Source organism: Streptomyces sp. NPDC085524 (assembly GCF_044541755.1).
GTDB lineage: Bacteria > Actinomycetota > Actinomycetes > Streptomycetales > Streptomycetaceae > Streptomyces.
Genome location: NZ_JBITTH010000007.1, coordinates 1 through 222,184 on the forward strand (window position 1 = coordinate 1; position 222,184 = coordinate 222,184).

Here is a 222,184-nt window from a genome sequence, read left to right on the forward strand (position 1 = left end):
ATCCACCGGAGTGGACGGGGTATCAACTTCTGGCGTTGATTTTTGGCACGCTGTTGAGTTCTCAAGGAACGGACGCTTCCTTTGTACTCACCCTCAGCAACATCGGCTGGGGCTTTCCTCCGGGCTTTCGTTCTTGCGTTTCAGACTCTATCAGAGTCTTTCTCGCTTGCTTTCCAGGTTCTTCGCTTTCGCGTTTTCCCTTTCCGGCGATTCCGACTCTATCAGATTCTTTTCCGTGTCGTTTCCGACTGGATTGGAATTCCGATGGCCTTCGGGGGGCCTTTCCCTTTCGGGTGGATCAGACTTTATCAGGTCTCCCTGGGTCTTGATTCCCACCCGCCCGCACGACTCGGCCGGACACACATGTGTGCCCGGTTGGTCTCGCGGGGTGGAGACGCAAACGTACTGGAGCGGGGCCCCCGGATGCAAATCCGGTTGCCCCGCTCCGGTGACGTCGCTACGGCGAGGGTCAGACCTCGACGACGACGGGGAGGATCATCGGGCGGCGGCGGTAGCTGTCCGACACCCACTTGCCCATCGTGCGGCGGATGAGCTGCTGGATCTGGTGCGGCTCGGCCACGCCGTCGGAGGCCGCACGTGCGATGGCCTCTTCGATCTTGGTGACCACCGGGGCGAACGCGGAGTCCTCGATGCCGGACCCGCGGGCCTGGATGTTCGGGCCGCTGACGACCTTGCCCGTGGTGCTGTCGACCACGACGTAGACCGAGATGATGCCCTCTTCGCCGAGGATCTTGCGGTCCTTGAGGTGGACCTCCGTGACGTCGCCGACGGAGAGGCCGTCCACGTACACGTAGCCGGCCTGGACCTTGCCGGAGATCCGGGCCTTGCCGTCGATCAGGTCGACGACCACGCCGTCCTCGGCGATGACGATGCGGTCCTTGGGGACGCCCGTCATGGCACCGAGTTCGGCGTTGGCACGCAGGTGGCGCCATTCGCCGTGGACCGGCATCAGGTTCCGCGGCTTGCAGATGTTGTAGAAGTACAGCAGCTCGCCGGCGGAGGCGTGGCCCGAGACGTGGACCTTCGCGTTGCCCTTGTGGACGACGTTGGCGCCCCAGCGGGTCAGGCCGTTGATCACCCGGTAGACCGCGTTCTCGTTGCCCGGGATCAGCGACGACGCGAGGATGACCGTGTCGCCGGGGACGATGCGGATCTGGTGGTCGCGGTTGGCCATGCGGGACAGGGCCGCCATCGGCTCGCCCTGGGAACCCGTGCAGACCAGGACGACCTCGTGGGCCGGCAGGTCGTCGAGGGTCTTCACGTCCACGACGAGACCGGCGGGGACCCGCAGGTAGCCCAGGTCACGGGCGATGCCCATGTTGCGGACCATCGAACGGCCGACGAAGGCGACCCTGCGGCCGTACTCGTGGGCGGCGTCGAGGATCTGCTGGATGCGGTGCACGTGGCTGGCGAAGCTGGCCACGATGATCCGGTTGTGGGCGTTCGCGAAGACGTTCCGCAGTACGCCCGAGATCTCGCGCTCGGGCGGGACGAAGCCCGGGACCTCGGCGTTCGTCGAGTCGGAGAGGAGGAGGTCGATGCCCTCCTCGCTCAGACGCGCGAAGGCGTGCAGGTCGGTGAGGCGCTTGTCCAGCGGGAGCTGGTCCATCTTGAAGTCGCCGGTGGCGACGACCATGCCCGCGGGGGTGCGGATCGCGACGGCCAGGGCGTCCGGGATGGAGTGGTTGACGGCGATGAACTCGCAGTCGAAGGGGCCGAGGGCCTCGCGCTCGCCTTCCTTCACCTCGAGGGTGTAGGGGCGGATGCGGTGCTCCTGGAGCTTCGCCTCGATGAGGGCCAGCGTCAGCTTCGAACCGATCAGCGGGATGTCCGGCTTCTCCCGGAGGAGGTACGGGACGGCGCCGATGTGGTCTTCGTGACCGTGCGTGAGGACGATGCCCTCGATGTCGTCGAGGCGGTCCCGGATCGACGTGAAGTCCGGCAGGATCAGGTCGATGCCCGGCTGCTCCTCTTCGGGGAAGAGGACGCCGCAGTCGACGATCAGCAGGCGGCCGTCGAACTCGAAGACGGTCATGTTCCGGCCGATCTCGCCGAGACCGCCCAGGGGGATGACCCGCAGGCCGCCCTTGGGGAGCTTCGGCGGCGGGCCCAGTTCAGGGTGCGGATGGCTCAAAAGTCTCTCCTTCACCACACACGCCACGTACCCCTTAAGGCACGTGGCGCGCATGTCATTCGTGCACTTGTTGCTGTGTGTATTGGTCTTGCTTATTCAGTTGTGAAGTCTGTTGTCAGAGCTGTACCCCGCCGGCAGCAAGATCGATCTTGAGCTGGGCCGTCTCTTCGTCGGTCAGCCCGATCAGCGGGAGCCGCAGCGGGCCGGCGGGCAGGCCCTGCAGGCTCAGCGCGGCCTTCGTGGTCATCACGCCCTGTGTGCGGAACATGCCCGTGAAGATCGGGAGCAGCTTCTGGTGGATCTCGGCGGCCTTCTGGACGTCCCCGCCCAGGTGCGCCTCCAGCATGGCGCGCAGGTCGGGGCTGACCACGTGGCCGACCACGGAGACGAAGCCGACCGCGCCCACGGACAGGAGGGGCAGGTTCAGCATGTCGTCGCCCGAGTACCAGGCCAGGCCGCTCTGCGCGATGGCCCAGCTGGCACGGCCGAGGTCGCCCTTGGCGTCCTTGTTGGCCACGATACGGGGGTGCTCGGCCAGCCGGACGAGGGTTTCCGTCTCGATCGGGACACCGCTGCGGCCGGGGATGTCGTAGAGCATGACCGGCAGCTCGGTGGCGTCGGCGATCGCCGTGAAGTGCCGGAAGAGGCCCTCCTGCGGCGGCTTGCTGTAGTACGGGGTCACGGCGAGCAGGCCGTGGGCGCCGGTGCGCTCGGCCTGGCGGGCCAGTTCGAGGGTGTGGCGGGTGTCGTTCGTGCCGATGCCGGCGACCACGTGGGCGCGGTCTCCGACGGCTTCGAGGACGGCTCGTACGAGGTCGCTTTTCTCCGCGTCGGTGGTGGTCGGCGACTCACCAGTGGTGCCGTTGATGATCAGGCCGTCGTTGCCTGCGTCCACCAGGTGGACGGCGAGCCTCTGCGCGCCGTCGAGGTCGAGGTCGCCATCCGCCGTAAACGGCGTGATCATGGCGGTGAGGACCCGCCCGAAGGGGGTCTGCGGAGTCGAGATCGGAGCCATGGGTAACACGCTACTCGCTGCCACGCTCGCGGTGTCCCCTCGGGGGACGTCAACAGTGTGTTGGAGCCCGGCACTGCCTGCTCGGGGGTTCAGGCAGTGCCGGGTCCGTTTGATCAGCCTAGATGAACTTTACGAAACGTCGCAATACGGACACTTCGTACTTGCCGCAGCACATCTGTACGTGACGCTCGTATCGGACCTTACGGGGCAACCCGACCGTTGCCGTTGAAGGCCGCGTAGGTGAGCGGCATGAGCTCCGCCCAGTGGCGCTCCATCTTCTCGCCGACCATCTCGATCTCCCGCTGCGGGAAGGACGGCACCGCGGCGAGCTCGTGCTGGGTGCGCAGGCCGAGGAAGTGCATCAGCGAGCGTGCGTTGCAGGTGGCGTACATCGAGGAGAAGAGGCCCACCGGCAGGACCGAACGGGCCACCTCGCGGGCCACACCGGCGTTCAGCATCTCCTGGTAGGCCTCGTACGCCTGGCGGTAGGAGTCCTCCATGACCCGCCCGGTCAGCTCCTGCTGCGCCTCCGTGCCCTCGACGAAGACGTACTTGCCCGGGCGGCCCTCCTGGACGAGCCTGCGCTCGGCGTCCGGGACGTAGAAGACCGGCTCCAGCTCCCGGTAGCGGCCCGATTCCTCGTTGTAGGACCAGCCCACCCGGTGCCGCATGAACTCGCGGAAGACGAAGATCGGGGCGCTGATGAAGAAGGTCATCGAGTTGTGCTCGAAGGGGCTGCCGTGGCGGTCGCGCATCAGGTAGTTGATGAGCCCCTTGGAGCGCTCCGGGTCCTTCTGCAGCTCGTCGAGGGACTGTTCGCCGGCGGTGGAGACCCGGGCCGCCCACAGCACGTCGGAGTCGGCGGCGGAGTGCTTCACGAGCTCCACCGTCACATCGCTCCGGAAGCTGGGTTTCGGATCTGAAGCAGCGGTCTCGCTCACCGGGGTCCTTCCAGACGTGCATGCGTGGGGCGCGCCCACTCTACGTCGGCGCCGGCGGGTCGCCGCGCACGCTCGGATGGGGTCCTGCCGCCCGATCAGCTGACGGGGCGACATGAAATCTGGTGAATGTCCCGAAATCCGGCACCGATTGACCGTTTCGTACGTCTATCCAGGAGAACCCTCAGATCGCCCGCCACCCACACCGAGGAGATGCCCGCCGATGTTCCGCCGGCGCGAACCCGTCCCGTTCGCCTTCGTCGCCGAGGCCGACCGTTTTCGCAGCAACGTCACTCCGCCGCCGCGCGAGAGTCTGAGCAAGAGCCAGTTGGCCGCCCGTAGTCTGGTCGGTCTGACCGTGGTGGCGGGGCTCGTCGGCTCGCTGCTCTTCGGCATGCCGGCACTGCAACCGAGCAAGGCGCCCGAGAAGTCGCAGCAGTCGGAGGCGTCCGAGGGGCGGTAGCCTCACGGGCACAGCCCAACCGAACGTGCATGTGAGTGAGGTCCAGCCGTGCCCCTGCCCTTCCTGACGGCCGACGGCGTGTCCGATGCGGACGACGACGAAGCGGTACTGGCCCATGTCGACCACGACCGCTGGCGGCGGCCCTACCGGCCGGGCCCCTGGCGGGTGGCCCTCTCGGCCGTGCTGCTCCTGCTGTCCGCCTTCATGTTGCTGGCCACGATGATCGTCGCCTTCGCCGGCGCGTTGGCCGGGGCGGGTGTGTGCCTGCTCGCCGCCCTCTCGGTGGTCGGGTCGGCGCTGCGGATGCTCCAGGTGGGCGTCTGGGTGAGCCGTGCGGGACTGCGCCGGGTGGGGTTCTTCGGGAGCCGCACGATCGCGTGGAGCGAGATCGTCGAGCTGCGTACGGTGCAGCAGCCGGTGCGCTGGCTCGGGCTGCCGAGGACCGTACAGGGGCAGGCGCTGACGGCGACCGTCCGCGGCGACGCGGAGCTGCCGGCGCTGCTGACCGACCACAGCGCCGATTTCCTGTCGCGGTCCGAGGCCTTCGACCGGGCCGCCGACATGGTCGGGGCGTGGGCCGAGGAGTACCGGCCCGTGCCAGTGGGCTGAGCGCCCGTCACGCCCCGGCCACCGCAACCATTAATCGAGAAACCACGACGGCGATCAGCCACGTCCGCGAGAGCGGCGCCGGCTTAGGTGCACAGAGGGGTGCAGGGCGATCGCGCGCTGCATCGCCGTGCGGGCCCGCGGGGTGTCGCGGGCGTCGCGGTAGGCGACGGCGAGCCGGAACCAGTTGCGCCAGTCCCCCGGCGCGTCCTCGGTCTCGGCCTTGCGGCGCGCGAAGACCTCGTCGGCGGAGTCCCGCAGGATCCGGCCGTACTGGTCCCGTTCCAGTTCGTCGACGGGCAGGCCGCCCTCGGCCTCCAGCTCGGTCGCGAGCTGGTGGGCCTTGGTGACGAACTGCGTGTTCTTCCAGAGGAACCAGACGCCGATGACCGGCAGGATCAGCACGGCCGCCCCGAAGGTGACGGTGAGCCAGGTGCCGTGCTGGATCAGCATCAGGCCCCGGCTGCCGGCCAGGACGAAGTAGACGACCAGGACGGCGGCCGTGAGGAAGTACGTGATCTTCGCGCGCATCGTGAAATCAGTTCCGGTCAGCCCAGGTCGAGGAAGTTTTCCAGGCCGAAGGTGAGGCCCGGGGTCTGCGTCACACGGCGCGCGCCGAGCAGGATGCCCGGCATGAAGCTGCTGTGGTGCAGGGAGTCGTGACGGATGGTCAGGGTTTCGCCCTCGCCGCCGAGCAGCACCTCCTGGTGGGCCAGCAGGCCCCGGAGGCGGATGGCGTGCACCGGCACCCCGTCGACGTCCGCGCCGCGCGCCCCCTCGAGGGCGGTGGCGGTGGCGTCGGGCTGGGCGCCGAGGCCGGCCTCGGCCCGGGCGGCCGCGATGAGCTGCGCCGTACGGGTCGCGGTGCCGGAGGGGGCGTCGACCTTGTTCGGGTGGTGCAGCTCGACGACCTCGACGGACTCGAAGTAGCGCGCGGCCTGGGCGGCGAACTTCATGGTGAGGACGGCACCGATGGAGAAGTTCGGGGCGATGAGCACGCCGGTCGCCGGGGAGCCGGCGAGCCAGGTGTCGAGCTGGGCGAGACGGTCCTCGGTCCAGCCGGTGGTGCCGACCACCGCGTGGATGCCGTGGCGGATGAGGAAGTCCAGGTTCCCCATGACCGAGGCGGGGGTGGTCAGCTCGACGGCGACCTGGGCGCCGGACTCGGCCAGCGTCTCCAGCTTGTCGCCGCGGCCGAGGGCGGCCACCAGCTCCATGTCTTCGGCGGCCTCGACCGCCTTGACCGCTTCGGAGCCGATGCGGCCCTGAGCTCCGAGGACCGCCACGCGCAGCTTGCTCATACTGTTTCCCTTACGTCCGTACCGAATCAGGCGACCGCTTCGTCGAGGCGGGCCGCCTGCTTCTCCTTCAGGGGGCCGATCACCGCGAGCGAGGGCCGCTGGGCCAGTACATCCTGTGCGACGGACCGGACGTCCTCCGGGGTCACGGAGGCGATGCGCGCCAGCATGTCGTCGACCGACATCTGGTCGCCCCAGCACAGCTCGCTCTTGCCGATCCGGTTCATGATCGCGCCGGTGTCCTCCAGGCCGAGGACGGTCGAGCCCGAGAGCTGGCCTATCGCGCGCTTGATCTCGTCGTCGGCGAGCCCGTCGGAGGCCACCTTGTCGAGCTCGTCGCGGCAGATCCGCAGGACGTCGTGGACCTGGTTGGGGCGGCAGCCCGCGTACACGCCGAAGAGGCCCGTGTCGGCGAAGCCCGAGGTGTACGAGTACACGCTGTAGGCCAGGCCGCGCTTCTCCCGCACCTCCTGGAAGAGGCGGGAGGACATGCCGCCGCCGAGTGCCGTGTTCAGCACGCCGAGCGCCCAGCGGCGCTCGTCCGTGCGGGCGAGGCCGGGCATGCCCAGGACCACGTGGGCCTGCTCGGTCTTGCGGCCGATCAGGTCGACGCGTCCGGCGGTGCGGATGCGCTTGGTGCCGGTGCGCGGGCCGATCGGCTCGGCGTCGGTGTGCTTCAGCGCGCCGGCCTTCTCGAAGGCGGCGCGGACCTGGCGCACGACCTTGTTGTGGTCGATGTTGCCAGCCGCGGCGACCACCAGGTGGCGGGGGTCGTAGTGCTTCTTGTAGAAGCGGCGGATCCGGTCGGCGCCGAGGGCGTTGATCGTGTCGACGGTGCCGAGTACGGGGCGGCCCAGCGGGGTGTCTCCGTACATGGTGTGCGCGAACAGGTCGTGCACGCAGTCGCCCGGGTCGTCCTCGGTCATCGCGATCTCTTCGAGGATGACCCCGCGCTCGGCGTCGACGTCCTCCTCGCGGATCAGGGAGCCGGTGAGCATGTCGCACACGACGTCTATGGCCAGCGGCAGGTCGGTGTCGAGCACCCGTGCGTAGTAGCAGGTGTACTCCTTCGCCGTGAAGGCGTTCATCTCGCCGCCGACCGCGTCGATCGCGGAGGAGATGTCCAGGGCGCTGCGCTTGTGCGTGCCCTTGAAGAGGAGGTGCTCCAGGTAGTGCGTGCTGCCGGCCAGCGACGGGGTCTCGTCACGGGAGCCCACGTGGGCCCAGATGCCGAAGGTGGCGGAGCGGACCGAGGGCAGCGTCTCGGTGACCACGCGCAGGCCGCCGGGGAGGACGGTGCGCCGGACGGTACCGATGCCGTTGCTGCCCTTGAGGAGGGTTTGGGTACGGGCGACGGCCCGCCCCTCCGAAGAGGGGCGGGCCGTCACACGGGAACTACGCGACATCACTTGTCGGAGTCGTCCTTGTCAGCGTCGTCACCGGCGGCCTCGCCGTCGATCACGGGGATCAGGGAGAGCTTGCCGCGCTGGTCGATCTCGGCGATCTCCACCTGGACCTTGGTGCCGACCGCGAGCACGTCCTCGACGTTCTCCACGCGCTTGCCACCGGCGAGCTTGCGGATCTGCGAGATGTGCAGCAGGCCGTCCTTGCCGGGCATCAGGGAGACGAAGGCACCGAAGGTGGTGGTCTTGACGACCGTACCCAGGTAGCGCTCGCCGACCTCCGGCATGGTCGGGTTGGCGATCGAGTTGATCGTGGCGCGGGCGGCCTCGGCGGCCGGGCCGTCGGAGGCGCCGATGTAGATGGTGCCGTCGTCCTCGATCGTGATCTCGGCGCCGGTGTCCTCCTGGATCTGGTTGATCATCTTGCCCTTGGGGCCGATGACCTCACCGATCTTGTCCACCGGGATCTTGACGGTGATGATCCGCGGGGCGAACGGGGACATCGCGTCCGGCGTGTCGATCGCTTCCATCATCACGTCGAGGATGTGGAGGCGGGCGTCGCGGGCCTGCTTGAGGGCGGCGGCCAGGACGGAGGCCGGGATGCCGTCGAGCTTGGTGTCCAGCTGGAGCGCGGTGACGAACTCCTTGGTGCCGGCGACCTTGAAGTCCATGTCGCCGAAGGCGTCCTCCGCACCGAGGATGTCGGTGAGGGCGACGTAGTGGGTCTTGCCGTCGATCTCCTGGGAGATCAGGCCCATGGCGATACCGGCGACGGGGGCCTTGAGGGGCACACCGGCGTTCAGCAGCGACATGGTGGAGGCGCAGACCGAGCCCATGGACGTCGAACCGTTGGAGCCGAGGGCCTCGGACACCTGGCGGATCGCGTAGGGGAACTCCTCGCGGGTCGGGAGGACCGGCACGATCGCGCGCTCGGCGAGCGCGCCGTGGCCGATCTCGCGGCGCTTCGGCGAACCGACGCGGCCGGTCTCGCCGACGGAGTACGGCGGGAAGTTGTAGTTGTGCATGTAGCGCTTGCGGGTCACCGGGGAGAGGGTGTCCAGCTGCTGCTCCATGCGGAGCATGTTGAGGGTGGTGACGCCCAGGATCTGGGTCTCGCCACGCTCGAACAGCGCCGAGCCGTGCACGCGCGGGATGGCCTCGACCTCGGCGGCGAGGGTACGGATGTCCGTGATCCCGCGGCCGTCGATGCGGACCTTGTCCTTGATGACGCGCTCGCGCACCAGGGCCTTGGTCAGGCTGCGGTAGGCGGCGGAGATCTCCTTCTCGCGGCCCTCGAAGGCCGGGAGGAGCTTCTCGGCGGCGATCTCCTTGACGCGGTCCAGCTCGGCCTCGCGGTCCTGCTTGCCCGCGATGGTCAGCGCCTGGGAGAGCTCGCCCTTGACGGCGGCCGCGAGGGCCTCGTACACGTCGTCCTGGTAGTCCAGGAAGACCGGGAACTCGCCCTCGGGCTTGGCGGCCTTGGCGGCCAGGTCGGCCTGGGCCTTGCAGAGGACCTTGATGAACGGCTTCGCGGCGTCGAGACCCGCGGCGACGATCTCCTCGGTCGGCGCCTGGGCGCCGCCCTTGACGAGGGCGATGGTCTTCTCGGTGGCCTCGGCCTCGACCATCATGATCGCGACGTCGCCGTCCTCCAGGACGCGGCCCGCGACGACCATGTCGAAGACGGCGTCCTCGAGCTCGGTGTGCGTCGGGAAGGCCACCCACTGGCCGCGGATCAGCGCGACGCGGACGCCGCCGATCGGGCCGGAGAAGGGCAGGCCGGCCAGCTGCGTGGACGCGGACGCGGCGTTGATCGCGATGACGTCGTACAGGTGGTCCGGGTTGAGCGCCATGACCGTGGCGACGACCTGGATCTCGTTGCGCAGGCCCTTCTTGAAGGACGGGCGCAGCGGGCGGTCGATCAGGCGGCAGGTGAGGATCGCGTCCTCGGAGGGGCGGCCCTCACGGCGGAAGAACGAGCCGGGGATCTTGCCGGCCGCGTACTGGCGCTCCTCGACGTCCACCGTCAGGGGGAAGAAGTCGAGCTGGTCCTTGGGCTTCTTCGACGCGGTGGTCGCGGAGAGCACCATCGTGTCGTCGTCCAGGTAGGCAACGGCGGAGCCGGCGGCCTGGCGGGCCAGACGGCCCGTCTCGAAGCGGATGGTGCGGGTGCCGAAGGAACCGTTGTCAATGACGGCCTCGGCGTAGTGGGTCTCGTTCTCCACTAGCGTTTTCTCCATTTTCGTCGTCTCCGTCCCCCGCCCGTGTGGCGGTGGACGGTTGCGGAGAAGCGCGCCTGGCCTGGGGGCCGGTCTTCGATCGAAGTACCCGGTTCCGTGCCCGCGGGGCATTCCGGGTACCACTACCGAGGACCGGCGGCGTAGGGAGGGCGCTCCTCCTCTTCAGTCGTGCGCGTCTTCGTCAGCCGCGCACTGCGTCCGTTCCAGACTACAAAGGGTCCGGTCCGGTCCGCACGTACAGCAAAGGGAGCGGCCCCCGGAAGTGGGAACCGCTCCCTCCACGACGCTTTACTTGGCGCCGGCCGCACCGCGGCGGATGCCGAGGCGCTCGACCAGCGTACGGAAGCGCTGGATGTCCTTCTTGGCCAGGTACTGCAGCAGGCGGCGACGCTGGCCGACCAGGATCAGCAGACCACGACGGGAGTGGTGGTCGTGCTTGTGGGCCTTCAGGTGCTCGGTCAGGTCCGAGATGCGGCGGGACAGCATCGCGACCTGGACCTCGGGGGAGCCGGTGTCGCCCTCCTTGGCACCAAACTCTGCGATGATCTGCTTCTTCGTAGCGGCGTCGAGCGGCACGCGTACTCCTCGTTTAGGTCTTCGTTGCCACCGAGTGCCCCAGGTCGAATTCTCTGGGGATCTTCCGTGACTCGGGAGGCGGGGCTCGCTGAGCGCAGTCCACAGACCCTCTCGTCGAGGGGTCCGGGGGACGCGTACACAAACGGCCGTCACACAGCGTACCAGGCTGCCGGGTCGCGACGTCTCAGCTGGTGAGAGAGCGGGCCCGGGAGTAGACGTCCAGCACGGCCAGGGCCAGGGGGACCAGGCTGAGCAGGACCGCCGCCTCGGTGAGGTCGAGCAGCCTTCCCCAGAAGGGTGACAGGCCCTTGCGGGGGATGACAAGCGCAATTCCCGCGAGGAGGGCCGCGCCGCCCGCGACCGCGGCGGTCAGCCAGATCGTACGGATGGCCATGCCGCTGTGGTCCTGCTTGGCCAGGGCTTCGAGGAGCTCGAGCGGCGGGTGCAGGGCCAGGCCCAGGATCAGCAGGGCGACGGCGATCAGTCCGGCGGCCAGGGCGCACGCCACCTGCGAGGTGTAACGGAAGAGCCGGGCGCGCAGCAGCATGGCGAGGCCGGTGGCGAGGGCCAGCAGGCGGCCCCAGGTGTTGTCGGAGAAGCCGAGGACGGCGGCGGAGCCGACGGCGACCGCGGCGCAGCCGGCGACGAGGCCGAGCAGCATCTCGTGGCCACGGCGGGCCTGGGCGGCGATGGCTTCGGCGTCGAGCGGGGCGCCCTGGTCGGAGCCGTCGGCGGCGGACTGGTCACCGTACGGCTCGGTGTCGTAGCGGTCCGGGGTCCCCGCGTGGTCGATGTACTCGTCCGTGGCGCTCTGCGGGGCGGCGTAGCCGATGGGCAGCCGGGCGACGCGGGCGGAGAGGCCGGGCAGGAAGGCGACGAGGCCGATGGCCACGGGGGCGCAGGCGGCCGCGGTGTAGGTGGCGGAGGCCTCCGTGGCGATGGCGACGAAGGTGGCGAGGGTGCCGGTGGCGGCCACGAAGGTGGCCGCGACGAAGGGGGCGTCCCCGCTGGGGGTGAGCGCGACCAGGGCGACCGAGGCGACGAGGACGCAGACGCAGCCGAGGAGGAACTGGAGGCGGCCGGGCCCCTCGCCGGCGGCGGGGGCGATGGTCCCGGAGCCGGCGATCAGCAGGAGCGGGAGGGAGCTGAGGCCGAGGGCGACGGCGGAGCCGCGGTCGCGGTAGACGCGTGCGCGCACCCCGGCCAGGGCGGTGAGCAGGATGCCGACGGCGCCGGCGATGACGCCGGGCAGTCCGTGCATGTCGTGGCGGATCGGGTCGGCGTACCAGAGGACGAAGCCCAGCATCACGAGGAGCACGGAGGCTCCGGCCAGGCCCGCGCCGCGCAGCATGTCGTCGCTCCAGCGGTGCCGGTCGCGGACGACGGCGGAGGCGACGGCGTCGGAGACGTCGTCGAAGACGGCGGGCGGCAGGGACTCGGCGAAGGGGCGCAGGCTGAGCACTTCGCCGTCGAGGACCTGCTGGGCGGCGAGGGTCCGTGCGCCGTCGAGGACGGTGCCGGAGCGGCGCACGAGGTGGAAGCCGGTGGGGGCGCCCACGGGCTGGGTCTGGCCGGTGAGGCGCAGCAGCTCGGGGTAGACGTCGGCGACGGCGATGTCCTCGGGGAGGGCGACGTCGATGCGGCTGTCCGGTGCCACGACGGTGACCCTGCAGAAGCCGGTCGTTGCGGCCGTACTCACCTGTGTGACCCCCGTTGTCGGTGTCCGCGTCGGCGGACGGTTCGCGGATGCGCATGCCCGGACCGGGCCTTGGCGCGCCACCCTACCGGGCATATGGCGGACTGTCGGCAAGTAGGATCACGGTCGCGCGGAGGGGAACCCCTCCGCGCCCGGGACTTGGGGGCGCCGGTTGCGGTGTCCCGTCCGTTTTCGAGGGGATGCTCCGGTGAGCCAGATCGTCGTCAAACGCCCGCCGCGGTCCCTGCCGCCCGAAGTCCCTTCGGACGAGCTGAGGCTGGAGGCTCCTCCGGAACTCCCGCGCGGTCAGCAAGAGGGCATGCTGATGCAGGTCCTGCCGATGCTCGGCATGGGCTCGTCCGTCGTGTTCTTCTTCATGACGCCGAATCCCATCATGCGGATCATGGGCACGCTGATGCTGGTGTCCACCGTCGGCATGATCGTCGCCCAGTTGGTGCGCTACCGGCGCGGTACGCAGGGGCAAATGGCCGATGTGCGCCGGGACTACCTCAAGTACCTCGCACAGACGCGCCGTCAGGTGCGCCGCACCGCACGGGCCCAGCGCGACGCCCAGTTGTACCTGCACCCGGCTCCCGAGCAGTTGTGGTCGGTGGTCGCGGAGGGCTCGCGGCTGTGGGAACGGCGCGTCGGCGACCCGGACTTCGGGCAGGCCCGGCTCGGCCTCGGCTCGCAGCGGCTGGCGACGCCGCTGGTGGCTCCGGACACGGCTCCGGTGGACGAGCTGGAGCCGTTGACGGCGGGCGCGATGCAGCGCTTCCTGAAGGTGCACTCCTCTCTGGACGGGCTGCCGGTGGCGGTCTCGATCCGGGCCTTCTACCACGTGACGGTGTCCGGCGAGCCGGAGTCTGCGCGGGGTACGGCGCGGGCGCTGGTGGCGCAGCTGGCGACGCTGCACTCCCCCGAGGACCTGATGGTGGCCGTGGTGGCGGCGCCGGGTGCGGTGCCCGCGTGGGACTGGACGAAGTGGCTGCCGCACACGCAGGTGCCGGGCCAGGTCGACGGGGCCGGTACGAAGCGGCTGTTCGGCGATGACCTCGCGGAGCTGGAGGGGCTGCTGGGGTCCCGGCTGGAGGGGCGGCCGCGGTTCAGCCGCGAGGTGTCCCCGGTGCTGGACCAGCCGCACCTGGTGGTGGTGCTGGACGGCGGGATGGTGCCGCCGGACTCGGTGTTCGCCGCGGCCGAGGGCCTGCAGGGCGTGACCATCGTCGAGGTGGTCGCGGGGGAGCTGGACGAGCTGCGCGGCGGGCTGTCGGTCGTGGTGCGGCCGGGCCGGCTGCGGCTGGAGTCGGGTGGGGGCGTGGCCTACGAGGGCGTGCCGGACACCCTGTCGCTGCCCGCGGCGGAGGCCCTGGCCCGGCAGCTGGCTCCGATGCGCACCGGTGGCGGGGACGAGGACGAGCCGCTGCTGGCGAACCTGGACTTCACTGACCTGCTGAACCTGGGCGACGCGGCCTCGATCGACGTGGCGCGGACCTGGCGGCCGCGGTCCGCCGGTGAGCGGCTGCGCGTGCCGATCGGTGTCGGCGAGGACGGCGCCCCGGTGATGCTGGACCTCAAGGAGGCCGCGCAGGAGGGCATGGGCCCGCACGGCCTGTGCGTGGGCGCGACCGGTTCCGGCAAGTCGGAGCTGCTGCGCACGCTGGTGCTGGGCCTCGCGGTCACGCACACCTCGGAGACGCTGAACTTCGTACTCGCCGACTTCAAGGGCGGCGCGACCTTCACGGGCATGGGGCAGATGCCGCACGTCGCGGCGGTCATCACCAACCTGGCGGACGACCTGACGCTCGTGGACCGCATGGGCGACTCGATCCGCGGTGAGCTGCAGCGCCGGCAGGAGCTGCTGCGTTCGGCGGGCAACTACGCGAACATCCACGACTACGAGAAGGCCCGCGCGGCCGGCGCCCCGCTGGAGCCGCTGGCCTCGCTGGTGCTGGTCATCGACGAGTTCAGCGAGCTGCTGACCGCGAAGCCCGACTTCATCGACATGTTCATCCAGATCGGCCGCATCGGCCGTTCGCTGGGCGTGCACCTGCTGCTGGCCTCGCAGCGCCTGGAGGAGGGCAAGCTGCGCGGCCTGGACACGTACCTGTCGTACCGGATCGGTCTGCGGACCTTCTCGGCGGCGGAGTCGCGGACCGCGATCGGCGTGCCGGACGCCTACCACCTGCCGTCGGTGCCCGGTTCGGGCTACCTGAAGTTCGGTACGGACGAGATGACGCGGTTCAAGGCGGCGTACGTCTCGGGCACCTACCGTTCGGGCGGACCGGACCTGTCGGTGGGCCTGTTCCCGGTGGAACGGCGGCCCGCGCTGTTCACGGCGGCCCCGGTGCCGGTGGTGTACGCGGCCCCGGACCCGGCGTACCTGGCGGCGCAGTCCTCGCGGGAGGACGACGCCCTCGCGGACACGGTGCTGGACGTGATCGTGGGCCGGCTGGAGGGCCAGGGCGTGCCGGCGCACCAGGTGTGGCTGCCGCCGCTCGACCAGGCGCCGCCGCTGGACCAGCTGCTGCCGGCGCTGGCGCCGAGCCCGGAGCGCGGGCTGCACGCGGACGGGTACACGCGGCCCGGCGGGCTCGTCGTACCGCTCGGCCTCATCGACAAGCCGTTCGAGCAGCGGCGCGAGGTGCTGTACCGGGACTTCTCGGGTGCGGCGGGCCACATGATGGTGGTCGGCGGTCCGCAGTCGGGCAAGTCGACGCTGATGCGGACGCTGATCTCCTCGTTCGCGCTCACGCACACCCCGCGCGAAGTCCAGTTCTACGGGCTGGACTTCGGTGGTGGCAGCCTGTCGGCGGTCGCCGAGCTGCCGCACGTGGGCGGGATCGCCTCGCGGCTGGATCCGGAGCGGGTGCGGCGCACGGTCGCGGAGGTGGCGGGCATCCTCAACCGCCGCGAGGAGTTCTTCCGGTCCAACAGCATCGACTCGATCGGCACCTACCGGCGGCGGCGCGCGGCGGGCGACCTGCCGGGCGAGGCGTGGGGCGACGTGTTCCTCGTCATCGACGGGTGGGGCAACTTCCGCGGCGAGTACGAGGGCCTGGAGCAGGTCGTCAACGACATCGCGGCCCGCGGCCTGGGCTACGGCATCCACGTGGTGATCACCGCCGCGCGGTACATGGAGGTGCGGGCCGCGCTCAAGGACCAGATGCTGAGCCGGCTGGAGCTGCGGCTGGGCGACGTCATGGACTCCGAGTTCGACCGGAAGGTCGCGGCGAACGTCCCCGCGGGTATGCCGGGCCGCGGTCAGGTGGCGGAGAAGCTGCACTTCCTGGGTGCGCTGCCGCGGATCGACGGCTCGCACGACGCGGGCGACCTGTCGGAGGCCACCGCGGCCTTCGTGGAGGCCGTCAAGCAGAACTGGTCGGGTGCCGCGGCTCCCGGCGTGCGGCTGCTGCCGCGGCTGCTCCACTCCGACCAGCTGCCCAAGGGCGGGGAGCACCCCGGCCGCGGGATCGCGATCGGCATCGACGAGACCGACCTGGAGCCGGTGTTCGTCGACTTCGAGTCCGACCCCTTCCTGCTGGTCTTCGGCGAGAGCGAGTCGGGCAAGACGAACCTGCTGCGGCTCATCGCCCAGCAGATCGCCGCGCGCTACACCCCCGACCAGGCCCGTCTGGTCGTGGGCGACTACCGGCGGGGCCTGCTGGGGGCGCTGCCGGAGGAGCACCTGCTGGAGTACGCGCCGATGGCGAGCTCCCTGCAGATGCACATGGAGGCGCTGGGCGGGGTGTTCTCGCGCCGGCAGCCGCCGACCGACGTCACTCCGCAGCAGCTGCGGGACCGCAGCTGGTGGACGGGACCGGACGTCTTCATCATCATCGACGACTTCGACCTGGTGGCGACGAGCCAGGGCAATCCGCTGGCGCCGCTGGTGGAGTTCCTGCCCTTCGCCCGGGACACGGGCGTGCGCTTCGTCATCGCGCGCAACTCGGCGGGTGCCTCGCGCTCCCTGTACGAGCCGTTCATGCAGCGGATCAAGGAGCTGGGCGCGCAGGGCGTCGTCCTGTCCGGCGACCCGTCCGAGGGCGACCTGGTCGGCAACGTCCGGCCGCGTCCGATGCCGCCGGGCCGGGCCCTGTACTCCTCGCGCAGGCGGGGCACGTCGCTGGTGCAGCTCGGGCGGGTGCCGGCGGGCATGTGACGCCGGGGATGTGGGGAATCTCGTCCCCTAGGGCGGTGCAGCGCCGATAATCGGCGGTGAAGACCGCGCCACCGAGGGGAAAGGCCGCACATGGGCACCCAGCAGGAGAAGGACGAGCTGTACGCGCTCGACATCAGCGGCGTGGAGTGGGAGGGCCCGCCCGGGACCAGCCCGGACGAGGAGCGGGTCGAGATCGCCCGGCTGCCCGAGGGCGCGGTGGCCATGCGGTCCTCGCTGGACCGGGACACGGTGCTGCGGTACACGGCGGCCGAGTGGGAGGCCTTCGTACTGGGCGCCCGGGACGGGGAGTTCGACCTGGACCGCCACCACCCCTGAGCGGCCCGTGACATGCGGAAGGGGCGCGCCCGGTGCGGGCGCGCCCCTTCTCGCGTACCTGGCTCAGAAGGCCTCGGTGAACAGGCGCGAGGCCTTCACGTCGGTGGAGCGGTAGTCGTCCTTGCCGCGCTCGATCAGCTGGGCGACCTGCTCGAGCTGGTTCTTCATGTGGTCCGCCTGGCCCTTGTACTTGGCCTGGAGCTGGACGTACGCGGCGTGGGCCTCACCGTCCCAGGTGTCCGTGACGACCTTGAGCGCCTGGTCCATCGCGGCCAGGTCGTCGACGATCTTCTTCGAGACCGTGCGGATGCGGTTGGCCATCTGCTGGACGGACTCGTATGTGACCTTGGTGTGGCCGTCAGTGGCAGCCATGTTCTTCTCCTTAGCGCTGAGCGGGGGCTTACCGGAAGGCGACGTGCGTCAGATGGAGTTGAGGCCCGAGTTGTTGCCACCCGCGTTGGACTGAACGGCGCTGAAGGCCGCACGCACGTCGTCGTCCTGGGCGTTGCTCAGGTTCTTGGTCTGGGCGACCGCGTTGTGCAGCACCCCGAGCAGCCGACGGATCTGGTCGTGGTCCTCGTTGACCACCGTCTGGGCGTTGATGAACCCCTGGGCACCCACACCGGTCCAGCCCGCACTCACGGTGGCGAGGATGTCGGCCAGCTCACGGGCCTGGGTGGTGACGGCCTCGGCCGTTTCGGAGATCTTGTTCTTGGCCTGGACGATGGGATCGTCTGCAAGTCCGAAATTGTTGCTCATCCGAAGCTCCTCACTTCTCAATTCGCCGGCAGGAGCGGCGGATTACGTGGCGGAGCGGACACTTCCGGCGCGGCTTTTCAGCCATGCGCCCGGAGATCCCCCTCCGCTTCACGAGAATCCCCCGATCACAGTCGTGAAGCCTGTTGTCACTCTAGCCAGTTCGGCAGCCCGGCCCAACACCAGCGGCCTGCTTCTGTTGATGAACCGTGACCGTTCACTGCAAACGGCGTCGGCGGTTCCGTGCGTCGCGCACGACGGTCGCGGTACCCGCGATGACGGCGATGAGGACGGCTCCGATGCCGAGAGCGTACGTGCCCAGGCGCTCCTGGCGCTCCTGCGCCGTCTCGGCCAGGGTCAGTTCCGCCGCCTCGGGAGCGGCCGCGGGCGGCGGCCCCGGGTCGGGGACCGGGGCCTTGGGGGCCTCGCGGTCCTGGCTGAGGGCGCGCACCGGGTCGACGACACCCCAACCGACGTAGTCGTCACGGCCGTTGACGGAACGCTCGGCGGTGTTCTGGATCTGCCAGACGATCTGCTGCACCGTCCAGTCCTCGTGCTCGGCGCGCAGCAGGGCCGCGACCCCGGCGACGTACGGGGCGGAGAAGCTGGTGCCGTTGTCGATGCACTGGCCGAAGCCGGGGACGGTGGAGACCATGTCGACGCCGGGCGCCGCGACCCCGATGAAGTCGCCGGGCTGGGAGAAGGCGGCCCGCTCGTTGTTGCGGTCCGAGGCGCCGACGGCGAGCACGCCCGGGAAGGCGGCCGGGTAGGTCTTGCGCTTCTCGCCGCTCATGCCGTCGTTGCCGGCGGAGGCCACGACCACGACCTTGGAGTCGATGGCGTGCTGGACCGACTTGCCGAGTTCGGAGTCCGCGAGCATCGGCACGTCGGTGTCCTGGGAGATGTTGATGACCTGGGCGCCCTTGGCCACCGCGTGGTCGATGGCCTGGCTCAGGGACAGTGCGTTGCCCTTGCCCTGCCCGTCGTTCTGCCGGATCGGGATGATCGTGGCCTCCGGGGCCAGGCCGACGAAGCCCGTTCCCTCCTGGGGGCGGGCCGCGATCAGCCCGGCGACCTTGGTGCCGTGGCCGACGGTGTCGGTCGTGCCGTCGCCGCCCTTCGGGTCGACGAAGTCCTTTCCGGCCCCGGTGTCGACGGCCCCGGCGAGCTGCGGGTTCCCCCGGTCCACTCCGGTGTCGATGACGGCCACCCGGACGCTGTTGCCCTTCTTGTCCTTGCCCTTGGTCTGCGCCCAGAGCTCGTCGAGGAGGAGGCGCTGCAGGGCCCAGGGCCGGTCGGCGATCTGCTTCTTCATCGGGAAGGTGCACTCGCCGGCGCCGTCGAGGCGGAAGGCGTGCGGGGGCTGGGGCGCGGCCGCCGCGGGCGTGGCGGCGCAGGCCGCGAGGAGGGTGAGGGCGGCGGTGAGGAGCCGGGCGCGGCGGCTGCGGGGCTGGGACATCGGCGGCATCGGCGGCTTCCTCACGAACCCTGGGGCTGGCGGGCGGAGTTGGTGTCCAGGCGCGGGCCCTTGGAGAGGAACTCCGACCAGGCGATGGGCACCAGGGAGGGGGTCACGCTTCCGTAGCCGAGCCGGATCTGAGCCTGGCTGGCCTCGGGGCGGGCGTCCGTGGCGCCCTTCGCCGGGTCGGCCGCGCCGATCTTCGACTTCTCGGCGTCGCTGTCGCCGTTGGCCTGCACGGCGTACCGCAGGCCGGTGTCGGTGACGAGGAAGAGGGCGCCGCCCGCGGTGGTCTGCTTGCCCTGGACCTGGGTGTAGAGGAGGCCGGAGCCCGGGGTGACGTAGGAGCTGGTGCCGCTGGCCGTGATGTCGATGGGGAACGCGGGTCCCGCCCACGTGCTCAGGGTCTGGTTGCCCTGGGCGTCGACGGAGTGCAGGACGTTGCAGACGGTGTCGCGGCCGCTGCCGCCGCCGGAGCCCGCCACCTGGCCGCCCACGGCCGGAGCCGTCTCGTTGATCCGCTCGGACTTCTTCTGCGGCCACCGGGTGTCGCCGGCGAACCGGGTCGCGTCGGGGTGCAGTGCCTGCAGGTCGACCTCGCGGGCCTTGCCGTGCATGTTGAGGCCGTCGGTGGCGGGGGCCGAGATCAGCAGCCAGGCGACGAACTCGGAGACCGGTGCGACCTTCCCGGGCAGCACCACGTAGTTCTGGGTGCCGGCGCCGTCCTGCGCCTTGAGCACCATGCCGACCTTGTTGTCGGCGGTGATCAGGCCCTTGACGTCGGCGTTGGTGCCGGCCTTCGCGGGGAGCTGCGGGAAGGCCAGGTCGTCGCCGGAGTTGAGGGTGGCCAGCCACTGCTCGGTGACCTGCTGCGGGGTGGCGCTGGTGCCGACCAGCGCGTTGGTCATCGTCCCGGCGGCCGGGGTGCCCTCCGGGAACTTGTACTTCGTGCCCGCGCCGTCGACGAGGTAGCGCTCCTTGTTCGCGCCGGTGCTCTGCACGTACAGCACCTGGCTGTCGGTGAGCTTGCGCTGGTCGTCCATGCGGGCGGCCTCGCGGTCGGCGAGGACGAAGGTCGCCGTCTGCACGCCCTTGCCGTTGCCGCCCGGCTGCTGGCAGACGGCCCACCGCTTGGCCTTGCCCGCGTCGTCCTTGGAGGGCAGCCGGTCGGGGGCGTAGGGGATGCCGATGATGGGTCCGCGCGGAACCTTGCCGCTGTCGAGGACGCCGTCGGCGACGGTGACGACCTTGCCGGACTTGGCCGGTTCGAGCAGCAGCCGGGCCGAGGCGAGGTTCAGCACCGGGTGCAGCCGCTTCTGCTCCTTGCCGTCCACCTTCGTCGTCAGGACCACGTACCGGGTCGTCGACTCCTTGCCGACGATGACCTGGACCCCGGGCGCGTCCCAGCCCTTCGGGGCCGTGGGCTTGAACATGCCCCACGCGCCGAAACCCGCGATCACCAGCGCCCCCGCGACGAGCCCCGGCAGGACCGCGCGCAGCGGGCGCGGCGCGCCCTCCTCGGTTCCCGTGGCGGAAGGCTGGAGGAACGCAGCCACCGTGCGCCGCTTCGCAAAGGTGTACGCGTTGAGCTCATCACGTCGTGATGCCATGACCGCCTGCTTCTCCCCGCACCGCCCGGTCGGTGAGTACTCCCCCAGCTACCGCCGGGAGGTGCCCCCGCCCCCGGGCCTCGATTGTCGGACCGGGCACCTACTATGCCTCTTGACGGACCGTACGCAGGGGCCGGGTAGGGTGAGGCTGCCGCTCAGCGCCTTCCGGACCGCCGCATTGAGGATCAACAGGGCGTCAGCGCTTGTTGGGGTGGACTGGGGAGATTCCGGCGGTCGTGCGGCAGGTGCCGCGCCGTTCCGGGATTCATGGGGCCCTGCCCCGGAAAGGGGAGCTGCGCGAGTGATGGCCACCGCGACGCGGCCACGGACTGCCGCGGCCGCACCCGCCCGCAGCGGGGTGACGCCGCATCCGAAGTCGGCCCCCGGCCGCTTCGGCCCGTTCCGACTGCAACAGCTCGTACTGCTCCAGGTCGCCGCGGCCGCCCTGCTGGTGGCGTGGGTGGTGGATCCGGTGCTGCTGGTCCCCGCAGGCGTGCTCGCCCTGGCCCTGGTGGTGCTCGCGGTCGTACGCCGCCACCAGCGCTCCCTGCCCGAGTGGCTCGGCGGCGCCCTCGCACTGCGCGCCCGTAAGCGGCGCGCCGCTTCCCTGGCGGTGCCGGCGGGCACCGAGCCCGGGCTGGCTCCGCTCGTCGAGGCGGATCCGGCGCTGCGGACGCTCACCTTCAGCGACCGCGACCGGCGCCCCGTCGGGATGGTCGGCGACGGCACCTTCCTGACCGCGGTCGTCCAGGTGGACACGGACGCCACCGCGCTGCGGCCCGACCGTTCGGAGCGGCCGCTGCCGCTGGGGCTCGTACGGGACATCCTCGAAGTGGACGGCATCCGGCTGGAGTCCGCGCAGCTGGTGCAGCACACCCAGCCGGCTCCGGCCCCGCACCTGCCGGCCCAGTCGATGGCCACGCGCAGCTACGCGCCGCTGCAGGCCCGCACGGGCACGCCGGCGGTGCGCCTGACCTGGATCGCCCTCAAGCTCGACCCGGAGCTGTGCCCCGAGGCGGTCACCGCGCGCGGTGGCGGGCTGGCGGGCGCGCAGCGCTGCGTGGTGCGGGCGGCGGACCAGCTGGCGAGCCGGCTGACCGGGGCCGGGTTCAGGGCCACCGTGCTCACCGAGCAGGAGCTGACGGCGGCGCTGGCCACCTCCTCGTGCGCGAACCCGATGGCGATCACCCAGGCGGGCCGGTCCGCCAGCACGGGGCGGCGCACCGAGGAGACCCCTCGGACCTGGCGCTGCGACGACCGGCGGCACACGACGTACTGGATCGGGCGCTGGCCCCAGCTGGGCGGCACGGGGGCGGCGCTGCCGCAGTTCGTGGCGCTGCTGACCTCGCTGCCCGCGCTGGCGACCAACTTCAGCCTCACGATGTCCTCCGCCGAGCGACAGGGCGTCACCCTGGCCGGACACGTACGGGTGACGGGGCGCAGCGACGAGGAACTGGTGGCGGCACGACGGGAGTTGGAGCGGACGGCACGCGGCGTGAAGGCCGGGCTCGTCCGTCTCGACCGGGAACAGGTGCCGGGGCTGCTGGCTTCGCTGCCGCTGGGAGGCGCCCGATGAGGGGTGGTTTCGGGCTGGTCGGCCCGCGCCGGGAGCGGCACGTGGTGTCGGCCTCCGATCTGGACGCGCTGGCACTGCCCGTCGGGGACGACGGGGTCGTCATCGGCGTGGACGCCGAAGGCCGGCCGGCGGTGCTCGGCATCAACCGGCCCACGCCGTACGAGGTGACCCTGATCGGCGGTCTGTGGACGGCGCAGGTGCTGGCGCTGCGGGCGGCGGCCACCGGTGCGCGGGTCGCGGTGGAGACCGGGCGGGCGCACGTGTGGTCAGGGCTGGCCCAGGCGGCGGGCGGCGGGCAGCCGTGCGTGACCCTGCACGAGGTGGGCCGGATCCCGCCGCAGGGCGCGTCCGCGGGCAGCCCGGTGCTGGTGATCCGCGACTGCGGGATGCGGCCGCCGCGCGGGCGCGTGGTGGCCGGTCCCTGGCAGTCGGTGCTGACCCTGCTGCCGTATCTGAGCCCGACGGCGCCGCGGCTGCTGCAGCAGTCCGCGCTGGTGGGCGTGCAGCGGGTGTCCCCGGACGAGGCGGAGCAGGTCGGGCGGCTGATGAACCTTTCGCGGCGGGCGGTGGATTCGCTGCCGACGCTGGGTGACGGGGTGACGCTGTGGTGCACGGGACGGGACCGGCAGTTCGTCATGACCCAGGGGACGGAAGCGGAGACGGGCCTGCTGGGCGGGGCCCGGCGCATCGACTGACGGCCGACCGGCCGTCGGTCGGGCCCGGTTGGCCATCGGCCGGCCGGGGGGTGGCCCATCGCCCCGCGCACTACCGCGCGGGGCGGGGCGGACGGGGGCGGACACGGGCGGCGGGCCGCGATTAGGCTGGGCGCGGGCGCGCGTCGAAGTGGGCGCCGGACCAGTGTTCGACAGACCAGGAGGACCAGTGAGCGGCGATCGGAACGAGAGGCGCGGCGGGACGTGGGACGTCCCGACGGACGATCAGTCCGACGCGGAGCCCGAACTGACGGGCGAGTTCACCATCGACTACACCCCGCCGGCCTGGTACACCCAGGGCGCGAGCCCGGCCGCGGTACCGGGGCTGCCCGAGGGCAGCGGCTTCGAGCCCCACCGCCCGTCGGAGCTCGACTCTCCCCGGACGATGCGGGTGGGCCCGCCGGCCCAGCGCCCGGCGCCGGACGGGGCGGGCGCGCAGTCCGCTGCGCACGGCGGCACGCCCCCGGCCCCGCACGCCCCGCACGCCCCGGCGGAGGCCTTCCCGCCCTACCCGGCGCCCGCCTTCCCGTCGGCCCCGTCCGGCGGCACGCCTGCACCCGACGCGGCCCCGCCGTACCCGGCACCGGCCTTCCCGACGCCGCCCGCGGGCGGCGCAGCCGCGCCCGAGCCGTACCCGGCACCTGCCTCCCCGACGCCGCCGTCCGGCGCAGCGCCCGCGCCCGACGCGGCCCCGCCCAACCCGGCGCCCGCGTTCCCGACGCCGCCGTCCGGCCGCGAGCCCGCGCCCGACGCCCTCCCGCCGTACCCGGCGCCGGGACCGGCGGCCCTGCCTCCGGCGCCCGACGCCGGTACCACTCCGCCGAGCGAGCCGCTCCCGCCGTACCTCGTTCCCGCACCGGGCCTGCCGTCGGCCCCCGTCGGCGGCGCGCCCGCGCCCGACGCACCCACGGCCCCCGCCGAAGCGCTCCCCGCGCACCCCGTTCCCGCACCGGCACCGGCACCTGCCCTGCCTCCGGCTGCGGTCGGCGCCGGGCCCTCGCCCGATGCACCCACCGCGCCCGCCGAAGCGCTCCCGGCGCTCCCGGCCCCGGGGGCGGACGCACCCGCGCCCGGCGGCGCCGGTCCGCACGACACCCCCGCCGACGGGGTTCCCGTACTGCCTGCCGCTACCGCGGACGCGCCGCGGGGCGACGGGGAGAACCCGTTCGGGGGACCCGGTGGTGAACTCCCGCCGCTGCCGCACGCCTTCGAAGGGGAGGACGCGGGCTATTCCTTCGCCCCACCGCAGCCCCAGCAGCCCCAGCAGCAGCCGCACCAGCCGCAGGCTCCCGCGCCGCACCAGCACCAGCACCAGCAGCAACCGCAGCCGCAGCCGCAGCCGACCCCTCAGTACGACCCCCGCTCCGGCGGCCAGTGGCCCGCGCCGCAGCACCAGCTGCCGCCGCAGCCCCACGACCCCCGCTACTCCTCCGGGCAGACCACCGGCGGGGCGCCGCTCGGCTACACCGCCGCCGTCGAGCTGTCGTCCGACCGGCTGCTGCGCAACAAGCAGAAGCCGAAGAGCAACAACAACGCCGCCGCCGGGGGCCGTTTCCGCTTCGGCGGCAAGGCGGCCGAAGCGGAGCGCCGGCGCAAGCTGGAGCTGATCCGCACCCCGGTGATGTCCTGCTACCGCATCGCCGTCATCAGCCTGAAGGGCGGCGTCGGCAAGACCACGACCACCACCGCCCTCGGCGCCACCCTGGCCACCGAGCGCCAGGACAAGATCCTCGCGATCGACGCGAACCCCGACGCCGGCACCCTCGGGCGCCGTGTTCGCCGCGAGACCGGCGCCACGATCCGGGACCTGGTCCAGGCGATCCCGTACCTGAACTCGTACATGGACATCCGCCGGTTCACCTCGCAGGCGCCCTCCGGTCTGGAGATCATCGCCAACGACGTCGACCCGGCCGTCTCGACGACCTTCAACGACGAGGACTACCGCCGCGTCATCGAGACGCTCGGCCGCCAGTACCCGATCATCCTCACCGACTCGGGCACCGGGCTCCTCTACTCCGCCATGCGCGGGGTCCTGGACCTGGCCGATCAGCTGATCATCATCTCGACCCCGTCGGTGGACGGCGCGAGCAGCGCCAGCACCACCCTCGACTGGCTCTCCGCCCACGGGTACGCCGATCTCGTCTCGCGCTCGATCACCGTCATCTCGGGGGTCCGCGAGACGGCCAAGATGATCAAGATCGAGGACATCGTCCAGCACTTCGAGACCCGCTGCCGCGGGGTCGTCGTGGTGCCGTTCGACGAGCACCTCGCGGCCGGCGCCGAGGTCGACCTCGACATGATGCGGCCCAAGACGCGCGAGGCGTACTTCAACCTCTCCGCGCTCGTGGCGGAGGACTTCGTCCGGGCCCAGCAGCAGGGCGCCCCCGGCCACTGGGGTGCTCAGCAGCCCCAACAGCCCCAGCCGCACCAGCAGCCCCCGTACGGCCAGCCCCAGGGGCAGCCCCAGGCCCAGCCGCAGTACCAGCAGCACCAGGCACCTCAGCCGCAGCAGCCGCCCTACGGCCAGCCGCAGCCGTACCCGCAGCCCGGCCAGCCCTGGCAGCAGCCGCCGGCCCCCCAGCAGCCGCAGAACCCGCAGAACCCGCAGCAGCCCCCGCGCGACCCGCGCCTCGGCTGAACGAGTGAGGGCCCGTACCACCGGTACGGGCCCTCACTCGTCGTGCTCCGCCCAGCGGCGGCGGCGCCGTCAGCGCGACAGGTCGTACGCGTCCGTCAGCATCCGCGCCCGCTTCACGTCGTCCGCGATCGCCTCGAGCAGCCCGTCGAGCGACTCGAACTTCGCCATCCCCCGCACGTACGCGAGGAAGTCCACCGCCACGTGCATCCCGTACAGGTCGAGGCCGATCCGGTCGATCGCGTACGCCTCCACGGTCCGCTCGGTCGCGTCGAACTGCACGTTCGTCCCCACCGAGATCGCCGCGGGCATCCGCTCGCCGGCCGCCGTCAGCCAGCCCGCGTACACCCCGTCCGCCGGGATCGCGGTGTGCGGCGCCGTCTCGACGTTCGCCGTCGGGTAGCCGAGCTCGCGCCCGCGCTGCGCACCGCGCACCACCACGCCCTCGACCCGGTGCGGGCGGCCCAGGATCTCGGCCGCGCCGTCCATGTCGCCCTCGGCGACGAGCTTGCGCGCGAGCGTCGAGGAGAACGGCACTCCGCCGCCCGCCTCGCCCCGCTCGACCAGGTCCACGACCTCGACCACGTAGTCGTACGTGGAGCCCAGCTCGCGCAGGAAGTCGACGTTCCCGGCGGCCCGGTGGCCGAAGCGGAAGTTCGGACCCTCGATGACGGCCCGCGCGTGCAGCTTGTCGACGAGCACCTTCACGATGAAGTCGGCCGGGGACAGCTGCGAGAACTCCGCCGTGAACGGCAGGATCAGCAGCGCGTCCACGCCCAGCCCGGCCATCAGTTCGGCTCGCCGGTCGTACGGCGCCAGGATCGGCGGATGGCTGCCGGGGCGGACGACCTCGCTCGGGTGCGGGTCGAAGGTGACCACGACCGACGGCACGCCGAGCTCGCGCGCCGTCGCCACGGCCCGTCCGATGATCAGCTGATGACCTCGGTGCACGCCGTCGTAGGAGCCGATGGTGACGACGCTGCGTCCCCAGTCCTGGGGGATGTCCTCCAAGCCACGCCAGCGCTGCACTGTGACCGCTCCTCGCCCGAACCCGTTTAGGCCTTGTATTTGAATGCCGATTACAGGTCTAAGACTGCCATGCCGGTGCCCGGTGCCCAGCATCGGCGTCTGGGTGCATCAACTGCCGTGTCAGTTCGTCACGTCACATCCTGGGCCGCTCTGCTGAGGGTCTCCACCGTCCGCCGCGCGCTCGGCCCCAGCAGGGCCGCCGCCTCGGCGGCCGCCTGAGCCTGCCAGCGGGCCACGAGGGCCCCGAACGCGGGGGCCGTCCGGGCCAGCTCCACCGTCCGCCGCTCGAACACCGCGGCCCCGCCGGGGGCCCGCAGCAGCTGCCGCCCGGTGCGGCGCAGCAGCTCCCGCGTACGGTCCTCCGGCCGGGCGGCGGCCCCGGCCGCGAGGGAGCCGAGGAAGGCGTCGAGCACCAGCGGGTCGGTCTCCTCGCGCAGCAGTACGTCGGCCAGCTCGCGGCGCAGCGCGTACGAGGGCTCCCCGCCCGGCGCGGCCAGTACGGCGGCCAGCTCGGCCCGCACCCCGGCCGGGGCGCTGCGCAGCAGGTCCAGCACGAGCGGGCGGACGACGGGTCCGGCGGCGAGGCCCTGCTCGAGGCGCAGGCCCACGAAGGCGGCCGCGTGCCGTGCGTCCTCGGGGTGCCCTGCCAGGTGCTCCCGTACGAGCTCGGCGGCGCGGCGGGCGAGACCCGGCGTGGTCAGTGCGGCCAGGGCCCGCACCACCTCCCCGTCGGCCCGCTCCCGCAGGGCGGCGAACACCGCGTCCGGGTCGGGCAGCACGGGCAGGGCCGCGACCAGCGCGGAGGCGGGCAGCCGGGTGCCGTGCTCCGGGTCGCGGAAGCAGGCGAGGGCGTCGGGCAGGTAGCGGCCGCGCATCTGCGGGTCGCGGAGCAGGGTGGCGAGGGCGCTGCCGTGCAGGGTGGCATCGGCGGGGCGGGCGAGCAGCGCCTGGGCGGCGTAGCGCAGCAGCTCGCGGTCGGCGGGGGTGCGTACGTGGGGGGCGGTGGCGAGCCCGTAGGCGGCGGCCGCGACGCGCCGCCCGGGCCGTTCGTCGTGGGCCCAGCGGTCCACGGCCCGGCACATGGCGGAGGGTTCCTCCTCGGCGAGCACGGAGAGCAGCTCGTCGGCGCGGGGGTGCGCGGCGGCGACGAGCTGCTCGGTGAGGTCGTCGACGGCGAGCCGGCGGTGGGTGTGCAGCAGGGCCTGCGCCGCGCCGGCGACGGTGGCGCCGGGGCGGCCCCGGAGGCGGCGGCCGTCGGTGAACCAGGCGCAGAGCAGCGGCTGCACGGTCTGCGGGTCGCGGGCGAGGCGGCGGGCGGCCGCGTCGAGGAAGCGGTCGCCGGGGACCGCCTCGGCGGGGTCGGCGGGCAGCAGGCGGCGCAGCAGGTCGAGCCGCTCGGGCTCGGGCAGCCGCAGCCGGTTCCAGAACCACCCGCCGAACTCGCCGGGCCCGGAGCGCGCGACGTGCTCGGCCAGTGCGTGCAGGACGGGGAGGTGCGGGTGGGCGTCGGCGGCCCGCAGCAGGGTCTCCCGGAGCAGCCGGGCGGCCCACCAGACGGGGTCGGGCAGGCCGGGCCCGTCGGGCCGGCCGGGCCCGTCGGATGGGCCGGGCCCGTCGGATGGGCCGGGCCCGTCGGATGGGCCGGGCCCGTCGGGTCGGCCGGGCCCGTCGGATGGGCCGGGCCCGTCAGGCGGGCCGGCCGGTGCGGGCGGGGTTTCCGCGTAGGTGTTCAGGGCCTGGACGAGGCGGGTGAGCTCGGTGTGCAGGCGGTCCGGGGGGAGCCTGTGCAGGGCCTCCAGGACGGGCCCGATGCGGTGCCGGGGGACGGGCGGGCCGGATCCGTACGGGTGGTGGACGAGCGAGCGGAGGGCCGCGGGGACGTCCAGGTGGCAGGCCTGGAGCCAGTCCGACAGCTCCTCGTGGGCGAAGCGGTAGCCGGGCCCGGCGGGCACCAGCAGCCCCTCGGTGAGCACGGCGGAGGCCCAGCCGGTCCGCCACGGGAACAGCTCCTCGAACGAGGCGCGGTCCAGCTGCCCCTGCCCGGGCCCCAGACAGCGGCGGGCGGCCTCGTGCACCCGGCCGGCCACGCGGGCCGCGAGCCGCCGTACCCCGGGGCCGTGGACCCCGCCGGGCGGCCCGGCCGCGGCGGCGATCCGGACGGCCGCCCGCAGGGCCACCAGGTCCAGGTGGGCGGCGAAGACCTCGTCGCGCCCGGGCCGCCCCGCGGTCACCTCGGCGGCGCGGACGTCGGCGAGCAGGCGCAGCGTGAGGGGGTGCCTGGCATCGGCATCCCGGACGGCGTCGGCCGGGATGCCGAGGCGGGCGCGGGCGGCCTCGGCCTCGGCGGGGGCGAGGTCGCCGAGCGCGAGTGCGGACGGCATGCGGCGGGCCGGGCGGGCCGGGGTGTGCAGCACCCCGGGCGGGTGGAACGCGCCGGCCCGCTCCCAGTACTCGGGCCGGGCCGCGACCACCAGCCGGGTGCCGGTCGCGCGCAGCCACGCGACGGTGGCTTCGGTCCAGGGGCCCGGGCGCCGTGCGAGCTCGGGCGGCATCTCCTCGGGCGCGTCGAGCACGACGAGCAGCCCGCGCCCGGCGGCCGCGGCGACTCGTGCCACGCTCTCGGCAATGCCGTGCGGCTGCGCCGCTCGGGCGGGGTCCTGGGTTCCGCCGGGCCCCGCAGACCCCGGAGGCTGCGCCGCCCAGGACCCCTCCGCGGCTCCGCCCGTGCCGGACGACTCCGCCGGCCGGGCCACGCCCGGGACCCCGCCGGCGCTCGGCGGCTGCGCCGAACGGGCCGCCTCCGGGGATCCGCCGGTGCCGGGGCCGCGCCGTGGCGTCTCCTCGGGCTCCGAACCCTTCCAGGGGGTGGAAGGGGACGGGGTGGTTGCGTTCGGAGCCCTGCGGGGACGCCCCGGCACACCCCCGTCCCCGTCGGAACCGGGCGTCGCGATGATGCGGGCCGCTCCGGTCAGGGCGCGGGTCATGGCGGCGGCCAGGGAGGTGTCGGCGGCGTGGAGGTCCGCGCCGCGGAGCCAGAGGGTCGGGGAAGGGCGGGTGCCCTGGGACCGGCGGGCCGCGAGGGCGGCCAGGGCCGTGGTGCGGCCCGTGCCCGGGTGTCCGATCAGGGCCAGGACCAGTGCGTCGGCCGCGGTGAAGGCATCCAGTTCGGCCGTCACGGCCGGCCGCTCGACGACCTCGTCGAGGGGAAGGGCGCAGCCCAGGGTGGTGCCGGTCAGTTCCAGGGCTCCGGCCAGGTTCAGGTCCGCCCCGTAGGCCGGTACGGTCGCTGCGTTGCGGGCCAGGAGCTCGGCCAGGGCGGGGTCGGCCGCGGCCGCCGCGCGGAGGGCCACCGCGCTGCCGCCCGACAGGACGGCCAGCACCGCTCCGGTCTCCGCGTCGATGACGGGGCCCCCGCAGGCCTCCCCGCCCATGCTCAGGGCGTCCCGCCCGTCGGTGCCGATCGCCAGGTCCACGACCAGGGCGTGCGCCCCCAGCACCCGCGCCTGCCGCCACCCGCGGGCGGGCACCCGTACGTACGTCCCCTGCGGGATGACCTCGCGCACCGCCACCGGCAGCGGCCGTACGCCGAGTCCTTCCGCCCGTACGAGCGCCACCGGGGCGCCCGGCGGGGCCGTGACGTCGGCCAGGCAGCTCCGCCCGGCGGGCCCGTGCAGGAGCACCCTGGTCAGGCCGTCGACGGCCTCGTGGCCGGTGACCACCGTGCCGCGGTCGTCGGCGACGAAACCGCTGCCGCGCGGCCGCCCGGCCGGATCGCAGATCGTGACGAGCTCCGCCATGGCCGCACCACTCCCCCGCAACTGCCCGTTCTCACGAACGGTAGGCAGGTGAAGATCAGCAAGAAAAGCACGCGGGGCGAACGCGCCCCCCTTCGCTCCCTCCATTCACTCCGAGCGCCTGCTCGGACGGGTGAATACCGGGGTCCGGGTGGATAGAGACCTACCCGAGGGGGGTCGTGGAGCGGTGAGCGTCGGCTGATCGGCGCTCACCGCTCCACGTCAGACGAAGACCGCGAGGGACTTGGCCTTGCCGCCCTTGCTCTCCACGAGGCCGAGCAGCGTGCCCTCCGGTCCGAAGACCGCCACCGTCTGGCCGGCCGCGTAGGCGTCCGGCATCTCGATCCGCACGCCGTTGGCGAGCAGCGAGGCCCGGCGGGCGTCCAGGTCCCAGCGCGGGAAGGCCGCGGCGGCCGCCTCGCCGATCGGCATGACGGTCAGCTCCTCCTGGAGCTGGTCCAGCGTCCGCGCCCGGTCGAGCCTGTACGGGCCGACGCGGGTGCGCCGCAGCGCGGTCAGGTGGCCGCCGACGCCGAGGTCGGCGCCGAGGTCCCGGGCCAGGGCGCGGATGTACGTACCGCTGGAGCAGACGACGGAGACGACGAGGTCGACGACCTTGGTGCCGTCCTCGGCCTCGGCCTCGCGCATGTCGTACACCTGGAAGGAGGAGACCGTGACCGGTCGGGCCGGGATCTCGAAGTCCTCGCCGTCGCGGGCGCGCTTGTAGGACCGCACACCCTTGATCTTGATGGCGCTGACCTTGGACGGGACCTGCATGATCTCGCCGGTGAGCCTGGCGATGCCCGCGTCGACGCCCTCGCGGGTGACCCCGGAGGCGTCCGTGGACGAGGTGATCTCGCCTTCGGCGTCGTCCGTCAGGGTGTCCTGGCCCAGCCGGATCGTGCCGAGGTACTCCTTCTCGGTGAGCGCGAGGTGGCCGAGGAGCTTGGTGGCCTTCTCGACACCGAGGACGAGGACGCCCGTCGCCATCGGGTCCAGCGTGCCTGCGTGGCCTACGCGGCGGGTCTTGGCCATCCCGCGCATCTTGGCGACCACGTCGTGCGAAGTGAAGCCGGACGGCTTGTCGACGATGACAAGGCCGTCCGGCGTCTTTCCTGCGTTGCTCATTCGGCGGCTGCGTCCTCGTCGTCGCCCGGCTTCTTGTACGGGTCGGCGTCGCCGGCGTACTGGGCACCGGAGGAGACCTCGCGCACCTGGGCGTCCGAGGCGCGCGCCTTGTCGAGGAGGTCCTCGATGGTCTTGGCGGTCTCCGGGAGGGCGTCCGCGACGAAGGTCAGGGTGGGCGTGAACTTGGTGCCCGCCGCCCGGCCGACCGCGGAGCGCAGTACGCCCTTGGCGCTCTCCAGGCCCGCTGCGGCGGAGGCGCGTTCCTCGTCGTCGCCGTAGACCGTGTAGAAGACCGTGGCCTCCCGCAGATCGCCGGTGACCCGGGTGTCCGTGATGGTCACGTGCGTACCGAGGCGGGGGTCCTTGACGCCGCGCTGCAGCTTCTCGGCCACCACCTCCCGGATGAGGTCCGCCAGCTTCTTCGCCCGCGCATTGTCGGCCACTGGTCCGTCTCCTTCTTATGTCTTGCTATCAGTCTTCATCACCGTGGAGGCGCCGTCGCACGGACAGCAGCTCCACTTCCGGACGCGCCGCGACCAGCCGCTCGCAGCGGTCCAGTACGTCCGAGAGGAACCCCGTGTCCCCACTCACGAGGGCGACCCCTATGCGGGCCCTGCGGTGCAGGTCCTGGTCGCCCACTTCAGCCGCGCTCACGGAGAACTTGCGTTGGAGCTCGGCCACGATGGGCCGGACCACGGAGCGCTTCTCCTTCAGCGAGTGGACGTCGCCGAGGAGCAGATCGAAGGACAGAGTCCCCACGTACATGCAGTTCCGGATATCCCGCCGGTGCGGGTTCGGTGGCCTGCCGGCCGTCGCTCGGCAGGGTCACCAGAACCGTACACGCAACGGCCGGGGCCGATCGACGGATATTCCGTCGACCGGCCCCGGTGTCAAACCGCCTGGCGCTTACGCGCGGGGCTTCTCGCGCATCTCGTACGTCGCGATGACGTCGTCGATCTTGATGTCGTTGTAGCTGCCGAGGTTGATACCGCCCTCGAAGCCTTCGCGAATCTCGGTGACGTCGTCCTTGAAGCGGCGCAGACCGGAGATGGTGAGGTTCTCGGCGATGACCTTGCCATCGCGCAGGAGCCGCGCCTTGGTGTTGCGCTTGACCTCGCCGGACCGGATGAGGACACCGGCGATGTTGCCCAGCTTGGACGAGCGGAAGACCTCGCGGACCTCCGCCGTACCGAGCTCGACCTCTTCGTACTCGGGCTTGAGGAGACCCTTCAGGGCCGCCTCGATCTCCTCGATGGCCTGGTAGATCACCGAGTAGTAGCGGACGTCGACGCCCTCGCGGTCCGCCATCTGCGCGGCACGGCCGACCGCACGGACGTTGTAACCGATGACGATGGCGTCGGAGCCCATCGCCAGCGAGATGTCCGACTCGGTGACCGCACCCACACCGCGGTGCAGGACGCGGATGTCGACCTCTTCGCCGACGTCGAGCTGGAGCAGCGAGGACTCGAGGGCCTCGACCGCACCGGACGAGTCGCCCTTGATGATGAGGTTGAGTTCCTGGACCAGACCGGCCTTGAGGACCGAGTCGAGGTCTTCCAGGGACACCCGGCGGACGCGCTTGGCGAAGTTGGCGTTGCGCTCACGCGCAGCACGCTTCTCGGCGATCTGACGGGCGGTGCGGTCCTCGTCGACGACGAGGAAGTTGTCGCCGGCGCCGGGGACGTTGGTGAGACCCAGGACCAGGACGGGGGTCGCGGGACCCGCTTCCTCGATGTTGTTGCCCTTGTCGTCGAGCATGGCGCGCACACGGCCGTAGGCGTCGCCCACGACCATCGTGTCGCCGACGCGGAGGGTACCGCGCTGGACGAGGACGGTGGCGACGGCACCGCGGCCACGGTCGAGGTGGGACTCGATCGCAATACCCTGAGCGTCCTGCTCCGGGTTGGCGCGCAGGTCGAGCGAGGCGTCGGCGGTGAGGACGACGGCCTCGAGCAGGGAGTCGATGTGCAGACCCTGCTTGGCGGAGATGTCGACGAACATCGTGTCGCCGCCGTACTCCTCGGCGACCAGACCGAACTCGGTGAGCTGACCGCGCACCTTGACCGGGTCGGCACCCTCGACGTCGATCTTGTTGACCGCGACGACGATCGGGACGCCGGCGGCCTTGGCGTGGTTCAGCGCCTCGATCGTCTGCGGCATGACGCCGTCGTTGGCCGCGACCACGAGGATCGCGATGTCGGTCGACTTGGCACCGCGGGCACGCATGGCGGTGAACGCCTCGTGACCCGGGGTGTCGATGAAGGTGATCTTGCGGTCTTCACCGTTGACCTCGGTGCCCACCTGGTAGGCGCCGATGCCCTGGGTGATGCCGCCGGCCTCGCCCGCGACGACGTTCGTCTTGCGGATGGCGTCGAGGAGGCGGGTCTTGCCGTGGTCGACGTGACCCATGACGGTGACGACCGGCGGACGCGGGAGCAGGAACTCCTCGCCGCCCTCGTCCTCGCCGAACTCGATGTCGAAGCCCTCGAGGAGCTCGCGGTCCTCCTCCTCCGGGCTGACGATCTGAACGACGTAGTTCATCTCGTCGGCAAGGAGCTGGAGCGTCTCGTCGGAGACGGACTGCGTGGCCGTGACCATCTCGCCGAGGTTCATCATCACGGCGACGAGCGACGCCGGGTTGGCGTTGATCTTCTCCGCGAAGTCGGTGAGGGAGGCACCGCGCGACAGGCGCACGGTCTCGCCGCCACCGCGCGGCAGCATCACGCCGCCGACCGACGGGGCCTGCATGGCCTCGTACTCCTGGCGACGCTGGCGCTTGGACTTGCGGCCGCGACGGGCCGGACCACCGGGACGGCCGAAGGCACCCTGCGTGCCACCACGGGCACCGGGACCACCGGGACGGCCACCGAAGCCGGGACGACCGCCGCCACCGGCACCGGCCGGACCGCCGCCGAAGCCGCCGCCACCCGGACGGGGGCCGCCGAAGCCGCCACCCGCGGGACGCGAGCCCGGACCGGCCGGACGGCCGGCGAAGCCGCCGCCGCCGGGACGACCGGCGCCACCGGGACGCGGGCCACCGGCACCGGGACCACGGCCGCCGGGGCCGCCGCCGGGACGGGGACCGGGACCACCGGCAGCGGGACGCTGCGGCATCATGCCCGGGTTCGGACGGTTACCGCCCGGGGCCGGACGCGGAGCGCCGCCCTGCGGACGGGGCATGCCGCCCGGGGTCGGACGGGCGCCGCCGGGACCCTGCGGACGCGGAGCGCCACCGGGACCACCCTGCGGGCGGGGAGCACCCTGGCCGCCGCCGGCACCGGGGGCACCGGGACGCGGGGCACCGGCCGGACGGGGCGCCTGCGGGCGCGCCATGCCGGTGGAGCCGCCGGAGGTGAAGGGGTTGTTGCCCGGACGGGGACCCGCCGGACGGGCGCCGCCGGGGCGCGGGGCCTGGGCGCCGCCCGCGGGGCGGGGAGCCTGGGCGCCGGGCGTGGCACCGGCCGGGCGCGGGGCGCCGGGACGGGCACCGGGCTGGCCCTGGGCCGCCGGACGCTGCTGCGTCGGACGGGGACCGGGGGCCGCGGCGGGACGCTCGGTGCGCGCCGGGGCGGCCGGGGCCGCCGGAGGCGCGGAGAACTCGGTCGCCACGGGAGCCGCCGGAGCGGGCTTCGGGGCGGCCGGGGCCTTCGGGCCGGGACGCGGGCCGGAGGCGGCCGGAGTCACCGGTGCGGGCGCTGCGGGGGCCGGAGCCTCCGCGACGACCGGCTTGGGGGCCGGTGCGCCGGGCTTCGGCGCAGCGGGACGTGCGGGACCCGGAGTCGGAGCCCCGGGCTTGGCGGGGGCAGCCTTGCGGGGCGCACCCGGCTTTGCAGCGGACTTGCCGGCGTTGCCGCCGGGGCCCTGCAGTGCGTCGGTCAACTTGCGCACAACCGGCGCCTCGATCGTCGAGGACGCCGAACGGACGAACTCACCGAGTTCCTGGAGCTTGGCCATGACGACCTTGCTCTCAACTCCGAACTCCTTTGCGAGTTCGTATACCCGGACCTTAGCCACTTCGCTCCTTTTAGGTCCGGGTTACGCCGGACCGTCGCTACTTCATGGGCGTACTCATCGCGTACTCATCGAGTGCTCATCGCAATCTCGACCTACTTCCAACTCGCGAGGTACCTGACCGCACGGGGCTCCGTGCCGTACTACTTCATTACGGTGTGACCACGGCCTCACCGGCCATGGCTTTGCGCAGCTCCGCCGTGTCGAGCGCTCCGGCGGACCGGAGGGCCCGGGGGAACGCGCGGCGGCGGACCGCCTGGTCGAGGCAGACCACGACCGGGTGCACGTAGGCACCCCGGCCGGGCAGCGTACCGCGATGATCGGGGACGCATTCGTCTCCGATCGCCACGATGCGCAGCAGATCGCTCTTGGCCGCTCGCTCCCGACACCCCACACAGGTGCGTTCGGGGCATGCGCGGGCTTGCGTCCGGCCAGACACGCCTAAGTCTACCTCCCCGTACCGACCTCACCCCTTCAGGCGAAAAATCGAACGGACGTTGTCGTGTTATTCCCTGTCTACCGTCCGGGAAGCCCCGGCAGGTACCGGTTTATTCCCCGCCCCGGTCCCGGCCGTCGCGGTCCCGGTCGCTGTCCGCGTCCTGGGCCGGCTCGGTGTCCGGGCGGATGTCGATGCGCCAGCCGGTGAGGCGTGCGGCGAGGCGGGCGTTCTGGCCCTCCTTACCGATGGCCAGCGACAGCTGGTAGTCGGGCACGGTCACCCGGGCGGAGCGGGAGTCCCAGTCGACGACCTCGACCTTGCTCACCCGGGCGGGTGACAGCGCGTTCGCGACCATCTCCGCCGGGTCGTCCGACCAGTCGACGATGTCGATCTTCTCGCCGTGCAGCTCGGCCATCACGTTGCGCACGCGGCTGCCCATCGGGCCGATGCAGGCGCCCTTCGGATTCAGGCCCGAGCGGGTGGACCGCACGGCGATCTTGGTGCGGTGACCGGCCTCGCGGGCGATCGCCGAGATCTCGACGCTGCCGTCGGCGATCTCCGGGACCTCGAGCGAGAAGAGCTTCTTCACCAGGTTGGGGTGGGTGCGCGAGAGGGTCACGGACGGACCGCGGACGCCCTTCGCCACCCGCACGACGTACGCCTTCAGGCGCAGCCCGTGCGTGTACTCCTCGCCGGGGACCTGCTCCTGCACGGGCAGGATGGCCTCGAGCTTGCCGATGTCGACGAGGACGTTCTTGGGGTCCTTGCCCTGCTGCACGACACCGGTGATGACGTCGCCCTCACGGCCGGCGAACTCGCCGAAGGTCAGGTCGTCCTCGGCGTCGCGCAGACGCTGCAGGATCACCTGCTTGGCCGTCGTCGCGGCGATCCGCCCGAAGTCCGACGGGGTGTCGTCGAACTCCTTGGGCTCCTGCCCCTCCTCGAGGTCCCTCGGGTCCTCCGTCGCCCACACGACCACGTGACCGTTGGTGCGGTCCAGCACGACGCGGGCGCGGCGGAAGCTCCCCTCGGTCCGGTGGTACGCGATGAGGAGGGCCGACTCGATCGCCTCGACGAGCAGGTCGAAGGAGATCTCCTTCTCCCGGACCAGACCCCGCAGGGCACTCATGTCGATGTCCACGGCTACGCCTCCTCTTCCTTCTTGTCCTTGCGGTTGAACTCGATCTCGACACGCGCCTTGGCGATGTCGGTGAAAGCAATGCGGCGGGCGGTCGCCTTGCGGCCCTTCACGCCCGGGACCTCGAGGTCCATTCCCTCGTCGTCCACGTCGAGGATGCGGGCGATCAGTTCCCCGGCACCCTTCTCGCCTTCGGCGAACAGCTGGAACTTCACGAGACGGCCGACGGCCCGCACGTAGTGACGGTGCTCGGTCAGCGGGCGGTCCGCGCCCGGGGAGCTCACTTCGAGGACGTACTCGTCCTCGCCCATCACGTCGGATTCGTCGAGCTTGTCGGAGACCTCACGGCTCAGCTCGGCACACGTGTCCAGCTCCACGCCCTCGTCGGAGTCCACGATGATCCGCAGCATCCGGCGCTTGCCCGCCTTGGACATCTCGATGTCTTCGAGGTCCAGGCCCTTGGCGGCGACGAGCGGCTCCAGCAATCCGCGCAGCCTGTCGCTCTGGGTGGTGCTCATCCGGGTGACTCCTCGGCCGCGTGTGCTGTTGTGGTTTCCGTCGTGCGTCAGGTCAAAGGGTATCCGGTCCCGGAGGGTGTTGCCGTCCGCCCTGTGGACAGGGCCCCGGGTACCGTGATCACACCCTGCCCCGCCCATCACCCCCGAGGACGTCCCCGTGCCCTGGACCTTGCCTTTCAGGCCCTCGCGAAGGAGCCTGCTCGCCGGTGCCGCCGGTGCGGCGGGCGCCGCGCTGCTCACCGGGTGCTCCGGCGGCCCCTCGCCCGAGGAGGAAGCGCGGATTCCACTCGAACGGCGGATGCGGGAGGCGGCCGTTCGTGACAGCCGGCTCCTGCTGGAACGTTACGACGCCACGAGCGCGGCCCATCCGGACCTGGCCGGGCAGCTCGCTCCGCTGCGGGCGGCCGTCGCCGCGCACACGGCGGCCCTGGCCCCGGCCGCCGCGGGCACCCCGGCTCCCAGCCCCGCCTCCCCGTCCGGCGCCGTGGGGGCCGCCGCCCCCACGGGCGGTGCCGAGCCGGTGCCGCCGAAGCCCACCGACGCGCTGACCGCCCTCGCGGACGCGGAGCGCAAGCTCTCCGAGGCCCGCACCATCGACCTCGCCGGAGCCCCCGGGGAACTGGCGCGGCTGCTGGCCTCCGTGGCCGCCTGCGGAGCCGTCCACGCCCACCTGCTGACCTCGAACCCCGGAGCCGCGTCGTGAGTGCCGGACCCTCCCCCGACGGGAACCCGCTGCCGGCCGCCCAGGCCGCCCTGGCCGCCGAGCACGCGGCGGCGTACGGCTACGGCGTCATCGGCGCGCGCACCACCGGCGCCCGCGCGACCCAGGCCCGGGAGGCCTACGGCGGCCACCTCGCGCGGCGGGACGCGCTGACCCGCACCGTGCGGGAGCTGGGCGGTGCGCCCCGGGCGGCGGAGGCCGCGTACACGCTGCCCTTCGAGGTGCGCACACCCGCCGACGCCGAGCGGCTGGCGGCCGAGATCGAGGACCGGGTGGCCGGCGCCTACTCCGACCTGGTGCGGGCCGCGCAGGGCCCGCTGCGCCGCGAGGCGGCCGACGCGCTGATCGCCGCGGCCGTGCGCGCGGCACGCTGGCGCGGTGTCGGCGTAGCCTTCCCTGGGCTCCCGGAACGATCGGATCGAGCCGAGCAGAGCTGAAAGGGACCACGCACGCATGGCTTTCGAACCGCCGCAGCGGCTTGTGAGGGCGCTCGGCGAGACGCCGCAGACGGACCAGGACGCGGACTGGCTGGCGCGGCTGCCCGGGCTCACCGCGGTCGCGCTGTCCCGGCGCGGGGTGCAGGCCCAGCGGGTGCAGGCCCCGGGCGGCCGGAGCAGCCTGGTCGTCCTCGTCCGGTACGCCGACGGGACCCCGGCCGCACTGAAGATGGCGCCCCCGTACGCCCGCCCCGACCTGGAGCTGGCCGCGCTGGCGCACTGGGGCGGCTTCGGGGCCGTACGGGTGCTCGACACGCGCTACCACGAGGAGGACGGGGCGCTCCTGCTGGAGAGGCTGCACGCGGAGGTCTCGCTGCGGTCGCTGCCCGAGGCGAAGGCGCTGCTGGAGGCCGGCGGCACGCTGCGCAGGCTGTGGGTGGCCCCGCCGGCCGGGCACGGCTTCGAGTCGGTGGCTGCGCGCACGAAGCGGCAGTCCGAGGCGCTGCGGGCGGCTCCGCCGGAGGTCCGGGCACTGGCCGACGCCGCGCTGGCGATGCGCGAGGAGCTCGTCGCCCTGCCGCCGGAGGAGCTGCTGCTGCACGGGAACTTCCGGCAGGGCAAGGTCCTGGCGGGCGACCGGGCGCCGTGGCTGACGGTGGGCCCCGAGCCGCTGGTCGGCGAGCGGGCCTACGACCTGGCGCGGCTGGCCCGGGACCGGCTGGAGGATCAGGTGGCCTCCTCGACCGGTGCGGCGGGCGCCCGCCGGCGCGTGCAGCGGCTCGCGGACGCCCTGGGGGTGGACCGGGACCGGCTGCGCGGCTGGACGCTCTTCCGGGCGGTGGAGTCGGGCAACCGCGCGCTGGCCGCCGGGCGGCACCGGGACGCGGAGCAGCTGCTGGAGTTCGCGGCCTGGTTGTAGGGCATACCGTGAATAGGTAGGCATGTCCGTTATGTGACACGCGGCATGCGTCATGCGGCATGCACAGCAGGGGGCCGTCATGGTCGAACAGCTGCTGACGGCGGCGATCGCCGCCGGTGTGGGCATCGTGGTCTACATGGGCGCGGCGGCCCGCGTGGTGAAGCAGTACGAGCGGGGCGTGGTCTTCCGCTTCGGCCGACTGCGTGACGAGATACGGCCGCCCGGCTTCGCCGCGATCGTCCCCGTGATCGACCGCATGCGGAAGGTCAACATGCAGATCGTGACCCTCCCCGTGCCGGCGCAGGAGGGCATCACCCGGGACAACGTCACGGTCCGGGTGGACGCGGTCGTGTACTTCAAGGTCGTCGACCCGGCGAACGCGATCGTGGCCGTGGAGGACTACCGCTTCGCCGTCTCGCAGATGGCGCAGACCTCGCTGCGGTCGATCATCGGCAAGTCCGACCTGGACGACCTGCTCTCCAACCGGGAGATGCTCAACCAGGGCCTGGAGCTGATGATCGACAGCCCGGCGGTGGGCTGGGGCGTGCAGATCGACCGGGTCGAGATCAAGGACGTGTCCCTGCCGGAGACGATGAAGCGGTCGATGGCCCGGCAGGCGGAGGCGGACCGGGAGCGGCGGGCGCGGGTGATCAACGCGGACGCGGAGCTCCAGGCCTCGCACAAGCTCGCCGAGGCGGCGGGGGTGATGTCGGACCAGCCGGCGGCGCTGCAGTTGCGGCTGCTGCAGACGGTGGTGGCGGTGGCGGCGGAGAAGAACTCCACGCTGGTCCTCCCGTTCCCGGTGGAGCTCCTCCGCTTCCTGGAACGCGCGGCCCCGACCCCGCCGGACACGGCCCCGACCCCGGAACCCCCGCCTACGGGCCAGCAGCCCGCACCCCCGCCTGCCGACGCGGAGCCCGCGCCGCCACCTGCCGGCCTGGAGCCCGCGCCGCCACCCGCCGACCTGAAGCCCGCCCCCTCGCCCACCGGCCTGGAGCCCGCAGCCTCGCCCACCGGCCTGGAGCCTGCGCCCCCGTCTGCCGGTCCGGAGGACGCGGCCCCGCATGCGGGGTCCGGCCCTGCGGCGCCCGCCCCGAGGCCGGAGGCTGCGGCGCCGCCCAATGTCGTGAACGGGTCTGCGCCGGTGGACGGCGGAGGGCCGGTCCGGCCGCGGTCGGAGGCGGACGGGGCGCCGGAGTAGCCGCTGCGCGGAGCGGTCCTCTACCCGCCCTTCCACCGTTCCCCGGGCTCCGCCCGGACCCGCGCCTCAAACGCCGGCGAGGCTGTCATTCCAGCCCGTCCGGCGTTTGAGGACCGGGGTCCGGGGCGGAGCCCCGGTTTCGGGAAGGGGCGGGGTGGGGGAAACGGCTCCGCGCAGCGGCACCCGCGCACCCGGCACCTGCACACCCCGCCGCACGGCGCACCGCCGCACGGCGCACCGGTAGCCGCCGCACGGCACCGGCACCGGCACCGCACCGCCGCCAGGGTCACGTCAGGCGGGACAGGGCCTCCTGCAGGGGGAGTTCCTCGCGGGTGCCCGTGCGGCGGTTCTGGAGTTCGACCACCGACTCCGCGGACCGGCGGCCCGCCACCAGGATCCACGGGACGCCGATCAGCTCCGCGTCGGTGAGCTTCACCCCCGGGGACAGGCCCGCGCGGTCGTCCAGGAGGACCCGCAGGCCGGCTTCCGCCAGGGCGTCGGCCGCCGAGGAGGCCAGCTCCTGCTGGACCGCCTTGCCCGCGGCCACCACGTGGACGTCCGCCGGGGCCACCTCCGCCGGCCAGCACAGTCCGCGCTCGTCCGCCGACTGCTCGGCCAGCGCCGCCACCGCCCGGGAGACGCCGATGCCGTACGAGCCCATGGTGACCCGGACCGGCTTGCCCTCCTTCCCGAGGACGTCGAGGCCGAACGCGTCCGCGTACTTGCGGCCGAGCTGGAAGATGTGGCCGATCTCGATGGCCCGGTCGAGCCGCAGCCCGGCGCCGCAGTTCGGGCAGGGGTCGCCCGGTTCGACGACGACCACGTCGAGGTACTGGTCGACCTCGAAGTCCCGGCCGCAGACCACGTTCCGCGTGTGGGTGCCGGCCCGGTTGGCGCCGGTGATCCACGAGGTGCCCGGGGCCACCCGCGGGTCGGCCAGGTAGCGGACCTTGTCCAGGCCCTGCGGGCCCACGTAGCCGCGTACGAGGTCGGGGCGGTCGGCGAAGTCCTCCGCGGTGACGAGCTCGACGACGGCCGGGGCCAGGTGTTCGCCCAGCTTGCCGAGGTCCACCTCACGGTCCCCCGGCACGCCCACGGCCACGATCTCGCCGTCGACCTTGACCAGGAGGTTCTTCAGCGTGGCCGAGGCGGGCACCCCGAGCTGCGCCGCGAGCGTCTCGATCGTCGGGGTGTCGGGGGTGTCCACGTCCTCCGGCGCGGGGTGCTCCCCGGCGACGGGCGTCAGGGCGAAGGTGACCGCCTCCGTGTTCGCCGCGTAGGCGCAGGAGGGGCAGTCCACGAAGGTGTCCTCGCCGGCCGCCGCGGGGGCCAGGAACTCCTCGGACGCCGAGCCGCCCATCGCCCCGGAGACCGCCGACACGATCCGGTGGTCCAGGCCGAGGCGGGTGAAGATGCGGACGTACGCCTCGCGGTGCAGCCGGTAGGACTCCGCGAGGCCCTCGTCGGAGACGTCGAAGGAGTACGAGTCCTTCATCTGGAACTCGCGTCCGCGCAGCACGCCGGAGCGGGGCCGCGCCTCGTCCCGGTACTTGGTCTGGATCTGGTAGAGCATGACCGGCAGGTCCTTGTACGAGGTGCACTGGTCCTTCACCACCAGGGTGAAGATCTCCTCGTGGGTGGGGCCGAGCAGGTAGTCCGCGCCCTTGCGGTCCCGGAGGCGGAACAGCAGGTCCCCGTACTCCGACCAGCGCCCGCTGACCTCGTAGGGCTCCTTGGGCAGCAGCGCGGGGAGCAGCACCTCCTGGGCGCCGATCGCGTCCATCTCCTCGCGGACGACGCGCGAGACGTTGTCCAGCACCCGCTTGCCGAGCGGCAGCCAGGTCCACACGCCGGCCGAGCTGCGCCGGACGTAGCCGGCGCGGACCAGCAGCCGGTGGCTGAGGGTCTCGGCGTCGGCCGGGTCCTCGCGGAGGGTCTTGGCCATGAGGCGGGACATGCGCTGCACGGGGTGCGTGCGGTGGTGTGTGGACATGTCCGGAGGCTACCGGGGCGCGGGCGGGCCCCGGAAACCCGTTTTCCCGTCTCAGGGCCTGCGCAGCGGCAGCTCGGCGCCCATCACGGCGTACGGGAGGCTCGCGCTCGGGAAGAGGACCTGGCGGGCGAGGTCGTGGTAGCCGAGGGCCCGGTAGAGGCCCCGGGCGGGGCTCTCCGTGTCGATGGCGGAGAGGATCGACCGCGGTTCGGCGGCGCTGTCGGTGATGCGGGTGATCAGCTCGCGGCCGACGCCGTGGCCCTGGAAGCCGGGGTGGACGTGCAGTTCGGTGATGACGAAGGAGCCGTCGAGCCAGGCTTCGTGGCCGCCGGCCCGCAGGTAGGGCTCGACGATGCCGGACCACCAGTGGCGGCGGTCGTTCGGCATCCCGTAGACGAAGCCGGTGAGTGCGCCGTCCTCGGTGAACGCGCCGAGCGCGCGGGCTCCCGGGCAGGTCATGTGGCGCTGGACGATGTAGCGCCGGATGCCGACCTCCTCCTCGCTGAGGCCGAAGGCGACGGCCTGCACGCGCAGGGCCTCGTCCACGCGGGCGGCGAGGTCGAGGGGGCCGATGCTCAGTCCGGAAGGCAGCATGCGGCTGACCTTACTGCGCGGTACCGGCGTGCCGGTATGCCAGGCCCCGTTCGGGGCCGGGGCGTTCAGAAGAGCACGCTCATGAACGCGCCGACCTCGCGGAAGCCGACGCGCCGGTAGGCGGCCCGCGCCGCTGTGTTGAAGTCGTTCACGTACAGGCTGACCACGGGTGCGACGTCGCGCAGGGCGTAGTCGACGACGGCGGCCATGCCGGCCTCGGAGTGCCCGCGGCCGCGGAATTCGGGGTCCACCCACACGCCCTGGATCTGGCAGGCCTTGGCGGTGGCTGCGCCGATCTCCGCCTTGAAGACGACCTTGCCGTCCTCGACGCGGGCGAAGGACCGGCCGGTGCCGACGAGCTCGGCGACGCGGGCCTGGTAGAGCAGTCCGCCGTCGCCGGCCATCGGGGAGATGCCGACCTCCTCGGTGAACATGGCCACGCAGGCGGGCATGATCAGGTCCATCTCGTCCTTGCGGATCCGGCGGACCAGGGGGTCGGGGGCGACCGTGGCGGACGAGTGCTCGATGACCATGAGCGGCTGGTGGGAGCGGACCTCGCGGGCCGGTCCCCAGCTCGGCTCCAGGAGCCGCCACAGCAGCCGGGTGGGCTCGGCGGGGCCGACGATGGAGGAGCAGCGGCGGCCGGTGCGGCGGGCCCGGTCGGCGAAGGCGCGTACGGCTTCGGGTCCGGCGCAGACGGGGACCAGGTTGGCGCCCGCGTAGCAGAGGGAGCGGAGCTCTCCGTCGGCGTAATAGCCCCACATCTCGCCGCCCAGGCGCCAGGGGTCGAGCCCGGCGACCTGGACCCGGGAGGTGACGAAGGCGTTCTCGACCGGCTCGCGTCCGAGGACTTCGAGCGCGGCGTCGAGATCACTGGGTTCAAGGACCCTTGTCGTGGTCTGCGTCAACACGGGGGCCTCACGGTACAAGTCTGCTGATCTCCGCACTGTACCCGCCGGGGCCGGAGGATGCCCGGTCCAACGGGTCACGAAAAGGCCCCGGCCCCGCCCGCGAGCTGCGGGAACGGGGCCGGGGCAGGGGCCTTGGGAGGCTCGTGCGCGGGGTCCGGATCAGACGCCGATGGCGACGGTGGGCTCGCCGCTCATCACGCCGTCCTTCTCCATCTGCTCGGCGATCTTCATCGCCTCTTCGATGAGGGTCTCCACGATCTTCGACTCGGGGACGGTCTTGATGACCTCGCCCTTCACGAAGATCTGGCCCTTGCCGTTGCCGGAGGCGACGCCGAGGTCGGCCTCGCGGGCCTCGCCGGGGCCGTTGACGACGCAGCCCATGACGGCGACGCGCAGCGGGACCTCCATGCCGGTGAGGCCCGCCGTGACCTCCTCCGCCAGCTTGTAGACGTCGACCTGGGCGCGGCCGCAGGACGGGCAGGAGACGATCTCCAGGCGGCGCGGCTTGAGGTTCAGCGACTCCAGGATCTGGATGCCGACCTTGACCTCCTCGACCGGCGGGGCCGAGAGGGAGACGCGGATGGTGTCGCCGATGCCCTCGGAGAGCAGTGCACCGAAGGCGACGGCGGACTTGATGGTGCCCTGGAAGGCGGGGCCGGCCTCGGTGACGCCGAGGTGCAGCGGGTAGGTGCACTGGGCGGCGAGCTGGCGGTAGGCGTTGACCATCACGACCGGGTCGTTGTGCTTGACCGAGATCTTGATGTCGCCGAAGCCGTGCTCCTCGAAGAGGGAGGCCTCCCACAGCGCGGACTCGACCAGCGCCTCGGGGGTGGCCTTGCCGTACTTCTTCAGCAGCCGGGCGTCGAGGGAGCCCGCGTTGACGCCGATCCGGATCGGGGTGCCCGCGTCGTTCGCGGCCTTCGCGATCTCCTTGACCTTGTCGTCGAACTGCTTGATGTTGCCCGGGTTCACGCGGACGGCGGCGCAGCCGGCGTCGATCGCGGCGAACACGTACTTCGGCTGGAAGTGGATGTCGGCGATGACCGGGATCTGCGACTTCTTCGCGATCACTGCGAGTGCGTCGGCGTCGTCCTGCGTCGGGCAGGCCACGCGGACGATGTCGCAGCCGGAGGCGGTCAGCTCGGCGATCTGCTGGAGGGTGGCGCCGATGTCGGAGGTGCGGGTCGTCGTCATCGACTGCACCGAGATCTGTGAGTCGCCGCCGACGGCCACGGAACCGACCTGGATCTTGCGGCTGACCCTGCGGTCGGCAAGCTTCGTCGGCACGGCCGGCATTCCGAGAGAGATGGCAGTCATCTGCTGTGCAACCCCAAGGTGTGGATCATGGTCCCGAATTCGGCGGGCTCCAGCCTCCGAGATTACGGCAATCCCCGCGCGCCCCTCGCATCCGAGGGGGGTGCGCCACCCGAACGTAGGGAGCCGGGCACGATCCGTGCCCGGCTCTCCTGTGCGTGGGGTACCGCCCCCGGCCGCTAGGTGATCTTGATGGGGTTCACCACGTCGGCGACCATCACCAGCAGCGTGAAGCAGATGAACACCCCGGCCACCACGTACGCGACGGGCATCAGCTTGGCCACGTCGAACGGGCCCGGGTCGGGGCGCCGGAAGACCCGTGCCAGGTGGCGCCGGACCGACTCCCACAGGGCGCCCGCGATGTGCCCGCCGTCCAGCGGGAGCAGCGGCAGCATGTTGAACAGGAACAGCGAGAGGTTGAAGCCGGCCAGCAGGTTCAGGAAGAACACGAGCTGGTGCTGGGCGGGGATGTCGAGGGTGAAGATCTCCCCGCTGACCCGGGCCGCGCCGACGACGCCCATCGGGCTGTCCTGCTTGCGCTCGGCCCCGTTGAAGGCCGCGTTCCACAGGTCCGGGACCTTGGCCGGCAGCTGGACCAGCGACTCCACGCCGGCCTGCATCATCTCGCCCATGCGGTCGACGGACTGGCCGAAGGACTGCGGGACGTAGCCGGGGGCGGGGGTGAAGCCGAGGAAGCCCGCGGTGACGTACTGGTCCTTGACGTACTTGCCGCTGCCGTCCGTCTTGGCGACCTTGTTCTCGATCAGGGTCGCCTTGAGCTCCACGCGCTGACCGGCCCGCTCGACCGTGAGGGCGGCGGGGCCGACGGTGGCCCGGATGTCCTTCTGCAGGGCGGACCAGTCGTCGACCGGGCGGCCGTTGAAGGCGACGATCTTGTCGCCGGGCTTCAGGCCGGCCGCCTTGGCGGGGGCGGCGGGGTCGCCCGGGAGGCACTTGTCGCGCTTCTCGCTCTGCTGGATGACGCAGTCGGAGACGGTCTCGACCGAGGTGGTCTGCGTGTTCAGCCCGAAGGTCATCAGGGTGGTGACGAAGATCGCCACGGCCAGGACCAGGTTCATGAACGGGCCGGCGAACATCACGATCACGCGCTTCCACGGCTTGCGCGTGTAGAAGAGCCTGCTCTCGTCCCCGGGCTGGAGCTCCTCGTACGCGGCCGAGCGCGCGTCCTCGATCATCGACCGGAACGGCGAGGTGGACCGGGCGGTCACCTTGCCGTCCTCGCCGGGCGGGAACATCCCGATCATGCGGATGTAGCCGCCCATCGGGATGGCCTTGATCCCGTACTCGGTCTCGCCCTTCTTCCGCGACCAGACGGTCGGGCCGAAGCCGACCATGTACTGCGGCACGCGGATGCCGAACAGCTTGGCCGTGGAGAGGTGCCCCAGCTCGTGCCAGGCGATGGAGACCAGCAGGCCGAACGCGAAGATCGCGATCCCGAGCACCGTCATCAGAACTGTCATGCGCGCGCCTCCGCGGCGGCCCGAGCCGCCATCTCCCGCGCCCGGGCCCTGGCCCAGGCCTCTGCTTCAAGGACGTCCTCGACGGTCAGGGAAGTTCCCGACGCCGGCGTCCCGTGCTCTGTGACCACGGCAGAGACCGTATCCATGATTGCTGTGAACGGCAGCCGGCCGGCGAGGAAAGCCTCGACGCACTCCTCGTTGGCCGCGTTGAACACGGCGGGGGCGGTGCCGCCGAGGGTCCCGACGTGCCGGGCCAGGCCCACCGACGGGAAGGCTTCCGTGTCCAGCGGGAAGAACTCCCAGGTGGACGCCTTGGTCCAGTCGAAGGCGGGGGCTGCGTCCGGGATCCGCTGGGGCCAGCCGAGGCCGATCGCGATGGGACCGCGCATGTCCGGCGGGGTGGCCTGGGCGAGGGTGGAGCCGTCCGTGAACTCCACCATCGAGTGGACGTAGGACTGCGGGTGGACGACGACCTCGATGCGGTCGAAGGGGATGTCGTAGAGCAGGTGCGCCTCGATGACCTCCAGCCCCTTGTTGACCAGCGTCGCCGAGTTGACGGTGATGACCGGGCCCATCGCCCACGTGGGGTGGGCCAGTGCGTCCTCGACGGTGACGGCGGCCAGCTCGGCGCGGGTGCGGCCGCGGAAGGGCCCGCCGGAGGCGGTGACCACGAGCTTGCGCACGTCGGCCCGGGTGCCGGCGGCGAGGGCCTGGAAGAGGGCCGCGTGCTCGGAGTCCACCGGGATGATCTGACCGGGCTTCGCGAGGGCCTTGACCAGCGGGCCGCCGACGATCAGCGACTCCTTGTTGGCGAGGGCCAGCGTGCGGCCCGCCCGCAGTGCGGCGAGGGTGGGCGCGAGGCCGATGGAGCCGGTGATGCCGTTGAGGACGGTGTGGCATTCGGAGGCGGCGAGCTCGGCCGCCGCGTCGGGCCCGGCCAGGATCTCCGGCAGCGGCTCGCCGGCCCCGTACTGGGCGTTCAGCGCCTCCTTGAGGGCCGGTACGACGTCCTCGCGGGCGACGGCGACCTTCTCGACCCGCAGCTGCCGGGCCTGCTCGGCCAGCAGTCCGACCCGCCCGCCGGCGGCGGACAGCGCGGTCACGCGGAACCGGTCGGGGTTGCGCAGGGCCAGGTCGATGGCCTGGGTGCCGATGGAGCCGGTGGACCCGAGGATGACGATGTCCCGGCGGCCGGCCGCGGGGTCGAAGAGGAGGTGCGGGTCGGCGAGGGGGGCTGGGCTGTCGCTCATGCCCCCATTGTTGCCGCAACTCACGCCGGCTTGGACACGGAGTCCCCCTGGACGACGGCGGCCAGGAGCTCGGGCAGGGTCCCGGCGAACTCGGGGAGCGAGCGGGCGGCCCGCCACCAGGCCCCGGTGTCCCGGCGCAGGGCCGTCTCGAAGAGGCGGTCGGCCTCGGCCCGGGCATCCAGCACGGCCTGCGGGCGGTCGTGCCGGTCGGGGTGGTCCACGTCCCCGAGCCAGTGGTCCTCGTCCAGCGCCCAGGCCGCGGGGGCCTTGTGCCGGATGACGTCGGTGCCGGTGAGCACTCCGCCGTCCAGGCAGGCGCGGACCCAGCGGATGTCCTCGCCGAGGTCGCCCATGGCGTTGGGGACGGCGAGGCTGGCCAGGGCCAGTTCGCGGTGCGGATCGTCGCCGGGCGGGACGGAGCGGGGGGCCAGGGCGTCGATGGCCCGGGTGAGGCCGGGCACGGCGGGCGCGGGCGGGTCCGCGGGCGCCGGCGCGGTCCCGGCCGCCACCGCGGCGGCCAGCTCCGGGAGGGTGCCGCGGAAGGCGTGGGCGTGCCGGTGCAGCTCCGCCCACAGCCGCGGGTCGTCGCCCAGCGCGGGGCGCAGCACCCGCCGCAGGGCCGCGCGCATGCCCGCCCACTCGTCGAGGTTCCACGCGAAGCGGCCGATGGCGTGGGCCTGGCCGAGCAGCAGGGCCCGGTGGGCCGGGGCCACGGAGTGCGCGAGCTCGTCGAAGGTCAGGGTGCCGGTGCGCACGGCGCGGACGGCGGGGCGGTGCCAGTGGGGCCCGTAGGAGGCCTGGGCGCGCGTGTCGAGCAGGGCGAGGCATTCCCGCCGGCCGAGCCCGGCGACCAGCAGCAGTGCCTCGACGGAGCCGGGCGGCAGCGGGGCGCGGGCGTGCTCGCGCAGCAGGGCCTCCGGGTCGAGTGCGTGGGGCAGGGCCAGCACCCGGAGGGGGATGCGCGGCCGGTGGCTGCCGTGGCGGCGCAGGAGTGCGAGGAGCTCGTCGCCCGTCAGGGGCGGGGCGTCGGGGCCGGGCTCGCGGCCCAGCTCGGCGCCGAGGGTGGCGAGCAGGTCCGGCGAGGGCCCGGGGCGGCGTGCGTACCTCGCGGGGCCGGGCAGGCCGGGCAGCGGGCGGCCGCGCACGTGCGGGTTGCGGGCGATGGTGCGGCGGTCCTCGTCGGTGCCGTCGCGCAGCAGGAGCGTGACGACGGGAGCCGGGAGGTGTTCGTCGCGGCTCAGGTAGCGGCGGGTGGGCGCGTCGAGGCGGCCGAGCAGGTCCGCCGCGACGGTGTCCGGTGCGTGGCGCAGGAGCAGCGCCACGCACCAGGCCAGCCGCCTGCTCTGTCTGTCGACGTCCACATGCATCCGATTCCCCGTCGCCGCTCCTGTACGCCTTTCCGCGTGCGGAGATGATCTCAGCCGACGGGGCCGGGGTCAGCGGATGGGGCGGTGGACGTTCGGGTGGGTGGAGGGGCCGGGGGCGGCGTCCGCGATCCAGGGGCCGTCGCCGGAGGGGTCGATGATCCCTTCTTCGAGCCAGGCGTAGGTGCCGGTGAGGACGCCCGCGACGACCTTGCGGTCGAGGTCGTCGGTGTTGGACCACAGGCGCCCGAAGAGTTCCTCGATGCGGAGCCGGGACTGCTCGCAGAAGGCGTCGGCGAGCTGGTAGGCCTCGCGGCCGTGGTCCCCGGTGGCGCGCAGGTGTTCGGCGCGGACGCAGGCCGCGCTCATCGCGAAGAGTTCGGCGCCGATGTCGACGACGCGGCCGAGGAAGCCCTGTTTGGTCTCCATCCGGCCCTGCCAGCGGGACATCGCGTAGAAGGTGGAGCGGGCGAGCTTGCGGGCTCCGCGTTCGACGTAGCGCAGGTGGGTGGAGAGGTCGGGGTGGCCGGCGGGGTGGAAGGCGCGGTAGGTGCCGGGGACCTGGCCGGCGCCGGTGGCGAGCTTGGGCAGCCAGCGGGCGTAGAACCCGGCGGCGCGGGCGCCCGCCTTCGCCTTGTCGCCGAGCGCCTTCTCCGGGTCGATGAGGTCGCCCGCGACCGACAGGTGGGCGTCGACGGCCTCGCGGGCGATCAGCAGGTGCATGATCTCCGTCGAGCCCTCGAAGATCCGGTTGATCCGCAGGTCGCGGAGCATCTGTTCGGCCGGGACGGCCCGCTCTCCGCGGGCGGCCAGGGATTCGGCGGTCTCGAAGCCGCGGCCGCCGCGGATCTGGACGAGCTCGTCGGCCATCAGGCAGGCCATCTCGGACCCGTAGAGCTTGGCGAGGGCGGCCTCGATGCGGATGTCGTTGCGGTCCTCGTCCGCCATCTGGGAGGCGAGGTCGACGACCGCTTCCAGGGCGAAGGTGGTGGCGGCGATGAAGGAGATCTTGGCGCCGACGGCCTCGTGCTCGGCGACCGGGCGGCCCCACTGCTCGCGTACGCCGGCCCACTCGCGGGCGATCTTCAGGCACCACTTGCCGGCGCCGACGCACATGGCCGGCAGCGAGAGCCGGCCGGTGTTCAGGGTGGTCAGGGCGATCTTGAGGCCGGCGCCCTCGGCTCCGATGCGCTGGTCGGCGGGGACCCGTACCCGGTGGAAGCGGGTGACGCCGTTCTCCAGGCCGCGCAGGCCCATGAAGGCGTTGCGGTGTTCGACGGTGATGCCGGGCGAGTCGGCCTCGACGACGAAGGCGGTGATCCCGCCGCGGTGGTTCTCGCTCTTCGGCACCCGGGCCATCACGACGAGGAGGTCCGCGACGACCCCGTTGGTGGTCCACAGCTTCACGCCGTCGAGGACGTACGCGTCGTCCCCGTCGGGGACGGCCGTGGTGGCCAGCCGGGCCGGGTCGGAGCCGACGTCGGGTTCGGTGAGCAGGAAGGCGCTGATGGCGGTGGTGGCGCAGCGCGGCAGGTAGGCGTCCTTCTGGGCCTGCGTGCCGAACATCTTCAGCGGCTGGGGCACGCCGATCGACTGGTGCGCGGAGAGCAGGGCGCCGATGGCGGGGCTGACGGATCCGACGAGGGCGAGGGCCTTGTTGTAGTACACCTGGGTCAGGCCGAGGCCGCCGTACTTGGGGTCGATCTTCATGCCGAGCGCGCCGAGCTCCTTGAGCCCGCGCACGGTCTCGTCGGGGATCTTCGCCTCGCGTTCGATGCGCGCCCCGTCGACGGAGGTCTCGCAGAATTCCCTCAGCCGGGCCAGGAAGGCCTCGCCGCGCCGGACGTCCTCGTCGGCGGGGAGCGGGTGGGGATGGATCAGGTCGAGGCGGAACCGCCCCAGGAAGAGCTCCTTGGCGAAGCTGGGCTTGCGCCAGTCCTGTTCCCGGGCCGCTTCCGCGACCTGCCGTGCCTCGCGCTCGGTCACCTTGGGCGTTACGGGACGTGCGGGCTGTGTTGCGGACATGAGCGGGCTCACCTCGCCGCGGGAGTCGGTGGAACCGGCCTACCGGCCGGTACTACCTGTCAGACGTACCCGTTTCACGGCGCGGGGAAAATCCCGGCTGGGCCGGGTGGATGAAAAGGAGACGGCCGGAGCCCCCGCACAGTAGGCTCCGGCCGTCGGCTCAGTGGCCGTACGAGATCAGATGTCGAGGCCGGTCAGGACCAGGACCCGCTCGTACGTGTAGTCGTCCATCGCGTAGCGGACGCCCTCGCGGCCCACACCGGACTGCTTGACGCCGCCGTACGGCATCTGGTCGGCGCGGTAGGACGGCGCGTCGCCGACGATCACACCGCCGACCTCGAGCTCGCGGTGGGCGCGGAACGCGGTCTGGACGTTGCGGGTGAAGACCCCGGTCTGCAGGCCGAACTTCGAGTCGTTGACGGCGGCGAAGGCCTCGTCGGTGTTCTCGACCTTCAGCAGGGTCAGGACCGGGCCGAAGACCTCTTCGGTGGCGAGCTTGACGCCGTCCGGGACGTGGGCGAGGACGGTGGGCTCGAACGAGGCACCCTCGCGCTTGCCGCCGGTCAGGAGCTTGGCGCCCGCGGACACGGCCTCGTCGACCCAGGACTCGACACGCTTGGCGGCGTCCTCGGAGACCAGGGGGCCGACGTCGGTGGCGTCGTCGTTCGGGTCGCCGGTGACCTGCGCCTGGACCTTCGCGACGACCTTCTCCACGAGGCGGTCGTAGACGGAGGCGTCGGCGATCACGCGCTGCACGGAGATGCAGGACTGGCCGGCCTGGTAGTTCGAGAAGGTCGCGATACGGGTCGCGGCCCAGTCGAGGTCCGCCTCGGAGGACCAGTCGTCCAGGACGACGGCCGCGGCGTTGCCGCCGAGCTCCAGCGTGCAGTGCTTGTGGGGCACCGACTGCTGGATGGCGTAACCGACGGTGTCGGAACCGGTGAAGGAGATGACGGGCAGGCGCTCGTCCTTCACCAGGGCCGGCATCTTGTCGTTCGCGACCGGCAGGACCGACCAGGAACCGGCCGGGAGGTCGGTCTCGGCGAGCAGCTCACCCAGGATCAGGCCGGAGAGCGGCGTGGCCGGGGCGGGCTTGAGGATGATCGGCGCGCCGACGGCGATGGCGGGGGCCACCTTGTGGGCGCACAGGTTCAGCGGGAAGTTGAACGGCGCGATGCCGAGGACCGGACCCTTGACGAAGCGGCGGGTCAGGGCGAGACGGCCGACGCCGCCGGCGTCGGTGTCGAGGCGCTGGGCCTCTCCGCCGTTGAAGCGGCGCGCCTCTTCGGCGGCGAAGCGGAACACGGACACCGCACGGCCGACCTCACCGCGGGCCCACTTGATGGGCTTGCCGTTCTCGGCGGAGATCAGCTGGGCGATCTCCTCGGTGCGCTCGACGAGCCGCTTGGACACGTGGTCCAGGGCGGCGGCGCGTACGTGGGCGGGGGTCGCGGAGAACTCCGCCGTCACGGCGTGCGCCGCGGCCACGGCCTCTTCGACCTGCGCGTCGGTGGGCACGCTGACGGTGCCGACGAGGCGTCCGTCCCACGGGGAGTGGACGTCGAAGCTGTCCTCGCCGGTGGCCTGGCGGCCGGCGAGCCAGAAGGCGTGGGTGGAAGTCATGCGAATCCCGGCCCTTCGGAGTGTGCGGTGGGTCCTTGTCCCCTCCACCGTAGGACTCCGTCGGGGATTCGGCGTTTATCCGGGGTGTAGTACCTCGTGTCGGGGGCGCGCCGGTTTGTCAGTGTCCGGCAGCCACCCCGCCGTGCCGGGCCCGCCGACGCGCGAGCGCCGCCGGAGGCAGATCCAGCCCCTCCGGCGTTTGAGGAGCGGGGGTCCGGGGGCAGCGCCCCCGGCAACGGCGCCGCGCCCGGCGCTCTCACCGGTACCTACGACGGGGTCGAACTGGCCTTGAGGGCGAGCCACAGTTCCATGCGTACGTCCGGATCCTCCAGGGAGCGGCCGAGGATCTCCTCGACGCGCTTCATCCGGTAGCGCAGGGTGTGCCGGTGGACGCCGAGGTCGGCGGCGGCCGCGTCCCACTGGCCGTGCCGGGAGAGCCACGCCTGCAGGGAGGCCACCAGGTCGCCGCGGCCCGTCGCGTCGTGCTCCCGCAGGGCGCGCAGCGTCCCCTCGGCGAAGGCCCGTACGGCGTCGTCGGCGAGCAGCGGCAGGACCGAGCCCGCCGCCATGTCCTCGTGCTCGACCATCGGCCGGCCGCGCCTGCGGGCCACCGCGAGGGCCTGGTCGGCCTGTTTCAGGGCGGCCGCCACGGTGCCGGGTCCGGCCGGCGCGGACAGCCCGACCACCAGTTCGTCGGGCTCCGGCCCGCTCGCGTCCCGGCCGCGCCTGGCCTCCAGCGCCTCCGCATGGTCCGTGCACGCCTGTACGGCCGAGCCCGCGTCGGAGGCCAGCACCACGAGCCGGCCCGGCTCGGGCACCACCAGCAGCGCCTCGCCGGTACGGGCGGCCGCCGACTCCACCGCGTCGGTCAGCAGGGCCAGGCCCTCCGGCTGGGCCGTGCCGGGGAGCGCCGGTTCGGCCACGATCAGCCGGAAGGGCGCCTCCAGGAGGGCCCCGTACAGGTCCCCGGCCACGGCGCGGGCGTGCTCCGCCTCCCCCGCCAGCAGCATCCGCAGCACCGCCGCGCCCAGCCGGGACTCGGCGTCGTGCAGGGAGCGGGAGCGCTCGGTGGTGAGGGTGAGCAGGGCGACGGCGGAGTGCACGGCGTACCGCTCGGCCGTTCCCAGCGGGGCGGCGGTGCCGACGGCCAGCGCGCCGCGCGGCCGGCGCCCGGTGCCGAGCGACTGGAGCTCGACCCGGTCCTCCGCGCCGCCGACCACCGCGCTGGCGGGCGCGGGCCGGTCCCGCAGCCGCTCCACGTCGGGGGTCAGCCGGGCGGCGCGGCGGGCGGCCCAGTCGGGGGCCGCGGCGACGACGGCGCCCGAGGTGTCGTAGAGCGCGGCCCAGCCCTGTACGTGCGCCGCCAGCCTGCCGAGCAGTTCGGCGGGGCCGTCGGCGGACAGCGCGGCCCGCGTGAGTTCCCGCTGCGCCTCGAAGCCGGCGGTGACGGCCCGGTACTGGTCCGCCGCGAGGGCCGCGGACACGGCCTTGCTGATCGCGAGGAAGGGGGTCTTGCGCGGCACCTCCAGCAGCGGCATCTCCTCGGCCCGCGCGGCCTCGACCAGGGCCTCGGGGATCGCCTCGTAGTTGACCCCGATGGCGAAGCCGATGCCGACGACGCCGGCCGCGGCGAGGCGCCGTACGTAGCGGAGCATCTCCTCGGGGTCCTCCGCGTCCAGCTTCATCGCGGTGATCAGCAGCAGCTCCCCGCCCTCCATGTAGGGGACGGGGTCGGCCAGCTCGCTGACGTGGGCCCAGCGCACGGGGGTGTCGAGGCGGCTCTGCCCCGCCCGGACGCCGAGTTTGAGCGCCGAGTGCTGGACGAGTGAGGCGAGGGTGAGCGGCATCGGTTACCAGGGGCCTTAGCGGGGAGGGGCGACGGAGGGACGGGCCGACGGGGAAGGGCGGAGCGGAGGCCTACAGGCCACCAGAACGACCGCACGGGCTTTTCGCCGTGCCGTATGAACGGCTCCCCTCGATTCTGCCACCCCGTACGGGTCCGGGCGCGGTTCAGGCCGATCCGGCCAGCCGCACCAGCAGCGGCGCCGCCCGCTCCCCGCGCACCGAGGTCAGGGACAGCACGGCCGAGCCCGGGGGCACGGCGTGCGCGAGGTCGGATGCGGACCAGCGCTCGCGCTCCACCTGCCGCACGGTCACCGCGTCCGTGGTGACGGCCTTGCCGGTGACGAGCTTGCGGAAGGCGTGGATGGCCCGGGTCAGCGGCTGGTCGGCGAAGACGGTGCGGTGGGTGACGTCGCGGGTCTCGACCCACTCGGTGCCCCAGGCCTCGGCGAAGCGCTTGCCGTCCCAGGTGGTGACCCCGGAGAAGGCCATCCGGCAGCCGACCGCCCCGAGCAGCGGGGTGCGCAGGGCCTCAGGTACGTCGTCCAGCGTGCGCAGGGTCAGCAGCACCCCGGCGTTCGCCGAGCGCAGCCGCTGTACGCCGCGCACGGTCTCCGGGGTCAGGGTGTGGGAGGCGTCGTCGAGCGCGAGGAAGGCGAAGAGGGAGCGGTCGGTGCGGGCCGCCGCGGCGGCGTTGAACTGGGCGAGCAGCAGCCGGGCCAGCATCCGGGAGGCGTCGGCGTGCGCGCGCTCGGGCAGGTCCACCCGGACCCGGATCGGGTGCTCCAGGGCGCGCAGCGAGAAGGGCCTGCCCTGGCCGGTGGTGTCGAAGAAGCCCGCGAAGGCGGGCCGGTCCAGCAGGGCCACCCGGTCGGCGAGGGCCGGGCCGGGGTCGCCGTGGGCCCCGTACTGCCGCTCCCGCGCGTCGAGTTCGCGGAGCATGGCGTGCGCGCCGGCGTCCTCCAGGGCGCGCCGCAGCCCGGCGAGGGCCGGCTGCACCTGGTCGAGCAGCTCGCGCAGCTCGGGCACGGCGGGGAAGCGCCCGTACGCCGTCCGGAACGGCCCGAGGAGCTGTGCGAGGGCGGTCGCGGCGCGGCGCACGTCGATGCCGGGGACGTCTCCGACGAAGCCCTCGGCGAGCAGGGTGGCGGCCTCGTCGGGGTCGGTGGTGCCGCCGTAGAGGTCGAGGTCGTAGACGGACCCGGGGTCGCCGACGCGGACCACGACGTCGTACGCCGCGTCGGGCCCGAGCTGCGCCCCGGCCGCCCCGACGGCGACGACGGCCGCCTGCCCGGCGAGCGCCTGCAGGGCGAGCGACTCGACGACGGGCCGCACGAGGCGCCCCGTCTTCCCGGCCCCGGAGGGCCCGACGGCGAGGAGCGAGGTACCGAGCACTCCGGGGTCGAGGGCGAGGCCGGTGCCGCGGCGGGCGTAGGGGTTGCGCGGCTCGTCCTCGACGGTGCCGAGCCGTACCTGGCGGACCAGCAGATCGTGCCGGGCCGCCCTGACGGGCAGGTCCCGCGCCCCGGAGGGGTGCGCACAGGCGGCGGCGCCCTTGTCCCGCACGGCCTCGGCGAAGGCCCGCAGCCGGCTGGGGTCCGCCTGGACCGACTCCCAGGCCCGCCGGATCCGGGCGTAGTCCACGTCGTTCATCCCCCCGTCGACGATGCCGGTCTCCAACCGGTCGGCAATGTCCCCGAGTCCGGCCGCCCGCACCTGCGGCCACAGCACGGGGTCGCCGGCCGGAGCGGCCGGAGCGGCACCGGCCGGCGGCTGCCGGCGGGCGACGCCGTCCGCGGAGGCGGCCGGGCGCGATCCGGGCAGGAGGCGTCGCAGCCACCGCCCTCCGCCTCCGATCCAGGCGAAGGCGAGGACGAGGAGCACGTCGATCACGTTCCTCGTGGTGGTCATGAGCTCGTGGTTGGCCTCCGGGGTGCCGTCGAAGGTCAGGAATCCCTCCGCCAGCTGCCGGAGCGGCAGTTGGTAGTTGTGGACGAGCAGCAGGGTGACGTAGGCGAGGGGCACGGCCGCCAGGGGCTGGATCCAGGGCCCGCGCGCTTCCGCGAGGCGGCTCCAGGCCACACCCCAGTTCCCCAGCCGGCCGAACCCGTAGAGCAGTGCCGCGTCGAAGAGCAGCTCGTAGATCGGCTTGGCGCGGACGCCGCCGGTCCGTGCGAGGGGCTCGCCGTTGCCGGCCCACCAGCTGTTGGGCGTGAAGAGCTTCAGCGGCACGTCCCAGAACGGGATGTAGCCGTTCCGCATGAGGGACCAGACGAGGACGCACGCCAGGAAGGAGATGACGGCCCCGCTCGCGAGCGCCCGGTCGGGGGTGCGCGCGGGTTCCACTGCGGCGCGGGGGGTGTGGGCGTAGCGCCAGACACCCGGCTCGGCGGTGGGGCGGGCCGTGCGCAGCCAGTCGGCGAGGGCCGGTCGCCCTCCGGGGGCATGGCGCGGCTTCGGCGGAGGGGTGGGGGGTGCAGACGGTTTCGGGATGCGGCTCGGGCGCGTCGTGTTCGCCTCGTGCGTGCCCTCGGTGTCCATGAACCCCTGCCCCCTGCCAGTTCCGGTGCTGCGCCGCTCAATCTAGTGCCCGGCCCGCACCTTCGGCCCGTACCCGGTCATGATCCACAAGACACGCCGTACGTCCCTCCTATGGCCGTCACGGACAAGGACACGCGGGCACCACTCCCGAACGGAGCATGCAGGACCCCCGCCCCCGGGCCTAGCCTGCGGACAAAGACACAAGTGCGTCCGAAATCATCCCAGGGAGCTCCCTATGACCGCTGTCCCGCAGGAGCGCAAGCTCGTCACCGCGATCCCCGGCCCCAAGTCGCAGGAGCTGCAGGCCCGCCGCCTGGAGACGGTGGCCGGCGGCGTGGGCTCCGTGCTCCCCGTCTTCACGGCCCGCGCGGGCGGCGGCATCATCGAGGACGTCGACGGCAACCGCCTGATCGACTTCGGCTCCGGCATCGCCGTGACCTCCGTCGGCGCCTCCGCCGAGGCCGTCGTGCGCCGCGCCTCCGCGCAGCTCGCCGACTTCACGCACACCTGCTTCATGGTCACCCCGTACGAGGGCTACGTCGAGGTCTGCGAGGCGCTGGCCGAGCTGACCCCGGGCACCCACGCCAAGAAGTCGGCGCTGTTCAACTCCGGCGCCGAGGCCGTCGAGAACGCCGTCAAGATCGCCCGTGCGTACACCAAGCGCCAGGCCGTCGTCGTCTTCGACCACGGCTACCACGGCCGTACGAACCTCACGATGGCGCTGACCGCGAAGAACATGCCGTACAAGCAGGGCTTCGGGCCGTTCGCCCCCGAGGTCTACCGCGTCCCGGTCGCCTACGGCTACCGCTGGCCCACCGGCGCCGAGAACTGCGGCCCCGAGGCCGCCGCCATGGCGATCGACAACATCACCAAGCAGATCGGCGCCGAGAACGTCGCCGCGATCATCATCGAGCCGGTCCTCGGCGAGGGCGGCTTCATCGAGCCGGCCAAGGGCTTCCTCCCGGCGATCGTGAAGTTCGCCAACGAGAACGGCATCGTCTTCGTCGCCGACGAGATCCAGTCCGGCTTCTGCCGCACCGGCCAGTGGTTCGCGTGTGAGGACGAGGGCATCGTCCCCGACCTGATCACCACCGCCAAGGGCATCGCGGGCGGTCTGCCGCTCGCCGCCGTGACCGGCCGCGCCGAGATCATGGACTCCGCCCACGCGGGCGGCCTGGGCGGCACCTACGGCGGCAACCCGGTGGCGTGCGCCGGTGCGCTCGGCTCCATCGAGACCATGAAGGAGCTCGACCTCAACGCCGCGGCGAAGAACATCGAGTCCATCATGAAGTCCCGCCTGGCCGCCATGCAGGAGAAGTACGAGATCATCGGCGACATCCGCGGCCGCGGCGCCATGATCGCGATCGAGCTCGTGAAGGACCCGGTCTCCAAGACCCCCTTCCCGGAGGCCGCCGCGTCCCTCGCCAAGGCCTGCCACGCCGAGGGCCTGCTCGTCCTCACCTGCGGCACCTACGGCAACGTGCTCCGCTTCCTCCCGCCGATCGTGATCGGCGAGGACCTGCTGAACGAGGGCCTGGACCTCATCGAGGCCGCGTTCGCCGGCATCGGCACGGAGATCTGATCGAACGTCTAGAACGTCCGATCGCAACGCCCGGCCGGTACCCGCGGTAACGGTCGGGCGCTGTGAAGAAGGTGTGGGGGGCCGATGGCAAGAGCGCGTTCCTGCTGTCGGTCCCCCTTCCGCTGCCGTACGGTTTCTGCAGATGAGTGAGACACCCCGCTCCCGGGAAACCGGGGGCGAAACCAGTACCGGGCTTCCCCAGCGCCGCACTGGGCATGCGTTCGCGCACACTCCTCGCCGATCGGACAGCCGTCCGCCCCAAACCCCCCGGGGCGTACGGCAACCCGATCCGGGCGGCCGTCCCGGAACCACCCCCCCTGTTCCGGGACGGCCGGCCATTCTCCTCGCGCTGTGCGCGGGCCTCCTCGGCCCCTTCGCCCTGATCACCTGGCAAGTCCTCGTGTCGGGCCCGCTCCTGACCCCGGACCACGCGCTCAGCCGCGCCCTGGTGCGCACGCTCCCGGACTCCCTCACCGAGCGCCTCGCCGACCTCGGCAACATCCCGGTCGCCGTGCCCGTCCTCGTCGTGGCCATGGTCTACGCGGCCCGGCGCGGCCGGTACCGCGCCGCGTGCGCCGCGGGCCTGGCGATGGCCCTGGTCCCGGCCCTGGTCGTCCCGCTGAAGGAGTGGACCGCCCGGCCCGGTCCCCTGGAGCCCTGGGCCGCGGGCTACTACCCCTCCGGCCACACCGCCACCGCCGCCGTCGCCTACGTCGGGGCGGCCGTGCTGCTGCGCCCCCACACCCGCCGCGCGTGGCCGACGGCCGCCGCCCTCGTGCTCACGGGGGCGACGGCCGTCGGTCTCGTCGTGCGGGGCTGGCACTGGCCGCTGGACGTCCTGGCCAGCCTCCTGATGTGCGCGCTCCTGCTGCTCGGGGTGCGGTGGGTCAGCTCGCCGCGCCCGGGAAGTACGCGTCGAAGTTCCGGCTGAACTCCCCGCCCCCGAATCGGTCCCAGTTGACCGACCAGGTCATCAGGCCGCGCAGGGCGGGCCAGGTGCCGTGGGTCTGGTAGCCGCCGCAGTTCGTCTTCCTGGTCAGGCAGTCCAGGGCCTTGTTCACCTCGGCGGGCGGGGTGTGGCCGTTGCCGGCGTTGGGCGTGGCCGGCAGGCCGATGGCGATCTGGTCCGGGCGCAGCGGCGGGAACACCCGGGCGCTGTTGCCGGCCACCGGGAAGCCGGTGAGCAGCATGTCGGTCATGGCGATGTGGAAGTCGGCGCCGCCCATGGAGTGGTACTGGTTGTCGAGGCCCATGACCGGGCCCGAGTTGTAGTCCTGGACGTGCAGCAGGGTGAGGTCGTCGCGCAGGGCGTGGATGACCGGCAGGTAGGCGCCGGCCCGCGGGTCCTGGCCGCCCCAGGGGCCCGAGCCGTAGTACTGGTGGCCCAGCTGGACGAAGAAGGTCTCGGGGGCCATGGTCAGGACGAAGCCGGGGCCGTACCTGGCCTTCAGGGTCTTCACGGCCGAGATCAGGTTGACGATTCCGGGGGTGGTGGGGGCCCTGAAGTCGGTGTCTCCGGCGGCCAGGGAGAGCGAATGGCCCTCGAAGTCGATGTCGAGGCCGTCGAGGCCGTACTCGTCGATGATCTTCCCGACGGAGGAGACGAAGGTGTCGCGGGCTCCCGTGGTCCCGAGCTGGACCTGGCCGTTCTGGCCGCCGATCGAGATCAGCACCTTCTTGCCCGCCGCCTGCTTGGCCTTGACGGCCGCCTTGAACTCGGCCTCCGACTCCGCGTTCGGGCATTCGGTGACGGGGCAGAGGCGGAAGCGGATGTCGCCGGAGGTCACCGAGGTCGGCTCGCCGAAGGCGAGGTCGATGACGTCCCAGGAGTCGGGTACGTCGGCCATCCGGACGTAGCCGGAGCCGTTGGCGAAGCTCGCGTGCAGGTAGCCGACGAGCACGTGCGCGGGGAGGCCGCCGCCGCCCCCGCCTCCGCCGCTCGTGGTGGTCGCGGAGACGGGGGCGCTCCTGGCGGACTCGCCGGCCGCGTTCACCGCGCCGACCCGGAAGGTGTACGTGGTGGAGGCCGCGAGGCCGGTGACCGTCGCCGAGGGGGCGGTGACGGAGAGGGGCGCGGCGCCGTCCCGGTAGACCGTGTACGAGGTGGCCCCGGGCACCGCCGTCCAGGACAGGGAGATCGCGCTCGAGGAGGTGGCGGAGGCGGAGAGGCCGGTGGGGACGGCCGGCGGCTGGGGGCGGCCCGGGCCGCCCGGGGCGGGTCCGACGAGGGTGAGGTCGTCGGTGAAGTGGGCGGGCTGGCCGTACCAGCCGTGCGTGTAGACCGTCACGGAGGTGGTCGACGGGCCGGTGCGGAAGCTCGTCGTCAGCTGCTTCCAGACGCCCGCGCTCTGCGTCCAGGTGGACACGTCGGTGGTGCCGGTGCCGCTCGCGCCGAGGTAGACGTACGCGCCCTGCACCCAGGCGGTCAGCGTGTACGCCGAGTCGGGCTCGACGGTGACGGTCTGGGAGCAGCGGGCGTTGTCCTGGCCCGCCGGGGTGGCCCGGAGGGCCGAACTCCCGCCGTGGACGGGGGTGGTGACGACGGCTCCGCTGCCCGCCGAGCAGCTCCAGCCGTCGAGGCCGGTCTCGAAGCCGCCGCCCAGGACCAGGTCGGCGTCGGCCGCCGCCGCGGGCGGGCCCGCGGCGAGGAAGCCGGCCACCGCGAGTGCGACGGCGGCGGTGAAGGACATGGCTCTGCGCACAACTGCCTCCGGGGCGTGGGGGGATGGAGGGGGTCAGCGGCGCCCAAGATGGTCCAGACCAATGCCCTTGTCAAGGGTTCCGGCTCCTCTCCGCCAGCACGCGCGCGGCCGCCTCGTGCAGGGCGAGCTCCAGTACCGCCGGGTCGGTGAGGGTTCCCGTGCCGTCCGGGAGCACCAGCCAGCGCACCCCGCCGGTGGCCCGGCCGGGATACGGGACCACGATCCAGGTCCCGCGCCCCGCTCCCCGTACGCCCGTGCCGAGCCAGCGGGACGCGGTGCCCGGGGGCACGAAGAAGCCCAGCCGCGCGTCGCCGAAATCGGCGAGCACCGGGCCGGGCCGGTCGAGGAGCATCTTCAGTACGTCCAGGGTGGGCCGCCCCAGCTCACCGGGCAGGATCAGCACGTCCCAGCGCCGGCCCGCGGGCAGCAGCGCCACCCCGAGGGGGTTGCGCTCCCACTCGAACCGGCACGCCTCCGGATCGGGCGCCGCCGATACCAGCCATTCCACCGCCGTCTTGGTCTCCGGGATGGTCATCGCCCGGCCTCCGTTCCCTGTTGGTGAGGTCCTCACCTGGGGAGAGCGGGGCCGGGCGCGACTATGACGCGGGTTCGGGCACCCCGTGGCGGTGAACCGGGTCACAGGGCGAAGGAACGGTACGCCTGGGTCGTGCGCCGGGGTGGGAGGCCCCGGCGCACGCCGCGCCTCAGCTGTCGAAGCCGAGCCCGAAGCGGTCCAGCGTCCTCAGCCACAGGTTGCGGCGCCCGCCCCGGGCGTCCGCGCGGGCCAGCGACCACTTGGTGAGCGTGATGCCGGTCCAGGCGAAGGGCTCGGGCGGGAACGGCATCGGCTTGGAGCGGACCATCTCCAGCCGGGTCCGCTCCGTGGGGACCCCGTCCAGCAGGTCGAGCATCACGTCGGCACCGAAGCGGGTGGCGCCCACGCCGAGCCCGGTGTACCCGGCGGCGTAGGCGACCTTCCCGGAGTGCGCGGTGCCGAAGAAGGCGGAGAAGCGCGAGCAGGTGTCGATCGCGCCGCCCCAGGCGTGGCTGAACTGCACCCCCTCCAGCTGCGGGAAGGCCGTGAAGAAGTGCTCCGCGAGCTTGAGGTAGGTCTCGGGGCGGTGGTCGTACTCGGAGTCGAGCTTCCCCCGGTAGGGGTAGATCGCGTCGTAGCCGCCCCACAGGATCCGGTTGTCCTTGGTGATCCGGAAGTAGTGGAACTGGTTGGCGCTGTCGCCGAGCCCCTGCCGGTTCTTCCAGCCGATGGAGGCCACCTGCTCCTCGGTCAGCGGCTCGGTCATCAGCGCGTAGTCGTAGACCGGGACCGTGAACGGGCGGATCCGCTTGACCAGCGACGGGAAGATGTTGGTGCCCAGGGCGACCCGGCGCGCGAGGATCGTCCCGTACGGGGTCTGGACGGTCATCCCCTTGCCGGCCGAGGCCATCTTCAGGCCGCGGGTGTTCTCGTAGATCCGTACGCCGAGGTCCAGGCAGGCCTGCTTGAGGCCCCAGGCCAGCTTCGCCGGGTTGAGCATCGCGACGCCGTCGCGGTCCCAGACGCCCGCGAGGAAGGTCGGGGAGTTCACCTCCGCGCGCACCGCGTCCTGGTCGAGGAACTCCGAGCCGGCCAGACCGGCCGCTTCGGCCTCCCGGAGGAGCTCCTTGAGCTCCTCGACCTGGTGCGGCTCGGTGGCCACGTCGATCTCGCCGGTGCGCTCGAAGTCGCAGTCGATGCCGTAGCGGGCGACGGCCTCCTCGATGGCGTCGAGGTTCTGCGCGCCCATCTCCTCCAGCTTGGCGAGCTCGCCCGGCCAGCGGGCCAGCCCGTTGGCGAGGCCGTGGGTGAGGGAGGCCGCACAGAATCCGCCGTTGCGGCCGGAGGCGGCCCAGCCCGCCTCCTTGCTCTCGATCAGGACGACGTCCCGCTCCGGGTCCCGCTCCTTGGCGAGGAGCGCCGTCCACAGGCCGCTGTAGCCGCCGCCGATGACGAGCAGGTCGCACCGCTCGTCGGAGGTGAGCGCCGGCTGGGGGGCGGGCCTGCCGGGGTCGTCCAGCCAGTACGAGACGGGCTTCGCTTCGGAAAGGGATTTCGCAACACTACGCATGGCGACTGGGGCCATGTCTTCCAACTCCCTACAGGGTGTTACTTGGGCTGTGCCTTCTTGCGGCGGTTGCCGACCATCTGGCCGGCGAGGACCACCAGCACCGCGATGACGAACATCGCCGTGCCGATGACGTTGATCTGTACAGGCGTACCGCGCTGGGCCGATCCCCACACGAACATGGGGAAGGTGACGGTGTTGCCCGAGTTGAAATTGGTGATGATGAAGTCGTCGAACGAGAGCGCGAAGGAGAGCAGCGCGCCCGCCGCGATACCGGGTGCGGCGATCGGCAGGGTGACCCGTACGAAGGTCTGCACCGGGCCCGCGTAGAGGTCGCGGGCGGCCTCCTCCAGGCGCGGGTCCATGGACAGGACGCGCGCCTTGACGGCGGCGACGACGAAGCTGAGGCAGAACATGATGTGGGCGATCAGGATCGTCCAGAAGCCCAGCTCGATGCCCATGTTCAGGAAGAGCGCGAGCAGCGAGGCCGCCATCACGATCTCCGGCATGGCCATGGGCAGGAAGATCAGCGAGTTGACCGCGCCGCGCGCCTTGAAGCGGTAGCGCACCATCGCGAAGGCGATCGCGGTGCCCAGTGCGGTCGCCACGATGGTGGACCACAGGGCGATCTGGAGCGAGAGCGAGAGCGAGCCGCACATGTCGGCGACCCCGCACGGGTCCTTCCACGCGTCGAGCGAGAACTCCTGCCAGGAGTAGTTGAACCGTCCGGTGGGGTTGTTGAAGGAGAAGACGGTGACGACGGCGTTCGGCAGGATCAGGTAGGCGAGCGTGCCGAGGCCGGCGATGACCACGAGGTTGCGCCGCAGCCAGGTGAGTGGGTTCTTGCGCATCAGACCAGGTCCTCCGTCCCCGCACGGCGGATGTAGATGGTGACCATGATCAGCACGATGGCCATGAGGATGAAGGACAGCGCGGCCGCCGTCGGGTAGTCGAGGATCCGCAGGTACTGGGACTGGATGACGTTGCCGATCATGCGGGTGTCCGTGGAGCCGAGGAGTTCGGCGTTCACGTAGTCGCCGCTCGCCGGGATGAAGGTGAGCAGGGTCCCGGAGACCACGCCCGGCATGGAGAGCGGGAAGGTCACCTTGCGGAAGACCGTGGCCGGCTTGGCGTACAGGTCCCCGGCCGCCTCGTGGAGGCGGGTGTCGATGCGTTCCAGCGAGGAGTACAGCGGCAGGATCATGAAGGGGAGGAAGTTGTACGTCAGACCGCAGACCACCGCGAGCGGCGTGGCCAGCACCCGGTCGCCCTCGGTCATGCCGAGCCAGCTGGTGACGTCGAGGAAGCCGATCTTGTTGAGGACGCCGACCACCGGGCCGCCGTCGGCCAGGATCGTCTTCCAGGCCAGCGTGCGGATCAGGAAGCTGGTGAAGAACGGGGCGATGACCAGGACCAGCAGGAGGTTGCGCCAGCGGCCCGCCCTGAAGGCGATCAGGTAGGCCAGCGGGTACCCGAGCAGCAGGCACAGTACGGTCGCCGTGCCGGCGTAGGCCAGGGAGCGCAGGAACTGGGGGTAGTACTCGGTGAAGGCGTCCCAGTAGGTCTGGAAGTGCCAGGTGACCTGGAAGCCCTCCTCGAGGGAGCCCGTCTGCACCGAGGTCGAGGCCTGGTAGACCATCGGCAGGACGAAGAACACCAGCAGCCACAGGATGCCGGGGAGCAGGAGCCAGTACGGGACCAGCCGCTTGCGCACCGACGGCTTGTGCACCGGGGGCTCGGCCGGGGCGGGCGCCCGGTGCGGCGCCGTGTCGACGGCGGGGCTGGTCACGCGCCCTCCTCGACGGTCTCGATGCCCGCGTCGATGTCCTGGGCCGCGTCCAGTCCGAAGGTGTGCTCCGGGTTCCAGTGCAGGACGACCTCGGCGCCGGGCGCCAGGCGGGCGTCCCGCTCGATGTTCTGGACGTAGACCTCGAGCTCGGGGCAGACCTGGCTGTCGATCACGTACTGGGTGGAGACGCCGATGAAGGAGGTGGCGGCGATCCGGCCGGTGATCTTGTTGCGGCCGGCGCCTATGGAGTCCGCCTCGTCGGCGTGGACCAGGGAGATCTTCTCGGGCCGCACTCCGACCAGCAGCTTCCCGCCGGCGGCGGGGGTGGTCGCGCAGCGGGCCGCGGGCAGGCGCAGCTTCGTGCCGGAGGCCGATACGACCACGTCGGAGCCGGCGGACTCCACGGAGGCCTCGATGAGGTTGGAGGTGCCGAGGAAGTTGGCGACGAAGGTGGTGCCCGGGTTCTCGTAGAGCTCGGCGGGGGCGCCCAGCTGCTCGACGCGGCCGCCGTTCATCACGGCGACGGTGTCGGCCATCGTCATGGCCTCCTCCTGGTCGTGCGTGACGTGCACGAAGGTGATGCCGACCTCGGTCTGGATCCGCTTGAGCTCCAGCTGCATCTGGCGGCGCAGCTTGAGGTCGAGGGCACCCAGCGGCTCGTCGAGGAGGAGCACCTGCGGGTGGTTGATCAGGGCGCGGGCGACGGCGACGCGCTGCTGCTGGCCGCCGGACAGCTGGTGCGGCTTCTTGCGGGCGTGCTCGCCGAGCTGGACGAGGTCGATCATCTCGTCGACCTGCTTCCTGACCGACTTGATGCCGCGGCGGCGCAGGCCGAACGCGATGTTCTCGAAGATGTCCATGTGCGGGAAGAGCGCGTAGCTCTGGAAGACCGTGTTCACCGGGCGCTTGTACGGCGGCAGGTCCGTGACCTCGCGGTCGCCGAGGTGGACGGTGCCGGTGGAGGGGTCCTCCAGGCCGGCGATCATGCGCAGGGTGGTCGTCTTGCCGCAGCCCGAGGCGCCGAGCAGGGCGAAGAAGGAGCCCTGGGGGATGGTCAGGTCCAGCGGCTGCACGGCCGTGAAGGAGCCGTAGTGCTTGCTGATCCCGGAGAGGCGGACGTCGCCGCCTTCGGTCTTGTCAGTCATGAAGGGGTCCCGGGGTGGTGTGGTCGAGGGGTCGGAGGCGGGCCCGGCCGTCGAAAGGGGCTCGGGGTGCCGGGCGCCTAGGCGCCGATGAGCTTCGCGAACTTCTCTTCGTACGCGGTCTCTTCCTCGCTGGTGAGCGAGCGGAAGGCGTGCGCCTTGGCGGCCATCGCCTTGTCCGGGACGATCAGGGTGTTGTCCGCGAGCGCGGGATCGATCTTGGCCAGCTCGTCCTTGACGCCCTCGACCGGGCAGACGTAGCTGATGAAGGCGGCCAGCTGGGCCGCGACCTCGGGCTCGTAGTAGTAGTCGATGAGCTTCTCCGCGTTGCCCTTGTGCCTGGCCTTCGCGGGGACCAGCAGGTTGTCGCTGGAGGTGATGTATCCGGGGGCCGGGATCGCGTACTGGATGTCCGGGTTGCCGGCCTGGAGCTGGATGACGTCGCCCGCCCAGGCGAGGCAGGCCGCGAGGTCGCCCTTGTCGAGGTCAGCGGTGTAGTCGTTGCCCGTGAAGCGGCGTATCTGCTTGGTGTCGACGCCCTTCTGGAGGCGTCCGACGGCGGCGTCGAAGTCCGCATCGGTGAACTTCGCCGGGTCCTTGCCCTGATCGAGCAGGGTCATGCCGACGGAGTCGCGCATCTCCGTGAGGAAGCCGACCCGGCCCTTGAGCGTGGGGTCGTCGAGCAGCTGGGTGACGGAGTCGACCTTCTTCCCGCCGGTGGCCTTCGTGTTGTAGGCGATGACGGTGTCGATGCCGGTCCACGGGTAGCTGTGGGCGCGGCCCGGGTCCCAGTCGGGGTTGCGGAACTGCGGGATCAGGTTGGCGTAGGCATGGGGCAGGTTGGACGGGTCGAGCTTCTGCGCCCAGCCCAGTCGGATGATGCGGGCGGCGAGCCAGTCCGTGACGACGATCAGGTCGCGGCCGGTGTCCTGGCCGGCGGCGAGCTGGGGCTTGATCTTGCCGAAGAACTCGACGTTGTCGTTGATGTCCTCGGTGTACTTGACCTTGATCCCGGTCCGCTTGGTGAACTCTTCGAGGGTGGGACGGGACTTCTCGTCGTCGCTGGTGTCCATGTACTCGGTCCAGTTGGAGAAGTTGATCTCCTTCTCCTGGGCCGAGTGGTCGTCGGACGCCGCTGCCGCCTCCCCCGCCCGCTTGGCGGGCGGGATGCCGCAGCCGGCGAGGGTGGACAGGCCGCCGAGGGTGAGCGCTCCGACGCCGGAGGCGCGCAGCAGCGAGCGGCGGGTGAGGGCGCCGCGCCCGCTGGTGAGGCTGCGCCGCATCGCGGCGAGTTGTGCCTCCGAGAGGCGGTCGGGCTCGAACTGCTCCATGCTCTGTGCCCTTTCGGGAGGTGTACCGCTGGTCGGGCGGTGGTGTCTTTATCGGTCCCCGAAGATCGTGCGGTGCCAGTCCTTCGCGGCAACCGCCGTATTGTCGAACATCACGTGCTTGACCTGCGTGTACTCCTCGAAGGAGTAGACGGACATGTCCTTTCCGAATCCACTGGCCTTGTAGCCGCCGTGGGGCATCTCGCTGATGATCGGAATGTGGTCGTTGACCCAGACGCAGCCCGCCTGGATCTCACGGGTGGCCCGGTTCGCCCGGTAGAGGTCACGGCTCCAGGCGGAGGCGGCGAGCCCGTACGGGGTGTCGTTGGCCAGCGCGATGCCCTCGTCGTCGGTGTCGAAGGGCAGGACGACGAGGACGGGGCCGAAGATCTCGGACTGGACCACTTCGCTGTCCTGGGCGGCACCGGCGATCAGCGTGGGCCGGTAGTACGCGCCCTCGGCGAGGTCCCCGCCGGGGATCTCGCCGCCGGTGACGACGGTGGCGTAGCCGCGGGCGCGCTCGACGAAGCCGGCGACGCGGTCGCGCTGGGCGTGCGAGACCAGCGGGCCGAGGTCGGTGGTGGCGGCGAGGGGGTCGCCGAGGCGGACGGTCTCCATCAGCTCGGCGACGCGGGCGACGAAGGCGTCGTGCAGCGGCCGCTGGACGTAGGCACGGGTGGCGGCCGTGCAGTCCTGGCCGGTGTTGATGAGGGAGGCGGCGACGGCCCCGTTGGCGGCGGCCTCCAGGTCTGCGTCGTCGAAGACCACGAAGGGGGCCTTGCCGCCGAGCTCCAGGTGGAGCCGCTTGACGGTGGCGGTGGCGACCTCGGCGACCCGCTTGCCGACCGCGGTGGAGCCGGTGAAGGAGGTCATGACCACGTCCGGGTGGCCGACCAGGTGTTCTCCGGCCGTGCGGCCGGCGCCCGTGACGATGTTGATCACGCCGTCGGGCAGGCCCGCCTCCTTGGCCGCCTGCGCGAACATCAGGGAGGTCAGCGGGGTGAGCTCGGCCGGCTTGAGGACGATGGTGTTGCCCGCGGCGATCGCCGGGAGGATCTTCCAGGCGGCCATCTGGAGCGGGTAGTTCCAGGGTGCGATGGAGCCGACGACCCCGATGGCCTCGCGGCGCACGTAAGAGGTGTGGTCGCCCGAGTACTCGCCCGCCGCCTGCCCCTGGAGGTGGCGGGCGGCGCCCGCGAAGAAGGCGGTGTTGTCGATGGTCCCCGGCACGTCGAACTCCGTGGACAGCCTGATCGGCTTGCCGCACTGGAGGGACTCCGCGTACGCGAAGTCCTCGGCCTGCTCGGCCAGTACGGCGGCCAGCCGGTGCAGCGCGTCCGAGCGCTCGCCCGGGGTGGCGCCGGACCAGGCCGGGAAGGCCCGCTTGGCGGCGGCGACGGCCTCGTCGACGTCCGCGGTGCTCGCCAGCTCGTAGGTGAGGACCTCTTTGCCGGTGGCGGGATCGACCACGGTGTGTGACTGGCCGGAGGTCCCGGCCCTCAGCTGTCCGTCGATGTACTGCGCGCCGTCTGCGAAGCGGTCTTCGACCTGGAAGCGGTTGCCCATCACGCTCTCACGCTCTCCGTAGCTACAGTTCGAGCTACAGCTCGAATTGAGTGCCGATCCTGACAGAGGAGAACCACTCGGCCAAGTGATTCCGTTGTTGCCTTTTGATTACGCGACGGAATCGGTCGACCATGTGTCGAGGCGCGCCCGAAATCCCGTACGAAGTGTCAGTGGCGACTGTCAGACTCGCGTGCATGGAGATGATCGAGAAGCTGACGGAGCAGGTCAGCCGTGGTGAGCGGGTCAAGTTCCTGCCGTTCTGGGGACACCGTCCGAGGCCGGACGGAAGCCTCGGCCCGAGCTGTCTGAGTCAGTGGTGGCCGTCCGAATTCACTGTGGGTGACGTCCGGTATGCCACGGCGGAGCACTGGATGATGGCCGGGAAAGCACGGCTGTTCGGGGACGCGGAAGCGGAGCGGGCGGCCCTGGAGGCCCGGACTCCGGCCGAGGCGAAGAAGGCCGGGCGGCTCGTGCGCGGCTTCGACAACGGGATATGGGAGCGCGAGCGGTTCGGGATCGTGGTGGAGGGCAGCGTGCACAAGTTCTCCTCCACGCCGGAGCTGGCCGCGTACCTGCTGGGCACGGGGGACCGGGTGCTCGTCGAGGCCAGCCCGATGGACCGGATCTGGGGCATCGGGCTCGCGGCCGACGACGAGCGCGCCCTGGACCCGGCGCGCTGGCGGGGGCTGAACCTGCTGGGCTTCGCCCTGATGGAGGCCCGCGAGCGGCTCCGGCAGGGCGACGCGTCGGGCGGGGCCTGGGGCGGGGCGTGACGGACCGGCGCCGGGTCGCCGCCGTGATCATCCGGGACGGCTGCGTGCTGATGGTGCGCGAGCGGGGCCTGGGCCCCACGGGGCGGCACGACGGGCCGGAGTACTGGACCCTGCCGGGCGGCGGCCTGGAGCCGGGCGAGGAGCCGGAGGAAGCGGTCCGGCGGGAGGTGGCCGAGGAGGTGGGGCTGCGCGCCCTCGGCGTGCGCTTCGCGTACGAGGCCCCCTACCCGTCCGGCTGGACCTCCTGCTTCCGCGTGGAGGTGGAGCCCGGCGAGCCGGTGCTCGGGGTGGACCCGGACCTGGAGTGCGACTGCCCGCGGATGGCGGGGCTGATCTGGGTGCCGCTGTCGCGGGGCACGGACGGGGAGTCGGTCATGGTGCCGACGCTGCTCAGTAATTGCGTGGTGGATCCCGCCCCCGCCGCCTAACGTGATGCTCGTCCAGGTGCGAAGGCGAGACCTACTTCGACTCATGATCGGGCGGCCGCGGGTTCGAGTCCCGTCACCGGCTTCGGCCGGTGTAGCTCAGCTGGTAGAGCACCTTGTGGTTTCGCCGGCTTCGATCTCTGGACACCTACGTCACGCACCTCCCGGTGCGCGGGCTGCGGCTCCTTCTTTCCAGAGAATCCCACGCCGCCGCCACCTTGATCTCGGGAGGCACGCGTGGGGGATGTCCGGTGCGCAGGTGACGGCTACTTCCGGATCAACGGGTCGCGGGTTCGAATCCCGCCCGGCCACGGCCGGTAGCTCAGTTCGGTAGAGCAGTCGACACAGTCCGTCGCCGACTTCGACCTCGGACATCCCCCGCGTCACGCCTCCCCCGCTTTCCTTTGAATTCGGGGGGATTCACCATGGCTCGTTTCAACCTGCGCAGGCTCAAGGCGCCGCCCGCCGCGCCCACTTCGCCCGTCCTCTCGACCCGCCGCGCCCGCACCGGCGAGGGCGGCCCCGGGTACGAACGCGATGCGCGCTCCGAGCTGTTCCTGCTCGCCGTCGCCAACTTCGTGACGCAGCGGACCTTCTACGAGAGCGGCGAGGCCCGCGACGACCGTTTCGCGGCACTCGTGCGCCGGCTCGCCGTCGAGGACCCCGCGTGGACCGCCGGCCTGCTGCACTGGCTCCGCGGGGACGCCAACATGCGCACGGCCTCCCTCGTCGGCGCCGCCGAGTACGTCAAGGCACGCCTCGACGCGGGCGCCACCGACGGGCCCTCGAACCGCCAGGTCGTGGACTCCGTACTGCAGCGCCCGGACGAGCCCGGCGAGCTGCTCGCGTACTGGACGGCCACCCACGGGCGCAACGTGCCCAAGCCCGTCAAGCGCGGCATCGCCGACGCCGTGCGCCGGCTCTACTCCGCCACCTCCCTGCTGAAGTACGACACGCCCTCCAGGGCCTATCGCTTCGGTGACGTCCTCAACCTCGTGCACGCCTCCCCCGACCCGGCCAAGCCCTGGCAGGGAGAGCTGTTCCGGCACGCCCTCGACCGCCGGCACAACCCCGAGGACGCGCAGATCCCGGACGGCAGCCGCACCCTCGCCGCCCACCGGGCCCTGATGGAGCTGCCGGTCCCGGAGCGGCGCGGTGTGGTGCTCGGCCCGGACGGCGCGGAGCGCCTCGCCGAGGCGGGCATGACCTGGGAGGCGCTCGCCGGATGGCTGCAGGGGCCGATGGACGCGGCCGCCTGGGAGGCGGTCATCCCGTCCATGGGCGCGATGGCGCTGCTGCGCAACCTGCGCAACTTCGACCACGCCGGGGTCTCGGACGAGGTGGCCGCACGGGTCGCGGCGAAGATCTCCGACCCGGAGGTCGTCGCCCGGTCCCGGCAGTTCCCCTTCCGCTACCTGGCGGCCTACCAGCACGCGCCCTCGCTGCGCTGGGCGTACCCGCTGGAGCAGGCGCTGGGGCACTCGCTGGCGAACGTGCCGGCGCTGCCCGGCCGGACACTGGTGCTCGTCGACCGGTCCGGGTCGATGTGGAGCCGGCTGTCCGACCGCTCCGAGCTCAACCGGGCGGATGCCGCAGCGGTCTTCGGCGCGGCGCTGGCGCTGCGGGCCGAGCACGCCGACCTGGTGCAGTTCGGCACGACCAGCGCGGTGGTCCCGTACGCCCGGGGCGAGTCCGTGCTGAAGGTGCTGGAGCGGTTCGGGGACCTCGGTGGCACCAATACGGCGCAGGCCGTGAAGGAGCACTACCGGGGCCACGACCGGGTGCTGATCGTCACCGACGAGCAGGCCGCCTCGTACGGCTACGGCGGCGACCCGACGCAGCAGGTGCCGGCCACGGTCCCGGTGTACACCTGGAACCTGGCCGGGTACCGGGTGGGCCACGCGCCCTCCGGCTCCGGGAACCGGCACGTCTTCGGCGGGCTCACCGACGGGGCGTTCCGCATGGTGTCCCTGATCGAGGCGGGCCAGGACGCCGACTGGCCCTGGGCCTAGGCGGCGCGGCGCCGGGCCGGGGTCCGGTCAGACCTTCTCGCGGTTCTGGGAGTTCGAGTACGGGCTGTCGTACGGGCCGTCGGGGAGCGGACCCCGGTCGATGAGGGCGCTGATGCCGACGACGAGCAGCAGCCCGCCGAGCACGATGCCGATGGCGCCGAGGATGATGCCGGCCAGCGCCATCCCGCCGTTGTCGGCCTCGCCGCGGTTCGCCTTGCCCTTGCCGAGGGCGCCGAAGACCACGGCCGCGATGCCGACGGCGATGGCTATGAAGCTGGTGACGCAGCCCACCACGGAGAGGATGCCGAGGACGAGGGCGGTGATGCCGAAGCCGTTGCTCTTCGGCATCCCGTAGGGCTGGTACGAGGCGTAGCCCGGGTATCCCGGCTGGCCCGGGTACACGCCCTGGCCGGGGTATCCGGGCTGGCCGGGGTACCCGTACGTCGGCTGGGCGGCCGGACCGGGGTAGGCGTAGCCGTGGGCGTTCGGGTCGGGCTGCGCCGGATAGCCGTACGCGGCGGACGCGGTCCCTGGCACGGGAGACTCCGCGGGCGACCCGGCCCCCGGCATCCCGATGACCGTGGGCTGGTCGTGCACGGAAGGCGGACCAGACACACCGGACGCGCCCGGCTGCACCCCGTGCGCGGGGTGCGGGCCCTGCGGTTTGCCCAGCTCCACCGCCGGCTGCTCGGGCGGAGCCCACGGGTCTCGCGGCTCGGGATTGTTCTCGGTCATACGGAGCCCCCCTCTCGTACGGCCATGCTAAGCGCTGCCGCTGACGGTCACCGGTCTGCCTACGATGAATGCCGACCTGCCCGCACCAGCGTCTTTCCCGGAGGCATCCCCATGACCGACCTGCACCCCTTCATCGCGGGGCTGCCCAAGGCGGAACTCCACGTCCACCACGTCGGCTCGGCGTCCCCGCGCATCGTCGCCGAACTCGCCTCCCGGCACCCCGACTCGAAGGTCCCCACCGACCCCGAGGCGCTCGCCGACTACTTCACCTTCACCGACTTCGCGCACTTCATCGACGTCTACCTGTCGGTCGTGGACCTGATCCGCACCCCCGAGGACGTCCGGCTGCTGACCTTCGAGGTCGCCCGTGACATGGCGCGGCAGAACATCCGCTACGCCGAGCTGACCATCACTCCGTACTCCTCCACCCGCCGCGGCATCGACGCGAAGGCCTTCATGGAGGCCATCGAGGACGCCCGCAAGGCCGCCGAGGCCGAACTCGGCGTCGTCCTGCGCTGGTGCTTCGACATCCCCGGCGAAGCCGGCCTGGAGGCCGCCGCCGAGACCGCCCGCCTCGCCGTCGACTTCCGCCCCGAGGGCCTGGTCTCCTTCGGCCTCGGCGGCCCCGAGATCGGCGTCCCGCGGCCGCAGTTCAAGCCGTACTTCGACGCCGCCCGCGCCGCAGGCCTGCGCAGCGTGCCGCACGCCGGCGAGACCACCGGCCCCGAGACCATCTGGGACGCCATCCGCGAGCTGGGCGCCGAGCGCATCGGCCACGGCACCAGCGCCACCAAGGACCCGGAGCTCCTCGCGTACCTCGCCGAGCACCGCATCGCGCTGGAGGTCTGCCCGACCTCCAACATCGCCACGCGCGCGGTCGCGGACCTCGACCAGCACCCCGTCAAGGAGATGGTCGCGGCGGGCGTGCTCGTCACCATCAACAGCGACGACCCGCCGATGTTCGGCTCCGACCTCAACAACGAGTACGCGGTGGCCGCCCGCCTCCTCGACCTGGACGAGCGCGGGCTCGCCCAGCTCGCCAAGAACGCCGTCGAGGCCTCGTTCCTCGACGAGGCGGGCAAGGCGCGGCTGAGCGCCGAGATCGACACGTACACCACCGCCTGGCTCGCCCCCTGACGTCCCGTCGACAATGGGGACATGAGCACCCTTACTGCCGTCGGCCACCGCGGCGATCCCTACCGTGTCCGTGAGAACACCCTGGCCTCGATCCGCTCCGCGTTCGCACGCGGAGCGGACGCGGTCGAGATCGACGTCCGGCTGACCCGTGACGGGGTGCCGGTCCTGCTCCATGACGAAACGCTCCAGCGGCTGTGGGGCCACGACGTGCGTCTGGACGCCGTCACGGCCACGCAGTTGCGGGAGCTCACCGGGGGCGGGGTCCCGACCCTCCGAGAGGCCCTGATGGAGGCCGGGGCGGGCCGGCTGATGATCGACCTGCCGGGTGCCACGGCGGAGTCGGTGCGCACCGTCGTGGGCCAGGTCCACGAGTGCGGGGCGCGCGAGCGGACGTACTACTGCGCGGGCCCGAACACCATGCTGGCCGTCCGCTCCGCCGATCCGGCCGCGGAGATCGCGCTGACCTGGACCACGCTGTCGCCGCCGCGCCGGGTGCTGATCGACGCGGTGTCCCCGCGCTGGCTCAACTACCGCTTCGGGCTGGTGAGCCGGGAGCTCACCGACGCCCTGCACCGGGACGGGCTGCTGGTGTCGGCGTGGACGGCGGACACCAAGAAGACGATGAAGGCGCTGCTCAAGGCCGGGGTCGATTCCGTCACCACGAACCGCCTGGACGCGCTGGCCGCCGTACGGGCCGGGCTCGGGCGGTGATACGCGCCTTCCGCGACGGGATCCGCGGCGCCGACCGGCGGTGGCAGGACCTGGGCCTGACCGTGCTCGTGCAGCTGGCCGTCACGATGCCGTTCGTCGTGCCCCGTTCGCCCGAACTGCCGCCCGCGACCTGGGGCTCGTACGCGATGACCACGCTCGCCGTGCTGCCGCTGATCTGGCGGCGCAGGGCGCCGGTCACCGTGCTGGCGGCGATCACCGTCGTCGGGGGGATCTACAAGGTCACGCTCGACGGGCCGGGGCAGCCGCTGCCGTACGCGGGCCTCATCGCCTTCTACACGGTCGCCCTCCAGTGCACGCCCCGGGTCCGGGCGGCCGTGGGCGTGGCCACCGCGGTCGCGGTCGCCCTGTCGGTGGGCTGGGACACGGGTTCGGCGCGGGAGTTGCTCTTCACCCTCTTCGTCTCGGCCGCGGCGTACGCCCTGGGGCGGCTCCAGCACACGCGGCAGGCGTACACCGAGGCCGTCGAAGCGCGCGCCGCCGAGCTGGAGCGGGCCAACCGGATCGAGGCGGAGCAGGCCGCGGCGAACGAACGGGCCCGCATCGCCCGGGAGATGCACGACATCCTCTCGCACGCGGTCAGCATCATGATCGTGCAGGCGGAGGCCGGTCCGGTGGCCGTCCGCAGGGCCCCGGAGCGGGCCGAGGCGGCCTTCGACGCGATCGCGGAGACCGGGCGCGACGCGATGGCGCAGCTGCGCGCGATGCTGGGCGTGCTGCGCACCTCCGAGGCCGCTCCGAGGAGCCCGCAGCCGGGCATCGCCGAGCTGGCGGAGCTGGTGGACCGGGTACGGGCCAGCGGGCTGAGGGTGTCGTACGAGCGGACGGGCGCGGTGCGCGAGCTGCCGGCCGCGCTCGGGGCGACGGTGCACCGGGTGGTGCAGGAGGCGCTGACCAACGTGGTCAAGCACGCCGGGGCCTCGGTGGTGGACGTACGCCTGGAGTACGGGGACGCGGCCCTCACCGTGACGGTCAGGGACGACGGCCGGGGGCCCGGCGGCGGTGGTTCCGGCGGGCACGGCCTGATCGGCATCCGCGAGCGGGCGGCGGCGCACGGCGGAGCGGTGGAGTCCGGTCCGGGGCCGGGCGGCGCCGGGTTCGCCGTGCGGGTGGTCCTTGTAACCTCGCCGCAGGAGGTGGGGACTTGACGATCCGTGTGGTGGTCGCCGACGACCAGGAGCTGGTGCGCAGCGGGTTCGCGATGATCCTGGACGTCCAGGACGACATCGAGGTCGTGGCGGAGGCCGGGGACGGCGCGGCGGCGGTGGAGGCGGTGCGCCGGCTCTCCCCCGACGTGGCGCTGCTGGACATCCGGATGCCGGTGCTGGACGGGATCGAGGCGTGCCGGACGATCTCCGCGGAGAGCGCGTGCCGCACCGTGATGCTGACGACCTTCGACTCGGACGAGTACGTGTACGAGGCACTGCACGCGGGGGCGAGCGGGTTCCTGCTGAAGGACGTGCGGCGGGACGATCTGGTGCATGCGGTACGGGTGGTGGCGGCGGGCGAGTCGCTGCTGGCGCCTTCGGTGGCGCGGCGGCTGATCGAGGAGTACACGGCGGTGACGGCCCGGCAGCCGGCCGTGGCCCCGGCGGCCGCGGAGCGGCTGGAGGCGCTGACGGCCCGGGAGCGGGAGACGCTGCTGCACCTGGGGCGGGGGCTGTCGAATGCGGAGATCGCGGCGGCCCTGGTGGTGAGCGAGCACACGGTGAAGTCGCACGTGGGGAACGTGCTGGCGAAGCTGGGGCTGCGCGACCGGATCCAGGCGGTGATATGCGCGTACGAGACGGGGCTGATCGCGGCGGGTACTCCCTCCGGAGAGTGAGGGGACGGCGTGTCGCCTCCCTCTGGCCGGTGAGTTGTCGTACCGCGAAAGACCCCTCTCTGTGGTGATCCTCAACCACCCCTCTGACCTGCAGCATTGAGTCATCGGGGCCGCAGTGGCCCGGTGAAGTCAGAGGGGGATCCCATCATGAAGGCTCGTACGCGCACACTGATCGCCGCCGCTCTGGTCCTGGGCATCGCGTCCGGACCCGTCGTCGCACACGCCGCCCCGGCGCCCGCGTCCCCGTCTGCGTCTGCGGGGGCCACGGCGCCCCTGGTGCCGACCCCGCCGAACGCCGCGGCGCTGGAGCGGGCGATCGCCGGGCTCGGGGCGCAGAACAAGGACGCGACGGCCGCGCTGGTCCGGGTGGGCGGTACGAGCGGCAGCTGGCGGGGCAGTTCCGGTGTCGCGGACATCGCCACCGGGCGGGAGGCCACCGCGCAGGGGCGGTTCCGGGCCGGGTCGGTGACCAAGACCTTCACGGCGGCCGTGGTGCTCCAGCTGGCGGCCGAGGGCCGGGTGGATCTGGACCGGCCGGTCCGGTGGTACCTGCCGGGGACGGTCCCCGATGCCTACGGCACGGTCACCGTGCGGCAGTTGCTCAACTACACGAGCGGCATACCGGCGGCGGACGGCCCGGGCGACTCCTTCGAGGCGCAGTGGGCGCACCGCTTCGATGTGACCGACCCGCACGATCAGCTGGCCAACGCCTTCGCGAAGGTGCCGGAGTTCACCCCGGGCTCGGCCCAGCACTACCTGAACATCAACTACACGGTGCTGGGCGTGCTCATCGAGAAGGTGACGGGCGCTTCGTACGAGGACGCGGTCGCCCGGCGGATCCTGAAGCCGCTGGGTCTGCGCCAGACCTCGTTCCCGGCCCGGACGCAGACGAAGATCCACGGCCCGCACAACCGGGGCTACCAGGCGGTCGAGAAGGCGGACGGCTCCCGGGAGCTGCGGGACGTGACGGAGTGGAACTCCTCGGACCGGTGGGCGGCGGGGGACATCATCTCGACCACGGCCGATCTGGAGCGGTTCACCATAGCCCTGTTCAGCGGGCAGATCGTGCCGAAGGCCCAACTGGAGGAGATGTTCACGGTGCCCGCAGTGAAGAACTTCGGCAACGGGAAGGACGCCACGCTGACGGCGGGCCTGTCCAGGATCGTCCTGCCGGACGGCACGGTGGCGTGGGGCAAGTCGGGCGGCCGGTACGGCTACAACACTGCGATAGGCGCGACCCGCGACCTCTCCCGCACCCTGGTCTACTCGGTCAACTCCACGAACGCGAAGGGCGAGGACATGAACCCGGTGGCGTTCGGCATCGTGATGGCCGCCTTCGCGAAGTAGGCCCCGGGTCAGGCGGGCATCGCCTCGAGGCGCTTGATCATGCGGCGCAGGACCAGCAGGGGAATCACTCCGAAGACGCCGAAGGACATGTCGATGACGCTCCACCAGACGGGGATGCCGCGGATGGGTCCGCAGATCAGGGCCAGGGGGATCACTCCGGCGCAGGCGATCATGCCGGCTTCGACGATCCAGATGTTGCGGACCGGGTCGCGGTGGACGCCGTAGAAGAAGACGGCGATGACGAGGTGGGCGAAGGCGAGCCAGTCGGTGCCGTAGAGGAGGAAGGGGTACTCGGCGTCGGCCCGGTCCAGCCCGTCGCCCACCCTCCGGAGCCACTCGTTGTCCATCAGGGCGTTGGCCCAGCGGAGTTCGCTCACCAGAGGGAAGGCGGTGAGTCCGCTCAGCACCAGGCAGACGAGGAACAGGACCAGCCAGGCGCGTATCCGCCGCTCAAGGGCGCTTCTCTCGCTCATGCCAGGAAGCGTACACCTGGAGTTGAACGCGTTCAGCCAATTATCTGAACGCGTTCAACTCGACCGTCGGGGTGCTCAGAGTCCGACGATGGCGTTCCAGCGCTTGGCGAAGGTGCGGCGCTCGGCCGTGGAGATGTCACGTGCGACGGCCAGCCGCTTGCGCATCTCCTCGTCGGGGAAGATCAGCGGGTTCTCGGCCAGTTCGGCGGTCTCCTTGTCCTCCGAGCGGGCCAGGACCTCGCGGGCGGCCGGGACGGGGCAGACGTAGTTGACGGATGCGGCGAGCGCCGCGGCCGTCTCCGGGTCGTAGTAGTGGTCGATCAGCGCCTCGGCATTGGCCTTGTGCCGGGCCATGTTGGGGATGAGCAGACTCTCCGCCCAGAGTTCGGCGCCCTCCTCGGGGACCACGAACTCGATGTCGGGGTTGTCGGCCTGGAGCTGGATGACGTCGCCGGAGTAGGCCTGACAGGCCAGCACGTCGCCCTTGCTCAGATCGGAGGTGTAGTCGTTGCCGGTGAAGCGGCGGATGTGCTTCTTGCGCACCAGCTCCTCGACCTGGTCGCACACCCGGTGGTAGTCGGACTCGGTCCAGCGGGTGACGTCCACCCCGTTGCCCTGCATCAGCAGCGAGAAGGACTCGTCCAGGCCGGAGAAGAGGGTGACCTTGCCCGCGAGATCCGGCTGCCACAGGTCCTTGACCGACTTGATCTCGCGGCCCAGGGCCTTGCGGTTGTAGGCGATGCCGGTGATCCCCGACTGCCACGGGACGGTGTGCAGCCGGCCCTCGTCGAAGGCGGGGGAACGCAGCTGCGGGTCCAGGTTGCGGGAGACGTTGGCCTGCGCCGAGCGGTCCATCTTCTGGGCCCAGCCCAGGTGGACGAAGCGGGCGGCCATCCAGTCGCTGACCACGACCAGGTCGTGGCCGGTCTCCTGGTGGTTCATCAGGGCGGGGCTGATCTTGCCGAAGAACTCGTCGTTGTCGTTGATCTCCTCGGAGTACCGGACTTCGATCCCGGTCTGCTTCGAGAAGGAGTCCAGCGTCGGCCGGCTCTCCTCGTCCTCGTCATCGGTGTCGATGTAGAGCGGCCAGTTGGAGAAGACCACGCTCTGCTCGCGCTCGGAGCGGTCCGCGCCCGCGCGCTGCTCCTCCGGGACGTAGGCGGCCGGCACACCGCAGCCCGTGAGGGCGGCGAGCAGTCCCGCGGCACCGAGGCCGCGCAGCGCGTCGCGGCGGGAGAGGTCGAGTCGAGGCATGGCCAAAGCCTCGGTGAACGCCGCAGGGCGGGCAATAGACAAGGTGTCTACTGCCCGCCCCTTCAGTGCTGTGCTGTGATCAGTGCGGCGAGGCCGCCGATCAGCCGTCGAGCGAGGTCATGACGTGCTTGATGCGCGTGTAGTCCTCGAAGCCGTAGGCGGAGAGGTCCTTGCCGTAGCCGGACTTCTTGAAGCCGCCGTGCGGCATCTCGGCGACGAGCGGGATGTGGGTGTTGATCCACACGCAGCCGAAGTCGAGGTTCTTGGACATCCGCATCGCGCGGCCGTGGTCCTTGGTCCACACGGAGGAGGCGAGGGCGAACTCGACGCCGTTCGCGTACTCCACGGCCTGGGACTCGTCCGTGAAGGACTGGACGGTGATGACGGGGCCGAAGACCTCGTTCTGGATGATCTCGTCGTCCTGCTTGAGGCCGGAGACCACGGTCGGGGCGTAGAAGTAGCCCTTGTCGCCGACCTGGTGGCCGCCCGCCTCGACCTTGGCGTGCGCGGGGAGGCGCTCGATGAAGCCCGCGACCTGCTTGAGCTGGTTCGGGTTGTTCAGCGGGCCGTACAGCACGTCCTCGTCGTCCGGCTGGCCGGTCTTGGTGTCCGCGGCGGCCTTGGCGAGCGCGGTCACGAACTCGTCGTGGATCGACTCGTGCACGAGCACGCGGGTGGCCGCGGTGCAGTCCTGGCCGGCGTTGAAGTAGCCGGCGACCGCGATGTCCTCGACGGCCTTGGCGATGTCGGCGTCCTCGAAGACGACGACGGGGGCCTTGCCGCCGAGCTCCAGGTGGACGCGCTTGACGTCCTTCGAGGCGCTCTCGGCGACCTGCATGCCGGCGCGCACCGAGCCGGTGATGGAGGCCATCGCCGGGGTGCTGTGCTCGACCATGGCCTTGCCGGTCTCGCGGTCGCCGCAGATGACGTTGAAGACGCCCTTGGGCAGGATCGAGTCGATGATCTCCGCCATCAGGACGGTGGAGGCCGGGGTGGTGTCCGAGGGCTTGAGCACCACGGTGTTGCCCGCGGCGATCGCCGGGGCGAACTTCCACACGGCCATCATCATCGGGTAGTTCCACGGCGCGACCTGGGCACAGACACCGACGGGCTCACGGCGGATGATCGAGGTCATCCCCTCCATGTACTCGCCGGCCGAACGGCCCTCCAGCAGGCGGGCGGCACCCGCGAAGAAGCGGATCTGGTCCACCATAGGCGGCAGCTCCTCGCTGGCCGTGAGGCCCAGCGGCTTGCCGGTGTTCTCCGACTCGGCGGCGACGAGCTCGTCCGCGCGCGCCTCGAAGGCGTCCGCGATCTTCAGCAGCGCCTTCTGGCGCTCCGACGGCGTGGTGTCGCGCCAGCCCGGGAAGGCGGCCGCGGCGGCCGCCATGGCCGCGTCGACGTCGGCCTGGCCCGAGAGCGGAGCCGTCGCGAAGGCCTCGCCGGTGGACGGATTGACCACCTCGGTGGTCCGCCCGTCGGCAGCGTCCTTGAACTCCCCGCCGATGTAGTTGCGCAGACGACGCAGTTCGGTGGTCACTACAGCCACACTCCTGATCACATGTCCAACGATTGAGACGAATCCCAAGCCTAGCCCCTCTGGCGACGCTTTCGACAGACCCGGACGCCACCAACTACGAAATCGGTGAGATCTGAGTCAGCAAACAACGGATTTCATCGAATCCGTCTTGCGGAACAGACGACCCTCGTGCACAGTGAGGTCGTGGTCAGTCGAAGCGCAGATTCCAGGAACAGACAACCGTCCCCTTCGGTCGATGCTGTGTCCCTGGCGATCATCGAGCAACTGCAGGAGGACGGACGCCGTCCCTATGCATCGATCGGCAAGGCCGTAGGCCTCTCCGAAGCCGCCGTACGCCAGCGCGTACAGAAGCTGCTCGACCAGGGCGTCATGCAGATCGTCGCCGTCACCGACCCGCTCACCGTGGGCCTGCGGCGCCAGGCAATGGTCGGCATCAACGTCGAGGGAGACCTCGACCCGGTGGCCGACGCACTGACCGCCATGGCCGAGTGCGAATACGTGGTGATGACCGCGGGATCGTTCGACCTGATGGTGGAGATCGTCTGTGAGGACGACGACCACCTGCTCGAAACGATCAACAAGAAGATCCGCACGCTCCCCGGCGTGCGATCAACCGAAAGCTTCGTTTATCTGAAGCTCAAGAAGCAGACCTACATGTGGGGAACTCGATAGCCCGTGAGCCAGGACCTCTCCAAGACCGCGTACGACCACCTGTGGATGCACTTCACCCGCATGTCGTCGTACGAGAACGCACCCGTCCCCACCATCGTGCGCGGTGAGGGCACCTACATCTTCGACGACAAGGGCAAGCGCTACCTCGACGGCCTCGCCGGCCTGTTCGTGGTCAACGCCGGCCACGGCCGCAAGGAGCTGGCCGAGGTCGCCTTCAACCAGGCGCAGCAGCTCGCCTTCTTCCCCGTGTGGTCGTACGCCCACCCGAAGGCCGTCGAGCTCGCGGAGCGCCTGGCGGACTACGCTCCGGGCGACCTGAACAAGGTCTTCTTCACCACCGGTGGCGGCGAAGCGGTCGAGACCGCCTGGAAGCTCGCCAAGCAGTTCTACAAGCTGCAGGGCAAGCACACCAAGTACAAGGTCATCTCGCGTGCGGTCGCCTACCACGGCACCCCGCAGGGCGCCCTGTCCATCACGGGTCTGCCGGCCCTGAAGGCCCCCTTCGAGCCGCTGGTGCCCGGTGCGCACAAGGTTCCGAACACCAACATCTACCGCGCCCCGATCTACGGCGACGACCCCGAGGCCTTCGGCCGCTGGTGCGCCGACCAGATCGAGCAGGAGATCCTCTTCGAGGGCGCCGACACCGTCGCCGCCGTCTTCCTCGAGCCGGTGCAGAACGCCGGTGGCTGCTTCCCGCCGCCGCCCGGGTACTTCCAGCGGGTCCGCGAGATCTGCGACGAGTACGACGTGCTGCTCGTCTCCGACGAGACGATCTGCGCCTTCGGCCGCCTCGGCACGATGTTCGCCTGTGACAAGTTCGGCTACGTGCCGGACATGATCACCTGCGCCAAGGGCATGACCTCGGGCTACTCCCCGATCGGTGCCTGCATCGTCTCGGACCGCATCGCCGAGCCGTTCTACAAGGGTGACAACACCTTCCTGCACGGCTACACCTTCGGCGGACACCCGGTGTCCTCGGCGGTGGCGATCGCCAACCTCGACATCTTCGACAAGGAAGGCCTCAACCAGCACGTGCTGGACAACGAGGACGCCTTCCGCTCGACGCTGGAGAAGCTGCTCGACCTGCCGATCGTCGGCGACGTCCGCGGCAACGGCTACTTCTACGGCATCGAGCTCGTCAAGGACAAGGTCACCAAGGAGTCCTTCACGGACGAGGAGACGGAGCGCGTGCTCTACGGCTTCCTCTCCAAGGCCCTGTTCGACGCCGGCCTCTACTGCCGCGCCGACGACCGTGGCGACCCGGTCATCCAGCTGGCCCCGCCGCTGATCGCCGACCAGGGCACCTTCGACGAGATCGAAGGCATCCTGCGCTCGGTGCTCACCGAGGCGTGGACCAAGCTCTAACCCGAGCTGTACCCGGACCACCCCGTCCGCCCGGACTGTAAATAGTCCGAACCACACGGCCCGGATCCCCCTTTCGAGTGAGAAGGCGGGGGTCCGGGCCGTGTGCTGTCACCATCCAAGACGTTCATCTCTTTACATCTCCATGCGGCGCCAGTGACCGAACGGGCTCCGCTTCGTTCCCCCGGACGGAGGTGTACGCCATGGTGGCTCCACCGGACAATGCCCCGCCTGACAATGACGTCCTGTGGGCACGGTCCCTTCAGTACTCCCACAGCGGGTCCCCCCGGACGAAGTCTGGGGGAGGATCGCCCGGCATCGCCGGGATCTCCCTGGGAGTGCGCCAGGGCGAGATCCTGGCCCTGACCGGTCCCCGCGGCAGCGGCAAGACCACCCTGCTGCGCTGCCTCTCCGGGCAGCTGCGGCCGGAACAGGGCGAGGTCTGGTTCAACAGCGTCCCCGTGCACACCATGGGCGCGCTGGCCCGGGAACGGCTGCGCCGCGACCGGTTCGGCTGGATCGGCCCCGAGCCGCAGCTGCTGCCCGAGCTGAAGGTCTGGGAGAACGCGGCCCTGCCCCTGCTGCTCGCCGGCGCCTCCCACCGCAGTGCGAAGCACGCCGCGTGCGAATGGCTGGAACGCCTCGACATCGGCGGCTCCGCCCGCAAGCGGCCCACCGCCCTGGGGCGGGCCGAGTCCCAGCGGGTGGCCCTGGCCCGGGCGCTCGTCCACCAGCCCGCGGTGATCTTCGCCGACGAGCCGACGGCCCCGCTGCACCAGGCCGACCGCGCCCTGCTGCTCCGCACGCTCACCACGGCGGCCCGCTCGCACGAGATCACCGTGCTGCTGGCCACCCACGACGAGGACAGCGCCGCCGTCGCGGACCGCCGCCTCGCCCTGCTCGACGGCCGCTGGGCCGGGGCCGCGCCGGCCGCCCCCTCCTCCGGTCCCGAAACGTCGGAGGGGCAGGCCGCGTGCTCGCTCTCCGCCTAGCCCGAGGCTCCCGGCCCCTGGTCCAGCTGCGCCGGCTCCTCGTCGCGGCCGCCTCGGCCGGCAGCGGGTTCCTGCTGCTGTACGTGCTCCAGGAGGCCGTGGTCCGGCCTGCCGGATCGTTCCCTCGCCTGCTGTGGGCGCTGGTCCCGCTCGCCGCGACCGTCCACTTCGCCGCCGCCGTGGCCCGCACCGACCCCGCGACCCGCCCCCGCGCAGGGCTGGACGCCGCCGGTCTGGGACCCGTACGGCTCACCCTGGTCGCGGCGGTCTCCACCGCCGTCGCCTGCACCCTCGGCAGCGCCCTCGCGCTGGCCGTCTTCCTCCACCTGCGCGGAGACCTGTCCGGGCTGCCGTTCGACGGCGCCGGGGCCGGGCTCCTGCACGCCGAGCAGCCGCTGCCCGTGGCCGCTGCCCTCACCCTGCTGGCGCTGGTCCCCCTCACCGCTTCCGCAGCGACCGTCCTCACCCTGCGTCCCCGGCCGTCCATGGCCCCGCAGACCGGGCTGCCCTGGGGCATCGCCCTGACGGCCTGCGGGCTCGCGGTCCAGGCGTACGCGGGCCGCAGCGGGACCGGGGCGCTGACCGGCTGGTCACTGACCGCGGTCGGCCTCGCCCTCGCCGGACCGGGCCTCGCCTATGCCTGCGGCGCCCTCGTCCAGGCCGTGCGCCCGGGCGCACTCCGGCTGCTGGCCGGACGCGCCCTCCAGGAGGAGGCGTCCCGGCTCGGCCCTCCGCTCGGGGTGCTGTGCGCGGTCGGCGCGGGTGCCCTGACCGCGACGGCCCTGCCCGACGGGGGCGGGCTGCTCGTGCCGCTCGGCCCGCTGTCCGGGGCGGCCGCCGCCCTGGTGGCCGTGTGCGCGGCCGCGACCCTTCTCACATCCGCGGTGGAGGCCCGGCAGACCCGGACCGCGGCCCGCGAGGCGCTGACCGGGCTGGGTGCCCCGCCCAAGGTCCTGCGTACGGCGGCGAGTTTGCGGGCCGGCGCGCTCGTGGCCGTGTGCCTGCCGCTCAGCTGGGGTGTGGCGCAGCTGACCTCGCTGGCCCTGAGCCGCTGAGAGGGCAGCGCTTAGGGTGGGCCGAATGGTCAACGGAAACATCGACACCGAGATCGAGACGCTCGCCGAATTCGACCGGGTCGCGGCCCGCGGCTCGCTCGGCGGCTACCGGATCCAGTCGGTCAACCTGCTGGAGCGGACCTTCGCGCTGCTGTCCGCCGACACCGCGGCGGCCGTGTTCCTGGGCTGCCCGATGGAGCCCGACGCGGCCGCGAAGGTCCGCGCCGACGGCGCGCTGGTCTTCCCTCCCGTCCCCGACCTGCCCTTCGACCCGTACCGGGGCCCGCTCTACACCCCCGAGGAGCTCTATGCCGGGCTGCCCGACGGGTACGGGGCGACCCCGGACTGCCAGACGTACGCCTGGTTCCAGGAGACCAAGGCCGACGGGGACGTCTTCTCCTCGATGCTGCGCTCCGTCCACGACGACGCCGTCTCGGACGCCCTCGACGAGCACCTCGCCGACGCCCGGGTCGTCGGCGTGATGGGCGGCCACGCCATGGCCCGCGGCGGTCCTGCGTACCGGGGCGCGGCCCAGCTGGGCCGGGCGCTGACCCGGTCCGGGCTGACGGTCGCCACCGGCGGCGGGCCGGGCGCCATGGAGGCCGCCAACCTCGGCGCCTACCTGTCCCCGGCGGCCGACGAGGCCCTCCCGGAGGCCATGGAGCTGCTGGCCAAGGCCCCGTCCTTCGAGCCGTCGGTGTCCGACTGGGCCCGTGCCGCCTTCGCCGTGCGGGAGCGCTGGCCCGGTGGTGGCGCATCGGTGGGCATCCCGACCTGGTTCTACGGGCACGAGCCGCCGAACGCGTTCGCCTCGCACATCGGCAAGTACTTCGCGAACGCCACCCGGGAGGACGGGCTGCTGGCCCGCTCCGACGCGGGCGTGGTCTTCCTGCCGGGCGCGGCGGGCACCGTCCAGGAGGTGTTCGACAGCGCGACTCCGAACTACTACGGGTCGCGGGGCGAGCCGGCGCCGATGGTCCTGGTCGACCGGGCCCACTGGACCGAGCACCTCCCGGTGTGGCCGCTGCTGCACGCGCTGGCGCGCGGCCGGGCGATGGAGTCGCGGATCGCGCTCGTCGATTCGGTGGACGAGGTCGCGGACGTCCTCGCCTCGATGAGCTGAGCTTCCGAGGCAACTTCGCGGCCCGTTCTCACGTCTGGCAGAGGTACCGCAAAACCTGCCAGACGTGAACGGAGCCCTCGGTGCTCATAGGCCTGCTGACCGCTGTCGCGGCGTCCATCTGCTACGGCACGGGCTCCGTGCTGCAAGCCGTCGGATCGCGCCGCGCCGCCCGGATGTCCCCGGCCACCGCCGGGGTGACCGCCCATGGCGGACCCAATCTGTCGTCCACCGCGAAAGCGGCGATGACCTGGGAATTCATCGTCGGCACGATCCTGGACTTCGTGGGCTTCGGCCTGGGCGCGCTGGCCGCCCGCCTCCTTCCCCTCTTCCTCTCCCAGACGGTGATCAGCGCCAACCTGGTGATCACGGCCGTGCTGAGCGTGAAGATGCTGGGCATCCGGCTGAGCCGCAAGGAGTGGACCTCGATCGGTGTCGTCTGCACGGCGCTGGTCCTGCTGGCGACGGCGGCCGGCCACGAGGGCGGCCATCACGCCCCGATGTCCACCCACTGGTGGCTGCTGGGGGTCACCGTGCTGCTGATGGTGGGCGGCACCGTTGCCGTACGTCTCCTCGGCGGCGGGGCGGCGATCCTGGCGGGCCTGCTGTCGGGCCTGGGCTTCGGCGCGCTGGGCGTCGGCGTCCGGATCCTCGACGGCGTCGACCCGTTCGACCTCGGCACGTTCCTGTCCGACCCCGCGCTCTACGCCATCCTGCTGGCGGGCGTCGGCGGCATGTACCTGCACACCGTCGCCCTCCAGATCGGCTCGGTCAACGGCGCCACGGCGGCGCTGGTCGTCGGCGAGACGGTGCTGCCTGGCGCGATCGGCGTCCTGTGGCTGGGCGACGCGTCCCGCCCGGGCCTGGCGTGGCTGGCGGTGCTCGGCTTCGTCCTCGCGGTCACCGGTGCGGTGGCCGTCGCCTGGTACGGCAAGCACGAGGGCTCCGATCCGCAGGCGGAGGCCCCGGTCCCGGCGGCGGTCGGCTAGGCCGGGGCCGGCTGCGGTCGTCCGGGGCCCGGGCCGGCCCTCGCCGACCGCCGCCCCTTCACCCGCTCGCCCTCCCCCGCTGGCGCACGACCGGCCGCTGCCGCTTGCTGGACGGGGGAGAAAGCGAGGAGCCCATGGCGCCCACGGACACCGCCACCGCCCGGCTGTACGCGCCCCGGGCCGCCGGGGCGGCCGGCGTCGCGTTCGCCGTGCTGCTCGCGGCGGCGATCGTCCTGATGCGGCTCGCCGTCCCGGGGGACGGCGCCGAGGGGCCGGTTCCCGACGGGGACCGCTGGGCGGTGCGGCTGGCCCTGGAGATCGTGCCCTTCGCCGGGATCGCCTTCCTCTGGTTCATGGGCGCGATGCGCTCGCACGTCGGGCAGGCCGAGGACAAGTTCTTCTCCACCGTCTTCCTCGGCAGCGGGTTCATCTGTGCCGCCACCCTGTTCGTCGCCGCCGGGGCGGCGGGAACCGTGCTCGCGGAGAACAGTCCCTCCGACTTCGGCCGCCACTACGCCTACACGATCCTCGCGACGTACTCCATGCGGATGGCGGCCGTCTTCGTCCTCTCGACCTCGATGATCGGGCGCCGGCTCGGTGTCTTCCCCCGGCCGCTGAGCGTGGTGAGCACCCTCGCCGGCCTGGCCCTGCTGGTGGTCGGGTCCAGCGTGCCCTGGTCCGAGCTGCTGTTCCCTGCCTGGGCCCTCGTCATCAGCGTCCACATCCTGCGGATGAGGGCCCGCCTGCCGTAGGCGGTCGACTCCGCAGAGCCTCCGTCACCTGACCTGACCTGCGGGTTCGTTCCCCGGCAGGACGCACCCCGCTGCCGCATGCATGCTGGATGGGGTAGGGAACGGGGGGTGGGAACTCGGGGACGACGGGGAAGATCCAGCCACCGAAAGGCGGATGCCTCATGAGGCTTGTCGTGGACCTCAACCGCTGTCAGGGCTACGCCCAGTGCGCGTTCCTCGCCCCGGACGTCTTCGCCATGCACGGCGACGAATCCCTGCTCTACAACCCGCAGCCCGACGAGGAGCACCGCGAGGACGTCGTCCGCGCCGTCCACGCCTGTCCGGTCAGGGCCATCCTGCTGGACGCGGTGAACGGCTCCCTGTCGACCCCGGAGGCGCGCGGTGAGCGGTGACTCAGCCCTTGAGCGGCTCAAGCGCGAGGGCCGCATCGTCGTCGTGGGCGCTTCTCTCGCCGGCCTGCGGGCCGCCGAGACCATGCGCGAGAAGGGGTTCGCCGGATCGCTCACGATGATCGGCGACGAACCCTACGAGCCGTACGACCGCCCCCCGCTGTCCAAGGGGGTCCTGCTGGGCAAGGCGACCGCGGACCGTACGCTCCTCCCCCGCCGCCGGGACATCGACGCCAAGTGGCGGCTCGGCGTACCCGCCACGGGTCTGGACATGGCGGGCCGACGGGTCAAGCTCGCCGACGGCGACGAGGTGGAGTACGACCGGCTGCTGATCGCCACCGGCGTACGGGCCCGCCCCTGGCCCAACGAGGAGGAGGCGTCCCTCGAAGGCGTCTTCACGCTGCGCACCCGCGACGACGGCGCGGCCCTGGAGCGCCGGCTCGCGGCCGGACCGCGCCGGGTGCTGGTCATCGGGGCCGGGTTCACCGGCTCCGAGATCGCCTCCGCCTGCCGGGAACGGGACCTCGCGGTCACGATCGCCGAGCGGGGCAACGCACCGCTGGTCGGGGCCCTGGGCGGGGTGATCGGCGAGGTCGCGGCCTCGATGCACCGCGAGAACGGGGTGGACCTGCGGACCGGGATCATGGTGACCCGTCTGGAGGGCGACTCCTCCGGCCAGGTGCGCGCCGCCCACTTGTCGGACGGCACCGTCCTGGAGGCCGACGTCGTGGTCGTGTCGCTCGGCGCCCAGCGCAACACCGACTGGCTGACCGGTTCCGGACTGGGCGCGGGTCCGCGGGGCATCGCCTGCGACGCGGGCTGCCGGGCCTTCAACATCTGGGGCATCGTCACCGACGACATCTACGTGGCGGGTGACGTGGCACGCTCCCCGCACGCGCTGTTCGGGTACCAGTTCCTGTCCCTGGAGCACTGGGGCAACGCCGTCGCCCAGGCCGAGACCGCGGCGCACAACATGCTCAGCGAGGGCGTGGACCGCCGCCCCCACGTGTGGGTCCCGGCCTTCTGGTCCTCCCAGTTCGGAGTGAACATCAAGTCGGTCGGGGTGCCCTCGATGGGCACCGAGATCCTCATCACCCAGGGCTCGCGCGCCGAGCGCCGCTTCGTGGGCGTCTACGGCTACCAGGGGCGCGTCATCGGCGCCGTCACCTTCGACCAGTGCCGCTGGCTGGACTTCTACGAGCAGCAGATCGAACACACCGCGCCGTTCCCGCCGCCGTTCGCGACGGTGGACCGCAGGAGCGAGGGGAACAGCCCGCTGGACGCGGACTTCCCCGACCCGTCGGTGCCCACGCACGGACCGACCATCACCCTGAGCGGCTACTCCCCGGCCGACCGGCGGATGACGTTCACGCCGGCCCACAACTGAGCACGAGGACCTCTCATGACTGAAGGCATCCTGCGGCAGATCCTCGACTACTCCAGCCGGTCCAACCCCTATCCCCTGTACGAGGAGCTCCGCAAGACCCCGGTCTTCCACGACGGGGACGGACCGTACGTCATCAGCACCTACCACGAGATCAAGAGCCTGTTGCACGATCCGCGGATCAGCTCCGACTCCCGCAACCTGGCGGCCACGGGCGGCGACCTGCTGGGCGAGGGGGACGGCGAGGACGACGGGATGGCCGCACTGCCCCCGTCCTTCCTGAAGCTGGACCCGCCCGACCACGACCGGCTGCGCCGGATGACGAACCGCCCCTTCGGGCCGCCGCACTCACCGCACCGGATCCACGACATGCGCGGCGAGCTGGGCGACATCGTCACCGGCCTGATCGACTCCATCGCCGAGAACGGCAACGCGGCACGGATCGACCTGGTGGAGGAGTTCTCGTACCCCTTCCCGGTCACCGTGATCTGCCGGCTGCTGGGGATCCCGCCCGAGGACGAGGCCCGCTTCCACGTCTGGGCCGACACCCTCGCCGCGAGTCTGGACCCCGATCCGGACGCCGACCCCGCCGAGCGCATCAAGAAGACGCAGGACACCCGCATGGAGCTCGGCATGTACCTGGCCGGGCTGATCGAGGAGCGGAAGAAGAACCCGGGTGACGACATGCTGTCCCAGCTGTCGACGGCGCACGGGCCGGACGGCGCCATGAGCACGATGGAGGTGCTGAGCACCTCGGCGCTGCTGCTGATCGCGGGGCACGAGACCACCGTCAACCTGATCACGAACGGCATGCTCACCCTCATGCGCCATCCGGAGGTCCTGGACCGGCTGCGCGCCGAGCCGCAGCTGTCCGTCCCGATCGTGGAGGAGCTGCTGCGCTACGAGCCGCCGGTGCAGCTGCTGCCGCAGCGCACCCCGCTGGCCGACATCGAGATGGAGGGCGTGACCATCCCCAAGGGCTCCTCGCTCTGGCTGGTCCTGGCCTCCGGCAACCGCGACCCCCGCCGGTTCAAGGACCCGGACCGCTTCGACCCGGACCGCCCGGACGTCCAGCACCTGGGCCTGGGCAGCGGCATCCACAGCTGCTTCGGGGCGCCGCTGGCCCGGCTGGAGGCGGCGCTGGCGCTCAGCGAACTGGCCCGCAGGCTGGAGAACCCGAGGCTGCTGGAGGACCCGCCCCCGTACCGGCAGAACGCGGTCCTGCGCGGCCCGCGCCACCTGCCGATCGCCGTGGACGGCATCCGGGCGGCCTGAGCGGCGCGCCGGCGGGCCCTACTCCGCGGGCCCGGCCCCGACCGGGGTGGCCGGCAGGACGACCACCTCGGTCGGCGTGAACGCCACCGCCACCCGGTCGCCCACCGCGGGCGCCGCAGCCAGCCCGCACTCCGCCTCCAGCAGCGGCCCCGCCTCCGGCCGCAGCTGCAGTGCGACGTGCGTGCCGCGGAAGGTACGGGAGACCACCTCGCAGGCCAGGCCGGCCGCGCACAGCACGACCCCGGCCGGGCGGATCAGCAGCCGGTGCTCCCCGTCCGGGGAGCCGGCCGCGACCGGGACCTTGCCCCAGGGGGTGACGGCCGCGCCGCCCGACACCGTGGCCGGGACCACGTTCTCGAAGCCGAGGAACCGGGCCACGAACTCGGACGCGGGCCGCTGCCACACCTCCAGCGGGGTCCCGGCCTGCGCGATGCGCCCGTCCCGCATCACCACCACCCGGTCGGCCAGGGCGAACGCCTCGCCCTGGTCGTGCGTGACGGCCAGCACGGTCGTCCCCAGCCGGGAGAACAGCCCCCGCAGCTCCACCACGAGCCGCTCGCGCAGCCCCCGGTCGAGCTGCCCCAGCGGTTCGTCGAGCATGAGCAGCCGTGGCGAGGGCGCGAGCGCCCGGGCCAGCGCGACGCGCTGCTGCTCGCCGCCCGACAGCGAGGCCACCGCGCGGCCCTGGGCTCCGGGGAGCCCGACCAGCTCCAGCAACTCCGCGACCCGTGCCCCGTACGAGCCGCGCCCGTACGAGGAGCCCCGCATCCGCAGGCCGAACGCGACGTTCCCGCCGACGTCCCGGTGCGGGAAGAGCTGGTGGTCCTGGAACATCAGGCCCACGCCCCGGCGGTGCACCGGCACCCCGGCCTGGTCAGCACCGCCCAGCAGCACCCGGCCCCCGGACACCGGCTGGAGCCCGGCGACGACCCGCAGCAGGGTGGACTTCCCGCTTCCGCTCGGCCCCAGCACGCACACCGTCTCGTGCTCGGCGACCTTCAGGTCGACGGCGTCCACGACCGCCCGCTCACCGAAGCGGACCGACACCCCTTCCAGCTGAAGCAGTGTCATCAGAACTCTCCGGAGGTCTTGTCGGGGCGCAGCCGCTCCAGCACCAGCAGGGACACCGCGCACACCAGCATCAGAATCGTGCTCAGGGCCATCGCCTGCCCGTAGTTCAGCTCACCGGCCCGCCCCAGCAGCCGCGCCACGGCCACCGGCAGCGTCGGGTGGTCCGGCCGCGCGATGAAGACGGTCGCGCCGAACTCCCCCAGCGAGACCGCGAAGGCGAACCCGGCCGCGATCAGCAGCGCCCTGCGCACCAGCGGCAGGTCCACCTCCCGCCAGGCCCGCAGGGGCGAGGCGCCGAGCACCGCGGCCGCCTCGCGGAGCCGCCCGTCGACGGCGCGCAGTACGGGCAGCATGGTCCGTACGACGAAGGGCACGCCGACGAGGGCCTGCGCGAGCGGCACCAGGATCCACGAGGTCCGCAGGTCCAGCGGCGGCTCGTCCAGGGTGATGAGGAAGCCGAAGCCCACCGTCACGGCGGACACCCCGAGCGGGACCATCAGCAGCGCGTCGAAGCCCCGTACGAAGCGGCCCCCGCGGCGGGTCAGCGCCGCGGCCGCGAGCCCGCCGATGACCAGGGCGATCGCGGTGGCGGCGAGCGCGTACTGGAGGGAGTTCCAGATCGCCTCCAGCGGCGCGACCAGGAACGTTCCGCCACCGGCGCCCGCGTCCTGGAGCGCCCGGTAGAAGCCGAGCCCGTAGCCGCCGGGCGCGTCGAAGGAGCGTTCCACCAGCACCGCGAGCGGGGCCACGATCAGCAGCGCCACCGTCAGCAGCACCCCGCCGAGCAGGGACCGCTGCGCCCAGCCGCGCGGCCGGTGCGCGGTCCGGGCCGGATCCACCAGCCGCAGCGCGGTCTCCCGCTTGCGCACCGTCCACGCGTGCACCCCGAGGATCGCGGCGAGCGCGGCGAACTGCACCATGGTCAGCACCGCGGCCGTCGACAGGTCCAGGAGCTGCGCGGTCTGCCGGTAGACCTCCACCTCCAGCGTGGAGTACGAGGGCCCGCCGAGGATCAGCACGACGCCGAAGGAGCTGAAGGTGAACAGGAACACCATCAGCGCGGCGGCGGCCACCGCGGGGGCCAGCGCGGGCAGCGTCACCCGCCGCCAGGCCGCGAACCGGCCCGCGCCGAGCACCCTGGCGGCCTCCTCCTGCCGCGGGTCCAGCTGGGACCAGAGCCCGCCGACGGTGCGCACGACGACCGCGTAGTTGAAGAAGACGTGCGCGAGGAGGATCGCCCAGACCGTGGTGTCGAGCCGGACGCGCGCCAGTTCGTCCAGCAGCCCGCCCCGGCCGACCAGCGCGAGGAAGGCGGTGCCGACGACCACGGTGGGCAGCACGAACGGGACGGTCACCAGGGCCCGCAGCAGCTGTTTGCCGGGGAACTCGAAGCGGGCGAAGACGTACGCCGCGGGGAGTGCGATCACCAGCGTGAGCGCGGTGGAGGCGAGTGCCTGCCAGGTGGTGAACCAGAGCACGCCCGCGATGTCGGGGCGGGTGATCACCGCGCCGATCCGGCCGAACTGCCAGCCGGTGTCGGTCTTGAGGCCGCGCCCGAGGATCGCGGCCACGGGGTAGGCGAAGAACAGCCCGAAGAAGGCCAGGGGCACGGCCATCAGCGCGAGCCGCGCGGCCGTGGCCCGGCCGGACTCGCGGACGGGATGCCGTACCGGCCCGGCCGGGACCGGCGCGGCGTCCCCCGACGCCGCGACCGCTCCCTCGGTACCGCTTACTTCACGACGAGCGCGGTCCATGCCGAGACCCACTGCTCACGGTTCTTCGCGATGGTCTCCGGAGCCACGTTCTCGGGCTTCTCGACCACCACGCCGTGCTTGGTGAACAGCTCCGGCAGGGAAGCGTCCTTCGTCACGGGGTTCACGAACATCTGGAGCGGCATGTCCTCCTGGAACTTCTTGCTGATCAGGAAGTCCACGAGGGCCTTGCCGCCCTCTTCGTTCTTCGCGCCCTTCAGCAGACCCGCGAACTCGGTCTGGCGGAAGCAGGTGCCGGTGGCGACGCCCGTCGGGGCCTCGGCCGGCTGCGGGTCCCCGTACATCACCTCGACCGGCGGGCTGGTGGCGTAGGAGACGACCAGCGGGCGGTCTGCCTTGGCCTTCTTGCCGCCCGCGGAGCCGGAGAAGCGCTCGTTGTAGGCCTGCTCCCAGCCGTCGACGACCTCGACGCCGTTGGCCTTCAGCTTGCTCCAGTAGTCCTTCCAGCCGTCCTCGCCGTACTTGCCGACGGAGGCGAGCAGGAAGCCGAGGCCGGGCGAGGAGGTCGCGGCGTTCTCGGTGACCAGCAGGTTCTTGTACTCCGGCTTGACCAGGTCGTCCAGCGTCTGCGGCGGGGCGATCTTCTTGTCGGCGAAGTAGGCCTTGTCGTAGTTGACGCAGATGTCGCCGGAGTCGACCGGGGTGACCCGGTGCTGCTTGTCGAGCACGAACTCGGGCTTCACATCGGCCAGGCCCTTGGCCTCGTACGGGGTGAAGAGGCCGTTGTCGAGGGCGCGCGAGAGCAGGGTGTTGTCCACGCCGAAGAAGACGTCGCCGCGCGGGGAGCCCTTGGTGAGGATCTCCTGGTTCAGTGCCGCGCCCGCGTCCCCGGACTTCAGTACCTTGACCGTGTAGCCGCTCTGCTGCTCGAACTCCTTGAGGACCGCCTCGGTCACGTTGAAGGAGTCGTGCGTGACGAGCGTGACGGTCTTGGACTTCGGGCTCTCGGTCCCGCCCGCGCTCTTGTCCTTGGCGTCGCCGCCGCCGCAGGCGCTGAGCGTGGTGACGCCCAGCGCGGCCGCGAGCGCGGCGCCCGCGATCTTCTTGGTGGTGCTCACTGGTGATTCCTCCTGGATGACCAGGAGAAGACGCGGCCCTGCCCGGCGCTCTGTGGGAGCGGACGCCGGGCAGGGCGCAACAGCTTGAGTGGTGACCGAACTTCCTACCCCGAATGACCGGGGCGAGGTTCAGAGGGTCTGCGGATGACGGATACCGCACTCTCAGCGCTGTGGCGCTCCCCTGTCGGAATATGAAATTGGTTCGGCCACAGGGTACCCCGTGGCCGATCTCGGCCGGTCAGGACCGGAACCTATCGCTCCGAGGCGGCGAGCTGGCCGCACGCGCCGTCGATCTCCTGGCCGCGGGTGTCCCGTACGGTCACCGGCACGCCGTGGCGGGCGATCGCGTCGACGAAGGCCCGCTCGTCCTCGGGCCGCGAGGCGGTCCACTTGGAGCCGGGCGTCGGGTTCAGCGGGATCAGGTTGACGTGGACGCGCTTGCCCTTGAGCAGCCGGCCCAGGAGGTCACCGCGCCAGGCCTGGTCGTTGATGTCGCGGATCAGCGCGTACTCGATCGAGATGCGGCGGCCGGACTTCTCGGCGTACTCCCACGCGGCGTCGAGGACCTCGCGGACCTTCCAGCGGGTGTTCACCGGGACCAGGGTGTCGCGCAGCTCGTCGTCGGGCGCGTGCAGCGAGACGGCGAGGCGGCACTTGAAGCCCTCGTCGGCGAACCGCAGCATCGCCGGGACCAGGCCCACGGTGGAGACGGTGATGCCGCGCTGCGACAGTCCGAGGCCGTCGGGCTCCGGGTCGGTGAGACGGCGGATGGCGCCGACGACGCGGTTGTAGTTGGCGAGGGGCTCGCCCATGCCCATGAAGACGATGTTCGACAGGCGGGCGGGGCCGCCCGGAACCTCGCCGTCGCGCAGGGCGCGCATGCCGTCGACGATCTGGTGCACGATCTCGGCGGTGGACAGGTTGCGGTCCAGACCGGCCTGGCCGGTGGCGCAGAACGGGCAGTTCATGCCGCAGCCGGCCTGCGAGGAGATGCACATGGTGACCCGGTCGGGGTAGCGCATCAGCACGGACTCGACGAGCGTTCCGTCGTGCAGCTTCCACAGGGTCTTGCGGGTGGTGTCGTCGTCGCACGAGATGTGCCGGACGACGTTCATCAGCTCGGGCAGCAGCTCCTGCTGGAGCTTCTCGCGGGACGCGGCGGGGATGTCGGTCCACTCGGCCGGGTCGTGCGCGTACCGGGCGAAGTAGTGCTGGGAGAGCTGCTTGGCCCGGAAGGGCTTCTCACCGATCGCGGCCACCGCCTCGCGGCGCTCGGCGGGGGTCATGTCGGCGAGGTGCCGCGGAGGCTTCTTGGCGCCACGCGGCGCGACGAAGGTGAGCTCTCCCGGAACGGGGCGGGCCATGATCGGGTACTCCTCGATGGGGCGAGGTCCGGGCGCGCGACTCCGCCGGTGCGGAGCGGACCGCGGCTCGACGGGAGCCGGGAGACCTCTCACGGGCCGTCCCCGCAGACGCGGAACGGCAAAGGCGCGCCACTCGCGAGTGGCGCGCCTTTTAGGATAACCCGCTCCGCGGGAGACGGCCGATGCCGAAGGTCCCCCGGCCGACGCCGGCCGAGGCCGTCGTCGGCAGCCGGGGTGTCAGCCGGTGCCGACGAAGGCCGCCAGCAGCAGCCACACCACGGGGGCGGTCGGCAGCAGGGAGTCGAGGCGGTCCATGATGCCGCCGTGCCCCGGGAGCAGGGTGCCCATGTCCTTGATGCCGAGGTCCCGCTTGATCATCGACTCGCCCAGGTCGCCCAGGGTGGCGCTGACCGCGACCGCGAGGCCCAGCAGCAGGCCCTGCCACCAGGCACCGCCGTCGATCAGGAACTCCATGCACAGGGCGCCCGCCGCCATGGCGAAGGCCACCGCGCCGAAGAGCCCCTCGCGGGTCTTCCCGGGGCTGATGCGCGGCGCGAGCTTCGTCTTGCCGAAGCGCCAGCCCACCGCGTAGGCCCCGGTGTCGCTGACCACGGTCAGCACGAGGAAGGTCACCACGCGCTGCGGTCCGTCGTCGGCGGTGAGCAGCATCGCGACGAAGGTGGCGAGGAACGGCACGTAGAACGCCGCGAAGACGCCGGCCGTGACGTCCTTGAGGTAGTCCTCGGGCGGCTCGGTCATCCGCCACACCAGTACCGCGAGGGCCGTCAGGGCCATCGCGACCCAGGCCCCCTCGGCCCCGCGGACGTATCCGGCGATGACCATGGCGGCGCCGCCCACGGCGAGCGGGACGAGAGGGGCCTTGATGCCCTTCTTCTCCTGCAGCCGGGAGGTGAGCTCCCACAGTCCCACGACGACCGCGACGACGACGACGCCGACGAAGACCGCCTTGACGATGAACAGCGAAGCGAAGATCACTGCGCCGAGGCCGACGCCGACCCCTATGGCGGCACGCAGGTCCCGCCCCGCGCGCTTCTTCTGCGGCGGGGGCGGGGGGTCCTGCGGTGCCGGCGAAGGCGGGGGCGGGGGGCTGGGCATGGGCTCCTGCGGCGGCGTCTCGTCGCGGAAGAGGGGGCCGCCGTCCGGGGCGGCCCCCCGATCGCGTGCTTCCCGGTCGTCGAAGTCACGGCCGGCGGCATCGGGCACGATGGGCATGGGCCGAGTGTGCGGGCCCACCTGTGCATCGTATGCGGGACCCGCCGGAACCGGCTCCGGCTGCCAGGAAGAGTCGTTCATCAGACTTCGAGGAGCTCGGCTTCCTTGTGCTTGAGGAGCTCGTCCACCTGCGCGACGTACTTCGCGGTGGTGTCGTCGAGCTCCTTCTCGGCGCGGCGCACCTCGTCCTCGCCGGCTTCCTTGTCCTTGACGAGCTTGTCGAGGGCGTCCTTGGCCTTGCGGCGGACGGCGCGGATCGAGACCTTGGAGTCCTCGGCCTTGGTGCGCGCGACCTTGATGTACTCCTTGCGGCGGTCCTGCGTCAGCTCGGGGAAGGTCACCCGGATGATGCTGCCGTCGTTGCTCGGGTTGACACCGAGGTCGGAGTCGCGGATGGCCTGCTCGATGTTGCGCAGCGCGCTCTTGTCGAACGGGGTCACGATCGCCATGCGCGGCTCGGGCACCGAGAAGGAGGCGAGCTGGTTGATGGGCGTGATGGCGCCGTAGTAGTCCGCCACGATCTTGTTGAACATCGCCGGGTGCGCACGGCCGGTGCGAATCGCGGCGAAGTCTTCCTTGGCGACGACGACGGCCTTTTCCATCTTCTCCTCGGCCTCGAGGAGGATCTCTTCGGTCACCACGTGCTCCTGCATGTCTTGAATGGATGGTTCAGGCGGGCGGGACGGGCGGGGCCGGTCCGGGCTCGGTCCGGCAGCGGACTGCTAGGCCCGGGTTCCCTGGTCGCTGACAAGCGTGCCGATCTTCTCACCCTTGACGGCGCGCGCGATATTGCCCTCGGCGAGCAGCTCGAAGACGAGGATCGGCAGCTTGTTGTCGCGGCACAGCGTGATCGCCGTGGCGTCGGCGACCTTGAGGTCGCGGGAGAGGACCTCGCCGTACTCCAGTGCGTCGAACTTCACCGCGTCGGGGTTCTTCTTGGGGTCGGAGTCGTAGACCCCGTCGACGCCGTTCTTGCCCATGAGCAGGGCCTCGGCGTCGATCTCCAGGGCACGCTGGGCGGCCGTGGTGTCGGTGGAGAAGTACGGCATGCCCATGCCGGCGCCGAAGATGACGACGCGGCCCTTCTCCAGGTGGCGCACGGCGCGCAGCGGGATGTACGGCTCCGCGACCTGGCCCATGGTGATGGCCGTCTGCACGCGGGAGTCGATGCCTTCCTTCTCCAGGAAGTCCTGGAGGGCGAGGCAGTTCATGACCGTGCCGAGCATGCCCATGTAGTCGGACCGCGCCCGGTCCATGCCGCGCTGCTGGAGCTCGGCGCCGCGGAAGAAGTTGCCGCCGCCGATCACGACGGCGATCTCCGCGCCGTCGCGGACCACCGCGGCGATCTCACGCGCGATGGCGTGGACGACGTCGGGGTCGACGCCGAGGCCTCCGCCACCGGAGAAGGCTTCGCCCGACAGCTTCAGCATGAAGCGGCGGCCCTTCTTCTCCTGGTCGCTCTTGTCGTCGGATGCGGTGTGGGTGTCCACGCCCTGATTCATGGAGATCTCCTCGTGCACATACGAAGAAGGCCATTGCCGGTGGGTCCTTGCGGTTCCCTCTACGGCAATGGCCTCCTCGTCAGATCTGCGGTCGTCCTGCGCGGACGCGGACGACTGCCTCAGACCCTACCGGGGTCCGGTGTCCGTCGCGTACGGACGGAATCAGATGCCGACCTTGATGCGGGTGAAGCGCTTCAGGGTGACACCGGCCTCGTCCAGGACCTTCTGGACGGACTTCTTGTTGTCCAGGGCGTAGGCCTGGCCGAGCAGCGTGGCGTCCTTGAAGAAGCCGTTGACGCGACCCTCGACGATCTTCGCGATGGCAGCCTCGGGCTTGCCCTCCGCGCGGGTGACCTCTTCGGCGATGCGACGCTCGGACTCGACCTTGTCGGCCGGGACGTCCTCGGCGGACAGCCACTGCGGGGCGAACGCGGCGATGTGCTGCGCGACGCCGCGGGCGACCTCGGCGTTCTCCTTGTCGAGCTCGACCAGGACCCCGATCTGGAACGGCAGGTCGGGCATCGTGCGGTGCATGTACGCGGTCACGTAACCGCCGGTGAACTGCGCGAAGCGGTCCAGGACGATCTTCTCGCCGAGGTTGGCGTTGGCCTCGTCGACGAAAGCGGTGACGGTCTTGCCGGGCTCGATCTCGGACGCGAGCAGCGCCTCGATGTCGGCCGGGGAGGTGGCGGCGACGTGCGCGGCCAGCTGGTTGGCGACGGCCAGGAACTTCTCGCCCTTGGCGACGAAGTCGGTCTCGCACTTCAGCTCGACGATGACACCGGAGGTGTTGTCGTCGGCGATGAGGGAGACGACGGCACCGTTCTCGGCAGAACGGCCCTCGCGCTTGGCGACGCCCTTCTGGCCCTTGATGCGGAGGGCTTCCTGGGCCTTGTCGACGTCACCGTCGGCGTCCACGAGCGCGTTCTTGCAGTCCAGCATGCCGGCGCCGGTGAGCTCGCGGAGCTTCTTGACGTCAGCGGCGGTGTAGTTCGCCATGAGTCTGTGATTCTCTCTCGAAGTCGTAGATCTACGGGTGAACGGCGGAGGCGCCGCGCTTTTGGCGCGGCTCCCCCGCCGTCATCGTCCGTGCTGCGAGTGCCCGGCGAGTGAACGCCGGGCTCTCTCAGAGGGTCAGGCCTGCTCGGCGTCGGCGGCCGGGGCCTCGACAGCGGCCTCGGCCGGAGCGGCTTCGGCCGGAGCGGCCTCGGCGTCGTCGGCCTTCTTGTCGCCCTCGAGCAGGTCGCGCTCCCACTCGGCGAGCGGCTCGGCAGCGGCCTTCTCGCCCGGCTTCGAGTCACCGGTCGCAGCGCCGGAGCGGGCGATGAGGCCCTCGGCGACGGCGTCGGCGATCACGCGGGTGAGCAGGGTGACGGAGCGGATCGCGTCGTCGTTGCCCGGGATCTTGTAGTCGACCTCGTCGGGGTCGCAGTTGGTGTCGAGGATCGCGACGACCGGGATGTGGAGCTTGCGCGCCTCACCGACGGCGATGTGCTCCTTCTTGGTGTCGACGATCCAGACGGCGCTGGGGACCTTCGACATCTCGCGGATACCACCGAGGGTCTTCTCCAGCTTGGCCTTCTCGCGGGAGAGGACCAGGAGCTCCTTCTTGGTGAGACCCGAGGCGGCGACGTCCTCGAAGTCGATCGCCTCAAGCTCCTTCAGACGCTGGAGGCGCTTGTAGACGGTGGAGAAGTTGGTGAGCATGCCACCGAGCCAGCGCTGGTTGACGTACGGCATGCCAACGCGGGTCGCCTGCTCGGCGATGGCCTCCTGGGCCTGCTTCTTGGTACCGACGAACATGATGGAGCCGCCGTGCGCGACGGTCTCCTTCACGAACTCGTAGGCGCGGTCGATGTACGACAGCGACTGCAGCAGGTCGATGATGTAGATGCCGTTGCGCTCCGTGAAGATGAAGCGCTTCATCTTCGGGTTCCAACGACGGGTCTGGTGACCGAAGTGGACGCCGCTCTCCAGCAGCTCCCGCATCGTGACGACGGCCATGGCCATCTCCTTGGTTTCTCGGTTTGGTTCCTGACGCCCCGCCGCGCCCTGCCCCGATGAGGGACCGAGAGACGCTGTCACCTGGCCGATTCAGGCCGGTGCTGGGGCGTGCGAAGTCGACCCGGTGACCCGGATCGCCACAAGAAGTGTACGGGACCCGGCGGTATGCCGGGTGACGCCGTTGTCCACAGCGCCCGGACCGTCCACAGGGCGGCACGCGCCCCCGGGCGCCCGCGGGACGCTTGGGGCCATGACGACACTGCTGATCAGCCTGCTGCTGACCCTGGCCCAGGCCGCCGTTCCCGGGGTCCGTCCGCTGCCCGCGCCGCTGTCGGTGGCCCGCTGGTGGGACCCGCCGCCGTCGCCGTACGCGGCCGGGCACCGGGGCGTGGACCTGGCGGCCGGCGTGGGCGCGGAGGTCCGGGCGGTCGCCGCGGGCCGGGTGCACTTCGCCGGCCCGGTCGCGGGTCGCGGAGTCCTCTCCCTGGCCCTGCCGAACGGCCTGCGCACCACCTACGAACCGGTGCGGGCGCTGGTCTCCGAGGGCGAGGAGGTCACCGCCGGCCAGGTGGTGGCGGTCCTCACGGAGGGCTCCCACTGCCCGGCGCCCTGCCTGCACTGGGGCCTGCTGAGGGGCGAGGAGTACCTCAACCCCCTCACCCTGCTCTCCCGCCCCGCACCCCGCCTGCTGCCGATGCCTTCAGCCCCACCGCAGCCCAATCCAGCCCCGCCGGCGATTGAGGCGCGGGGTCCGGGGCGGAGCCCCGCTCTTCGAGCCGCACCGGCCCACCCACCGCAGCCGCATCCAGCCGCGCCGGCGATTGAGGCGCGGGGTCCGGGGCGGAGCCCCGATCCTTGAGCCGCACCGGCACACCCGCCGGGGCGGAACCCGGCCCCGCCGGCGGCCCGGGGCGGAGCCCAAGGGCCTCAGCCCCGCACGCCCCGCAGGGCCATGGCCACGGCCGTCTCCGTCACCACCGCGGGGTCCTCCGCCGCCCCCAGCTCGATCCGCCGCACCGCCGCATCCACCACACCCTGCAGCAGCATCGCGGAGAGCTTCGGCTCCCGCTGCCCCAGGGCGGCCAGGGCCTCGACGATCATCGCGACGAGGCCGCCGTGGGCCGCACGGATCTTCTCCCGCGCCCCGGCGTCCAGCTCGCTCGCGGAAATGGCCACCACGGCCCGGTGCCGCCGGTCCCCCACCAGCCCCAGCTGGCTGCGGACGTAGGCCTCGATCTTCGCCTCCGGCGCCTCCGCGGCCTCCATCGCCGCCTCGATCTCGGCGGCCCACACGGGGAAGTCCACCGCGCACAGCTCTTCGACCACGGCCGCGCGCGAGCGGAAGTACTCGTACACGGACGACCGGGCGAGCCCGGTCCGCTCCGCAAGGGCGGGGAAGGTCAGCGCCTCCGTGCCGCCTTCGGACAGCAGGGTTCGCGCGGCGTCCAGAAGGGCGCCGCGCTGCATCGACCGGTGCTCGGCCACTGAGGCCGCTCGAATCCTGGGCACGCGTCCACTCTACGGAGGTACCGCAAGCTCACCGCCCCACGTCCGCCAACTTCGCCCGGAGCTGCAGCACCGACTTGGTGTGGATCTGGCTGACGCGGCTCTCGGTGACGCCCAGCACGTTGCCGATCTCGGCCAGCGTGAGGCCCTCGTAGTAGTAGAGGGTCACCACCGTCTTCTCCCGCTCGGGCAGCGTGTTGATGGCCCGTGCCAGCAGCCGCCTGAGCTCGCGGTCCTCCGCCACTTCCACCGGGTTGTCGGCGGCGGTGTCCTCCAGCGTGTCCATGAGCGAGAGCCGGTCGCCGCCCTCGCCGCCGACGTGCAGGAGTTCCTCGAGCGCGACCACGTTCGCCAGGGACAACTGGCTGAACACGGCGTGGAGGTCCTCCACGCCGATCCCCATCTCCCCCGCCACTTCGCTCTCCGTGGGAGTGCGCCGCAGCTGCGCTTCCAGCGTGGCGTAGGCCCGCTCCACGGCCCGCGCCTTCTGCCGCACCGAGCGGGGGATCCAGTCCAGCGCCCGCAGTTCGTCGATCATCGCGCCACGGATGCGGGTGATCGCGTAGGTCTCGAACTTGATCGACCGGTCGACGTCGAACTTCTCGATGGCGTCGATCAGCCCGAAGACCCCGGAGGAGACGAAGTCGGCCTGTTCCACATTGGGCGGAAGACCCACGCTCACCCGGCCGGCGACGTACTTGACCAGCGGGGAGTAGTGCAGGATCAGCTGCTCCCGCAGCCGCTCGTCACCCGAGGCCTTGTACGAGCGCCACAGCACCTCCAGGGACGAGGGCGCGGTGGACCGCTCGCTGCCGCGGGCAGCGGGGGGCACCGCAGCGCGGTCAGACCCTGAGGTGTGCTGGGGCATGCTTCGCCTTTGCCGGAGCGGGATTCCTTGGGAGCGTAGCGTGACGGAAGTGTCGCGGTGCGCGAAGAGTACGGGATCGCGCGGCGGCTCCGGCGCGACCGGACTCGCGCGGGCGGCCCGGGACCGGCGCCTGGCGCTCGGTCCCGGCAGCAGGCACCGGGAAGACCGCGTCTCTCATCGCTTTCACTCTTTCACCGGAACGCCCCAGGTCAACCACCGCCTCGCCGGACATCCCCGGTTTGTGTGCCTCCTCCAGCCGTTTGTCTGCTCAACTGCCAGTCATCGCCCTGCCGTTCGACGAACCCCAGAGAGTGAAGTTCGTACAGTCTGCCGATGACTTCATCGGCGCCGGTGCCGGAGGCAAGTGCCAACTCCGCCACCCGCGCGGGGCGGCCGGCCGGGAGCGCTTCGAGCACCCTGGCGGTGTCGCGGTCGAGCAGGTCCCGGGCGAGCAGCGGTCCGCGCCGCTCGGGAGCCAACTCGCCCATGGCGCCGACCAGCTCGACCACCTCGGCCGCGTCCGTGACCAGCTCGGCCCCGCCGCGCAGCAGCTCGTGCACCCCGCCGGAGAGCCCGCTGGTGGCGGGCCCGGGGACGCCCATGGTGAACCGGCCGAGCTTCTGGGCCTGCCGGGCGGTGACCAGGGAGCCGCTGCGGTGGGCGGCCTCCACGACCACGGTGCCCCGGGTGAGGGCCGCGATGACCCGGTTGCGCAGCACGAAGCGGCTGGGGGTGGGGTGGCTGCCGGGTGGCAGTTCCCCGAGGACCAGCCCCTGGCCGGCGATGCGGCCGAGCAACTCGGCGTGTCCGCGCGGATAGGCCACGTCCGACCCGCAGGCGAGCACCGCCGCGGTGGCGCCGCCCGAGGCGAGGGCCCCGCGGTGGGCGGCACCGTCGATCCCGTACGCGGCCCCGGAGACCACGACCCAGCCGCGTTCGGCGAGTCCGGCGGCCAGGGTCTGGGCCATGTGCGCGCCGTACGGGGTGCAGGCACGCGCCCCGACCACGGCGACGGACCGCAGCGCCCAGGTCCGCAGGTTCGGCCGGCCGCGCAGCCACAGGCCGACGGGTCGGGCGTCGCCGAGGTCGTCGAGCTGGCTGGGCCACTCCGCCGACCCGGGGCACACGAACCGGCCTCCGTGCTCGGCGGCGACCGCCAGGTCCCTCCCGGGATCGGCCAGCGCCGCCCGTCTCCGGTACCCGGCGAGCCTCTCGGCCCCCACCCCGCCCGGCGCCCGGGCCCCGCCGTCCCCCTCGCCCTCCCCCTCGCCGCCGGTGAGCATCCGCATCAGCCGCACCGCGCCGTACTCGCGCAGCCACCGCCCCACGACCTCGTCCCCCGGCTCCGCCACCCGTGTCAGCGCGGCCCGGGCCAGCGCCTCCGGGCCGGCTGCGGCGGCTGCGGGCTCCGCACCCCCCTGCCCGGTCATGACCCGGCCCCCATGGCCGCGGCAGCACCCCGGGCGATCCCGGTCCGCAGCTCCAGGGCGACGGCGACGTCCAGCGCATCGGGGCGGTCCCGCCCCCGCAGGTCGGCGACCGTCCAGGCGACCCGCAGCACCCGGTCCAGCCCCCGGGCGGTGAGCAGGCCGCGCTCCATGTCCCGCTCGGCCTGGGCCAGCGCCCCCGGGCCGGCCTGCCAGCGGGTGCGCAGTTCCTGGCCGGGCACCTCGGAGTTGAGCCGCCACGGGGTGTCGGCGAGCCGGGCCGCAGCGCGGTCCCTGGCCTCCCGCACCCGGTCGGCGACCTGCACGGTGGATTCCCCGCGGCCTCCCTGCCCCAGCAGATCGGACCGGGTCACGGGCTCGACCTCGACCCGCAGGTCCACCCGGTCGAGCAGCGGCCCCGACAGCCTGCCCTGATAACGCCTGATCACCGAGGGCGGGCATTCGCACCCGCTCCCCTGCACGGTGTGGCGCCCGCACGGGCACGGATTCGCGGCGAGCACCATCAGGAAGCGGGCCGGGAGCCGGACGACCCCGGCCGCCCGGGCGATGACCACGTGGCCCGATTCGAGGGGCTGGCGCAGCGCGTCCAGCGCCCGGCCGTGGAACTCCGCGGCCTCGTCCAGGAAGAGCACCCCGCGGTGGGCCAGCGAGACCGCCCCCGGCCTCGGGACCCCGTTCCCGCCGCCGACCAGCGACTGCATGGTCGCCGAGTGGTGGGGTGCGCAGTAGGGCGCCCGGGCGACCAGCGGCTCTCCGGGTGGCAGGATGCCCGCCACCGAGTGGACCGCCGTCACTTCCACGGACTCCCGGCGGGTCAGCGGGGGCAGGATCCAGGGCAGCCGCTCGGCCAGCATCGTCTTGCCCGCTCCCGGCGGCCCGCTGAGGAAGAGGTGGTGGCCTCCGGTGGCCGCGACCTCCAGGGCGCGGCGCGCTGCGTACTGCCCGGCCACATCGGCGAGGTCGGGGAAGTCCGCCGCGTCGGCCGCACCGGAGCGGCCCCGGCCGCCGAGTCCCGCGCCCAGCCCTGCTCCCGGCACCAGCAGCCCGGCCAGCATCGGGTCCGGGCGGCCGGGGGCGGCCGCGGTGTCGGGGGCGTCCTCCTCGGGGACGGGGGCGTCCGTCAGGACTGCGATGAGCTGGCGCAGGCTGCGGATCCCGAGCACCGAGGCCTCGGGTACGAGCGCGGCCTCGGCGGCGCACTGCTGCGGCACCACCACCTGCCGGTATCCGGCCTCCGCCGCGGCCAGGACGGCCGGCAGGATCCCCCGGACCGGGCGCACCCGGCCGTCCAGCCCCAGTTCCCCGATGAGTACGAGATCGGCGATCGCCCCGGGGTCGACCACCTCGGCCGCCCCGAGCACGGCCGCGGCAACAGCAAGATCGAATCCGGCACCCGATTTCGGCACGGAGGCCGGGCTGAGGCCCACCGTGAGCTTCTTCTGCGGCCAGGCCGCACCCGAATTGACCACGGCGGCACGCACCCGGTCCCGGCTCTCGACCAGGGTCTTGTCGGGCAGCCCCACCAGAGTGAAGGCCGCGACCCCCGGCTCCAGGTCGGCCTGTACCTCCACCACCACGCCGTCGACGCCCACCAGGGCCACCGAGCAGGCTCGTGCGAATCCCATCAGGCCACCCCCCTGACGTGCTCCACCAGGGGCGCGCCGCGCCGCGGCAGCAGCACCCCGACGAGGTCGATGCGCACCCCGCCCGGGGGCGGTCCGCCGTGGTCGGCGAGCCAGCGCCCGGCGAGCCTGCGCAGCCGCTCGGCCTTGCCGGGCCGCAGGGCGGCCATGGGATGCTCGAAGTCACCCTCCCGACGGGTCTTGACCTCGCACACGACGAAGGCGTCCCCGTCGCGTGCGACGATGTCGATCTCCCCGCTGCGGCAGCGCCAGTTCCGTGCGATCACGGTCATCCCGGCCTCGGTCAGCCGCCGTGCCGCGAGCTCCTCGCCGTACCGCCCCAATGCCTGCTGTGCCACGCCCTTCGCGTTCATCCGGCACCACCTCCGGCACCGACGATCCCGCGCCCCCGCCCACCTTGTGGATCTTGGTGGACAACCCGGCCGTTGTGGACAAGCCCGTCACCCACACGAAGGACGAGCCCCGGTCGGCACCGCGGGCCCGGCACGATCCGAAGGGGACCGCCTAGCTGCCGGGCAGTTCGAGGTCGGTCTTGTTGAGCTCCTCGATGTTGACGTCCTTGAAGGTCAGCACCCGGACCTGCTTCACGAAGCGGGCCGGCCGGTACATGTCCCAGACCCAGGCATCGGCCATCGAGACCTCGAAGAAGACCTCCCCCTGGACCGAGTGCACCTGCATCTCGTAATCGTTGGTGAGGTAGAAGCGACGCTCGGTCTCGATCACATACTTGAACAGCCCGACGACGTCGCGGTACTCCCGATAGAGCTTCAGCTCCATCTCGGTCTCGTACTTCTCGAGGTCCTCGGCACTCATGGCATGTTCCCCTTCAGCCGTGCGTCCCCCTATTGTGCGCCAGACCCATGTGCCCCTAAACGATTTCCGGGGCCAGGACCACCGGCGCACCCGGAGGACCGTCGTCGAGCAGAGTCTTCAGCAGCTCGGCGAGCCTGGTCGGGTACACCGTCTCATGTGCCGCGAGCAGTTCCTCGTAGGTCCACCACCTGGCTCCGGCGACGCTGCGCCGCTCCAGCTCGGTGAGCCCGCCCATCACGGTCTGCGTCTGGGCGGTACGCGCCAGGAAGTACCACTCGTCCTGCTCCCAGCGCCGCCCGTCGAAGGGGAAGGAGCAGTACCGCTGCCACAGCACGGGCCCCAGCTCGACCTCTGTGATCCCCGTCTCCTCCGCGAGCTCCCGCAGCGCGGCCTGCTCCCGGCTCTCGGCCCCCTCCAGGCCGCCGCCCGGGGTGAACCACCAGGTGTCGGCGGGGTCGGCCGGCTCGAAGCCGTGCAGCAGCAGGATCCGGTCCGCCGGGTCCAGCAGGACCACCCGGGACACCTGCCGCGGACCGGCGGTCCCGGCCGCCGGGTCAGCGGGCACCGGCCCGCTCCCTCCGCCGCCCGCGCCCCAGGACCCGTGCGACGGGCCCGTACGCGGCTCCCAGCACCACCAGGACGGCTCCGGCGGCCACCGCCGCCAGCTGGAGCCGCAGCGGCCCGTACCCGGAGATGCCGCCGGGCAGGGACTCGTACGTCTTGGGCCGCTCCAGCGTCTTCATGGCGGGCCAGGCCAGGGCGTCGACGCGTGCGCTGACGGCCGACCTGGGCACGGTGCCCTGCCCGGCCTCCTGCAGGTGCGCCCGCGAGTCGAGCGAGGCGCCGCGGCGGTCGCCCATGAGGAAGAGGTTCCCCTCGGGGACCGTCACCTCGAAGGGGGTGCCCGTGGGGGCGGTCTGCCCGGGCGGCATTTCCAGTCCCGTGGAGGGCTTGGTGTCGTCGATGTACGGCTCGTCGAGAGCCGTGCCGTTCACGGTCAGCTCGCCGCGCGCGCCGCAGCACTTCACGGTGTCGCCGCCGATGCCGACGACCCGCTTGACCATGGGCGAGTCGCTCCACATGGAATCGGTGAAGATGACGACGTCGCCGCGGTGCACCTCGCCGCCGTCGATGCGCTGCGCCAGCACCCGGTCCCCGGGCTTCACCGTCGGCATCATCGAGTCGGTCGGCACCGTGTACGGCTGGTAGACCACCGCACCCCAGACGAAGCCGCCGAGGAAGAGCACGAAGCCGATGGCCACGGCGATCCCGGACAGCACGTTGCCGAGACCGCCGCGGCCATCACTGCCACTGCGTATTGAACGGGTACCGCCCGAACGCGTACCGCTTGCCTGCGTGCCGCCCATTGCAGCGCCCCCACACTTCGGAGATCGTCGACCTGGGCGGCACCCTACCCGGCAGTACGCCCGCTGGTCAGCCTCCTGCGGCGCCACATGACGAGCGGCACAGCGCCGGTGAGCCCCAGTGCGGCCGGGCCGAGCCCGACGGGAGCGAGGCCGGAGGCCCCGAGACCGAGCGCATCGGCCGCGGCCTGGTTGCCGATGCCCGGCTGGTCGAAGGTGTCCGGGACCGGCAGGGTGGCCCAGCGGTTCAGCGGCCACGCGACCACGACGGCCCGCCCGACGACCTTGTCGACCGGCACGAAGCCCTGGGTGGCGTCCTGCATGTGGTAGCGGGAGTCCTGGGAGTTCTGCCGGTGGTCGCCCATCACCCAGATCTTGCCCTTGGGCACGGTGATCGGCCCGAAGGGCATGTCGTCGCACGGGGTGTTGCCGGGGAAGATGTACGGCTCGTCCAGCGGCTTGCCGTTGACGACGACCGGTCCGCCCTTCTTGCACTCGACCGTGTCCCCGCCGATGGCGATGGTGCGCTTGATCAGGTCCTTCTCGTCCGCGGACGGCATCAGACCGATCTTGCTGAGGACCTGCTGCGCGAAGTTGGGCTCCGGCGTGGGCTCCCCGGACAGCCAGTTCAACGGGTCGTGGAAGACGACGACCTCGCCGCGCTCCGGCTCGGAGCCGAACCACGGGGTCAGCTTGTCGACCAGCACCCGGTCGCCCCGCTGCAGGGTGTTCTGCATCGAGTCGGACGGGATCGAGAACGCCTGGACCAGGAAGGTCTTGATCAGCAGGGCCAGCAGCAGGGCGATGCCCACGAGGAGCGGGAGCTCCTTCCAGAAGGATCGGTGCGCCTGCGCCTTGGCTTCGCCCTCCCCCTCCTCGGCCTCGCGCGCGACGGCGTCGTCATCCGGCCGCTCTTCGCCCTCGTCGCGTCCGGACCGTGCGCCTACCGCCACATCCCCCACATCCACTCCTCAATTAGAGATCGCCGCCCGCGCCGAAATCGGACACGGGCCCTCCCCTCCCCTAACGAGCGGGAGTTCCCTAAGGCGCGGGAGACCCAGGACACACTATGCGAACGGCGCGGCCCGGCGGCGCCGGCGACGCGTCCGTGCCTCGCGCCTCGCCTGATCGGGCACCATGCGGAAGGTGGCGGGCGTGTCGAAGCTCGTCCAGTGCCCGTAGGGCCACGCGATGACCACGGCCTCGCCCACCACCCCGTTCTCGTCGATCGTGCCCTGGAAGGCCTCGTCGAGGTGGTAGCGGGAGTCCGCCGAGTTCGCCCGGTGGTCGCCCATCACGAAGAGCCGGCCCGCCGGGACCTGTACCTCGAACGGGATGTCGGAGGGGGCGTTGCCGGGACTCACGTACGGCTCGTCGAGCGGCTGGCCGTTGACGGTGACCCGGCCCCTGGCGTCGCAGCACTTGACGGTGTCCCCGCCGACGCCGATGACGCGCTTGATCAGGTCCTGCTCGTCGGCCGAGGGCAGCAGGCCGATGAAGGTCAGCGTCTGCTTGATCTGCTTGATGCCGATCGGGTCGGGGGCCGGCCGGGCCGCCTCGCCCCGGAGCCAGCCGCCCGGGTCCTTGAACACGACGATGTCGCCGCGCTCGACCTTGGAGCCGAACCACGGGGTCAGCTTGTCCACCAGGACCCGGTCGCCGATCCGGATGGTCTGCTCCATCGAGCCCGACGGGATGAAGAAGGCCTGTATGAAGAAGGTCTTGAGGAGCATGGCGATGCAGAGCGCCACCACCACCAGCAGCGGCACCTCACCGGCCCGGCGCGTGCGGCGGCGCCGCCTGACCCGGCGGGCCAGCCTCCGCCGCTCGGCCCGGCTGCCCGGCTCGGGCGCCGGTTCGTGCCGCGGCCGTCCGCGGCTACCCATGCCCGCCGCCGGCGGAGCCCCAGCGGGACACCGGCCAGCCGATCCAGTCGGCCCGCCCGATCACCTTGTCCACCGGCACCATCCCCCCGCCCGGCTCCCCGAGGTGGTCCCGGGAGTCCCGGGACTGGGAGCGGTGATCACCCATCACCCACAGCGTCCCGAGCGGCACCACGATCCGGAACGGCACCTGCGAGGGCGCGTCGCCGGGGTGGAGGTACGGCTCGTCGAGGGGTACGCCGTTGACCTCGATCCGCCCGGAGGCGTCACAGCACACCACGTCGTCGCCGCCGACGCCCACGACCCGTTTCACGAAGTCGGTGTCCGAGGGCTCCGCGAGCCCCAGCGCCGAGGCCGCGCCGTGCAGGAGCCGGCCCACCGCATTGCCCTCGGGGCGTTCCCGTACGAAGGAGCCGGTGCCGTCGAAGACCACGATGTCGCCGCGGCGGGGCTGTTCGCCGGACCGGTACGCCAGCTTGTTGACCAGCACCCGGTCGCCCACCTGGAGCGTCGGCTCCATCGAGCGGCTCGGGATGAGGAAGGGCTGGACCACGAAGTTGCTGACGAGCAGCAGCAGGACGGTGCAGAGCACGCCGAGCACGCCGGCCCGCCGCCAGGTCAGCGGCCGCACGGCCGCCGACAACGCAAAACGCGGCCGCCCCTCCCCCTTGCCGGGGGAGGAGTGGCCGCGCTGCGTGTGAGGTGCTTCGGTGTCCATCGGGAGGGAGCCTATCCGGCCTGTCCCGGACACCGGAGGGGACCTCAGTTGTCGCGCTTCTCCTTGATCTTCGCGGCCTTGCCGCGGAGCTCACGGAGGTAGTACAGCTTGGCGCGGCGCACGTCACCGCGGGTGACGAGCTCGATCTTCTCGAAGATCGGGGAGTGGACCGGGAAGGTACGCTCCACGCCGACGCTGAAGGAGACCTTGCGAACGGTGAAGGTCTCGGAGACACCGGCGCCCTGGCGACGGATGACTACGCCCTTGAACTGCTGGATACGGGAGCGGTTGCCCTCGATAACGCGGACGTGCACGTTGATCGTGTCACCCGGGCGGAAGGCCGGGACGTCCGAGCGGAGCGCGGCGGCGTTGACGCCATCGAGCAGGTGAGACATGTTCTTCGTCTGCTTTCTTCGCATGACGCCACAGGTCGCCAGTGCGGGTTTCCGTAGAGAATTCGGGAGCCGTGCCACCCGTCGGACGACGATCCCCCTGTGGCAGGGGCGCCCGCGAGCACACAGCAGCCGCCTATTCTTCCACGGCCTCCGGCTTGCGCCAAAATCGGCCGTCGGCGGTGGGCTGCCAGCCCAGGATGGAGAGGATCTCCCGGTCCTTCTTGTCGAAGCCGGAGGCCTCGCAGCGCTCGATCAGGTCGGGGCGGTTGGCCGCGGTCCGGCGGAAGGCCTCGTCCCGGCGCCAGCGGGCGATCTTCCCGTGGTGGCCGCTGAGCAGCACCTCGGGGATGTCCCGTCCGCGCCACACCGGGGGCTTCGTGTAGACGGGCCCCTCCAGCAGGTTCGCCATCTCCCCCGGGGCGAAGGAGTCGTCCCGGTGCGATTCGGCGTTGCCGAGCACGCCGGGCAGCAGCCGGGCCACCGCCTCGGTGACCACCAGCACCGCGGCCTCGCCGCCCGCCAGGACGTAGTCGCCGATGGAGACCTCGTACACCGGCATGCGCGTGGCGTACTCGTCCATGACCCGGCGGTCGATGCCCTCGTAGCGGGCCGGCGTGAAGATCAGCCAGGGCCGCTCGGAGAGCTCGACGGCGAGCTCCTGGGTGAAGGGGCGGCCGCTGGGCGTCGGGACGACCATGACGGGCCCGTGGGCCCCCGCCTCGTAGCCGTCGGCGAGCGCCTCGTCCAGGGCGGCGCCCCACGGCTCGGTCTTCATGACCATGCCGGGACCGCCGCCGTAGGGGGTGTCGTCGACGGTGTTGTGCCGGTCGTAGGTCCAGTCCCGCAGGTCGTGGACGTGTACGTCGAGCTGGCCGCGGGCGCGCGCCTTGCCGACGAGGGACACGTTCAGCGGTTCCAGGTACTCGGGGAAGATCGTGACGACGTCGAGACGCATCAGGCGTCGCCCTCGGCGTCACGGGCGGAGGCGATCTCGGCGCGGTCGTCGATCAGCCCGGGCGGCGGGGTGATGACGCAGCGCTGCTCCTCCAGATCGATCTCGGCGACGATCTCCTCGACGAAGGGGATCATCACCTCGGTGCCGTCGGGGCGCTCGACGATGAAGAGGTCCTGCGACGGCAGGTGGGAGATCTCGGTGATCCGGCCGATCTCGGTGCCGTCCTCGAGCACGACGTCCAGGTCCATGAGCTGGTGGTCGTAGTACTCGTCCTCCTCCTCGGGGAGTTCGGTCGGGTCCACGTCCGCGATCAGCAGCGTGTTGCGCAGCCCCTCGGCGCCGGTGCGGTCCTTGACGCCCGCGAAGCGGAGCAGGAGCCGGCCGCTGTGCACCCGGCCCGTCTCGATGGTCAGCGGGCCCGCCGACGCCGGTTCGGTGCGGAGCACGGCGCCGGGCGAGAGCCGCAGCTCCGGCTCGTCCGTGCGCACCTCGACGGTGACCTCACCCTTGATCCCGTGGGCGCGGCCGACCCGCGCGACTACCAGCTCCACCTGAGAAACTCTCCTGTTCGGACGACAACGGGCCGGGGCGGACACGTATGCCCTCCCCGGCCCGTGCCGGTGATTCAACTGCTCAGCGGACCTGGTCCACGTCGACGAGGTCGACGCGGATCCCCCGGCCGCCGATGGCGCCCACGACGGTACGCAGTGCACGTGCGGTGCGGCCGTTGCGGCCGATCACCTTGCCGAGGTCGTCGGGGTGGACCCGGACCTCGAGCACCTGTCCGCGGCGCAGGTTGCGCGAGGCGACCTGCACTTCGTCGGGGTTGTCCACAATGCCCTTTACGAGGTGCTCAAGAGCCTCCTCGAGCATGATCAGGCCTCGGTCGACTCGGCGGCGGCCTCAGCCTCGTCCGCCTTCTTGTCGGCCTTCTTGGCCTTCTGTGTGATGGCCTCGCCCTTGGCGTCGCCACCCTCGAGGGCCTTGGCGAACTCGTCGAAGGAACGACGCTTGTCTTCCTTCGTCGCCGGCTGGAGCAGCGGCGCGGGGGCGGGGAGGCCCTTGTGGGCCTGCCAGTCACCGGTCAGCTTCAGGATGGCGAGCACAGCCTCGGTGGGCTGGGCGCCGACGGACAGCCAGTACTGCGCACGCTCGGCGTTGACCTCGATGCGCGACGGGTTGTAGGTCGGGTGGTAGATACCGATCTCTTCGATCGCGCGACCGTCCCGACGGGTACGGGCGTCCGCGACGACGATGCGGTAGTGCGGCTGGCGAATCTTGCCGAGGCGCTTGAGCTTGATCTTGACTGCCACTGGAGTGGTGTCTCCTGAACTTGACGTGGTTGGGCACATGAGATGCCACGTGGGGTTGCGGTACTCGGGTGCCCGATGGACGCGTCAGCCGGAGGAGAGAGGGGTCCTATGCGACTGTCGAGTACAGCTAGCCATTGTGCCACACGCCTGCGGCGCGCTCGGCAGTGAGGGGAGATCCACCTGCCACGGGGGCCCGCCCCCGCCCCCCTGCGGGCGCACCTCCTGTCGGCGGCGCGCTTACGCGTTCGTGCGGGTGCGGGCGCCGTGCGGGCGGCGGGCGCTTGCGCGGAGGCGAGCGGCGTGATTGCGGTGCCGGTGTGCGGCCGGTGCCCGTACGCCGCCACAGTGAGACAGCGCTCAGGAGACGGCCGAGAGGGCCACCTCGGGGATGCGGAAGGGCTTCATGCAGCCCCCGCACACGATCGGGGCCTGCGCCAGGACCGAGGGGACCACCCGGACGTTGCGCCCGCAGTCGCAGACCGCCTTCACCCGGACGCCGCCGCCGGAGGAGCCGTGGCGGGCGGCCGGTCCGCGGAAGCTGCGCTTCGTGTCGGCGGCGGTGGCGGCCGTGTGCGCCTTGAGGGCGCGCTGCAGCCGCTCCATCGTCGGGCGGTAGCGCTTCTTCGCCTCGGGGTTGAGCGTGACCAGTGAGAAGCCGCTGCTCGCATGCGGCTCGTCGGAGTGGTCCAGCCCCATCTCCTCGGCGATCGCCAGGAATCTGCGGTTGTGGTAGCGGCCGGCGCGGGAGGTGTCACGGACCCCGCGGGCGGCGGCGATGCCGTGGACTGCCTCGTGCAGCAGTCGCTCGAAGGAGAGTTCGGCGCCACAGGCGGACGAGGACTCTCCGATCAGGGACTCGGGCGCGGCAAGGTCAGGCAGCTCGGGGTGGTACCGCTGAATGTCGGCCCACGCCTGCGCCAGCTCTGCGGCGAGAACAGGTGGTGTCGTGCTCACGTCGTGACAACGAGCCGGGGGCCCCGGGTGTTCCGATTCCGGGCCATTCCAAATTTTTTGCACGTACCAGTCAGTTCAGCCTCATGCGTCCTGACGAGGACGGGTGCGCCGATGTCAGGAGGAGTCGGTACGTAACGTCGACCGGCAGACATCAGCCCCGGCGCGCGGAACGGGCCGCGCGCCGGGGCTGACGGGGCGATCAGTACGAACGCGCGACGATCGCGAGGGTACCGGGGGCGTCGTCGGCCTGCGGCACCGACCCGTCCTCGGCGATCAGGCAGCGCACGGAGACGGCCTGCTCGGCCAGCTTCGCCTCGCCCTCCGGACCGAGGTCGGCCCACGGGATGCGCGCCCAGCCGCCGGCGATGGCGGCCTCGGCGGCCTCCTCGATGGTCGCGACGTCGGTCGTGCGGGACTCGCGGCGCTCGCGGGACTCGCGCAGCAGCTGCGCCTGGTCCTCGTCCAGCACCTTGGGCAGCAGGTCGAGCAGCTCGGTGATCTGCACCGGCTCCTTGCCGCCCGGGATGCGGCGGGCCAGCATCGCGGTGCCGTTCTCCAGGTCGCGCGGGCCGATCTCGATGCGGACCGGTACGCCCTTGAGCTCCCAGTCCACGGCGCGGCGGCCGAAGGGGGTGTCGACGCGGTCGTCGACGTGCACGCGCAGGCCGGCGGCCTTGAGCTGACCGCCCAGCTCGCGGACCTTCGCCACGGCCTCGTCGCCCTTGATCGCCATGACGACGACCTGGACGTGGGCCAGGCGCGGCGGGACCCGCAGGCCGTTGTCGTCGCCGTGGGACATGATCAGGCCGCCGACCATGCGGGTCGAGACGCCCCACGAGGTCTGCCAGACCAGCTCCTGCTGGCCCTCCTTCGACAGGTACTGCGTGTTGAAGGCCTTCGCGAAGTTGGTGCCGAGCTCGTGGCTCGTGCCCATCTGCAGGGCCTTGCCGTCGCCCATCATGCCCTCGAGGGTGAGGGTGTTGATGGCGCCGGCGAAGCGCTCCTTGGCGGTCTTGCGGCCGAGGACCACGTCGATGCCGAGGACGTTCTTCATGAAGTCGCCGTAGACGTCCGTGTGGATCCGGGCGGCGTAGTCGCGGGCGTCCTCGTAGGTGGCGTGGGCGGTGTGGCCCTCCTGCCAGAGGAACTCGCTCGTACGGAGGAACACGCGCGGGCGCATCTCCCAGCGGACCACGTTGGCCCACTGGTTGATCAGCAGGGGCAGGTCGCGGTAGCTCTGGACCCACTTGGAGAAGTAGTCGTTGATGATCGTCTCGGAGGTGGGCCGGACGACGACCGGCTCTTCCAGCTCCTTGCCGCCGCCGTGCGTGACGACGGCCAGCTCGGGGGCGAAGCCCTCGACGTGCTCGGCTTCCTTCGTCAGGTACGACTGCGGGATGAACAGCGGGAAGTAGGCGTTCTGGGCGCCCGCTTCCTTGATGCGCGCGTCCATCTCCTGCTGCATCCGCTCCCACAGCCCGTAGCCGTACGGTCGGATGACCATCGTGCCGCGCACCGGGCCGTTGTCGGCCAGCTCGGCCTTGTTGATCAGATCCTGGTACCAGCGGGGGAAATCCTCCGCCTGCGGGGTGAGAACGGGTGCCTTTGCCATGGCGCGAATGGTACGGCGCCGCGCGCACCGAGCGTGAATCGGGTGACCCGCTCCTCTGGACGCGGGGGCGAATGGGGAGTTCTCTGGCAACGGGGGCAAGGGGGCGAGACGGAATCAGGAGCGCTCTTTCGATGACACCGACGCCGACGGCGACGCTCGTCGCCCGGGACTGGGCGGAGATCCAGGAACGGATGCTGGTACCGCTGTACGAAGCGGTCTACGACCGGCTGGAGGTCGGGCCGGGCGACCGGCTGCTGGGCCTCGACTGCGGGGCCGGTCTGCCCCTGCTGCTGGCCGCCGGACGGGGCGCCTCCGCCACGGGCGTGGAGGCGGATCCCGCGCGGCGCGCGCTGGCGCGCGAGCGGCTGCTGGAGGTGCTGGCGGCCCCGCCCGCGCAGTCCGTGGCGGACCGCCGCTACGACGCCGTGCTGGCCTTCTCGCCCACCCCGGCGGCCCTGGCCTCGGCCCTGCCCCTGGTCCGGCGCGGCGGGGCCGTGGTGCTGGCGGGCTGGGGTCCCGCGGAGCGCTGCACGGTGCCGTCGGTCCTCGGCCGTGGGCCGGTGCCGCGGGACCTGGACGCGCTGGCGGAGGGGGCCGGGCTGCGGCCGGACGGGTCGGGGCGGGTGTTCTGCCCGTTCGGGTACGCCGACGTGGACAGCGCGGTGCGGGGGCTGATGTCGACCGGGCTCTACGACGCGGCCGCGGACCCCGCTCTGGCGGAGAAGGAGCTCGCCGAGGCGCTTCACCCGTTCGAGCGGTCCGACGGCGCCGTGTGGCTGCCGAACATCTTCCGGTACGTGATCGCCCGGACGGCGTAACCGCCGCCCGTCAGTCGGTGCCGTGCGCCTTCGTCAGCCGCGGGATGCCCGCGGCGGCGTAGGCGGCCGGCTCGTCCAGGGTCTCGTTGGCGAGGAGGGCCTCCGCCAGCGAGTCGAGTTGCGGGCGGTGTTCGCGCAGCAGGCGGCAGGCCTCGACGTAGCACTCGTCGACGATCCGGCGCATCTCTTTGTCCACGGCGTCGAGGGTGGCCGGGGCCGCGGTCAGGCCGTAGGGGCTCTGCGCATCGGAGGGGATCGCGGTGAGGCGCCCGATGCGCTCGCTCATGCCCCAGCGGCCGACCATGCCGCGCACGATGTTGGTGACCTGTTCCAGGTCGTTCTCCGCACCCGTGGTGATCACGTCGTAGACGGTGTGCTCGGCGGCCATGCCGCCCAGCGCCCCGATGATGCGGCCGCGCAGGTAGTCCTCGGTGTACGCGTACCGGTCGGCGTCCGGGACCGAGAGGGTGACGCCGAGCGCCCGGCCGCGGGGGACGATGGTGATCTTGCGGACGGGGTCGGCGCCCGGCTGGAGCATGCCCAGGAGGGCGTGTCCGCTCTCGTGGTACGCCGTCCGCCGGCGCTCGTCCTCCGGCATGACCAGCGGCCGTTCCGCACCCAGCTGCACCTTCTCCAGGGCGTCGGACAGGTCGGACTGCGTGACCTCGTCCTGCTGGCGTTTGACGGCGAGCAGCGCGGCCTCGTTGGCCAGGTTGGCCAGCTCGGCGCCGGTCATACCGGGGGTGGTCGTGGCGACCCGGGCCAGGTCGACGCCGTCGGCGAGCGGGATGTCGCGGGTGTGGATGCGCAGGATGGCCTCGCGGCCGGCCCGGTCCGGCGGGGCGACGACCACGGTGCGGTCGAAGCGGCCGGGGCGGGTCAGAGCCGGGTCCAGCACGTCCGCGCGGTTGGTGGCGGCGAGCACGACGACGCCCTCCGAGCCCGAGAACCCGTCCATCTCGGTGAGGATCTGGTTCAGGGTCTGCTCGCGTTCGTCGTGGCCGCCCATGGCCGCGCCCCCGCCGCGGATCCGGCCGATGGTGTCGATCTCGTCGATGAAGATGATCGCGGGGGCCACCTTGCGCGCCTCGGTGAACAGTTCCCGCACCCGGGAGGCGCCGACGCCGACGATCATCTCGATGAACTCGGAGGCCGAGGCGGAGAAGAACGGCACCCCCGCCTCGCCCGCGACGGCCCGCGCGAGCAGGGTCTTGCCCGTGCCGGGCGGGCCCGCGAGCAGGACCCCGCCGGGCATCCGGGCGCCCATCCTGCGGTACGCCTGCGGGTTCTTGAGGAAGTCGACGACGTCGTTGAGCTCCCCCTGGACCTCGTCGATTCCGGCCACGTCCTCGAAGGTGGTGCGCGGGGCGCCCTCCTGCAGCTCCACCGGCTTGGGCGGGGCCTTGCGGCCCAGCCCGCCCATGCCGCCCATCCCCGCGCCCATGCGCCGGGCGACGAACACCCACAGGAGGACCAGCAGCAGCACCGGGGCGAGGGAGAGCAGCAGGTTGGCGAGGAAGCTGCGCTGCTCGACGACCGGGCGGGCCGTCACGTTCACGTTCTGCTTGGTGAGGTTGGCCCACAGGTCGTCGTCGGCGAAGGCCGGGCGCTGGGTGACGAATTTGGTGTAGTCGCCCTTGTCCCCGTCGGGCAGGGGCTGCTCGGCCTTCAGCTGGCCCTGGATGGCGTCGCCCTTGGAGTAGATCTTCGAGACGTTGCCGCTCGCGACCTGCTTGCTGAACTCGGTGTACGAGATGGTCGGCTCGTCGCCCTCGTTGAAGAAGGACAGCACCAGGTTGGCGATCAGGTACGCGATCAGGGCGACGAGGACGAGCGTCCGCCAGCCGCCCGGCATCCGCTTCCTGGGGGGCGGGGCGGGCGGTGCGCCCTCCGAACGCCAGGGCGTATCGGCCCGGTCGCGGGGCGGTACGGGAGTGGGGCTGGGCACGGCGGCCTCCTTCTTCCGTCCCCCCGGCCGACGATAAGGGATAAAACGAACCCTCGCCGCGGTGGAAACGGAAGGGCCCCGGCCGTGCGAACACGGCCGGGGCCCACCTCACGAGGTACTACTTCATGAACTTCTTGAACTCGTCCGGGAGGTCGAAGTCCTGCCCCGGCCGGCCACCCGTGGGAAGGCCGAAGGGGTTGCCGCCGGCCGCGGGCTCGATCGCCTGCGCGCCCTGCTCGCGGCGGGCCGCCGCGGCGGCCTCCTCTTCCCGGCGCTTCATCGGGTTGCCGCTCTTGCGCTTGCCCTTGGCCTGCTTGACCTGCTTCTTCTGCCGGCCGGGGCCGCCGCCCATCCCGGGGATGCCGGGCATGCCCGGCATGCCGCCGCCCTGGGCCATGCGGGACATCATCTTGCGGGCGTCGAAGAACCGCTCGACCAGCGACTTGACGGCGCTGACCTCGGTGCCGGAGCCCTTGGCGATACGGGCGCGGCGCGAGCCGTTGATGATCGTCGGGTCCTGGCGCTCGGCCGGGGTCATCGACTTGATGATCGCGGCGGTGCGGTCCACGTCCCGCTCGTCGATGTTGTTGATCTGGTCCTTGATCTGCCCCATGCCGGGGAGCATCCCGAGGAGCTTCGAGATGGAGCCCATCTTGCGGACCTGCTCCATCTGGGCCAGGAAGTCGTCGAGCGTGAACTCCTTCGGGCCCTTGGCGAGCTTGGCCGCCATCTTCTCGGCCTCGGCCTGCGAGAAGGTCTTCTCGGCCTGCTCGATGAGGGTGAGCATGTCACCCATGTCGAGGATCCGGCCCGCCATGCGGTCCGGGTGGAAGGCGTCGAACTCGTCGAGCTTCTCGCCGTTCGAGGCGAACATGATCTGCTTGCCGGTGACGTGCGCGATGGAGAGCGCGGCACCACCGCGGGCGTCGCCGTCGAGCTTCGAGAGCACCACGCCGTCGAAGCCGACGCCGTCGCGGAAGGCCTCGGCGGTGTTGACCGCGTCCTGGCCGATCATGGCGTCGACGACGAACAGGATCTCGTCGGGCGAGACCGCGTCGCGGATGTCCGCGGCCTGCTGCATCAGCTCCTGGTCGATGCCGAGGCGGCCGGCGGTGTCGACGATCACGATGTCGTGCTGCTTGGTGCGCGCGTACTCGACGGAGTCCTTGGCCACCTGGACCGGGTCGCCGATGCCGTTGCCGGGCTGGGGACCGTAGAACGCCACCCCGGCACGGTCGGCGACGACCGAGAGCTGGTTGACGGCGTTGGGGCGCTGGAGGTCGCACGCGACGAGGAGCGGGGTGTGGCCCTGCCCCTTCAGCCAGAGGCCGAGCTTTCCGGCGAGGGTGGTCTTACCGGCACCCTGGAGACCGGCCAGCATGATCACGGTGGGCGCGGTCTTGGCGAAGCGGAGCCGCCGGGTCTCGCCGCCGAGGATCGTGACGAGCTCGTCGTTGACGATCTTCAGGACCTGCTGGCCGGGGTTCAGCGCCTTGCTGACCTCTTCGCCGCGGGCGCGTTCCTTGACGTTCGCGATGAAGGAGCGGACGACCGGGAGGGCGACGTCGGCCTCGAGGAGGGCGATACGGATTTCCCGGGCCGCGGAGTCGATGTCAGCCTCGGACAGCCGGCCTTTGCCGCGCAGGCCCTTGAAGGTATTCGCCAAGCGGTCGGAGAGCGTATCGAACACGGTGGTCGCGATTCCTCGGGTCGGGGGCGGTGTGGTGTCCCCCAGGGTATCGGGCCGTGCCAAGTGGTGGGCCCGGCGGTACGTACCCGGGGCCGGGCGGAGCGTCCCGAAGCGGCCGCTACCGCCTGCCCGGCGGGGCCGAAGACCCGGGGCTCCGCCCCGGACCCCCGGACCGCGCAGCGGCCCCCGCACCTACGCCAGGGCCGACTCCACCAACCCGGCCAGGGCGGTCGCGTCCTCCGCGTCCAGGGGTTTGCCCTCGGGCGTGGTGACGTAGAGGGTGTCCACGGCGTTCGCACCCAGCGTCGACACGTGCGCACTGCGCACCCGCACCCCGCGGGACTCCAGCGCCCGGCCGATCCTGTGCAGCAGCCCCACCGCGTCCGGCGCGCGGACCTCCAGGACGGTGGCCAGCGAGGAGACGTCCGCGACGACGGTGACCCGCGGCGGCGGGGGCACGACCCCGCGCCGGCGCGGATACGCCGCCTCGCGGTCGGCCAGCTTCGCCGGGACGTCCAGCGAGCCGTCCAGCGCGCGCACCAGATCGGTCCGCAGCCGGGCCGCCTGCGGAAGCGCGCCGTACTCGGCCGACACCCGCCACCGCAGCACCAGGACCTCGCCCAGTCGGTCCGGGAGCTCCGTGGAGCGCAGGTCGGCCGCCCGGACCGTGAGCCGGTGCAGGGCCAGCACCCCGGCGACGGCGGGCAGGACCCCCGGCTGGTCGGGGACGGCCACGACCAGTTCCACGCCGACCATGTCCTCCTCGTGCCGGGCCTGGAGCGCCAGCACCGGCTCCCCCGTGCGCAGGGCCTCCACCGCGAGGCGTTCCTGTTCCGCGGTCGGGATCTCCGGCTCCCCCGCCTCCGGGGCGGTGCCGCGCAGGACGGCGGCGGCCCGGGCGACGAGGTCGGCCACGAGGGAGCCGCGCCAGGCGCTCCACGCGGCCGGGCCGGTGGCGAGGGCGTCGGCCTCGGTGAGGGCGTGCAGTATCTCCAGCGTGCCCACCGACCCGACGGCCTCGGCGACCGTGCGGACGGTCGCGGGGTCGTCCAGGTCCCGCCGGGTCGCGGTGTCGATCAGCAGCAGGTGGTGGCGTACGAGCGTGCCGAGGACGGCGGTGTCCCGCTCGTCGAAGCCGACCCGGGCGGCGACGTCGCGGGCGATGGTCTCGCCGGCCACCGAGTGGTCCCCGGGCCAGCCCTTGCCGATGTCGTGCAGGAGGGCGGCCATGAGGAGCAGGTCCGGCCGGCCGACCCGGCGGGTGAGGGCGGAGGCGCGCACCGCCGTCTCGATGAGGTGCCTGTCCACCGTCCAGGTGTGGACGGGGTTGCGCTGGGGGCGGCAGCGCACCCGCTCCCAGTCGGGCAGCAGCCGGCCGATCAGGCCTTCCGCCTCCAGGGCCTCCCAGACGGCCACGGTCGGCTCCCCCGCGCCCAGCAGCGTCACCAGTTGCTCGCGGGCCTCGGCCGGCCACGGCACGGGGAGCGGTTTCGCCTGCGCGGCGAGCCGTCGTACGGCGTGCGGCGAGACGGGAAGGCCCGCCTGGGCGGCGGCCGCGGCGAAGCGGAGCGGCAGCACCGGGTCGCGGTCGGGGCGCGCGGCCAGGGCCAGCACGGCCTCGCCGTCGGACTCCACGACCCCGTCGGCCAGCGGTGCCCGCGCGGCGGCCGGGGCGCCCCGGGTGCCGAGCAGCCCGCGGAGCCTGGGGCGGGCGGAGCGTGCCCGCAGCACCCGGCCGACCTCGCGCCAGGTCACGTCCCCGGCGTACGAGACCACGCGCGCGGCCTCGTACACCTCGCGCAGCAGCGCGTCGGCGTCGAGCAGCCCGAGCTGCGCCGCGACCTGGTCCTGTTCCTGCAGGGAGAGCCGGTCGGTGGCGCGGCCGGTGACGAGGTGGAGGGCGTCGCGGGCGTCGAGGAGCCTGCGGCGGGCCTGGGCGAGGCCCTCGCGCGGGGCGTCGGCCAGCCAGGACGCGGCGACGGCCCGCAGGGCGGTGATGTCGCGCAGGCCGCCGCGGGCCTCCTTGAGGTCGGGTTCGAGGAGGAAGCGCAGCTCACCGGAGCGCTCGGCCCGGTCGCGGCACAGGGTGTGCAGCTGCGGGAGCCGCTTGGCGGCCTGGTTGCGCCAGTCGGCCAGGACGGAGGTGCGCAGGCCGGCGAGGAGCCCCGCGTCGCCCGCGACGGAGCGGGCGTCGAGCAGCCCGAGGTGCACCTTGAGGTCCTCGGCGGCGGTCTTGCGGGCCTCGGCGGGGGTCCGTACGGAGTGGTCGAGGGCGAGGCCGAGGTCCCACACGGGGTACCAGAGCCGGTCGGCGAGCGCGCCCAGCGCCCGCGGTTCGGCCTTGCCGTCGTGCAGCAGCACCAGGTCGAGGTCGCTGCGCGGGGAGAGTTCGGCCCTGCCGTAGCCGCCGACGGCCACCAGGGCGGCACCCCGGACGCCCGTCTCCCGTGCGGCGGCCGTGAACAGGGAGGTCAGCCATTCGTCGGTCAGCCCGGCCAGTGCGGAACGCCGCGAGGGCCCGGACCGCGACTCCTCCTGGAGGAGTCGCAGCCGGGCCGCGGCATATCCGCCGGCTCCCGGGTCGGCCGTGTGGTCCGTGGGTTCTTCGACACTCGTCACCCGGGAGCTCCCGTCGTCTAGAGGGCGTCGGCGCCGCGCTCGCCGGTGCGGACCCGTACGACCGAGTCCACGGGGACGCTCCACACCTTGCCGTCGCCGATCTTGCCGGTGGCGGCCGCGCTCACGATGACGCGGATCAGCTCCTCGGCGTCGGAGTCGTCGACCAGCACCTCGATGCGGATCTTGGGTACCAGGTCGACCTGGTACTCGGCGCCGCGGTAGACCTCGGTGTGGCCGCGCTGGCGGCCGTAGCCGCTGGCCTCGGTGACCGTGAGGCCCTGGACTCCGAAGGTCTGGAGGGCTTCCTTGATCTCGTCCAGCTTGTGCGGCTTGACGATCGCGGTGATCAGCTTCATGCGTCGACCTTCTTGTTCACGGCGGAGTGGGTGGGGGCGGCGGTGTTGCGCGAGGCTGCGCCGCCGCCGGCTCCGCTGAAGTCGTAGGCGGTCTCGGCGTGTTCGATCTGGTCGATGCCGGCGACCTCGTCGTCCTCGCTGACCCGCATCCCGAGGGTCTTGTCGAGGAGGAAGGCGAGCAGCGCGGACGCCACCAGAGAGTAGGCGAGGACGGAGAAGACCCCGATGGCCTGCTTGCCGAGCTGTTCGAGGCCGCCGCCGTAGAAGAGGCCGGCCGCGTCGGACTGGACCCCGCCGGTGGCGAAGAAGCCCACGAGGAGGGAGCCGACGACACCGCCGACGAGGTGGACGCCGACCACGTCGAGGGAGTCGTCGTAGCCGAACTTGTACTTGAGTCCGACGGCCATGGCACACAGCAGGCCGGCGATGGCGCCGATGGCGATCGCGCCGAGCGGGGAGCAGGAGCCGCCGGAGGGGGTGATGGCGACGAGGCCCGCGACCGCGCCGGAGGCGGCGCCGAGGGTGGTGAAGGAGCCGTGGCGCAGCTTCTCGTAGCCGAGCCAGGCGAGCATGGCGGCGGCGGTGGCGACCTGGGTGTTCACGAACATGACCGCGCCCACGCCGTCGTCGTTGCCGAGCCAGGAACCGGCGTTGAAGCCGAACCAGCCGAACCACAGCAGGCCGGCGCCGAGCATCACGAGCGGCAGGCTGTGCGGGCGCATCGGGTCCTTCTTGAAGCCGACGCGCTTGCCGATGACGAGGATCACGCCGAGGGCTGCGGCGCCGGCGTTGATGTGGACGGCGGTGCCGCCCGCGAAGTCGATGACGCCGAGCTCGAAGAGCCAGCCGCCCGCGCCCCACACCCAGTGGGCGACGGGGAAGTACACGACGGTGACCCACAGGGCCGTGAACAGGGCCCAGGCGCTGAACTTCACGCGGTCGGCGAGCGCGCCGCTGATCAGGGCCGGGGTGATCACGGCGAACATCAGCTGGAAGACGGCGAAGACGTAGACGGGGATGGTGTACCCGTCCCACAGCTCGGTGATCCCGATGCCGCTGAGGCCGAGGTAGTCGGAGTTCCAGCCGATGAGGGAGCCGGAGTCGGTGCCGAAGGCGAGGCTGAAGCCGTAGAGCACCCAGAGGATCGTGACGATCCCGAGGCTGATGAAGCTCATCATCAGCATGTTGAGGCTGCTCTTGACGCGGACCATGCCTCCGTAGAAGAAGGCGAGTCCCGGGGTCATCAGCATGACCAGGGCGGAGCAGATGAGCATGAACCCGGTGTTCGCGGCAGACAGCGTGGGGGCGTCTGCCGCGAGGGTCGTGATGGCTGATGCCATCGGCGTCTCCTCGTCGTCGGTACGTTCGCGTGCGGGCGATCGTGAAAACCTGAGCGGCGGCGTATGGGAACTGGCCGGTTATTGGCCATGAGATTCGCGCAGGCCGGTTTCCGGCGGCGCCGCTCGGTGTTTCGCTCCGATGACGAAGAGGTCGGGCGTGTTACGCGTCCATGAACTGGTCGGTGCTTCAACCGGCCGCGGCAGTGACCCGGACGTCCTGGCTGGGGGAGCCTGATCGGGCTTCACGGGGTGACTGCCGCGGCCGGGGCCTTGGGGGGCGGCCGCTGGGGCCGTCAGACGGCCTCCGCCGCTTCGGGGAGGCGCGAGGCGAGGTGGTCGGTGAGCCGGACGATCTCGGCGACGTCCCCGTACTCACGGGCGGCGGTGTCGACGGTCTTGCGCAGCCGGGTGTTCACCCGTTCGGACCGGACCTTTCCCGCCACGACCAGGGCCCGGTCGACCAGGACCGCGGCCTGCTCGGGCTCACGCTGGAGCAGGTGCACGGTGGCCATGCCGATGAGGTTGAGTGCGTAGGAGCGCTGGTGCTCCTGGTCCTTCTCGAAGAGTTCGACGGCCCGCTCCATGACGGGTTCGGCGAGGGAGGCGTACATGGGGCTGCGCCCGGCGACGTAGGCCAGGTCGCGGTACGAGTGGGAGTTCTCGCCGTTGAGCTCGGCCTCGGAGAAGAAGCGGATCCAGTCGGGCTCGGGCTCGCCGCCCGCGAAGCCGACGTCGCCGAAGGTGTCCTCGGCCATCCGCACGGCCCGCTTGCAGCGGCTGGGCTGGCCCATGTTGGCGTAGGCGCGGGCCTCCATCGCATACAGCATGGCCTGGGTGCGCGGGCCGGCGCAGTCTCGGCTGCCGTACTGCGCGAGGTGGATGAGTTCCAGGGCGTCCTCGGGGCGGCCCAGGTGGATCATCTGGCGGCTCATGCCGGAGAGGATGTACGAGCCCAGCGGCTTGTCCCCGGCCTCCTTCGCGGCGTGCAGCGCGAGGACGAAGTACTTCTGGGCGGTGGGGTGCAGGCCGATGTCGTAGCTCATCCATCCGGCCAGCTCGGCGAGTTCCGCGGCGACCTTGAAGAGCCGCTTCATGACGGGCGCCGGGTGGTTCTCCTGGAGCAGGTCGGTGACCTCGTGCAGCTGGCCGACGACGGCCTTGCGGCGCAGTCCGCCGCCGCACTGGGCGTCCCACTGGCGGAACATGACGGTGGTCGCGTCGAGCAGGTCGAGTTCCGGTTCCGAGAGCCGGGGCGGGCGGTGGCCGCCGGGTGCGCCCGCCGGCCCCGCTTCCCGCGATCCCGGGTCGGCGGCCGGGACCGGGACGAGCCAGCGCTGCATGGGCTCGATGAGGGCGGGGCCGGCGGAGAGGGCGAGCGAGGTCCCGAGGAAGCCGCGGCGGGCCAGCATCAGGTCGCTGCGCGAGAACTCGCCGAGCAGTTCGACGGTCTGCGGGCCGGCCCAGGGCAGGTCGACCCCGGAGACGGAGGGGGTCTGGTGCGCGGTGCGCAGGCCGAGCTGCTCGATGGCGACGACGGAGCCGAAGCGCTCGGAGAACAGCTCGGAGAGGATCCTCGGGACGGGCTCGCGGGGCTGTTCACCGTCGAGCCAGCGGCGCACCCGGGAGGTGTCCGTGCTGATGTGGTGCGCGCCCATCTGGCGGGCCCGCCGGTTGACCTGGCGGGCGAGCTCGCCCTTGGACCAACCGCTGCGGACGAACCACGACGTCAGCTGTTCGTTGCGCGCGGCAGCGTCGTCCGTCGTTCCGCTTGCGCTGTTGCCGCTCACTGGAACGCCCCCATCCGCTCAGCATCTTCCACACGAAACCCTGGCCGTGGCGCCGGGCGCCATCACGGACCTTCACAGGTCCTCCACACATTGCCTCCGGCATACCCACGGATGGGTGCGCCTTCGGGGTTCGTGCACTGAAAGTAATCCTACGATCACCCCTTCGGCGAGGTCGATTCCAGAAACGCCACCATTCGCCACCCCTTCGAATGAACTCGCCACCGGCCAGGCACGATTCACTTGACACGAGGTGAAAACGGTCCGGTTGGACTGGAGTGCGCTCAGGGCGCGCGCGGCGAGGAGTGCGCCGGGCGGCAGCGGGCCGCACCCCGCGGGAGCAGGTCCCACCGGCCTCGTAACCACCGGCGCGTCCGACCCGTTGGAGGGGGCATGGGCATGGGCTTCACGATCGGCGGCAGCCGCGGCACCAAGGAATTCCGTTCCGGCGCCCGGCGCCGCGGCCGGACCTCCGAGTGCACGGCGGTGGCGGAGTACACGGGACTGTGGGGCTGGGACGTGGTTCCCGGCGCGCGGGCCGCGGCACCCTCCCGCGACTGTTCCTGCGGGGACGCACGGTGCGCGGCTCCCGGGGCGCACCCCCTGCCCTTCGCCCCCACGGTGAAGGCCGGGGCCACCCTGGACGAGGTCACCGAGGCCTGGAGCGAGTATCCGGGTGCGGCGGTGCTGCTCCCGGTGGGCCGCTCCTTCGACGTGATCGAGGTGTCCGGGGAGGCCGGGCGGCGCGCGCTGGTGCGGCTGGAGCGGATGGGGCTGCCGCTCGGCCCGGTGGTCTCGACCCCGGACGGCCGGGCCCAGTTCTTCGTGGCGCCGGGCGCTGCGGCCGAGCTGCCGCAGCTGCTGTACCGGATGGGCTGGGACGACGCCGACCTGGACCTGAGGGCCCTGGGCGAGGGGGCCTTCGTGACGGTCCCGCCCTCGGACCGGGCCGGGCTCGGCCAGGTCGGCTGGCTGCGCCCGCCCGCGCTGGACAACGCCGGCGGCCCGCCGCAGGCCCGGCTCCTGTTGGGCACCCTCGCCTACATCTGCCACCGCTTCCGCGACTAGGGGGTGTCCGGCGGATACGGCGGTGCCCCCGTGTTCCGGTGGAACGCGGGGGCACCGGTGTGCGTGCGGGCCGTACTCAGTCGCCGATCAGGGCGTCCACGAACGCCTCCGGCTCGAAGGGGGCCAGGTCGTCGGCGCCCTCTCCGAGGCCGACGAGCTTGACCGGGACGCCCAGCTCGCGCTGGACGGCGACGACGATGCCGCCCTTGGCGGTGCCGTCGAGCTTGGTCAGCACGATGCCGGTGATGTCCACGACCTCGGCGAAGACCCGGGCCTGGGTCAGGCCGTTCTGGCCGGTGGTGGCGTCCAGGACCAGCAGGATCTCGTCCAGCGGGCCGTGCTTCTCCACGACGCGCTTGACCTTGCCGAGCTCGTCCATGAGGCCGGTCTTGGTGTGCAGCCGGCCCGCGGTGTCGATGAGCACCACGTCGGCGCCCTCGGCGATGCCCTCCTTGACCGCGTCGTAGGCGATCGAGGCCGGGTCGCCGCCCTCGGGGCCGCGCACGGTGCGGGCGCCGACGCGCTCGCCCCAGGTCTGGAGCTGGTCGGCCGCGGCCGCGCGGAAGGTGTCGGCCGCGCCGAGCACCACGCTGCGGCCGTCGGCGACCAGCACCCGGGCGAGCTTGCCGGTGGTGGTGGTCTTGCCGGTGCCGTTGACGCCGACGACCATGATCACGCCGGGGGTGTCCTCGCCGCTCTCCGTCTTCACGGCGCGGTCGAAGTCGGTGCCGACCAGGGTGAGCAGCTCCTCCTTGAGCAGGGCGCGCAGGTCCGCCGGGGTGCGGGTGCCGAGCACCTTGACCCGCTCGCGGAGCCGGTCGACGAGCTCCTGCGTCGGGACGACGCCGACGTCGGCGACGAGCAGGGTCTCCTCGATCTCCTCCCAGGTGTCCTCGTCGAGGTGCTCCCGGGAGAGCAGCGTGAGCAGCCCCTTCCCGAGGGAGTTCTGCGACCGGGCGAGGCGGGCGCGCAGCCGGACGAGGCGGCCCGCGGTGGGCTCGGGCACCTCGATCGCGGGCGCGGCCGGAATCTCGGGCTCGGCGACCGGCACCTCTGCGGGAGCCTCCGCCTCCGCCTCCGGGAGGACGACCTCCTCGATGGTGCGGCGCGGTTCTTCCGCCGTCTCTACGGCGTCCTCCCCCACCTGCGGTTCGGCAGGCGGGGCAGTGATGGTCGGCGTGCTCGGCGGCGCCGGGGGCGGCAGCTGCTTCTTCTTGCGGCTGCTGACCACGAGCCCGCTGATCGCGCCGACCGCGACCAGGGCGATGACTACAGCAAGGATGAGGATGTCCATAACGCGTTCAGTATGCGTGACACCCCGGCCCCGACCCCGTTTCCGCAGGTGGGGCTCGCGGGCCTCGCCCACGGAATCCCCGGAGGGCCGTAAGCCTCCTTTTTGCGCGATCTACTGCAAACGTATGATGATGGGCAAATCCCCCCACCCTTCATGGAGCACCCATGCCTGCCGACGCCCCGAACGGCACTTCCGACGGCGCGATGGAGACGCGCGGCCTGGAGCCCGTCCCGGACGGTGAGCGCAGCGGCAGGGTCCGCGAGCTCGTCCCCACCTGGGTCGCCGCCAACATCAGCGTGCTGCTGCTGACCATGGGCGCCGGGTTGGTGATCTTCAACGGGCTGAACATCTGGCAGGTGCTCGTCGTCGCGGTCGCTGCGCCGGTGCTCTCGTACGGGATCGTCGGCCTGATCTCCATCGCCGGAAAGCGCGGCGGCTCCCCGGGCATGGCCCTGTCGCGGGCCGTGTTCGGGCAGCGCGGCAACCTCTTCCCCGGCGCGCTCATCTGGGTGGCCCGGTGGGGCTGGGAGACCATCAACGCGGTGAGCGGTGCCTACGCCGTCCTGACCGTGCTCGACCTGGTCTTCGGCATCAAGAGCAGCACCACCCTCATCGTCGTCACCTTGCTCTTCTTCGTGGGCTGCACCTTCGTCGTCTCGGGTCTCGGCATCAACGCGCTGCGCGTCTGCTCGAAGTGGTCGACGTACCTGTTCGGGGCCTTCAGCGTGCTCGTGCTCGGCTACCTGGTCGTCGCCACCGACTGGTCCGCGGTGTTCGGCAAGCCCGCGGGCTCCACCGCGATGATGATCGCGGGCATCGGCACCATCGCAGCCGGCGGCATCAGCTGGGTCCCGTCGGGTCCGGACTTCACCCGCTACCTGCCGCGCACGGCCTCCTCCAAGGCCATGGTGGGCGCGACGATCGGCGGCGCCGGCATCGTCGCCCTCCCCATGGTCCTCATGGGCGCGGTGATGGCGGTCGGCACCCCGGACCTGGCCGGAGCCCAGGACCCGGTCTCCTTCATCGGCGCGCTGCTGCCGGCCTGGATCGCGGTCCCGTACCTGCTCATCGCCCTCGTCGGCATGCTGCTGATCAACTCGATGTCCATGTACTCGGCGGGCTTCACCGCGCAGACCCTCGGCATCAGGGTGCCGCGCGCCTGGGCGGTCAGCGTCAACGCCGTCATCAGCCTGGTGTTCGGCTTCCTGCTGATGGTGGTCGCGACCGGCTTCTTCGGCTCCTTCCTCTCCTTCCTCACGCTGCTGGCCGTGGCCTTCTCCGCGTGGATCGGCGTCTTCGGCGTGGACATGCTGCGCCGCAAGAGCTACGACGGCCCCGCACTGCTGGACACCACCCCGGGCAGCGCCTACTGGTACAAGGGCGGCTTCGCCTGGCAGGCGATGACCGCGTGGGCCGCGGCCCTGGCCGTGGGGCTGCTGTTCACCGAGGTGGACTGGTTCAGCGGGCCCCTCGCAGGCACGTGGACCGGCCGGAACGGGCTCGGCTGGGCGGTCGGCATCCTCACCTCGGGGCTGCTGTACGCCGCGCTGCCGCGCACTCCCGATCCGGCCGCGCAGGCCCCCGCCGGGGAGCGGGCGCCCGCCGGATCCCTGTCCAACTGACGCCGCGTCAGCTAACGTCCCCCTTCGCCCGCCCACCCACATCCGGCGAAGGGGGACTTCTCCATGCCCATCACCGTGGCCCGGTTCAACCTCGTCGACCCGAACGGCACCCCGGAGTCCCTCTCCGCCCGCTACAAGGCGGCACTGGAGATGGCCCGGTACGCCGACGACCTCGGGATCGACACCATCCAGACCGAGGAGCACCACGGCACCGGCAACAACTGGCTGCCCTCGCCCTTCGCCTTCGCGGGCGCGGTGTTCGGCGCCACCCGCCGGATCGCCGTCACCGTCTCGGCGATCATCGGGCCGCTGTACGACCCGCTGAAGGTGGCCGAGGACATCGCCGTGCTGGACCTGCTGAGCGGCGGCCGCCTCGTCACCGTCGCGGGGATCGGCTACCGGCCCGAGGAGTACGAGCAGCACGGCGTGGAGTGGGGCCGGCGCGGGAAGCTCCAGGACGAGCTGCTGGAGACCCTGCTGAAGGCGTGGACCGGCGAGCCCTTCGAGTTCCGCGGCCGCACGGTCCGGGTCACCCCGAGGCCGTTCACCCAGCCGCACCCGATGCTGCTGGTCGGCGGGAGCTCGGAGGCCGCGGCCCGGCGCGCGGCCAGGCTGGGGCTGCCGTTCTTCCCCAGCGCGCACCTGCCGGAGCTGGAGGCGTACTACAACGCGAAACTCGCCGAGTACGGCACGGAGGGCTTCTGCATGATGCCCGCGGCCGAGACCCCGCTGCTGCACATCGCGGAGGACCCGGACCGGGTGTGGGCCGAGCACGGCGAGCGCTTCCTGCACGAGGCGGGCACGTACGCCTCGTGGCAGTCCAAGGACATCCGCAGCGCCGTTCGGTCGGGCGCGCGCACGGTGGAGGAGCTGCGGGCGGAGGGCGTGTACCGGATCCTCACCCCGGACGAGGCGGTCGCGTACGCCCGGGGAGCCGGCGAGGCCGGGAACCTGGTGCTGCACCCGCTGTGCGGCGGGATGCCGGTCGACGAGGGCTGGCGCAGCCTGCACCTGCTGTGCGAACAGGTACTGCCCCGGCTCAAGGGCTGAGCCGGGGCAGTATCGAGGAGAAGGGGCGTTGGCGGGGGATGGTTACCCCATCTCCTCCAGCGCCTTGCCCTTGGTCTCCGGCACCCATTTGAGGATGAAGGGGATCGAGAGCAGGGCGAAGCCGGTGTAGATCATGTAGGCGCCGGACAGGTTCCAGTCCGAGAGCGTCGGGAACGAGACGGTGATGACCCAGTTGGCGATCCACTGGGCGGCGGCCGCGACGCCGAGGGCCGCGGCCCGGATGTGGCCCGGGAACATCTCGCCGAGCAGCACCCAGACCACCACGCCCCAGGACAGGGCGAAGAAGAGGACGAAGCAGTTGGCCGCGACCAGGGCCACGATGCCCTGCGTGTGCGGCAGGGAGATGTCGTCGCCGGTACCGGACTTGAACGAGAACGCCCACGCGGCCAGGCCCAGCGAGACCGCCATGCCGGCCGAGCCGATGAGGGCCAGCGGCTTGCGGCCGATGCGGTCCACGAGCGCCATCGCGATGACCGTACCGACGATGTTCACCACGGAGGTCTCGAAGGAGTACAGGAACGAGTCGCTCGGGTCGATGCCGACGGACTGCCACAGCAGGGAGCTGTAGTAGAAGATCACGTTGATGCCGACGAGCTGCTGGAAGACGGACAGGCCGATGCCGACCCAGACGATGGGCAGGAAGCCGAACCGGCCGCCGAGCAGGTCCTTGAAGGTGGACTTCTGCTCGGACCGCATGGCGTGCTCGATCTCGGCGATGCGCCCGTCGAGGTCGATGCGCTTGCCCTCCACCTCGGTGAGCACCTTCCTGGCCTCGGCGTTGCGGCCGACGGAGACGAGGTAGCGCGGGGATTCGGGGATCACGAAGGACAGCAGCCCGTAGACGACGGCCGGGACGACCATCACGCCGAGCATCCACTGCCAGGCCTCCAGGCCGGCGATGTCGCCGCGCTGCTCGCCGTCGGCGAGGTTGAGGATGCCCCAGTTGACGAGCTGGGAGACGGCGATGCCGATGACGATGGCGGCCTGCTGGAAGGAGGCGAGCCGGCCGCGGTAGGCGGGCGGGGACACCTCGGCGATGTAGGCGGGGCCGATGACGGAGGCCATGCCGATCCCGAAGCCGCCGATCACGCGCCACATGGCGAGGTCCCAGAGGGCGAACGGGAGGGCCGATCCGATGGCGCTCGCCGTGAAGAGGACCGAGGCGATCTGCATGCAGCGGATACGGCCGATCCGGTCTGCGATGCGGCCGGCCGTGGCGGCGCCGAGGGCGCAGCCGATCAGCGCGGCGGCGATCACCTGGGCGAGCGCCTCGGAGCCGACGTCGAAGCGTTCCCGGATGGCGACGACGGCGCCGTTGATGACGGAGCTGTCGTAGCCGAAGAGGAAACCGCCCATCGCCGCGGCGGCGGCGATGAAGATGACGCGGCCGAGGTGTTCGGGCCGCTGCGCGGCCGGTCCACCCGACTCCGATTCCTGCGCTGTGCTGGTCAAGGTGTGCTCCGTGGGGGTTTTGTCCGTTCTCCTAAGTGGCGCACAGTTCAAGATCGAGCACCACCCGAAGGCGGGAGACAGCGGAGCGAGCTTATGTGTTCAATTCCTGAAGTCAATACCCGGGGTTGGGTGCAAGCGGGCGCGACCCCATGGGGGCGAGGTTCATTTCTTGAATGGAACGGCTTTCAGCGGAGCCGCTGACTGATGACCTTGGAGACCCCGTCGCCCTGCATCGAGACGCCGTAGAGCGCGTCGGCGACCTCCATCGTCCGCTTCTGATGGGTGATCACGATCAGCTGCGAGCTCTCCTGGAGCTCCTCCATGATCCGGATCAGCCGCTGCAGATTGGTGTCGTCCAGCGCGGCCTCCACCTCGTCCATCACGTAGAACGGGCTGGGCCGCGCCTTGAAGATGGAGACCAGCAGGGCCACGGCCGTCAGCGAGCGCTCGCCGCCCGAGAGCAGCGACAGCCGCTTGACCTTCTTGCCCGGCGGACGGGCCTCCACGTCGACACCGGTGGCCAGCATGTTGTCGGGGTCCGTGAGGATCAGCCGGCCCTCGCCGCCGGGGAACAGCCGCGAGAACACCCCCTCGAACTCCCGGGCCGTGTCGTGGTACGCCTCGGTGAACACCTGCTCGACCCGCGCATCGACCTCCTTCACCACTTGAAGGAGATCGGCCCGGGTCTTGCGCAGGTCCTCCAGCTGGGTGCTGAGGAACTGGTGCCGCTCCTCCAGCGCAGCGAACTCCTCCAGCGCGAGCGGGTTGACCTTGCCGAGCTGCTGGTAGGCACGCTCGGCCGCCTTGAGCCGCTTCTCCTGCTGCGCCCGTACGAAGGGGCCGGGCCGGTTGCGGGGGTGTTCCGGATCCTCCGGCAGCTCCTCGCCGTCGGCGGGCGGGGACGGGGGCACCGGCTGGTCCGGCCCGTACTCGGCGACGAGTCCGGCGGTCTCGATGCCGAACTCCTCCAGCGCCCTGCCTTCCAGCGCCTCGATGCGCAGCCGCTTCTCGGCGCCGAGCACCTCGCCGCGGTGCACGGAGTCGGTGAGCTTGTCGAGTTCGCCCTTGAGCTCCCGGCCGTGGTTGCGGGCGTCGGCCAGCTCCCGCTCCCGCAGGCCCTTGGCGTGTTCGGCCGCGGTGCGCTCCTCCTCGGCCCGGCGCAGCGACACCTCCACGTGGGCGAGCAGCTGCCGGGAGCCGTCGGCGACGGCCCGGGCCACCCGTGCCTCGTACGCGAGGCGGGCGCGGCGCCGCTCGGCGCGCGCCCGGGCCTCGTCCTCGGCCCTGGCGGCGCGGTCGAGCGAATCGGCCCGCCCGGCCAGCCCCTTGACCCGCTCTTCATGGGTCCTGAGCTGGAGCCGGGCCTCCATCTCGGTCTGCCGGGCGTTGGCCCCGTCGGCGGCGAGCCGGTCCCGCCGGGAGGTGTCCGGCTCTTCCTCGACCGGGATCTCCTCGGCGCTGGCGAGCCGTTCGGCGCACTCGTCCACCTCGGCGAGCGCCTGCTCCAGCGCGTCCTGCGCCTTGGCGGCGGCGGTGACGGCGCGTTCGGCTTCGCCCGCGGCGCCCTTCGCCTGGCCGGCGAGACGGCCGAGCTGCTGCGCGACCCCGGCGCGGGCCTGTTCGGCGGCCCGCCGCCGCTGGGCGAGTTCCTCGACCTGGGCGGCCGTGTCCCGGCGGCGCGCCTGGGCGGCCTCGCGGGCCTCGGCGAGCTCCGCGCACCGCGCGTCCAGCCGGGCCAGCTCCTCCGCCGCCTCGTCGACGGCGGCCTGCACCTCGATCAGGCTGGGTGCCCCCGCGGAGCCGCCGTGGGCGAGGTGCGCGCCGAGCACGTCCCCGTCCGCGGTCACCGCCACGGCGTCGGGGTGCCGTGCGAGGAGGGCCTCGGCGTCTTCGAGCGTGCCGACGACGACGTGGTCCCGCAGCACCCACCCGACGGCCCGCCGTACCTCGGCGTCCCCGCCGATCAGCTCCGCGGCGGGCACCGCTCCGCCGAGCAGCCCCGCCGCGGCCGCGACGACTCCCCCGGGCCCCACCACACCGAGGGCCGCACCCCCGCCGCCGGCCGGCACCGCCGGGGCCACGGCTTCGCCGCCGGGGCTCCGCCCCGGACCCCGCTCCTCAAACGCCGGAGGGGCTGGATGGTGCCCGGCGGCTTCAGCCGTGGGCCCGGGCAGAGCCCGGTTGCGGGAAGGGGCGGGGTGGGGGAAAGAACCCTCCGCCCCGGCCGACGGCTGGTCGGGGCCCGAGCCCTGGCCCGGCAGGGCAGCCGGGGCAACGGCCCCAGGGACCCCGCCCTGCCCCGGAAGGGCAACCACGGCGGCAGCCGAAGGAGACCCCGGCACGCCCGAAAGGGCAGGCGCGGCAGCCGACGGGGGCCCCGGCCGGCCCGGGGGCGGGGTGATCAGGAGGGTCGCGCGGCCCGCGTCCGCCTCGCGCAGGTGCCGGATGGCCCCGGCCGCCGCCCCCGGCGAGGCCACCGCCAGCGCATCCGCCGCCGAGCCCAGCGCAGCGGCCACCGCTGCTTCGTGGCCCGGGGTCACCGAGATCCGCTCGGCGACCGGGCCCAGCAGCCCGGCCAGCCGCTCGCGCGCCGCGAGCAGCGCGCCCGTACCGTCCTTGCGGCGCAGCCCCAGCGCCAGCGCATCGCGGCGCGCCGACACCGCCGCGCGCGAACGTTCCGCCTCGGACAGGGCGTCCCGCGCGGCGGACAGCCCCGCCTCCGCGGCCGTCAGCTCCGCCCGGGCCGCCTCGTGCTCGGCGTCCAGCGACGGTTCGTCGAGCCCGCCGACCTCCTCGGCCAGCGCCTCGTACTCGGCCTGCGCCTCACCCGCCCGGCGCTCCGCCTCGTCGCGCGCCGCGACCAGCCGGTCGATCTCGGCCTGCGCCGCCCCCGCCCGGGAGCGCGCGGCGCCGAGCCGGCCCGTCAGCCGGGCCAGCCCCTCGCGCCGGTCCGCGATGGCCCGGGCCGCGTCCCGCAGCCGCCGTTCCTCGTCGGCCAGGGCCCGCTCCAGCTCGCCGCGGTGCTCGGCGGTGTCCTCCAGCGCACGCGAGGCCGCCTCCAGAGCCGCCGTCAGCTCCGCCTCCTGCTCGCGGATCCGCGCGGCCTCCCGCCGCATGTCCTCCGGGTCGCGGCCGCGCCGCTCCTCCTCGGCCGGAGCCGTCGCGCTCTTGACCCGGGCATCGGCGAGGGACGCGGTCCCCCGCACCCGCTCGGCCAATTGGGACAGCTCGTACCAGGTCTGCTGGGCCCGCTGGACCCGCGGGGCCAGCTCCCGTACCGCCGCCTCCAGTTCGGCCTCCCGGCGCAGCGCGTCCGCGAGCTGCGCCTCGGCGGCCTCCTTGCGCTCCTTCAGGGCAGCCTCGTCGGCGAGCTCCTCGTCGAGCGCGCGCCGCAGCGTGACCAGGTCGTCGGCGAGCAGCCGGAGCCGGGCGTCGCGCAGGTCGGCCTGGATCACGGCCGCCCGCCGGGCCACGGCCGCCTGCCGCCCCAGGGGCTTGAGCTGGCGCCGCAGCTCGTCGCCCAGGTCCTGTACGCGCGCGAGGTTGGCCTGCATCGCGTCCAGCTTCCGCAGCGCCTTCTCCTTGCGCTTGCGGTGCTTGAGGACTCCGGCCGCCTCCTCGATGAAGGCGCGGCGGCCCATGGGGTCGGCGTGCAGCACGGAGTCCAGCTGCCCCTGGCCGACGATGACGTGCATCTCCCGGCCGATTCCGGAGTCGGAGAGCAGCTCCTGGATGTCGAGCAGGCGGCAGGTGTCACCGTTGATCTGGTACTCGCTGCTGCCGCCGCGGAACATGATCCGGGTGATGGTGACTTCGGCGTAGTCGATGGGCAGCGCGCCGTCGGAGTTGTCGATGGTCAGCGACACCTCGGCGCGCCCGAGGGGCGGCCTGCCGGTGGTGCCGGCGAAGATGACGTCTTCCATCTTCCCGCCGCGCAGGGACTTGGCCCCTTGTTCACCCATGACCCAGGACAGCGCGTCCACCACGTTGGACTTGCCCGAGCCGTTCGGACCCACGACGCACGTGATGCCGGGTTCGAAGCGCAGGGTCGTGGCGGAAGCAAAGGATTTGAAGCCACGCAGGGTCAGGGACTTGAGGTGCACGCCGCCGGACTCTACCTTTCGCTGTCCGTTTCACCCATGAAGGTGCAGGGCACAACTGACGTTAAAGGAATGGCCAGGCCCAGCCCGGAGCGACGCCTCGCGGCGCGGTGCCGAAAGAAAGAAGGGACGCCGGAGCGTCCCTTGCAGATCATGCCGGGCTCGAAGTCGAGCGACGAGTAGCGCGGATCAGGTGAGCGCAGGCTCCGCCTGGGGTACGTCGATGTCGATGCGGTCCAGCAGCGAATCTCCGTCGTGCTGGGCGGCGGCCGCATTCAGCGCGTCATTTTCGGACTGAATCCGTACGAGCTCGGACTCGAGGTCCTGGACGCGCTGCTGAAGCCGTCGCATCTCGGCGAGGAGTCGCGGGTCGGAGCCGCCGACGTAACCGAGAAGCGCCTTTGCCATGATGGATGGTCCTCCACACTGAGTGACCGACCGAAGCGGTGTGGGTCGTGAGGGAATCGCACCCGCGGATGTCCGACAGCGACTGACAGTCACTGCGCTTACTACTGCCAACACTGCCAAACAGCTCAGGTGCGCGGGGCTTCCAGCGTCTCACCAAAAAGTTTGACGGTCAACACGATCACGCCCCGTATCGGCGGGCAGCCCGGCCCGCACAAGGGGCGCGGAGATCATCCTCGTCTCCGAGCCTTCCACCGATCGTGCGCGTCGGCAACGGCTCGGCGATGAACGTGCAGTTCCGAGCGTGTGCGGCCGCTCCACGGGTGTGATCAGTACATGATCAGTCGATCGGTCAACGGATTGCGAAGCTGTCGTAGCCACCGCGCGGTGTGCCCCAGATCTCTGTCACTCCGTCCACCTGCCCGGGCGTGTCGGCGGAGCGCAGCCAGTCGAGCAGCCGGTGGCAATTCTCACGTTGACCCTCGGCCACCACCTGCACTCGCCCGTCGTCGAGGTTGAGCGCGAAGCCGACGACCCCGCCGATCCCCAGAGCGTTCTCCCTGGTGAACCAGCGGAAGCCCACTCCCTGTACACGGCCGCGCACCCAGGCGGTCAGGCGGACATCTTCATTCATGCGTGAACGCTAACCGGGCAGACGATTTTGGAGCACATCGCCCCCCTTGTCCCATGGCGTACAGTCGCGCACCAATGAGCTCACCCGTTCGGGCGAGCAAACACCGATCGTGATCTTACAAGGAAGGCCGACGCCGATGGGACGCCACGCTCTCCCCTCCGCACCGCGCCCCGCCGGCGCACGCCGCACCGCCCTGCGCACCGGCCTGCTGGGTGCGGCCGTGGCCGTGGTCCTCGGCACGGCGGCCGTCACGACCGGCATGGTGCCGGTCGGCGGTTCCTTCCCCTACGTGGGAGTCAGCGCCTCGGGCGACGCCGACAGGACGCAGGCGGTGGCGAAGGCCTCGCCGAGCCCCGACCGGGCGACCCAGCCGCTGGGCGGCCTCGCCCAGCTGCCCGGCCGGGCGCAGACCGAGCGCCCCTCCCCCACCACGAGCCCCTCGACCTCGGCCTCGCCGTCGGCCTCTGCGTCGGCCTCGCCCTCGCCGAGCCCCTCCGCGTCGGCGTCTCCCGCGCCCAGCGCCTCGGCGAGCGCCACGCCGAGCGCCGCGCCCTCCGCCAAACCCGCCGCCAAGCCTTCGGCCAAGCCGGCGCCCGTCACCAAGGCCCCGGAGAAGACCGCCGCCCCGGCGCCGGAGAAGACCGCCGCCCCCGTGCCGGCCGAACCGGCGGACGGGCACTCCGCCGAGGAGGCCGCCGTCCTGGCCCTGGTGAACCAGGAACGCGCCATGGCGGGATGCGGGCCGGTGCGGGCCAACCCGCCGCTGGCGACGATCGCCCAGGCGTTCAGCAAGGACATGGCCACCCGCGGCTTCTTCGACCACACGGACCCCGACGGCCTCGGCCCGTGGGACCGCGCCGCGAAGGCGGGCGTCGGAGGCCTCGGCGGCGAGAACATAGCCCGCGGCCAGGGCGACGCCCAGTCCGTGATGACGGCCTGGATGAACAGCCCGGGCCACAAGGCGAACATCCTGAACTGCGAGTTCCGCACCCTGGGCGTCGGCGCGTACTTCGCCGACGGCGGCCCCTGGTGGACCCAGGACTTCGGCTTCTAGAAGCCGGGGCCCGCCACGGGCCGGGCCGTTCGGCGGGTCAGAGCGCAGCGATGGCCGCGCGGCCCGCCACCACGACGCGGGCGTGCTCGGCGACGCGGCGGCCCAGGTGCTCGGCGGTGGCGATGTCGGCCTTGTGCACGGCGTCCGGGCCCTCGTCCGAGTTCGTCTGCGCGGCGGCACCGGCGAAGACGCCGAGGCGGTTCAGGTCGTTCTCGGAGGCGGTGCTGGAGTTCCAGCCCGGCTTCAGGCCCAGGTTGACCCAGCTCATACCGTGCTGCGCGGCCAGGATCTGGAAGAACTGCAGGGTGTGCAGCTTGTCGCCGCTCTTGGAGGCGGAGTTGGTGAAGCCGGCGGCCACCTTGTCCTGCCAGGCGTCGCCGAACCAGCGCTTCGAGGTGGCCTCGGCGAAGACGTGGAAGGCGCCGGAGGCGGTGCCCATGTAGGTCGGCGATCCGAAGACGATCGCGTCGGACCCGTCGAGCAGCTCCCACTGCGCGTCGTCGATCTCGTCCACCTTGATCAGGTGGACGGTGGCCCCGGCCTCGGCGGCGCCGCTGCGCACGGCCTCGGCCACGACTGCGGTGTGGCCGTAACCAGAGTGGTAGGCGATCGAGACGACGGGGGCGTGCGTGATACCGGACAAGGTGATCTCTCCCTGGGGAAGCGTTCTCGTCGCGCCACGAGGTGCGGTGCGACGAGAAGAAGCAAAGCACTAACTTTTGGAAAGCGCAACCTGCTGGTTAGCGCTGTGGAGGAGTACGCTATTCCTCATGGACACACCCGCCGTCTGTACCGAAGCCGCCGCGGCCGAACTACCGTTCGACGTGTTCGCGCGCGCCTGCCCCTCCCGCGAGACCCTGGAGCACGTCACCGGCCGCTGGGGCAGCCTGACCATGGGCGCGCTGCGCGAGGGCCCGTGCCGCTTCAACGAGCTGCGCCGACGGGTGGAGGGGGTGAGCGAGAAGATGCTCTCCCAGACCCTGCACGCGCTGGAGCGCGACGGCGTCGTCCACCGTGAGGCCCAGCCGACCAACCCGCCCCGCGTCGACTACCGGCTGACCCCGCTCGGCGTCGAGGTCGCGGACCGGCTGCTCTCCCTCATCCACTTCCTGGAGGGGAGCATGCCGCAGGTGCTGACCGCCCGGCAGTCCTACGACGAGGCGCGCGGCGGCCTCTGACAGCGGGGGCAGAAGTAGCTCGACCGGTTCATCCACGGCCGGCGCCGCATCGGCGTACCGCAGCGGCGGCACGGCTCGTCCTCGCGCCCGTAGGCGTCGAGGGAGCGGTCGAAGTACCCCGACTCCCCGTTCACGTTGACGTAGAGGCTGTCGAAGCTGGTACCGCCGACCGCGAGGGCGGCGTTCATGACGTCCCGGACGTGGCCGAGGAGTTCCGTGCTCCGGGGGCGCGTGAGGCCCGCGGTGGGGCGCTCGTAGTGCAGCTTCGCGCGCCACAGCGCCTCGTCGGCATAGATGTTGCCGACCCCGCTGATCAGCGACTGGTCCAGCAGCGCCCGCTTGACCGTGGTCCGCTTGGCGCGCAGCGCGAGGTGGTAGGCGCCCTCGTCGAACAGCGGGTCCAGGGGGTCCCGGGCGATGTGCGCGATGACGTCGGGCAGCCCGTCGGGCGCGTTCTCGTGCAGCGAGAGCCCGCCGAAGGTCCGCTGGTCGACGAAGCGCAGCTCCGTCCCGCGGTCGTCCTCAAACCGCACCCGGATCCGCAGGTGCTTCTCGTCGGGGGCGTCCTGCGGCTGCACGAGCAGCTGCCCGCTCATCCCGAGGTGCCCGAGCACCGACTGGTGGCCTCCCTCGAGGGGCAGCCACAGGTACTTACCGCGCCGCTGCGGCACGCCGACGGTCTCCCCGCGCAGCCGCGCCGCGAAGTCGGCGCCGCCGCCCGCGTGGCGCCGTACGGCCCTCGGGTGCAGGACCTCGACGGACTCCACCGTCCGCCCGGCCACCCAGCGCTCCAGGCCCCGCCGCACGACTTCGACCTCGGGCAGCTCGGGCACGGTGTTCCTCCGGGGATCGGATCGGGCTCTCTCCCGTGAGCGTACCGACCTGCCGGCAGGCGCCGGAAACGGGTCCGCCCCGCCGCCTGCTGCGCAGGTGACGGGGCGGGGAGGCCCGAAGGCGAAGGAAGGGTCAGACGCCCGGTGCCGGCTCGGCGGGCTTCGGCGCCCCGCCGTCCGGGGCCTCGGCAGGAGCCGTGGCCCCCGCCGGAGCGGCAGCGGCCTCGGCCGCGATCCGCTCGTCCGCGGCGGCACGGATCCCGCGCCACGCGGACTCCGCCGCCTGCTGTTCCGCTTCCTTCTTGCTGCGGCCGGTGCCGGTGCCGTACGAGACACCACCGACGCGGGCAGCAGCGGTGAAGGTCTTCTCGTGGTCCGGACCGGTCTCCGTGACCAGGTATTCCGGTACGCCAAGACCTTCGGCGGCCGTGAGCTCCTGGAGGCTGGTCTTCCAGTCCAGGCCGGCGCCGAGGTTCGAGGACTTCTCGATGAGCGGGTCGAAGAGCCGGTGGACCAGCTCCGAGGCCGCGTCGAGGCCCTGGTCGAGATAGACCGCGCCGATCACCGCTTCAAGGGTGTCGGCGAGGATGGAGGCCTTGTCCCGGCCGCCCGTGCCCTCTTCGCCCCGGCCGAGCCGGATGAAGGAGCCGAGTTCGAGGCCGCGCCCGACCTCCGCAAGTGCGCGCGAGTTGACCACCGCGGCCCGGAGCTTGGCCAGCTGGCCCTCGGGGAGATCGGGGTGGGTCGTGTACAGCGTGTCCGTGACCACCAGGCCCAGCACGGAGTCCCCGAGGAACTCCAGGCGTTCGTTGGTGGGCAGACCGCCGTTCTCGTACGCGTACGAACGGTGGGTCAGCGCACGCACCAGAAGGGCGGACTCGAGTCGATACCCGAGCCGCCCTTCCAGAAGCGTGTGGGACGAGGCCGCGTTGTTACTGTCTGCCTGCTTCTCAGCGTTGGACAGCTCAGACATTGCGCCTCTCACCAGCCGCTCAGACCTCGAGGACCTGGCGCTTGTTGTAGGTGCCGCAGCTCGGGCACGCAATGTGCTGGAGCTTCGGCTCCTGGCAACGCTCACACGAAACCAGGGTGGGGACCGCAGCCTTCCACTGCGACCGGCGGTGGCGCGTGTTGCTGCGCGACATCTTCCGCTTCGGAACAGCCACGGCTACTTCTCCTGCTTCTCGGCGGCGCCCTGAACTCCGTCAGAGGCAGTGCCGCTCATGTTGTCCTTCTCGCCGTCCTGATCGGTCACGACGAGTCCCTGCAAAGCCGCCCAACGGATGTCGACGGCGTCATGGTGGTGGTCCGGGTCCTCGTTCAGGCTGAGCCCGCAATCGGGGCACAGTCCGAGACAGTCCTCCCGGCACACCGGCTGCATGGGCAGTGCGAGCACCACCACATCCCGCAGCACGGGTTCGAGGTCGAACAAGCCGTCCTCAAGGTAGAGCGTGTCCTCGTCGTCCTCGGCGTCGTCGGCCGGCTCCGCCTTGGGGCGGCCCCGGTCGTCGGCGTCAGGGTACGAGAACATCTCCTGGAAGTCCGCCTTGAGCTCGCGCTCCACGGACTCCAGACACCTTACGCACTCACCTACGGCCGATGCACGAGCGGTGCCTGTGACAAGCACCCCTTCCATGACCGACTCGAGGCGGAGGCTGATCTTCACCGGGGCGCCTTCCGGCACTCCGATGACTCCGACGAGACCGAGGTCCGCCGGCGCCGCGATCTCACGGGACAACCGCTGCATGGCACCAGGACGCCGACCCAGCTCGTGCGTGTCGAACACGAGGGGGTTGCGGTGGTCGAGGCGGGTGTTCAGGGCCGTTCCTGCTTTCACAGATCGCTGAAGATCGAGGTTTCCGCCACTTGAGGGCAGCATGGATCGCGGTGCATACGCGCGACCGAAGAGCCAGGATACCCGCCGCTTCGCTCTGAGCCCAATCCGGCCCCGGCGGGTGACTCAGCGCCCCTGTTCGTACTGGCGCAGCTGGTCCAGGTTGATCATGCTCGTGTCGAAGAAGCTGGTCTCGTCGAGCGCGGGCTGCTGGGGGGCCGGCTGCTGGGACTGCGGCTGCTCGTAAGCGGAGTACGGGTCGGGCTGCTGGACCTGGTGGTAGCCGGCGTACGGGTCCGGCTGCCGGCCGGCGTAGGGCGCCTCGTAGGCCACCCCCGCACCGTCGGTCCCGGAGTAGGGGTCCGGGTACGCGTACCCGTCCTGCTGCCCGGCGTACGCGCCCGTGTAGGCCACGCCGGCGGAGTCGGCGCCCTGGCCGGCGTACATGTCGTACACGGGTTCGGCCTGCGCCGGGATCTGCGGGGCCACCGGCGCGGCCGGCTCGGCCAGGCCCGCCAGGAAGTCCGCGTCGCTCGCCGAGCGGGAGGACTGGCCGCCCGCGGCCTCCTGGGCGGCCATGTGCGCGCCCAGGTCGTCCGTGGGCACCCGGCCCAGCAGCTTCTGCCGGCCGCGGCCCACGGCCTCCAGGGTCTTGGACAGCACGGCCTCGAAGGTCGCCAGCTTGGTGTCCACGTACGCGTCCGCCTGCCGGCGCTGCGTCTCGGGGTCGTGGCTGCGCTCGGGCGCCTCGGCGTCGGCGTAGCCGTGCTCGTCGAGGCCGGGTCCGCGGCCCAGCAGCTTCTCCCGGCCGCGGTCCACCGAGCCGATGGTCTTGGTCAGCACGACCTCGAAGTTCGCGAGCTTGCTGTCGACGTAGTCGTCGGCCTCTGCCCGGATCTCCTCGGCTTCCCGGCGGGCCTCCTCCAGGATCCGGTCCGCCTCGGCCTGGGAGCGCCGCGCGATCTCGGTGTCGGAGATCAGCGAGCCGCGCTGGTTGTGGGCGGACTCGATGATCCGGTCCGCCTCCCGACGGGCCTCCTCGACCATCTGCTCGCGGCCGCCGATGAGCTCCTGGGCCTGCGCGAGCGAGCCGGGGAGCGCCTGGCGCACCTCTTCGAGCCGGTCGAGCAACTCGGCGCGGTTGATCACGCACGAGGCCGACATGGGCATGGACCGGGCGCTGCCGACGGCCGCGACGATCTCGTCGAGCTTCTTCTGCACGTCCATGGGGGCTCGCACTCTCTCGGCCTCGGGCGGTTCCTGAGACGGACGGCACGACTGTAAGGCCAGCGGGCGGGCGTCCGACACCGCCTGACGGCCCGTCAGGCGGCGGCGCTCCCGGTCACCCCCGGATCAGCGCTCGCCCAGCCGCTCCATCAGCGCCGCGTGCACGTGCGCGGGCAGCAGGTGGGCGACGTCTCCGCCCCAGGCCGCGACCTCCTTGACCAGCGAGGAGGACAGGAAGCTGTAGGTGGGGATGGTCGGGACGAACAGCGTCTCGACGCCCGACAGGCCCAGGTTCATCTGCGCCATCTGGAGCTCGTAGTCGAAGTCGCTGACCGCGCGCAGGCCCTTGACGATGGCCGGGATGTCGCGCTGCTTGCAGAAGTCGACGAGCAGCCCGCGGAAGGACTCGACCTGGATGTTGCCGTAGCCGGCCGTCGCCTCGCGGATCAGCTCGATCCGCTCCTCGACGGTGAACAGGCCCTTCTTCGACTCGTTGATCCCCACGGCGACGTGCACGACGTCGTACAGCCTGGAGGCGCGTCCGATGATGTCGAGGTGTCCGTTGTGGATGGGGTCGAAGGACCCCGGACAGACGGCGCGGCGCAACTGAACTCCCTCGTTCATGAGTCTTCGCTGGTGAAGGCGGCGCGACCGTACCAAAGGGTGCCCTCGCCGTACTTCCGCGACCGGAGCGGCTCGAAGCCCTCCGGCCACGGGAAGGCGCCGCTCCTCGTGCTGCGCTCCACGGTGACGAGCGCATCGTCCGTGATCCAGCCATTGGACCGGAGTGTGAGGAGGATCTCCCGCAGTTCCGCGTGGTCCACGGCGTAGGGCGGGTCCAGGAAGACGATGTCGTACGGGTCCCCGGGCGCGGCTCCCGCGACGATCTGCTCGGCCTTGCCCGCGCGGAATTCGGCGCCGGGCAGGCCCAGCACCCTGATGTTGTCCCGGATCGCCTTGGCCGCCTTGGCGTCGGCCTCGACCAGCAGGGCGTGGGCGGCGCCGCGCGAGAGGGCCTCCAGGCCCACGGCGCCGGAGCCGCCGTACAGGTCGAGCACGCGGGCCCCGTCGACGCCGTGGAGCGACTCCCAGGTGGAGAAGAGCCCTTCGCGCATCCGGTCCGAGGTCGGCCGGGTGCCGGTGCCGGGGGGCACGGTCAGCCGGCGCCCGCCGGCGCTTCCGGCGATCACGCGGGTCATCTGGGGGTCCTTCAATCTTCGGGGACAACGGGCACCCCCATTGTCAGCCCTTCTCCAGATACTGCTCCCGCTCGGTGTCCAGCAGGGCCTCCAGCGCGGTGCGCAGGCCGGGCAGCCGCTCCAGCTCCGGATCGGCGGCGACCACGCGGCCGGCCTCCTCGCGGGCCTGGGCGATGACCTCCTCGTCCTCGATGACGGACAGCACCCGCAGCGAGGAGCGCACCCCGGACTGGGCCTGGCCCAGTACGTCGCCCTCGCGGCGCTGCTCCAGGTCGATCCGGGAGAGTTCGAAGCCGTCCAGGGTGGCGGCCACGGCGGCCAGCCGGGCCCGGGCGGGGCTCGCCTCGTGCATCTCGCTCACCAGCAGGCACAGTCCCGGCGCGGAGCCGCGGCCGACGCGGCCGCGCAGCTGGTGGAGCTGGGAGACGCCGAAGCGGTCGGCGTCCATGATCACCATGACCGTGGAGTTCGGGACGTTCACCCCGACCTCGATGACGGTCGTGGCGACCAGTACCTTGACCTCGCCCGCGGCGAACCGGCGCATCACGTCGTCCTTGTCGGCCGGGTCCATCCGGCCGTGCAGCACCTCCACCGACAGCCCAGCGAGCGGGCCGCGCGTGAGCTGCTCGGCGATGTCCAGGACGGCCAGCGGGGGCCGCTTCTCGGCGGCGTCCTCCGCGGAGCCCTTCTTCTTCGGCTCCTCCTCGTCGCCGATGCGGGGGCAGACCACGTACGCCTGGTGGCCGTTCTCCACCTCCTCGCGGACCCGCTCCCAGGCGCGGGCGAGGAAGTGCGGCTTGTCCTTCGCGGGCACCACGTGCGTGGCGATCGGGGACCGGCCGGCGGGCAGCTGGTCGAGGACCGAGGTCTCCAGATCGCCGAAGACGGTCATCGCGACGGTGCGCGGGATCGGGGTGGCGGTCATGACGAGCAGGTGCGGCGGCTGCTTCCCCTTGGACCGCAGGGCGTCGCGCTGCTCCACGCCGAAGCGGTGCTGTTCGTCGACGACGACCAGCCCGAGGTCGTGGAACTGCACCTTGTCCTCGATCAGCGCGTGCGTGCCGATCACGATCCCGGCTTCGCCGGTGACCAGGTCGAGCAGTGCCTGCCGCCGTGCGGGCATCCCCATCGAGCCGGTGAGCAGCACCACCTTGGTGCCCTGGTCCGAGCCGCCGAGCATCCCGCCCTCGGCCAGCTCGCCCATCATCTCGGTGACGGAGCGGTGGTGCTGCTGGGCGAGCACCTCGGTGGGCGCGAGCATGGCGGCCTGCCCCCCGGAGTCCACGACGGCGAGCATGGCCCGCAGCGCCACCATCGTGTTGTGCGTCACGGTGAAGTTGTCCGTCACGTAGGCGTGGCTCGGATGCTCGACGCTGATGCACTGGACCGGCTTGACGCCCACGTGCTCCACAGCCCGAATGCCGCGCCGGAAGGTGTTGTACTTCGGCCTGGGCTGCATTCGTGCCGCCTTGCGCGACAGCCGGAACGGCTCGAATTCCTCCGGCAAGGCAACGGAGACGTTGAAGGCCGCCTTCTCGGGCAGCACACGGGCACGTCCACCGAGAGAGCGCACAAGCCAGGCCACGTCCTGCGCCAACCGGAGCGAGGCAGAGCAGAACGAAATACTCATTCCGTTCGCGTCAAGCGTCCCGTTCGTGTCCATGAGCCCTTGAAGGACCGCCAAACGGTCCTTGACCGGTGCGTTCTTGTAGACGTCCGGGACAAACTTGTCGTGTGAGGTGGCACCCCACAGCCCCAGGTCACGAACCGCCTGGAGGACGGGATTCCGTCGAGTGCCGCCCCTCGGCCCGCTCATCCGGATCGTGTGGTCGCAGCTGGATCCGGGAACCTCGGCCATCTCGCAGTCCGGGGCCAACGCAGTCTTGACCGCGGCCAGGATCTCCCCGTCCGCGGTGGACAGTCCCAGGTTGTCCCGGAACGAGCCGTCGCCGATGAGAACGCCCATCAGGTAAGGATCAAGCGGTTGGCGGTCACCGTTCCCGAGGTCCACGGGGACGGCGACCGGCAGGTACCACTTGGCAGATCCATTGGCCTCGTGCAGGTCCGATCGGATCTCCCTTGTGGTCATCACCTCGGGCTCCTGGCCGCGGTGCCATCCACAGCCGGTGCCCACGATCCACAGGTGTTCGTCGTCGCACTCGACCGAGCTCCCGTCCGAGAGCACCACCCTCCACACGTCGCGTTCCCCCTGAGGGAAGACACCCCCGACGCGTGCGGTCTCGCCGCTCGGAACCACCACCTCGTCCCCGACCGCGATGTCTCCCATGGGCCGGAAACCGACGGGCGTCAGTACCAGCGCGTCAAGCGGCTGAGCCTTGCCCGAGCCGACCTCGCCCTGGAGGAGGCGGTGCATGGGGTGTTCCGTGGCCAGGTCGTCGAAGATCTCCTTCGACACGCTCTGCTGGCCCTCGGTGAGGGTGAACGGGAGCTTGGCGTCGAAGGAGTCGAGCAGGCCGCCGGGGGTGGGGCGGCGGGGGACGGCCGGGAGCTGGGCGTCGGCGTGCCGGCGGCGGGCCAGGGCGACCTGGAGGACGAAGGCCTCGTCCCACTTCAGGCGCTGGCGGGCGTCCTCGACGTCGGCCTTGGCGGCGGGCCGGTGGATCTTCAGCAGGGCCTCGGTGAGCGGGACCAGCCCGCGGCCGTCGCGCAGGGCGGCCGGCAGCGGGTCCACGACCTCCTGGGCCCTGGGCAGCACCGCGTCCACGCACTTGGCGATCTTCCAGGACTCCAGCTTGGCGCAGGCCGGGTAGATCGGAATGAGCTGATTGGCGAAGGCGGCGGCCGCGTCCCGGTCGGAGGCGTCCGCGCCGAGCGGCTCGTACGCGGGGTGGGCCAGCTGGAGCTTGCGGTTGAACAGGGAGACCTTGCCCGCGAACATCGCCCGGCTGCCGGGCAGCAGTTCCTTGTGCGGCTTGTGGACTCCGGCGCCGAAGAAGACCAGCTGGAGCCGGCCGTTGCCGTCGGTGATGGTGACTTCGAGGCGCTTTCCGCCGCCGCGGCTGCCCTGGTAGGTCAGCAGCCGGGCGTCGGCGACCTGCGCGACGACGGTGACGTGCTCGTCGATCTGGTCGGCGAGGTCGGCCAGCGAGGTCAGCTCACCGCGCTCGGCGTACCGCCGCGGGTAGTGGTGGAGCAGGTCCAGGGCCGTGTGCAGGCCGAGCTGCTCGGCCAGCACCTTGGCGGTGGCGGGGCCGAGCGTCTTCTTGAGGTCTTCGTCGAGCGCGGGCACGTGTTCATTGCACACCATCGCGCTGACAAGCCCGCTATTCCACCCCGATGAGCAGCGGCGCCGACCAGCGCCCGCCCCGGTAGGTGACGGTGTCGACGGCCAGGTGCCCCTGCTGTACGTACGCCTCCAGGCGCTCCGCGAGGGCGTCGGGGACCTCGGGGCCCAGGACCAGCGTGACGAGTTCGCCGCCGGAGCCGAGCATCCGGTCCAGGACGGCCTCGGCGGTCTCGGGCAGGCCGTCGCCGATCACGGCGACGTCCCCGTCGATGAGGCCGAGCACGTCTCCGGCCTGGCAGATGCCGGCCGAGGTGAAGGACTGCCGTTCGGCGACGGCCAGTTCCCCGTACCGGGTGGCGCCGGCGGCCGCCGTCATGGCGACCACGTCCTCGTCGAAGGTGCCGTCCGCGTCGTGCACGGCGAGGGCGGCGAGGCTCTGGACCGCGGAGCGGGTGGGGATGACCGCGACCCGCACGCCGTCGGCGCGGGCCTGCTCGGCCGCCGCGGCCGCCACGGCCCGCAGTTCGGCGCTCCCGGGCAGCAGGACCACCTCGCGGGCGTGCGCGCGCCGTACGGCGTCGAGGAGTCCGGCGATGTCGGGGACCTCCCCGGCGCGGGCGAGCACGGTGGTCGCGCCGGCCTCCTCGCACAGCCCGGCCAGGCCTTCGCCCGGGACGACGGCGACCACGGCCCGCTGGACGCGCTCGCCGCGCGCCCGGCGCCGTTCGTCGCCGAAGTGCGTGATCCGTATCCGGTAGGGGCGGCCCGCCACCACACCGGCCTCCACGGCGGCGCCGGGGTCGTCGACGTGGACGTGGACGTTCCACAGCCCCTCGCCGCCGACCACCACCAGCGAGTCGCCCAGCCCGTCGAGCCGTGCGCGCAGCTCCTCCACCGCCGCGTCGGGCGCCTCCAGCAGGTAGACCACCTCGTAGGCGGGCCCGGCGTCCTGCTCGCAGGGGTCGGACGGCTGCGGTACGGGCACGGTCCGGCCGCGGACCTCCTCGGGTGCCGGCTCCTGCCCGGACAGCGCCTGCCACAGCGCCCCGAGTACGGCGACCAGCCCGCAGCCCCCCGCGTCGACCACCCCGGCCCGGCCCAGCGCGGCCAGCTGCCCGGGGGTCTCGGCGAGGGCGGCGCGGGCCGCTCCGTAGGCGGCCCCGGCCACCTCGGCGGCGGTCCCGGCCGCGGCCCCGGCGGCCTCGCCGGCCCGCGCCGCCGCGGCGGCGACGGTGAGCATGGTGCCCTCCACCGGGTGCGCGACGGCCTGGTACGCCTCCTCCGCGGCCCGGGTCAGCGCCTGGGCCAGCAGCCGGCCGGGGCTGTCGTCGCAGGGGGCCGCGGGCTCGTCGCCCAGCACGTCGGCCACGCCCCGCAGCAGCTGCGCCAGGATGGTCCCGGAGTTGCCGCGGGCACCTATGAGCGCGCCGTGCGCGTAGGCCCGTACGGCCTGGGCCAGGGAGGCCGGCGCCGTGTCCTGCGTCACCTCGGCGACGGCGCGGGCGCCGGATTCGGCGGTGAGGTAGAGGTTGGTGCCGGTGTCCGCGTCGGCCACCGGGTAGACGTTGATCGCGTCGATGTCCTCGCGGGCCCGGCCCAGTGCGGTCAGGGCCAGCGAGCTCCAGGTGCGCACCGCTTCGGCGTCGAGCTCGTCGGCGTGCTGCGGCTGCGGCTCGTGCGGCACCGGGCGTTCCTCCTTGTGCGGGCCAGGGTTCACCGCAGGGTAACGCCGGACTGCCGGGGAGACGGGACCGCGGGGCGGGGGCGGCGGCAGCCGTGGTAGTTTTCTTGGACGGGAGCAGTCGTTGTATGCTGCTCCGGTTGCCCGATGAGAGTCGGGCCATTCTTCCGGCAAACCACTTCAGACCTCTGATCCGGTGCGCCGGATTTCACTGTAATTGCATCTGAAGTTTTGGAGTGACCTGTGGCTGCCAACTGCGACGTTTGCGCCAAGGGGCCGAGCTTCGGCAACAACATCTCCCACTCGCACCGCCGCACCTCGCGTCGCTGGAACCCGAACATCCAGCGCGTCCGTGCCGTGGTCAATGGGACGCCGAAGCGCCTCAACGCCTGCACCTCGTGCATCAAGGCCGGCAAGGTCTCGCGCTGACGCCTCCCGTCGTAGCGCAGCCCTACCGGTTGCCACAAAAGGCCGGTTCACCTCTGGTGAACCGGCCTTTTGTCTTGCCCTGAGCCCGGTGCGGCCTGCGCGGCCGTCACGGAGGTGACGGCCGCAGCGGTGGTCGGGTCAGTGCCACTGCCAGGCGTGGTCGACCGGGCCGATGCCCCCGCCGAGCGGGAAGCCGGCGGCGATGGCGCCCGTGACGTACTCCTTGGCCGCGGTGACGGCCGCGGGGACGGTCAGCCCCTTGGCGAGGCCCGCGGCGACGGCGCTGGCGAGGGTGCAGCCGGTGCCGTGCGTGTGCCCGTTGGCGTGCCGGGGGGCGCGCAGCCAGTGTTCCTCGGCCCCGTCCGTGAGCAGGTCCACGGCCTCGTCCCCGTGGGCCGCCAGGTGGCCGCCCTTGACGAGCGCCCACCGGGGGCCGTAGCCGAGGATCGCGTCGGCGGCCCGCCGCATGTCGTCCTCGCCCTCCACGGCCAGGCCTGTCAGCTGCGCCACCTCGTCCAGGTTGGGCGTGGCCACGGTGGCCCGGGGCAGCAGCTCCTGGCGTACGGCGTCCAGCGCCGAGGCGGCGAGGAGGGCGTCCCCGTGCTTGGAGACTCCCACGGGGTCCACGACCGCCGGGGCCCCGGTGGTGGCCAGCAGTTCGGCCACGGTCTCCACGAGCACGGCGGAGGAGAGCATCCCGGTCTTCACGGCCTGCACGCCGATGTCGTCCACGACGGCCCTGAACTGGCTTCTGACGGCCTCTGCGGGCAGCTCCCAGGCACCCTGCACCCCGAGGGAGTTCTGTGCCGTCACGGCGGTCACCACGCTCATGCCGTGGACGCCGAGGGCCAGCATGGTCTTGAGGTCGGCCTGGATGCCCGCGCCGCCGCCGGAGTCGGATCCGGCGACGGTCAGGCACAGCGGCGGGGCGACGCTCACGCCTGGCCCTCCTGGGCCGGGTCGGCCCCGAAGTGGTCCCAGCCGCTGGTGCTGGCCCACGGGGCGCCGTCCACGGTCACCTGGGGCAGCGCGGAGCGGTTGAGCACCTCCCCGATGACCTTCCAGCGGGCGGGCAGCTTCACGTCGGGCGGGAAGGTCGCCACGATCGCGTGGTCCTCTCCCCCGGTGAGGACCCACTGCAGCGGGTCCACGCCGACGGCCTGGCCGATGTCGTACATCTGGGTCGGGATGTCGACGGCCGCCGTGTGCAGGTCGATCCGCACCTTGCTCGCGTCGGCGATGTGCCCGAGGTCGGCGATCAGGCCGTCGCTGACGTCGGTCATGGCGGTGGCGCCGAGTCCGGCGGCCGCCGGGCCCGCGTGGTACGGGGGCTCCGGGCGCCGGTGGGCCTCGACGAAGGCCCTCGGGGAGCGGAAGCCGCGCGAGAGCACGGCGAAGCCCGCGGCGGACCAGCCGAGCCAGCCGGTGACGGCGACGACGTCGCCGGGCCGGGCGCCGGAGCGCAGCACGGGCTCGTGGTTGCGCAGGTCGCCCAGGGCGGTGATGGCGACGGTGATGACGTCGCCGCGGACCACGTCGCCGCCGACCACGGCCGCGCCGGCGACCTGGCACTCGTCGCGGATGCCGTCCATCAGCTCCGTGGGCCAGGTGACCGGCAGCTCGGCCGGGACGACGAGGCCGAGGAGGAGCGCGGTCGGCACCGCGCCCATGGCGGCGATGTCGGCCAGGTTCTGCGCGGCGGCCTTGCGGCCGACGTCGTAGGCCGTGGACCAGTCCCGCCGGAAGTGTCTGCCTTCCAACAGGATGTCGGTGCTCGCCACGACCCTCCGGTCGGGGGCCGACACCACAGCGGCGTCGTCGCCCGGACCGAGCCGGACCGCCGGGGTGGTGGTGAGCCGTGAGGTGAGTTCCCGAATGAGGCCGAACTCCCCCAGCTCGCCCACAGTGCCCTTCATCGCTGTGCCCCTTCTTGCCCAGTCCGCTTGCGGTCGCGAGCCGTCACAGCTCTGGGTACCGTCAACAGATACGTCAACTTCTGCTCTGCGTACGCCCCGCTGCGCGCGGCGCCGTGCCCAGGGGTCTCCCCGTGGCGCTCGGCGACGCGGTACCGTGGCGTCCCTTCTTCCCCCGGCCCTTTCGATCGTGTCGGGCCCATCCGAAGGTTAGGGGAAATGATCCTCGTGGCCGCCCTGGAGGTTCCGTGGTACAGGCGTACATCCTTATCCAGACCGAGGTGGGCAAGGCGTCGTTCGTCGCCGAGTCCATCGGCCAGATCCCGGGGGTGATCCAGGCCGAGGACGTGACGGGTCCGTACGACGTGATCGTGCGCGCCCAGGCCGACACCGTGGACGAGCTCGGCCGCATGGTGGTCGCCAAGGTCCAGCAGGTGGAGGGGATCACCCGCACCCTGACCTGCCCGGTGGTCCATCTGTAGCCCCCGTCTACTGTGGGCCGGTGATGTCCCTACACCGCCGGCCGCTCGTCCGTGTCCGTGCCCTGTCCGCCGCTGCCGCCGCGACGGCCCTCCTGGCCCTCGCGGCGTGCTCCCCGGCCGGTTCCGAGGCCCGGGTGGACCCGCCGCCCACGCCGCCCGCCGAGGTCGCGGGGCTCTGTGCGGCGCTGCACGGGGAGCTCCCGGAGACGGTGGCCGGTCAGGCCCGGACCCGTACCGAACCGGAGTCCCCGCTGACGGCCGCGTGGGGCGGCTCGGCGATCGTACTGCGGTGCGGTATCCCCAGGCCCCCGGCGATGGCGGATCCGGAGCAGGAGGGCGTCCAGGTGAACGGGGTCTCCTGGCTGCTGGAGAAACTCGACGACGGGGGTTTCCGGTTCACCACCGGCATGCGGAAGGCGTACACGGAGGTCGTGGTCGACAAGGAGCATGCCACGGACGCGGGAATGCTGGTGGGGTTGTCCACGGCCGTGGCCAAGACCGTCCCCGAGGGCATCTCCTCGTACTGAATCCGGCACCGCCCCGCGCTCACGGCGACCGCCCGCCGACCGGCCCCGGAAGGGCCGGTCGGCGGGCGGTCTGCCGTACGGGGTCCGGTGCGGCTAGCGCAGGCCGGTGGAGCGGCGCAGGGCGGCCTGGAGCAGGCGGTCGACCAGCTCCTGGTAGCCGATGCCCGACTCCTGCCACATCAGCGGGTACATCGAGATCGGGGTGAAGCCCGGCATCGTGTTGATCTCGTTGATGACGAACTCGCCGTCCTCCGTGAGGAAGAAGTCGGCGCGGACCAGGCCCTCGCAGGACGCGGCCTCGAAGGCCTCGATCGCGAGGCGCTGGACCTCGGCGGTCTGCTCCGGGGTGAGCGGGGCGGGCACGATCCCGGAGGCGGAGTCGATGTACTTCGCCTCGAAGTCGTAGAAGTCGTGGCTGGAGACCGGCGGGATCTCCGCGGGCGCGCTCGCGCGCGGCCCGTCCTCGAACTCCAGCACGCCGCACTCGATCTCGCGGCCGCGCAGCAGCGCCTCGACGATGAACTTCGGGTCGTGGCGGCGCGCCTCGCGGATCGCCGCGTCGAGACCGGAGGGCTCGTCGACCTTGGTGATGCCGATGGAGGAGCCGGCCCGGGCGGGCTTGATGAACAGCGGCCAGCCGTGCTCGGCGGCGAAGTCCAGGATCCTGCCCTTGGCGGCGGCCTGGTCGGCCTCCCACTCGCGGGGGCGGATGGTCACGTACGGGCCGACGCGCAGCCCGAACGAGGTGAACACCCGCTTCATGTAGTCCTTGTCCTGGCCGACGGCCGAGGCGAGGACGCCCGAGCCGACGTACGGGATCCCGGAGAGCTCCAGGAGGCCCTGCAGGGTGCCGTCCTCGCCGTACGGGCCGTGCAGTACGGGGAAGACGACGTCGACCTCGCCCAGGGCCTTGGGAACGGCACCGGGCTCGGTGTAGACGACCTGGCGGCTGGCGGGGTCGACCGAGAGCACGACGGAGCCGTCCTCGGAGTCCGCGAGCTCCTCGACGCTCGGGAGCTGCCGGTCTGCGATGGCCATCCGCTCGGGTTCGTCGGCGGTCAGCGCCCACCGGCCGTCCGTGGTGATGCCGATGGGCAGCACCTCGTACTTGCACCGGTCGATGGAGCGCAGGACGGCGCCCGCCGTGACGACCGAGATGGCGTGTTCCGAGCTGCGGCCGCCGAACACGACGGCCACGCGGGGCTTGCGGCCCTGCTGCTCAGGGGGCTGGGGGAGGTTCTCGCTGCTCATATCGCCACGAGGGTACCCGCTCATGCGTGCGGAAGGGTGTCAGCGACGTTCCGGTTTGGCGCTGCGTCCCATCAGTTCCTTGAGCGCGACCAGGGTGGGCTTGCCGTGGTGGACGATGTCCACGACGGTGTCGGTGATCGGCATGTCCACCCCGTGGCGGCGGGCCAGATCGGCCACGGACTGGCAGGACTTGACCCCCTCGGCGGTCTGCTTGGTGACCGCGATGGTCTCCTCCAGGGTCATCCCGCGGCCCAGGTTGGTGCCGAAGGTGTGGTTCCTGGAGAGCGGCGAGGAGCAGGTGGCGACCAGGTCGCCGAGGCCCGCGAGGCCGGAGAAGGTGAGCGGGTCGGCACCCATCGCCACGCCCAGGCGGGTCGCTTCGGCGAGTCCGCGGGTGATGAGGGAGCCCTTGGTGTTGTCGCCGAGGCCCATGCCGTCCGCGATGCCGACGGCGAGGCCGATGACGTTCTTGACGGCGCCGCCGAGTTCGCAGCCGATGACGTCGGTGCTCGTGTACGGGCGGAAGTACGGGGTGTGGCAGGCGGCCTGGAGGCGCTGGGCCACAACCTCGTCCGTGCAGGCGACGACGGACGCGGCGGGCTGCCGGGCGGCGATCTCGCGGGCCAGGTTGGGGCCGGTGACCACGGCGATGCGCTCGGCGGGGACCTTGGCGACCTCTTCGATGACCTCGCTCATCCGCTTGGCGGTGCCGAGTTCGATGCCCTTCATGAGGGAGACGAGCACCGTGTCGGGGGCCAGCAGGGGCGCCCAGGAGGCCAGGTTGCCGCGCAGGGTCTGGGAGGGGACGGCGAGGACGGTGAAGTCGGCGTCCGCCGCGGCCTCGGCCGGGTCGGTGGTGGCCCGCAGGCCCGCGGGGAGTTCGACGCCGGGGAAGTAGTCCGGGTTGGTCCGGCCGGTGTTGATGGCGTCGACGAGCTCCTGGCGGCGGCCCCACAGGGTCACCTCGCAGCCGGCGTCGGCGAGGACGATGGCGAAGGCCGTGCCCCACGAGCCTGTTCCGAAGACGGCCGCCTTCACGGGACGTGTCACTTCTTGCCCTCCCCCGCGGCCTTGCGCCGCTGTTCCGCCCTGGCCTTGCGATGGTCGTACGGCTGCTCGGGCGCCTTTTCGCCCCGCAGCTCCTCCAGCAGCGCGGTGATGGCCGCCATGATGACCTCGGTGACCTCCTTGAGCACGTCCGGGGTGGGTTCCCGGTCGTAGTAGGCGGAGAGGTCCACCGGCGGTCCTGCGAGCACCTGGAGGGTCTTGCGCGGGAAGAGGCTGACCTTGTTCTCCTTGGCGTAGGGCGGCATCGCGAGATTCGCGCCCCACTGGGCCACGGGAATGACGGGCGCCTTGGTGATCAGTGCGACACGGGCGGCGCCGGTCTTGCCGGCCATCGGCCACATGTCGGGGTCGCGGGTGAGGGTGCCCTCCGGGTAAAAGGCCACGCATTCGCCGCGCTCGATGGCGTCCACGGCGGCCCGGAATGCGTCCAGGGCGTTGGTGCTCTCCCGGTAGACCGGGATCTGCCCGCTGCCGCGCAGGATGGACCCGACAATAGGGACCTTGAAGAGGGCGGCCTTCGCGAGCAATCGGGGCACCCGGCCGGTGTTGTACTGGAAGTGCGCGTAGGAGAGCGGGTCCAGATACGAGTTGTGATTGACGGCGGTGATAAATCCGCCCTCGGCCGGAATGTGCTCCATTCCCCGCCAGTCCCGCTTGAAGAGCACCACCAGCGGCGGTTTTGCGATGACCGCAGCCAGGCGGTACCAGAAGCCGATTCTGCGGCGGGACACTCGGACACCTTCCTCTAGGACCGGTGCGCGGCTTGGGCACCTCGTCGGCCGGACAAGTGTGGCCCCCGGTCCGGTCTCTGTCGAGAACACCGTACGCCCCGCTCGCGCCATGCCGCCCCGGGGCCGTCCTGCCGGAGGTGACAATGGGTGCCGAGCGCGCCGGAGGGAAACCCTAGGGAAGGGGGCGGCCACGAACGCCGTCTGGAGTCTGGTGGTCCCGCTGAAGCCCCTTGCGGTGGCCAAGAGCCGTCTCGCCGCGTCCGTGGGCGCGGCCCGTCCCGGACTCGCCCTGGCCTTCGCCCAGGACACCGTCGCCGGGGCGCTGGCCTGCGTCGCGGTCGCGGATGTGGTGGTCGTCACGGACGACGCGGCGGCCGGGTCGGAACTGGCCAGACTGGGGGCGCGGATCGTCCCGGACACCCCGGGGGCCGGTCTCAACGCGGCGCTGGCCCACGGGGCGCGGGCGATACGGGCGGGGCGGCCCGGGGCGGCGGTGGCCGCGATGAACGCCGATCTGCCGGCGCTGCGGCCCCCCGAATTGCTACGCGTGCTCGATACCGCCGCCGCATTTCCCCGGGCATTTCTGGCGGATGCCGCCGGAATCGGGACGACCTTGCTTTCCGCGGCACCGGCCGTGGAATTGGCACCCTCGTTCGGGGGCCCGTCGCGGGCCAGGCATTCGGCCTCGGGGGCGGTGGAAATCGCACTGGAGGGCGTCGACAGCGTGCGCCGCGACGTGGACACGGCGGCGGATCTGCGGACCGCCTTCGCCCTCGGCGTGGGCCGTCACACGGCCCGATACAGTTCCGGTATGCAGGCGACCGCGTACACGTACGATTCCGACACCCGCAGCGGCAGTGTGCTGCTGGACGACGGCACCCCGGTGCCCTTCGAGACAGCGGCCTTCGACGCGGGGGGCCTGCGGATGCTGCGGCCCGGGCAGCGGGTCCGGATCGAGACGGACGGCGAGGGCGCGGGGCTGCGGATCACGCTGGTCACGCTCCAGACCTTCTGAGTCCCGCCGTTCCACCCTTCTGACCTGCGAGGACGTCAATGCACCGCGGGCCGGCTCCCCCTGGGGGAACCGGCCCGGCGTGTGTGACTCGTACCCCTGATCACTTCTTGCGGGCGGTCGTCTTCTTCGCGGTGGCCTTGCGCGTCGTCGTCTTCTTGGCGGGCGCGGTCGTCTTCGCGGTGGCCTTCTTGGCCGCCGGAGCGGTCTTCTTGGCGGCGGCGGTGGTCTTCTTGGCCGCGGTCGCGGCCTTCTTGACCGCGGTGGCCTTCTTCGCCGGGGTGGCCTTCTTGGCGACGGCGGTCTTGGCCACCGCCTTCTTGGCGGTCGCGGTGGTCTTCTTCGCCACGACCTTCTTTGCGACCGCGGTCTTTGCCGCGGCCTTCTTGGCGGTGGTGGCCTTCTTCGCGGCGGCCTTCTTCACCGTCGCGGAGGCTCCCCCGGTGAGGCTGCCCTTCGGCGCCTTCTTCACCGAGACCTCGCCGCCCTTGGGGAGCTTCTTGGTGCCGCTGACCAGGTCCTTGAATCCCTGGCCCGCGCGGAAGCGGGGCACCGAGGTCTTCTTGACCCGGACGCGCTCACCCGTCTGGGGGTTGCGGGCGTAACGGGCCGGCCGGTCGACTTTCTCGAACGAGCCGAAGCCCGTGACCGAGACCCGGTCGCCCGCGACGGTAGCGCGGACGATCGCGTCCAGTACCGCGTCGACAGCGTCCGCGGCCTGCTGGCGGCCGCCCAGCTTGTCGGCAATCGCTTCTACGAGCTGCGCCTTGTTCACGTCTTCCCCTTCGGAGACTTCGCCAGAACGAATGTGTTCAAGCTTATTTCGCACGTTAGGCGGATATATACCGCAAATCAAACACGAAACGGGCTAATCACCCTAGTGCCGCAACGCCGGAGGACGTTACGGAGTTCCTTCGCATCAGTCGCCTTCAGGGAATCGACCCTCGTCGAGGTCCTTCATCAACCTGTCCAGGCGCCTAGCCGCATCGGCGAGATCGTGCTTCGCCGCGGCCGTGACGACCAACAGCTTCCGGGACAGCGCCATCCTTACGCCCTCCGGGACTTGCAGTGAGCGCACCCGTGTGTGTGCTTCTTTCAATCGGTCCGCGACGAGTTCGTAGAGCTCAAGTTGACTGTCGCGTTCCATGCACAGATTGTGCCATCTGGGGCGAGTTGTCGCCTCACGGGGCCTCAACACACAGCTGTGCCCCCCACCATCCGGTGGGGGGCACAGTGTTGTCGATGTGATCACCCAAGGGTGAATAAGCGCTGATCAGGCAGGAATCAGGCCTGAACGGTGCGCGGCTTGAAGGACGGGCGCGCACTTTCGTACGTGGCGATGTCCGCTTCGTTCTGAAGGGTGAGCGAGATGTCGTCCAGCCCCTCCAGCAGACGCCAGCGGGCGTTGTCGTCGAGCTCGAACTCCGCTACGACGCCTTCCGCTCGGACCTCGCGGGCGACCAGGTCGACCGTGATCTCGGCGGCCGGGTCGGCCTCGGTCAGCTCCCACAGCCTGTCGACGGTCTCCTGCGGGAGCACGACGGTCAGCAGGCCGTTCTTCAGCGAGTTCCCGCGGAAGATGTCGGCGAAGCGGGAGGAGATGACCGCCTTGAAGCCGAAGTTCTGCAGGGCCCAGACGGCGTGCTCGCGCGAGGAACCGGTACCGAAATCGGGGCCGGCGACCAGGACGGTCGCGCCGGCGCGCTCCGGACGGTTCGTGACGAACTCGGGGTCCTTGCGCCAGGCCTCGAAGAGCCCGTCCTCGAACCCGTCGCGGGTGATCTTCTTCAGCCAGTGGGCCGGGATGATCTGGTCGGTGTCGACGTTGCTCCGGCGCAGCGGGACGGCCCGGCCGGTGTGGGTGGTGAAGGCTTCCATGGTTCAGACTCCGGCGGTCGCGTCGGCGGCGGACAGGTCGGCGGGCGAGGCCAGGTGGCCCAGCACCGCGGTGGCGGCGGCCACCTGCGGGGAGACCAGGTGGGTGCGTCCGCCCTTGCCCTGCCGGCCCTCGAAGTTGCGGTTGGAGGTGGACGCGGAGCGCTCACCCGGCGCCAGTTGGTCGGGGTTCATGCCCAGGCACATCGAGCAGCCCGCGTGCCGCCACTCGGCGCCGGCCTCCTTGAAGACCTTGTCCAGGCCCTCTTCCACGGCCTGCAGGGCGACCCGGACCGAACCGGGGACGACCAGCATCCGTACGCCGTCGGCGACTTTGCGGCCCTCGACGATCCCGGCGACGGCGCGCAGGTCCTCGATGCGGCCGTTGGTGCAGGAACCTACGAAGACGGTGTCGACCTTGATGTCGCGCAGCGGCTGCCCGGCGGTCAACCCCATGTACTCCAGGGCCTTTTCGGCGGCCAGGCGCTCCGAAGCGTCCTCGTACGAAGCCGGGTCGGGGACGTTGGCCGACAGCGGCGCGCCCTGGCCCGGGTTGGTGCCCCAGGTGACGAACGGGGACAGTGCGGCGCCGTCGATGACGACCTCCGCGTCGAAGACCGCGTCCGCGTCGGTGTGCAGGGTCCGCCAGTACGCCACGGCGGCGTCCCAGTCCTCGCCCACGGGGGCGTGGTCGCGGCCCTCGAGGTAGTCGAAGGTGGTCTGGTCGGGGGCGATCATGCCCGCGCGGGCACCGGCCTCGATCGACATGTTGCAGATGGTCATGCGGGCTTCCATCGACAGCTTCTCGATGGCCTCGCCGCGGTACTCCAGGATGTAGCCCTGGCCGCCGCCGGTGCCGATCTTGGCGATGATGGCCAGGATCAGGTCCTTGGCCGTGACACCCTCGGCCAGCTCGCCGGTGACGGTGATCGCCATCGTCTTCGGGCGGGCCAGCGGCAGCGTCTGGGTGGCCAGCACGTGCTCGACCTGGCTGGTGCCGATGCCGAAGGCCAGCGCACCGAACGCACCGTGGGTGGAGGTGTGCGAGTCACCGCAGACCACGGTGGTGCCGGGCTGGGTCAGACCCAGCTGCGGCCCCACGACGTGCACGACACCCTGCTCGACGTCGCCCAGCGAGTGCAGCCGTACGCCGAACTCGGCGCAGTTCCTGCGCAGCGTCTCCAGCTGGGCCCGGGAGACCGGGTCCGCGATCGGCTTGTCGATGTCGAGCGTGGGGGTGTTGTGGTCCTCGGTCGCGATGGTGAGGTCGAGGCGTCGGACCTTGCGGCCGGCCTGGCGCAGGCCCTCGAAGGCCTGCGGGCTGGTCACCTCGTGCAGCAGGTGCAGATCAATGAAGAGGAGGTCGGGCTCGCCTTCGGCGCGCCGGACGACATGGTCGTCCCAGACCTTCTCCGCGAGTGTCCTACCCATCGCTTTCCCTCCGGCCGGCCGGTTGTGCCGGCGCTTCATAGAGATCTGTTGCGCCTGATCGCCCGCACCCCCACGTCTCGGACGACGGCTCGGACCCAGTGGTTCGTGGACCCGCACATACAGACTCGCTTGTTCTTGGAAAATTTGAACTTGCGTTTCACAGTGTGAGACGTGAATATCGTTTCATGGACAACTCTAGCGGCGTCGGCGTTCTCGACAAGGCAGCTCTGGTATTGAGCGCACTGGAGTCCGGTCCGGCCACCCTCGCCGGGCTGGTCGCGGCGACAGGGCTCGCACGACCCACGGCACACCGGCTCGCCGTGGCACTGGAACACCACCGGATGGTGGCGAGGGACATGCAGGGCCGGTTCATCCTCGGCCCGCGGCTGGCGGAACTCGCCGCCGCGGCCGGCGAGGACCGACTGCTGGCCACGGCGGGACCGGTACTGACACACCTGCGTGACGTGACGGGTGAGAGCGCGCAGCTCTACCGCCGTCAGGGAGACATGCGCATCTGCGTGGCGGCCGCCGAGCGGCTGTCGGGCCTGCGGGACACCGTCCCGGTGGGCTCCACGCTCCCGATGAAGGCCGGCTCGGCCGCGCAGATCCTGATGGCCTGGGAGGAGCCCGAGCGGCTCCACCGAGGCCTGCAGGGCGCGCGCTTCACGGCGACGGCCCTCTCGGGCGTACGGCGCCGCGGCTGGGCGCAGTCGATCGGCGAGCGGGAGCCCGGCGTGGCCTCCGTGTCGGCGCCCGTACGCGGGCCGTCGAACCGCGTGGTGGCCTCCGTGTCGGTCTCCGGGCCGATCGAGCGCCTGACCCGCCACCCGGGCCGCATGCACGCCCAGGCCGTCATCGACGCGGCCGCCCGGCTCTCGGAGGCCCTGCGCCGCTCCGGCTGACCCTGCCCCGCATTCACCCTTCCCCCCGGGCCCGGGGGCGCGTACGACGCCGCACACGTCCGAACACGCGCCTCCGGGCCCGTACTTGTGAGCTCGGCCGCACCGGCTCGGAACGAGCCCGGACAAAGCGAAGAGGCCCTCCGCGATGAACGCGGAGGGCCTCTCCTGTGCGTACCCCCGACCGGATTCGAACCGGCGCTACCGCCTTGAGAGGGCGGCGTGCTAGGCCGCTACACAACGGGGGCTTGCAGGTACTGCGCTGGGCTACCAGGACTCGAACCTAGAACAAAGGAACCAGAAACCTTCGTGTTGCCAATTACACCATAGCCCAAGGGTGGTCTAGACCAGACCACAGTACCCCCGACCGGATTCGAACCGGCGCTACCGCCTTGAGAGGGCGGCGTGCTAGGCCGCTACACAACGGGGGCCCTAGCGATCCTGCATCAAAATGTCCGGGTGCGACCCTGGAGATCTCGCGGGAAGGATCTGTACCCCCGACCGGATTCGAACCGGCGCTACCGCCTTGAGAGGGCGGCGTGCTAGGCCGCTACACAACGGGGGCTAAGCACTGCGTTACTGCTGCACTGCGCTGGGGTACCAGGACTCGAACCTAGAATAAGGGAACCAGAAACCCTCGTGTTGCCAATTACACTATACCCCACCGAAAGTCAACCCCTTGGGGGGATTTTCTTTCGAGTGGCGCCCCCGTCCGGCCTTTCGGCCCGCTCCGGCGGCGCAGAAAGAACATTACCGGATGCCTGACCGTGCTCCAAAACGGGTATCTGCGGCCAGCAGCTCCGGGAGCTGGTCAAGGCCCTCGATCCGGTGCGCCCCATCGGGTCCGGGCCCCCGGCTGCCGTCCCGGTCGAGCCAGAACGCGAGCAGCCCGGCGTCACGGGCCCCGCGCGCGTCGATCTCGGGCTGGTCCCCCACGTACGCCACATCACCCGGCGGCAGGCCCAGCGCCTCGCAGGCGGCGAGGAAGGCCCCCGCCTCGGGCTTGCTCACTCCGAGTTCGACGGCGCAGATCAGCACCTCGAACCGGTCGCGCAGGCCGAGGTCGCGCAGCTTGGGGTCCTGGTTGGCCAGGGAGGAGTTGGAGAGCACCCCGTGCCGGTAGTCGGCGGCGAGGAGGTCGAGTACGGGCACCACGTCCGGGAAGACCGTCCACGCGGCCTTGTAGTGCTCGACGTACTGGTCGAACCAGGCGTCGGCCTGCGCGTCGGTCATCGCGGGCTGTTCGAGGAACTCCCGCACCCGGTCCCGCCGCTGCCCCTGGAAGGTGCCCTCGCCCGCCGCGAAACGCGCCCAGTGGCGGTCCGTGATCCGCCGCCAGAGCGCGAGCGCCTCGGCGGGGGTGCCGTACCGCCCCGCGATCCCCTCGGCCTCCAGGTGGCGCGCGAGGCCCGTGGCGTCGGCCCCGGTGTAGTCGAACAGGGTGTCGTCGATGTCCCAGAGCACGGCGCGGATCGGCATACGCCGAGGCTACGCCGCTTCCCCGTCCCGCGGAGGCAGGACGGGGAAGTCCGTCACGAAGCAGGTGATCTCCCCGTCGGCGCTGCGGCGGCCTCCGCCAACGCCGCAGGGGGCGGCGGCCGGGTTGCGGCTGCCGCCCCCTGCGGGGACGTGCGTCACAGCACTAGGCGGCGAGCTTCGCCAGGGCCGCGTCGATGCGGGCCAGGGAGCGCTCCTTGCCCAGGATCTCCAGGGACTCGAAGAGCGGCAGGCCGACCGTGCGGCCGGTGACGGCGACGCGGACCGGGGCCTGGGCCTTGCCGAGCTTGAGGCCGTGCGCCTCGCCGGCGGTCAGGACGGCCTGCTTGAGGGACTCCGGGTCCGACCAGTCGGCCGACTCCAGGTTCTCGCGCGCCGTGGTCAGCAGGGCCGCCGGCTCGCCCTTCATCGCCTTGTCCCAGGACGCCTGGTCCTCCACCGGCTCCTTCAGGAACAGGAAGTCGACGTTGGCGGTGATCTCCGAGAGGACGCCCACGCGCGTCTGGGCGTACGGCGCGATGCGCTCCCACGCCGCGGCGTCGAAGTCCTCGGGGGCCCAGTTGGCGTGCGGGGCCTGCAGCCACGGGGCGCAGCGGTCCGCGAAGACCTTCGGGTCGAGCAGGCGGATGTGGTCGCCGTTGATCGACTCGGCCTTCTTGAGGTCGAAGCGCGCCGGGTTGGCGTTGACGCCGTCGATGTCGAACTTCGACACCATCTCCTCGATCGAGAAGACGTCCTGGTCCTTGGAGAAGGACCAGCCGAGCAGCGAGAGGTAGTTCAGCAGGCCCTCGGGGAGGAAGCCGCGCTCGCGGTACAGGTTGAGCGAGGCCTCGGGGTCGCGCTTGGAGAGCTTCTTGTTGCCCTCGCCCATCACGTACGGCAGGTGGCCGAAGGCGGGGGTGGTCTTGGCGACGCCCAGCTCGATCAGCGCCTTGTACAGGGCGATCTGGCGGGGGGTCGAGGAGAGCAGGTCCTCGCCGCGCAGGACGTGCGTGATCTCCATCAGCGCGTCGTCGACCGGGTTGACCAGCGTGTACAGCGGGGCTCCGTTGGCCCGGACGATGCCGAAGTCCGGCACGTTGTCCGGGGTGAAGGTGAGCTCGCCGCGGACGAGGTCCGTGAAGGTGATCGGCTCGTCGGGCATCCGGAAGCGGACGATGGAGGCGCGGTGCTCGCCCTCGTACGCCTCGACCTGCACGGTGGTCAGCTCGCGGCAGTGGCCGTCGTAGCCGGAGGGCTTGCCGGCGGCGCGGGCGGCCGCACGGCGCGCGTCGAGCTCCTCGGTGGTGCAGTAGCACTTGTAGGCGTAGCCGCCGTCGAGGAGCCGCTGCGCGACGTCCTTGTAGATGTCCATGCGCTCGGACTGCCGGTAGGGCGCGTGCGGGCCGCCGACCTCGGGGCCCTCGTCCCAGGTGAAGCCGAGCCAGCGCAGCGAGTCGAGCAGCTGGTCGTACGACTCCTCGGAGTCGCGCGCCGCGTCGGTGTCCTCGATGCGGAAGACGAACGTACCGCCGTGGTGGCGGGCGAACGCCCAGTTGAAGAGGGCGGTCCGGACCAGGCCCACGTGGGGGTTGCCGGTCGGGGAGGGACAGAAACGTACGCGGACGTTCGCGTTAGCCACGCTTGATCACCTTGTTGGTGAGAGTGCCGATGCCTTCGATGGTGACGGCGACCTCGTCGCCGACGTTGAGGGGGCCGACTCCGGCCGGGGTCCCCGTGAGGATGACGTCGCCCGGGAGCAGCGTCATGGCCTCGGTGATGTGCACGACCAGGTCCTCGATGGAGCGGACCATGTCGCTGGTGCGGCCGAGCTGGCGCTGTTCGCCGTTGACGGTGCACTGGATGGTCAGGTCGGCCGGGTCCAGGTCGGTCTCGATCCAGGGGCCGAGGGGGCAGGAGCTGTCGAAGCCCTTGGCCCGCGCCCACTGCTTCTCGCGCTGCTGGACGTCGCGCGCGGTGACGTCGTTGGCGCAGGTGTAGCCGAGGATCACGTCCTTGACGCGCTCGCGCGGGACCTCGCGGCACATGCGGCCGATGACCACGGCGAGCTCCGCCTCGTGGTGGAGGTCCTGGGAGAAGGAGGGGTACGTGATCGGGTCGCCCGGGCCGACCACCGAGGTGGAGGGCTTGAAGAAGGTGATCGGCGCGTCCGGGACCTCGTTGCCGAGCTCTGCCGCGTGCTCCGCGTAGTTGCGGCCGATGGCCACGACCTTGTTCGGGAGCACGGGCGGCAGCAGCCGGACCTTGCTCAGCGGGACCTTCGTGCCGGACAGCTCGAAGTCCGCGAACGGAATGCCCTTGATGATGTCGAGGACGAGCTCACCCTCGGACGCCGCGAGGGCAGTGCTGCCCTCGACCGCGCCGAACGCGACATTGCCGTCGATGGAGAACCTGGCGATGCGCACGTGTTGCGTCTGCCCCTCTGTATTTCCGCTGGCTGGAGTCTGCGGACTCCAGGCTAACGCGGTGGGGAGCGGCGCCCCGCGCTGTTTCGCGCGGCTGCTACTGCGCCGGGGTGACGACCGGTGCGTCCATGAGGACCGTGCGGCGCGGGTTGGCCGTCTGGGTCGGCAGCTCGACGGCGTGCTCCGGGGAGGCCGGTGCCGCCTGCAGCTCCTCGGCGTCCTTGAGGTGCGCGAGGGTGGTGCGGCGGGGGTTGGCTATGTTGCGGAACATCGGTCGCGTCGTCTTCGTACTCATGGAGTTGCAGGCCTCAGCTGATCGTCGGGTACCGGTTGACGCGGCCGCCAACCCTGTAAAGGGCAAGGCTAAACATCTAAATCCCTCGCCGAACCGGTAAGTAATGGCCACGGCTGTGTGAGTTTGCTCACCAGCGACCCGGCAATACGGGCATTACGGGCAGTCAAAATGACCCGAAGAAACGGACATTGCGCTACTGAATGTTCCATTCCGCTGCTGATCATCTCGACTGGGACACCTTGACAACCCGGCCGTTTGGGCCATCTAAGTCCGGTTTCTCCCGAAAGCGACCCCACATCGTGTAGCGCCTCCGTCACAAGACGTCACCGACTCTCCGGGGCGACACGCGCACCTTGTTGGAGATCCGCCACTGTGCTGGAATTCGCGGGACCACCGCGGGATACAACCGGCGCGCAGGTGGCGCGACTAGCGCCGAGACGCGGTGGCGCGAGAAGGAAACGCGCCGGTCACCGACGACCACCATGGGGCATTCAGTGCCCCACGACTCGACACCGTTCCACCGGTCTCCCGGTGGGGCGCCTGGTCCAGAGGTTGCGACGCTAGTGCAGGGACGATTCAAGAGGGACGGCAAGGGGTCTCCCCAGGCCCGCCAGGGCCGTGGAGATGCCGCCGCCGAGCAGGAGCCGCGCGGAACCGACCGTGGCACCTCGCCCCAGCACGCCCAGAACCGGGGGCCGGCTGTCGAAGGCGCGGGCCACGACGCCTCCGCCACGGTGAAGGCGAAGGGCCGCGGGAAGTCCGCCAAGGCCGGTCAGACCGAGCCGCAGGACACGGCGATACCGAAGGCCCCCAGCGGGCCCGGTTCCCGTCTCGCCATGCAGAACTGGCGAATCAGCACGCGACTGGTGTCGCTGCTGACCCTGCCGGTCGTCGCCGCCACCACGCTCGGTGGCTTCCGCATCAACGACTCGCTCAACGACATCGCGCAGCTCGAGCACATGCAGCTGCTGACGACGATGACCCGGCAGGCCACCCACCTGGCCGCCATGCTCCAGGAGGAGCGGGACATCTCGGCGGGTCCGCTCTCGCTCACCGGCGGCAAGAGCAACAGCACGGTCGACGGGAAGCGCCAGGAGACCGACAACGCTGCCAAGGCCTTCGCCGCGGCGACGGACAAGGTCGACGACGTCGAGGGCAAGGACGACACCCTCAAGTCGATCCGCAACAACATCCTGCAGATCGGCCGTCAGCTCACCAACATCGAGGACATCCGCAAGCACGCGTACGCCAGCGGTGCCCAGCAGACCGTCACCGAGTACAACGCGCTGATCGTCTCGCTCCTCTCCCTCTCGCAGGACATGGCGCAGGCCACCTCCAACCCGGAGATGATCAAGCGCACGCGCGCCCTGGCGGCCTTCTCGTCCGCCAAGGAGTACGCCTCCATCCAGCGCGCGATCATCGCCGCCTCGCTCCCCGAGAGCGCGGAGAAGCAGGGCTCGCTCAAGGAGAACGACCGTCTGTACGCGCTCTCCGCCCAGCGCGGTGAGCAGCAGGCGAAGAAGACCTTCGAACTCGTCTACCAGGGCCGCTCCGAGGAGCTCCTCGCCGGTCTCGGCGACGGCAACTCCGAGATCGCCAGCGCCGACCACTACGCGCGCCGCGTGCTCTCCACCCAGGACGCCTTCCTCCGCGAGAAGAACCGGTCCTGGCTGGACTGGTACGACGCCGACGGCACCAAGCTCTCGGCGATGAAGCAGATCGAGCTCAGCCTCCTCGAGGACATGGAGCAGAAGGCCCGCGAGCTCAAGCAGGAGTCGCAGCAGGACGCCATCATCAACGGTGCCCTGATCCTCCTCGTGCTCGGCGTCTCCCTCGTCGGCGCCTTCGTCATGGCCCGCTCGATGATCCGCTCGCTGCGCCGCCTCCAGGACACCGCGACCCGGGTCGCCCAGGACCGTCTGCCCGAGCTCGTCAAGCAGCTCTCCGAGTCCGACCCGCAGGACGTCGACACGTCCGTGGAGTCGGTCGGTGTGCACACCCGCGACGAGATCGGCCAGGTGGCCGCGGCATTCGACGACGTGCACCGCGAGGCGGTCCGCCTCGCCGCCGAGCAGGCCCTCCTGCGAGGCAACGTCAACGCGATGTTCACCAACCTCTCGCGCCGTTCGCAGGGCCTCATCCAGCGCCAGCTCTCGCTCATCTCCGAGCTGGAGTCGCGCGAGGCCGACCCGGACCAGCTGTCCTCGCTCTTCAAGCTCGACCACCTCGCGACCCGCATGCGCCGTAACGGCGAAAACCTCCTCGTCCTCGCGGGCGAGGAGCCGGGCCGCCGGTGGACCCGCCCCGTCCCGCTCGTCGACGTGCTCCGTGCCGCCGCGTCCGAGGTGGAGCAGTACGAGCGCATCGAACTGGCCTCGGTGCCGGGCACCGATGTCGCCGGCCGCGTCGTCAACGACCTCGTGCACCTCCTCGCCGAGCTGCTGGAGAACGCCACCTCGTTCTCCTCCCCGCAGACCAAGGTCAAGGTCACCGGTCACGCGCTTCCCGACGGCCGCGTGCTCGTGGAGATCCACGACACCGGCATCGGCCTCTCCCCCGAGGACCTCGCCGCGATCAACGAGCGCCTCGCGGCGCCGCCGACCGTGGACGTCTCCGTCTCCCGCCGCATGGGCCTGTTCGTGGTCGGCCGCCTGTCCCTGCGACACGGCATCCGCATCCAGCTGCGCCCCTCCGACTCGGGCGGTACGACGGCCCTCGTCATGCTTCCGGTGGACGTCGCCCAGGGCGGCAAGAAGCCGGGCGGTCCGGGTGCTCCGGGCGGCCAGGCTCCGGCCGGCGGCCCGGCCGCGTCCGCGCAGGGCTCCGTGCCCGGTCCGGGCGGACGCCAGCCCGTCGGCGCCGCTCCGCAGCGCGGCCAGGTCGGCGCCGGCGGTCAGCGCGCCGCACTGCCGGGCCGCGACGGCGGCCCCGGCCCGCAGCGTCCCCAGGGCGGCCGGCCGCAGCAGCCGGGCGGCCCCGGTGCCCGCCCGCAGCAGGGCGGCCAGGGCGGCTTCGGCGGCGGTGCGCCGACCGGTCCGACCGGGCAGGGCCAGGGTCAGGGCGGCTTCGGCGGCGGTGCTCCGCTGCCGGGCCGCGGTACGGCAGGTGCCGGTGCCGGCACGGCGAACTTCGCGGGTGCCGGACTGTCCGGGGGCCCCCAGGCCCGCCCGACCGCGCCCCAGGGATTCCAGCAGGGCAACGGCTTCGAGCGCCCGCAGCAGCCGCAGGCCCAGCAGCCCCAGCAGCCCCAGGCTTTCCAGCAGCCGGCCGCCCCCGCGGCGCCGGCCCAGAGCGGCCCGCGGCCGCAGCTGCCCCCGCGGGGCGGCGCTGCGCGTGCGGAGCTTTCCGCCCCGCAGACCACCAGCTGGGGTGCCGACCAGGCGCGCGGCCACGACGAGCTGTCGGGCCCCGGCTCGACGGCCGAGTTCCCCCGCCCCGACTTCAACGCCCCGCTCCCCCAGGGGAACGCCGGCAACAGCACGACCGGACAGTTCGAGCGTCCCGACGTGCGGGGTTACCAGGACCAGTCGACCACCGGCCAGTTCGAGCGCCCGGGCGGTTTCCAGCCCCAGCGTCCCGGCGGCCCGGGTGTGGGCGGGTTCCCCCGTTCGCCGCAGGCCCCGCAGCAGCCGCAGGCCGGTGGCGAGTACCTGCAGGTACCGCCCCCGCGGCCCGAGACCCCGAGCCTGCCGCAGGCTCCGCAGCCCGAGGCCCTGCCTCCGGCGACGGGTCACGGCCAGGACCGCAGCCCGATCTTCGATTCGCTGGAGTCGAACTGGTTCCGCGAGGAGGGCCAGCAGCCCGCCGCGCCGGCACCGGTCGTCCCCCAGCAGCCGCAGCAGTCCGCTCCGGCCCCGGCCCCGCAGCAGCACCAGCTGCCGCAGCGCGGCCAGGAGCTCGCGGTCGAGCCCGCCCAGGCGACGACCGGCGCCATGCCGACCGTCAGCTGGAAGTCCTCGCCGAACGACGAGCTGATGCGCCAGGCCGAGCGCGTGCGCCAGCCCGCGGCCGGCGGCATCACGACCTCGGGGCTGCCCCGCCGGGTGCCCCGGGCGAACCTCGTGGCCGGAACCGCGCAGACGCAGGCGGACGCGCAGACCGGCCCTCAGGTTTCGCGGGCGCCCGATGACGTCCGCGGCCGTCTGACCAACCTCCGACGGGGTATTCAGCAGGGTCGCCAGGCCGGCAACAGCGGCCCGGCGACCGGCAGTTACCACATCGACCCCACTTACCAGCAGGAGCGTTAGTTGAGTTCGATGAGCCAGGCGGCACAGAACCTGAACTGGTTGATCACCAACTTCGTGGACAACACCCCCGGGGTGTCCCACACGGTGGTGGTCTCCGCCGACGGCCTCCTTCTGGCGATGTCCGAAGGCTTCCCGCGCGACCGCGCCGATCAGCTGGCGGCCGTGGCCTCCGGTCTGACCTCGCTGACCGCCGGAGCCTCCCGCATCTTCGAGGGCGGCGCCGTCAATCAGACCGTGGTCGAGATGGACCGGGGATTCCTCTTCCTCATGTCCGTCTCCGACGGATCCTCGCTGGCCGTACTGGCGCACCCCGAGTGCGACATCGGCCTCGTGGGCTACGAGATGGCCCTCCTCGTGGACCGTGCCGGCAGCGTCCTCACCCCGGACCTGCGCGCGGAGCTGCAGGGAAGCCTGCTCATCTGACCGTCAATCTCCCGGTCGGCCGGTACTGCCGGCCGGGAGACCGGGGCCCCCGCCCCGGTACCCAGTACCCCCGATAGGCCGTCATACCGTCCCCCCACCGGCCGCCCCGTCAGACGGCACGCTGACCACTGCTGTCCAGCCCGGAGGATCAATGACCCCGCCCCCCGCCTACCCCGATGCGTACGGAGATTCGTACTCGGAAGGCGAACAGCCGCTGGTGCGTCCGTACGCGATGACCGGCGGCCGTACCCGGCCCCGCTACCAGCTCGCCATCGAGGCCCTGGTCAGCACCACGGCCGATCCGATGCACCTGTCCGGCCTGCTCCCGGAGCACCAGCGCATCTGCACCCTGTGCCGTGAGGTCAAGTCGGTCGCGGAAGTCTCCGCGCTGCTGTCGATGCCGCTCGGTGTGGCCCGGATCCTCGTCGCCGACCTGGCGGAGGCCGGCATGGTGGCCATCCACCAGCCGGGCAATGGAGAGGCCGGCGGCACGCCGGACGTGACGCTGCTGGAAAGGGTGCTCAGTGGACTTCGCAAGCTCTAACGGCGGAGCGGCTCCCGCCCGCTCCACCACCTCGGCGAAGATCGTGGTCGCCGGTGGCTTCGGCGTGGGCAAGACCACGTTCGTCGGCGCCGTGTCCGAGATCAACCCGCTGCGCACCGAAGCCGTCATGACCAGCGCCTCCGCCGGGATCGACGACCTGACCCACACCGGGGACAAGACGACCACCACGGTCGCCATGGACTTCGGCCGCATCACGCTGGACCAGGACCTGATCCTGTACCTCTTCGGCACCCCGGGCCAGGACCGCTTCTGGTTCATGTGGGACGACCTCGTCCGCGGCGCCATCGGCGCGATCGTGCTGGTCGACACCCGCCGCCTGGCGGACTGCTTCCCGGCCGTGGACTACTTCGAGAACAGCGGCCTGCCGTTCGTCGTGGCCCTCAACGGCTTCGAGGGGCACCAGCCGTACACGCCGGAGGAGGTCCGCGAGGCCCTGCAGATCGGCCCGGACGCCCCCATCATCACCACCGACGCCCGCCACCGCGCGGACGCCAAGAGCGCCCTCATCACGCTCGTCGAGCACGCGCTGATGGCCCGGCTCAAGTAACGGCGTTTCAGCTTCCGCCGCAGGGGCGGGCTGTGTCCTACGACACGGCCCGCCCCTTTGGTTCATAACGTTTCGACAGAGAATTGGCGGCAGTTGGCGACACGCCGCGTTCGGCTGGTGCCGCTACGCGCACAACTCCCCCCATTTTTGCCGTAGGAAGCTCTTTATGTCCGATTTATGTGAGGCGTAAGTCTCGGGGAATGGCCGATTTCAACTGTTTGGAACACGGCCGTTAACCGTGCTGGAATTCAACGAACTAGCTAGTAGTACCGCCGAGAGGTTGTTGGTCGAGTGAGGCGAAGCAACGCAAGCCCCGCGGATGAACCCGCGCGCGGCAACTTCACCCCGCCGCCGCGAGCGGCCGCGTCGCCGGTCGACGTTCCCGTGGGCCCGCCCGAGAGCAGCGGGAGCACCAGCAGGTTCTCCCCGCGCAACTGGCGCGTGCCGACCCGTCTGAACGCCATCCTGCTCGTGCCCGCCCTCGTCGGGCTGGTCATGGGCGGCTTCCAGGTGAAGGGGTCCATCGACACCTGGAACGAGGCCAAGGACGCCGAGAAGATCGCCCGGGTCGTCCAGGCCGCCTCGGAATACAGCCAGGCGCTGCTCAACGAGCGCGACCTCTCCGCGGAGCCGCTGCTGCTCGGCGACGCCAAGAACGACGTGGTCGCCAAGGTCCGCAACACGACCGACGGCGCCAAGGTGAAGTTCGACCAGGCCGTCAAGGACCTGCCCGAGAACCAGGGCATGGAGCGCCGTCTGGAGCTCTTCCGCGCGGAGGAGCCCAAGCTGGCGCAGGTCCGCGAGAAGGCCTACCAGGCGGCGCTCGAGACCGCGAAGAAGAACCTCCAGAACGGCCAGCCGGGTCCCATCCCGACTGAAGAGGGCTACGTGCTCGTCGAGCACTACCTGATGCAGTTCTCGAACGAGCTCGGCCTCGGCACCGGCAACGTGACCTCGTACGGCCGCATGGTCTACGCGATCGAGCTCGCCAAGGCGGCGAACTCGCTGCAGCGCTCCGTCGGCACGCACCTGCTGGTGCGCCCGAACCCCGACGAGAACATACGCAAGGCTCAGCTCGTCGCGTTCTCCTCCTACGCCTACCTCGAGGAAATCGCCATCGGCGAGTACGTCGCGGCGGGTACCGAGGAGGACGTGAACCGCCTCAAGGAGGTCATGGCGGCGAAGTCCAAGGCGGGCGAGGCGCGGCTCACCGAGGCGAAGCGCCAGGCCGAGCAGGCCGGCGTGAAGTTCGTGCCCCCGCCGGCGGGGGCCAACGGCTCCCCGCTCGCCGGCATGACCGACGCGATCGCCAGCGGCGGGACCAAGAAGCAGCTGGCCGAGGGCGGCACCACGCCCGCCGCCTGGCAGGCCGCCGCCACCGCGAAGTTCGACGGCTACGACGAGGTCGAGAAGGAACTGCTCGACAAGGCCGTCAAGGACGCCGTCGCGGTCTCCGAAGACGCCCGCAACGAGGCCATCACCAACGGCGCCATCGTCGTCGTGGCCCTGCTCGCCGCCTTCATCCTCGCGGGCCTCATGGCCCGCCAGATGGGCCGTGCGATGCGCCGCCTGCGCTCCGCCGCCTTCGACATCGCCGAGCAGCGCCTGCCGATGCTCGTCGACCAGCTCTCGCGCACCGACCCCGGCAAGGTCGACACCCGCGTGCAGCCGATCCCGATCGACTCCGCGGACGAGATCGGCGAGGTCGCCCGGGCCTTCGACCAGGTCCACCGCGAGGCGGTCCGGCTCGCCGCCGAGCAGGCGCTCCTGCGAGGGAACGTCAACGCGATCTTCACGAACCTCTCCATGCGCAACCAGTCGCTGATCGAGGGCCAGCTGACCCTCATCACCGACCTGGAGAACAACGAGGCCGACCCGGACCAGCTGGAGAACCTCTTCCGCCTGGACCACCTGGCCACCCGTATGCGCCGCAACGGCGAGAACCTCCTCATCCTCGCGGGTGAGGAGCCGGGCCGCCGCTGGGACCAGCCGGTGCCCCTCGTCGACGTCCTGCGCGCCGCCTCCTCCGAGGTGGAGCAGTACGAGCGCATCGAGCTCTCCGGCGTCTCCGACGCCGAGATCCACGGCCAGGCCGTGACCGACCTCGTGCACCTCCTCGCCGAGCTGCTGGAGAACGCCACCACGTTCTCCTCCCCGCAGACCAAGGTCCGCGTCAACGCGACCCGTCTGCCGGACGGCCGCGTGATGGTCGAGATCCACGACAAGGGCATCGGCCTCACCGCCGAGGACTTCGCGGACATCAACCACAAGCTCGCCAACCCGCCGACCGTGGACGCCGCGATCTCGCAGCGCATGGGTCTGTTCGTGGTCGGCCGGCTGGCGGACCGCCACAGCATCCGCGTCCAGCTGCGCCCCTCGGGCGAGGCGGCCGGCACCACGTCGCTGATCATGCTCCCGGACGCCATCACCCACGGTGGCGGTGGCGAGGGCATCCCGGACGACGACTTCACCGTCTCCTCGATGATCCCGCAGCAGCAGGCCCAGCAGGCCGCTCCGATGCGTACGGCCGCCGAGCTCGGCTTCGACGACTCGCGCTACGACCAGCCGGGCTCCGACGGCCGCGACCTCGACCCGGTCGGCCGGTCCCTCGTCCGCGAGGAGCGCCGTGCCGCGCTGGAGGCCCAGGCCCAGAATGGCTACCCGCAGGACCAGCAGGCGCAGTACGACGGCCAGCCGGGACCGGCCGGCCAGGCCGGCTATCCGGAACCCCAGCCGGAACACGGGTACCAGCCGTACCAGGGCTACGAGCAGCAGGCCGAGCAGGGCTACGAATCCCCGTACGAGGCCCAGCAGCCGCAGCAGGGCTTCGATGCGTACCAGCAGCAGGACTACGGGTATGCGGAAGCCGCCTACCAGGAGCAGCAGCAGGCCGAGCAGTCCTACGACGGCGGCTACGAGGCCCAGCCGGAGCAGGCCGAGTGGCCGCAGCAGAACTCCTACCAGCCCGCGTACGAGCAGGACTACGGGACCGAATCGGAATCGCCTGCCGTACCCGAACAGGCCCCGGAGCGCGTAGGCTTCGACCGTTCGGGCACCTCTGCGGACACCGGTCACGCGATGACCGGAGCGGGCCTGCCGCGCCGTGGCAGCCAGCAGCAGTGGCAGCCGGCACAGCAGGAAGCGGAGTCCCCCGGATCCCTCTTCGAACAGCGGCCGCCGCGTCAGCAGCAGCCCGCGGCGCCGGAGCGGGAGACGGAAGGGACGGACGGCAGCAGCGGGTGGCGCTCGGGCAACGACGAGCGCTGGCAGCAGGCAGCCAAACTCCGTGAGCCGAAGGCGGGCGGGGTCACCCCCTCCGGTCTTCCCCGGCGAGTGCCCAAGGCCAACCTGGTCGAGGGCGCAGCGGAGACGACCCCGCAGGGAGGCCCCCAGGTCTCCCGCGCCCCGGAGGACGTCCGCGGCAGGTTGAGCAACCTGCGGCGGGGTGTCCAGCAGGGACGCAACGCGGGTTCCGAGCAGTCAAGTAACAGCTATGACCAGGAGCGTTAGTGTGAGCGCGATGAGCCAGGCGGCGCAGAACCTGAACTGGTTGATCACCAACTTCGTGGACAACACCCCCGGGGTGTCCCACACGGTGGTGGTCTCCGCCGACGGCCTTCTGCTGGCGATGTCCGACGGATTCCCGCGCGACCGCGCCGATCAGCTGGCGGCCGTGGCCTCCGGTCTGACCTCGCTGACCGCCGGAGCTTCCCGTATCTTCGAGGGCGGCGCCGTCAACCAGACCGTGGTCGAGATGGACCGGGGATTCCTCTTCCTCATGTCCGTCTCCGACGGATCCTCCCTCGCAGTGCTGGCGCACCCCGAGTGCGACATCGGCCTCGTGGGCTACGAGATGGCCCTCCTCGTGGACCGAGCGGGCAGTGTCCTCACCCCGGATCTGCGTGCGGAGCTGCAGGGAAGTCTTCTCAACTAACAGACAGGCAGTGTGTTTCGCGCCATCGCACCGTAGGGTGCGGTGGCGCGGTTCCACAGGGAGTACTGCGTTCTTGGAGTCGGAGGAGGAAACGTGACAACACCCGGAGGACATCCTTATGGCGGCGCGCAGCAGCCGCAGGGTGGGCACGACCAGAACCGCTTCAACTTCCCCTCCGCTCCCAGCCGGCCCGTGCCGGAGCACAACCCGTACCAGCAACAGCCGTACGCACACCCCCAGCAGCCCCAGCAGCCCTCCATGCCGGCGCAGCAGCCCCCGCGCGCTGCCCGGCAGCCGGCTCCCAAGGCCCACAACCCGCTGGTGCGTCCGTACGCGATGACCGGCGGCCGTACCCGGCCGCGCTACCAGCTCGCCATCGAGGCGCTGGTCAGTACCACGGCAGATCCCGCGCGGCTGCAAGGGCAGTTGCCCGAGCACCAGCGCATCTGCCGCCTGTGCCAGGAGATCAAATCCGTCGCGGAGATCTCGGCACTTCTCTCCATTCCTCTTGGTGTCGCCCGCATCCTCGTCGCCGACCTGGCGGAGGCGGGCCTTGTCGCCATTCACCAGCCCGGCGGCGACGAGTCTGCCGGCGGCCAGCCAGATGTGACACTGCTCGAAAGGGTGCTCAGTGGACTTCGCAAGCTCTAACGGCGGAGCGGCTCCCGCCCGCTCCACCACGTCCGCGAAGATCGTGGTGGCGGGTGGCTTCGGCGTGGGCAAGACCACGTTCGTCGGCGCGGTCTCCGAGATCAACCCGCTGCGCACCGAAGCCGTCATGACCAGCGCCTCCGCCGGGATCGACGACCTGACCCACACCGGGGACAAGACGACCACCACGGTCGCCATGGACTTCGGCCGCATCACGCTGGACCAGGACCTGATCCTGTACCTCTTCGGTACGCCGGGCCAGGACCGCTTCTGGTTCATGTGGGACGACCTCGTCCGCGGCGCCATCGGCGCCGTCGTGCTCGTGGACACCCGCCGTCTGGCGGACTGCTTCCCCGCGGTGGACTACTTCGAGAACAGCGGCCTGCCGTTCGTGATCGCCCTCAACGGCTTCGACGGCCACCAGCCGTACACGCCGGAGGAGGTCCGCGAGGCCCTGCAGATCGGCCCGGACGCCCCCATCATCACCACCGACGCCCGCCACCGCGCGGACGCCAAGAGCGCCCTCATCACGCTCGTCGAGCACGCGCTGATGGCCCGCCTGCGGTAGTCGGCCGCCGAATCCGCCGAAGGCCCCGTGTCGTCCGACACGGGGCCTTCGCGTACGTGCGTCTCCGTCCGCGCCGCGCGCACGCCTGCACACGCCTGCGGACGCCGTCACGGCATGCGGAAGGCCCCGCACCCTGGGAGGGTGCGGGGCCTTCTCGGCTTCGGGGCTCAGCCCTGCCAGCTGTGCGGGGCGCGGAAGCCCGGGGTGCGCTCCAGACGGCGCCAGCCGGCCTGGGAGCGCGGGGTGGCCGCGGTCTCGGGGGTGGCGGCGGCACGGGCGAGCAGGATCGCGGTGATCGCGGCCAGCTCCTCGGGTGCGGCGTTGCCCTTTTCGACGCGCAGCAGGGTGTCGGTGCTCATCGGTGGCTTGTCTCCTCTTACTGCGGCGGGTTGCCGTGTTTGCGGGACGGCAGGTCGGCGTGCTTGTTGCGGAGCATCGCGAGGGCGGCCACGAGGGTCTCGCGGGTCTCGGCGGGGTCAATGACGTCGTCGACGAGGCCGCGCTCGGCCGCGTAGTACGGGTGCATCAGCTCGGCCTTGTACTCCTTGACCATGCGGACGCGCATGGCCTCGGGGTCCTCGGCGTCCGCGATCTGCTTGCGGAAGATGACGTTGGCCGCGCCCTCGGCGCCCATGACGGCGATCTCGTTGGTGGGCCAGGCGTAGGTGATGTCGGCGCCGATGGACTGGGAGTCCATGACGATGTACGCGCCGCCGTAGGCCTTGCGCAGGATCAGCGAGATCCGCGGGACGGTGGCGTTGCAGTACGCGTAGAGCAGCTTGGCGCCGTGGCGGATGATGCCGCCGTGCTCCTGGTCGACGCCCGGCAGGAAGCCGGGGACGTCCAGCAGGGTGATGATCGGGATGTTGAAGGCGTCGCACATCTGGACGAAGCGCGCGGCCTTCTCGGAGGCCTCGATGTCGAGGACGCCGGCGAGGTGGCCGGGCTGGTTGGCGACGATGCCGACGACCTGTCCGTCCATCCGGGCCAGGGCGCAGATGATGTTGCGGGCCCAGCGCTCGTGGATCTCCAGGACGTCGCCATCGTCGACGATCTCCTCGATGACCTTGAGCATGTCGTACGGGCGGTTGCCGTCTGCGGGGACCAGGTCCAGCAGGACCTCGCTGCGGCGGTCGGCCGGGTCGCTCGTCTCGTGGACGGGCGGGTTCTCGCGGTTGTTGGAGGGCAGCATCGAGATGAGGTAGCGGACCTCGGAGATGCAGGTCTCCTCGTCGTCGTACGCGAAGTGCGCGACGCCCGAGGTCTCGGCGTGCACGTCGGCGCCGCCGAGGCCGTTCTGGGTGATCTCCTCACCGGTGACGGCGCGGACGACGTCGGGGCCGGTGATGAACATCTGCGAGGTGTCCCGGACCATGAACACGAAGTCCGTGAGGGCCGGGGAGTACGCGGCGCCGCCGGCGCACGGGCCCAGCATGACCGAGATCTGCGGGATGACGCCCGAGGCCCTGGTGTTGCGCTGGAAGATGCCGCCGTATCCGGCGAGGGCGGAGACGCCCTCCTGGATGCGGGCGCCGGCGCCGTCGTTCAGGGAGACGAGCGGGGCACCGGCCGCGATGGCCATGTCCATGATCTTGTGGATCTTCGTGGCGTGGGCCTCGCCCAGGGCGCCGCCGAAGATGCGGAAGTCGTGGGCGTACACGAAGACCGTGCGGCCCTCGACCGTGCCCCAGCCGGTGATGACACCGTCGGTGTAGGGCTTCTTGGCCTCCAGGCCGAAGCCGGTCGCGCGGTGGCGGCGGAGCTGCTCGACCTCCTTGAAGGAACCCTCGTCGAGCAGCAGCGCGATGCGCTCACGGGCGGTGAGCTTGCCCTTGGCGTGCTGGGTCTCGGTCGCGCGGTCACTGGGGCCGCGCCGCGCCTGCTCGCGCAGGGAGTGCAGCTCGGCCACGCGCCCGCGGGCGTCCGTGGGCTCGCTCGGGGTCTGGTCCACAACGGTCATGTACCGACCTTACGAAGCGGTCCATGAAAAACCTCCGTTCATTCCGCACAGTCTCGGGAGTGTTCCGCTGTCCGGCCCGCACAGTACGGCGAAGGGATGCATGGACTCCGCCAGACGGGACCTTCGTCCTTTGTGTGACTTCCACAAAACTGCGCGACACCCCCCAGAGATGTTGAAATTTGAACGGAATAGGCCTAACGTCGTTCTCGTTGAGGTCGTTGAACATTCAACAGACCGCAGAACCCCCACCGAGGAGCACGTCATGGGCATCTTCACCCGCCGCAGCCAGACCGCCGACACCACCACCGCCGCCGCGCTCGCCGTGGACCCGGCGCTCGCCGCCCTCACCGGCGACTACGCCATCGACCCCGCCCACAGCAGCATCGGCTTCACGGTCCGCCACGCCATGGTGACCAACGTCCGCGGCGGCTTCGAGGCGTTCGAGGGCAGCCTGCACCTGGACGGCAGCGACCCCGCCCGTTCCACCGCCTCCATCGACGTCACGATCGGCTCGGTCAGCACCGGCATCGCGGACCGCGACGCCCACCTGCTGGGCAGCGACTTCTTCGACGCCGAGCTCTTCCCGAAGATGACCTTCCGGTCCACCGGGGCGGCGCAGCTCGGCGGCGACAAGTACCGCATCACCGGCGAGCTGACCATCAAGGACGTGACGCGGCCGCTCTCCATCGACATGGAGTTCAACGGCTCCGCCACCGACGTCTACGGCAGCGAGCGCGTCGGCTTCGAGGGTTCCGCCGAGATCCTGCGCTCCGAGTGGGGCCTGACCTGGAACGCCGCGCTGGAGGCCGGCGGTGTGATGGTCAGCGACAAGGTGAAGCTGACCTTCGACATCTCCGCGATCAAGCAGGCCTGACCGGAGCCCGGGGGCGGCTAGAAGCCGCCCCCGCCGTCGAAGCCCCCTCCTCCGTCGAACCCTCCACCGCCGCCGAAGTCCCCGCCGCCGAAATCGGACGGGTCGAAGTCGGCTCCGGACACGTCCCCGCCGTCGAAGCCGTTGCCGCCGCCGAAATCGGAGGCGTAGGCCGGGCTGGACATCATCGAACCGAGCATCGTGCCCATGAGCAGGCCGGGCAGGATGCCGCCGCCGAAGTAGCCGCCGGCCCAGGGACCGTACGCCGGTCCGGCGTCGTAGTACGGGCGCGGCCCGTGCTCGGTGTCGACCGTGCGCACCGCCGGGTCCAGGCCGTCACGCAGCCGTACGGCGTCCGCCGTGCAGACGGGCACGGTACGGGTGGCCCCGCCGGCCGGAGCCCAGGTGGCGTCCTCGGTGCTCGGCCCGTGCCGCGGGTCGAAGAAGCACGGCGAACGGCGCTCGGGCAGCGGCTCGCCCTGCCGGCGTGCGTCGAGGCAGGCCAGCGCGTACCGCCCGTCCTCCAGTGCCTGCGTGACCCCCTTGACCTCTTCCGGGTACTGGACCGAGGCCATGATCTGCTTGGCCCGCTCGTACGAGTCGAGCCCCTGCTCGTAGTCCTTGCGCATGGCGTCGTCCGCGCCGGGCTCGCCGGGGTGGAAGTCGAGCCGGTCGAGTTCCTCGCCGAAGGCCGTGATGTCCTCGTCGACGACCACGGCGAGCCGCTCGACGGCCTCGCGCCGGGCCTCTTCCTTCTTCTTCCGGTTGCGCCTCACCAGTGCGTACGCACCGCCGCCGCCGACCGCGGCGACCGCGGCGAGGGTGATCAGCCCGCCGACGGGGGCACCGGAGTCCGCGTTGCTCCCGCCCCAGGAGGCGGGGGCGCGGCCCTTGGCCTGGCTCAGCGCCTGGTCCACGAAATTGTCGAGCTGGGTGCTCGCGTCCGGCGACCCCACCTTCACCGCGTCCGTCAGGTTGCGCACGGCGTTGCGCGGCATGACCGCACGGTCGGCGCCGGCGTCGAAGCCGTCGCCGAGCCGGATCGCGTACAGCCCGGTGATGCCCGTCTCGGCGCGGACGGCCCGCAGCACCGTGTCCTTTGGGAACTCCGCGGTGGCGGGCAGCACGGCGACGAACACCGGCTTCCCCGAGTCCTTGATCTTCTTCGCGAGCGCGTCCGCCCGGGCCCTCGGCAGCTGGGCCTCGGCCCGGGGGTCCACGTAGACGGGCCCGTTCTTGAGGGCCTCCCCCACGGCGGCCACACCGGTGTCGGCCGACGCCTGTGGGGCGACCACGAGGGCGGTCGCCGACAGGGCCAGCAGCAGACCGGACAGCACCGATCCGCAACGTAGGGATATCAGCCTGGTCCTCATACACACGAAGCTACCCGAACGGGCCAATTCCCGTGTGAGTGGGACATAAGCCCGCCCGGGCGGGTGAGGGGGACTACTCGGCCGGTTCCACGCCCGCGTGGAGGAGGCCGTACGTGAAGGCGTCCTCCAGTGCCTGCCAGGAGGCGGCGATCACGTTCTCGGCGACACCGACCGTGGACCACTCGCGGGAGCCGTCCGTCGTGGAGATCAGGACCCGGGTCGTGGACTCCGTGCCGTGCTTGCCCTCCAGGATGCGGACCTTGTAGTCGATCAGCTCGAACTTGGCCAGCTGGGGGTAGAAGCGCTCCAGGGCGACCCGCAGCGCGCGGTCCAGGGCGTTGACCGGGCCGTTGCCCTCCGCCGTGGCGACGATCCGCTCGCCCTTGGCCCACAGCTTGACCGTGGCCTCGTTGGCGTGGGTGCCGTCCGGGCGGTCCTCGACGATCGCGCGCCAGGACTCGATGCGGAAGTACTTGCGGGCCCGGCCCTCGGCCTCCGCCCGCAGCAGCAGCTCGAAGGAGGCGTCGGCCGCCTCGTAGGTGTAGCCCTGGAGTTCCCGCTCCTTGACCCGTTCCACGACGCGGGAGATCAGTGCGCGGTCCCCGTTGAGGTCTACGCCGAGCTCCTTGCCCTTGAGCTCGATGGAGGCCCGGCCGGCCATGTCGGAGACCAGCATCCGCATGGTGTTGCCGACCCGCTCGGGGTCGATGTGCTGGTAGAGGTCCGGGTCGACCTTGATGGCCGAGGCGTGCAGGCCCGCTTTGTGCGCGAAGGCGGAGAGGCCCACGTACGGCTGGTGCGTGGAGGGGGTGAGGTTGACGACCTCGGCGATGGCGTGCGAGATCCGGGTCATCTCGGCCAGCGCGCCCTCGGGGAGGACCTTGCGCCCGTACTTGATCTCCAGGGCGGCCACGACGGGGAAGAGGTTGGCGTTGCCGACGCGCTCGCCGTAGCCGTTCGCCGTGCACTGGACGTGCGTGGCGCCCGCGTCCACGGCCGCGAGGGTGTTCGCGACGGCGCAGCCGGTGTCGTCCTGGGCGTGGATGCCGAGGCGGGCACCGGTGTCGGCGAGGACGGTGGCGACGGTCGCGGTCACCTGGGCGGGGAGCATGCCGCCGTTGGTGTCGCAGAGGATGACGACGTCGGCGCCGGCCTCGTGGGCGGCGCGCACGACGGACTTCGCGTACTCGGCGTTGGCCCGGTAGCCGTCGAAGAAGTGCTCGCAGTCGACGAAGACGCGGCGGCCCTGGCCGACCAGGTAGGAGACGGTGTCGCGGACCATCTCCACGTTCTCGTCGAGGGTGGTGCGCAGCGCGAGCTCGACGTGGCGGTCGTGGGACTTGGCGACGAGGGTGATCACCGGGGCGCCGGACTCCAGCAGGGCGCGCACCTGCGGGTCCGTGGCGGCCGAACCGCCGGCGCGGCGGGTCGCGCCGAAGGCGACGAGCTGGGCGTTCTTGAAGTCGATCTCCGCACGGGCGCGGGCGAAGAACTCCGTGTCGCGGGGGTTGGCGCCGGGCCAGCCGCCCTCGATGAAGCCCACACCGAACTCGTCCAGGTGGCGGGCGATCGTCAGCTTGTCGGCGACGGTGAGGTTGATGCCCTCGCGCTGGGCGCCGTCGCGCAGGGTGGTGTCGAAGACGTGGAAGCCGTCGTCCACGCCCCCGGACAGCACAGGTGCCGCCTCTGGTGTCGTCGTCATGCTGATCTGACTCCTGTCGGATGAGTGGTTCCGGGTACCCGGGATCCACTGCCCCCATCATCGCGCGCGTTCACTTCCCGGCATGGATGGTGCCGGGAAACGAAAAAACCTCTCGCGGGTGCGAGAGGTCTGCGCGCGGGTCTGGGGCACGGTGGCCGCTTCCCGCGAAGGTCTTCCACGGTTCAGCGGCCACTGAGGACCGGCGCGCTGCTGGCGATAATCATGAGCTGAGCAGGCACGCTCGCAGTGTGCCATACCGCTCGCCGCGGATGGACGGGGATCTCAGCATGCGGGCACCGCCGGCCCGCGGGGCGCGGCCGACTGCGCCCGCGGGTCAGCACCGGTCCCACCGCGGCCCGGTGCCCGCCGCCGGCCTGCCGGGCGACACCGGCGCTGCCGGGCTGCCGGGCTGCCGGGGCAACTCCAGCCCCGTGGGCATACCGGCCTGCCGGGGCGGTTCCAGCCCCGCCTGCGTTCGAGGCGCGGGGTCCTGGGCGGAGCCCCGGCTGCGGCGCCGCCGCCCGCCGTCACGCCCGGCCCCGGGCTACGGCTGGGGGGTGAGGGCTTCCGTGAGGAACTCGCGGACGTGGTCCAGGATCCCCGCCCGGTCGACCGTCGGCAGACCGACCGCCAGCTGGATGCTGAAGCCGTCCAGCAGCGCACGCGTACGGGCGGCCAGCCGGTCCGGGTCCACCGGCCGGAACTCGCCGCGCGAGATGCCCTCCGCGAGCAGCGCCACCAGGTCGCGGTGCCAGGCGCCCTCGATGGCCGCCTGCCGTTCGCGTTCCTCGGGGCCCGCGTTCTGCGAGCGGTTCCAGACCTCCAGCCACAGCGTCCAGTGCGGGTCGCGGGCCTGCGTGGGCACGTAGAGGTCCACGTACGCCTCCAGCCGCTCCCGCACCGGGCCGCGCCGGGACAGCAGCGCGCGACGGGCGGTGCCCAGCTCCGCCTCGCTCCACTCCAGTGTCTGCAGCAGGAGCTCGTCCTTGCTGCGGAAGTAGTAGAGGAGGTGGCCGCTGCTCATGCCGACCTCGCGGCCCAGGCCGGCCATGGTCAGGCCCTCCAGCCCGCGCTCGGCGATCGTGGCCATGGCGGCGACGAGTACGTCCTCGCGCGGGGGCGCGTTCTTGCGCGCCGCCCGTACCGGTACTCCGCCCGCCGCCATGGTCACTCCTTCGAACGTGGTGCCTCGGGTCAGACCTTCGGCTGCTGCTGGGTGATGCAGTGGATACCGCCAAGGCACCCCCCGCCACCCTCCTGGCCTGCAAGACCTCGCCCCATTGTGCACTCCATGGGAGGCGGATGGGAGTTAGCTGCTCGCGCGGCCGGCGCGACGGTCCTCGGTCTTCTCCCAGCGAGTCTGCAACACCTTGATGACCTGCCGCTCCATAGCCGGGCTCACATCCGAGTACACACCCCTCACGCCCTGCACGATGTGGCCCAGCCGCTCCTCGATGGCGACGGCTGCCACGCCGTCCTCCTCGAGCATCGGCGAGTGCGCATGCCGGATCAGGTGGATGCGACGCTTGGCGAACGACTCGACCGCTGGAAGCTCGGGCCGCTCATAGCGCCCTGACCTCGCAGCGAACCCATCACGGACCGGCTTCCAGTAGTAGGTGTTGAAGTCCGTCGTCAGTAGAGGACCCCCGCTCATGGCAGGGAACAGCCACTCCGAATCGTGGGAATCGAGAAGCTCCTGGTGGAGTGCTGCGAGAAAGGGGGGAATTACCAAGGTCCTCTCGCTGCCGTACTTGGGAGGGGCGAGGACGGGAACACCTTTCTCGTCCGGGTTCCGGGGGTCCTTGCGGTACTTGTGCTGCCACTGCACCCGCATCACCGGCATCGGCTTCTTGCCGCAGTACCGCCACAACGCCTTCTCCCGCCGCTTGCGGTCTTCCTCGGAATCGGGCCAGTTGGGGCCTACGTACTCGCGGCGAAGCCCGTACAGCTCACCAATGCGCATGCCGGTGTAGGCCTTGGTGAGCATGAAGACATATCCGGGGAGACCCCAGACCTCTCGCGCATTGTCCGCAAGCTGGTGCAGGTCTGCAGTCGGTACGTGTTCCTTCTCTTCCCTCTCAGGCCGGACGTAGCGTCCGCGGCGGTTGTTCTTCTTCGGGAGGGGGGACCGCGCGATGAGCGGCGGCTGATGCTTCACGGCATCGTCCATCAGCATGCCGAAGAGCATCCGGATATCCCGCACATAGTTCGCCGAGATCTGACCCTTCAGCTCGTTCAGCCACTGCTGACAGGCGAGGGTCGTGATCTCGTTGAGGGGCGTGTCTCCCCATTTGGGGTTGAGCTGGGCCCGCAGCCGCTTGCGGTATGAGTGCACTGAGGACTCATCCAAGTCCACCGCCTTGAGCCATTGCTCGGCCCAGTTCCGAAAGAGGATCTTTCCGTCGGCTCGGACGATCTGGCGTCCGTTGCGGATGTCCGACTCGCGGTCGAGGCCGTAGTTGAGGGCCTTCTCTTCGTCCCAGTCTTCGCTCGGGACGCCCGACTTGTAGTCGTAGATCTTCCTGCCGGTCTCCGGGTTGATCCGGCCGGTGTCCCACTTCACGCGGAGGCTGTTCCCCCGCCATTCGATCCATGGCATGAGACTCCCTAGGAGTGGCGTGCGGGTCCCCGGCTGGTACCCCTACCACCGGGTTTCCGCACCCTACTGGTCAGGTGTCGCCCTGCCACACTGGACAGTTGCGGCATCCCTCGCAGTCTCCTCCGCTGCGCCTCACGGTCTCACGCATGGACTGCCGGGCTGCGGCATCCTGCGTGATCTCGGGAGGCGCCACGCAGACCATTCTCCCATTGGCTGATCCGGACCAACCCGCGAACGTCGGCCCGTTGTCCATGAGTAGCAGGTGTCTGCGCACACCGATTCCCCCCTTCCGGGACCGGGAATCCCCCAAGGTGATGCTTCGACTGTGCCACGCCTGGGGCCGGTTCGAACCTGTGTGGCCCAGATTGACTGTCACATCTTCAACATCCCAAAAGGTTGTACGCCGATGGGATGAGTTTCAGAGGATCCCGCGCTCCCGAAGCTCGGCCAGGACACGCCGGTTCAGCTCGAGAATCTCCGCCCCGGTGAGGTCGCCCTTAGTGGCCAGGGCTGCGCTCTGAACGGCATCCCCCACGACCCGTTCGAGCTCACGCTTGGGGATCCGCGAGATGTGGACGCCACCCTCACCCTCGGCGGTCTCGCTGGGGATGGCCTCGCCGCCGTCGAGGATGCCGGCACAGCTGCCAGTGGCCCACTGGAGGGCGCGGTCCATGGCGACATAGGTGGTGTCGCGCACCTTCAGGCCAGCCTCGACGCGCTTCCAGGTGTCCTTGCTGATGCCTGCAAGCTTGGCGGCCGGCTCGACGCCTAGCCCGAGCTCTGTGCGGCGCTTGCGGACGACTGTCGCAAGGGCCCTGAGGTCGCGGTCCATAGGCACATAGTGGCAGGACCCGCTAGGACCAGCCAGGACCGGGGGGTAAAGCGGCTAGAACGCGCCGGTCTTCTGCAACCACGCGCCGCGCACGCCCCTGCACCCGAAGCTACCGCCGGGTACGAGTTTCCGCGAACTTCCGCTAGTTTCCGCTAGACATGACCCGCTAGAACCCGCTAGCTTTGAGGCATGGAAAGACCCCCCACCTACCAGGTGAACGGGGCAGTAATCCGCACGGTCCGCATGCAGGCGGGACTCGGCACGAACGAAGTGGCTCAGGCAGCCGGAATAAGCCAGCGCTACCTGAACCACCTCGAAAACGGCTACCGCAAGCACATGAGACCAGCGCCTTACGTCCGGCTCCGCACAGCCCTTGGCCTTGAGCCAGACGACACGAGCCTCCTCGACGAGGCCCCCGAAGAGAGAAGGTGACATGCCTCCCCGCAAGACCTCCACGCTCAAGCTCGAGCCGCTCTACAACGTTGAAGAGGCGGCCGTCCTGCTGCTCCACCTCAGGGGCGAGGACGGCAAGGAGCAGCCCAACACGGAAGCCGGCCAGCGATGGCTCCGTGACGGCGTGAATCACAAGGGCTTCCCGCACTACCGCGTCGGCCGACGGCTGATGTTCAGCGAGAAGGACCTGATCGCCATCCAGGAAGAGTTCTGCCGGGTGCCTGGGACCTACCGCCGCCCGCGCCGCGCAACCCGCACGCCCCGCAGGCCCATCGCCTCCGCTGCTTAGCAGCTATGCGGCCCCGACCGCCGGTGACCTGGCAGTAACCGGCCGGCCAGGGCCTCCCGAAAGTCCCAGCCTCCCCCGCACGGCAGGTGCGGAGAGAAGAGGAACCCCGATGTCCGACATCATGCCCGATCCCTGGTTCGACACCCCCGACGAGTTCGACCTCCTGATGACGGAGGTTCCCGTGCTGACGCCGTTCGCGACGATGTTCGCTGAGGCTGAGGAGATTCTGGCGGAGTCCTGCCTGGAGGGCTTCACGCCTGAGAACGCTGGCCGGATGGCGCTCGACATGCTGCCGGAGGACGAGCGCGAGGCGGCCCTGGACCAGCTGCTCTACACGTGGTGGTCGGCCCGCGAGAACGACCGCGAAGCCCTCGCCCGCCACCAGGCTGGGGGTGCCCGATGACCGCGCCGACGCCCCCGATCGCCCCCCTGGATCTGCCGCTGTCCCAGCTCGACTACGACCTGCAGTACCTCCGCGCGAAGCGTGAGGCGGCTGCCCGCGAGAAGGCCGGTCTGCTGGCCGAGCAGGTCCGCGACATGAAGTACGTGAACGCCGACAGCCCCGTCATCCCGGGCTTCGAGGACTGCGAGTGCCCGATGTGCCCGCCCGCCGGCGTCACCATCCCCCGAGGAGCAGCGTCATGAGCACCACCGTGGGCAGGTTGGCCGTACACCTGACGGCCGACGCCTCCGAGATCAAGGTTGGGCACAGCGGCCCCTACTCGTGGGTTGAGCTCGGCCCGGTGACTCTGCACACGGACGGATCCAGCCCGGAAGCCCTCCGTGCCATGGCCGCCGTCCTGCTCGACCACGCTCAGCACCAGGAGCGGTCCGTGCACCTGGAGCGCGCAGCATGACCGCCTACGTGCACAACGGCATCGAGTTCGACCTCGACGGCGACTTCGCCGACGCGGTCGGAGTGGTCTGGTCGTGGACGGGTGAGTGGTCGCCGGCTGCGGAGCCGATGCTCCGCTCGGACGCGCCGCTGATGGCTCTGCCGCTGCCGGACATCGACCACTACCACGGGCCGCTGATCCCGATCCGCCGGAAGGCGTCGCCGCTGAAGGCGAGCCCGGCGTTCGTGGCTTCTCAGGCTGCCGGCTACGTCGAGTCCGACACCGAGTTCGCCGCCCGGATCGGAGGCCGGTCATGAGCTTCCGCCAGATCGCCGTCCTGGACGTCATCGCGGGCGCCGCATTCACCGCCGCCTTCCTGTGGGGGCGCTACACCTGGAGGACAACGTGAGCAAGGTGCAGCTGCCGGACCTGACCGGCTCGGTACGTCTCAGCCCGAACCGCAAGAGCCTCGCGGTCCTGTGGCCGTCTCCGCCCCACGCGAACCGCTGGATCGTCACGGATCAGTGGGGCTCCACCGGCTACGAGACGGATGAGCGTGTGGCCACCTGGACCGTGGTCGGCGCCGTCCCGTACAGCCCGGCCGCCGGGATGGCCCTCGACGGGAGCGCGAAGGTAGGTGCCTCCGATGGCCACTGACCGACTCGTCGAGATCACCGACCGGCTCCAGGCCGCCACCAAGGGGACGTGGGGCACCGACTACGACGGCGCCGTCTACCACCTGGCAGCCGACATGCGAGTCCTCGACGGATCCTGCGGCCGACAGATCGGCAGCATCCCCGACGGCGAGGACAAGACGCAGGCGTTCCACGACGCCATGTTCATCGGCCGCGCCCCCGACGACATTCGGTTCCTCCTCGAAGAGGTCAAACGGCTGACTGGCGAGGTAACCGAACTCACCGCCATGAACAACACCCTCGAGCGGGCCCTCGGCCTGAACGAGGCGGCGTGATGACACCTCCGGCGATTGAGGAAGTCCGCGACTACAACCTTGCCACCGTCGATGGCCGGAGCTACACCGTGCCGCTCGCCGAACGAATCGCTCCCGGCCTGCTCGTGTACCGGCTCCCTGCAGCTGTCCACCCGCAGAGCCCCTACCGCTGGCGCATCGGCCATGAGATGTCCGGCCGGTCCATCGCCGACGGCATGAACCACGAGGACGCCCTCGCTGGCGCCCGACTGCTGGTCGGCATGGCCGACTGGACCCAGACCGCCGATTCCCTCCAGAAGAGTCTCGACGCTGACAACCTCTACCGGCGCCTCAGCGGCGTGGGCATGGGTTGTGTCCAGCCCGGCACGGACGACATGCCCGGCAACGTCGCCCACAACGGCACGTACACCGACGCGGACATTGAGCTGTACGCCGCAGAGTGCAAGGCCAACGAGATGAACGCCCTGGAGATCACGTCCGCCATGGCGAACACGGTCCCCTGGATGGGTCTCGACACGGACGACTTCAACGAGGTCCACGGCCGGATCTGCGTCCTGGCTGACGCCGCCTAGAACCCGCCGGGCCGGCCGTGCCTCGACCGGTCGCCCCGGCGCCCAACCACCCACCTCAGGGCCCTGCACCGACAGGGCCCTGCACCGACAGGGCCCTGGCCCAGCACACCCTGAAGGAGAACGTCATGCGCAACACGATCACCATCCGACGCTGGCGCATCGACCTCTACGAGTCCGCGATCTACATCCAGAAGCAGCCCGACCCGGAGTGCGGCGACTGCGAGGGAACCGGGTCGCACTACGGCAGTTTCGCCAGCAACCCGGGGGCCGACGAGCCGGACATCATCCCCTGCGCCTGCTGGGACCCGTTCCGCAACATCCGCATCCCGCTCGGCCGGCGGCCCGTCGTCACCGAGCGGTGGCCGTTCTGATGGCCGAGGCGCCCGCCCTGGGCCTGCACCCGAGCCTTCCGAACAGCGAGTATCACGCCGACAAGACGTCGCTCTCCTCGTCCGGCGCCCGCAAGCTCCTGCCCCCGTCCACCCCGGCCAAATTCCGGTACGAACAGGACAACCCGCCAGCCGCCACGAAGACGTTCGACTACGGCAACGCCGCCCACAAGCTAGTCCTCGGCAACGGCCCCCGCCTCGTCCTCGTCGAGCACGAGCGGTGGGACACCAAGGCCGCCAAAGCCGAGGTTGCCGAAGTCCGGGCCGAGGGCGGCATACCCCTCAAGCAGCACGAACTCGACATGGTCAAAGCCATGGCCGCCGCGATCCGGCAGCACCCTCTTGCCGCCGCGCTCCTCGACCCGGCCTGGGGGCAGCCCGAACAGTCCCTGTTCTGGATCGACGGCCCCACCGGCATCCGCCGCCGAGCCCGCTTCGACTGGCTCCCATCGATGCACTCCGGCCGGCTCATCATCCCTGACTACAAGACCGCAGCCGACGCCAGCAACGAGGCCTTCCAGAAGGCCATCCAGCAGCACGGCTACAACCAGCAGGCCCCCTGGTACGAGGAAGCCGCCATCGCCCTCGAGCTCGGCGGCGAGGACACCGAACTCCTCTTCGTCGTCCAGGAGAAGACGGCCCCGTACCTGGTGAACGTCGTCGGCATCGACTACTTCGCCCGCGAGATCGGCCGCGCCAAGAACCGGGCGGCGATCGAGACCTTCGCCGAGTGCACCACGACCGGCATCTGGCCCGGCTACGGCGACGAGCCCAACTACCTCTCTCTGCCCGGCTGGGCCGAGAAGCAGGACAAGGAGATGTACCTGTGAGCTTCCCAACCCAGATGCCGGCCGCTCCGGGCGCTGAGCGCATCGGCCAGAGCACCGCGGTCGAGCAGTCCCGGGCAGTCGCAGAAGTCCAGGCCGCGATCTATGTGGCCCGCCAGTTCCCCCGCGAGATCGGCCGCGCCCGCAACTCCCTGCAGTCCGCTTGCGGCTCGATGGCCCTGGCTGGACGGGCGTTCTATCGGTTCCCGCGGGCCGGCGGCGCCGTCGAGGGTTCCACCATCCACCTCGCGAAGACCCTCGCTCAGACCTGGGGCAACATCCAGTACGGCGTCGCCGAGATGCGCCGCGACGACGACTACCGCCAGTCCGAGATGCAGGCCTGGGCGTGGGACGTCGAGGCGAACACCCGGCACGTCCTCACCTTCATCGTCCCCCACGCCAAGTTCGCCAAGGGCAAGGTCGAGGCCCTGATCGACCTGCGGGACATCTACGAGAACAACGCCAACAACGGTGCCCGCCGCCTTCGCGAAGCGATCTTCGCAGTCATCCCGGACTGGTTCATCGAAGAGGCCGAAGAGCTGTGCCGGGAAACCCTGCGGAAGGGCGACGGCAAGCCGCTGCCCGAGCGCGTCGAGGGCGCCGTTGCGGTCTTCCAGGGGCTCGGAGTCAGCGCTGAGCGGCTGGAACAGAAGCTCGGCCGGAAGCGGGATCAGTGGACCGGCGCGGACATCGCCCAGTTGCTCATCACCCACAAATCGATCCAGCGCCGTGAGATCGCGGTCGACGAGGAGTTCCCGCAGGCCCGCATCACCGGCGCCGAGATCAAGAACAACGCCAGCCGCAAGCAGAGCGCGCCGCCGGACGACGACCCGTGGGCCGGCCAGAACGTGGCCCAGCCCGGCACAGGCATCCCGCAGTAGCAGCACTCGGGCGGGCCCGCGGCAATCGGGCCCGCCCAACCCAGAGTCCCACACGAGGAGCAGTCATGGACGCTGTGCAACCCCACCTCGACGGCACCATCCCCACCCCCAAAATCCCCGCCGCACGCCGGAAGGCCGAGGACTACGAGACCTGGATCGACGAGGTCTGGCCCAAGTACCTCGAGGCCGCGGCATCGGGCCGGACGTACACGATCTTCGAGATAGCCGACCAGCACCAGCTCCCCGAGCCGCCGGATCCCGCGCACCACTGGGGACGCCTGGCCACGCTCCTCCGTGAGGCTGGCTACCACCGTCCCGCCGGATGGACCACCTCCTCGAGGCCTAGCTCGCACCACTCCGGGCTCCGGACCTGGACCGGTACCCGCGCCGCCCGGCAGGGGAGGGCGGCATGAGCCCCGCCGAGGCCGGCTCGGTCACCGTCACCGTGATCTGCGTGGCCGTCATCGCCGCCTACCGAATCCTCTGCTGGCGCCTCGACCGGCACATCCGAGCCCGCCGCCAGCAGCGCCTCGACCTCGCCGCCTGGCAGTCCCACGCCGCACAAGCCGCCCGCGACGTCGACGCAGCCCGAGCAGCACGCGACCTCGCCGAATGCATCGCCATCTGGAACGCCACCCAGCACGACATCCCCCACCAGACCCGCCGGACGGAGGAAGACCAGTGACCCGTAAGCCGCCGCTCCACGGAACGCCGGCCCGCTACCAGGGCAACCGCACCGGAACCCGGCCGCCGTGTCGCTGTCGGCGCTGCAAGACCGCCCACAACCGAGCCGGCCAGCTGCGCGCCCTCGCCCGCATCGAAGGTCGCCCCCCGCGGGTTCCCTCCGGCCCCACCCTGGCCCACGTGCAGGGCCTTCTCGCGGCTGGCATGAGCCGGACCCAGATCGGCCTCGCGGCCGGCGTGTCCACGGCCATCGTCGCAAAGATCGCCAGGAGCGTTTCGCCCAAGCTGAACCGGACGACCGCTGACAAGATCCTCGCGGTCAGCCCCTGCGTGGTCCGACCCTCCGACCTCGTACCCGCCATCGGCACCCGCCGCCGGCTCCAAGCCCTCTACGCAATCGGCCATGGGGCGCAGGCCATCGAGACAGCAACAGGGCTCACCGGTAGCAGCATCCGACGGATCCTCTACGTCCGCTCGGACATCGTGACCGCGGCCACCCACGACGCAGTGAAGCGCGGCTACCGGACCCTGTGCGCCAGTCCCGGCCGGAACCAGACCGTCAGGAACCGGGGCCGGAGGAACGGCTGGCCCGGGCCGGCCGCCTGGGGCGAGGACATCGACGACCCTGCCGCCGCCCCCGACCTCGACGACCTCATCGCCGAGCGGCCGGCCGGCAAGCGCGAAGAGGTGGAGCACCTGCTCCGCTCCGGAGAGCCACAGACCGCGGTACAGCTGCGCACCGGCGCAAGCCAGTCCTACGTCCGCCAGATCGCCGCCGAACTTGAAGGCCGGCCCCGCATCCGGACCGCCGCCGCGGCCTAGCCACCCCTTTACCCGCACCAGCCAGAGAGAAGCATCCGATGCCCTGGTTCAAGATCGACGACTCGGCGCATTCCCACCCGAAGTTCATTCGGGCCGGGAACGCTGCCCTCGGTCTCTGGCTGAGGTGCGGCGCGTACTCGGCACAGCACCTCCTCGAGGGGCGCGTCCCGAAGTCCATCGTGAAGGCGTTCGGGACGCCCGCTCAGGTCAAGAAGCTGATCGAGGCAGGACTCTGGCACGGCCCCGAGCACGACTGCCCGCGCTGCCCTCAGCCGGCCTCCGGCGACTACCTGATGCACGACTTCTTCGAGGGGGGCAGGAACTCCACCAAGGCTCAGGTTGAGGCGGCCCGGAAGGGGGCCGCGGACCGTCAGGCGAAGTCCCGGGCGAGGGGCGCAGATGCGAAACGCATCGCAAACGGCGCGCGGAATGAAACGCTCCGCGACTCAAACGGCGCGCAATCTGACCCCCACTTTCAGGGTTCCGCCGCAGGTCAGGAGGGTCTGTCACAGCGTGACGCTATGGAGGGTGTCACGCCTAGCCATGCCATGCCTTTTAAAAGCCTGCAGGCAGGACGGCCCGAGGGTGTTCCGCAGCAGGGCGTGCAGACGCCGGACTGGGCCCAGCCACTGATCGACAAACTCGCCAGCAAAGGCATCCGCGTCAGCTGGGCGCGACTCAGCAACTTCCAGCTGCTGGGCATCCAGGAACTGATCAGAAAGCGGGGCGTCGACAGCCTCGTCGACACCGCCGTCAGTCGCTGGAACCCCCGAGACCCGATCAAGTTCGCCAGCCTCCTCCTGACGATCTGGCTCGAGTACCCCGACCCGACTCCCGGCAGCCACCAGCGTTCAAGCCGGCCGACGGCCTTGCCCGACTGGTGCAAGGACCCCGACTGCGACGAGATCAGCCGCACCCGCGAGATCGAAGACGACCGCGGTATCCGCAGCCTCCAGCGCTGCCCCGACTGCCACCCCGCCAGCAAAGGACAAGCCGCATGACCGAGCCCGCCTGGGAAGCCGACTTCCCCGACGAGAGCGTCACCGCAGCACCGCACAACGAGGAAGCCGAGATGGCCGTCCTCGGCGCCATGCTCCTCGACCGCAGCACCATCGAACCCATCGCCGACACCATCGCCAGCCCCGACGACTTCTGGCCCGTCCGCCACCGCACCATCTACCGCACCATCCTCGAGCTGTACGGCGCCAGCCGCGACCCGAAGATCGACCCCATCACCGTCGCCGCCGAACTCCTCGCCGCCGGCGAACTCGCGAAGGTCGGCGGAGCGCCCTACCTCCACGAACTCGTCCGCGCCGTACCCTCCGCCGCCAACGGCGAGTACTACGCCGGACTCGTTCGCGAACAAGCCCAACTGCGGACCGTCCTCACCGCCACCCGACGCGCCACCCAGCGCGTCCTCGCCGCCGCCTCCACCGCCTCCGAGATCCTCGACGAAGCCATGCGGGACCTCCAGGCCGCCGCCTCCGGCACCACGCCAGCCGACATCCGCCTGGCCGTCGCCGACCGATGGATGGGCTTCATCGACGAACTCGAGGCCGGCGCAGACCCCAACGCCCTCGACACTCCCTGGCATGACGTCAACGACGTCATCGAACTCAAGCCCGGCCAACTCGTCACCGTCGGCGCCGCCACCGGCGGAGGCAAGTCCCTGTTCGGCATGAACCTCGCCGCCCACGTCGCCCTCACCCGCGGCAAGCCCGTCCTCGTCGCCAGCATGGAAATGGGCGGCAGCGAACTCATGGCACGCCTCACCGCCGCCGAAGCAGGCGTCCCCCTCGACCGGCTCATCCGCCGCAAGCTCGACGACAACGACTGGGCCAAGATCTTCAAGGCCGCGCCGGCCATGCAGAACGCCGCGAACTTCATCCTCGACGACTCCGCGAACCTCACCCTCGGCAAGATCCGAGCCCGCATGCGCTGGATGACCTCCCGAGGAACCCCGCCCGCCATGGTCGTCGCCGACTACCTCCAGCTCATGACGCCCGAGAACACCAAGTCCAATGCCACCCGCGCCAACGAAGTCGCCGAACTCTCGCGCGGCCTGAAGCTCCTGGCAATGGAGTTCGAGATCCCTGTCGTCGCGCTCGCCCAGTTCAACCGCAACGCCGCGGGCCGCCAGCCGGTCGTCACCGACTTCAAGGACTCATCGGCCATCGAGCAGGACAGCAACGTAATCGTCCTTCTCCACCGGCCGCTCGCCGAAGACGGCTCCGACACCGGCGAACGAGCCGGAGAGATCGACCTCATTGTCGCGAAGAACCGCAACGGCGCCGCCGGCCGCACCGTCGCCCTCACCTTCCAAGGGCACTACGCCCGCCTCCGCTCCATGGGCCGACTCTGAAGGAGATCCCATGCAGTACGGCACCAACGAACCCCGCAGCCCCTTCGACGCGTTCTTCGACTCCATCGCCACTGCCGAAGCCCGCCGCGACCACACCGCGGACAGCGGCCTGCGGATCGAAGCCCAGCCCACCGTGTACAGGGGCGTCACCTTCCGCTCCGCCCTCGAAGCGTCCTGGGCGGCCTCGCTCGACAACCTCGCCGTCGCCTGGGAGTACGAGCCGGAGATGGTCACCCTCCCGTCAGGGGCCCGGTACCTGCCGGACTTCCACCTCCCCGAGATAGGCACCTGGCTCGAGGTCAAGGGTGACGGGGTCCCGCGGGTTGAGAAGGCCTACGAGTACGCGGCCAGCCTTGCCTGCGACTGCCCCCAGTTCCGCTGCGCCTGCCGCTGGCCCGGCGGTGAGCTCGTCATCGTCGGCCGACCGCCGGTATCGATCCGAGATCACGACGACCGCGGTTTCGTCCGGCGCCGCACCCTCTGCCTCGAATGGGAGTCCGCCCGAAAGCGGGGCGCCTGGCTCACCTCGTGCCGCGACTGCCATCACGTCACCTGGTTCGACAGCCCCATCTGCCGAGCCTGCCACGGCCCACTGGCCGGCGCGCACGGCCACCAGTCCGGAGACACAGCCTTCGTCTTCACCCGTATCACCGGGCCCGCCGCACCGCCCGCAGCCGCATGACAACCCGACCTCAGACCCGAAAGGCCGACTGATGACCATCCGCGACATCGACAACAAGATGTTCGAACTGAGCGCCGCCGCCTCCGACGCAATCACCCACTGGGCCGACACCCAGATCCGCGGCTACCTCAAGGAGCACCCCGACATCGTCGAGGAAAGCGTCCGGCGCCTCGAGCGAATGATCGGCGGCATCCGCGCTCAGATCGCTGCCGAGCGCGCGGACAACCGCTGGAACGGCCCGCTCCTCGAGGGCGCCGCCGCCGACCACTTCGCCGAACTCGCCACCGACTACGCCGAGCACTCCTGCGACTGCGAGTGGTGCCTGTGCTGTGCGCCGGCCGGAGTCGGCGACGGGCCGATCGTCCTGATGACCATCAGCGCCTCCGACATGACCAACGCCTGCCCCACCTGCCAGGTCCCTTCCGGCACCCCCTGCCGCCTGGACGGCCAGGTCGTCGACAGCCACGCCGCTCGCATCGCACTCACCCAGCAGACGGCGTGATCGTCCACGCGGCCCGCTACACCAGCCCCGCCGTCGCCGCACGCCACCGCGCCGAACTCCTCGCCGACCTCCGCACCCGAAAGGCAAACCGATGACCGACCAGCCCGCTGCCGGCCAGACATGGCAGAACCGGTCCCAGCCACACCGCACCATCACGCTCCGCGAAGTCGGCACTGAGTGGACGCGCTTCCTCGAGACCGGCAGCCCCGGCCTGATCAAGACCCGCGATCTGCCCCGCCACTGGGAACCGGCCCGCCCCACCGCCTGACCTGCCGAGACGACACCCGCCCGAGACCACCGGAGGAACCCCATGACCGACCAGCCCGAAGCCAGCCAGGTACGGCAGCTGCTGGTCCACCCCGCCGTCTGGCCCCAGCTCGAACTCTGGCTCCAGGCCCACGGCATCACCCTCGCCTGCGCCGGTCAGATCGGCGACGACGACCTGCCGACCTGGGTCATGACCCTCACTCAGCCCACCCCGTGACGCAGACGGCCCGCTCCCTGAAGCAAGCAGGGAGCGGGCCGGTACCCACCTTCTCACGAACGGAGACCCCGATGGCGGCGTGCAGGAACGGCCACCCGCTGACGGCAGCCAACACCTACCGGTCGCCCACCGATCCCACCCCCCGATGCCAGCAGTGCCGACGTGAGGCCGTGGCCCGGTACAAGGCCCGCCGCCGTGGCCGTCCGGACCCGACTGCCGACTTCGAGCGCCAGTTGCTTCGCCATGCCGCGAACGGCGCCACCGATCAGGAGATCGCCGACCGGACCGGTGTGAGTCTCGGCAAGGTCACCTGGGTCTGGCGTCGGCTCAAAGCCGAACTCGGCGGCCGGGACAGGACACACACGGTGGTTCTCGCGATCCGCTCACGCCGTATCAGCCTCGCTGACGTCCCCGACCGGAAGGCGCAACGGGTCCAGGAAGCCCGCTGTGCGCCCGTCTCCCGGCCTCGCAGCGCTCCGGCGGACTCCGGGCCGTCTGGCGTTGCGAACGCCAGCGAGGCGCACAGCCCCGCGACGCACCCCAACAACCGCACCAACGCCGCCTAGGAGAGCCGATGAACGCCATCCCCGAGCCGACCATCAAGCCGACCCGATACGTCGTCTCCTGCTTCCCGCCCGACAGCCGCGAGGGCGCCCACTTCAACATCGCCGTCGAGTACAGAGGCCGCGACCTATGGGCGGTCGTCCGGCTTGGGGCCTGCCTTGGCGCCGACGGGGCTTGGTCTTACGAGTCAATCCCGTCCGAGCGTGCGGACGAGTGGCTTGCCGAGCACCGCTTCGACCTCGACACCGCGCTCAAGCTCGCGAAGGAGGCTGCGCCGCTGGTGACCGTGAACGGCTACACCGTGGCGGACGCGCTGCGGAGGGCGGGCGAGTGACCGTCGAGCAGCCGCCGCTGTGGCCGGACGACTGGGCCACCGAGCCCTGCGCCGACAGTGACGGCCTCGAACCCCTCCTCACCGCCTACCTCAACGCACTCGCCTGCACCGGTGACGGCCGAGCAGCCGGAGGTCGACGGCTGTGGGTGTACCTCGACAAACCCATCCACGACCTAAGCCCAGACCGGAGGTTCCTGTGACCACCCCATCCATCGCCGCTCTCCCCGATGTCGCGGGCCGCTGCCCTGCCTGCAACGGCGAGTCCCTCATGCTCGCCGACGGTGGCTACGTGACCTGTCGTCGCCTCGAATGCCCGCAGCCCGACGCGGCCCACGAGGCGATCGAAGAGCGGGCCGGGGCCAACGCCTACGACCGGGCGATCAACGCGCCCATGTCGCAGCAGGCCGCCGCCCACCTCCGGGAGCGACTGGCCTCCAGCGACGTACCCCGCCGCAAGATCCGCCGCCGTGAGCCCACCCTGCGGCAGCAAGCCCTCGAGGCCGCCCACGACACCATCCGCGTCGGCCAGTGGTGGCTCCCGCCCGCCGGGCAAGCCGACGTCGTCGACGCCGTCCTCGAGATCGCCGACCGCCGCGCGATCCGCATCCAGACCATCCTCGACGACACCCGCGACCGGATCCGGAAGCTGCACCGGCCCGCCCACTACGGCGGCCGGATCATCTGCGCCGAATGCTCCGCATACGACGGCCACACCAGCACCGACAGCCCGCCGGTTGACCACCCCTGTCGGACGGTCACCGCCCTCGAGCCGCCGAAGGAGACCCCCGATGCCTGACCTGCACGACTGGATCAGCCAGCAGATCGACGAGGTCGAAGCACGCGCCCACGCCTGCCCGCCGGCCACAGCGATCGTCGAGGGAGAGATCGGCGAGTACGCGCCCATCGAGGTCCGCACGGACGCCGGGCAGGGCTACGCCGTAGGCCTCCTCGTCGCGGCCTCCGCCGTGCTCCGCCGTTGCGCCGCCGACCGGAAGATCCTCGACATCCACAGCTACGCCGGCGGCTTCTGCGAGCCCTACGCCTGCGCCGGCTGCGGCCACGACGACATGGGCTATCTCGTCGACCACTGCAACGACTGCGAGACGCTCCTCGCGCTCGCCGAAGGCTACGGGCTCACAGACGAGGCTCGGGCCCAGCTCGACCGGCCCGAAAGGCCCAGGCCGGAACCCGATGAACGGCCGGCCTGGGACACGTTCGGACGATCCCTCGACGAGCTCCTCCGCCCGATCACTCCCACCTCCGACGTACCCGCAGCCCTCCGCGGACCGAACTGGAAGCCGCGCCCCACCGCCTGAGACCCGCCCGCGCCACCCGCACAGGAGAACGCCGTGAACGAGTCCCCGAACTGCCCGATCTGCGCCCGCGAACTCTGGGAAGACGAGGCCGGCCGCCACGCCTGCAAGCCCTGCGAACGCCGCATCGGCGACCGGCTCGCCGCGATAGCCGGCCCCCGCGGCCTGTACGCCCGCCTCTGCCTCCGCATGGAACCCGGCCGCCGGGCCCCGGGCGAATCCGTATCCGGCAGCAGCAGCCCCTCCATCCCTGCCAACCTGCAGATCCTCGACCTCACAGCCAGCGGTGGCATCATCGGAACCCTCGAAGCGTGGGTCGAAGACTGGGCCAGCTACGGGCTTGCCACCCGCGGAACCGGCGGCAGGCTGCAGCACCGCATCGACCAGGCCGTCGCAACCCTCCGCCTCAACCTCCCGCGCGCCGTCGACCGGCACCCCGCCCTGGATGAATTCGCGAGCGAGATCGACGGCATCTACCGGACGTGCGGCGCGCTCGTCGACGGTGGACGTGAGCCGGTCAAGGCGCCTGCCACCTGCCAGGCATGCGGCCACCACTTCAAGTTCGGCCTCTTCGACAAGGGCGGCGCGGACTGCCCCCGCTGCGACCAGCCCCACACCAGGGCCCAACTCCTCCAGCCCGAGCAGGCGGACGCGAGCGCGGCATGACGAAGCCCCCGACCTCAACCCGAGGTCGGGGGCTGTCGTGCGTCCGGGGTCAGGCAGCGAGCGCTTCGTCGAGGTACGCCTGAACCTTGTCGAACAGCCCCCACGGCACGTACTCCGGGATCTGGCCGTGCTCGAGCCACAGCACCTCAGCCAGCTCCTCCTCGTCCACGACGCTCGCCTCACCGCTGATCACAGTGCAGGCGACGTAGGTCATGTGCACGCCGGACTGCGGGTGCACGCGGTCGCCCAGCACCTGCTGCACTGCGACCTCAAGCCCGACTTCCTCGGCGACCTCGCGGACGGCCGCCTCCTCCGGGGTCTCGCCGGCTTCGATGCCTCCGCCGGGGAACGCCCACAGCAGCTTGCCCTCACGCTCCCGGCGGCGGGCCATGAGGACACGTCCCTCGTGGACGATGATCGCCGTGGAGACGGGCGGCTTGACGGTGGTCTCGGTCATGCAGCAACTCCCAGAGCGTCGAGGACCGGGCGGAAGATCCGATCGGCAGGAATGAAGCGGGTCAGGCTGGTGATCGGTACGAAGGCGGCCTCAGCGTTCTCGGCCGGATCCAGGTTGGCCGCCTCGCCCATCAGGTGATCGCAGAGCACGTACTCGGCTTGCACGCCAGTGGCCGGGTGCAGGCGGGAGCCGAGCGGCTGGCGGACCGTGCAGTGCACGCCAGTCTCCGCGCGGGTCTCCTTCACAGCGACGGCCGCCGGCTCGGCGCCCGGCTTCACGACCCCCGCTGGGAACTGCCACTGCAGACCGTCACCGTCACGGCGCTGAACGAGCAGCACCTCGGCCCCGCGCAAGACCACGGCAATGGCGACACGCAGAGCCTGGGCGGCCGTAGCCTCCGGCGGCTGAGCGAGGCGAGCGAAGCGTAAACGCACAGGTGGCTTGGCCTTCTCGTAGAGGGTGTCGAGGGCGGCCTGCATGTCAGGCCGCGGCACGGTCCCCGGGCGGGCGTGCCAGCCGGCGACGGTCTGCGGATGTACGCCGAGGCGTCCGGCGAACTCCTCGCGTCCCATCCGGTGCGCGGCCTGCAGGTGGCAGGCCAGCTCGCCGGTCCAGGTGATGACGTCCACAATCGCGCCTCCCGGCGTCGCGTGTCCTGCGACCTGTACAGCCACTGATCGTCTCCTGTACGGCAGCTATACGGCAGCCGCTCGCCGGTCACACCCTGGCCGAGTTGACTCAAAGCATGGAGACCAGACGCCTATCTCGTAGCGCGGGAGATCTGCTCGGCCCGCGACCCGGTCACGCCAAGCAGCTTGCCCACTGCAGCCCACGAGCGCCCGTCGTACAGGGACTTGGCGATCTCGGCCTTGACCTGCTTGATCTCTCGGTCGAGGCGGGCTTCGAGATCCTTGGCCGCCTCGTACCGCTCAACGGCGTCGCTGATGTCGGTGAGTGCACTGATCAGGGACGCGGTCGCGGTGTCGAGGGCTTCGGTCATGACCTGAGAGTAGGGGCGAATTCCGACCACTTCAAGCAGTTGCTTGACGCGGGATCGACGGCGGCCTACTGTCTTACTCAGCGGTTCCAAGCGGCGCTTGGAATGGTCGCTCACTCCTACCGGCCTTGGCCGCGAGCGATCACCCGCAGAACTGAAAACGGGCTGGCCCGCGACTCCTACATCGCAGACCAGCCCCACCACCAGGATCTTTGAGAGGACCCCTGATGGCCACGATCACTGTATCCCGTTCTTCCGTTGCCGAGCTGCTGCTCTCGGCCGCCGACCGCATCGAGGCGAACCCGCACCTCGGCGCCACCGCCACCGTCAGCGCCGGCTTCCCCCGCGGCATCCTCACCATGACGGTCCGCGCCGACCTCGCCGGCCTCCGCGAGCAGGTCGCCACCGCCGAACGGTCCGAGTACGGATCCGGGCTCACGGCCGACTACTACGGTCGCCGCAACCAGAGCAGCGCCGCTCACCGGGACTCCTCCCGGTACGCCGCCGTGACGAGCCTGCGAGCCACCGCCGCCCGGTCGGCCCTGCGCGACGCCGAGCTGGCCGCCGAGCAGAACATCCTCGCCGCGCTCGCCGCGGTCGGCCCGATCACCGCGGGCACCACCCGCGGCCAGCTCGTCGACCTGTTCCGCCTCGCCGCGCTCGCCGCCTGATGTCCGCCTCCGCCCAGTCGGGCCACAGCATCATCGACGCGCCGGCCACGCCCGCCGCCTGCGCCCGTGACTTCCAGGCCGCGCAGGCCGAGCGGCAGGACCCGAAGGGCAACCACTACGTCGACCAGCTCGGCGCCCTCGGTTCCGGCCAGCAGCACACCCACCGCCGCTAGACCCACCCTCCCGGCACAACCGTCAGGAGCACCGTCATGCCTGCATCCGCCCGCGAGCTGTACGCCAAGGCCCAGGAGTGGCGCGAGACCGCCGCCGACTGCGAGGCCGCCGGCAACGAGGCAATGGCCCGTGACTGCCGTCGCGAAGCCGTCGCCTGCGAGAAGGCCGCCAAGGCCCGCTAGACCCCATCCCTCCCGGCACGACCAACCGAGGAGCACAGCCATGCCCGCAAGCGTCATCGCCCAGTACCTGACCGTCGCCAGCGCCACCGTCGACGTCACAGGCTCCGGCCTCAACACCCGGTACCAGTGCACCGGATGCCACCGCACTTCCCCCACCTGGCCCGAGGCCACCACCCGCACAAAGGCCCAGACCCACGCCGCGAAGTGCCGCGCCATCCCCCGCCCCACCGCCTGACCACGAGGAGCGCGTCATGCCCGAACCCGACACCGCCCAGTCCTCCGCCGCGGGGTGGGTGGAGCTCACCGCCCGGCTGCTCGGCGAGCTCAGCGGCCTGCAGACCAGCACCCAGCAGCTGATCGCCGCCATCCAGAACCCCCACCTGCGCAGCCAGCTGCACGAGGCGCAGATGACCGCCAGTCGCATCACCTCGCTGTTCCTCGACCTTGAGGACTACGCCAAGGCCCACAACCCCGCCTGACCACAGGAAGGACCACCGTCATGCTCGAGACCCGCCTCATCACCCAGTACCTGACCGCGCTCCGCACCGACGACTCGCTCGGCCAGGCCCGCCTCCTGGCCGTGGCCGCCGACTACGACCACCACAACGGTTCTGGCCTCGTCGAGCAGCTTGAGGCGCTCAGCCTGAACGGGCAGGAGGCCGCCTGATGGACGTCTCCGGCTACCAGTTAGCCCGCCGGTACGCCCCGCTCCTGGAGCGTGTGCAGCAGATCGCCGACCAGGCTGCGTTCCTCGTGCGGCAGCGGATGCGGGAGCGGATGGTGCCGACCCGGATCGTGATTGCGGCACAGAAGCACTGTCCCGAGGTCGTGATCCGGTCCCAGCAGCAGACCCTCGGTGTAAACACGCTGCCGCTCAGGAGCGAACGCTGCGACTACCTCGGCATCACCACCCTCAGCCCGGAGGGGGTGCTCGTCGTCATCAACGCCGGGTCTATGGGATCCGATCAGCGGACGCTCGACGAGACCGTCGTCCACGAGCTGGTGCATGTGGCCCAGTACGGCCGCCCCGGAGCCCGCGAGATCGCCATCAAGGGGCTACGCAACAACTACGGGATCGAGAAGCTGTCCCACCCGAAGGCATGGAAGCTCAACTGGCAGATCAGCCGCGACGAGCGTGAAGCCCAAGCCCTCGAACCCCTCGCCCGCGAGATCCGCTGACCGGTTGCCCGATCCGCCCGACAGGTGCGGGCGGTGAGGGGAGCCGGGACAGCCCCGGCCCAGAGAGGACCACACATGTTCGGCAAGAAGACCGCCGCCAAGCTCGACACCGCCGCCGGAGCCCTGCACCGCGCAGGCAAGAAGGTCGGCGGGGAGAAGGGCGGTCGCGTCGGGGACGCCATCGCCACCGGCGTCCTCGGCGGGCTCCGCGCCCGGTGCGACACCAGCTGCACGCAGGGCGGCTGCAACCACAGCTGACCGTAGCCCGCTCCGCCCGTCTCGCACGGGCGGACTGGAGATCTGTCAGCACCACCACCCCACCACACGAGGAGCTTCGCCATGCCCATCTTCCGCCGCCGCAAGCCGAACGGGATCCGCCCAACCGACGCGCAGGTCCGTGCCGCAGCCGCCGCCGTAAACCGCGGGGACATCGAAGCAGCCGACCGGGTCTGCGAGGAGTCCGGCGACTACCGGCAGGAGACCGCCATGCGGATCTTCCGCTACATCGACGTCGAGGCCCCGTGATGAGCGCGATCACCGCCGCGGTCAGCAAGGCCCGCAGCTTCCTCGCCTTCATCGGGATCCTGTCGGTCCTCGGCTTCGACTGGACGACCCTCACCCGGATCGTCGTCGGCCTGTCCCTCGCCGTTGCCGTGGCCATGGAGGCCAGCGCCGACGGACACAGCATCTGGCCCAGCCGCCTCAAGCGCAGCCGCTACGGCACCGCCGCCTAACCCCCACACCACACGAAGGGACCACGACCGTGAGCAGCGACCACCGTTCCTGGCAGGAACGCGACGCGGAGGCCGAGGCGATCCGGGTTAAGACGGCTACGGTCGCCGCTGAGGCGGAGGCCGAGCGCCGGCGCCGGGAACTCCTCGACGCACCGAAGATCGCCGCCGCGCAGGCCAGGGCCGAGGAAATCGCCCGAGCAGCCCGCAAGGCGGCCGAGGGCGAGGCGAAGGAGCGCGCCGACAAGGACGAAGCCGACCAGGCCGAGAAGACTGCGAAGGCTGAGACTGAGCGCGCAGAGCGCGAGCGGCTGGCCGAGGTCGCCCGCCGTGAGGCGAAGGCCGCGAAGGCCGTCAACATCGGCGTAGTCGCCGCACTCCTGGTCGCTCTGCCTCTCCAGATCCGCGCGTTCTGGACCCCCGAACGCTGGTGGGAGGTGGCAGTCCCGTTCGTCCTGGAAGGCCTCGCCTGGGTGTTCATCCGGCAGGCCGAGGCGGCCATCGTCGCCCGCCGTAGGGTGTGGCACTACCTGATCGGGGTCTTCGCGTGCGCTTCCTTCGCCGCCGGGGTGAACGCCTATGACGGGTTCGCTCACGACCAGATCGGCCCCATCTTCGGCGTGGTCGGCGGGGTCTGCTCCCTCATCGGCCCCGCGATGAAGGTGATCCACGAGTTCGGGGCCCGGGACAAGCAGGCCAAGGCGACCCGCGCCGAGCGGAAGCTGGCCGACTCCCAGGCGAAGCAGGCCGAGGCGGAACTGGAAGCCGCCAAGGTGAAGGCCGAGGCGGACGTCGAGGCCAAGAGGGTCGAGGCCGAGGGCCGGCAGAAAGTTGAGGCCGACAAGCGGGCAGCCCATGAGGCGAAGGTCGCCGCAGACAAGGCCGCGGCCGACGCCCTCCTCGATGCACAGGACGAGCAGCGCAAGACCCTCTACCCCGAAGCCTGGAAGCAGTACGAGCTGATCCTCGCCGCCAACCCGCTCGGCTCCATTAGCCGCGACCGCGCATGGGACGAAGCCCGCCGCGCCGTCGACCACCCGGACGTCTGGGACCACTACCGAGTGCTTGACCTGAACTCCGTCAACGTCAAGGCAACCGACCTGTGGGCCGAAGCCTGGGTGACAGTGAAGGGGCTCCCAGTCGGTCAGACCATCGAGTCTCTGGCCGCGAAGCTTGCGGCCCGGGAATACGTGAACCAGACCCTCGCCGAGCACATGGACGCCGCCGGACATCTCGCTATGGAGGAGCTCTTGGCGGGCATCTTCGGAGGCGGCGGAGACGGCGGCGGAACCCCGGCAAAGGGGGGCCCGAGGAAGCCCCACGGCGGCCCCTCCAAGGGTGCTACAGGCCTTGTGAGTATTGGGCAGGAGGGGGATACGGCCCCCCGCTACAAGGACGTCGTAGAGCCCCTCTCCGACGCAGATCTGAAGGCCGCCCGCGAGCTCCGCGACGCCGACCCGGAAGGGTTCTCCACGCCCGCCGTCGCCACCCACCTTGGCCGCTCCCGCGGCTACGCCAAGCGCATCCGTGACGCCGTCAACGCCCCGAAGGAGGAGCAGTGAGCACCGCCGCCGCGCACCCGCACCTGTACCCCGTGCCGCCCATCCCGACGGAGCCGCCGGCCCCGCTCGAGGGCATCGTCGTCGAGCAGAGCACGGCCCTCGAGAAGACCGTTCGGCCGTCGCCGCTGGAAGCCGCCGCGAGCCACGTCATGGACAACCGCGGGTACGTACCGCTCGCCCTGCGCGGCTACCGGCGCATCGCCAACCACTGGGTCGATGGCCTCCACGACTACCACCCGCACCTGATCGCCAGCGCCGAAGCTGCACTCGCCAGCGAGACCGACGTCGACAAGCAGGACGCCCTTCGCGAGAAGGTCGACGAGCGACGCGCCGACTACAGGCGGCACCAGCTCATCTACGGCACCAAGACCGGCATGTGGGCGACGACCGCCGTAACCGCTGCCACCGCAGGCACCCTGACCGGCGGCCTGATCGGCGCCATCGTCACCGCCCTTGGCGCTTACGGGTACGGCGTTTGGCGCGGTGTCGGCAACGACGAGCAGGCGCTCTCCACGACGTCAGGCGGCCCGGCTGCTGTCGAGCTGGCGGCAGCGCCTTCCACCGGCATCCACGGTGGTGAGGACCTCATCAAGGCCCTCGTCAAGGCTGGGATCATTTCCGAAGCGCAGCGCGTCGAGACCCAGATCCTCGGCGGGATCCGTCCCGACGGTCCCGGTTGGGCGGCCACCATCGAACTGCCCGAGGGTACGAAAGCCGTCGAGGCCACGTCGAAGACCGGTGAGCTGGCCAGCGCCCTGCGCAAGAAGGGCCTGCAGCTCGAGTTCAAGCCCGACACATCGGAAGCCTCCCACGAAGGCATGGCCCGCCTGTGGGTCGCCGACAGCCCCACCCCCTACGCCGGCCCCAAGGTGTACAGCGAGCTCATCAACGCGCCGCGCTGGCACTTCTGGCGCGACGGAATCCCGCTCGGCATGGACGCCCGCCAGGCCCGGCAGGTCCTGCGGCTGATCTGGTCGTCCATGCTCATCGGCGGCCTGCAGGACTATGGCAAGTCCTACCTCGCCCGGCTTATTGCTGCTGCGGCTGCCCTCGACCCGACCGTCCGGATCATCGTCATCACCGGCAAGAAGGGCCCCGACTGGGCCCCTCTCAAGTCCATCGCCCACCGCTACATCGCAGGCTCCGACCCCAGCACCATCCGCGAAATTTTCACCCTCATGACCTCGACGATCGAGGACATGCAGCAGCGCGGCACAGAGATCGAGCGACTCTTCGAGCAGGAGCCGCACAAGGTTCCCGAGGGGAAGATCACCCCCGAGCTCGCCGAGAACGGCATGGGCCCAGTCCTCCTCATCGTCGAAGAGCTGCAGGAACTCCTCGACGGCGCCGCGGTCACCAAGATGGCCATGCCTGACGACGACTCCGAGAACCCGCGGCTCGTGTCCGCCAAGGGCCCGCTCGTCGACATCTTCGCCCGCTTCAACCGGCTGACCCGCTACGTCCTCGGCATGGGCGTGTACATCACCCAGCGGCCCGACGCCGGCAGCGTCCCGACCGAGCTGCGCGACGTGTGCATCAAGCGCGCCTCGTTCCGTACCAAGACCCGCAACAGCTCCGAGATGGTCCTCGGCGAGGAAGCCGTCAAGGCCGGCGCGACCCCGCACGCCCTACTCGAAAGCTCCAAGGGGATCTTCGTCCTCGATGAGGGCTCCGAGGACGGCTACCGCACCCTCCGCGGCGACGTCATCGACCTGCCCGACTTCGTCAAGATCTGCGAGCGAGGCCGACAGCTCCGCATCGACGCCGACACCCTCACCGGCGACGCTGCTGCCCGCGAAGAGCGCGCCCAGCAGGCCGCGGAAGCCCGACTCCTCATCAATGGATGCCTCCGCGTCATGACCGACCGCGGCCGGGACGCCGCCCAACTGGACGAGCTCGCCTCCGCCGCGGCGATGGAGCCCGGCTACCTCGCCGACGAGCTGCGAGCGGCCGGCGTGGTCCGGCCGGAGAAGGTCGAGATCGACGGCAAGCGCGTCCGCGGCTACGACCGAGCCTGCCTCGAGGCCGCCCTGAAGGCCCTGTAACCCCCGGACAGACCCCGGACAGGACCTAGTTCATCCCGATATGCACCCCGGACAGAGGGTGGGCAGAGCCCGGACATCGTCCGGCCTGCCCGCCAGGTGTCCGCCGCCCATCCGGGGTACAAACCCCCGCAAACTGTGACCGTGTCCGCCCATCAAACCGCCACAAACCACTAAGGAGAGCACCATGGGCAAGAGCTGGACCACTCGCCGACGCAACGACGAGCGGGACCTCAACCGCTGGCTGCGAAAGGGGCAGACCGTGTACATCGTCCGCACCCCGGAGTACGCGGGCCGCAGCGCGCTGTGGAACCACCCCCAGTACTGGACCGAGCACACCGTCACTGGCAAGCACCCCGTCCTCGGAGGCTGGGTCTTCGACAAGTCACCCACGACCAACGTCGCGAGTCTGTTCGCGCTGGCCGACAACAACACCATCTACGACGCGCCGCCCCCCGGGGTCCCGCACGCCTCCGACCCTGGCCCGGACTGCCGCGACGAGGGCCTGTACGGGATCGGCCGCGGCCAGGAGTTCAAGGGGACCTTCGGGTCGCAGAACGACGGAGCCGAGGAGATGCGACGCCTCGCCATCGAGGCGGCCAAGCGGACCAAGGCGGACAAGAAGTCCGGCGCCCGCAAGGGGTGGTTCTGATGGCCAAGCCCCTGACCGACGAGCAGTGGATCAAGCAGAACAGCAACCTCGGCCCCACCCGCGCCCGCCTCCTTGGGAAGTGCTGGAAGTGCGGCGGCAAGGGCAAGCTGTGGTGGGTTTTCGGCGGCGAGCGCGGCATCGTCCAGTGCGACCTCTGCGGCGGCGACGGAAAGGCCGCCAAGTGACCGCCCTCGCCCCGGCCGCCGCCCCCACTCGGGCGGCGGCACAACCCCTCACCCTCGACGAGCGCCTCGCCTGGCGGAACCGGACCATGGACGACCGCCTCGCCGGCGCAGGCCTCGAGCTGGACGTCCGCACCGCCCCCATCGAGATTCCCGAGATCCTCGTCGCTCCGCAGTCAACCGTACCTGCGGCGCCGACCACGGTCGACGAGGTACTCGCCGAAGCGGTCCGGCTGATCCGCGCCCACGGCTGGATCACCCGGTACCTCGGCAGCCCGGACACCGGGTACTGCCTGATCGGCGCCATCCGAGCAGCTGCCGGCGGGGAGAACTCGCTCTCCGACGAGGCATGCGACGAAGTCTTCAAGCGGATCCTCAGGGAGTGCCCCGACGCACTCTCGCCCGGGGGCTGGAACGACGCCCAGTCCGGACAGGCGCCGGTGATCCGGATCCTCGGCGGCTGACCCTAAGGAGACCCCAATGTTTCAAGCAGGCGAGAAGGTACTGATCGTGAGCTGCGAGGACGATTCCCGCGCGGCCGGCAAGACCGGTCGCATAGTCGACGAGGTGACGCCCGGCCCGCGCACGGGTGGCAGGTGGACAGTGGACCGAATCAGCGTGCTCATAGCGCCCGTCCTCTGCCACGCACACGAACTGCGACGCGCCAACTAACCCAAGGAGACCGCCATGACCGACCGCGTAGACCTGCTCGCCCTCGCCGCAACCCTCGTCCGGCAGACCCGCCACGGATCGCCGTCCATGCTCATGCGCCGCATCGGTCAGGACCACGGCATCCGGATCACGTTCGAGACCGCGCGCGGTCTGCTGGCCCAGCTGCATGAGGCGGGAGTCGTCGGACCGGACCGCGGCTCGCTCGGCCATGTCGTGCTGCCGACCGCCGCCTGACCTACCGCTCGACCAGGCCCTCGCCGCCCGCGGGGGCCTTCGCCTTGACCGCGCGCGCCATCCAGCCGTCACCCGACGCCCGCATCGGTGTTGTCGTCGCCACCGCACCCAACGCGGCGCACAGCCGGTCCAGCTCACGCTGACACTCAGCCTCCGACGACCCGCGGACCATGTAAGAGACGCCCATGGTCAAAGTCTGGCGGATAGGGCAACGCCTCTGCAGCCCAACCGAATTGTCGGTACCACCTGGGAGAATATGAACGTGCCCCGATTCCTCGTACAGCGCGAGCCATGGGCTAAGCGCAACAGCGGAGACCGCATACCCCACTCCGACAAGGTCGACCCCGACGACCCGCACCGGGCCGACATCCTCATCACCCTTCACCGCATGGAGCTCGAAGGGATAGAGATCGACCAGAAGGCGGTCGATATCGCCAAGGTCCTGGTGCGCCGCCGCCACGCACCAACGGACGCACCGCCACCCCCAAGACAGCCCGACCTCCGCAGCGTCGACGCAACTGGCCAGAAGCGCTGGGTCTACTACGTGCGGTGCGGATATCTGATCAAGATCGGTACCAGCGCGAATCTACCCGGCCGATTCCAATCCGTTCGTCCCAACGAGGTGCTGGCCCTTGAGCCCGGCGGCCAAGAGCTGGAGACGGCTATGCACCGCAAGTTCAAGCCGCTTCGCGCCGGGGGTGACTACTTCCACCCAGGCCCTGCACTCCAAGCCCACATTGCTGAACTACGCGAACGCCTAGGACCTCCGAACTGGGCCTACTCGGTACTGAAAGACGGCCACGACTTCTACCCTGACAACCAGGGTTGACGCCTGACCTGGGCGAGCGTACCGTGTGCTTGACTTGATCTCGCTGTCGCCAAGGGCCACCCCACGGGTGGCCCTTCGTGCTTCCCGGAGGTAGCAGTGAGCCTGTCGGAACAGGGTCTCGTTCCTGAAGACCTCGCCGCCTACTACACGGGCCGGCCCGCCTCCACCATCAGGCGTTGGGCCGCCGAAGGGCGCATCCAGCGGTACGGCACCGGTCGCGGCAAGGTCCGGTACAACGTCTTCGAACTGCCCCGCAAGACCGTTGACGAATGGACCGGCGAGGTCACCCTCGGCGACCCGCCACCGCTCCCCGCTGGAGTCCGAGCCGCCTGACCGACGAGGAGGTGCCTCATGAGTTTTCCTGCCGGCGCCTCCACCATCACCGTCACCGGAACGTTTCCCGTCCCGGCCGGCGGCGCTGCCCGCGCGGGCCGGGTTGTCTTCACCCCGTCTACGGTCCTCGTCGACTCGACCCAACACGCAATCTACAGCGGCGCCGGTTCGGCGACCATCACGGGCGGCGCCTTCAGCATCGTGCTGCTGTGCACCGACGACACCGACGTGCAGCCGACCGGCTGGCGTTGGCGGGTGGATGAGCAGCCCAGTGGCGGCCAGCGACGGACCTACTACATCGACCTGCCGTCCACCCTCGGCGCGACGGTTGACCTGTCGACGCTGTCGCCCGTCTCCGCCCCTGGCGGCGGCACTGGCGGCGGCACGGTTGGACCCCAGGGCCCTGCCGGACCGCAGGGTCCCACGGGTCCTGCCGGAGCCACCGGGGCAACGGGACCCGCAGGACCGCAGGGCCCCGCTGGCCCGACAGGCGCCACGGGCCCGGCGGGACCTGACGGCCCGGCTGGACCGACCGGAGCGACCGGCCCCGCTGGCCCCCAGGGGCCAGCCGGTGCGGATGGAAACGATGGAGCAGACGGAGCCGTAGGCCCGACCGGAGCAACAGGGCCCCAGGGCGATCCCGGCCCCGCAGGAGCCACTGGCCCGGCAGGCCCTCAAGGACCCGCCGGTGCCGACGGTGCCCCCGGAACGGCTGGCGCTACGGGACCCCAGGGGCCGATCGGAGCGTCCGGCACGGTAATCCGTGTAGCTCAGGCCCGGATTACCGACGGCGCCATCGCCGACCTCACGTCCACCACGCCTTGGATCATTGCCACGACGTCGGTAGGGACGCCGCTTCAGTGCGCCATTCCGGCGGCGGCAGGGGACCGGATCCGCGTCCACCTCAACATGATGTACGTCGGTGCCCACTTCCTCGACCTCGCACTACTCACTGGGGCCGGAGCCATCTCCGAGTACGGGGCTTCAGGCACGTCCAGTCCCCTCGCGGAGGGCGCGCCGGAGTTCTACCCGTCAACGTCGTTCTCCCGGGCAGCGTCGGCCGGCCTGTTCACTGTGGGCTCCGGCCACATCGACGGCAGCGGCAACGCCACGGTGGCGCTCGTTCACTCCGGCACGGCCTCAGGCAAGGTCTACGCGAACAGCGTCTACCCGTGGCGGATGGTTCTGGAGAACCTCGGCCCCGCGGGCGGATCTGCCGCCGGAAGCTGGGACGACCGGCCGTCCGATCAGGGCCTCATCGCCTGGACCTACGACCCCAACGAGGCGGGGCACGTTACCGCCCAGTCCTCCGGCGGCGTCGCGGGGCGCATCACGTTGACGCGAATCCCGATCCGCGAGCAGATCACGTGGTCGAACATCTGGCTCGGCCTCAGCGGCATCGACGCGGGCGCCTCGCTCAGCAACTGCTACCTAGGGGTCTACAACGCGGCTGGCACCCGGATGGGCGTCACCGCGGACATCTCGTCCTCGCTGATGACGGGAGCCACAGCAAAGGCCCTGCCGCTCGCCACCCCCTTCGTGGCTGCCCCCGGCTTCTACTACATCGCCATGCTGCTCAATGGCAGTTGGACCACCAATGCGTTGACCTTCAAGGCGAGCGGGGCGGGGATCAGCGTCAATGCAAACCTGACGGCCCCGAACCTGCGCTACGCGAACATGCTGACCAGCCAGACGAGCTTGCCTTCGTCGCTGACGATGTCCGGCCAGCTCACCACGATCATCACCACAGGCTGGGGCAGCCAGTGGTACGGCGTCAGCTAAGGAGCACCATGGACGACCTGCTGATGATCGTGCCCACGCGCGGCCGGCCCGACAGCGTCCCCGCGATCCTCGACTGCTGGCGACAGACCGGAGCAACCGCCGACCTGCTGTTCGCCGTCGACGAGGACGACCCAATGCTGCCCGGCTACCGCGAGCACATGGAGAACATCAACGACCCGCACATCCGCTGGCGGATCGGGCCTCGCCTCCGGATGTGCGGCACCCTCAACGCCGCCGCCGTCGAAGAGGCCCCCCGCTACCGGTTCCTCGCTTTCATGGGCGACGACCACCGGCCCCGGACCGTCGGCTGGGACGAGCGCTTCCGGATCTGCATGTCCGGCGGCCCCGGCATCGTCTACGGCAACGACCTACTGCAGGGCGAGATCATGGCCACCGCCGTAGCGATGACCAGCAACATCGTCACCACCCTCGGCTACATGGCGCCGCCCGCCCTCATCCACCTGTGCCTCGACTTGGTCTGGATGGACTGGGGCCGCGGAATGGGCCGCATCACCTACCTCGGCGACGTGATCCTCGAGCACATGCACCCGGCCAACGGCAAGGCCGACATCGACGCCGGCTACATAGAGTGCAACAGCAGCGAGGTCTCCACCGCCGACGCCACCACCTACTACGACTACCGGGACAACGGCGGCCTCGAAGCCGACCTCGCCAAGCTCCGGGCACTGATCGAGGAGGCGGCATGAGCATCGACACCGTCATCGAGGCCTGGAACGTGGCCGACCCTGCTGCGATCCACCCCGCCCGCGGTATCAGTGAGGACGCCTACCGGGAGTCCGGACAGGTCCAGGCCGAGCTCCTCGCCACTGTCCTCCCCGCCGGTAGCCGCGTAGTCGACTTCGGCTGCGGTGACGGCCGCGTCGCCGTACCCCTGGCTGCCCTCGGCTACGAGGTCACGGGAGCCGACGGATCGCAGTCCATGCTCGACCGGCTCACCGAAGCGGCCCCCGGCATGCAGACCGTCCTCACCGACGGGACCGACCTTGCCCGCCAGCTGGGCAAGAAGGCCGATGCGATCGTCTCCCTCGCCGTACTGATCCACCACACCTACGAGTCCGCCGAGCGAATCGTCGCCGGGCTTCGGGCCGCGGTCCGAGTCAACGGCCTTCTCGTCCTCGACTGGCCGACCAGCGACGACCCCCACGAGGGCGGCGGCTGGATCAGCGTCACAACCTGGAGCAGGACCCGTCAGGACGACATCTGCCAGCGGCTCGGCCTCAAGCGCGTCGACACCGACCTGCCCTGGCCCGTCTTCCGCGCGGTGAAGGCCGGATGATGCGCGTCCTCCTCACGGGCGCCGCCGGCTTCGTCGGCCGCCATCTGCACCAGGCCATGTACGACCGCGGCTGGATGGTCTCCGCGATCGACCTGACTGCCACGCCGGCCGTGATCCGGCGCGACGCCCTCGACCACTTCCGCACCAGCGACGTCCGATTCGACCTTGCCGTCCACTGCGCGGCCATCGTCGGGGGACGGGCCAGCATCGACGGCTCACCGCTCGGCGTCGCCACGAACCTCGCGCTCGACGCCTGGTACATGCGGTGGCTCGCCCGCAGCAAGACTCCACGGGCCGTGTACTTCAGCTCGTCGGCTGCCTACCCGGTCGCCCTGCAACAGCCCGGCCCGATACGGCGGCTCGTAGAGACCGACATCGACTACACCCAGCCCGGACGGCCCGACGCCACCTATGGCCTCGCCAAGCTCACCGGCGAGCAGCTCTGCCAGTACGCCGAAGCGGCTGGCACGCGCATGACCGTGCTGCGGCCGTTCTCCGGTTACGGCGAAGACCAGGACGAGACCTACCCGTTCCCCGCGTTCATCCGCCGGGCCAAGGAGCGGCAGGCGCCGTTCGAGATCTGGGGTGACGGCAGCTCGACACGCGACTGGATCCACATCGACGACCTCGTCGGGGCCGCCCTTGCCGCCGTCGAGCAGGACGTCCAGGGGCCCGTCAACCTCGGCACTGGCAAGGCCACCTCGTTCGACGAGCTCGCCCAGCTGGTGACCACCGCGGCCGGCTACCGGCCCGAGCTCGACCACATCGCCACCGCCCCGCAGGGCGTACACCACCGCGTGTGCGACCCATCCCGGATGCTCGACTTCTACACGCCCACCGTCACCCTCGACGAGGGCATCAAGCGGGCACTCGCCAACTGACAGAGGAGGCCAGCGCCATGGCCAGGCCCAGACTCAAACCGGTAGTTCGCGCCCAAGGCGCTGACATCGAGATCGTTGAGAGGTCGCCCGGTTCCGAGCTGGCGATCATCCCCAATACGGTCCGTATCAACGGCACCGAGGTGCACATCCCGGCTGACAGCGCGATCGACATCAGCGAGATCAGCTCCGATGCTGTGGTGACCGTGACGCTCACCATGTTCGTGCGAACTCTGTCCATCCGGCATGAGCCAGCTGAGCTTCCGCAGACGTGAGCGGCGGCTGGAAGGGCTCAGACCGAAAGTCCCGGCTGCCGTCAGGCTGGGCGAAGATCCGGGCCCAGATCCTGGCACGGGATCCGATCTGCAAGATCTGCGATGTCAGACCGTCCGCGTTCTGCGACCACATCGTGGCCAAGGCCGACGACCACAGCGAGGCCGGCCTGCAAGGCGTGTGTGCCCCATGCCACGACCAGAAGTCCAGCGCCGAAGGCAACCAGGCCCAGCGTGAAAACCCCCGGCCGGGAAGAACGCGCCCGCCTGAACCACACCCCGGCCGGAGGTGAGACGGTGGCCCGCTACCTGATCACCCACCCCAAGGGGCAGCAGGGCGAGGACATTCTTGTCGAGGACCCCGACCTCACCCTCACCATCCAGGGCGACTGGGCTGTACTGACCGACCCTCACGGGCCATGCCTCGTACTGCCGGCACACGCAGGCGCAACCATCACGCGCGTCGACGACGAGGCTGAGGAGTGATTCACGTGGCAGGAGGGCGAGGCAGTCGCAGCCGGCGTGGAGGAGCCGAGACGCTGCGTCGCTACTGGAGCAGCGGAGCCGGCGCAGCCAAGATCAGATGGGGTACGCCAGGTGACTGGACCAGGTGCACGAGGCAGCTCCACCAGTACCTCGGAGCCAGGGCCAAGGGCTACTGCCAGCTCCTCCACATCCGCAACACGGGGGTCGCGACGGGCAGCAGGGCCAACCCTGGTAGGCGCAGCCGGCGAGGCTAGTGGAGTAGACCATCGAGTGGATGATCTCTGTCGAGGTAGATCGTCAGCGAGGCTTGACGATCACTCGAAGATCCAATGGAGATCAACAAGGCCTGTTTCAAATGGGGTTGAAATCGGACATAAAGACACCCCTTAGCGATCTTCGAAATCACCCCAAATTCGGACATAATTTCATGATCCTTACCCGGGGGTATACCCCCCTGGGTGATCTTTCAGGGATCGGGGCCGTATAGCACCTGACTTTCCGCCCGGGTTTCCTAGGGCCCCCTGGGCGCCCGCTTGACCAGCTCATTCGCCTTGCCGGCCCGCCCTGGAGGCGGGCCTCTCGCACCGAGACCCTGGAGGTCGACATGGGTGCACGTGGACCCATAGGTAAGCGCTCCGAGGAGCGCATGGGGCACCGCTCCAAGGAGGAGAAGGACTCCATCGTGAAGGCTCCGTCCGGTCCGCCGGCCGACCTTCCCGACCTGCCCGAGCCGGACGCCATGTGGCATCCGATCGCAACGGGCTGGTACCTGTCCCTGCGCGAGTCGGGACAGGCCGCTTTCTACCAGCCGTCGGATTGGGCAATGGCCCGATACGCAGCAGAGCTCATGTCCCGCGGGCTGCAGTCCGACCGCCCGCCGAACGGCCAGTACGTCGCCGCCCTCAACTCGGTGATGTCGTCGCTGCTGACGACCGAGGGAGACCGGCGGCGGGCCAGGATCGAGCTGGAGCGCAGGAAGACGGTCGCCGCGGTTCCGGCCAGCGTGACGGCCATTGCCGACTACCGCTCTTCGATCGGTGGCTGACGGCGAGGTCCCCGAGGTCGTCACTCCGTTCACGATCGGCCCGACGTGGCGTCGCGGCGAGGACGGCAAGTTCGTTCTCCCCGAGTACACGCTCGGCTGGCAAGCGCTGGCCTGGACGGCGACCTACCTGCAGCACTACGTCGGTGCCCCGTGGCGGTACACGGCCGAGCAAGCGCGTTTGACCCTTTGGTGGTACGCGATGGACCCGGCGACGAACCGGTTCCTGTGGCGGGACGGCGTGATCCAGCGACTGAAGGGCTGGGGCAAGGATCCGCTGATCGCGACCTGGTCGGCCTTCGAGTTCGTTGGTCCGTGCAGGTTTGGGCAGGTTGCGGACGAGGGCAACGAGTGGGGCGTGCCACCGGGGCAGCCACTTGGCCGACAGCACCCGGCGGCCTGGGTGCAGATCGCTGCGGTGTCTCAGGACCAGACCCGGAACACGATGACCCTGTTCCCGTCGATCCTGACGAAGCGGGCGATCGAGGAGTACCGGATCGACCTCGGCAAGGAGATCATCTACGCCGACAAGGGGCGGGCCCGGGTCGAGGCTGTCACCAGCTCGCCGCGCGCCCTCGAGGGCGGACGGCCCACCAATACCAACATGGGCGAGACCCACCACTGGGTCGAGTCGAACGGCGGGCACGACATGGCCGCCGTCATCGAGCGCAACGCGACCAAGTCGGCGGACGGCGAGTCGAGGACGCTGGCGAACACCAACGCCTTCGAACCGGGCGAGGACTCGGTGGCCGAACGCACCCGCGAGGCCTTTGAGTCCGCCGAAGCCGGCCGTGTTGCCGACGTCGGACTGTTCTACGACAGCCTCGAAGCGCCGGCCGAGGCGAAGCTGTCCGAGGAGTGGATCGAACCCACGCTGCGGGCGGTCCGCGGGGACTCCACCTGGCTGGACATCGAGCGGCTGAAGGCGTCGATCCTCGACGTCCGCAACCCGCCCAGCCGTTCACGGCGGTTCTGGTTCAACCAGATCACCGCCTCCGAAGACGCCTACCTGGCGCCCTACGAGTGGAACGCCTGCCCCCACGAGGGCATTGAGCTGCAGGCCGGCGACGAGATCGTCATGTTCTTCGACGGCTCCAAGTCGGACGATGCGACCGGCCTCGTCGCCTGCCGCCTGTCCGACGGTCACCTGCACACGCTGGGTGTCTGGCAGCGGCCGGCGAACTGGCCGGACGGGGTTCCGTGGCGAGTGCCGCGCGAGGAGGTCGACGGCGTTGTGGACCTGACCTTTGCGACCTACAAGCCGCTCGCGTTTTTCGCCGACCCGGGCTCCGGGTTCGACGAGGCCGACGGCGAGAGGTACTGGGACGGCTTCATTGACGCCTGGGCTCAGCGGTACGGGAAGCGGCTGAAGCTGAAGGCGGTTGCCTCCGGCCACGGCCAGCATGCGGTCATGTGGGACATGCGTGACCGGCGCCGCCAGCAGGCCTTCACGGAAGCCGTGGATCGGTTCTACCGGGACGTCCTGGAGCGTCAGCTGACCCACGATGGGCACAAGGTGCTGCGCCAGCACATCGCGAACGCGCGGCGCAGGACGAACGCCTGGGGCTACACGATCGGCAAGGAGCACCGGGAGTCGGCCCGCAAGGTCGACCTCGCGGTGTGCGCGATCGGCGCCCGGATGCTCCGCCGGATGGTCATGAACTCGGCTGCTTGGACGAAGCGCTCGACGGTGCGCGGTAAGGGACGGGTGGTGGTGCTGCGGTGACGACGCCCGAACTTCCCCTGCTGGCCCTGTCGGAGGACGAGAAAGGGATCCTGAACCTTCTGCGAGCCGATCTGGGGGCCCAGAGGTACCGGCTCGACCTGCTGGATGCCTACTTCAATGGGGAGCAGGTCATCCGGGACCTGGGGATCTCGATCCCGCCGCAGCTGAAGAACCTGCACACGGTGATCGGCTGGCCGAGGATCGGCGTGGAGGCCCTTGAGCAGCGTTTGGACCTCGAGGCGTTCCGCTGGGCGGACGGCTCGGATGCCGCGGAGTTGACGGAGATCGCCGAGGCGAACGACATCTTCGACGAGGCATCCCTCGCCCACCTCGACGCCCTGACCTACGGCCGCGAGTACGTGACGGTCGGCTCCGGTGACGACGAGGACCTGCCCCCGATCATCAGCTTCGAGTCCCCGCTCGACATGACCTTGCACTGGGACGCGCGGGTCAGGCTCTCGCTGTACGCGCTGCGTGAGTGCCAGGGATCGCCCGAGTACGGGCTCGCCCCGGAGGACCGGCTGGTCACGCTCTACCTTCCGGATCAGACCGTCTACGCGGTGCAGGGGAACGGCGACTGGGAGGTGCTCGACCGCGACATCCACAACCTCGGCATGGTGCCGGTGCTGCGGATGGCGAACCGGCAGCGGACCGCGGATCGGGTGGGCAGGTCGGAGATCACTCCCGAGGTCATGTCCATCACCGACGCGGCTTGCCGGCGCCTGATGGGCATCGAGGTCGCGGCGGAGTTCTTCGGGGCGCCGCAGCGCTACATCCTGGGCGCGTCGGAGTCGGCCTTCCAGGACGCCGAGGGCAACGCGAAGAGTGCCTGGGAGACGTACATCGGCCGCGTCCTGGCCTTGGAGCGGGACGAGGACGGCAACGTCCCGACGGTCGGCGCGTTCACAGCCCACGACCCGTCTGGCCAGACGAAAATCATCGACCTGTACGCCCGGATCATGGCAACCCAGCTGGGACTGCCGCCGCACATGCTCGGATACACCAGCGACAACCCGGCCAGCGCGGACGCGATCCGCTCGAGCGAGGCCATGCTGGTCAAGAAGGCCGAGCGGCGGATCCGGCGCTTCTCCGCAACGTACCGAGACATGATGCGGCTGGCTCTCTGGTTCCGTGACGGCGAGCCGCCGGAGAAGTCCCGCCGCATCGAGACGGTTTGGCGCAACCCGGCCACACCCACCATCGCGGCCCAGACAGACGCCGCGGTGAAGATGGTCCAGGCGGGCATCCTGCCGCCCGACTCCGATGTCGTCCTCGAGATGGCAGGCCTGTCGGAGGACCAGCGCCGCCGGGTGACGGTCGAGCGGCGCCGGGCCGCCGGCAGCGCCGCAGCGGGCGAGCTGCTCAACCGTCTGACGCAGCTGGGGAACCAGACTGAGGTGCCGACCGCCTCGGAGGTGTCCGGTGGCGACAGCGGTCTCGGATGACGCCGATGGGGTACGCCGGCTGAGGGCCGCGCAGGTCGGGGTGACCCGGCTGCTGGTGCGGGACATGCGCGGACTGCGGCGGCTGATCATCCCGTCCCGGCTGGATCAGTCGATTCCCGACTGGATGGCCGCAGTCCGCATCCTGGTGGGCCAGTACGGCGCGGCGTCGGCGAGCCTGGCGGCGGACTACTACGACGCAGAGCGCGTCGCGGCCCGCGTGACCGGCAGGTTCACCGTGCCGCTTCTGGACCCCCCGCCGGATGTGCAGGTCGACTCCGGGCTGCGCTGGGCGACCAAGGACGTCTGGGAGCGTGATCCTGAGGATCCGGCTACGACCCAGGCCCAGAGGGAGCCGCTCGAAGTTCGGCTCGA

General features: G+C 71.3%; 223 protein-coding genes, 5 tRNA genes, 1 pseudogene and 1 riboswitch (1 of these 230 cut by a window edge). Of the genes and pseudogenes, 107 read left to right on the forward strand and 122 right to left on the reverse strand.

What is annotated here, in order from left to right:
• Positions 1 to 469: 469 nt before the first annotated feature.
• From ACIGFK_RS12160 to thyX, 3 genes are all read right to left on the reverse strand, one after another.
• On the reverse strand, positions 470 to 2,155 hold the full coding sequence (locus ACIGFK_RS12160) for a ribonuclease J (protein WP_376659557.1): 1,686 nt from the start codon (positions 2,153 to 2,155) through the stop codon (positions 470 to 472).
• A gap of 115 nt (positions 2,156 to 2,270) precedes the next feature.
• Positions 2,271 to 3,170: a 4-hydroxy-tetrahydrodipicolinate synthase gene (gene dapA, locus ACIGFK_RS12165; protein WP_376659556.1), complete on the reverse strand. Its 900-nt coding sequence runs from the start codon at positions 3,168 to 3,170 to the stop codon at positions 2,271 to 2,273.
• A 200-nt stretch (positions 3,171 to 3,370) separates the two neighbouring features.
• Complete coding sequence (thyX, locus tag ACIGFK_RS12170) at positions 3,371 to 4,111, reverse strand: FAD-dependent thymidylate synthase (RefSeq protein WP_386472876.1); 741 nt, start codon at positions 4,109 to 4,111, stop codon at positions 3,371 to 3,373.
• Positions 4,112 to 4,331: 220 nt separating this feature from the next.
• On the opposite strand from thyX, the gene ACIGFK_RS12175 reads away from it, so the two are divergent.
• Both ACIGFK_RS12175 and ACIGFK_RS12180 read left to right on the forward strand, forming a co-directional pair.
• Positions 4,332 to 4,571: a hypothetical protein gene (locus tag ACIGFK_RS12175; protein WP_329378611.1), complete on the forward strand. Its 240-nt coding sequence runs from the start codon at positions 4,332 to 4,334 to the stop codon at positions 4,569 to 4,571.
• A 48-nt stretch (positions 4,572 to 4,619) separates the two neighbouring features.
• Entirely contained in the window at positions 4,620 to 5,180 is a 561-nt protein-coding gene (locus ACIGFK_RS12180; protein WP_376659554.1) for a PH domain-containing protein, read from the forward strand.
• Positions 5,181 to 5,234: 54 nt separating this feature from the next.
• On the opposite strand, the gene ACIGFK_RS12185 is transcribed toward ACIGFK_RS12180, so the two are convergent.
• The 6 genes from ACIGFK_RS12185 to eccD all read right to left on the reverse strand — a co-directional run bounded on the left by ACIGFK_RS12185 (position 5,235) and on the right by eccD (position 12,393).
• The gene (locus ACIGFK_RS12185) at positions 5,235 to 5,708 is read right to left on the reverse strand and encodes a hypothetical protein (protein ID WP_400051436.1); all 474 of its coding nucleotides are present in this window, start codon (positions 5,706 to 5,708) and stop codon (positions 5,235 to 5,237) included.
• A gap of 17 nt (positions 5,709 to 5,725) precedes the next feature.
• Positions 5,726 to 6,478: a 4-hydroxy-tetrahydrodipicolinate reductase gene (gene dapB, locus ACIGFK_RS12190; protein ID WP_376659552.1), complete on the reverse strand. Its 753-nt coding sequence runs from the start codon at positions 6,476 to 6,478 to the stop codon at positions 5,726 to 5,728.
• A gap of 26 nt (positions 6,479 to 6,504) precedes the next feature.
• Positions 6,505 to 7,884: a M16 family metallopeptidase gene (locus tag ACIGFK_RS12195; RefSeq protein WP_376659551.1), complete on the reverse strand. Its 1,380-nt coding sequence runs from the start codon at positions 7,882 to 7,884 to the stop codon at positions 6,505 to 6,507.
• Entirely contained in the window at positions 7,881 to 10,103 is a 2,223-nt protein-coding gene (locus tag ACIGFK_RS12200; RefSeq protein WP_376659559.1) for a polyribonucleotide nucleotidyltransferase, read from the reverse strand. Before ACIGFK_RS12200 ends, ACIGFK_RS12195 begins: the two co-directional genes overlap by 4 nt.
• A gap of 303 nt (positions 10,104 to 10,406) precedes the next feature.
• Entirely contained in the window at positions 10,407 to 10,694 is a 288-nt protein-coding gene (gene rpsO, locus ACIGFK_RS12205; RefSeq protein ID WP_030227598.1) for a 30S ribosomal protein S15, read from the reverse strand.
• Positions 10,695 to 10,878: 184 nt separating this feature from the next.
• Complete coding sequence (eccD, locus tag ACIGFK_RS12210) at positions 10,879 to 12,393, reverse strand: type VII secretion integral membrane protein EccD (RefSeq protein ID WP_376659550.1); 1,515 nt, start codon at positions 12,391 to 12,393, stop codon at positions 10,879 to 10,881.
• 205 nt (positions 12,394 to 12,598) lie between these two features.
• On the opposite strand from eccD, the gene eccCa reads away from it, so the two are divergent.
• Complete coding sequence (eccCa, locus tag ACIGFK_RS12215; protein ID WP_376659549.1) at positions 12,599 to 16,552, forward strand: type VII secretion protein EccCa; 3,954 nt, start codon at positions 12,599 to 12,601, stop codon at positions 16,550 to 16,552.
• 90 nt (positions 16,553 to 16,642) lie between these two features.
• Complete coding sequence (locus ACIGFK_RS12220; protein ID WP_376659548.1) at positions 16,643 to 16,888, forward strand: DUF397 domain-containing protein; 246 nt, start codon at positions 16,643 to 16,645, stop codon at positions 16,886 to 16,888.
• A 63-nt stretch (positions 16,889 to 16,951) separates the two neighbouring features.
• Here the strand turns inward: ACIGFK_RS12220 and ACIGFK_RS12225 are convergent, their stop codons facing one another.
• The 4 genes from ACIGFK_RS12225 to eccB form a co-directional block, all read right to left on the reverse strand.
• Complete coding sequence (locus ACIGFK_RS12225; RefSeq protein WP_376659547.1) at positions 16,952 to 17,260, reverse strand: WXG100 family type VII secretion target; 309 nt, start codon at positions 17,258 to 17,260, stop codon at positions 16,952 to 16,954.
• 48 nt (positions 17,261 to 17,308) lie between these two features.
• Entirely contained in the window at positions 17,309 to 17,647 is a 339-nt protein-coding gene (locus ACIGFK_RS12230) for a WXG100 family type VII secretion target (protein ID WP_376659546.1), read from the reverse strand.
• A gap of 214 nt (positions 17,648 to 17,861) precedes the next feature.
• Positions 17,862 to 19,103 (reverse strand): type VII secretion-associated serine protease mycosin, encoded by a 1,242-nt coding sequence (gene mycP / locus ACIGFK_RS12235; RefSeq protein WP_376659558.1) that lies wholly within the window; start codon positions 19,101 to 19,103, stop codon positions 17,862 to 17,864.
• A 20-nt stretch (positions 19,104 to 19,123) separates the two neighbouring features.
• Entirely contained in the window at positions 19,124 to 20,713 is a 1,590-nt protein-coding gene (gene eccB, locus ACIGFK_RS12240) for a type VII secretion protein EccB (RefSeq protein WP_376659545.1), read from the reverse strand.
• Between the two features lie 304 nt (positions 20,714 to 21,017).
• Here eccB and eccE point away from each other — a divergent pair, with 304 nt between their 5' ends.
• The 3 genes from eccE to ACIGFK_RS12255 all read left to right on the forward strand — a co-directional run bounded on the left by eccE (position 21,018) and on the right by ACIGFK_RS12255 (position 25,640).
• Positions 21,018 to 22,289 (forward strand): type VII secretion protein EccE, encoded by a 1,272-nt coding sequence (gene eccE, locus ACIGFK_RS12245; RefSeq protein ID WP_400051440.1) that lies wholly within the window; start codon positions 21,018 to 21,020, stop codon positions 22,287 to 22,289.
• Positions 22,286 to 22,984 (forward strand): hypothetical protein, encoded by a 699-nt coding sequence (locus ACIGFK_RS12250; RefSeq protein ID WP_376659543.1) that lies wholly within the window; start codon positions 22,286 to 22,288, stop codon positions 22,982 to 22,984. Before eccE ends, ACIGFK_RS12250 begins: the two co-directional genes overlap by 4 nt.
• Positions 22,985 to 23,171: 187 nt before the next feature.
• The gene (locus ACIGFK_RS12255; protein ID WP_400051442.1) at positions 23,172 to 25,640 is read left to right on the forward strand and encodes an SCO5717 family growth-regulating ATPase; all 2,469 of its coding nucleotides are present in this window, start codon (positions 23,172 to 23,174) and stop codon (positions 25,638 to 25,640) included.
• A gap of 69 nt (positions 25,641 to 25,709) precedes the next feature.
• Here the strand turns inward: ACIGFK_RS12255 and ACIGFK_RS12260 are convergent, their stop codons facing one another.
• The 9 genes from ACIGFK_RS12260 to rimP form a co-directional block, all read right to left on the reverse strand.
• Complete coding sequence (locus ACIGFK_RS12260; protein ID WP_386472857.1) at positions 25,710 to 26,666, reverse strand: bifunctional riboflavin kinase/FAD synthetase; 957 nt, start codon at positions 26,664 to 26,666, stop codon at positions 25,710 to 25,712.
• A 128-nt stretch (positions 26,667 to 26,794) separates the two neighbouring features.
• Positions 26,795 to 30,463, reverse strand: coding sequence for a serine protease (locus ACIGFK_RS12265; RefSeq protein ID WP_400051444.1), 3,669 nt, complete (start codon positions 30,461 to 30,463; stop codon positions 26,795 to 26,797).
• Between the two features lie 219 nt (positions 30,464 to 30,682).
• Entirely contained in the window at positions 30,683 to 31,588 is a 906-nt protein-coding gene (gene truB / locus ACIGFK_RS12270) for a tRNA pseudouridine(55) synthase TruB (RefSeq protein WP_400051446.1), read from the reverse strand.
• Positions 31,585 to 32,031, reverse strand: a complete 447-nt coding sequence (rbfA, locus tag ACIGFK_RS12275) for a 30S ribosome-binding factor RbfA (RefSeq protein WP_376661385.1) — start codon at positions 32,029 to 32,031, stop codon at positions 31,585 to 31,587. The genes truB and rbfA overlap by 4 nt, the downstream gene beginning before the upstream one ends.
• 28 nt (positions 32,032 to 32,059) lie before the next feature.
• Positions 32,060 to 32,353: a DUF503 domain-containing protein gene (locus ACIGFK_RS12280; protein WP_030161467.1), complete on the reverse strand. Its 294-nt coding sequence runs from the start codon at positions 32,351 to 32,353 to the stop codon at positions 32,060 to 32,062.
• 141 nt (positions 32,354 to 32,494) lie between these two features.
• Positions 32,495 to 35,602, reverse strand: coding sequence for a translation initiation factor IF-2 (infB, locus tag ACIGFK_RS12285; protein ID WP_386464868.1), 3,108 nt, complete (start codon positions 35,600 to 35,602; stop codon positions 32,495 to 32,497).
• Positions 35,603 to 35,750: 148 nt separating this feature from the next.
• The gene (locus tag ACIGFK_RS12290) at positions 35,751 to 36,038 is read right to left on the reverse strand and encodes a YlxR family protein (RefSeq protein WP_386464865.1); all 288 of its coding nucleotides are present in this window, start codon (positions 36,036 to 36,038) and stop codon (positions 35,751 to 35,753) included.
• A 109-nt stretch (positions 36,039 to 36,147) separates the two neighbouring features.
• On the reverse strand, positions 36,148 to 37,179 hold the full coding sequence (nusA, locus tag ACIGFK_RS12295) for a transcription termination factor NusA (protein WP_400051449.1): 1,032 nt from the start codon (positions 37,177 to 37,179) through the stop codon (positions 36,148 to 36,150).
• Between the two features lie 2 nt (positions 37,180 to 37,181).
• Positions 37,182 to 37,694 carry a ribosome maturation factor RimP gene (gene rimP, locus ACIGFK_RS12300; RefSeq protein WP_376662125.1) on the reverse strand — a complete coding sequence of 171 codons (513 nt, stop codon included), beginning with the start codon at positions 37,692 to 37,694 and terminating at the stop codon, positions 37,182 to 37,184.
• Between the two features lie 157 nt (positions 37,695 to 37,851).
• Here rimP and ACIGFK_RS12305 point away from each other — a divergent pair, with 157 nt between their 5' ends.
• The 4 genes from ACIGFK_RS12305 to ACIGFK_RS12320 all read left to right on the forward strand — a co-directional run bounded on the left by ACIGFK_RS12305 (position 37,852) and on the right by ACIGFK_RS12320 (position 40,972).
• Complete coding sequence (locus ACIGFK_RS12305; RefSeq protein WP_376662124.1) at positions 37,852 to 38,397, forward strand: hypothetical protein; 546 nt, start codon at positions 37,852 to 37,854, stop codon at positions 38,395 to 38,397.
• Positions 38,394 to 38,852: a ferritin-like domain-containing protein gene (locus ACIGFK_RS12310; protein WP_376662123.1), complete on the forward strand. Its 459-nt coding sequence runs from the start codon at positions 38,394 to 38,396 to the stop codon at positions 38,850 to 38,852. The genes ACIGFK_RS12305 and ACIGFK_RS12310 overlap by 4 nt, the downstream gene beginning before the upstream one ends.
• A 16-nt stretch (positions 38,853 to 38,868) precedes the next feature.
• Positions 38,869 to 39,771 carry an aminoglycoside phosphotransferase family protein gene (locus ACIGFK_RS12315; RefSeq protein WP_376662122.1) on the forward strand — a complete coding sequence of 301 codons (903 nt, stop codon included), beginning with the start codon at positions 38,869 to 38,871 and terminating at the stop codon, positions 39,769 to 39,771.
• 79 nt (positions 39,772 to 39,850) lie between these two features.
• A complete protein-coding gene (locus ACIGFK_RS12320; RefSeq protein WP_400051453.1) occupies positions 39,851 to 40,972 on the forward strand; it encodes a slipin family protein in 1,122 nt (373 codons plus the stop codon).
• 286 nt (positions 40,973 to 41,258) lie between these two features.
• Here the strand turns inward: ACIGFK_RS12320 and ACIGFK_RS12325 are convergent, their stop codons facing one another.
• The 11 genes from ACIGFK_RS12325 to ACIGFK_RS12375 all read right to left on the reverse strand — a co-directional run bounded on the left by ACIGFK_RS12325 (position 41,259) and on the right by ACIGFK_RS12375 (position 57,910).
• Entirely contained in the window at positions 41,259 to 42,965 is a 1,707-nt protein-coding gene (locus ACIGFK_RS12325) for a proline--tRNA ligase (RefSeq protein ID WP_386464856.1), read from the reverse strand.
• A gap of 51 nt (positions 42,966 to 43,016) precedes the next feature.
• Positions 43,017 to 43,559, reverse strand: coding sequence for a GNAT family N-acetyltransferase (locus tag ACIGFK_RS12330; RefSeq protein WP_376655731.1), 543 nt, complete (start codon positions 43,557 to 43,559; stop codon positions 43,017 to 43,019).
• A gap of 65 nt (positions 43,560 to 43,624) precedes the next feature.
• A complete protein-coding gene (locus tag ACIGFK_RS12335) occupies positions 43,625 to 44,467 on the reverse strand; it encodes a GNAT family N-acetyltransferase (protein WP_376655738.1) in 843 nt (280 codons plus the stop codon).
• Between the two features lie 162 nt (positions 44,468 to 44,629).
• Complete coding sequence (gene ispG, locus ACIGFK_RS12340; RefSeq protein WP_376655730.1) at positions 44,630 to 45,787, reverse strand: flavodoxin-dependent (E)-4-hydroxy-3-methylbut-2-enyl-diphosphate synthase; 1,158 nt, start codon at positions 45,785 to 45,787, stop codon at positions 44,630 to 44,632.
• 176 nt (positions 45,788 to 45,963) lie between these two features.
• Positions 45,964 to 47,265 carry an RIP metalloprotease gene (locus tag ACIGFK_RS12345; RefSeq protein WP_376655729.1) on the reverse strand — a complete coding sequence of 434 codons (1,302 nt, stop codon included), beginning with the start codon at positions 47,263 to 47,265 and terminating at the stop codon, positions 45,964 to 45,966.
• Positions 47,262 to 48,515 (reverse strand): 1-deoxy-D-xylulose-5-phosphate reductoisomerase, encoded by a 1,254-nt coding sequence (gene dxr / locus ACIGFK_RS12350; protein ID WP_376655728.1) that lies wholly within the window; start codon positions 48,513 to 48,515, stop codon positions 47,262 to 47,264. The genes ACIGFK_RS12345 and dxr overlap by 4 nt, the downstream gene beginning before the upstream one ends.
• A gap of 20 nt (positions 48,516 to 48,535) precedes the next feature.
• Positions 48,536 to 49,876 (reverse strand): hypothetical protein, encoded by a 1,341-nt coding sequence (locus ACIGFK_RS12355; RefSeq protein WP_386464852.1) that lies wholly within the window; start codon positions 49,874 to 49,876, stop codon positions 48,536 to 48,538.
• Between the two features lie 75 nt (positions 49,877 to 49,951).
• Positions 49,952 to 51,904, reverse strand: a complete 1,953-nt coding sequence (locus ACIGFK_RS12360) for an acyl-CoA dehydrogenase family protein (protein ID WP_376655726.1) — start codon at positions 51,902 to 51,904, stop codon at positions 49,952 to 49,954.
• A gap of 177 nt (positions 51,905 to 52,081) precedes the next feature.
• Positions 52,082 to 53,527, reverse strand: a complete 1,446-nt coding sequence (locus tag ACIGFK_RS12365; RefSeq protein ID WP_376655725.1) for an aldehyde dehydrogenase family protein — start codon at positions 53,525 to 53,527, stop codon at positions 52,082 to 52,084.
• Positions 53,528 to 53,793: 266 nt separating this feature from the next.
• Positions 53,794 to 55,374, reverse strand: coding sequence for a PucR family transcriptional regulator (locus ACIGFK_RS12370; protein ID WP_376655724.1), 1,581 nt, complete (start codon positions 55,372 to 55,374; stop codon positions 53,794 to 53,796).
• A gap of 163 nt (positions 55,375 to 55,537) precedes the next feature.
• Positions 55,538 to 57,910 carry an ATP/GTP-binding protein gene (locus tag ACIGFK_RS12375; protein WP_386464847.1) on the reverse strand — a complete coding sequence of 791 codons (2,373 nt, stop codon included), beginning with the start codon at positions 57,908 to 57,910 and terminating at the stop codon, positions 55,538 to 55,540.
• Positions 57,911 to 58,145: 235 nt separating this feature from the next.
• Between ACIGFK_RS12375 and gabT the strand changes: the two genes are divergently transcribed.
• Positions 58,146 to 59,492: a 4-aminobutyrate--2-oxoglutarate transaminase gene (gene gabT / locus ACIGFK_RS12380; protein WP_386464844.1), complete on the forward strand. Its 1,347-nt coding sequence runs from the start codon at positions 58,146 to 58,148 to the stop codon at positions 59,490 to 59,492.
• A gap of 400 nt (positions 59,493 to 59,892) precedes the next feature.
• Entirely contained in the window at positions 59,893 to 60,423 is a 531-nt protein-coding gene (locus tag ACIGFK_RS12385; RefSeq protein ID WP_376655721.1) for a phosphatase PAP2 family protein, read from the forward strand.
• Here ACIGFK_RS12385 and ACIGFK_RS12390 read toward each other — a convergent pair.
• From ACIGFK_RS12390 to ACIGFK_RS12425, 8 genes are all read right to left on the reverse strand, one after another.
• Positions 60,380 to 62,182, reverse strand: a complete 1,803-nt coding sequence (locus ACIGFK_RS12390; RefSeq protein WP_400051731.1) for a chitinase — start codon at positions 62,180 to 62,182, stop codon at positions 60,380 to 60,382. The genes ACIGFK_RS12385 and ACIGFK_RS12390 overlap by 44 nt on opposite strands.
• A gap of 82 nt (positions 62,183 to 62,264) precedes the next feature.
• Entirely contained in the window at positions 62,265 to 62,729 is a 465-nt protein-coding gene (locus ACIGFK_RS12395) for a hypothetical protein (RefSeq protein WP_376655720.1), read from the reverse strand.
• Positions 62,730 to 62,898: 169 nt separating this feature from the next.
• Positions 62,899 to 64,314, reverse strand: coding sequence for an NAD(P)/FAD-dependent oxidoreductase (locus ACIGFK_RS12400; RefSeq protein WP_376655719.1), 1,416 nt, complete (start codon positions 64,312 to 64,314; stop codon positions 62,899 to 62,901).
• 23 nt (positions 64,315 to 64,337) lie between these two features.
• Complete coding sequence (locus tag ACIGFK_RS12405; protein WP_400051459.1) at positions 64,338 to 65,147, reverse strand: ABC transporter permease; 810 nt, start codon at positions 65,145 to 65,147, stop codon at positions 64,338 to 64,340.
• On the reverse strand, positions 65,147 to 66,085 hold the full coding sequence (locus ACIGFK_RS12410; protein ID WP_376655717.1) for an ABC transporter permease: 939 nt from the start codon (positions 66,083 to 66,085) through the stop codon (positions 65,147 to 65,149). Before ACIGFK_RS12410 ends, ACIGFK_RS12405 begins: the two co-directional genes overlap by 1 nt.
• Positions 66,082 to 67,230, reverse strand: coding sequence for an ABC transporter ATP-binding protein (locus ACIGFK_RS12415; protein WP_376655716.1), 1,149 nt, complete (start codon positions 67,228 to 67,230; stop codon positions 66,082 to 66,084). The genes ACIGFK_RS12410 and ACIGFK_RS12415 overlap by 4 nt, the downstream gene beginning before the upstream one ends.
• A gap of 77 nt (positions 67,231 to 67,307) precedes the next feature.
• Complete coding sequence (locus ACIGFK_RS12420) at positions 67,308 to 68,558, reverse strand: spermidine/putrescine ABC transporter substrate-binding protein (protein ID WP_400051462.1); 1,251 nt, start codon at positions 68,556 to 68,558, stop codon at positions 67,308 to 67,310.
• 48 nt (positions 68,559 to 68,606) lie between these two features.
• The gene (locus ACIGFK_RS12425; protein WP_400051733.1) at positions 68,607 to 70,121 is read right to left on the reverse strand and encodes a gamma-aminobutyraldehyde dehydrogenase; all 1,515 of its coding nucleotides are present in this window, start codon (positions 70,119 to 70,121) and stop codon (positions 68,607 to 68,609) included.
• 194 nt (positions 70,122 to 70,315) lie between these two features.
• On the opposite strand from ACIGFK_RS12425, the gene ACIGFK_RS12430 reads away from it, so the two are divergent.
• The 3 genes from ACIGFK_RS12430 (at position 70,316) to ACIGFK_RS12440 (ending at position 73,331) form a co-directional block, all read left to right on the forward strand.
• A complete protein-coding gene (locus ACIGFK_RS12430) occupies positions 70,316 to 70,894 on the forward strand; it encodes an NADAR family protein (RefSeq protein WP_376655714.1) in 579 nt (192 codons plus the stop codon).
• Positions 70,891 to 71,322, forward strand: coding sequence for an NUDIX domain-containing protein (locus tag ACIGFK_RS12435; RefSeq protein WP_376655713.1), 432 nt, complete (start codon positions 70,891 to 70,893; stop codon positions 71,320 to 71,322). Before ACIGFK_RS12430 ends, ACIGFK_RS12435 begins: the two co-directional genes overlap by 4 nt.
• A gap of 422 nt (positions 71,323 to 71,744) precedes the next feature.
• Positions 71,745 to 73,331, forward strand: coding sequence for a TROVE domain-containing protein (locus ACIGFK_RS12440; RefSeq protein WP_400051464.1), 1,587 nt, complete (start codon positions 71,745 to 71,747; stop codon positions 73,329 to 73,331).
• Positions 73,332 to 73,358: 27 nt separating this feature from the next.
• Here the strand turns inward: ACIGFK_RS12440 and ACIGFK_RS12445 are convergent, their stop codons facing one another.
• Positions 73,359 to 74,066 carry a DUF4190 domain-containing protein gene (locus tag ACIGFK_RS12445; RefSeq protein ID WP_400051465.1) on the reverse strand — a complete coding sequence of 236 codons (708 nt, stop codon included), beginning with the start codon at positions 74,064 to 74,066 and terminating at the stop codon, positions 73,359 to 73,361.
• A gap of 111 nt (positions 74,067 to 74,177) precedes the next feature.
• Here ACIGFK_RS12445 and ACIGFK_RS12450 point away from each other — a divergent pair, with 111 nt between their 5' ends.
• From ACIGFK_RS12450 to ACIGFK_RS12470, 5 genes are all read left to right on the forward strand, one after another.
• Complete coding sequence (locus ACIGFK_RS12450) at positions 74,178 to 75,203, forward strand: adenosine deaminase (RefSeq protein ID WP_376655710.1); 1,026 nt, start codon at positions 74,178 to 74,180, stop codon at positions 75,201 to 75,203.
• 21 nt (positions 75,204 to 75,224) lie between these two features.
• Positions 75,225 to 75,914 (forward strand): glycerophosphodiester phosphodiesterase, encoded by a 690-nt coding sequence (locus tag ACIGFK_RS12455; RefSeq protein WP_400051468.1) that lies wholly within the window; start codon positions 75,225 to 75,227, stop codon positions 75,912 to 75,914.
• An 86-nt stretch (positions 75,915 to 76,000) separates the two neighbouring features.
• A complete protein-coding gene (locus tag ACIGFK_RS12460; RefSeq protein WP_376655735.1) occupies positions 76,001 to 77,080 on the forward strand; it encodes a sensor histidine kinase in 1,080 nt (359 codons plus the stop codon).
• Entirely contained in the window at positions 77,077 to 77,757 is a 681-nt protein-coding gene (locus ACIGFK_RS12465) for a response regulator (RefSeq protein WP_400051469.1), read from the forward strand. The genes ACIGFK_RS12460 and ACIGFK_RS12465 overlap by 4 nt, the downstream gene beginning before the upstream one ends.
• A 147-nt stretch (positions 77,758 to 77,904) precedes the next feature.
• Positions 77,905 to 79,104: a serine hydrolase domain-containing protein gene (locus ACIGFK_RS12470; RefSeq protein ID WP_386464827.1), complete on the forward strand. Its 1,200-nt coding sequence runs from the start codon at positions 77,905 to 77,907 to the stop codon at positions 79,102 to 79,104.
• 8 nt (positions 79,105 to 79,112) lie between these two features.
• On the opposite strand, the gene ACIGFK_RS12475 is transcribed toward ACIGFK_RS12470, so the two are convergent.
• From ACIGFK_RS12475 to ACIGFK_RS12485, 3 genes are all read right to left on the reverse strand, one after another.
• Complete coding sequence (locus tag ACIGFK_RS12475; protein ID WP_386464824.1) at positions 79,113 to 79,577, reverse strand: hypothetical protein; 465 nt, start codon at positions 79,575 to 79,577, stop codon at positions 79,113 to 79,115.
• Positions 79,578 to 79,652: 75 nt separating this feature from the next.
• Positions 79,653 to 80,831, reverse strand: coding sequence for a spermidine/putrescine ABC transporter substrate-binding protein (locus ACIGFK_RS12480; RefSeq protein WP_386464821.1), 1,179 nt, complete (start codon positions 80,829 to 80,831; stop codon positions 79,653 to 79,655).
• A gap of 100 nt (positions 80,832 to 80,931) precedes the next feature.
• Positions 80,932 to 82,371 (reverse strand): gamma-aminobutyraldehyde dehydrogenase, encoded by a 1,440-nt coding sequence (locus ACIGFK_RS12485; RefSeq protein WP_376655704.1) that lies wholly within the window; start codon positions 82,369 to 82,371, stop codon positions 80,932 to 80,934.
• A 168-nt stretch (positions 82,372 to 82,539) separates the two neighbouring features.
• Between ACIGFK_RS12485 and ACIGFK_RS12490 the strand changes: the two genes are divergently transcribed.
• The 10 genes from ACIGFK_RS12490 to ACIGFK_RS12535 all read left to right on the forward strand — a co-directional run bounded on the left by ACIGFK_RS12490 (position 82,540) and on the right by ACIGFK_RS12535 (position 92,361).
• A complete protein-coding gene (locus ACIGFK_RS12490) occupies positions 82,540 to 83,043 on the forward strand; it encodes an Lrp/AsnC family transcriptional regulator (protein ID WP_007266859.1) in 504 nt (167 codons plus the stop codon).
• A gap of 3 nt (positions 83,044 to 83,046) precedes the next feature.
• Positions 83,047 to 84,408, forward strand: coding sequence for an aspartate aminotransferase family protein (locus ACIGFK_RS12495; protein ID WP_376655703.1), 1,362 nt, complete (start codon positions 83,047 to 83,049; stop codon positions 84,406 to 84,408).
• Between the two features lie 200 nt (positions 84,409 to 84,608).
• Positions 84,609 to 85,397, forward strand: a complete 789-nt coding sequence (locus ACIGFK_RS12500) for an ABC transporter ATP-binding protein (protein ID WP_376655702.1) — start codon at positions 84,609 to 84,611, stop codon at positions 85,395 to 85,397.
• Positions 85,379 to 86,452 (forward strand): hypothetical protein, encoded by a 1,074-nt coding sequence (locus tag ACIGFK_RS12505; RefSeq protein ID WP_376655701.1) that lies wholly within the window; start codon positions 85,379 to 85,381, stop codon positions 86,450 to 86,452. Before ACIGFK_RS12500 ends, ACIGFK_RS12505 begins: the two co-directional genes overlap by 19 nt.
• 25 nt (positions 86,453 to 86,477) lie before the next feature.
• Positions 86,478 to 87,575, forward strand: a complete 1,098-nt coding sequence (locus tag ACIGFK_RS12510; RefSeq protein WP_400051473.1) for an LOG family protein — start codon at positions 86,478 to 86,480, stop codon at positions 87,573 to 87,575.
• A gap of 80 nt (positions 87,576 to 87,655) precedes the next feature.
• On the forward strand, positions 87,656 to 88,561 hold the full coding sequence (locus tag ACIGFK_RS12515; protein WP_376655699.1) for a hypothetical protein: 906 nt from the start codon (positions 87,656 to 87,658) through the stop codon (positions 88,559 to 88,561).
• Positions 88,562 to 88,695: 134 nt separating this feature from the next.
• The gene (locus ACIGFK_RS12520; protein WP_376655698.1) at positions 88,696 to 89,313 is read left to right on the forward strand and encodes a hypothetical protein; all 618 of its coding nucleotides are present in this window, start codon (positions 88,696 to 88,698) and stop codon (positions 89,311 to 89,313) included.
• Between the two features lie 161 nt (positions 89,314 to 89,474).
• A complete protein-coding gene (locus ACIGFK_RS12525) occupies positions 89,475 to 89,705 on the forward strand; it encodes a ferredoxin (RefSeq protein WP_376655697.1) in 231 nt (76 codons plus the stop codon).
• Entirely contained in the window at positions 89,695 to 91,089 is a 1,395-nt protein-coding gene (locus tag ACIGFK_RS12530) for an NAD(P)/FAD-dependent oxidoreductase (protein ID WP_376655696.1), read from the forward strand. Before ACIGFK_RS12525 ends, ACIGFK_RS12530 begins: the two co-directional genes overlap by 11 nt.
• A 15-nt stretch (positions 91,090 to 91,104) precedes the next feature.
• Positions 91,105 to 92,361 carry a cytochrome P450 gene (locus tag ACIGFK_RS12535; protein ID WP_376655695.1) on the forward strand — a complete coding sequence of 419 codons (1,257 nt, stop codon included), beginning with the start codon at positions 91,105 to 91,107 and terminating at the stop codon, positions 92,359 to 92,361.
• 18 nt (positions 92,362 to 92,379) lie between these two features.
• On the opposite strand, the gene ACIGFK_RS12540 is transcribed toward ACIGFK_RS12535, so the two are convergent.
• The 9 genes from ACIGFK_RS12540 to rpsB all read right to left on the reverse strand — a co-directional run bounded on the left by ACIGFK_RS12540 (position 92,380) and on the right by rpsB (position 102,365).
• Positions 92,380 to 93,432: an ABC transporter ATP-binding protein gene (locus ACIGFK_RS12540; RefSeq protein WP_376655694.1), complete on the reverse strand. Its 1,053-nt coding sequence runs from the start codon at positions 93,430 to 93,432 to the stop codon at positions 92,380 to 92,382.
• Entirely contained in the window at positions 93,432 to 95,048 is a 1,617-nt protein-coding gene (locus tag ACIGFK_RS12545; protein WP_400051735.1) for an ABC transporter permease, read from the reverse strand. Before ACIGFK_RS12545 ends, ACIGFK_RS12540 begins: the two co-directional genes overlap by 1 nt.
• 113 nt (positions 95,049 to 95,161) lie before the next feature.
• On the reverse strand, positions 95,162 to 96,262 hold the full coding sequence (locus ACIGFK_RS12550) for a thiamine ABC transporter substrate binding subunit (protein ID WP_376655693.1): 1,101 nt from the start codon (positions 96,260 to 96,262) through the stop codon (positions 95,162 to 95,164).
• 83 nt (positions 96,263 to 96,345) lie between these two features.
• A riboswitch (TPP riboswitch) is annotated at positions 96,346 to 96,455 on the reverse strand.
• Positions 96,456 to 96,513: 58 nt separating this feature from the next.
• Complete coding sequence (rlmN, locus tag ACIGFK_RS12555) at positions 96,514 to 97,626, reverse strand: 23S rRNA (adenine(2503)-C(2))-methyltransferase RlmN (RefSeq protein WP_376655692.1); 1,113 nt, start codon at positions 97,624 to 97,626, stop codon at positions 96,514 to 96,516.
• Between the two features lie 237 nt (positions 97,627 to 97,863).
• Positions 97,864 to 98,940, reverse strand: a complete 1,077-nt coding sequence (locus tag ACIGFK_RS12560; RefSeq protein ID WP_376655691.1) for a phosphatidate cytidylyltransferase — start codon at positions 98,938 to 98,940, stop codon at positions 97,864 to 97,866.
• Positions 98,940 to 99,497, reverse strand: coding sequence for a ribosome recycling factor (frr, locus tag ACIGFK_RS12565; RefSeq protein WP_031144133.1), 558 nt, complete (start codon positions 99,495 to 99,497; stop codon positions 98,940 to 98,942). The genes ACIGFK_RS12560 and frr overlap by 1 nt, the downstream gene beginning before the upstream one ends.
• Before the next feature lie 84 nt (positions 99,498 to 99,581).
• A complete protein-coding gene (gene pyrH, locus ACIGFK_RS12570; RefSeq protein ID WP_376655690.1) occupies positions 99,582 to 100,361 on the reverse strand; it encodes a UMP kinase in 780 nt (259 codons plus the stop codon).
• A 162-nt stretch (positions 100,362 to 100,523) separates the two neighbouring features.
• Positions 100,524 to 101,360, reverse strand: a complete 837-nt coding sequence (tsf, locus tag ACIGFK_RS12575; protein ID WP_031148742.1) for a translation elongation factor Ts — start codon at positions 101,358 to 101,360, stop codon at positions 100,524 to 100,526.
• Between the two features lie 135 nt (positions 101,361 to 101,495).
• Positions 101,496 to 102,365, reverse strand: coding sequence for a 30S ribosomal protein S2 (gene rpsB / locus ACIGFK_RS12580; RefSeq protein WP_376655689.1), 870 nt, complete (start codon positions 102,363 to 102,365; stop codon positions 101,496 to 101,498).
• 250 nt (positions 102,366 to 102,615) lie between these two features.
• Between rpsB and ACIGFK_RS12585 the strand changes: the two genes are divergently transcribed.
• Positions 102,616 to 103,224: a M23 family metallopeptidase gene (locus ACIGFK_RS12585; RefSeq protein ID WP_400051479.1), complete on the forward strand. Its 609-nt coding sequence runs from the start codon at positions 102,616 to 102,618 to the stop codon at positions 103,222 to 103,224.
• Between the two features lie 68 nt (positions 103,225 to 103,292).
• Here the strand turns inward: ACIGFK_RS12585 and ACIGFK_RS12590 are convergent, their stop codons facing one another.
• The 18 genes from ACIGFK_RS12590 to proS form a co-directional block, all read right to left on the reverse strand.
• Positions 103,293 to 103,832: a helix-turn-helix domain-containing protein gene (locus ACIGFK_RS12590; RefSeq protein WP_376655733.1), complete on the reverse strand. Its 540-nt coding sequence runs from the start codon at positions 103,830 to 103,832 to the stop codon at positions 103,293 to 103,295.
• A gap of 70 nt (positions 103,833 to 103,902) precedes the next feature.
• Positions 103,903 to 104,739: an RNA polymerase sigma factor WhiG gene (gene whiG, locus ACIGFK_RS12595; protein WP_376655687.1), complete on the reverse strand. Its 837-nt coding sequence runs from the start codon at positions 104,737 to 104,739 to the stop codon at positions 103,903 to 103,905.
• A 209-nt stretch (positions 104,740 to 104,948) separates the two neighbouring features.
• Complete coding sequence (gene dprA / locus ACIGFK_RS12600) at positions 104,949 to 106,169, reverse strand: DNA-processing protein DprA (protein WP_376655686.1); 1,221 nt, start codon at positions 106,167 to 106,169, stop codon at positions 104,949 to 104,951.
• Positions 106,166 to 107,812, reverse strand: coding sequence for a YifB family Mg chelatase-like AAA ATPase (locus ACIGFK_RS12605; protein WP_386464794.1), 1,647 nt, complete (start codon positions 107,810 to 107,812; stop codon positions 106,166 to 106,168). The genes dprA and ACIGFK_RS12605 overlap by 4 nt, the downstream gene beginning before the upstream one ends.
• Entirely contained in the window at positions 107,812 to 108,183 is a 372-nt protein-coding gene (locus tag ACIGFK_RS12610; protein WP_376655684.1) for a YraN family protein, read from the reverse strand. The genes ACIGFK_RS12605 and ACIGFK_RS12610 overlap by 1 nt, the downstream gene beginning before the upstream one ends.
• Before the next feature lie 151 nt (positions 108,184 to 108,334).
• The gene (locus tag ACIGFK_RS12615) at positions 108,335 to 108,643 is read right to left on the reverse strand and encodes a DUF2469 domain-containing protein (RefSeq protein WP_008737534.1); all 309 of its coding nucleotides are present in this window, start codon (positions 108,641 to 108,643) and stop codon (positions 108,335 to 108,337) included.
• Positions 108,644 to 108,698: 55 nt separating this feature from the next.
• Positions 108,699 to 109,208, reverse strand: coding sequence for an NUDIX hydrolase (locus tag ACIGFK_RS12620; RefSeq protein ID WP_376655683.1), 510 nt, complete (start codon positions 109,206 to 109,208; stop codon positions 108,699 to 108,701).
• Entirely contained in the window at positions 109,198 to 110,010 is an 813-nt protein-coding gene (lepB, locus tag ACIGFK_RS12625) for a signal peptidase I (protein ID WP_376655682.1), read from the reverse strand. The genes ACIGFK_RS12620 and lepB (ACIGFK_RS12625) overlap by 11 nt, the downstream gene beginning before the upstream one ends.
• A gap of 44 nt (positions 110,011 to 110,054) precedes the next feature.
• A complete protein-coding gene (gene lepB / locus ACIGFK_RS12630) occupies positions 110,055 to 110,960 on the reverse strand; it encodes a signal peptidase I (RefSeq protein ID WP_376655681.1) in 906 nt (301 codons plus the stop codon).
• A gap of 114 nt (positions 110,961 to 111,074) precedes the next feature.
• Entirely contained in the window at positions 111,075 to 111,893 is an 819-nt protein-coding gene (lepB, locus tag ACIGFK_RS12635; protein WP_376655680.1) for a signal peptidase I, read from the reverse strand.
• On the reverse strand, positions 111,886 to 112,608 hold the full coding sequence (lepB, locus tag ACIGFK_RS12640) for a signal peptidase I (protein ID WP_376655679.1): 723 nt from the start codon (positions 112,606 to 112,608) through the stop codon (positions 111,886 to 111,888). The genes lepB (ACIGFK_RS12635) and lepB (ACIGFK_RS12640) overlap by 8 nt, the downstream gene beginning before the upstream one ends.
• Before the next feature lie 44 nt (positions 112,609 to 112,652).
• Positions 112,653 to 113,003 carry a 50S ribosomal protein L19 gene (gene rplS, locus ACIGFK_RS12645; protein WP_073911044.1) on the reverse strand — a complete coding sequence of 117 codons (351 nt, stop codon included), beginning with the start codon at positions 113,001 to 113,003 and terminating at the stop codon, positions 112,653 to 112,655.
• A 133-nt stretch (positions 113,004 to 113,136) separates the two neighbouring features.
• Positions 113,137 to 113,958 (reverse strand): tRNA (guanosine(37)-N1)-methyltransferase TrmD, encoded by an 822-nt coding sequence (gene trmD, locus ACIGFK_RS12650; protein WP_376655678.1) that lies wholly within the window; start codon positions 113,956 to 113,958, stop codon positions 113,137 to 113,139.
• On the reverse strand, positions 113,958 to 114,509 hold the full coding sequence (gene rimM, locus ACIGFK_RS12655) for a ribosome maturation factor RimM (RefSeq protein WP_376655677.1): 552 nt from the start codon (positions 114,507 to 114,509) through the stop codon (positions 113,958 to 113,960). The genes trmD and rimM overlap by 1 nt, the downstream gene beginning before the upstream one ends.
• An 82-nt stretch (positions 114,510 to 114,591) precedes the next feature.
• Positions 114,592 to 114,831, reverse strand: coding sequence for an RNA-binding protein (locus ACIGFK_RS12660; RefSeq protein ID WP_030011889.1), 240 nt, complete (start codon positions 114,829 to 114,831; stop codon positions 114,592 to 114,594).
• Between the two features lie 2 nt (positions 114,832 to 114,833).
• Entirely contained in the window at positions 114,834 to 115,271 is a 438-nt protein-coding gene (gene rpsP / locus ACIGFK_RS12665) for a 30S ribosomal protein S16 (protein WP_351318398.1), read from the reverse strand.
• A gap of 357 nt (positions 115,272 to 115,628) precedes the next feature.
• Positions 115,629 to 116,225: a hypothetical protein gene (locus ACIGFK_RS12670; RefSeq protein WP_376655676.1), complete on the reverse strand. Its 597-nt coding sequence runs from the start codon at positions 116,223 to 116,225 to the stop codon at positions 115,629 to 115,631.
• Between the two features lie 199 nt (positions 116,226 to 116,424).
• The gene (gene proS / locus ACIGFK_RS12675; protein ID WP_376658242.1) at positions 116,425 to 117,837 is read right to left on the reverse strand and encodes a proline--tRNA ligase; all 1,413 of its coding nucleotides are present in this window, start codon (positions 117,835 to 117,837) and stop codon (positions 116,425 to 116,427) included.
• A gap of 131 nt (positions 117,838 to 117,968) precedes the next feature.
• Here proS and ACIGFK_RS12680 point away from each other — a divergent pair, with 131 nt between their 5' ends.
• Positions 117,969 to 118,655 (forward strand): methyltransferase type 11, encoded by a 687-nt coding sequence (locus ACIGFK_RS12680; protein WP_376658243.1) that lies wholly within the window; start codon positions 117,969 to 117,971, stop codon positions 118,653 to 118,655.
• Positions 118,656 to 118,665: 10 nt separating this feature from the next.
• Here the strand turns inward: ACIGFK_RS12680 and ftsH are convergent, their stop codons facing one another.
• The 6 genes from ftsH to ACIGFK_RS12710 form a co-directional block, all read right to left on the reverse strand.
• Positions 118,666 to 120,603, reverse strand: a complete 1,938-nt coding sequence (ftsH, locus tag ACIGFK_RS12685) for an ATP-dependent zinc metalloprotease FtsH (protein WP_376658244.1) — start codon at positions 120,601 to 120,603, stop codon at positions 118,666 to 118,668.
• Between the two features lie 118 nt (positions 120,604 to 120,721).
• A complete protein-coding gene (gene ffh, locus ACIGFK_RS12690) occupies positions 120,722 to 122,293 on the reverse strand; it encodes a signal recognition particle protein (RefSeq protein WP_376658245.1) in 1,572 nt (523 codons plus the stop codon).
• Positions 122,294 to 122,485: 192 nt separating this feature from the next.
• The gene (locus tag ACIGFK_RS12695; protein WP_400051485.1) at positions 122,486 to 124,912 is read right to left on the reverse strand and encodes a [protein-PII] uridylyltransferase; all 2,427 of its coding nucleotides are present in this window, start codon (positions 124,910 to 124,912) and stop codon (positions 122,486 to 122,488) included.
• A 17-nt stretch (positions 124,913 to 124,929) separates the two neighbouring features.
• Positions 124,930 to 125,268 (reverse strand): P-II family nitrogen regulator, encoded by a 339-nt coding sequence (locus tag ACIGFK_RS12700; protein WP_030708521.1) that lies wholly within the window; start codon positions 125,266 to 125,268, stop codon positions 124,930 to 124,932.
• Positions 125,265 to 126,608 (reverse strand): ammonium transporter, encoded by a 1,344-nt coding sequence (locus ACIGFK_RS12705; RefSeq protein ID WP_376658247.1) that lies wholly within the window; start codon positions 126,606 to 126,608, stop codon positions 125,265 to 125,267. Before ACIGFK_RS12705 ends, ACIGFK_RS12700 begins: the two co-directional genes overlap by 4 nt.
• A 293-nt stretch (positions 126,609 to 126,901) precedes the next feature.
• The gene (locus tag ACIGFK_RS12710; RefSeq protein WP_376658248.1) at positions 126,902 to 128,395 is read right to left on the reverse strand and encodes a hypothetical protein; all 1,494 of its coding nucleotides are present in this window, start codon (positions 128,393 to 128,395) and stop codon (positions 126,902 to 126,904) included.
• A gap of 396 nt (positions 128,396 to 128,791) precedes the next feature.
• Between ACIGFK_RS12710 and ACIGFK_RS12715 the strand changes: the two genes are divergently transcribed.
• Positions 128,792 to 129,460 (forward strand): bifunctional DNA primase/polymerase, encoded by a 669-nt coding sequence (locus ACIGFK_RS12715; protein ID WP_376658249.1) that lies wholly within the window; start codon positions 128,792 to 128,794, stop codon positions 129,458 to 129,460.
• A 76-nt stretch (positions 129,461 to 129,536) separates the two neighbouring features.
• On the opposite strand, the gene ftsY is transcribed toward ACIGFK_RS12715, so the two are convergent.
• On the reverse strand, positions 129,537 to 130,754 hold the full coding sequence (gene ftsY / locus ACIGFK_RS12720; protein WP_376658250.1) for a signal recognition particle-docking protein FtsY: 1,218 nt from the start codon (positions 130,752 to 130,754) through the stop codon (positions 129,537 to 129,539).
• A 164-nt stretch (positions 130,755 to 130,918) separates the two neighbouring features.
• Here ftsY and ACIGFK_RS12725 point away from each other — a divergent pair, with 164 nt between their 5' ends.
• The gene (locus ACIGFK_RS12725) at positions 130,919 to 132,376 is read left to right on the forward strand and encodes a purine-cytosine permease family protein (RefSeq protein ID WP_400051488.1); all 1,458 of its coding nucleotides are present in this window, start codon (positions 130,919 to 130,921) and stop codon (positions 132,374 to 132,376) included.
• Between the two features lie 63 nt (positions 132,377 to 132,439).
• A complete protein-coding gene (locus tag ACIGFK_RS12730; protein WP_376658252.1) occupies positions 132,440 to 133,426 on the forward strand; it encodes an LLM class flavin-dependent oxidoreductase in 987 nt (328 codons plus the stop codon).
• A gap of 42 nt (positions 133,427 to 133,468) precedes the next feature.
• Here the strand turns inward: ACIGFK_RS12730 and ACIGFK_RS12735 are convergent, their stop codons facing one another.
• The 4 genes from ACIGFK_RS12735 to ACIGFK_RS12750 all read right to left on the reverse strand — a co-directional run bounded on the left by ACIGFK_RS12735 (position 133,469) and on the right by ACIGFK_RS12750 (position 140,038).
• Positions 133,469 to 134,899: a sugar porter family MFS transporter gene (locus ACIGFK_RS12735; RefSeq protein ID WP_376658253.1), complete on the reverse strand. Its 1,431-nt coding sequence runs from the start codon at positions 134,897 to 134,899 to the stop codon at positions 133,469 to 133,471.
• Between the two features lie 185 nt (positions 134,900 to 135,084).
• Entirely contained in the window at positions 135,085 to 139,002 is a 3,918-nt protein-coding gene (locus ACIGFK_RS12740) for an AAA family ATPase (protein ID WP_400051491.1), read from the reverse strand.
• A gap of 186 nt (positions 139,003 to 139,188) precedes the next feature.
• A complete protein-coding gene (locus ACIGFK_RS12745) occupies positions 139,189 to 139,407 on the reverse strand; it encodes a hypothetical protein (protein ID WP_030708500.1) in 219 nt (72 codons plus the stop codon).
• A 349-nt stretch (positions 139,408 to 139,756) separates the two neighbouring features.
• Positions 139,757 to 140,038 carry an acylphosphatase gene (locus ACIGFK_RS12750; RefSeq protein ID WP_376658255.1) on the reverse strand — a complete coding sequence of 94 codons (282 nt, stop codon included), beginning with the start codon at positions 140,036 to 140,038 and terminating at the stop codon, positions 139,757 to 139,759.
• A gap of 136 nt (positions 140,039 to 140,174) precedes the next feature.
• Here ACIGFK_RS12750 and ACIGFK_RS12755 point away from each other — a divergent pair, with 136 nt between their 5' ends.
• Entirely contained in the window at positions 140,175 to 141,092 is a 918-nt protein-coding gene (locus ACIGFK_RS12755; RefSeq protein ID WP_386464759.1) for a CAP domain-containing protein, read from the forward strand.
• A gap of 37 nt (positions 141,093 to 141,129) precedes the next feature.
• On the opposite strand, the gene ACIGFK_RS12760 is transcribed toward ACIGFK_RS12755, so the two are convergent.
• On the reverse strand, positions 141,130 to 141,735 hold the full coding sequence (locus ACIGFK_RS12760; protein WP_376658257.1) for a flavodoxin family protein: 606 nt from the start codon (positions 141,733 to 141,735) through the stop codon (positions 141,130 to 141,132).
• Positions 141,736 to 141,862: 127 nt separating this feature from the next.
• On the opposite strand from ACIGFK_RS12760, the gene ACIGFK_RS12765 reads away from it, so the two are divergent.
• Positions 141,863 to 142,270, forward strand: coding sequence for a winged helix-turn-helix transcriptional regulator (locus ACIGFK_RS12765; RefSeq protein WP_376658258.1), 408 nt, complete (start codon positions 141,863 to 141,865; stop codon positions 142,268 to 142,270).
• On the opposite strand, the gene mutM is transcribed toward ACIGFK_RS12765, so the two are convergent.
• From mutM to ACIGFK_RS12810, 9 genes are all read right to left on the reverse strand, one after another.
• The gene (gene mutM / locus ACIGFK_RS12770) at positions 142,243 to 143,103 is read right to left on the reverse strand and encodes a bifunctional DNA-formamidopyrimidine glycosylase/DNA-(apurinic or apyrimidinic site) lyase (RefSeq protein ID WP_376658259.1); all 861 of its coding nucleotides are present in this window, start codon (positions 143,101 to 143,103) and stop codon (positions 142,243 to 142,245) included. The genes ACIGFK_RS12765 and mutM overlap by 28 nt on opposite strands.
• Positions 143,104 to 143,236: 133 nt before the next feature.
• Positions 143,237 to 144,076 (reverse strand): ribonuclease III, encoded by an 840-nt coding sequence (rnc, locus tag ACIGFK_RS12775; RefSeq protein ID WP_400051494.1) that lies wholly within the window; start codon positions 144,074 to 144,076, stop codon positions 143,237 to 143,239.
• A 19-nt stretch (positions 144,077 to 144,095) separates the two neighbouring features.
• Positions 144,096 to 144,269, reverse strand: coding sequence for a 50S ribosomal protein L32 (gene rpmF / locus ACIGFK_RS12780; RefSeq protein WP_003965982.1), 174 nt, complete (start codon positions 144,267 to 144,269; stop codon positions 144,096 to 144,098).
• A gap of 2 nt (positions 144,270 to 144,271) precedes the next feature.
• Entirely contained in the window at positions 144,272 to 144,982 is a 711-nt protein-coding gene (locus tag ACIGFK_RS12785) for a DUF177 domain-containing protein (RefSeq protein WP_376658261.1), read from the reverse strand.
• Between the two features lie 81 nt (positions 144,983 to 145,063).
• Positions 145,064 to 146,164, reverse strand: coding sequence for a cell division initiation protein (locus tag ACIGFK_RS12790; RefSeq protein WP_376658262.1), 1,101 nt, complete (start codon positions 146,162 to 146,164; stop codon positions 145,064 to 145,066).
• Between the two features lie 126 nt (positions 146,165 to 146,290).
• Positions 146,291 to 146,770: a pantetheine-phosphate adenylyltransferase gene (gene coaD / locus ACIGFK_RS12795; protein WP_376658266.1), complete on the reverse strand. Its 480-nt coding sequence runs from the start codon at positions 146,768 to 146,770 to the stop codon at positions 146,291 to 146,293.
• 14 nt (positions 146,771 to 146,784) lie between these two features.
• On the reverse strand, positions 146,785 to 147,363 hold the full coding sequence (gene rsmD / locus ACIGFK_RS12800) for a 16S rRNA (guanine(966)-N(2))-methyltransferase RsmD (RefSeq protein WP_376658263.1): 579 nt from the start codon (positions 147,361 to 147,363) through the stop codon (positions 146,785 to 146,787).
• 43 nt (positions 147,364 to 147,406) lie between these two features.
• On the reverse strand, positions 147,407 to 150,631 hold the full coding sequence (locus ACIGFK_RS12805; RefSeq protein ID WP_400051497.1) for a helicase-related protein: 3,225 nt from the start codon (positions 150,629 to 150,631) through the stop codon (positions 147,407 to 147,409).
• Between the two features lie 16 nt (positions 150,632 to 150,647).
• Positions 150,648 to 152,294 carry a DAK2 domain-containing protein gene (locus ACIGFK_RS12810; protein ID WP_400051499.1) on the reverse strand — a complete coding sequence of 549 codons (1,647 nt, stop codon included), beginning with the start codon at positions 152,292 to 152,294 and terminating at the stop codon, positions 150,648 to 150,650.
• A gap of 240 nt (positions 152,295 to 152,534) precedes the next feature.
• On the opposite strand from ACIGFK_RS12810, the gene rpmB reads away from it, so the two are divergent.
• Positions 152,535 to 152,720, forward strand: a complete 186-nt coding sequence (rpmB, locus tag ACIGFK_RS12815; RefSeq protein ID WP_007266795.1) for a 50S ribosomal protein L28 — start codon at positions 152,535 to 152,537, stop codon at positions 152,718 to 152,720.
• Positions 152,721 to 152,858: 138 nt separating this feature from the next.
• Here rpmB and thiD read toward each other — a convergent pair whose 3' ends face one another.
• Positions 152,859 to 153,659, reverse strand: a complete 801-nt coding sequence (thiD, locus tag ACIGFK_RS12820; RefSeq protein ID WP_376662425.1) for a bifunctional hydroxymethylpyrimidine kinase/phosphomethylpyrimidine kinase — start codon at positions 153,657 to 153,659, stop codon at positions 152,859 to 152,861.
• Positions 153,656 to 154,636: a thiamine-phosphate kinase gene (locus ACIGFK_RS12825; protein WP_376662424.1), complete on the reverse strand. Its 981-nt coding sequence runs from the start codon at positions 154,634 to 154,636 to the stop codon at positions 153,656 to 153,658. The genes thiD and ACIGFK_RS12825 overlap by 4 nt, the downstream gene beginning before the upstream one ends.
• Before the next feature lie 245 nt (positions 154,637 to 154,881).
• On the opposite strand from ACIGFK_RS12825, the gene ACIGFK_RS12830 reads away from it, so the two are divergent.
• Complete coding sequence (locus tag ACIGFK_RS12830) at positions 154,882 to 155,115, forward strand: Lrp/AsnC family transcriptional regulator (protein WP_030028650.1); 234 nt, start codon at positions 154,882 to 154,884, stop codon at positions 155,113 to 155,115.
• A 23-nt stretch (positions 155,116 to 155,138) separates the two neighbouring features.
• Entirely contained in the window at positions 155,139 to 155,642 is a 504-nt protein-coding gene (locus ACIGFK_RS12835; protein ID WP_376662423.1) for a DUF3515 family protein, read from the forward strand.
• A 93-nt stretch (positions 155,643 to 155,735) separates the two neighbouring features.
• Here ACIGFK_RS12835 and ACIGFK_RS12840 read toward each other — a convergent pair whose 3' ends face one another.
• From ACIGFK_RS12840 to ACIGFK_RS12850, 3 genes are read right to left on the reverse strand one after another with little or no spacing between them, the layout of a single operon-like run.
• Positions 155,736 to 156,893 carry a D-alanine--D-alanine ligase family protein gene (locus ACIGFK_RS12840; RefSeq protein WP_400051502.1) on the reverse strand — a complete coding sequence of 386 codons (1,158 nt, stop codon included), beginning with the start codon at positions 156,891 to 156,893 and terminating at the stop codon, positions 155,736 to 155,738.
• A gap of 39 nt (positions 156,894 to 156,932) precedes the next feature.
• The gene (locus ACIGFK_RS12845; RefSeq protein WP_376662332.1) at positions 156,933 to 157,943 is read right to left on the reverse strand and encodes an NAD(P)H-dependent glycerol-3-phosphate dehydrogenase; all 1,011 of its coding nucleotides are present in this window, start codon (positions 157,941 to 157,943) and stop codon (positions 156,933 to 156,935) included.
• The gene (locus ACIGFK_RS12850) at positions 157,940 to 158,692 is read right to left on the reverse strand and encodes a lysophospholipid acyltransferase family protein (protein ID WP_376662333.1); all 753 of its coding nucleotides are present in this window, start codon (positions 158,690 to 158,692) and stop codon (positions 157,940 to 157,942) included. Before ACIGFK_RS12850 ends, ACIGFK_RS12845 begins: the two co-directional genes overlap by 4 nt.
• Before the next feature lie 208 nt (positions 158,693 to 158,900).
• On the opposite strand from ACIGFK_RS12850, the pseudogene cofC reads away from it, so the two are divergent.
• Positions 158,901 to 159,503: pseudogene (cofC, locus tag ACIGFK_RS12855) on the forward strand (2-phospho-L-lactate guanylyltransferase); the annotation flags it as partial.
• 304 nt (positions 159,504 to 159,807) lie between these two features.
• On the opposite strand, the gene ACIGFK_RS12860 reads toward cofC, so the two are convergent.
• The 4 genes from ACIGFK_RS12860 to leuC all read right to left on the reverse strand — a co-directional run bounded on the left by ACIGFK_RS12860 (position 159,808) and on the right by leuC (position 163,010).
• The gene (locus ACIGFK_RS12860) at positions 159,808 to 160,479 is read right to left on the reverse strand and encodes an HU family DNA-binding protein (RefSeq protein ID WP_384590586.1); all 672 of its coding nucleotides are present in this window, start codon (positions 160,477 to 160,479) and stop codon (positions 159,808 to 159,810) included.
• A 144-nt stretch (positions 160,480 to 160,623) separates the two neighbouring features.
• Positions 160,624 to 160,851 (reverse strand): hypothetical protein, encoded by a 228-nt coding sequence (locus ACIGFK_RS12865; protein ID WP_030009267.1) that lies wholly within the window; start codon positions 160,849 to 160,851, stop codon positions 160,624 to 160,626.
• Positions 160,852 to 160,988: 137 nt separating this feature from the next.
• The gene (gene leuD / locus ACIGFK_RS12870; RefSeq protein ID WP_400051504.1) at positions 160,989 to 161,582 is read right to left on the reverse strand and encodes a 3-isopropylmalate dehydratase small subunit; all 594 of its coding nucleotides are present in this window, start codon (positions 161,580 to 161,582) and stop codon (positions 160,989 to 160,991) included.
• A 3-nt stretch (positions 161,583 to 161,585) separates the two neighbouring features.
• Positions 161,586 to 163,010 (reverse strand): 3-isopropylmalate dehydratase large subunit, encoded by a 1,425-nt coding sequence (gene leuC / locus ACIGFK_RS12875; protein WP_376662348.1) that lies wholly within the window; start codon positions 163,008 to 163,010, stop codon positions 161,586 to 161,588.
• A gap of 185 nt (positions 163,011 to 163,195) precedes the next feature.
• On the opposite strand from leuC, the gene ndgR reads away from it, so the two are divergent.
• Complete coding sequence (gene ndgR / locus ACIGFK_RS12880; protein ID WP_073911130.1) at positions 163,196 to 163,912, forward strand: IclR family transcriptional regulator NdgR; 717 nt, start codon at positions 163,196 to 163,198, stop codon at positions 163,910 to 163,912.
• Positions 163,913 to 164,084: 172 nt separating this feature from the next.
• Here the strand turns inward: ndgR and ACIGFK_RS12885 are convergent.
• From ACIGFK_RS12885 to ACIGFK_RS12925, 9 genes are all read right to left on the reverse strand, one after another.
• Positions 164,085 to 164,157, reverse strand: a tRNA-Glu gene (locus ACIGFK_RS12885).
• Between the two features lie 14 nt (positions 164,158 to 164,171).
• Positions 164,172 to 164,243: transfer RNA gene (locus tag ACIGFK_RS12890), tRNA-Gln, on the reverse strand.
• A 24-nt stretch (positions 164,244 to 164,267) separates the two neighbouring features.
• Positions 164,268 to 164,340 (reverse strand) — tRNA-Glu (locus tag ACIGFK_RS12895).
• Positions 164,341 to 164,401: 61 nt separating this feature from the next.
• Positions 164,402 to 164,474, reverse strand: a tRNA-Glu gene (locus ACIGFK_RS12900).
• Between the two features lie 27 nt (positions 164,475 to 164,501).
• Positions 164,502 to 164,573 (reverse strand) — tRNA-Gln (locus tag ACIGFK_RS12905).
• Between the two features lie 86 nt (positions 164,574 to 164,659).
• Complete coding sequence (locus ACIGFK_RS12910; protein ID WP_376662519.1) at positions 164,660 to 165,388, reverse strand: HAD family hydrolase; 729 nt, start codon at positions 165,386 to 165,388, stop codon at positions 164,660 to 164,662.
• Positions 165,389 to 165,551: 163 nt separating this feature from the next.
• Positions 165,552 to 167,027, reverse strand: a complete 1,476-nt coding sequence (gltX, locus tag ACIGFK_RS12915; RefSeq protein ID WP_376661884.1) for a glutamate--tRNA ligase — start codon at positions 167,025 to 167,027, stop codon at positions 165,552 to 165,554.
• Complete coding sequence (locus tag ACIGFK_RS12920; protein WP_376661885.1) at positions 167,020 to 167,811, reverse strand: fumarylacetoacetate hydrolase family protein; 792 nt, start codon at positions 167,809 to 167,811, stop codon at positions 167,020 to 167,022. The genes gltX and ACIGFK_RS12920 overlap by 8 nt, the downstream gene beginning before the upstream one ends.
• Before the next feature lie 97 nt (positions 167,812 to 167,908).
• On the reverse strand, positions 167,909 to 168,082 hold the full coding sequence (locus ACIGFK_RS12925; protein ID WP_376661886.1) for a hypothetical protein: 174 nt from the start codon (positions 168,080 to 168,082) through the stop codon (positions 167,909 to 167,911).
• 587 nt (positions 168,083 to 168,669) lie between these two features.
• Between ACIGFK_RS12925 and ACIGFK_RS12930 the strand changes: the two genes are divergently transcribed.
• The 8 genes from ACIGFK_RS12930 (at position 168,670) to ACIGFK_RS12965 (ending at position 179,041) form a co-directional block, all read left to right on the forward strand.
• Positions 168,670 to 172,353, forward strand: coding sequence for a nitrate- and nitrite sensing domain-containing protein (locus ACIGFK_RS12930; RefSeq protein ID WP_376661887.1), 3,684 nt, complete (start codon positions 168,670 to 168,672; stop codon positions 172,351 to 172,353).
• A 9-nt stretch (positions 172,354 to 172,362) separates the two neighbouring features.
• A complete protein-coding gene (locus ACIGFK_RS12935; protein WP_008739864.1) occupies positions 172,363 to 172,776 on the forward strand; it encodes a roadblock/LC7 domain-containing protein in 414 nt (137 codons plus the stop codon).
• Positions 172,777 to 172,927: 151 nt separating this feature from the next.
• The gene (locus ACIGFK_RS12940) at positions 172,928 to 173,320 is read left to right on the forward strand and encodes a DUF742 domain-containing protein (protein WP_365166228.1); all 393 of its coding nucleotides are present in this window, start codon (positions 172,928 to 172,930) and stop codon (positions 173,318 to 173,320) included.
• Positions 173,301 to 173,888: an ATP/GTP-binding protein gene (locus ACIGFK_RS12945; protein WP_254385735.1), complete on the forward strand. Its 588-nt coding sequence runs from the start codon at positions 173,301 to 173,303 to the stop codon at positions 173,886 to 173,888. Before ACIGFK_RS12940 ends, ACIGFK_RS12945 begins: the two co-directional genes overlap by 20 nt.
• A gap of 291 nt (positions 173,889 to 174,179) precedes the next feature.
• The gene (locus ACIGFK_RS12950) at positions 174,180 to 177,398 is read left to right on the forward strand and encodes a nitrate- and nitrite sensing domain-containing protein (protein ID WP_376662247.1); all 3,219 of its coding nucleotides are present in this window, start codon (positions 174,180 to 174,182) and stop codon (positions 177,396 to 177,398) included.
• 10 nt (positions 177,399 to 177,408) lie between these two features.
• Positions 177,409 to 177,822 (forward strand): roadblock/LC7 domain-containing protein, encoded by a 414-nt coding sequence (locus ACIGFK_RS12955; protein WP_030037347.1) that lies wholly within the window; start codon positions 177,409 to 177,411, stop codon positions 177,820 to 177,822.
• 93 nt (positions 177,823 to 177,915) lie between these two features.
• Entirely contained in the window at positions 177,916 to 178,473 is a 558-nt protein-coding gene (locus ACIGFK_RS12960) for a DUF742 domain-containing protein (RefSeq protein WP_376662248.1), read from the forward strand.
• Positions 178,454 to 179,041 (forward strand): ATP/GTP-binding protein, encoded by a 588-nt coding sequence (locus ACIGFK_RS12965; protein WP_073911148.1) that lies wholly within the window; start codon positions 178,454 to 178,456, stop codon positions 179,039 to 179,041. Before ACIGFK_RS12960 ends, ACIGFK_RS12965 begins: the two co-directional genes overlap by 20 nt.
• Before the next feature lie 167 nt (positions 179,042 to 179,208).
• Here ACIGFK_RS12965 and ACIGFK_RS12970 read toward each other — a convergent pair whose 3' ends face one another.
• Positions 179,209 to 179,400 carry an acyl-CoA carboxylase subunit epsilon gene (locus ACIGFK_RS12970; RefSeq protein ID WP_376656562.1) on the reverse strand — a complete coding sequence of 64 codons (192 nt, stop codon included), beginning with the start codon at positions 179,398 to 179,400 and terminating at the stop codon, positions 179,209 to 179,211.
• 17 nt (positions 179,401 to 179,417) lie between these two features.
• Positions 179,418 to 181,001 (reverse strand): acyl-CoA carboxylase subunit beta, encoded by a 1,584-nt coding sequence (locus tag ACIGFK_RS12975; protein ID WP_400051509.1) that lies wholly within the window; start codon positions 180,999 to 181,001, stop codon positions 179,418 to 179,420.
• Between the two features lie 262 nt (positions 181,002 to 181,263).
• Between ACIGFK_RS12975 and ACIGFK_RS12980 the strand changes: the two genes are divergently transcribed.
• Positions 181,264 to 181,875, forward strand: a complete 612-nt coding sequence (locus tag ACIGFK_RS12980; protein ID WP_376656560.1) for a YceI family protein — start codon at positions 181,264 to 181,266, stop codon at positions 181,873 to 181,875.
• A gap of 17 nt (positions 181,876 to 181,892) precedes the next feature.
• Here the strand turns inward: ACIGFK_RS12980 and ACIGFK_RS12985 are convergent, their stop codons facing one another.
• The 5 genes from ACIGFK_RS12985 to ACIGFK_RS13005 all read right to left on the reverse strand — a co-directional run bounded on the left by ACIGFK_RS12985 (position 181,893) and on the right by ACIGFK_RS13005 (position 188,378).
• The gene (locus tag ACIGFK_RS12985) at positions 181,893 to 183,245 is read right to left on the reverse strand and encodes a hypothetical protein (protein ID WP_376656559.1); all 1,353 of its coding nucleotides are present in this window, start codon (positions 183,243 to 183,245) and stop codon (positions 181,893 to 181,895) included.
• A gap of 73 nt (positions 183,246 to 183,318) precedes the next feature.
• Entirely contained in the window at positions 183,319 to 184,947 is a 1,629-nt protein-coding gene (gene cimA / locus ACIGFK_RS12990; protein ID WP_376656558.1) for a citramalate synthase, read from the reverse strand.
• A 544-nt stretch (positions 184,948 to 185,491) separates the two neighbouring features.
• Positions 185,492 to 186,112, reverse strand: coding sequence for a TetR/AcrR family transcriptional regulator (locus ACIGFK_RS12995; RefSeq protein ID WP_376656557.1), 621 nt, complete (start codon positions 186,110 to 186,112; stop codon positions 185,492 to 185,494).
• A 144-nt stretch (positions 186,113 to 186,256) separates the two neighbouring features.
• Positions 186,257 to 187,510 carry an integrase gene (locus ACIGFK_RS13000; protein WP_400051512.1) on the reverse strand — a complete coding sequence of 418 codons (1,254 nt, stop codon included), beginning with the start codon at positions 187,508 to 187,510 and terminating at the stop codon, positions 186,257 to 186,259.
• A gap of 454 nt (positions 187,511 to 187,964) precedes the next feature.
• Complete coding sequence (locus ACIGFK_RS13005; RefSeq protein WP_400051514.1) at positions 187,965 to 188,378, reverse strand: helix-turn-helix domain-containing protein; 414 nt, start codon at positions 188,376 to 188,378, stop codon at positions 187,965 to 187,967.
• Between the two features lie 189 nt (positions 188,379 to 188,567).
• Here ACIGFK_RS13005 and ACIGFK_RS13010 point away from each other — a divergent pair, with 189 nt between their 5' ends.
• The 27 genes from ACIGFK_RS13010 (at position 188,568) to ACIGFK_RS13140 (ending at position 201,987) form a co-directional block, all read left to right on the forward strand.
• Positions 188,568 to 188,810: a helix-turn-helix domain-containing protein gene (locus tag ACIGFK_RS13010; protein WP_400051516.1), complete on the forward strand. Its 243-nt coding sequence runs from the start codon at positions 188,568 to 188,570 to the stop codon at positions 188,808 to 188,810.
• Position 188,811: 1 nt separating this feature from the next.
• Positions 188,812 to 189,120 (forward strand): hypothetical protein, encoded by a 309-nt coding sequence (locus ACIGFK_RS13015; protein WP_400051518.1) that lies wholly within the window; start codon positions 188,812 to 188,814, stop codon positions 189,118 to 189,120.
• A 109-nt stretch (positions 189,121 to 189,229) separates the two neighbouring features.
• Positions 189,230 to 189,523, forward strand: coding sequence for a hypothetical protein (locus tag ACIGFK_RS13020; RefSeq protein WP_400051520.1), 294 nt, complete (start codon positions 189,230 to 189,232; stop codon positions 189,521 to 189,523).
• Entirely contained in the window at positions 189,520 to 189,765 is a 246-nt protein-coding gene (locus ACIGFK_RS13025; protein WP_400051522.1) for a hypothetical protein, read from the forward strand. Before ACIGFK_RS13020 ends, ACIGFK_RS13025 begins: the two co-directional genes overlap by 4 nt.
• Positions 189,762 to 189,977: a hypothetical protein gene (locus tag ACIGFK_RS13030; RefSeq protein ID WP_400051524.1), complete on the forward strand. Its 216-nt coding sequence runs from the start codon at positions 189,762 to 189,764 to the stop codon at positions 189,975 to 189,977. Before ACIGFK_RS13025 ends, ACIGFK_RS13030 begins: the two co-directional genes overlap by 4 nt.
• Entirely contained in the window at positions 189,974 to 190,273 is a 300-nt protein-coding gene (locus tag ACIGFK_RS13035; RefSeq protein WP_400051526.1) for a phiSA1p31-related protein, read from the forward strand. The genes ACIGFK_RS13030 and ACIGFK_RS13035 overlap by 4 nt, the downstream gene beginning before the upstream one ends.
• An 88-nt stretch (positions 190,274 to 190,361) precedes the next feature.
• Positions 190,362 to 190,613 carry a hypothetical protein gene (locus ACIGFK_RS13040; protein ID WP_400051528.1) on the forward strand — a complete coding sequence of 84 codons (252 nt, stop codon included), beginning with the start codon at positions 190,362 to 190,364 and terminating at the stop codon, positions 190,611 to 190,613.
• Positions 190,603 to 190,926 (forward strand): hypothetical protein, encoded by a 324-nt coding sequence (locus tag ACIGFK_RS13045; RefSeq protein WP_400051530.1) that lies wholly within the window; start codon positions 190,603 to 190,605, stop codon positions 190,924 to 190,926. The genes ACIGFK_RS13040 and ACIGFK_RS13045 overlap by 11 nt, the downstream gene beginning before the upstream one ends.
• Positions 190,926 to 191,477, forward strand: coding sequence for a hypothetical protein (locus ACIGFK_RS13050; protein WP_400051532.1), 552 nt, complete (start codon positions 190,926 to 190,928; stop codon positions 191,475 to 191,477). Before ACIGFK_RS13045 ends, ACIGFK_RS13050 begins: the two co-directional genes overlap by 1 nt.
• Positions 191,478 to 191,602: 125 nt before the next feature.
• Entirely contained in the window at positions 191,603 to 191,848 is a 246-nt protein-coding gene (locus ACIGFK_RS13055; RefSeq protein WP_400051534.1) for a hypothetical protein, read from the forward strand.
• The gene (locus ACIGFK_RS13060) at positions 191,848 to 192,696 is read left to right on the forward strand and encodes a PD-(D/E)XK nuclease-like domain-containing protein (RefSeq protein WP_400051536.1); all 849 of its coding nucleotides are present in this window, start codon (positions 191,848 to 191,850) and stop codon (positions 192,694 to 192,696) included. Before ACIGFK_RS13055 ends, ACIGFK_RS13060 begins: the two co-directional genes overlap by 1 nt.
• The gene (locus tag ACIGFK_RS13065) at positions 192,693 to 193,574 is read left to right on the forward strand and encodes a hypothetical protein (protein WP_400051537.1); all 882 of its coding nucleotides are present in this window, start codon (positions 192,693 to 192,695) and stop codon (positions 193,572 to 193,574) included. Before ACIGFK_RS13060 ends, ACIGFK_RS13065 begins: the two co-directional genes overlap by 4 nt.
• Positions 193,575 to 193,639: 65 nt before the next feature.
• On the forward strand, positions 193,640 to 193,987 hold the full coding sequence (locus ACIGFK_RS13070) for a hypothetical protein (protein WP_400051539.1): 348 nt from the start codon (positions 193,640 to 193,642) through the stop codon (positions 193,985 to 193,987).
• A complete protein-coding gene (locus ACIGFK_RS13075) occupies positions 193,984 to 194,259 on the forward strand; it encodes a hypothetical protein (protein WP_400051541.1) in 276 nt (91 codons plus the stop codon). Before ACIGFK_RS13070 ends, ACIGFK_RS13075 begins: the two co-directional genes overlap by 4 nt.
• Positions 194,260 to 194,462: 203 nt before the next feature.
• The gene (locus ACIGFK_RS13080; RefSeq protein WP_400051543.1) at positions 194,463 to 195,080 is read left to right on the forward strand and encodes a hypothetical protein; all 618 of its coding nucleotides are present in this window, start codon (positions 194,463 to 194,465) and stop codon (positions 195,078 to 195,080) included.
• Positions 195,081 to 195,118: 38 nt separating this feature from the next.
• A complete protein-coding gene (locus ACIGFK_RS13085; RefSeq protein ID WP_400051544.1) occupies positions 195,119 to 196,081 on the forward strand; it encodes a hypothetical protein in 963 nt (320 codons plus the stop codon).
• Complete coding sequence (locus ACIGFK_RS13090) at positions 196,078 to 197,442, forward strand: replicative DNA helicase (protein WP_400051546.1); 1,365 nt, start codon at positions 196,078 to 196,080, stop codon at positions 197,440 to 197,442. The genes ACIGFK_RS13085 and ACIGFK_RS13090 overlap by 4 nt, the downstream gene beginning before the upstream one ends.
• 10 nt (positions 197,443 to 197,452) lie before the next feature.
• Positions 197,453 to 198,124, forward strand: coding sequence for a hypothetical protein (locus ACIGFK_RS13095; RefSeq protein WP_400051548.1), 672 nt, complete (start codon positions 197,453 to 197,455; stop codon positions 198,122 to 198,124).
• Positions 198,125 to 198,155: 31 nt separating this feature from the next.
• The gene (locus ACIGFK_RS13100; RefSeq protein ID WP_400051550.1) at positions 198,156 to 198,626 is read left to right on the forward strand and encodes a hypothetical protein; all 471 of its coding nucleotides are present in this window, start codon (positions 198,156 to 198,158) and stop codon (positions 198,624 to 198,626) included.
• A gap of 91 nt (positions 198,627 to 198,717) precedes the next feature.
• Positions 198,718 to 198,894, forward strand: a complete 177-nt coding sequence (locus ACIGFK_RS13105) for a hypothetical protein (RefSeq protein ID WP_400051552.1) — start codon at positions 198,718 to 198,720, stop codon at positions 198,892 to 198,894.
• 42 nt (positions 198,895 to 198,936) lie between these two features.
• Positions 198,937 to 199,110 (forward strand): hypothetical protein, encoded by a 174-nt coding sequence (locus ACIGFK_RS13110; protein WP_400051554.1) that lies wholly within the window; start codon positions 198,937 to 198,939, stop codon positions 199,108 to 199,110.
• Positions 199,111 to 199,181: 71 nt separating this feature from the next.
• Positions 199,182 to 199,676, forward strand: a complete 495-nt coding sequence (locus tag ACIGFK_RS13115) for a hypothetical protein (RefSeq protein ID WP_400051556.1) — start codon at positions 199,182 to 199,184, stop codon at positions 199,674 to 199,676.
• Positions 199,677 to 199,684: 8 nt separating this feature from the next.
• Positions 199,685 to 200,008: a hypothetical protein gene (locus tag ACIGFK_RS13120; RefSeq protein ID WP_400051558.1), complete on the forward strand. Its 324-nt coding sequence runs from the start codon at positions 199,685 to 199,687 to the stop codon at positions 200,006 to 200,008.
• Positions 200,005 to 200,208 (forward strand): hypothetical protein, encoded by a 204-nt coding sequence (locus ACIGFK_RS13125; protein ID WP_400051559.1) that lies wholly within the window; start codon positions 200,005 to 200,007, stop codon positions 200,206 to 200,208. Before ACIGFK_RS13120 ends, ACIGFK_RS13125 begins: the two co-directional genes overlap by 4 nt.
• Positions 200,205 to 200,804 (forward strand): hypothetical protein, encoded by a 600-nt coding sequence (locus ACIGFK_RS13130; RefSeq protein WP_400051561.1) that lies wholly within the window; start codon positions 200,205 to 200,207, stop codon positions 200,802 to 200,804. Before ACIGFK_RS13125 ends, ACIGFK_RS13130 begins: the two co-directional genes overlap by 4 nt.
• Positions 200,797 to 201,324 (forward strand): hypothetical protein, encoded by a 528-nt coding sequence (locus ACIGFK_RS13135; RefSeq protein ID WP_400051564.1) that lies wholly within the window; start codon positions 200,797 to 200,799, stop codon positions 201,322 to 201,324. The genes ACIGFK_RS13130 and ACIGFK_RS13135 overlap by 8 nt, the downstream gene beginning before the upstream one ends.
• A 33-nt stretch (positions 201,325 to 201,357) precedes the next feature.
• Positions 201,358 to 201,987 (forward strand): hypothetical protein, encoded by a 630-nt coding sequence (locus tag ACIGFK_RS13140; protein WP_400051565.1) that lies wholly within the window; start codon positions 201,358 to 201,360, stop codon positions 201,985 to 201,987.
• Positions 201,988 to 202,036: 49 nt separating this feature from the next.
• Here ACIGFK_RS13140 and ACIGFK_RS13145 read toward each other — a convergent pair whose 3' ends face one another.
• The 3 genes from ACIGFK_RS13145 to ACIGFK_RS13155 all read right to left on the reverse strand — a co-directional run bounded on the left by ACIGFK_RS13145 (position 202,037) and on the right by ACIGFK_RS13155 (position 203,444).
• Positions 202,037 to 202,444 (reverse strand): NUDIX hydrolase, encoded by a 408-nt coding sequence (locus tag ACIGFK_RS13145; protein ID WP_400051567.1) that lies wholly within the window; start codon positions 202,442 to 202,444, stop codon positions 202,037 to 202,039.
• Complete coding sequence (locus tag ACIGFK_RS13150; protein ID WP_400051569.1) at positions 202,441 to 203,073, reverse strand: NUDIX hydrolase; 633 nt, start codon at positions 203,071 to 203,073, stop codon at positions 202,441 to 202,443. The genes ACIGFK_RS13145 and ACIGFK_RS13150 overlap by 4 nt, the downstream gene beginning before the upstream one ends.
• A gap of 131 nt (positions 203,074 to 203,204) precedes the next feature.
• Complete coding sequence (locus tag ACIGFK_RS13155; protein WP_400051571.1) at positions 203,205 to 203,444, reverse strand: hypothetical protein; 240 nt, start codon at positions 203,442 to 203,444, stop codon at positions 203,205 to 203,207.
• Between the two features lie 224 nt (positions 203,445 to 203,668).
• On the opposite strand from ACIGFK_RS13155, the gene ACIGFK_RS13160 reads away from it, so the two are divergent.
• From ACIGFK_RS13160 to ACIGFK_RS13235, 16 genes are all read left to right on the forward strand, one after another.
• A complete protein-coding gene (locus tag ACIGFK_RS13160; protein ID WP_400051573.1) occupies positions 203,669 to 204,112 on the forward strand; it encodes a hypothetical protein in 444 nt (147 codons plus the stop codon).
• Positions 204,112 to 204,285, forward strand: coding sequence for a hypothetical protein (locus tag ACIGFK_RS13165; RefSeq protein WP_400051575.1), 174 nt, complete (start codon positions 204,112 to 204,114; stop codon positions 204,283 to 204,285). Before ACIGFK_RS13160 ends, ACIGFK_RS13165 begins: the two co-directional genes overlap by 1 nt.
• Before the next feature lie 36 nt (positions 204,286 to 204,321).
• Entirely contained in the window at positions 204,322 to 204,468 is a 147-nt protein-coding gene (locus ACIGFK_RS13170; RefSeq protein ID WP_400051577.1) for a hypothetical protein, read from the forward strand.
• Positions 204,469 to 204,508: 40 nt separating this feature from the next.
• Entirely contained in the window at positions 204,509 to 204,703 is a 195-nt protein-coding gene (locus ACIGFK_RS13175) for a hypothetical protein (RefSeq protein ID WP_400051579.1), read from the forward strand.
• Positions 204,704 to 204,719: 16 nt separating this feature from the next.
• Positions 204,720 to 204,947: a hypothetical protein gene (locus tag ACIGFK_RS13180; RefSeq protein ID WP_400051581.1), complete on the forward strand. Its 228-nt coding sequence runs from the start codon at positions 204,720 to 204,722 to the stop codon at positions 204,945 to 204,947.
• A 20-nt stretch (positions 204,948 to 204,967) separates the two neighbouring features.
• A complete protein-coding gene (locus tag ACIGFK_RS13185; protein ID WP_400051583.1) occupies positions 204,968 to 205,135 on the forward strand; it encodes a hypothetical protein in 168 nt (55 codons plus the stop codon).
• Positions 205,135 to 205,647 carry a hypothetical protein gene (locus ACIGFK_RS13190; RefSeq protein WP_400051585.1) on the forward strand — a complete coding sequence of 171 codons (513 nt, stop codon included), beginning with the start codon at positions 205,135 to 205,137 and terminating at the stop codon, positions 205,645 to 205,647. The genes ACIGFK_RS13185 and ACIGFK_RS13190 overlap by 1 nt, the downstream gene beginning before the upstream one ends.
• Positions 205,648 to 205,722: 75 nt before the next feature.
• Positions 205,723 to 205,905, forward strand: a complete 183-nt coding sequence (locus ACIGFK_RS13195; protein WP_400051586.1) for a hypothetical protein — start codon at positions 205,723 to 205,725, stop codon at positions 205,903 to 205,905.
• A gap of 81 nt (positions 205,906 to 205,986) precedes the next feature.
• Entirely contained in the window at positions 205,987 to 206,172 is a 186-nt protein-coding gene (locus tag ACIGFK_RS13200; protein ID WP_400051588.1) for a hypothetical protein, read from the forward strand.
• Positions 206,172 to 206,381, forward strand: a complete 210-nt coding sequence (locus tag ACIGFK_RS13205; RefSeq protein ID WP_400051589.1) for a hypothetical protein — start codon at positions 206,172 to 206,174, stop codon at positions 206,379 to 206,381. Before ACIGFK_RS13200 ends, ACIGFK_RS13205 begins: the two co-directional genes overlap by 1 nt.
• A 29-nt stretch (positions 206,382 to 206,410) precedes the next feature.
• Entirely contained in the window at positions 206,411 to 207,940 is a 1,530-nt protein-coding gene (locus ACIGFK_RS13210) for a hypothetical protein (protein WP_400051591.1), read from the forward strand.
• Complete coding sequence (locus tag ACIGFK_RS13215) at positions 207,937 to 209,985, forward strand: hypothetical protein (protein WP_400051593.1); 2,049 nt, start codon at positions 207,937 to 207,939, stop codon at positions 209,983 to 209,985. Before ACIGFK_RS13210 ends, ACIGFK_RS13215 begins: the two co-directional genes overlap by 4 nt.
• A 184-nt stretch (positions 209,986 to 210,169) precedes the next feature.
• Positions 210,170 to 210,634: a hypothetical protein gene (locus ACIGFK_RS13220; RefSeq protein WP_400051595.1), complete on the forward strand. Its 465-nt coding sequence runs from the start codon at positions 210,170 to 210,172 to the stop codon at positions 210,632 to 210,634.
• Positions 210,634 to 210,819, forward strand: a complete 186-nt coding sequence (locus ACIGFK_RS13225) for a hypothetical protein (RefSeq protein WP_400051596.1) — start codon at positions 210,634 to 210,636, stop codon at positions 210,817 to 210,819. The genes ACIGFK_RS13220 and ACIGFK_RS13225 overlap by 1 nt, the downstream gene beginning before the upstream one ends.
• On the forward strand, positions 210,816 to 211,280 hold the full coding sequence (locus tag ACIGFK_RS13230) for a hypothetical protein (RefSeq protein ID WP_400051598.1): 465 nt from the start codon (positions 210,816 to 210,818) through the stop codon (positions 211,278 to 211,280). The genes ACIGFK_RS13225 and ACIGFK_RS13230 overlap by 4 nt, the downstream gene beginning before the upstream one ends.
• 223 nt (positions 211,281 to 211,503) lie before the next feature.
• Positions 211,504 to 211,722 (forward strand): hypothetical protein, encoded by a 219-nt coding sequence (locus ACIGFK_RS13235; RefSeq protein WP_400051600.1) that lies wholly within the window; start codon positions 211,504 to 211,506, stop codon positions 211,720 to 211,722.
• A gap of 1 nt (position 211,723) precedes the next feature.
• Here ACIGFK_RS13235 and ACIGFK_RS13240 read toward each other — a convergent pair whose 3' ends face one another.
• Positions 211,724 to 211,909, reverse strand: a complete 186-nt coding sequence (locus tag ACIGFK_RS13240) for a hypothetical protein (protein WP_400051602.1) — start codon at positions 211,907 to 211,909, stop codon at positions 211,724 to 211,726.
• 75 nt (positions 211,910 to 211,984) lie between these two features.
• Here ACIGFK_RS13240 and ACIGFK_RS13245 point away from each other — a divergent pair, with 75 nt between their 5' ends.
• The 12 genes from ACIGFK_RS13245 to ACIGFK_RS13300 form a co-directional block, all read left to right on the forward strand.
• Positions 211,985 to 212,551 (forward strand): hypothetical protein, encoded by a 567-nt coding sequence (locus tag ACIGFK_RS13245; RefSeq protein ID WP_400051604.1) that lies wholly within the window; start codon positions 211,985 to 211,987, stop codon positions 212,549 to 212,551.
• A 96-nt stretch (positions 212,552 to 212,647) separates the two neighbouring features.
• Complete coding sequence (locus tag ACIGFK_RS13250; RefSeq protein WP_400051605.1) at positions 212,648 to 212,884, forward strand: DNA-binding protein; 237 nt, start codon at positions 212,648 to 212,650, stop codon at positions 212,882 to 212,884.
• A gap of 909 nt (positions 212,885 to 213,793) precedes the next feature.
• On the forward strand, positions 213,794 to 214,666 hold the full coding sequence (locus ACIGFK_RS13255) for a hypothetical protein (RefSeq protein ID WP_400051607.1): 873 nt from the start codon (positions 213,794 to 213,796) through the stop codon (positions 214,664 to 214,666).
• An 8-nt stretch (positions 214,667 to 214,674) separates the two neighbouring features.
• Positions 214,675 to 215,373 (forward strand): hypothetical protein, encoded by a 699-nt coding sequence (locus ACIGFK_RS13260; RefSeq protein ID WP_400051608.1) that lies wholly within the window; start codon positions 214,675 to 214,677, stop codon positions 215,371 to 215,373.
• Complete coding sequence (locus tag ACIGFK_RS13265) at positions 215,370 to 215,963, forward strand: class I SAM-dependent methyltransferase (protein WP_400051610.1); 594 nt, start codon at positions 215,370 to 215,372, stop codon at positions 215,961 to 215,963. The genes ACIGFK_RS13260 and ACIGFK_RS13265 overlap by 4 nt, the downstream gene beginning before the upstream one ends.
• Complete coding sequence (locus tag ACIGFK_RS13270) at positions 215,960 to 216,844, forward strand: NAD-dependent epimerase/dehydratase family protein (protein WP_400051612.1); 885 nt, start codon at positions 215,960 to 215,962, stop codon at positions 216,842 to 216,844. The genes ACIGFK_RS13265 and ACIGFK_RS13270 overlap by 4 nt, the downstream gene beginning before the upstream one ends.
• 17 nt (positions 216,845 to 216,861) lie before the next feature.
• Positions 216,862 to 217,116, forward strand: coding sequence for a hypothetical protein (locus ACIGFK_RS13275; protein WP_400051614.1), 255 nt, complete (start codon positions 216,862 to 216,864; stop codon positions 217,114 to 217,116).
• 231 nt (positions 217,117 to 217,347) lie between these two features.
• Positions 217,348 to 217,599 carry a hypothetical protein gene (locus tag ACIGFK_RS13280; RefSeq protein WP_400051616.1) on the forward strand — a complete coding sequence of 84 codons (252 nt, stop codon included), beginning with the start codon at positions 217,348 to 217,350 and terminating at the stop codon, positions 217,597 to 217,599.
• Positions 217,600 to 218,203: 604 nt separating this feature from the next.
• A complete protein-coding gene (locus tag ACIGFK_RS13285; RefSeq protein WP_400051618.1) occupies positions 218,204 to 218,644 on the forward strand; it encodes a hypothetical protein in 441 nt (146 codons plus the stop codon).
• On the forward strand, positions 218,637 to 220,367 hold the full coding sequence (locus tag ACIGFK_RS13290; RefSeq protein ID WP_400051619.1) for a terminase: 1,731 nt from the start codon (positions 218,637 to 218,639) through the stop codon (positions 220,365 to 220,367). Before ACIGFK_RS13285 ends, ACIGFK_RS13290 begins: the two co-directional genes overlap by 8 nt.
• The gene (locus tag ACIGFK_RS13295) at positions 220,364 to 221,812 is read left to right on the forward strand and encodes a phage portal protein (protein ID WP_400051621.1); all 1,449 of its coding nucleotides are present in this window, start codon (positions 220,364 to 220,366) and stop codon (positions 221,810 to 221,812) included. The genes ACIGFK_RS13290 and ACIGFK_RS13295 overlap by 4 nt, the downstream gene beginning before the upstream one ends.
• A protein-coding gene (locus ACIGFK_RS13300; RefSeq protein WP_400051623.1) for a hypothetical protein crosses the window boundary here: on the forward strand, positions 221,790 to 222,184 show its 5' portion. The gene runs 376 nt beyond the window's last position; the window shows 395 of its 771 coding nt (coding positions 1-395); it begins with the start codon at positions 221,790 to 221,792; the stop codon falls past the right edge of the window. The genes ACIGFK_RS13295 and ACIGFK_RS13300 overlap by 23 nt, the downstream gene beginning before the upstream one ends.

Coding starts and splice junctions, on each gene's coding strand:
- rpsB (WP_376655689.1), bottom strand. CDS start 102,365: ATGGCCGTCGTCACGATGCGGGAGCTGCTGGAGAGCGGCGTCCACTTC.
- ACIGFK_RS12185 (WP_400051436.1), bottom strand. CDS start 5,708: ATGCGCGCGAAGATCACGTACTTCCTCACGGCCGCCGTCCTGGTCGTC.
- ACIGFK_RS12230 (WP_376659546.1), bottom strand. CDS start 17,647: ATGAGCAACAATTTCGGACTTGCAGACGATCCCATCGTCCAGGCCAAG.
- ACIGFK_RS12605 (WP_386464794.1), bottom strand. CDS start 107,812: ATGGGATTCGCACGAGCCTGCTCGGTGGCCCTGGTGGGCGTCGACGGC.
- ACIGFK_RS12535 (WP_376655695.1), top strand. CDS start 91,105: ATGACTGAAGGCATCCTGCGGCAGATCCTCGACTACTCCAGCCGGTCC.
- ACIGFK_RS12615 (WP_008737534.1), bottom strand. CDS start 108,643: ATGAGTGCCGAGGACCTCGAGAAGTACGAGACCGAGATGGAGCTGAAG.
- ACIGFK_RS12935 (WP_008739864.1), top strand. CDS start 172,363: ATGAGCCAGGCGGCACAGAACCTGAACTGGTTGATCACCAACTTCGTG.
- ACIGFK_RS12790 (WP_376658262.1), bottom strand. CDS start 146,164: ATGGACGTGCAGAAGAAGCTCGACGAGATCGTCGCGGCCGTCGGCAGC.
- ACIGFK_RS13035 (WP_400051526.1), top strand. CDS start 189,974: ATGACCGCCTACGTGCACAACGGCATCGAGTTCGACCTCGACGGCGAC.
- ACIGFK_RS12805 (WP_400051497.1), bottom strand. CDS start 150,631: ATGGTGTGCAATGAACACGTGCCCGCGCTCGACGAAGACCTCAAGAAG.
- ACIGFK_RS12765 (WP_376658258.1), top strand. CDS start 141,863: ATGGACACACCCGCCGTCTGTACCGAAGCCGCCGCGGCCGAACTACCG.
- proS (WP_376658242.1), bottom strand. CDS start 117,837: ATGGCAAAGGCACCCGTTCTCACCCCGCAGGCGGAGGATTTCCCCCGC.
- ACIGFK_RS12265 (WP_400051444.1), bottom strand. CDS start 30,463: ATGGCGGAGCTCGTCACGATCTGCGATCCGGCCGGGCGGCCGCGCGGC.
- dxr (WP_376655728.1), bottom strand. CDS start 48,515: ATGAGCGACAGCCCAGCCCCCCTCGCCGACCCGCACCTCCTCTTCGAC.
- ACIGFK_RS13265 (WP_400051610.1), top strand. CDS start 215,370: ATGAGCATCGACACCGTCATCGAGGCCTGGAACGTGGCCGACCCTGCT.
- ACIGFK_RS12325 (WP_386464856.1), bottom strand. CDS start 42,965: ATGTCCACACACCACCGCACGCACCCCGTGCAGCGCATGTCCCGCCTC.
- ACIGFK_RS12865 (WP_030009267.1), bottom strand. CDS start 160,851: ATGGAACGCGACAGTCAACTTGAGCTCTACGAACTCGTCGCGGACCGA.
- pyrH (WP_376655690.1), bottom strand. CDS start 100,361: ATGAATCAGGGCGTGGACACCCACACCGCATCCGACGACAAGAGCGAC.
- ACIGFK_RS13220 (WP_400051595.1), top strand. CDS start 210,170: ATGGGCAAGAGCTGGACCACTCGCCGACGCAACGACGAGCGGGACCTC.
- ACIGFK_RS13015 (WP_400051518.1), top strand. CDS start 188,812: ATGCCTCCCCGCAAGACCTCCACGCTCAAGCTCGAGCCGCTCTACAAC.
- ACIGFK_RS12610 (WP_376655684.1), bottom strand. CDS start 108,183: ATGAACGCGAAGGGCGTGGCACAGCAGGCATTGGGGCGGTACGGCGAG.
- ACIGFK_RS12705 (WP_376658247.1), bottom strand. CDS start 126,608: ATGGCATCAGCCATCACGACCCTCGCGGCAGACGCCCCCACGCTGTCT.
- ACIGFK_RS12590 (WP_376655733.1), bottom strand. CDS start 103,832: ATGCAGCGCGGCGCCCTTCTGGACGCCGCGCGAACCCTGCTGTCCGAA.
- lepB (WP_376655680.1), bottom strand. CDS start 111,893: ATGGGTAGCCGCGGACGGCCGCGGCACGAACCGGCGCCCGAGCCGGGC.
- ACIGFK_RS13110 (WP_400051554.1), top strand. CDS start 198,937: ATGACCGACCAGCCCGAAGCCAGCCAGGTACGGCAGCTGCTGGTCCAC.
- ACIGFK_RS12220 (WP_376659548.1), top strand. CDS start 16,643: ATGGGCACCCAGCAGGAGAAGGACGAGCTGTACGCGCTCGACATCAGC.
- ACIGFK_RS13240 (WP_400051602.1), bottom strand. CDS start 211,909: ATGGGCGTCTCTTACATGGTCCGCGGGTCGTCGGAGGCTGAGTGTCAG.
- dprA (WP_376655686.1), bottom strand. CDS start 106,169: ATGACCGGGCAGGGGGGTGCGGAGCCCGCAGCCGCCGCAGCCGGCCCG.
- ACIGFK_RS12390 (WP_400051731.1), bottom strand. CDS start 62,182: ATGTCCTTCACCGCCGCCGTCGCACTCGCGGTGGCCGGCTTCCTCGCC.
- ACIGFK_RS12540 (WP_376655694.1), bottom strand. CDS start 93,432: ATGACACTGCTTCAGCTGGAAGGGGTGTCGGTCCGCTTCGGTGAGCGG.
- ACIGFK_RS13200 (WP_400051588.1), top strand. CDS start 205,987: ATGCCCATCTTCCGCCGCCGCAAGCCGAACGGGATCCGCCCAACCGAC.
- ACIGFK_RS12725 (WP_400051488.1), top strand. CDS start 130,919: ATGCCTGCCGACGCCCCGAACGGCACTTCCGACGGCGCGATGGAGACG.
- ACIGFK_RS13185 (WP_400051583.1), top strand. CDS start 204,968: ATGCTCGAGACCCGCCTCATCACCCAGTACCTGACCGCGCTCCGCACC.
- ACIGFK_RS12315 (WP_376662122.1), top strand. CDS start 38,869: ATGGCTTTCGAACCGCCGCAGCGGCTTGTGAGGGCGCTCGGCGAGACG.
- leuD (WP_400051504.1), bottom strand. CDS start 161,582: ATGGAAGCCTTCACCACCCACACCGGCCGGGCCGTCCCGCTGCGCCGG.
- ACIGFK_RS12995 (WP_376656557.1), bottom strand. CDS start 186,112: ATGGCGGCGGGCGGAGTACCGGTACGGGCGGCGCGCAAGAACGCGCCC.
- ACIGFK_RS12320 (WP_400051453.1), top strand. CDS start 39,851: ATGGTCGAACAGCTGCTGACGGCGGCGATCGCCGCCGGTGTGGGCATC.
- ACIGFK_RS12460 (WP_376655735.1), top strand. CDS start 76,001: ATGCCGTTCGTCGTGCCCCGTTCGCCCGAACTGCCGCCCGCGACCTGG.
- dapA (WP_376659556.1), bottom strand. CDS start 3,170: ATGGCTCCGATCTCGACTCCGCAGACCCCCTTCGGGCGGGTCCTCACC.
- ACIGFK_RS13270 (WP_400051612.1), top strand. CDS start 215,960: ATGATGCGCGTCCTCCTCACGGGCGCCGCCGGCTTCGTCGGCCGCCAT.
- ACIGFK_RS12360 (WP_376655726.1), bottom strand. CDS start 51,904: ATGTCCGCAACACAGCCCGCACGTCCCGTAACGCCCAAGGTGACCGAG.
- ACIGFK_RS12345 (WP_376655729.1), bottom strand. CDS start 47,265: ATGACAGTTCTGATGACGGTGCTCGGGATCGCGATCTTCGCGTTCGGC.
- ACIGFK_RS13120 (WP_400051558.1), top strand. CDS start 199,685: ATGAACGCCATCCCCGAGCCGACCATCAAGCCGACCCGATACGTCGTC.
- ACIGFK_RS13080 (WP_400051543.1), top strand. CDS start 194,463: ATGAGCCGGACCCAGATCGGCCTCGCGGCCGGCGTGTCCACGGCCATC.
- ACIGFK_RS13160 (WP_400051573.1), top strand. CDS start 203,669: ATGGCCACGATCACTGTATCCCGTTCTTCCGTTGCCGAGCTGCTGCTC.
- ACIGFK_RS12430 (WP_376655714.1), top strand. CDS start 70,316: ATGGAGATGATCGAGAAGCTGACGGAGCAGGTCAGCCGTGGTGAGCGG.
- ACIGFK_RS12480 (WP_386464821.1), bottom strand. CDS start 80,831: ATGCCTCGACTCGACCTCTCCCGCCGCGACGCGCTGCGCGGCCTCGGT.
- whiG (WP_376655687.1), bottom strand. CDS start 104,739: ATGCCCCAGCACACCTCAGGGTCTGACCGCGCTGCGGTGCCCCCCGCT.
- ACIGFK_RS12940 (WP_365166228.1), top strand. CDS start 172,928: ATGACCCCGCCCCCCGCCTACCCCGATGCGTACGGAGATTCGTACTCG.
- ACIGFK_RS12420 (WP_400051462.1), bottom strand. CDS start 68,558: ATGGAGCAGTTCGAGCCCGACCGCCTCTCGGAGGCACAACTCGCCGCG.
- ACIGFK_RS12365 (WP_376655725.1), bottom strand. CDS start 53,527: ATGACTTCCACCCACGCCTTCTGGCTCGCCGGCCGCCAGGCCACCGGC.
- eccB (WP_376659545.1), bottom strand. CDS start 20,713: ATGGCATCACGACGTGATGAGCTCAACGCGTACACCTTTGCGAAGCGG.
- ACIGFK_RS12755 (WP_386464759.1), top strand. CDS start 140,175: ATGGGACGCCACGCTCTCCCCTCCGCACCGCGCCCCGCCGGCGCACGC.
- ACIGFK_RS12475 (WP_386464824.1), bottom strand. CDS start 79,577: ATGAGCGAGAGAAGCGCCCTTGAGCGGCGGATACGCGCCTGGCTGGTC.
- ACIGFK_RS12400 (WP_376655719.1), bottom strand. CDS start 64,314: ATGGCCCCAGTCGCCATGCGTAGTGTTGCGAAATCCCTTTCCGAAGCG.
- ACIGFK_RS12330 (WP_376655731.1), bottom strand. CDS start 43,559: ATGCTGCCTTCCGGACTGAGCATCGGCCCCCTCGACCTCGCCGCCCGC.
- ACIGFK_RS12955 (WP_030037347.1), top strand. CDS start 177,409: ATGAGCCAGGCGGCGCAGAACCTGAACTGGTTGATCACCAACTTCGTG.
- ftsY (WP_376658250.1), bottom strand. CDS start 130,754: ATGGACATCCTCATCCTTGCTGTAGTCATCGCCCTGGTCGCGGTCGGC.
- ACIGFK_RS12825 (WP_376662424.1), bottom strand. CDS start 154,636: ATGAAGGGCACTGTGGGCGAGCTGGGGGAGTTCGGCCTCATTCGGGAA.
- ACIGFK_RS12925 (WP_376661886.1), bottom strand. CDS start 168,082: ATGTTCCGCAACATAGCCAACCCCCGCCGCACCACCCTCGCGCACCTC.
- ACIGFK_RS13205 (WP_400051589.1), top strand. CDS start 206,172: ATGAGCGCGATCACCGCCGCGGTCAGCAAGGCCCGCAGCTTCCTCGCC.
- ACIGFK_RS12405 (WP_400051459.1), bottom strand. CDS start 65,147: ATGCGCAAGAACCCACTCACCTGGCTGCGGCGCAACCTCGTGGTCATC.
- ACIGFK_RS13025 (WP_400051522.1), top strand. CDS start 189,520: ATGACCGCGCCGACGCCCCCGATCGCCCCCCTGGATCTGCCGCTGTCC.
- ACIGFK_RS13165 (WP_400051575.1), top strand. CDS start 204,112: ATGTCCGCCTCCGCCCAGTCGGGCCACAGCATCATCGACGCGCCGGCC.
- ACIGFK_RS13085 (WP_400051544.1), top strand. CDS start 195,119: ATGCCCTGGTTCAAGATCGACGACTCGGCGCATTCCCACCCGAAGTTC.
- ACIGFK_RS12660 (WP_030011889.1), bottom strand. CDS start 114,831: ATGCTCGAGGAGGCTCTTGAGCACCTCGTAAAGGGCATTGTGGACAAC.
- ACIGFK_RS12745 (WP_030708500.1), bottom strand. CDS start 139,407: ATGGCAAAGGCGCTTCTCGGTTACGTCGGCGGCTCCGACCCGCGACTC.
- trmD (WP_376655678.1), bottom strand. CDS start 113,958: ATGCGTCTCGACGTCGTCACGATCTTCCCCGAGTACCTGGAACCGCTG.
- ACIGFK_RS13175 (WP_400051579.1), top strand. CDS start 204,509: ATGCCCGCAAGCGTCATCGCCCAGTACCTGACCGTCGCCAGCGCCACC.
- ACIGFK_RS12455 (WP_400051468.1), top strand. CDS start 75,225: ATGAGCACCCTTACTGCCGTCGGCCACCGCGGCGATCCCTACCGTGTC.
- ACIGFK_RS12545 (WP_400051735.1), bottom strand. CDS start 95,048: ATGGCCGTGCCCCTGGCCTTCTTCGGGCTGTTCTTCGCCTACCCCGTG.
- ACIGFK_RS12980 (WP_376656560.1), top strand. CDS start 181,264: ATGGGCATCTTCACCCGCCGCAGCCAGACCGCCGACACCACCACCGCC.
- ACIGFK_RS13255 (WP_400051607.1), top strand. CDS start 213,794: ATGATGTACGTCGGTGCCCACTTCCTCGACCTCGCACTACTCACTGGG.
- ACIGFK_RS12500 (WP_376655702.1), top strand. CDS start 84,609: ATGGTGGCTCCACCGGACAATGCCCCGCCTGACAATGACGTCCTGTGG.
- ACIGFK_RS12750 (WP_376658255.1), bottom strand. CDS start 140,038: ATGAATGAAGATGTCCGCCTGACCGCCTGGGTGCGCGGCCGTGTACAG.
- ACIGFK_RS12835 (WP_376662423.1), top strand. CDS start 155,139: ATGTCCCTACACCGCCGGCCGCTCGTCCGTGTCCGTGCCCTGTCCGCC.
- ACIGFK_RS12715 (WP_376658249.1), top strand. CDS start 128,792: ATGGGCTTCACGATCGGCGGCAGCCGCGGCACCAAGGAATTCCGTTCC.
- ACIGFK_RS12520 (WP_376655698.1), top strand. CDS start 88,696: ATGGCGCCCACGGACACCGCCACCGCCCGGCTGTACGCGCCCCGGGCC.
- ACIGFK_RS12700 (WP_030708521.1), bottom strand. CDS start 125,268: ATGAAGCTGATCACCGCGATCGTCAAGCCGCACAAGCTGGACGAGATC.
- leuC (WP_376662348.1), bottom strand. CDS start 163,010: ATGGGTAGGACACTCGCGGAGAAGGTCTGGGACGACCATGTCGTCCGG.
- ndgR (WP_073911130.1), top strand. CDS start 163,196: ATGGACAACTCTAGCGGCGTCGGCGTTCTCGACAAGGCAGCTCTGGTA.
- ACIGFK_RS12975 (WP_400051509.1), bottom strand. CDS start 181,001: ATGACCGTTGTGGACCAGACCCCGAGCGAGCCCACGGACGCCCGCGGG.
- ACIGFK_RS12250 (WP_376659543.1), top strand. CDS start 22,286: ATGAGGGGTGGTTTCGGGCTGGTCGGCCCGCGCCGGGAGCGGCACGTG.
- ACIGFK_RS13180 (WP_400051581.1), top strand. CDS start 204,720: ATGCCCGAACCCGACACCGCCCAGTCCTCCGCCGCGGGGTGGGTGGAG.
- ACIGFK_RS12585 (WP_400051479.1), top strand. CDS start 102,616: ATGACGACACTGCTGATCAGCCTGCTGCTGACCCTGGCCCAGGCCGCC.
- ACIGFK_RS13115 (WP_400051556.1), top strand. CDS start 199,182: ATGGCGGCGTGCAGGAACGGCCACCCGCTGACGGCAGCCAACACCTAC.
- ACIGFK_RS13045 (WP_400051530.1), top strand. CDS start 190,603: ATGGCCACTGACCGACTCGTCGAGATCACCGACCGGCTCCAGGCCGCC.
- lepB (WP_376655679.1), bottom strand. CDS start 112,608: ATGGACACCGAAGCACCTCACACGCAGCGCGGCCACTCCTCCCCCGGC.
- ACIGFK_RS13055 (WP_400051534.1), top strand. CDS start 191,603: ATGCGCAACACGATCACCATCCGACGCTGGCGCATCGACCTCTACGAG.
- ACIGFK_RS12840 (WP_400051502.1), bottom strand. CDS start 156,893: ATGAGCAGCGAGAACCTCCCCCAGCCCCCTGAGCAGCAGGGCCGCAAG.
- mycP (WP_376659558.1), bottom strand. CDS start 19,103: ATGTCCCAGCCCCGCAGCCGCCGCGCCCGGCTCCTCACCGCCGCCCTC.
- ACIGFK_RS13070 (WP_400051539.1), top strand. CDS start 193,640: ATGGACGCTGTGCAACCCCACCTCGACGGCACCATCCCCACCCCCAAA.
- ACIGFK_RS13050 (WP_400051532.1), top strand. CDS start 190,926: ATGACACCTCCGGCGATTGAGGAAGTCCGCGACTACAACCTTGCCACC.
- ACIGFK_RS13190 (WP_400051585.1), top strand. CDS start 205,135: ATGGACGTCTCCGGCTACCAGTTAGCCCGCCGGTACGCCCCGCTCCTG.
- rnc (WP_400051494.1), bottom strand. CDS start 144,076: ATGTCTGAGCTGTCCAACGCTGAGAAGCAGGCAGACAGTAACAACGCG.
- ACIGFK_RS12680 (WP_376658243.1), top strand. CDS start 117,969: ATGACACCGACGCCGACGGCGACGCTCGTCGCCCGGGACTGGGCGGAG.
- ACIGFK_RS13285 (WP_400051618.1), top strand. CDS start 218,204: ATGGGTGCACGTGGACCCATAGGTAAGCGCTCCGAGGAGCGCATGGGG.
- ACIGFK_RS13060 (WP_400051536.1), top strand. CDS start 191,848: ATGGCCGAGGCGCCCGCCCTGGGCCTGCACCCGAGCCTTCCGAACAGC.
- ACIGFK_RS12280 (WP_030161467.1), bottom strand. CDS start 32,353: ATGTACGTGGGGACTCTGTCCTTCGATCTGCTCCTCGGCGACGTCCAC.
- dapB (WP_376659552.1), bottom strand. CDS start 6,478: ATGAGCAAGCTGCGCGTGGCGGTCCTCGGAGCTCAGGGCCGCATCGGC.
- ACIGFK_RS13145 (WP_400051567.1), bottom strand. CDS start 202,444: ATGACCGAGACCACCGTCAAGCCGCCCGTCTCCACGGCGATCATCGTC.
- ACIGFK_RS13170 (WP_400051577.1), top strand. CDS start 204,322: ATGCCTGCATCCGCCCGCGAGCTGTACGCCAAGGCCCAGGAGTGGCGC.
- ACIGFK_RS13030 (WP_400051524.1), top strand. CDS start 189,762: ATGAGCACCACCGTGGGCAGGTTGGCCGTACACCTGACGGCCGACGCC.
- ACIGFK_RS12985 (WP_376656559.1), bottom strand. CDS start 183,245: ATGAGGACCAGGCTGATATCCCTACGTTGCGGATCGGTGCTGTCCGGT.
- ACIGFK_RS13275 (WP_400051614.1), top strand. CDS start 216,862: ATGGCCAGGCCCAGACTCAAACCGGTAGTTCGCGCCCAAGGCGCTGAC.
- ACIGFK_RS12510 (WP_400051473.1), top strand. CDS start 86,478: ATGGTCAACGGAAACATCGACACCGAGATCGAGACGCTCGCCGAATTC.
- ACIGFK_RS12910 (WP_376662519.1), bottom strand. CDS start 165,388: ATGCCGATCCGCGCCGTGCTCTGGGACATCGACGACACCCTGTTCGAC.
- ACIGFK_RS13075 (WP_400051541.1), top strand. CDS start 193,984: ATGAGCCCCGCCGAGGCCGGCTCGGTCACCGTCACCGTGATCTGCGTG.
- truB (WP_400051446.1), bottom strand. CDS start 31,588: ATGAGCAACGCAGGAAAGACGCCGGACGGCCTTGTCATCGTCGACAAG.
- ACIGFK_RS13225 (WP_400051596.1), top strand. CDS start 210,634: ATGGCCAAGCCCCTGACCGACGAGCAGTGGATCAAGCAGAACAGCAAC.
- rplS (WP_073911044.1), bottom strand. CDS start 113,003: ATGTCTCACCTGCTCGATGGCGTCAACGCCGCCGCGCTCCGCTCGGAC.
- cimA (WP_376656558.1), bottom strand. CDS start 184,947: ATGACGACGACACCAGAGGCGGCACCTGTGCTGTCCGGGGGCGTGGAC.
- rimP (WP_376662125.1), bottom strand. CDS start 37,694: ATGAGCACCACCCAGAGCGACAGGCTGCGCGGATTGCTGGAGCCGCTC.
- ACIGFK_RS13005 (WP_400051514.1), bottom strand. CDS start 188,378: ATGGACCGCGACCTCAGGGCCCTTGCGACAGTCGTCCGCAAGCGCCGC.
- ACIGFK_RS12560 (WP_376655691.1), bottom strand. CDS start 98,940: ATGAACGACTCTTCCTGGCAGCCGGAGCCGGTTCCGGCGGGTCCCGCA.
- ACIGFK_RS12525 (WP_376655697.1), top strand. CDS start 89,475: ATGAGGCTTGTCGTGGACCTCAACCGCTGTCAGGGCTACGCCCAGTGC.
- ACIGFK_RS13090 (WP_400051546.1), top strand. CDS start 196,078: ATGACCGAGCCCGCCTGGGAAGCCGACTTCCCCGACGAGAGCGTCACC.
- lepB (WP_376655682.1), bottom strand. CDS start 110,010: ATGGGCGGCACGCAGGCAAGCGGTACGCGTTCGGGCGGTACCCGTTCA.
- ACIGFK_RS13100 (WP_400051550.1), top strand. CDS start 198,156: ATGACCATCCGCGACATCGACAACAAGATGTTCGAACTGAGCGCCGCC.
- ACIGFK_RS13195 (WP_400051586.1), top strand. CDS start 205,723: ATGTTCGGCAAGAAGACCGCCGCCAAGCTCGACACCGCCGCCGGAGCC.
- ACIGFK_RS12445 (WP_400051465.1), bottom strand. CDS start 74,066: ATGACCGAGAACAATCCCGAGCCGCGAGACCCGTGGGCTCCGCCCGAG.
- ACIGFK_RS12370 (WP_376655724.1), bottom strand. CDS start 55,374: ATGCCGCTCACCCTCGCCTCACTCGTCCAGCACTCGGCGCTCAAACTC.
- ACIGFK_RS13135 (WP_400051564.1), top strand. CDS start 200,797: ATGCCTGACCTGCACGACTGGATCAGCCAGCAGATCGACGAGGTCGAA.
- rsmD (WP_376658263.1), bottom strand. CDS start 147,363: ATGACCCGCGTGATCGCCGGAAGCGCCGGCGGGCGCCGGCTGACCGTG.
- ACIGFK_RS12970 (WP_376656562.1), bottom strand. CDS start 179,400: ATGAGCACCGACACCCTGCTGCGCGTCGAAAAGGGCAACGCCGCACCC.
- eccE (WP_400051440.1), top strand. CDS start 21,018: ATGGCCACCGCGACGCGGCCACGGACTGCCGCGGCCGCACCCGCCCGC.
- ACIGFK_RS12225 (WP_376659547.1), bottom strand. CDS start 17,260: ATGGCTGCCACTGACGGCCACACCAAGGTCACATACGAGTCCGTCCAG.
- rlmN (WP_376655692.1), bottom strand. CDS start 97,626: ATGGCCCGCCCCGTTCCGGGAGAGCTCACCTTCGTCGCGCCGCGTGGC.
- ACIGFK_RS13235 (WP_400051600.1), top strand. CDS start 211,504: ATGACCGACCGCGTAGACCTGCTCGCCCTCGCCGCAACCCTCGTCCGG.
- ACIGFK_RS13020 (WP_400051520.1), top strand. CDS start 189,230: ATGTCCGACATCATGCCCGATCCCTGGTTCGACACCCCCGACGAGTTC.
- ACIGFK_RS12440 (WP_400051464.1), top strand. CDS start 71,745: ATGGCTCGTTTCAACCTGCGCAGGCTCAAGGCGCCGCCCGCCGCGCCC.
- gabT (WP_386464844.1), top strand. CDS start 58,146: ATGACCGCTGTCCCGCAGGAGCGCAAGCTCGTCACCGCGATCCCCGGC.
- ACIGFK_RS12425 (WP_400051733.1), bottom strand. CDS start 70,121: ATGGGCAACCGCTTCCAGGTCGAAGACCGCTTCGCAGACGGCGCGCAG.
- ACIGFK_RS13260 (WP_400051608.1), top strand. CDS start 214,675: ATGGACGACCTGCTGATGATCGTGCCCACGCGCGGCCGGCCCGACAGC.
- ACIGFK_RS13010 (WP_400051516.1), top strand. CDS start 188,568: ATGGAAAGACCCCCCACCTACCAGGTGAACGGGGCAGTAATCCGCACG.
- ACIGFK_RS13095 (WP_400051548.1), top strand. CDS start 197,453: ATGCAGTACGGCACCAACGAACCCCGCAGCCCCTTCGACGCGTTCTTC.
- ACIGFK_RS13155 (WP_400051571.1), bottom strand. CDS start 203,444: ATGACCGAAGCCCTCGACACCGCGACCGCGTCCCTGATCAGTGCACTC.
- ACIGFK_RS12415 (WP_376655716.1), bottom strand. CDS start 67,230: ATGACTGACAAGACCGAAGGCGGCGACGTCCGCCTCTCCGGGATCAGC.
- ACIGFK_RS12470 (WP_386464827.1), top strand. CDS start 77,905: ATGAAGGCTCGTACGCGCACACTGATCGCCGCCGCTCTGGTCCTGGGC.
- ACIGFK_RS12175 (WP_329378611.1), top strand. CDS start 4,332: ATGTTCCGCCGGCGCGAACCCGTCCCGTTCGCCTTCGTCGCCGAGGCC.
- tsf (WP_031148742.1), bottom strand. CDS start 101,360: ATGGCGAACTACACCGCCGCTGACGTCAAGAAGCTCCGCGAGCTCACC.
- ACIGFK_RS13105 (WP_400051552.1), top strand. CDS start 198,718: ATGACCGACCAGCCCGCTGCCGGCCAGACATGGCAGAACCGGTCCCAG.
- ACIGFK_RS12785 (WP_376658261.1), bottom strand. CDS start 144,982: ATGCTGCCCTCAAGTGGCGGAAACCTCGATCTTCAGCGATCTGTGAAA.
- ACIGFK_RS12730 (WP_376658252.1), top strand. CDS start 132,440: ATGCCCATCACCGTGGCCCGGTTCAACCTCGTCGACCCGAACGGCACC.
- ACIGFK_RS12395 (WP_376655720.1), bottom strand. CDS start 62,729: ATGACCATCCCGGAGACCAAGACGGCGGTGGAATGGCTGGTATCGGCG.
- ispG (WP_376655730.1), bottom strand. CDS start 45,787: ATGACTGCCATCTCTCTCGGAATGCCGGCCGTGCCGACGAAGCTTGCC.
- ACIGFK_RS12450 (WP_376655710.1), top strand. CDS start 74,178: ATGACCGACCTGCACCCCTTCATCGCGGGGCTGCCCAAGGCGGAACTC.
- ACIGFK_RS12375 (WP_386464847.1), bottom strand. CDS start 57,910: ATGGACACCGAGGGCACGCACGAGGCGAACACGACGCGCCCGAGCCGC.